Origin of the sequence: Pseudomonas fluorescens (assembly GCF_902497785.1) — a bacterium.
Lineage (GTDB): Bacteria > Pseudomonadota > Gammaproteobacteria > Pseudomonadales > Pseudomonadaceae > Aquipseudomonas > Aquipseudomonas fluorescens_BO.
In genome coordinates, this window is the sequence record NZ_CABVHK010000006.1 from 113,797 (window position 1) to 331,361 (window position 217,565).

Here is a 217,565-nt window from a genome sequence, read left to right on the forward strand (position 1 = left end):
GCGCCGGCATGCTCTTGGCGAGGTTGCACAACGTTTGCAAAAGAATGGTTGATTTGCCGATTCCCGGATCGCCGCCGATCAGCACCACCGAGCCGTCGACGAGCCCGCCGCCCAGTACACGGTCGAGTTCGCTGGAGGCGGTGGAGAAGCGCGGTATTTCTTCGACGCTGACTTCGGCCAGGGTTCTGATCTGGGCCTGTTGGCCGGTCCATCCCGTACGACCGCTGGGAGCCGCGGCACCGCCGCTCTCGACCATGGTTTCGGTCAATGTATTCCACGCCCCGCACTCGCCGCACTGGCCGGCCCACTTGGGGAAGGTTGAGCCGCACTCGGTGCAGCCGTACATGCGCTTGGCCTTGGCCATCTGAACTCCCGGCAAAAACCGCGATGATAGCTCAGCTGAGCTGAATTGGCCCGACGCGGATGTCCACAGGATAACTTGGATTTAAGTTGATCAAACTTGTACAACTTTCGCACAAACGACATTTTCACATCTAAGGCACATCAATAAAAAACGCAGAAGCTGTACAAGCCTTCTTAACTTCGCATCTGGACGTACAATATCAAGCCAATCAACTACCACCCGATTAAAACAATTCAAAACTACTGGCAATTTAGTATCACGCCAAACAATCTGCTCCGCTGAAGATTCCGCATGATTGATTTTCTATACACGCAAACTAATCATGTAAGACTTACGAACATGTTTATTACCGTTGACATCGCCCCCCTACAATTTCGAACTTTGTTAATTGCCTCGCAGGCATCCGCTCGCGCTGCACGACTATCGTAAAAACTGCCGGGCGTCGCATGCATGCGCCCAAGGCGCCGGAGCAAAATCCGCCCAAATGATGGCGTTTTGTAAACTTTTTCCAGATGCCCCGGTCGATTGCAGGCAAGCGCTGTAAGCAAGTGTTTCGGGCAAGAAGCATTTGACTGAATTACACTGCGTTACCAACCTCATCTGTAACAAGGAAATAACCTATGGGCGTGATAAGTGAGTTCAAGGCCTTCGCGGTCAAGGGTAATGTGGTCGACATGGCCGTCGGTATCATCATCGGCGCCGCCTTCGGCAAGATCGTTTCATCGTTCGTCGGCGACGTGGTGATGCCACCTATCGGCCTGCTGATCGGAGGGGTGGATTTCAGTGACCTGGCCATTACGCTCAAGGCAGCCAACGGGGACATCCCCGCAGTGGTGCTGGCGTACGGCAAATTTATCCAGAGTTTGATCGACTTTATCATCGTCGCGTTCGCGATCTTCATGGGCGTCAAAGCCATCAACCGCTTGAAGCGTGAAGAGGCTGTCGCGCCAACCCTGCCGCCTGTTCCGACCAAGGAAGAAGAGCTGTTGGGCGAGATCCGCGATCTGCTGAAGGCCCAGAACGATCGGCCTGAGTGACCAATGACGCAGGCAAAAACGGCGCCTTCAGGGCGCCGTTTTTTTACCAGTAATTTTCCACAGCCACCTGCCCGGGACGGCGGCTGAGGCTCAAATGCATGTCGCGCTGTTTGAGCAGTTTGCGCGTGTCATCAATCATCTGCGGGTTACCGCAAAGCATGACGCGCGAATGTTCGGCCGTCAGTGCCACACCGGCCAGCCGCTCCAGCTCGCCATTGTCTATCAGTGTGGTGATTCGGCCTTCCAGGGCGCCTGGATGCGGCTCACGGGTCACGGTTGGAATGAACTGCAACTTGTGCGCGTGTTCGGTCAGATAGTCACGCTGCGCCAATCCCGCAATAAGCGCCTGGTAGGCCAGTTCCCGGGCTTCGCGCACGCTATAGACCAGGATAATTCGCTCGAATTTCTCCCACACCTCGAAGTCTTGCAGGATCGACAGAAACGGCGCCACGCCGGTGCCTGTGGATAACAACCAGAGATCGCGCCCATCGATGAAGCGATCAAGCGTCAGGTAACCAAAGGCCTGACGGTCGACCAGCAACGTGTCGCCGACACCCAGCCGGCTCAGCTCGCTGGTGAACTCGCCCCCCGGTACCACGATGGAAAAGAATTCGAGGAACTCGTCATAAGGTGAGGAGACCATTGAATAGGCACGCCACACAACGCTGCCATCCGGCTTGGTGACACCCAGCCTGGCGAATTGCCCCGCACGAAAACGGAAGCCCGGATCCCTGGTCGTGCGCAGCGTGAACAGGTTCGGGGTCAACGGCTGGACGTCGAGCAGGGTCTGGCGCGTGAATTTTTCTGCACTGGCGGTCATGGGGCACTCCACTGAACGAATGACACCAGTGTCCCGCAAAGCATGTTCATTAAACACCGACGATTTGTAATGTCTTTATCGATATTGTCGAACAATTGAAAACACTACAAACATGTACAACCAACATGTACCACCCAGTTAAAACACCGAGATCACTTCCCATTAGATTAACGCTGACATACAAGACATTCGCCTCTCCAACTAATGTTGGATAGAACCAGATATTTAGTTTTTAACTCACAGGTAAAGCCAAAAAATCTCACTCATATGTAGGATTCATCCTACACTCGCTGCGTGCATGATCTCGAATCAAAAAAAGCACCCCCGAGGCAAACAGTATGGAGATGCATCATGGAGCGATGGAAGGAATCCCAACTTTCACGACTGTCTTGTACAACTGACTTTGATAACGCGTACAGGATTGCGCTCGGCTTCGCGAATAACATCGGGTTTAAATTTTTCGCTTTTTCAACTACTTATCAAGCGAAAAACAACCAGATCAACACGGTCCAGCGCAATAATTATCCGACCAAATGGAACAAGGAGTATGAACAACAAAAACTGAGCGCCATAGATCCGGTAGTAGCCCATTGCAATCATTCCATGATGCCGATTTTGTGGAGTCCACAACTGTTTTCCAAGGTGCCCTCCCTGTGGGAGGCGCTTATAGCGCAAGGCATCCAGCACGGTTGGTCACAGTCGTTGCATGACGAGGAAAGCGGGCTGTGCAGCATTCTGAGCCTGGCCAGAAGCCATTGCCCGATTAGCGAGTTTGAGTTGTATGAAAACGTCGGTTTTACCGCGTTCATGGGCCATCACCTTCATGCGTTGGTCGCGCGATCATTGCCGAAGAAACCGGTGAAGCCGTCCGCGCCGAATCTGTCTGCTCGCGAAATAGACGTCTTGTCACTGGCGGCGTCAGGCAAGACCGCCGATGAAAGCGCCAGAATTCTTAACCTCAGCCCTCGTACTGTCCATTTCCACATGCAAAACGCGATCGAGAAATTCGGGGTGCACAACAAGATTTCGGCAATCATTGCCGCCATCAAGGCGGGCTACCTCAATAGCACAGAGGCACAAGGCCGCTGAAAACCTGCGGGTATTCCTGGAGAAAAAAACGTACCATTTGCGTCCCTTCCTGAGTGATGACGTGTGAGCCTTCACGACGCAATACACTCGGTCGGTTTCGCCCGCTACAACGCCCCTGGGCCGCGGGATTCCCGTTGATTACCCAGAGCCCCGCGCCATGCCTTTGCTCGAAACACCCTTCGCCCGACTCGACCTGATCCGCCAGCCCGAACAGCAGAATGAACCCTTGCAAGCGTTCGATGCTGCCGACGAATACCTGCTCAATCATCTGGCGGAACAGCAGCCGACGGCGGACACGCGGGTGCTGGTGCTCAACGACAGCTTCGGTGCATTGGCCGCCAGCCTCGCTGGCAAGGTTCACGTCGTCAGCAGTGGTGACTCGTTCCTGGCCGTGCAGGGCCTGGAAAAAAACCTGATTCGCAACGGCCACGCGTTTGATGCCGTGCCGAGGGTGCCCGCCAGCGAAGCGTTCACCGGCCCGTTTGACCGCGTGCTGATCCGTGTGCCGAAAACCCTGGCGCTGCTGGAGGAGCAACTGATCCGCCTGCAAGGTCAACTGGCCCCCGGTGCCCAAGTGATTGCCGCCGCCATGATCAAGCACCTGCCACGCGCCGCCGGGGATTTGCTGGAACGCTACATCGGCCCGGTGCAGGCGTCTTTGGCGGTGAAGAAAGCGCGGTTGCTGATCGCGACGGCTGAAGATAAAGCCCCCACCGAGTCCCCCTACCCGACCCGCTATCGCCTCGACACACCCGCAATCGAATTGCTTAACCATGCCAACGTGTTCTGCCGCGAAGGGCTGGACATCGGCACGCGCGCCTTTTTGCCACACTTGCCGAAGAACCTCGGCGCGGCGCGGGTCGCCGACCTCGGCTGCGGTAACGGCGTCCTCGCTATTGCCAACGCTTTGGACAATCCCGAGGCGCACTACACGCTCGTGGACGAATCTTTCATGGCCGTGCAATCGGCAGCAGAGAACTGGCGTGCGGCGCTGGGTGAGCGGGAGGTGATCGTGCGTGCCGGTGACGGCCTGGCCGGGCAGGAACCGCAGTCACTGGACGTGGTGCTGTGCAATCCGCCGTTCCATCAGCAACAGGTCGTAGGCGATTTTCTCGCCTGGCGGATGTTCCAGCAAGCCAGGGAAGCGCTGGTGGTGGGCGGCGCGCTGTACATCGTCGGCAATCGTCACCTGGGTTACCACAGCAAACTGGCGCGGTTGTTTCGCGGCGTTGAGCAAGTGGCGGCGACGCCGAAGTTCGTGATCCTTAAAGCCCGAAAATAACCCCAGGCAAAAAAAACCCTCCAGCGCTGGAGGGTTGTAAGTCCGTGCCGCAAGGCAACAGGATGGGATCTCTTGAAGTCAGTGGGTCGACAGGCCAGCGGCATTCATGAACATGCGCATCAGGCTTGCGACGATGAACAGCGCCACCACGCTGCCCGTCCAGATCATCGCCAGCCAGCCGAGTCGTTGCCAAAGCGGCTTTTTCTCTGCGGCCTGGATGTCCTCCAGGGAATGTTTGCCAGCCATCATCGTGTTCTCCTGTGAAACGGCGCAGGTATCAGCCCTGCGCCATTGCCGTATGCCCTAGTGATAACCATCTTCATGGGTCACCTTGCCGCGGAACACGTAGTAGCTCCAGAAGGTGTAACCCAGGATGAACGGAATGATGAACAAGGTGCCAACCAGCATGAAGCCCTGACTCTGTGGCGGTGCGGCAGCGTCCCAGATCGAGATCGACGGTGGCACGATGTTCGGCCACAGGCTGATACCCAGACCGCTGTAGCCGAGGAAGATCAGCACCAGGGTCAGCAGGAACGGCGTGTAATTCGCATGGCGAGCCACGGCGCGGATCAGACCGTACATGGTCACCAATACCAGAATCGGCACCGGCAGGAACCAGAACAGATTCGGCAGGGTGAACCAGCGCGCCGCAATTTCCGCGTGAGCCAGCGGCGTCCAGATACTGACGATGCCGATCACCGCCAACACCACGAACGCCAACGGCCGCGCCAGGTTGTGCATCTGCTCCTGCAGCTTGCCCTCGGTTTTCATGATCAACCACGTGCAGCCGAGTAGCGCATACGCCACCACCAACGCCAGGCCGCAGAACATCGTGAACGGCGTCAGCCAGTCCAGCGAGCCACCGGCAAACTGTCGGTTGACCACCGGCAGCCCATCAATGAACGCCCCCAATGCTACGCCCTGAAAGAACGTCGCGGCGACCGAACCCCCAATGAACGCCTTGTCCCAGAGGTGACGTTTGTCGTCCTTGGCCTTGAAGCGGAACTCGAACGCCACACCGCGAAAAATCAGCCCTATGAGCATGAAAATCAGCGGCAGGTACAGCGCGGAAAGCACCACCGAGTAAGCCAGCGGGAACGCACCGAACAACGCCGCGCCCCCCAGCACCAGCCAGGTTTCGTTGCCGTCCCAGACAGGGGCGACGGTGTTCATCATCACGTCACGGTCGGTCTTGCCGGGGATGAACGGAAAGAGAATCCCGATCCCCAGATCGAAGCCGTCCATGACCACGTACATCATGATGCCGAAGATGATGATCACGGCCCAGATCAGCGGAAGATCAATACCCATGACTCAAATCTCCTTGGTCAGGCTGGGACGGTGGTCACCATCGCCGTCATCGTCGTCAGCGGCGGACAGCGGACGGGCCGGTGTACGTTGCTTGCCTGGGCCGCCCTCGGGTACTTCCTTGCCTTCGTCGATCTTCGGCCCTTTGCGCACCAGGCGCATCATGTAGCCCAGACCGGCACCGAACAGCGCGAAATACACCACCACGAACAGAATCAGCGTGATGCTCATCTGCATGAAGCTGTGATTGGACGACGCATCCGCCGTGCGCATCAGCCCGTAAACCACCCACGGCTGACGGCCGATTTCAGTGGTAAACCAACCGGCGAGAATCGCGATCAGCCCGGACGGGCCCATCCACAACGCCAGGTAGAGGAACGGCCGCGAGGTATACAGCTTGTCGCTTTTGCGCAGCCACAGGCTCCACAGACCGGTGAAGATCATCAGCATGCCCAGCCCGACCATGATCCGGAATGACCAGAACACAATGGTCGAATTCGGCCGGTCTTCAGGCGGAAAGTCCTTGAGCGCCGGCACTTGCTTGTCCAGCGAATGCGTGAGGATCAGGCTGCCCAAATACGGAATCTCGACGGCGTATTTAGTTCTCTCTTCTTTCATGTCCGGCCAGCCGAACAGGATCAACGGCGTCGGTTCATCGCCGTGGTTTTCCCAGTGGCCTTCGATGGCGGCGATTTTCGCCGGCTGATGCTTCAACGTGTTCAGCCCGTGGAAGTCACCGATGACGGCCTGGATCGGCGCGACAATCAATGCCATCCACATTGCCATCGAGAGCATGGTGCGAATCGCCGGATTGTCCTTGCCGCGCAGCAAATGCCAAGCCGCCGAGGAACCGACGAAGAACGCCGTCGCGACAAACGCGGCGGTGGCCATGTGCGCCAGACGGTACGGGAAGGACGGGTTGAAAATTACGGCAAACCAGTCGGTGGGAATGACTTGGCCGTTGACGATTTCGAAGCCCTGGGGCGTTTGCATCCAGCTGTTGGAGGCGAGAATCCAGAACGTCGAGATGAGGGTGCCGACGGCAACCATGACGGTGGCGAAGAAGTGCAGATTGCGCCCGACCTTGTTCCAGCCGAACAGCATGACCCCGAGGAAACCGGCCTCGAGGAAGAACGCGGTGAGTACTTCATAGGTCAGCAACGGCCCGGTCACGGAACCGGCGAAGTCCGAGAAACGGCTCCAGTTGGTGCCGAACTGGTAAGCCATGACCAGCCCGGAAACCACACCCATGCCGAAGTTGACGGCAAAGATCTTCGACCAGAAGTGGTACAGATCGCGGTAAGTATCGTTGTGGGTCTTCAGCCACAGACCTTCGAGCACCGCCAGGTAACTCGCCAGGCCGATGGTGATGGCCGGGAACAGGATGTGGAACGAGATGGTGAACGCGAACTGGATTCGGGCGAGATCAAGCGCCTCCAAACCGAACATAAGTCTTCCTCTGTCAGGTAATTCCGGCTGTAGGCTTGTGGCCTGCATCCACTGCCCCCACGGATATGGAGTGTGGCGAATTTGAATTCGTTCTTTTTTTACAATCATCACAACGTAGGGAGTCTGGCCCTGTGGCCGCCGGATCAATTCCACAAGGGTATTGATCTGGATCAAGCATGGGTAAAAGAGTAGTCCGCTTTTTGACGATGGACGGTGTGGTCTTTTGCCGCGTGACAGGTTGCCTCACAGGTGTAGTCATACCCCGTTACAGATTCATGTGGCGAGGGGATTTATCCCCGTTCGGCTGCGCAGCAGTCGTAAAAAAGCCCCTGCGGTGGAGCTGATCCCACCTAACTGCTGGTTTTGGGGCCGCTTCGCAGCCCAACGGGGATAAATCCCCTCACCACAGGTCCTCTCACAGGGGGATATCCATGTTTTCGAGATCGGTGTTTAGCTAACTAAATTTCCGACCGCCGCAACTTCTGGTTACAGGTTGGTGATAATCTCGAGCTTCCCCTCGCTCAAGATCCGCCTCAGATGCCCAGCCAAGCGCCTTTGCTGTTACGTCATCACCGCCCTTTCATCGCGTTCTGGCTGGCTCGGGTGTTTACCGCCAGTGGCTTTCAGATGCTCACCGTCGCTATTGGCTGGAACCTCTATCAACTGACCGGCAACGTGTTGGATCTGGGTCTGGTGGGCTTGGTGGAATTTGCCCCGCGCGTGTTGTTCATGTTGCACACCGGGCATGTGGCAGACCGCTATGACCGGCGCAAGGTCGCGGCGATTTGTCAGTCGTTGCAAGCATTGATTGCCCTGACCCTGGCCATCGGCGGTGCCACTGGTAATGTCACGCGAGAGATGATCTTCATTCTGGCGTTCCTGCTCGGCGCCGCCCGGTCCTTCGAGATGCCGACCACCCAGGCGCTGCTGCCGAGTATTGTGCCCGCCGCCCTGTTCCCCCGCGCCGTCGCCGCCGCCCAGTCTGCGCAACAATCGGCAACCATCGTTGCCCCGGCGCTCGGGGGTTTGCTGTATGCCTTCGGCAGCGTGTGGGTGTACGGGCCGACGGTGATCCTTTACGTGATCGCCTGCCTGTTGATGCTCAACCTCCCCGCCCGGCAAACGCCGTTGAATAAAGGTAAGGCGACCCTGGATTCGCTGCTGGCGGGCATCCGTTTCATTCGCAGTCGACCGGATATTCTCGGGGCTATTTCTCTGGATTTGTTCGCTGTTTTGCTCGGAGGCGCAACGGCGCTGCTGCCGGTGTTCGCCAAGGACATTCTGCTGACCGGCGCCTGGGGCCTGGGCTTGCTGCGATCGGCCCCGGCTGGAGGCGCGTTATTAATGTCGCTGTGGCTGGCGCGTTTCTCCGTGGATCGAAAAGTCGGTAGAGTGATGTTCACCGCAGTCGGCGTATTCGGCGTCGCGACCATCGCGTTTGGCCTGTCGACGTCGTTCTGGTTCTCGCTCGCGGTGCTGGTGGTGCTGGGCGCGGCTGACATGATCAGCATGGTGATCCGTGCGTCCTTTGTGCAACTGGAAACCCCGGACGAAATGCGCGGCCGGGTCAGCGCCGTGAACGGCCTGTTTATCGGCGCGTCAAACCAGTTGGGCGAGTTCGAATCCGGCGTCACCGCGCACTGGTTTGGCACCGTGCCGGCCGTGGTCATGGGCGGTATCGGCACGCTGGTGGTGACCGGGGTCTGGATCAAACTGTTCCCGACCCTGGCCAATCGAGACCGCATGCACGTGCCGGCGGAAGAAGCCAAAGCCTAAAGCAGCTTGTCGAGGGTGATGGGGAAATCCCGCACCCGTTTTCCGGTGGCGTGGTAGATCGCATTGGCGACCGCCGCCGCGACCCCGACGATGCCGATTTCACCGACGCCCTTGGAGCCAAGGGCATTGACGATCTCGTCGTGTTCTTCGACAAACAGCACATCAATGTCGCCGATATCGGCGTTTACCGGAATGTGGTACTCGGCCAGACTGTGGTTCATGTGCCGCCCCAGCGCATGGTCGGTCTGCGTCTCCTCATGCAGCGCCATGCCGATGCCCCACACCACGCCGCCGAGTATCTGGCTGCGAGCCATCTTCGGATTGACCACTCGCCCCGCCGCAATCGCACTGACCACTCGACTGACCTTCACCGTTCCCAACGCTTCGTCTACCAGCACCTCGACGAACACCGCCGAATGCGTTGCGGTAGCGTAGGCCTCACGCTTTTTGTCCGGTTCGGCGTCCACTTGAACTTCAATCGCTTCGTCACCACTGGCGCGGGCCAGATCGGCGAATGAGATGCGCTCATCACCCAATAACAGCTGGCCGTCTTCGAAAACAGCTTGCTGCGCCGTCACACCGCTGAAGGCAGGAAAGGTTTGCCGCGCGACCGCGAGCAGTTTCTCCTGCAGCGCTTCACAGGCTTGCTGCACCGCAGTGCCAACAGAAGACACCGTGAACGATCCGCCCTGCAACGGCGCGGTCGGTAACGAGGAGTCGCCTAGGACGAAGGTGACATCCTTCAAGGAAACGCCTGACGCCTGCGCCGCAATTTGCGTCATCACGGTGTAGGTTCCGGTGCCGATGTCGGTGGTCGCGCTACTGACCGTCAGTTTGCCGTGGTGATCGAGCGACGCCTTGGCACTGGCTTTCTGTTGCATCGCCTCCCACACGCCGCCGGCCATGCCCCACCCCACCAACTGCCGGCCCTGGCGCATGCTGCGCGGCTCGGGAGTGCGCTGATCCCAGCCAAAACGCTTGGCGCCCTGGGCGTAGCATTCGCGCAGTTCTTTGCTGGAATAAGCCTTGTCTTCGTTTTGATTGCGCTCGCTGTAGTTGACCAGGCGCAGTTGCACCGGATCGATGGCCAGCGCGCAGGCCAGTTCGTCCATCGCGCACTCCAGCCCGATCAACCCAAGCGCCGCGCCCGGCGCGCGCATGTCCAGCGGAGTGAACACGTCGAGCGGAACCAGCTTGTAGGTCAATTGCACGTTGTCGCAGTGATAAAGCATGCCGCTCCACTCCACCACGTGTTCGGTGAAATCCTCGAAACGCGACGTTTGACCGATGGCGGTGTGAGCGACCGCGAGCAAGCGCCCATTGGCTGCCGCGCCCAATTGCAGACGCTGCAAGGTGCGCGGGCGATAGCCGAAGGTGAACATCTGCTGGCGCGTCAGCGTCACCCGAACCGAACGCTTGAGGTGCAGCGCCGCCATCACCGCCAGCGGCAGTTGATACTGCGGACGCAAACCCGAGCCGAAGGCACCGCCCACATAGGCGGCGAAAATTCTGACCTGTTCTTCCTCAAGCCCGAAGACCTTCTGCACGTAAGACTGGCAGTTCTGCGGGCCTTGGGTCTTGTCATGGATGTGCAGGCTGCCATCGGCCTGATACAGCACTGTGCTGGCGTGCGGTTCCATCGGGTTGTGGTGCTCGATGGGGGTGCTGTAGTTCAGGTCCAGGCTGAGGGCCGCGCCGGCGAACTCGGCCTGAAAATTCCCACGAGGTTTGGGCAGTTCAGCGGGGGCCGGATGTGCTTCATCCTGCAGGACTGCCAGATCGGTCTGATGACGCTCCGCTTCGTATTCGATTGTGATCAACGAACCTGCATGACGCGCCAGTTCAAGGTTGTCGGCGACGACCAGCGCCAGTGGTTGTCCGCTGTAAAGGACGCGGTCGTTGTACAACGGACGAAAAGGCGAGCCGTCTGCCGAGTCTGCATCTTCGTAGTCTTTGTCATAGCTGGCGACCGGCGGGCGGTTGCTGTGATCGATAACGGCAATCACTCCCGGCAGCGCCAATGCCTTCGAAGCATCAATGTTGATCACCCGCCCGCGGGCGATAGTGCTGGAGACGACGCTGCCATGCAGCAAGCCTTCTTCGGGAAATTCCCCGGCATAACGGGCCTGGCCGGTCACTTTGAGATGGCCGTCGACCCGATCAACGGGTTGACCCATGGGTTTGGTCAATGTGTTCATCAGGCGTGCCCTCCCTGCGCGGCATCGCTCAGCGCACGAATGATGGCTCGATGCGCCAATTGCACTTTAAAAGCGTTGTGTTCGAGCGGTTTGGCGTCTTTGAGCAAGGCATCGGCCGCCGCGCTGAAAGTCTCAAGGCTGGCCGGTTTGCCCGCCAGCCAGGCTTCGACGCCCTTGTCGCGCCAGGGTTTGTGCGCAACACCACCGAGCGCAAGACGCGCCTCACCGATAATCGGCCCATTCATATCAAGTGCCGCCGCCACGGAGACCAAGGCAAACGCATAGGAGGCGCGGTCGCGAATCTTCAGGTAATGACTGTGAGCGCTAAAGCCGGCGGCGGGCAATTCAACAGCGGTGATCAGTTCATCGTCAGCCAATTGGTTGTCGCGCTCAGGCGCATCGCCCGGTAAACGATGGAAATCGGCAAATTCAATGGTTCGCGCGCCTTCGCGACCCTGCACATGGACTACCGCTTCGAGCGCTGCCAATGCAACGCACATGTCGGATGGATGCGTGGCGACGCACTGCGCACTCGCCCCGAGGATCGCGTGGATCCGGTTCAGTCCCTCGCGCGCCGGACAACCACTGCCGGGCTCGCGTTTATTGCACGGCACGCCGGCGTCATAGAAGTAGTAGCAGCGCGTGCGTTGCAGCAGATTGCCGCCCGTGCTGGCCATGTTGCGCAGCTGCGGCGAAGCACCGGCCAGAATCGCTTGGGACAATAACGGATAGCGCTGTTCGATCAGTGGATGCCAGGCCAGATCCGCATTGCTGACCAGCGCACCGATCATCAACCCGCCGCTGGCCGTCTCGGTGACTTCACGCAACGGCAGCCCGGTGATGTCGATCAAGTGTTGCGGGCGGGTAATGTTTTCCTTCATCAGATCCAGCAGGTTCGTACCGCCGGCAATGAAGCGCGATGCCGGGCCCGCGAGATGGACGGCGTCCTGTACGGAATCGGGCTTGGTGTAATGGAAAGGATTCATTGGCCACCTCCTTGCCCGTGGCGTTCACGGCAGGCAGGAAGGGCTTCTTCGATGGCGTCACGAATATTGCTGTAAGCGCCGCAACGGCAAAGATTGCCGCTCATCAGTTCTTTGATCTCTGCGCTGGTCTGCGCCCGTCCTTCGTTGACCAGACCTATCGCGGAACAAATCTGCCCCGGCGTGCAATAGCCGCACTGGAAGGCGTCGTGTTTGATGAAGGCTTGCTGCATCGGGTGCAATTCGTCGCCGCTGGCCAAACCTTCAACCGTGGTCAGCTCGGCACCATCGCACATCACCGCCAGTGTGAGGCAGGCGTTGACCCGCTTGCCATTCAGCAACACCGTGCATGCGCCGCACTGACCGTGGTCACAGCCTTTTTTCGTACCGATCAGGTCAAGTTGCTCACGCAACAGATCCAGCAATGTGGTCCAGGGCAGGACCTCCAATTGTCGGTCCTGGCCATTGAGCGTCAGGTGGATCGGGTGACGAACGAAGGACGGCTGCGCCGCCTCGGAAAGGGTCGCGTTCATAAACACCTCACGGTTGGTCGTACATTCGCGGCGTTTTGACGAACCGCCGTCATAAGGGGTACGACTTCGGGGGTGTTTGAGTGTTCAAGAAGATTGATCTGTGGCGAAGGACCTTTCTACTTCGCCACCACGCTAAACCACCAACTCTCCCGCGACTGCCGCTCGCGCAGCTTTACCGCACAGTTGCTCCACCAGCGTCAGCGCAAACTCCAGCGCGCCTCCCGACCCTTGCGCGGTGATGCAGTTGCCGTCGACCACCACCGGTTGGTCGACAAAAGTGCAGCCTGACAGTTGATGACTGGCCGAGGGGAGGCACGTCATCCGTCGCTGACGCAGCACGCCAAAGGTTTGCAGAGCTACCGCCGGGGCCTCGGCGATGGCGGCGAACAGGCGACCGGCCGCGGCCTGATCCTTGAGCAATTGTTGCAAGGGTTGATGGGCGGCCAGATGTTGCGCGCCGACGGCGCCGCCGGGCAGTGCGATCAGATCGAAGGGCTGGGCCAGTAAATCCACCAACATCGCGTCAGTCGTCACCCGCGTGCCGCGGGCACAGGTGAGCATGCGGCGTCCCTCGATGCTGGCCACCACCACTTCAACCTTGGCGCGGCGCAGCACATCGATCAGCGTCACTGATTGCAGGTCATCGATGCCCTCGGCGAGGGTAATCAGGGCTCTAAAGGTCATGGGCACAGTCCGCAAGATAATCTTTAAAGCGTAGACAGCTTTCCAGACCCTTGTTCGAGCCGGCCGTTACTTGATGTAAAGCTGCGTTGACATCGTATTGCCCGGCGCATTGATCGACGTGTTGCTGAAGGTGAACGTGCCCTCCTGCTTGCCGGCCAGATCGAACACATACACAAAGCCGACCGTTTTCCTGCCGGCGCTGCATTCGGTGAGATTGCCATTATCGAAGGCGCAGACCGGGGTCTTGGTACCGTTCACGTCGAAACCGTCCAGCCCGACATGCGCCGAGCGACCGTAGCCGACCTCCAGCACATAGACTTTGATGTTCGGCCCACGGTGATCGCAGCGCGTCTTCGCCTGCCCTTCACCAATGTCTTCAAATCCACAGGCCGGTGACTCGACCTTGAGCACCTTGACCTGGCTCAACGGCGCAGCCGCAGCCGCCGAGGCTGTTGGCGCGCCCAGTAGCAAGGCGATCATTATTCCAAATACGCTAAACAGACGCTTTTTCATGCAACACCCCGCCCCAAAACCAGCGCGCAGTATGGCGCACTTGGCTTTAACGCAAAACATCGACGACGATCGCAGCCATAAGCAGCCACAGACCCACGCTACTGGTATGATGCGCGGCTTTTTCCGACCCACAGAAAATTACCAGGCGCCTGCAGCGGTCTGTGCTTTGCTGTTGAGGTCGATACATTCACGGCGCCGGGCGCGCCACGGGGAGCAGACATGCTGGAAAGGCTGTTTCAACTCAAGGCACACAACACCAACGTGCGGACCGAGATTCTTGCGGGCGTCACGACCTTCCTGGCCATGGCCTACATTCTGTTCGTCAACCCGAGCATCCTCGGCGAGACTGGCATGGACAAGGGCGCGGTGTTTGTCGCGACCTGCCTGGCTGCCGCCATCGGCTCGACGGTGATGGGACTGATCGCCAACTACCCGATCGCCCTCGCACCGGGCATGGGCCTGAACGCCTTCTTCACTTACACCGTCGTCCTGCACATGGGTCATACGTGGCAAGTGGCACTGGGTGCGGTGTTCATCTCGGCGGTGCTGTTCTTCCTGCTGTCGATATTCCGCATCCGGGAATGGATCATCAACAGCATCCCGCTGCCGCTGCGCTCGGCGATTGCCGCCGGGATCGGCCTGTTTCTTGCGCTGATCGCCCTGCACAACGCCGGCATCGTGGTCAGTAACCCGGCGACCATGGTCGGCCTCGGTGACTTGAAACAACCGGCACCGATTCTGGCGACCCTGGGTTTTGCCCTGATCGTCGCCCTCGAAGCGCTGGCCGTCCGCGGTGCGGTCCTGATCGGGATTCTGGTCGTGACCATTGCGTCGATTGCCCTCGGCTTCACCCCGTTCGGCGGCGTGATGTCGATGCCGCCATCGTTGGCGCCGACGTTCCTGCAACTGGACATCAAAGGCGCATTGGACATCGGTCTGGTGAGCGTGATTTTCGCTTTCCTGTTCGTTGACCTGTTCGACAACTCCGGCACGCTGATCGGCGTCGCCAAACGCGCCGGCCTGATGGGCAAGGACGGTCACATGCCGAAAATGGGCCGCGCCCTGATCGCGGACAGCACCGCCGCCATGGCCGGTTCACTGCTGGGTACTTCCACCACCACCAGCTACATTGAATCCGCAGCCGGCGTCAGCGCCGGTGGCCGCACCGGTCTGACGGCCGTCGTGGTCGCCATCCTGTTCCTGCTGGCGTTGTTCTTCTCGCCACTGGCCGCCAGCGTTCCGGCATTCGCCACCGCGCCTGCGCTGCTGTTCGTCGCCGTATTGATGACTTCCGGCCTGGCCGAAATAGACTGGGACGACATCACGGTTGCCGCACCGGTGGTGATCACTGCGCTGGCCATGCCGTTCACTTATTCCATCGCCAACGGCATCGCCTTCGGTTTCATTTCCTGGACCGCAATCAAACTGTTGTCCGGCCGCGGCCGCGAGCTGAACCCGGCGCTGGTGATTCTGTCGATTCTGTTCGTGATCAAGTTGGGTTGGTTCAACGCATGACTTTTGATTCCCAGGCTTACACTCTCCAGCTCGAAAAAAAGGCCTCGCGTCTGCGTGACCTGCTGGCGCCATTCGACGCGCCGGAACCGACGGTATTTGACTCGCCGCTGAAAAACTTCCGCCTGCGTGCCGAATTTCGCCTGTGGCGCGAAGCCGGCGAGCGCCACTACGCAATGTTTTCCCAGGACGACAAACGCACGCCGATCCTGATTGAAGAATTCCCGATTGCCAGCCTGCGCATCAATGAGCTGATGCCGCAATTGAAAGCGGCGTGGCAAGCCAGCGCGGCCCTGAGCCACAAGCTGTTTCAGGTGGAGTTTCTGACCACCCTGGCCGGCGATGCGATGATCACGCTGTGCTATCACCGTCCGCTGGACGAACACTGGCACGCGGCGGCATCGAAACTGGCCGCCGACCTGAACGTCAGCGTGATCGGTCGCTCGAAGGGCAAACGCGAAGTGATCGGCCATGATTACGTGGTCGAAAAACTGCAAGTCGGCGGCCGCACGTTCAGCTATCGCCAGCCGGAAGGCGCGTTCACTCAGCCCAACGGCACCGTGAATCAGAAAATGCTGAACTGGGCCTACGACGCCCTCGGCGTCCGCCCGGACGATTTGCTGGAGCTGTATTGCGGCAACGGCAATTTCACCCTGCCGCTGGCGACCCGCGTGCGCAAAGTGCTGGCCACCGAAATCAGCAAAACCTCGGTCAACGCAGCGCTGAGCAACCTCAGCGAGAACGCGGTGGATAACGTCACGCTGGTGCGATTGTCGGCCGAAGAGCTGACCGAAGCGCTGAACGAAGTGCGCCCGTTCCGGCGTTTGCACGGCATCGATCTCAAGAGCTACGCGTTCGGTAGCGTTTTCGTCGACCCGCCTCGCGCCGGCATGGACCCAGACACCTGCGAGCTGACCCGGCGTTTCGACAACATTCTGTATATTTCCTGCAACCCGGAAACGTTGGCAGCCAACATCGCCCAGTTGCACGACACGCACCGCATTACGCGCTGTGCGATGTTTGATCAGTTTCCGTGGACTCATCATATGGAGTCCGGGGTGTTGCTGACACGTCGTTAATGGGCGCCACCCCCTGCAAAACAGCCGTCAATTCGACGGCTTTTTTGTGTGCGCTCAAACGGTCACATCGGGCTTGCGCGGGCGCCCACCCTTGCGACCATTGGCCCGCGCGGCTTCGGCTTTGGCAGCGCTGCTTTGGCGGCCATTGCGCGCCGCGATCACCGAGGCGGCCATGTCCATCAGCGGTTTGCTCGCCGAAATCATCCCGGCGATAGACACCTGCAAATCCCTGCCCTCGTGGCACAGGGCAGTCCCGGAAAAGCCGACTTTCAGCTCGGCGAAATCCTCGGCATCGAAATCATCGAATTCCGGATAATGCTGCACGGGCAGCAGCACGCCGCTGCCATCAATGAAACTCACGGCCAGGCACGGGTCCAGAAAGGCCACCGCGGTCACCTGCAAACTGCTTTTGTGGCGCACTTGCCCACGCCGGATGGCTTCATCCAGCGAGGCCTCGGTCACAGGCCGATCCACCCCCGTTCCTGCCTCTATCGTTATCATAATTTGATCTCCACGCCCTCCAGAACGCCCATCAGCGCCAGCAGGGTCTTGTTTGTCCTTGGCTCGTAGCAAGCCGAATAAATCATGTTGGTGGTACTGGCAATTCGTTTCATCACCACGACTTCGCTGGTTTGCCAGTCCCATATCTGATGATCAAGACAGACCGTATGCAGCTTTTCCCACCAGATTGTCCGCGCGCGACGCAAATGGGCGGGTTGCCTGAGTGCGTGACGTAATCCTTCCAGCACTGCCATGGTTGGCCGGTTTGAATGAGGAACCACATCCCACAACTCAACCCTGTTGTGCCAGAAGCTGAATTTGAAGCGCGCACTCCAGGCCCCGGCGTCCACATGAGCGTGTGGCGGACAGTGTTCGTCGCCCAACATGATCACCATCGCAAGCCCCTTGTAGCTGAACAATTTCATGCTAACCCATCCGTTAGGTTAATCCATCCGAAGACTCGTCATTCCCTGAACAATCCGATAACTGGTGCAGACATAAACACTGTCACCCGAATTTCAGACTAGCGTCACAAACCCTCCCGAGCGCGCCGATCAGGGGCAAAAATGGTAAGCAATCCTTTCGCAAATTTGATAAACACTGCGTCAGGCACATCATTTGATCCCCGGTGTAATCAATCATGCAGCGACAATTCGACGATCTTCAGCTCGGCAGCATCGAGCTGTTTTGCCACGCCGCAGAAGCAGGCAGTTTCACCGCCGCTGCGCTGGTGGCCGGGGTGACGCCCGCTGCGGTAAGCCGTTCCGTGTCGCGCATGGAGGAACGCTTGGGCGTGCGGTTGTTCGCGCGTACCACCCGCAGCGTAAAACTCACCGACAGCGGTCGCCGCTATTACGAAGAATGCCGTCAGGCGCTGGCACAGTTGATCGAGGCCCAGCGCGAAGTCATGGGCCAGCAACAGGAGCCTTCCGGCACGTTGCGCATCAGTATTCCTACTACCTATGCACACCACCGGATCCTGCCGTTGCTCCCCGCTTTTCGGGAGCGCTTTCCACAGGTCAAAGTCGAGTCGCACATCAGCAATCGCAACATCGATTTTGTGGGTGAGGGCTATGACATGGCCATTCGCGTGCGGGCGATTCCGGATTCCGGATTGATCGCCCGGCAGCTTGAGGATGCTGCGCTGGTGTTGATCGCCAGCCCCGAATACCTGAAACGCGCGGGACCGCTGCAAACCCTGGACGACCTCAAGCAACACGAGTGCATTCAGTACGAGTTGCCCAGCAGCGGTCGGCGGATCGCCTGGCTGTTCAATGACGATGGCGAGCAGCGCGAGATTCTCGCCGAGGGCAATTTCAGTTGTTCCGACGATGTGCTGGGGGGCGTCACGCTAGCTAAACACGGGGCCGGGCTGTTCCAGACCTATCGGTTCATCGTCGAGAAAGAACTGGCGGAGGGATCGCTGGTGGAAGTGCTCAAAACCTGTGGCGGACGTTCACGGCCGTTCACCTTGCTCTACCCGCAAACCCGCCACATGCCGCTGCGGGTCAGGGCGTTCATTGATTTTCTGGTTGAGCATCTCCCACGTTAAAGATCGCCGCTTCGTAGGAACTGCAGGCTGCGATCGTTAAAATCGTCCGATCACCGCACACAAAACCCCAACACGGCGCCTCTTCAATTGACCAAATTAACCAGCTGGTACAATTTAACTCCACAGGCTGATTCACCAGCCAATGCCAAAAATAATAAGTGGAGAGACCCTGATGAACCCTATCGTTCTGGTGCTCAACGGCCCGAACCTCAACTTGCTTGGCACCCGTGAACCGGCGACATATGGCCACGAAACCCTGGCGGATATTTCAGTGCTGTGCGCACGTGCTGCCGAAGAGTTCGGCCTCGCCGTCGAATTTCGCCAGACCAACCACGAAGGCGAATTGCTTGACTGGATTCACGCCGCTCGCGGCCGTTGTGCCGGTATCGTCATCAATCCGGCCGCCTGGACCCACACCTCGGTCGCCATTCGCGACGCCCTGGTCGCCAGCGAACTGCCGGTGATCGAAGTCCACCTGTCCAACGTCCATGCTCGCGAGCCATTCCGCCACCACTCCTTCGTTTCAGCCATCGCCACGGCGGTGATGGCCGGTTTCGGCAGCCACGGTTATCGACTGGCGCTGGAGCATTTCAGCCTGCAATTGAGAGGGTGAACGTCGTGACTCAGAAGAACACGGTACTGGCCGGCCTTATCGGCGCCGGCATTCAGGCTTCTCGCACACCCGCGCTGCATGAACATGAGGGCGATGCCCAGGGTTTGCGTTACCTCTACCGCCTGATCGATCTCGACGCGTTGAAACTCGACAGCACCGCCCTCCCCGACCTGCTCAAGGCCGCCGAGCAGATGAACTTCACCGGCCTGAACATTACCTTTCCTTGCAAGCAGGCGATCATCCCTCTGCTCGACGAATTGTCCCCGGAAGCCCGGGGCATCGGCGCGGTTAATACCGTGGTGTGGAAGGACGGCAAACGCATCGGCCACAACACGGATTGCCTGGGTTTTGCCGAAGGTTTTCGCCGTGGCTTGCAAGGCGTTGCCGTTAAACGTGTAGTCCAGATGGGCGCCGGGGGTGCCGGTGCGGCAGTGGCCCACGCACTGTTGAGCGAAGGCGTAGAGCAACTGAGCATTTTCGATGTGGAAACCCGCCGGGCCCAGAGCCTGGCCGACAACCTCAATCAGCATTTCGGCGCCGGTCGCGCAGTGGCGGGCCATAATTTGCCGAGCGCAATGGCCGAGGCTGACGGCCTGGTCAACACGACGCCCATGGGCATGAAAAAGCTGCCTGGGATGCCGGTGCCGGCAGAGCTACTGCGGGCGCAATTGTGGGTCGCGGAGATTGTTTATTTCCCTCTCGAAACTGAACTGCTGCGCAACGCCCGCGCCTTGGGTTGCCGGACGCTGGATGGCGGCAACATGGCGGTGTTTCAGGCGGTGAAAGCGTTTGAACTGTTCAGCGGCGTGGTACCGGATGCGCAGCGAATGCTCGCGCATTTTCAAAGCATGAAGGGTTGAAGCTTCTTTTGTGGCGAGGGAGCAAGCTCCCTCGCCACAGTTCAGGCCTGCAAGTAGCGCAACACCGACTCGCAAATCATCTCCCGATGACGCTGTTTGATGCTTTCGTCCGGCAAGTCGATCTGAAAAATCTCACCAAACGTATGGCGGTTCGAGACGCGATAGAAGCAGAAGGAACTGATCAGTAGATGCACATCCAGCGGATCGAGGCCCGCCCGAAAAACCCCCTCTTCGACCCCGCGCTGCAAAATCACGCCCAGTGAATCAAGAATGGTGTTGTTCATCGCCTTGATCGCATCGGAGCGCTTCACGTATTCCGCGTTGTGAATGTTCTCGATACTGACGATGCGCACGAAATCGACATTGCGATCATGGTGATCGAAAGTGAACTCCACGAGCCGCCGAATCGCGTCCACCGGTGCCAGCTCAGCCAGGTGCAGACGATTTTCGGTGTTGCGAATGTCGCCGTAGAGTTTCTCCAGCACCTCGATATAGAGCTGTTCCTTACTGCCGAAGTAGTAATAGATCATGCGTTTGGAGGTGTGAATGCGCTCGGCGATCGCATCGACGCGAGCGCCGGAAAGACCCTGCTGGACGAACTCGACAATGGCTTCTTGAAGAATATTCTCGCGGGTTTTTTCCGGGTTGTTTTTGCGACTCTTGCGAGGCTCGGCCATGGGCTCGTCGGGCGCTGCGGAGAGTTCTGGGATCATTGTCATTGCGGGCTCACGGCCATCATGCACAGGCGGGCGATTATGAGCCGCACTGTCCAGCGAAGGAAGCCGCGCGGCGCCGGTTTAACCTCACGCTTACGAAATTCCTACAACTTCGCCTGACGGGTGGCGCCGCTGCGGGATTTGGCCATGGCCGCCAGCCTCACCGCCACGTTGGCCGCACCATAACCGGCATAGCCGTTCTTGCGCTGGATGATTTCAAAGAAGAACCGCCCTTCGAACGGCTCGGTGTACACGTGAAACAACTCACCGCCTTGGGCATCACGGTCGTACAGCACGTTGTAATACGCCAGCTCGCTGAGGAACTCATCGTCGAAATCGAATCGCGCCGCCAGGTCGTCATAGTAATTGAGCGGGATGTCCAGCAGCGGCACACCCGCGTCCTTGGCCCGACTGACCTCGGTGAAGATTTCGTCGCAATCAAACGCGATATGATGCACGCCGGAGCCGCGATAACTCGACAGCGCGTGTGAGATCGCGGTGTTGCGGTTCTCGGAAATGTTCAGCGGCAAGCGAATCGAACTGTCGCGGCTGCGCAGCGCTCGACTCTTCACCAACCCGTACGGATCGGGCAGCACCACTTCGTCATCGGCCTCGAAATCCAGCAGGCTCTTATAGAACAGCACCCAACTGTCGAGGCTGTCGGCCGGTAACGCCATTGCCATGTGGTCGATGCGCTTGAGACCGCCACTGGCCGTGGCCGTTGGTTGCAGATTGAAATCGGTGCCATAGACGTCGGCGTGCTGGTCCACCAGATAAATCAGGCTGCCGTCCGGCGCACGCACTGCGGCCAGTTCCAATTCGTTGGGGCCGACCAGTCCGCGATACGGCTGACCTTTGTAAGCCACGGCCCGGGCCAGCGCGCTGGCGCTGTCCTTGACCCGCACCGCAGTGGCGCACAGCGAAGGACCATGAGCCTCGAAAAAACTGTGGGCAAACGAGTAAGGTTCGGAGTTGAGGATCAGGTTGATGTCGCCCTGGCGCATCAGGCTCACGCTTTTGGAGCGATGTTGACCGGCTTTGACAAAACCCATCCGCTCAAGCCAATGGCAGAGCTTGGCGCCGAGGCTTTCGTCCACGGCGAACTCGAGAAACTCGATGCCGTTGTATTCGCTGGCCTTGGGGGTCTGAAACAGGATCTCCGGCGTGGCCGCTGGTGCGGCTTCCTGGGCCAGCCGCTCGCGAGTTTTCTCTTCCAGATACAGCAACGAACGCAAACCGTCGGCGGCGTTGGCCCGAGGCGGCGCAGCGCGGAAGCCGTCGTTGAAAATCTCCAGTGACAAGGGCCCGGTGTAGCCACTCTTGATGATCGGCGCGAGAAAACCCGGCAGGTCGAATTCGCCCTGGCCGGGGAAGCAGCGGAAATGCCGGCTCCATTCCAGCACATCCATGGCCAGAATCGGCGCGTCGGCCATTTGCACGAAGAAAATCTTGTCGCCGGGAATCTCGGCAATGCCCGCCGGATCACCCTTGAGCGACAGCGTGTGAAAACTGTCCAGCAACACGCCCAGACTCGGATGATCCGCCTGACGAACGATGTTCCACACCTGTTGCCAAGTGTTTACATGCCGGCCCCAGGCCAATGCTTCGTAACCGATCCGCAGGCCTCGCGCACCGGCGTGTTCGGCGAGCAGGCGCAAGTCGTCGACGAGGATCTGTTCATCACCGAGGCAATCGGCGGAAGCGTTGCTGCACACCAGCACCAGGTCGGTACCCAGTTCCTGCATCAGGTCGAATTTGCGCTCGGCCCGTTCCAGATTGCGTGACAGGCGGTCGCGGCGGCAGCCCTCGAAATCCCGGAACGGTTGAAACAGTGTGATGGCGATCCCGAGATCGGCGCACATCTGTTTAACTTCCCGTGGGCTACCGTCGTAGTAGAGAAGGTCGTTCTCGAAAATCTCCACCCCGTCAAAACCGGCGGCGGCAATGGCTTCGAGTTTTTCCGGCAGGGTACCGCTCAAGGACACGGTGGCAATGGAACGCTGCATGTTTCGACTCCCGGTGGTGGAGACTGTCTTGTTAGGGGCATAGCTACGCTTTCGCTTTATGTAGGAGCGAGCTTGCTCGCGAGGGACTCAAGAGCGCCGCGTTTGGCCAGAAAACACGCGTAATCCTTAAGACCATCGGGAGCGAGCTTGCTCGCGAGGGACTCAAGAGCGCCGCGTTTGGCCAGAAAACACGCGTAATCCTTAAGACCATCGGGAGCGAGCTTGCTCGCGAGGGACTCAAGAGCGCCGCGTTTGGCCAGAAAACACGCGTAATCCTTAAGACCATCGCGAGCAAGCTCGCTCCTACACGGAACAGCGTTCGTCCCCTGGATCGCGTTTTTCTTGACGTGAATTATTGGCTGCAAGATCCAGTACAGCAATTCAAAGTGTACTACCCGGTTAGTTTTGCGTGCGATTATCGAACACAATGGCCATTGGCGAATTGACGATTTTTCGTCCACTGCCCACCATCCACTACACATTGATTCCGGTCACAACCATCGGTCTCGGTGACCCAAGACTCAGAACACCACATAAAAATAATCGGTGGCCTACATGACTCCTTCCCAAAGCTCTCCCGTGGAGCGATCTTCCATCACTCCTGCCGCCGGCGGTATCGGCGATAAAATTCGTGGCGCCATGGCCGTCGGCAAAACCCGTTGGGGCATGCTGGCACTGGTGTTTTTCGCCACCACCCTGAACTACATCGACCGCGCCGCGCTGGGCGTCATGCAGCCCATCCTCGCCAAGGAAATGAGCTGGACGGCGATGGACTACGCCAACATCAACTTCTGGTTCCAGGTCGGCTACGCCATCGGGTTTGTGCTGCAAGGCCGGTTGATCGATCGGGTCGGTGTGAAACGCGTGTTCTTCTGCGCCGTGTTGCTCTGGAGCCTGGCGACAGGCGCCCACGGCCTGGCCACGTCAGCAGTCGGTTTCATGGTCTGCCGCTTCATCCTCGGGTTGACCGAAGCCGCCAACTACCCGGCCTGCGTGAAAACCACGCGGTTGTGGTTCCCCGCCGGCGAGCGCGCCGTGGCCACCGGCATCTTCAACGCCGGCACCAACGTTGGTGCGATGTTCACGCCAATGCTGTTGCCGCTGATTCTGCACGTGTGGGGCTGGCAGGCCGCGTTCCTGTGCATGGCTGCTTTGGGCGGGATCTGGCTGTTGTTCTGGGGGCTGAAGTACTACAACCCGGAAGAACACCCGAGCGTGAAACAATCGGAACTGGACTACATCCAGAAGGAAGTCGAACCGGAACAATCCCGCGTACCGTTCTCGAAAATCCTGCGCATGCGTGGCACCTGGGCCTTCGCCCTCGCCTACTCGATCACAGCGCCGGTGTTCTGGTTCTATCTGTACTGGCTGCCGCCGTTCCTCAATCAACAATACAACCTGGGGATCAACGTGACCCAGATGGGTATCCCGCTGATCATCATCTACCTGACGGCCGACTTCGGCAGCGTCGGCGGCGGCATTCTCTCTTCGTTCCTGATCGGCCGTGGGGTCAACCCGATCAAGGCGCGACTGATGTCGATGTTCCTGTTCGCCTGCTGCATCGTCGGCGTCGTCATGGCCGCCGGTTCGAGCAGCCTGTGGGTCGCGGTGTTTGCCATCTCCCTGGCCATCGGCGCACACCAGGCCTGGACCGCAAACATCTGGAGCCTGGTGATGGACTACACGCCTAAACACATGATGAGTACGGTGTTTGGCTTCGGCGGTATGTGCGCGGCCATCGGCGGAATGTTCATGACCCAGTTGGTCGGCCACATTCTGACCATCACCAATAACAACTACACCGTGCTGTTCACCATGATTCCGGCGATGTACTTCATTGCACTGATCTGGATGTACTTCATGGCACCGCGCAAGATTCCCACCGTTACCGAGTAAACGGCCGGCACATACTTGTGGGAGCGAGCTTGCTCGCGATAGCGATCGTTCAGTCAATTCTGATGTTGAATGATATTCCGCCATCGCGAGCAAGCTCGCTCCCACAGGTCTTTCATCAACGACCTATTTTCTACTCTGTTGCCACGCCGCCGCTAACCCGCTGCAGCAAATCACCGCGATCCCGACCACGGTGGTGATCGTCGGCGTGTGGGAAAACAGCAACCAGCCCAGCAACCCGGCAAAGACAATCTGGCAATAACCGAACGGTGCCAGCAATGCGGGGGCCGCGTGACGAAACGCCTGAGTCAGGAACAAATGCGCCGTCATCCCGCAGGCGCCCAGCGCCACCATCATCAATCCATGCCCCAGACTCGGCACTTGCCAGAAGAACGGCACCAGCGCGCTCATCACCAAGGTGTTGCACAGCCCGGCGAAGAAGTTGCTGGTGGTCGGGCTGTCAATGTTGCTGAGCTTGCGGGTGAGCAATTGATAGAAGCAGAAAAACAGCGCTGAGCACAGCGGCAGTAATACCGCTGGCGTGAACAGATCGCCGCCGGGATGGACGATGATCAACACCCCGACAAAACCGCAAATGACCGCAATCCATTGGCCCCGGGTGACGCGCTCACGCAGCAGCGGCACCGACAGCGCGGTGACCAGAACCGGCGCAAGAAAGTTGACTGCCGTGGCTTCGGCCAGCGGGATGTATTGCAGGCCGGTGGTGAAAAACAGGCTGGTGCCCAGCAGGCACAGCGCCCTCAGCAACTGCAGCAACGGCCGTTTTGTGCGTAGGACTCGCAGCCCGGACTGCGGCAGAAAAATCCCCGCCATCAGTAAGGTGTGAACCACATAGCGCGCCCAGACCACCATGACGATGGGGTAGAAACCCGAGAGGTACTTCGACAAGGCGTCGTGACTGGAAAACAGGAAAGTCGCGACGACGATCAGCAAAATCCCTTTGAAGGGTTGGTTTACACCTGAGAGGGGGGTGCTGACGGTCATTCACGGCCTCGAAATCTAATAAAAATGGGGCGAGGGAGCTTGCTCCCGCGGACCGGTCCGCGCTCGGGCGCAGGATCATCGACGACCGCTGTGCGGCCAAGCGGGAGCAAGCTCCCTCGCCACGCCGTGGACCTGCCACATCGCACAACTCGCATACCGTAACCGTGACGGGGCAACCTTGGCCAGATCTTCCAGGTTCGATGCCGAACGGTCGAAATGAAAGGCGTCCACCAACACCGCGCCGTTAAGATCGCATCCCTGCCAAACCCCGTAGGAGCTGCCGCAGGCTGCGATCTGTTGATCTTTAATCAAACAACTCCGACGCCAGACTCGCCGACGACAACTCCTCGGCAAACTTCAACAACAGCGGCGCCAACTCATGCAGCCGAGCCCCCGGCATCCGCGCACTCGGGCCGGCAATGCTCAGCACACCAATGACTCGCCCGTCGCGCGGATGGCGTACTACCGCCGCAATCGCCGACGTGCCCACTGCCGAACTCTCCTCGACCCAGGCATAGCCCTGTTCTCGCGCCAGGCGCAGGCGCTCGAGCAGTTCAATGTTCGAACGCGGAGCATTCGGGCCCAGGTCTTTTGGCGGCTCCCCGGCCTGACGCTCCACCAGCGACAACGCTTCGGCATCGCTCATGCACGCGAGCCACGCATGCCCCGAGGCGGTGTAAAACAACGGCGCATCTCGTCCCATGTCCGGGTCGTAACGCAAGCCGGCACGGGCGCCCTGGGATTTGGCGATCCAGGTTTGGCGCTCGCCTTCGATGACCCCAAGACGCACCAACTCGCCGGTTTCCTGCGCCAGGCGATCGAGTACCGGTTGCACGATATCGGCGCCGCTGCTCGCCAGATAACGGAAACCCATGGCCACCAGCCTGGTCGACAAGTGATAGCGCAGGTTATCCGGATTCTGCCGCACGTAACCCAGCCGAATCAGTTCGGAGAGCAATCGATGAGTAGCGCTTTTCGGGATGTCCAGTTGCTCCGCCAGCGTCTGCATCGGCAGGCCCCGAGGGTCACTGGTAAGACTTTCGAGCACGCTGAAAACACGTTCGATCTGACTGCCGGCCATGGAAGATTCCGCCTGAAATTTGGTCGATTCTAGAAGACAAACAGCGGAATGCGAAATCTGGAACTCATCGTCCGATAACCGCCCGTTTTAAGCAGAGGACGCTTGCGAGCGCCTGATGCGCTCTATATTTTTTGGAATCCAATTCTAAAAAAATCGCACTGGAGCTTTATACAACGGCGGCCGCAACGGCGCTACTGTCTGGGTATCTCTCGGACGATTCCCTTGCCGCTGGCGTAAATCGCCAGTCAGGCATTCGCCCACTCGATAAAAACCCATCGTCTGACGGAATTCGATGAGGTATCCATGTTCAATACAAGTCTGCATTGCCCCCGGTGACCACTCAGGGTGGCCGGGAATGCGGCCTTGGGCGAAAAAAGCCGGACGACCGGACTGGCGCCGCTCTCACTCACCAGCAACACTCATCCCCACGGATAATCAGAGGATTCCCACATGCTATGGAAAAAAGGCCGACGCAGCGACAACGTGGTCGACGCCCGTGGTGATGATGTCGGCGGTGGCGGTGGCGGGATGCGTTTTGGTGGCGGCAAGGGTCTGAGCCTGACGGCAATCGTTCTGATCGTCGGTATCGGCTGGATCACCGGCCAGGATCCGATGCAGATCCTCGGGCAGTTGACCGGGCAGATGAGCGAACAATCGGCCCCGGCCTCGACGCAAACCCGCAAGGCGCCACCGGCCAATGATGAAGGGGCGGAATTCGTCCGTTCGATCCTCGGCGACACCGAAGACACCTGGGGCCAGATTTTCCAGCAAGCCGGTCGGCAATATAAAAACCCGACCCTGGTGCTGTTCAGCAACCGGGTGAATTCGGCATGCGGCCTGGCCACTTCGGCGACCGGCCCGTTCTATTGCCCGGCGGACCAGAAGGTTTACCTGGACACCAGTTTCTTCCAGGAAATGTCCCAGCGTTTTTCCGCGGCAGGTGACTTCGCTCAGGCCTACGTGATCGCTCACGAAGTCGGACACCACGTGCAGACCTTGCTCGGCGTCTCGGCGAAAATTCAGACCGCTCGCCAACAAGGCCGGCAAATGGAAGGCGACGGTGGTTTGCTGGTGCGTCAGGAGTTGCAGGCGGATTGCCTGGCCGGTGTCTGGGCCAACAATGCACAGCAGCGCCTGAACTGGCTGGAACCGGGCGACATCGAAGAAGCCCTGAATGCCGCCAACGCCATCGGCGATGACCGTTTGCAGCAGAAAGGTCAGGGCCGTGTGGTGCCGGACTCGTTTACCCATGGTACGTCAGCGCAAAGGGTGCGCTGGTTCAAAACCGGATTTGCGCAAGGCCAGGTAAGCCAGTGCGATACCTTTGCGGCGAAAAATCTGTAAATGAATAAGTGGCTGTTGGTTCTGTTGTTCGCCTGCGCAAGTACCCAGGCCGCCGAGCAGGGAGTCAAGGAACTGAGCCCCGGCAGACTGTTATTGAAAGAAGGTGAAATGGCGGTGGGCATCGGCCCGGCGCCGGCGAAAATCGAGCGGGTGCTGATCATCATTCATGGTCGATTGCGCAACGCTGAAACCTACCTCCAGAGCGCCGAAAAGGCAGCCGAACAAGTCGGGCAGGCCTCAAGCACCCTGGTGATCGCCCCACAATTCCTCAATGAAACCGACGTGGCACTGCATCCAGTCGCTGAAACAGTCCTGCGCTGGCAGGGCGATGACTGGATGGCCGGCGGTGTTTCCACCGCGCCGTTTGCGCTGAGTTCCTTTGCTGCGCTCGACCAGATCATCGCCCGACTCGGTGATCGTCGACAATTTCCGGATGTAAAGGATGTCGTCATCGCGGGCCACTCCGGTGGTGCTCAGGTGGTCCAGCGCTATGCGTTGTTGAGTCAGGATCAGCCGGAGCTGAAAGCGGCCAACGTGCACGTACGCTATGTCATCGCCAACCCGTCTTCATACGCCTACTTCGACGAGCGGCGACCGGTGGCGTTCAGTCACGCCGGTTGCCCCGGTTTTGATCGCTGGAAGTATGGTCTGACAGATTTACCGGCGTATGCCGAAGGACAAACGCCTGCGCAACTGGAGGCAAACTACGTCCAGCGTGACGTCGTTTATCTGCTGGGGCAGCAGGACATCGACCCGAATCACCCGGCTCTGGATAAAAGCTGTGAAGCGAAAGCCCAAGGCGCCAATCGACTGAACCGCGGGCGCAATTACTTTGATTATTTAAAGCGCGGGCACCCGCAGGGGTTAAATCAGCAACTGATCGAAGTGCCCGGGGTCGGGCATAACGGGGATGGGATGTTCACGTCACCGGAGGGGCAGAAAGCGTTGTTCCAATAGAAAAAGATCGCAGCCTTCGGCAGCTCCTACAGTGGAATCGAATACACCTGTAGGAGCTGCCGAAGGCTGCGATCTTTTGATTGTAAAATTCAAGCTAAAGCATTTCCCGCAATGCCGCGCAATCCGCCGCATGCCAATCCGTCAGCTCAGGCCAGGGATTATCTGGCAGATTTACCAACACCGTCCGCGTCCCCGCTGCCCGCCCGCAGTCCAGATCAAACCGGTAATCACCGACCATCACCATCTCGCTCGCCGGCACATTCCAGGCGGCGGCCAGTTTCAGCAGACCGCCGGGATGCGGCTTGGGCGGCGCTTCATCACGCCCCAACACGTCCGCCTCGTCGAAGCAGTCAGCCAGGCCAATGGCCGCCAGCGTGACGTGCGCCAGTTCTCGCGCATTGCGCGTAAGAATGCCCAGGCGATAACCGCGCCCTGCCAATTCACGCACCAACTCGACGGCGCCCGGTGCCGGTTTTGAACCCCGGGCCAGATCCCGCTCGTGCTCCAGCAGCCACGCATGTTTAGCCGCCGCTTCGTCGGCGGGCAACGCCGCGAGGTGGGTCAGGATGTCGTCATCGGCAGGGATCGCCAGCGCCACGCGGATCGCCGCGAAGTCATGCACGGCCACCGTCAGCGTGCCGTCCATGTCGAACACCCAGTGCCGCACCTCGGCCAGGCTCATGCCCAATCCTTGCGGTGACGAATCAGGCCTTCCTGAGTGACCGACGCCACCAGTTGTCCGGCGCGGTTAAACACGCTGCCGCGAGTGAAGCCACGGGAGTTGCCGGCCCACGGGCTGTCCATTGCGTAGAGCAACCAGTCGTCAGCGCGCAAGTCGGCGTGGAACCATAGCGCATGATCGAGGCTGGCCACCTGCATGTCCTTTTGCCAGACCGACTTGCCATGAGGCTGCATCGACGTGGTCAGCAGACCGAAATCCGAGGCGTAGGCCAGCAGGTATTTATGCAGCGCCGGCGAATCAGCCAAGGCACCGTCGGCGCGAAACCAGGCGTACTTGATCGGATCGGACGGCTTCGGGTTGTAGGGATCTTTCTCGGTGATCGGTCGGAATTCGATCGGTTTCGGGCACAGAAATTTTTCGCGCAGGTGCTCGGGAATCAAGTGCGCACGCTGTTGGGTGAGCTCCAGCTCTGACGGCAGGTTTTCCGGTCCGACCACCGTCGGCATCTCGGCTTGATGCTCAAAGCCTTTTTCGTCGTACTGGAACGAGGCGCTGCAGGTGAAAATCGGGTTGCCCTTCTGGATCGCCGTCACCCGACGCGTGCTGAAACTGCCGCCATCGCGCACCCGATCGACCTGATAGACCACAGGCAACGCGGAATCGCCGGGACGCAAAAAGTAGCCGTGCATCGAATGCACATGGCGCGCCTCTTCGACCGTCTGACTGGCCGCCGACAAAGACTGACCGATTACCTGACCGCCGAACAACTGACGAAAACCCAGGTCCTGACTGCGACCACGGAACAGGTTTTCTTCGATCGGTTCCAGGGTCAGCAAATCGACCAGATCATCCAACACTTGGCTCATTCAGGCTCTCCTCACACAACGCTATGCCGCGCAGTCTTGGCTGCGGCGGTCGATTCATTTTCCGGCCAGGGCCATCATTGGGGCCATTGTAAACGTCCGCGCCGGCTTATCCATGCAAGGTTTGCAGCCATTGTTCACGGGTGATGCGGTACAACACATGGTGACGCAGCGGATGATCGACCGCGAGCCTGGGGTGCTCGAAGTCATCGGCTGAATCATGGTGCATGCCGATAGCCTGCATGACTTTTTCGGAAGGCGTGTTGGTTTGAGTGGTGAAGGCTACGACCTCCGTCAGCCCCAGCCGGTCAAACCCGCAGCGCAGAGCGGTCCACGCCGCTTCACTGGCGTAACCCAGCCCCCAGTGCTCACGGGCCAGACGCCAGCCGATCTCGATGGCCGGAGTAAAGGGCGCGTCGAAACCGACCACACCGAGCCCGGTAAAACCGATAAAAGCGCCGGTGTCCTTGCGCTCCAGTGCCCAGAGGCCGAAACCGTGCTCGGCAAAATGCCCGCGGACACGACCGATCAGCGACGCACTTTCCAGCCGACTCAAGGGCGCCGGGAAATAGCGCATCACCTGCGGATCGGCGCACATCGCCGCAAACGCCGGCAAATCCTCATCCCGCCACTGCCGTAACAACAGTCGCGCGCTCTCGAGTTGCAGTATCGGCTCCATCACGCCCCTCCGTTTCCATGCCGCAAGTCTACATCGCTGGTAGGATCCTTCCTTCATTCCTGCCTGAATTCATCATGCCGCTGCCGTTGATCTACCACGAAGACTACAGCCCCGACTTCCCGGCGGATCACCGCTTTCCGATGGACAAGTTTCGCCTGCTGCGCGATCACCTGGTGGACAGTGGGCTGACCCGAGACGTCGACCTGCTGCGCCCGGCACTCTGTCCGGCCGACATTCTCGCCCTCGCGCATGACGCTGCGTATATCGAACGCTACATGAGCGGAGAGTTGTCCCGCGAAGACCAGCGGCGCCTGGGCCTGCCCTGGAGCGAAGCACTGGCCCGGCGCACGGTGCGAGCAGTCGGTGGTTCGTTGCTGGCCGCTGAGCAGGCGCTGGAACACGGACTGGCCTGTCACCTGGCGGGTGGCACGCATCACGCGCATTACGACTATCCCGCCGGGTTCTGCATCTTCAATGACCTGGCGGTGATCAGCCATTACCTGCTGGAAAGTGGCCGTGTGAATCGGGTGCTGATATTTGATTGCGACGTGCATCAGGGCGACGGGACTGCACGGATTCTGCACAACACCCCGGACGCGGTGACCGTTTCCCTGCACTGCGAAAAGAACTTTCCTGCACGCAAGGCCGAAAGTGACTGGGACATCCCCTTGCCCAAAGGCATGGGCGATGCCGAGTACCTGAAGGTGGTGGACGACGCACTGAATTACTTGCTGCCGCTCTACCAGCCGGATCTGGTGTTGTACGACGCCGGGGTTGATGTGCATAAAGACGACGCACTCGGTTACCTCAAGCTGACAGACGAAGGCGTGGCCGCGCGAGATGAAAGCGTGATGCGCCATTGTCTGGGGCGGGACATCCCGGTGGTCGGGGTGATTGGTGGTGGCTACAGCAAGGACCGCAAGGCCTTGGCGCGGCGGCATGGAATCCTGCATCACAGCGCGCAGCGGGTGTGGACGTCATCAGGTTGTCATTGAGGTGTGAGTCTTTACCCACAATGCCTGTGGAACTGCCTGTGGATAACCTGAGTGAAAGGGTCTACAGGCTATGTTGCGTCTGGCCTGTAAAGAGGTGGTTGTTTATTGATCAGCTTCTTGAGCCCACAACAATCCCTGTGGGAGCGGGCTTGCCCGCGATGAGGCCGGCACATTCGGCATCTTTGTTGACTGACAGTCCGCTATCGCGGGCAAGCCCGCTCCCACAGGTATCGCGTACTGCTAGAATGCGCGGCTATTTCGCCACACCGCAGCGCTCATCATGACCCAGCCCTCGACTCCACTCCCCCCTCAAGTCGCCATCATCGGTGGCGGCCCCGCCGGCCTGATGGCGGCCGAAGTGTTGAGCCAGGCCGGAATCAGAGTCGACCTGTACGACGGCATGCCTTCTGTAGGAAGGAAATTTCTCCTGGCAGGCGTCGGAGGCATGAACATCACCCATTCCGAAGCCTACCCGGCATTTCTCTCACGCTACGCCGTACGCGCACCGCAGATTGCACCGCTGCTGCGCTCCTTTGGCGCCGAGGCGCTGTGCCAGTGGATTCATGGTCTGGGCATCGAAACCTTTGTCGGCAGCTCCGGAAGGGTATTCCCCACCGACATGAAAGCCGCGCCCCTGTTGCGCGCCTGGCTCAAACGCCTGCGAGAGGCCGGAGTCGTTATCCACACCCGCCACCGTTGGCTGGGCTGGAATGCTGATGGAAGTCTGAAAGTATCGAGCCCCGAAGGTGAAAAAAACCTGACGCCCGACGCAACCCTGTTGGCCCTCGGCGGCGGCAGTTGGTCGCGCCTCGGTTCGGATGGCGCATGGATGCTGCCGCTCGAACAACGCGGTGTAGGACTGGCGCCGTTGCAACCGAGTAATTGCGGCTTCGAGGTGCAGGCCTGGAGCGAATTGATGGTCAGCAAATTCGCGGGATCGCCGCTGAAAAATATCGCCATCGGCCTGAATGACGATGTTCCGCGACTCGGGGAGTGTGTGATGACCGCGACCGGGGTCGAAGGCAGTTTGATCTACGCGCTGTCGGCGCCGATCCGTGAGGCCATCCACCAACATGGCTCGGCGACGATTCATCTGGACCTGTTGCCGGGCCGGCCTGTGGATAAAATTCAGGCGGCACTCAGCAAACCGCGCGGGTCGCGTTCGATGTCGAAGCATCTGCACAGTCAGCTCGGAATTGATGGCGTGAAAGCAGCCTTGTTGCGCGAACTGACACCGGCAGAATACTTTGCCAATCCGGCGTTGCTGGCCAAAGCGATCAAGGCGTTGCCACTGACGCTGGTGAAAACCCGTCCACTGGACGAAGCCATCAGCAGCGCCGGTGGCGTGATGTTCGAGGCGATGGATGAACGTCTGATGCTCAAGCAACTGCCTGGCGTGTTTTGCGCGGGTGAGATGCTGGATTGGGAAGCGCCGACGGGCGGCTATTTGCTGACCGCGTGTTTCGCCAGCGGGCGTGCGGCGGGGTTGGGGATGGTGGAGTGGTTGAAGCGCCACGGTTGAGACCGAGGTGCGCCCATCGCGAGCAAGCTTGCTCCCACAGGGGATTTGTGACCGACACAGATCCAATGTGGGAGCGAGCCTGCTCGCGATGGGGTCTTAACGAACGCAGCAGCTAATCAAGGTTTCTTCTTACGCGGCCCAGTATTAAACACCGGCACCTTACGCACAGGCTTGATCGAAGGCTCCGGCGCCGAAGCATCCCCGCTCTCGACCCATTTACCCAAATTGCGCTTGCCGCCACTCGAGGTCTTCGGCTTCTTCGGTTTTTTCGGCTTCGTCACCACCTGACCGCTGGCATCGGTATCCGGCACACGGTGTTCAGGCTCGAAGTCATGCTCCATCTGCCGAGGCAAGGTCTGACGGGTCAACATCTCAATGGCTGACAGCAGATTCACCTCATCGGCGCACACCAGCGAAATAGCCTGCCCTGTCGCGCCCGCCCGGCCGGTACGACCGATCCGGTGGATGTAGTCCTCCGCCACGATGGGCAGGTCGAAGTTGACCACCAGCGGCAAATCCTCGATATCCAGACCACGCGCCGCGACGTCGGTGGCCACCAGAATCTGCACCTCGCTGGCCTTGAATCGGTCCAGCGCACGTTGACGAGTGGCTTGTGGTTTATCGCCATGAATGCCGTCGGCGTTGATGCCCAGGCCCTGGAGTTTTTCCACCAGCGCGTCCACGCCGTTACGGGTCTTGGCGAACACCAGGACCTGTTTCCATTTGCCCTTGCGCAACAGATGGATGAACAATTCCGGCTTGCGCTTCTTGTCCACCGTCACCACCCACTGTTTAACAGTGCTGGCAGCGACGTTGCGCGGGCTGACTTCAATGCTCAGCGGGTCGTTGAGCATCTGCCCGGCCAGCAGGCGAATCGCATCGGAGAAGGTCGCGGAGAACAGCAGCGTCTGACGTTTCTTCGGCAGCACGCGGTAAATGTTCCCCAGCTCCTCGGAAAAGCCCAGGTCAAGCATGCGGTCGGCTTCGTCCAGCACCAGTGTTTGCAACTGGTTGAACTTGAGCGCGTTCTGGCGGAACAGGTCGAGCAAACGGCCCGGCGTCGCCACCAGCACGTCGACGCCTTTGCGCAGCTTCATCATTTGCGGGTTGATACTGACGCCGCCGTACACCGCATAAGTGCTCAACGGCAGGTTTTCGGCGTACTGGCGCACGGCTTCGTGAACCTGCTCCGCGAGCTCGCGGGTCGGCACCAGGATCAGTGCGCGCACCGAGTTGGCGCTGACTTTCGGCCCTTCCATGGCCAGCAATTGCAGGAGCGGCAGCGCGAAACCGGCGGTTTTGCCGGTGCCGGTCTGGGCGGCGGCCATCAGGTCGCGACCGGCCAGCACTGCCGGAATGGCTTGCGCCTGAACCGGCGTCGGAGTCTGGTAGCCGAGCGTCTCGAGAGAGCGCAGCAAGGGTTCGATCAGGCCAAGGGTGGCGAAAGTCATGGGATTACCGTAGGAAAATTCAGCGCGGGTTATTCAATACAAGTGTGCAGAACAAGATGCAATGGCGCGCAGTTTACCCTAATTCACACTCGATTCTGTTTGCACCACGGCAGCAGGTCGTACGGGCGCCCGGCGCCACTGCGGCAAACCGATCAACACCACGGCACTGATGATCACCAACATCGCCAATGCTTCTTCGATGCCGATGGTCTCGCCGACAAACACAATCCCCAGCAACACTGCCACCGCCGGGTTGACGTACGCATAACTGGTGGCTGCCGCCGGACGTACGTTTTTCAACAGGTACATATAAGCGTTAAACGCGATGATCGAACCGAAGAACGTCAGATACGCGAGCGCCAACCAACCCTCGATGGGCGGCATCGCCTGTAGGTGCTCACCGCTCAACGCACTGCCGGTCAGCAGCGCCACGCCGCCTACCAGCATTTCCACGGCGCTGGCCATCGCGCCTTGGGGCAGTGGCAAGTGTTTGCTCCACACCGAACCAAACGCCCAGGCCGCCGCCGCGAATATCAGCAACATCGCGCCCAGCGGGCTCGATTGCAGGTTGGAACCGAGGTTGAGCATGGCGATGCCGATCAGCCCGAGCGCAATCCCGGCCCATTCGAGACGGGTATTACGCGCGCCCCAGAAATAGCCGAACAGCAAGGTAAACAGCGGCACGGTCGCCACGGCCAGTGCCGCCACACCCGAAGCCACACCGGTGTGTTCCGCCACACTGACCCCGCCATTGCCGCACGCCAGCAGCAGAATCCCGATCATGCCCGCAGCCTTCCACTGCGCCCAAGTCGGTGCCGGCGCCCCGCGCCAGCGCAGGAAGGCGTACATCAACGTCCCGGCAATCACGAAGCGGACCCCGGCGAGCAGCAAGGGCGGCCAGTATTCCACGCCGATGCGGATCACCAGGTAAGTCGAGCCCCAAATCACGTACAACGCGAAGAAGGCAGCGATCAATGGCAAGGGAAAGCGACGTGGGCCAGGCATCGGGGCAGCTCGCAGGCAAGACAAGTGAACCGCTATTCTAGAAAGGCCCACCGTAGAAAATAAGTTACAAAACCTGTTTATCGCGCCGGTACACTTTTCAAATCACGGAGTTCGCCGCTATAAACCGTGCTTTCGAAAGTCAGTCATTTTTCAGGAAACCGACCATGGACAAATACGACCGCATGCTCCTCGGCGCCCTGCTGGAAAATGGTCGTGCGTCCTACGCCGACCTCGCGCGCAAGGTCAACCTGTCCGCCCCGGCCGTCGCCGAGCGCGTGGCCAAACTCGAAGCCAGCGGAGTGATCACCGGTTACCAGGCGAAAGTCGACATGGCCAAGCTGGGCTTGCCGATTCAATGCGTGATCGAACTGCGCCTGAATCAGCACGGTAACCAAAAAGCCTACGACGACCTGATCAAAATCCCGCAACTGACGGAGTGCCACCGGGTCACGGGTGATCCCTGCGTGATCATGCAGGCTGCGGTGGGTTCGATGCCGGAGCTGGAAGAGTTGATCAACCGGATCGCCAAGTTCGGGTTCAGCAAGACCTCGATTGTTCTGTCGAGCGCCATCGAAAAGCGCGTGCCGTTGGGGCAGCTGGAAGGGAACGGCAAATAGCGCTCACGCACCGTAGGAACCGTAGGAGCCGTAGGAGCCGTAGGAGCCGTAGGAGCTGTCGAGTGAAACGAGGCTGCGATCTTTTGATCTTGGTCTTTTAAGTCAACAGATCGCAGCCTCGTTTTACTCGACAGCTCCTACAGGGTCCAGAAATCTGCGCGTCGCTCAGAACCCGCGATGGCGCTTGAGGTGCTCGTTGATCTTCGCCGCCGGGACTTTCTGCAGGCTGACCAGCAGATCATGCGACAACTCGCGCAACCCGTGCTTTTGCCGCAATTCCTGCGCCAGATGCGCCGTCAGGTTGGCCGCCATCTCGGCATCAGCCATGGCCCGGTGAGCCTTTCCGGTGTGCGGCAGTTGGGCGAAGGTGGTGAGCGTGCCTAGCTTGTGATTCGGCGCAGCGGGCATCAGCCGGCGGGCAAGCAACAGCGAGCAGGCAAAGTTCTGCAAACGCGTGCGTTTGATCCGCCCGAGTTCGAAGTCCCAGAACTTCTGGTCGAACGCGGCGTTGTGCGCAAGCAAGGGCGTGCAGCCAACGAATTCATTGACCTCATTCATCACCCGCTCCGCCGTTGGCGCAGTGCGCAGCATGGCGTTGCTGATGCCGGTCAGTTGTTCGATGAAGGCCGGAACGCGCACGCCGGCGTTCATCAGGCTTTGGTAACGCTCGACGATGCGCCCCTGTTCAAGGATGACCACGGCAATTTCCGTGGCCCGGCAGCTGCTGCTCGGGGAGATCCCGGTGGTTTCAAAGTCGATGACTGCTATGCGTTCCAAACCCTTTTCAACTCCGTAAAAATCAATTCTTGAGCAGCAACGTGCCTTCGATTGGCACATAGCGGCTGGCGGCGCGGATCAGCGAGTTGGCCGTCAGGCCCGGCACCCCATAAGCCACCGCTTGCACGCCGTGCTTGGCGATGATGCGTTCCAGCAGCATGTCGAAATCGCCGTCGCCGGAAGCCAGCACCACTTCGTCAACGTGGTCGGCCGCGTCCATGATGTCGAGGGTGATGCCCACGTCCCAATCGCCCTTGGCGGAGCCATCGCTGCGCTGGATGTAGGGCTTGAGTTTCACGGTGAAACCGAGGTTGCGCAGGATTTGCTGGAACTGTTGCTGTTTGCTGTCGCCACGGTCGATCGCGTAGGCGTAGGCCTCGACAATCTGCCCTTGTTTGCTGATATCAGCCCACAACGCGGCGTAGTTGAAGTGGCAACCGTACGCCTGACGCACGGTGTAATAGAGGTTTTGCACATCGGCGAACACTGCAATTTTTTTCACCGTGCATCCTCTTTCGCGCAGGCGGGATCAGGCACCGGGCCCGAAAAGTCGCCCAGTATGCCAGCCTGAAGGATTGTTCCGCGAATAATCGGCCATGTGGCGAGGGAGCTTGCTCCCGCTGGGGTGCGAAGCAGCCCCTCTTATTTTCAAACTCTAGGGGCCTGCTGCGCAGTCCAGCGGGAGCAAGCTCCCTCGCCACAGGGGTCAGACGAAAGAATCGTCGTCACCGCCAAAGAACGATGAGCTGTCATCGCTGTAATCAGTGCCGGCGTAATCGTCCTGACCTGCGGGGTTGTCCGCAGCCGGTTCTTCCTTGATGACTTCAACCACTTCAGGCGCCTGATCATGGTGAAACAGGCTGCTGATGCCCTGTGCCAGCATCACACCCCCCGCCACACCCGCTGCGGTTTTCAGCGCGCCACCGAGGAAACCACCGCCGGCCGGTTGTTGAGGCGTGTAATTCTGCTGCGGGGCACTGGAACCGAAGCCCTGCTGCGGCGGCTGCGAATTGAACGAAGGCCGCCCCGGTTCACGCCAGCCGCCATTGGCGGTCGGCGCGTCACGGGAACTGCCACCGAAAATGCTCGACAGAAAACCACCGCCGCCCGACGCCGGAGCCGCTGGCTGCGCCTTGGCCGCTCGCAGCTCGCCCTGCAATTGCTGGACTTGCTGAGCCATTTGCTTGTTCTGGGCGTCGAGGCTCTTGATCGCCGCCTCCTGCACCAGAATCGCCTGGGTCATGAAGTAACCCGCCGCCGGTTGACGAGTCAGATGCTCCTTGATTCGCGCCTCGGCCTGGGCGTCGCGCGGGGCTGCGTCCGTTTCGGCCTGTTGCAGCCGGGAAAACAGTCCATCGATCAGGGTTTGTTCTTCGCTGTTCATCGCGACCTCTTGGATTGCCGGAAAAATCGTCGTCCTGCTCCACTGAGGATAAGGCGCTCAACCTTAATGAAGCCTGAAACAAGTTGTTTCAATGACCTTTACCGAACACTTACGTTTGCTCCAAGCGGTACATCATCGGTTACAGTGAGTTACTGAATATGACCTGCGATCCCCGACTGATGAATCCGTTCGATGTGCTGCGTGACTCTGTGTATTTCTTCAAGCTCAATCTGGGCCAGATCGTGCGGCTGTGCCTGCCGCTGGTGATTTTCGAAGCGCTGCTGCAACAGGTGGTCGACCATTCCACCCCACCGGACAGTTTTCCCGGCATCAGCGTGATCGTCGGGTTGCTGGTGTATCCGCTGTACACCGCCGCGCTGATCCTGTTTCTCGATGCGCGCAGTCGTGGCGAAACCCCGCGCAACCGCGATCTGCTGGCGAGGTCCGCGTACCTGTGGCCGCGCTTTGCCCTGCTCACTGCGCTCAACACCCTGTTGATCCTGCTGGGCCTGTCGCTGTATTTCCTGCCGGGCATCTGGTTGATGGTGACCCTGGCGTTCGGCGAATACCTGCTGGTGCTGCGCGGCCTCGCTCCGCTGGCGGCGATGAAGGAAAGCTTGCGCCTGACCCGTGGCCATTTCCTGCGAATTCTGGTGTGCATTTTGTGTGTCATGGGCCCGCTGTGGGTGCTCAAGGGCCTGACTGTGCAGGTGTATCCGGAGCCGCAGAACCCGGTGATTTCCTTGCTGATCGACAGCGCCCAGAGCTTTTTGCAGCTGTTTACCAGCGTGGTGCTGTTCCGTTTGTTCATGCTGATCAGCGACGTTCCCGAGAAACTCGACCGGCCGCTCTGACCATGGGCTTCGGCCCCGCGCTCGGTTATGCTCGGGGCCATCTTTTGTAACGCTATAAGCCGAGCCATGACCCGACTACTGCGCTACACCCTGCTGAGCCTGTTGATTGCCATCGGCCTGATGACGTTGCTGATCTACAACCTGACCTGGCGCCCTGAAGCCAAGGAAACGTTACCGGTCAGTTGCAACGCCGAAGCGCCCACTCTGGTGCCCGGTCAGGCACTGAAAGTGATGACGTGGAACGTTCAGTACCTGGCGGGTAAACGCTATGTGTTCTGGAATGACCTGGCGGCCGGCAACGACGAACATCCGACCGCCGCAGACATGGCCTTCAGCCTCGATGAAGTGACGCGGGTGATCCGTGACGAGCAGCCAGACATCGTGCTGCTGCAGGAACTGGATGACGGCGCCAAGGCCAGCGAATACCAAAACCAGTTCAAACTGCTCCAGGAACGGGTTGCCGACCTGTACCCGTGCAGCGCTCGCGCCTTCGACTGGAAAGCCGATTTCGTCCCGCTTCCGCACATTGTCGGCAGCGTCGGCCGGCAACTGGCGACCCTCAGTCGCTTCGAGATCGAACACGCCGAACGGGTGCAACTGCCGATCGCCCCCGCCAATTTCATCAGCCGTCAGTTCGAACCGAAAAACGCGTTGCTGGTGACGTACCTGCCGTTGAGCGACGGCGGTCAGATGGCGGTGTTCAATACCCATCTGGACCGCGCCAGCCAATCGGACGAAACGCTGCAAACCCAAGTGGCGGCCGTGGCGAAAATCCTCGACAAGTACGAAAGCCGTGGCACGCCGTGGCTGATCGGCGGGGACTTCAACCTGCTGCCGCTGGGGCAATACCGACGCCTGCCTGCCGAACAGCGCACGCCCTACTCCGCCGACAGCGCGTTGCACCTGTTGTGGGACAAGTACCCGATGATCCCGACCAACAATGAAGCCAGCGGTGTCGATCGGGCGCAGTGGCTGACCCACTACCCGAACGACCCGGGGTTGAACGGCCCGGACCGAACGGTGGACTACCTGTTTTATAGCCCGCGGATCAAGCGGGTCGAGGCGATGGTGCGCCAGGACGATACCTTGCGAATCTCCGATCATTTGCCGGTGATTGCACGGTTTCTTCTACCGGCAGCGCCGTAACGACGGATAAATACAAAACCTGTGGGAGCGGGCTTGCCCGCGATGGCGGACTGTCGGTCAACAAAGATGTTGCATGTGATGGCCTCATCGCGAGCAAGCTCGCTCCCACAGGGGTTGTGTCCGATTGGAAATCGGCTCAATGCACTTCCTCCAAATCATCATGCAACAACCCGAAAATATCGCGCTTCATCTCGATAAACGAGCGCTCCATGACCATGTCCAGGGTCCGTGGCCGTTCGATCGGCACGTCCAGGATCTGCTTGATCCTCCCCGGTCGCGCGCCCATTACGTAAACCCGGTCGCCGAGCAGTATCGCCTCGTCGATATCGTGAGTGACGAACAGCACAGTCTTTTTGCTGTTGCCCCAGACCCGCAATAACAGCTGCTGCATTTGCAGGCGCGTCTGGCTGTCGAGGGCGCCGAAAGGTTCGTCCATCAGCAGGATCTGCGGATCGTTGGCCAACGCCCGGGCAATCGCCACGCGCTGCATCATCCCGCCGGACAGCTGTTTGGCGTAGTTGTCGGCGAACCCGGTCAGGCCCACTTCATTGACGTAGTAATCGACGATTTCCTTGCGTTGCGCCGCCGCCATGCCGCGCCGCTTCAGCCCGAACTCGACGTTCTGCCGCACCGTCAGCCACGGAAACAGCGTGTAGCTCTGGAAGACCATTCCGCGATCCGCGCCGGGGCCCTGCACTTGCTGGCCGCCGACGTAGATCTCGCCTTGTGTGGGCTCGTTCAATCCGGCGGTGAGGTACAGCAAACTCGACTTGCCGCAACCTGATGGGCCGACCAGCACCGCGAATTGCTGATCCGGCACTTCAAACGACACCTGGTCCAGGGCGGTGAATACGCCGCCGTCGGGCTTCTGATAACGCAGGCTGACCTTGTCCACCTGCAGGCGCGGTGCGGCGTGCGTCGGGGTCGCCATCGGAGTGACTAATCGTGGGTTGACGGCGGTTACTGAGCCCATGCGGCAATCCTCAGACGAAGGAAGCGGAACAGTTGATCGGTGATCAGACCCAGCAGGCCGATGATCGCGATGGCGAGGAAAATCACATCCACCTGAAAGCCGCGCATGGCTTTAAGGCTCAAGTAACCGAGGCCACTGGAGGCAGCGACCAGTTCGGCGACCACCAGGTACGTCCAGGCCCAGCCCATAGTCACGCGCAAAGTGTCGAGCACACCCGGCAACGACGCCGGCGCGATCACATGCAGCACCGCATCGCGGCGGGTGGAACCCAGTGTGTAAGACGCGTTGATCAGGTCCTTGGAGATGCCCTTGGACACGTCAGCGATCATCACCAGTTGCTGGAAGAACACGCCGAAGATGATCACCGAGACTCGCTGCTCCAGACCGATGCCGATCCACAGAATGAACAGCGGCACAAACGAGGTCACCGGCAGGTAACGGATGAAATTCACCATGGGTTCGAGGAACGCCTGGACGATGCGGAAGCTGCCCATCAGCAACCCCAGCGGCACTGCCACCAGCGACGAGATAATGAAACCAACCATCACCACTTCGAGACTGGCCCACACGTGCAAACCGAGGGTGCCGTCGCGGCTCAGGCGCACGGCGGCTTCAACTACCGCGCCCGGCGTCGGCAGGAACATGCCGGGCACCACGCCGCCGTAAGACAAACCGGCCCACAAGCCCACCAGTAAAACCCAGGCCAGACCGCTCGCGCTCCAGATCACCGACACCGGCAGGCCGGTCTTGGGCGTGATGCAGCGGCTCAGCCATGAATTGCGCTTGAACATGCGAACCTCCTACAGCGGGCTGACGAAGCGGTTGTCGATCAGGTCGTCATTGCTGACGTTGTAGGGTTTGCCCTGCAATTCACTGGCGGTTTCATTGGCCAGTTTGATCAACGGCGCGCTGTCGCCCGGCTTGCCCGGCGAACCGAGGAGTTTTTCGCTCATGGCCTGATCGTAGAAGCGCACGCCTTGCGCGGCAGCTTCCAGTTCCTTCGGATCGGCAAGGTAACCACCGACGCCCTTGGCCATGATTTTGTAGGCTTCCTGCGGATGGTCCTTGGTGTACTGCACGGCTTTGTACAAACCGGCGACCAGCGCCTTGACGTCTTCCGGTTGTTTTTCGATGACTGTGCAGTTGAGCGCGACCACGTCGACGATCACGCCCGGCGTGCTGCTGCTGTCGATCAGCACCTTGCCTTGCTGCTTGTCGCGCACCATGGACAGGTGCGGTTCCCACGTCACGGCGGCGGGCACGCGGCCGGCGATAAACGCAGTGGCGGCGTCGTCGGCGGTCATGTTCTGCACGGTGATGTCGCTCATGCTCATGCCGTGTTTTTTCAGCAAGTAGGACAGCCAGAACTGCGAGGTCGAACCTTCATTCACCGCGACAGCCTTGCCCTTCAGCTCTTGCAGACTCTTGACGTCCTTGCCCACCAGCACACCGTCGCCACCGTGGCTGTCGTCGAGTGCGGCTACCGCCTTGAAGCAGAATTGCGGACGGTACTTGAGGATTTCGTCGATGGTCGACGCCGAGCCGGACAATTCGCCGGAAGCTTGCGCGGCCATGTACATCGAGGCCTCTTCGACGACGGGCAATTCGACGGTCAGACCGTTTTCCTTGAAGTAACCCAGGTCCTGGGCCAGGTAGAGGGTGCCGTATCCGACCCACGTGGTGTGGCCGATGGACAGGGTGCCGGCCTGGGCGCTGGTGGCGACCGACACGGCGATGGCGGTGACCGCCAGTGGATGAGCAACGCGGGTAAGCAAGGACTTGATCATGGAGCACTCCCAAAGCTGTTGATTTAGTTTTGTCATGGGCAGTACGGCCAGCAGCGCTGGAGCAGCGCTGCCACTTGGGGTCTCTGTCGGACCTTTTTTGTGAGCAGCGTTTGGCTGGCTGGGAGGTCGATGTTGACCCAAGGCCGGGAGAAGGAAAATCAGGAAATAGGTGGTTGGGAGTGATGAAAAAACTGGGTAGTGCGCACTGGAAAAGGGCGGTGTTGGCGGGGGTGCACGGGGTCGGTGCATAACTCTGGAAAAAGCAAAAGATCGCAGCCTTCGGCAGCTCCTACATTGGAGTGCGATCCCCTGTAGGAGCTTGCGAAGGCTGCGATCTTTTGAGGATCAGACCCTTTTCAAATCAGAGCCGGCCTTCGGCAGCTCCTACGCTGGAATGCGATCCCCTGTAGGAGCTGCCGAAGGCTGCGATCTTTTGAGGATCAGACCCTTTTCAAATCAGAGCCAGCCTTCGGCAGCTCCTACGCTGGAATGCGATCTCCTGTAGGAGCTGCCGAAGGCTGCGATCTTTTGAGGATCAGACCCTTTTCAAATCAGAGCCGACCGTATTCCTGCGCCGTCCGATCCACCGCTTTCAAGGTTTTGCCGACCAACTCATCAATCTCTTCGCGACTGGCGATCAACGCCGGCGCCATGATCATCCGCCCCAGCGTCGAGCGAATAATCACCCCTTCCTCAAAGCCGATCGTGCGGCAACGCCAGGCGATGTCGTTCTCGTTGGCAAAGCGCTTGCGACTGCTTTTGTCCTCGGCCAGTTGCAGCGCCGCGACCATGCCGACGCCCTGTATATCCCCCACCAACGGGTGATTGCCGAACACCTCGCGCAGGCACTGTTGCAGGTACGGCCCGATGTCGTCCTTGACCCGCGTCACCACCCCTTCATCGCGCAATGCTTTCAGGTTGGCGATGGCCACCGCCGCCGCCACCGGGTGCCCGGAATAGGTCAGGCCGTGGGCAAACACTCCGCCCTGCTCGACCAATACCCGAGCCATTTTCTTCGACAGAATCAACCCGCCCATGGGGATGTAACCGGAGGTCAGACCCTTGGCGATCGACAGCGTGTCCGGCTCGAAACCGAAGTGCTCGTGAGCGAACCATTCGCCGGTGCGACCAAAACCTCCGATCACTTCGTCGGCGCACAACAGCACATCGTACTGGCGGCAGATCCGCTGGATTTCCGGCCAGTAACTTTCGGGTGGAAAGATCATCCCGCCCGCACCCTGGAACGGTTCGGCGATAAACCCGGCGACCTTGTCCGCGCCCAGTTCAAGGATTTTCGCTTCCAGTTGCTGCGCCGCTCGCAGGCCAAATTCAGCCGGAGTCAGGTTGCCTTCGTGGGCGAAAAAATACGGCTCGTCGATGTGCTCGATGTCGGGCAGCATGCCGCCCATTTCGTGCATGAACTTCATGCCGCCGAGCGCCGTCGCCGCCAGCGTCGAGCCGTGATAACCGTTCCAGCGACCGATCATGATTTTCTTCTCGGGCTTGCCGAGGATCGTCCAGTAACGACGCACGGTGCGGATCAGCACCTCGTTGGCCTCGGAGCCGGAGTTGGTGTAGATCGCGTGGCTGTAGTGACCCGGCAACAGGCTGAACAGCAGCTCCGACAGCTCGATCACCTGCGGGTGGGTGGTGTGGAAAAACATGTTGTAGTACGGCAGTTGCTCGAGCTGTCGGGTGGCCGCGGCCGCCAGATCCTTGCGCCCGTAACCGAGGTTGGTGCACCACAGCCCGGACATGCCATCGAGGTAGCGCCGACCGTCGTTGTCCCACAGGTGCAGGCGCTCGCCTCGGACCATCACCCGCGGCCCTTCATCATTGAGCGCCTTCTGATCGACGAATGCGTGAATGTGGTGCGCAGCGTCGGCGGCCTGGTAGTCGCGGGTTTCACGTGGTGTGGTCATCGCCAGTTCTCCGTTTTGTTATGAGCGGCTGTTATGCGCGCAGCTGAAACCAGGTGGTCTTCAACTGGGTGTATTTATCGAATGAATGCAGCGACAGGTCCCGGCCGAAACCCGACTGTTTGCCGCCGCCGAAGGGAACGGTCACGTCGAGCGCATCGACGCTGTTGACCGACACCGTGCCCGCACGCAATTGCCGGGCCACGCGGTGCGCGCGGTTAAGGTCGTCGGTCCACAGCGACGCGGCCAGACCGTAAACGCTGTCGTTGGCCAGTTGCAAGGCGTGTGCCTCGTCATCGAACGGCGTGACGGCCAGCACCGGGCCGAACACTTCGTCGCGAAACAGCGGCATGTCCGGGCTGACGTTTGTGAAAATCGTTGGCTGAATGAAGTTGTCGGAACCGTTGAAAATCGACTGGCGACCGCCACACACTTTGGTCGCCCCCTGGCGTTCGGCTTGCTCGATAAACTTCATGATGCGCGCGGTCTGCCGGCTGTCGACGATCGCCCCGGCGCTGCTCGACGGATCCAGCGGATCACCCGGCAGCCAGCGTTCGGCCTGCGCTTTGAGGCGCTCGACGAACTCATCATGGATCGAGCGCTGCACCAGCAACCGCGAATTGGCCGAGCAGACTTCGCCCTGATTGAAGAAGATGCCGAACGCGGCTTTCTCGGCGGCGAGATCCAGATCCTGGCAATCGGCGAACACCAGGTTGGCGCTCTTGCCGCCGCATTCCAGCCACACCTGTTTCAGGTTCGACTGCGCGGAGTACTGCATGAAATATTTACCGACTTCGGTGGAGCCGGTGAACACCAGGCAATCGACGTCCGGGTGCAGACCGAGGGCTTTGCCGGTCTGCTCGCCGAGACCCGGCAGCACGTTCAGCACACCTGCCGGCAGGCCGGCTTCAAGGGCGAGCTCGCCAAGCCGCAAGGCGGAAAACGGTGATTGCTCGGCGGGTTTGAGAATCACCGAATTTCCCGCGGCCAACGCTGGCGCCAGTTTCCACGCGGCCATGTCCAGCGGGAAGTTCCACGGCACGACGGCGGCGACCACACCGAGTGCTTCGCGGGTGATGGTCGCCAGCACGTTCTGCGCGCTGGGGGCGATCTGGTCGTAGAGTTTGTCGAGGCTTTCGGCGTACCAGCGAAACACCCCGGCGGCGCCCGGTACGTCGATGTTGTAGGCGTCCATCACCGGTTTGCCCATGTTCAGCGAATCCAGCAGCGCCAGCTCTTCGCGATGGGTCATGATCAGGTCGGCGAGGCGCAGCAGTACCTGCTTGCGCTCACCCGGCGAACGCGCCGACCAGGTACCCGCCTCGAACACCTGCCGCGCATTTCTAACCGCGGCATCGACGTCTTCTTCGCCGCACGCGCTGACATTGGCCAGGCACTGGCCGGTGGCCGGGTTGATCGTGGCGAAGGTCTGCCCGGACTGTGCCGAGCGCCGTTTGCCGTCGATCAGCGCTTGGTCGGGAAGCTGCAGCGCAGCGGCTTTGTTTTGCCAATATGCAAGCTCGAACACGTTCAGATGCTCCATGGGCTTTTCTTGTGTCTGGATGGTGGCCCAGGCCCGTGTCGAGGAAAAATAGTAAAAATGTTTGTGTAGACCATGAAAAAACTGGGCAGCCGATCTCCCTGCTCCCGCGCGATGTGGTTATTGTTCAGGCATAACAACACCGTCGTCAGAACGGATGCGGGCGGCTCGCAATTTGCGTGGATGTCGAGACCATCCAATCCGAGGTTTGCCGTGGCTGCCTACAACTTGCGTCAACTGAAATACTTCATCACCACCGTCGAGTGCGGCAGCGTCGCCGAGGCCTCGCGCAAGCTGTACATCGCCCAGCCGGCGATTTCCACCGCCATCAAGGGCCTGGAAGACAGCTTCGGCGTGCAGTTGCTGATCCGTCATCACGCCCAAGGCGTGTCGTTGACCCCAAGCGGTGCGCGCTTCTATCGCAAGGCCCAGGAACTGCTGCGCATGGCCAAGGAATTCGAACAGAACGCCCTGGCCGACAACGACATCGTGGCCGGGCAAATCGACATCGGCTGTTTCGAAACCGTCGCGCCGCTGTACTTGCCACAGTTGATTGCCGGGTTCTCGGCGCTGTATCCCGGAGTGAAAATCCGCATCCGCGACGGCGAGCAACAGGAACTGGTGCAAGGCCTGACCTCGGGCACGTTCGACCTGGCGATCCTGTATGAACACGACCTCGACGCCACCATCGAAACCGAACCGCTGATGCCGGCGCAGCGACCTTATGCGTTGCTGCCAGCGGATCACCGCTTTGCCCAGCTCAAGCAAGTATCACTGCGCGACCTGTGCCTGGAACCGATGATCCTGCTGGACGTGCAGCCGAGCCGGACGTACTTCGTCAGCCTGTTCGAGGAATTGAACCTGTCGCCCAACATCGCCTTCAGCTCACCATCGATCGAGATGGTCCGGGGCATGGTCGGTCAGGGGTTTGGCTTCTCGATCCTGGTCACCCGCCCGCATTCGGAATGCACCTACGACGGCCAGAAAGTGGTGTGCGTGGACATTATCGAAGACGTCACCGGCTCAGGCCTGGTGGCGGCATGGCTCAAACGCGGACAACTGACCAAACCGGCGCAGATGTTTGCCGATTACTGCCGCGAGCAACTCACGGCGAAGGCCAAAAAACCAGCCCCGTAGGCGCTGGCGCCGCCTGCGATCTGTTGATCTGAAAGATCAACGTCAAAAGATCGCAGCCTTCGGCAGCTCCTACATTGATCGGGTAAAACCGTAGGAGCTGCCGAAGGCTGCGATCTTTTGATCTTCAGCTTTTACGCGGTTTGATCCGCGCCGTCGCCTCAGCCACCAACGGATCATCCGGCCAATAATGCTTCGGATACCGTCCCTTCAAATCCTTCTTCACCTCGGCATAGGTGCTGCGCCAGAAGTTCGCCAGGTCCTGCGTCACCTGCACCGGTCGCCGCGCCGGCGACAGCAGATGCAGCTTCACCACTTGCCGGCCACCGGCAATGCGCGGTGTGTCAGCCAAGCCGAACAACTCCTGCAAACGCACCGCCAGAATCGGCGGCTGTTCACTGTAGTCCAGACGAATCGACGACCCCGACGGCACGCTCACATGCTGCGGCGCCAGCTCATCCAGGCGCTGCGGCAACGGCCACGGCAACAGGTTTCGGACAATGCTCGACAGGTCCAGATTGGCAAAATGACTCAGCCGCGAAACCTTCCCCAGATACGGCAGCAGCCAGTGCTCAAGGTTTTTCAGCAGCGCAGCGTCACTGACATCCGGCCACTCACTCTCGCCCGTAGCGACAAGGTCCAACTGCCGCAGCAAAGCCACCCGCGCCTGCCACTGACGCAACTCCGGCGTCCACGGCAACAGCTCCAGCCCCTTGCGCCGCACCAGATTCACCAGCGCCTGACTGCGCGCGGTTTCATCCAGCCCGGTCAAGGGTTCACGGCTGAGAATCAACTCCCCGACCTTGCGCTGACGCTCGGCGCGCAACACGCCTTCGCGCTCGTCCCAATCCAGTTGATCGACCACCCGCACCTGCTCGGCCAACACTGAATCGAACAACGCCGGATCAAAATCCGTCGCCAGATAAATCCGCTCCTCACGCTGGCCTTGGCGGCTGCCCAGATCAGCAATCACCAACCACGGCTGTTTCATCAAACTGTCAGCCTCGGCGAACAACGCGGCGCGACCGTTGGCCAGACGATATTCCGCGCCACCGGCACGCCTTTGCTGAGCCACACGATCCGGATAAGCCAGCGCCAGCAACGCGCCGAGCCAACGCGGATGATCCGGGTCGATGACCGGTTCCGACGCCTTGCCCCGCAGATAACCGCGATACTGCCGCGCCAGTTGCCGGGCACGCTGCACGCCGCCCTGCGCGCCCCGCGCGGCACGTTGTTCGCCGGACAGCAGCACCAGTCGGCTGTGCAAATCGGCGCCGGCACCGCGCAAGATATCCCGCTCGCCGAGCAATGCCGCGACATCACATGCCATGTCGGCCAAGCCCAACGCCTGGCCACGTAATAACAGATGGGCGATGCGCGGATGCGCCGGCAGTTCGGCCATGGCTTGACCGTGGCGGGTCAGCGTTTCTCCGTCCAATGCACCCAGTCGATCGAGCAAATCCTGAGCCTGGGCGTAAGCGGCAGCGGGCGGCACGTCGAGCCACACCAACTGGCCGGGCGCCACACCCCAGCGACCCAGTTGCAACGCCAACGCGGCCAGATCCGCCGAGAGAATTTCCGCACTGGCATACGCCGCCAGTTGCTCGTGCTGATCCTGCGACCACAGGCGATAACACACGCCCGGCTCCAGCCGCCCTGCCCGACCGGCGCGTTGCGTGGCGCTGGCGCGGGAGATGCGTTGCGTGTCGAGGCGCGTCATGCCGCTGCCGGGATCGAAACGCGGCACCCGCGCCAGCCCGGCATCGATCACCACACGTACGCCGTCGATGGTCAGGCTGGTTTCGGCAATGTTGGTGGCCAGCACCACTTTGCGTTTGCCCGGTGGTGCCGGATCAATCGCGGCGCGTTGTGCGGCAAGGTCCAGTTCGCCATGCAAGGGGCAGAGCAAAACCTGCGTGCTCTCGCCCAGCGCATCCGCCAATTGTTGATGCACGCGACGGATTTCCGCCTGCCCCGGCAGGAATACCAAAATGCTGCCAGTCTCGTCATTCAAGGCTTCGAGAATGGTCTGCACCAGACGCGGCTCAATGAACTCACCGGGCTGAAACGGCCGGCCCCAGCGCATTGCCACCGGGTACATGCGCCCTTCGCTGCGCAGGATCGGCGCGTCATCCAGCAAACTGGCCAGGCGTTCGCCTTCCAGGGTTGCCGACATCAAGAGGATTTTCAGCGGCTGATCATCGCGAAACAGCTCCCGGCCATTCAGGCTCAGGGCCAATGCCAGATCAGCGTCGAGGCTGCGCTCGTGGAATTCGTCAAAGATCAGCAGGCCGACGCCTTCCAGCGCCGGGTCATCCTGCAAGCGCCGGGTAAGAATGCCTTCGGTGACCACTTCGATACGGGTTTTGGGCCCGACTTTGCTGTCCAGGCGAATGCGATAACCGACGGTTTCACCCACCTTCTCACCCAACTCGCTGGCCAGCCGCTCCGCCGCTGCACGCGCAGCCAGACGGCGCGGTTCAAGCATCAGAATGGTCTGCCCGGCCAGCCACGCCTCATTGAGCAAGGCCAGCGGAACACGGGTGGTCTTACCGGCGCCGGGCGGTGCTTCGAGCACGGCTTCGTGGCGTGTCGCCAAGGCTTCACGCAGGGCGGGTAAAACTTCATCAATCGGCAAAGAAATCATGCTGGCTCCCAAACAGAGCGGCGAGTATAACGGCGAACTGCTCGGCGTTTATCAGGGTCCTAATTCATAGAGACGCCCTTTCGTTTTGAAATTACCCAGGAGATTTCCTATGCGTATTCCCTCTCGCCTGATTGGCGGTGTGCTGGTCGCAACCCTGCTGACCCAACTGACTGCGTGCGGGACGATTTTCTACCCCGACCGCCGTGGCCAGATCGACGGCAAGATCGACCCGGCGATTGCCGCGCTGGATGCCGTGGGCCTGCTGTTCTACATCGTTCCCGGCCTGATCGCGTTCGCCGTTGACTTTGCCTCTGGCGCGATTTACTACGCGCCCGGCGAAACCGCGCAGGTCGCTCCGGAAAAACTCAAGGAAGCCATCGGCGCTGACGGCAAGGTCAATAACCACAAGTTGCAGACGATTCTTGAAACCGAACTGGGCCGCAGCTTCCCGCTGGATGACCCGCGCCTGATCCAGCACAAGGGCAGCACCCAGCAACTGGCCCTGCTCGGCCTGCAACCTGCCGCGTAATCCGTGCACCTGAAGGAAAAGCCGTCCGTATGATTTCCAGTTCCGAACACGCCCGCCTGCTACGGCTGGCGACCCGCGCCTCGGTGGCGGTGGCATGCACGCTGATAGTCGCCAAAGCCATTGCATGGTGGTTGAGCGGTTCGGTGAGCATGCTCGCCGGGCTGACCGACTCGGCGCTCGATGGGGTCGCCTCGCTGCTCAATCTGCTGGCGGTGCATTACGCCTTGCGCCCCGCCGATGACGACCACCGTTACGGGCACGGCAAGGCCGAGTCTCTGGCGGGCATGGCTCAGGCATTGTTCATTGGTGGCAGTGCCGTGCTGATTGCCTTGCAGGCGTTTGATCGGTTGAAACATCCGGAGCCGGTGGGGGCGCCATGGTTCAGCATCGGCGTGATTGTGTTCTCCCTGGCACTGACCCTGGCCCTGCTGATGTTGCAGCATCGGGTGGTCAAGGCCACTGGGTCCAACGCAGTAAGCGCCGACGCCCTGCATTACCGGTCGGACATGCTGCTCAATGGCAGCATTCTGGTCGCGCTGGTTTTGGCCGGATTTGGCTGGCATCAAGTGGATGCGTGGTTCGGACTGGGGATTGCCGCTTACATTCTCTGGAGCGCCGTGCAGATCGCCCGGGAGAGTTTCAAGGTGCTGATGGATGAAGAGCTGCCGCCCGACGTCAGCCAGCACATGCTCGAACTGGCTTGCAGCGTACCCGGCGTGTTGGGTGCGCATGACCTGCGCACGCGGATCTCCGGTAATCAGTGGTTTGTGCAATTGCATCTGGAATTGCCGGGGGAACTGACCCTGTCAGTCGCCCACGGCATCAGCGATCAGGCGGCGGATGCGATTCACGCCGCCTACCCGCGAGCCGAAGTGCTGGTGCACGCCGATCCGCAGGAAGTGGTGACGGCCGCCAGAATGAATCAGAAACTCACCTGATACCCACGACTGGCCAGGCAGTTGCCCTGGGCCTGTCGGTAGGTTTGCACCACCGACGGATCCGGCTGATAGGTCGCGGTACGCGGATCGAAACCACTCTGCTGCACCGCATACTGATAGCACTCGTACCCGTCCTGATTGACCTGCTCCGGCGACTGACCGTTGCCCGGATAGGCCACCACGTCATACCCATTGCTGGTCGGTTGCGGCTGCTGTTGCACGGGCGGTTCGACCACCACGTATTCCTGAGTGTTTTCCTGATAGGCGTAGTACGAACCCGCCGCGAGGAACAACAGCGCGCCACCCACCCATACTTCCCGGGCGTAATCGGGCAGGTAGCTGACGCGTATCCCGCGCGGTGGCTGCACCACGACGTAGCGCGGGCCCAGCGGGCGATACCAGTAACCACCGGAAAAGAAGTAATCCTGACCACGATAAGGCACGCGGTAGTCGCGGTCCGGGAAGCGGTCGATCACATGGCCGGGGCGATACTGCGGGCCTGATCCCCAGCCATTGCCGCGCCCATCCGGACGACCGGCCCAGCGATGGTCGTCGGGACGCGGCCCGTTGTTCTGCCAATGCGGGTTGTTGTCGTTGCGCCGGGGCACGTCCTGGTAGTAACCGCGCTGTGGCTGTTGGGTCTGGCGTACCGTGTCGGGCCGGCCCTGAATGGGCAAGTCATTGGCCGGCAATTGTGGCGGTGGCGGCGGCGGCCGCACCGGACTGTTGAAATCGCGCGGCGGATTGTTCGGTGACTGGCCGCCATTGCGCGGCGGGTTGTTGTGCTCGAACTGGCGACTGTTGTCGCCTCGGATGATGTCGTTGTTCTGCGGGCGCGGCTGATTGTTGCCGCCATGCCCTTGACTGTTGCCCTGATGACCGTCGCCCCGTTGCCCGTTGTCGGGACCCCGGTTCTGCGGCTCATCGGCCAGCGATTGCGCAGTGACACTGATACACAGCAAACCAACACCGGCCAAACGCCAGATGCGCGACTTCATGCTTTTCCTCACTGCGGGTTAGGGCCTGTACGTAAGACTGGGAAAGCACAGGCCGGTTCTGCAACAGGTTATCAGTCGCGCAACTTATTTATTGAGGCCCGGGGGACAAATCGCGGGCAAAAGAAAAGGGAGACCCGTCGGCCTCCCTTTGAGAACTTCGTCCGTGCTCAACGCTTTTGACGTTGGCTCACCTCACGCCGTCTTCTGGACAGTGTGCAGCTCGGGGGCCGGCACATCCCCGGTGGGGGTGGCGGCCGCGGCAGGCCTGATTGGGCGAGCCGCTGTGGACTGTTTGTCCGAGCAGTGATTCTGGTGATAAGGATAGGCCGACGGCGCCGACAGCGGATTGCGAAGATTGCTCAAATAAACATGACTTGCGCAATTTTTAACCCTGGATAGATAATCTGCCGCAATTGATATGACAAAGGCCTGATTGATGAGCAAACTCGACCGATACGACCTGAGCATTTTGGCGGAATTGCAGCGCGACGCGCGCATTTCCAACCAGGAGCTGGCCGAACGCATCGGCCTGTCGCCTTCGCCCTGTTCGCGCCGGGTCAAGCAGCTGGAAGACGACGGCTACATCACTCGTCAGGTGGCCCTGCTGGATCGAAAAATGCTCGGCTTGAGCCTGACAGCCTACGTGTTGATCGGCATGGACCGACACACGCCGGAGCGCTTCGAGAACTTCGAAGCCGCCATTCGCACCTTGCCGCAAGTACTGGAATGCAGCCTGGTAACGGGGATGGATGCGGACTATCAGCTAAAGGTCGTGGTGCCGGACATGGATCACTACCAGAAACTGCTGCTGGGGCATTTGACCCGGATCGAAGGGGTGACGAGCGTGCGCTCAAGCTTTGTGTTGAATCAGGTACTCAATAGCACCGAACTGCCTTTGACTCATCTGCGTAGCTGATGCTGTGGAGGAACTGTAGGACCTGTAGGACCTGTAGGACCGTAGGAGCTGTCGAGTGAAACGAGGCTGCGATCTTTTGACGTTAGAAACAAATCAAAAGATCGCAGCCTCGTTTCACTCGACAGCTCCTACGGTCCTACGGTCCAACGGTCCAACGGTCCTGATTGTGGCGAGGGAGCTTGCTCCCGCTGGGGCGCGAAGCGGCCCTAAAACCTGCGTCCGAGTTTAGCCAGGCAAACCGCGTGCACCATTTTTGCATGTGCTTCGCAGCCGAGCGGGAGCAAGCTCCCTCGCCACAAGTGCGGCACACTGTCGCAGGTCAATGCCCCGCCCATCCCCCCTGGCGTATACTCCAGCGCCTTTTAACCTCGCCCGCGCTGGAGATGTTCGATGGATCCTGCAGTATTCGAAGAGTGGATGATGACTGGACTGGTCAGCATTCTGATCATTTTCATGGGTTTCATCGTCTGGGACCTGGCGAAAAAATCCAAAGCCGGGCGCTTTGGTTCGGTCATCCTGTTCTCCGTGCTGGGCTTGGGCGTGGCGGCGTTTGTGATCAAAAGCGTGGTCATCGGACTGATCGAATCCGGCGCACTATAAACGCGCCGGCACTTCCTTCCACTGGCCCTGATCGAGCCCTTCGATAGACCAGTCGCCGATTCTGACCCGCACCAGCCGCAACGTCGGCAAGCCGACCGCCGCGGTCATGCGCCGTACTTGCCGGTTACGCCCCTCTCGAATCACCAGTTCCAGCCAGCTGGTCGGCACGCTTTTGCGAAAGCGCACCGGCGGATTGCGTGGCCACAACTGGGGCTCATCCAGTTGCCGCGCCTCGGCCGGCAAGGTCATGCCATCGTTCAGCTCGACACCCTCGCGCAAACGCTGCAACTGCTCAGCGCTCGGCTCGCCCTCCACTTGCACCCAATAGGTCTTGGCCAATTTGTGCTTCGGATCGGCAATCCGCGCCTGAAGCTGGCCGTCGTTGGTCAACAGCAGCAAACCTTCACTGTCGCGGTCCAGACGCCCCGCCGGATAAATCCCGGGAATCTCGATGTAATCCTTGAGCGTCGCCCGCCCTTCGCCGTCGCTGAATTGCGTCAGCACATCAAAGGGTTTGTTGAACAGAATCAGCTTCGGCTCGGCCGGTGGCGCTTTGGCGACACGGCGCGGGGCTGATGACGGAGTGTTCGCGCCAGGGCGGCGGGAAACAGGACGTGGAGGACGAGACATGGCGAAGAGAACATCTAACGGTCAGGGCTGCCAATGCTAGTGCCCCGACCGTCAAATGACCATGACAACCGTCAGCGGAACGGCGGCTCGTCGAAACTGCGCAGTTTGCGCGAATGCAATGAGTTGAGTTCGGTGCGCAGCAGATCCACCGCTTCGATGCCGATCTTCAAATGCTGACTGACCGCGCGCTCATAGAACGCGTTGGCTGAGCCCGGCAGCTTGATTTCGCTGTGCAGCGGTTTGTCCGAGACGCAGAGCAATGTGCCGTACGGTACCCGCAAACGATAACCCTGAGCGGCGATAGTGCCGCTTTCCATGTCCACCGCCACGGCGCGGGACAGGTTGATCAGCGGACGCTCCTGGGCCCAACGCAATTCCCAGTTGCGGTCGTCATAGGTCAACACGGTGCCGGTGCGCAGGCGTTTCTTCAGCTCGTCGCCCTTCTCGCCGGTGATGTTGGCCGCGGCTTGCTGCAAGGCCATCTGCACTTCGGCCAGGGCCGGGATCGGAATGTTCGGCGGCACCACCCGGTCGAGAATGCCGTCGCGGCGCATGTAAGCGTGAGCCAGCACGTAGTCGCCGATGGTCTGCGACTGACGCAAACCGCCACAGTGACCGATCATCAGCCAGCAATGCGGACGCAGCACCGCCAAGTGGTCTGTGATGTTCTTGGCGTTGGACGGGCCGACGCCGATGTTTACCAGCGTCACCCCATGACCGTCGCTGGCGATCAGGTGATAGGCCGGCATCTGATAACGATGCCAGACCACGCCCGCGGCAATCGCCGAGGCTTCGCCGTGATCCATGCTCTTTTCGATGATCACGTTGCCCGGCAACACCATCCGCACGAAACGCGGATCGCTGCGCAACTGCTCCAGGCCATGCACGATGAACTGGTCTACATAACGGTGGTAGTTGGTCAGCAGAATCCACGGCTGCACATGACGCCAGTCGCTGCCGGTGTAGTGCACCAGGCGGCGCAAGGAAAAATCCACGCGCGCGGCATCGAACAGCGCCAAGGGCAGCGGGTCGGTGTTCTCCCAATCGTACAGACCATCGGCGATGCCGTCGGTCGCGGCGGACAGGTCGGTACTCGGGAACACCCGCGCCAGCACGGCAGCGGTGACGCCGGAGCCGGCCAGTTCATCACCCTGCTCGACCACGTACGGATACGGAATGTTTTGCTGGCTGATGCCGACTTCCACGGTCACGGTGAAGTCGTGCATCAACGGCACGAGCTGTTCCAGCAGGTATTTACGGAAAGCGGCCGGGTGAGTGACGGTAACGCTGTAGGTTCCCGGCAACTGCACCTTGGCGTAGGCGCGCGTGGTCTGTGGGACTTCGCCCTGGCAGTGGTAGGTCAGACGCAGTTCAGGATAACGAAACATCGCCCGCTGTTCGGCGTCTGGCTCGATACGATCCTTGAGGTAGCTCTTGAGCGCCTGGTTCAGCGCGGTGGTTGCACGATTGTGCAAATGCGCAAGCCGGTCCACGGCTTGCTCGGCGGTTTGAACGACAATAAAAGCTTCGGTCACGATCAGCATCCTGTGTTCTGACTTGCAGACCTTTATCTTGCCTGCATCGCCGTCTGACGGGAACAGTGGCGTGATGGCTGTACACCAACTCGCAGACACCGATAAATCCTGTGGGAGCGGGCTTGCCCGCGATAGCAGTGTGTCAGACGACATTAGTGTTGAATGTTAGTCAGCAATCGCGGGCAAGCCCGCTCCCACAGGTTTCTCTGTCGTTTACACAAGCGGGGTCGAGCGGGCGACTATGGCTTCAACATCCAGGCCGCGCGGTAATGCCCCGTAAACCCGGCCGGCGGAGCCGAGGCGGCTGGCGATGAACGCCTCACTGACCGCCGAATTGCCAGCCTCCAGCAACAGCTTCGCCTGAAGCCCCAACGCGATGTCTTCGGTCAGTTGCCGGGCGCGATACTGAATGTCACTGGTGTCCTTGAAGGCCGCGTGCAATTGGCCGATATGCGCGGCCAGCCTTTTGTCGCCATGACCATCGCCCAGCTCGCTGAACAGCACATCCAGCACACCTGGTTCTTTCGACAACGCCCGCAGCACGTCCAGGCATTGCACATTGCCGGAGCCTTCCCACGTCGAATTGACCGGCGCCTCACGGTACAGACGCGGCAGAATGCTGTCCTCGACATACCCGGCTCCGCCCATGCATTCGGCGGCTTCGTTGATCATGGCGGGGGCGCGCTTGCAGATCCAGTATTTACCCACGGCCGTCACAAGGCGGGCGAATTTCGCTTCGTGCCCGTCATCCAGATGATCCAGCGCCTTGCCCATGCGCAGGCTCAGCGCCAGCGCCGCTTCGCTTTCCAGCGCCAGATCGGCGAGGACGTTCTGCATCAACGGTTGTTCGCTGAGCAATTTGCCGCCAACGCTGCGATGAGCGCAGTGATGACTGGCCTGGGTCAACGCCTGACGCATCAGGGCGCTGGAGCCGACCATGCAATCGAAGCGCGTCATCGCGACCATCTCAATAATGGTCGGAACGCCGCGCCCTTCTTCCCCCACCATCCACGCCAGCGCGCCTCGGAACTCCACTTCACTGGACGCGTTGGAGCAATTGCCGAGTTTGTTTTTCAGGCGCTGGATGTAGAACTGATTTCGCGTGTCGTCCGGGCGATGACGCGGCAGCAGGAAACAGGTCAGGCCCTTGTCGGTCTGGGCCAGGGTCAGGAAGGCATCGCACATCGGCGCGGAACAGAACCATTTGTGGCCGACCAGTTCGTAAGCCTGGCCCGGACCACCCGCGCCGACCGGATAAGCCTTGGTGGTATTGGCGCGCACATCGGTGCCGCCCTGTTTTTCGGTCATGGCCATGCCGATGGTAACGCCGGCCTTGTGCGCCATGCCGACGTTGCGCGGGTCGTACTCGGTGGCGAGGATTTTCGGCAGCCATTGTCCGGCCAGATCCGCTTGCAGGCGCATCGCCGGGACGCTGGCGAAGGTCATGGTCAGCGGGCAACCGCTGCCGGCTTCGGCCTGGCTGTGCAGATAGGTCATGGAGGCGCGGGCGACGTGGGCACCGTCCTGTGGATGCGCCCAGGGCAATGAGGTCAAACCGTGCTCGACCGCCGTGCGCATCAGCTGGTGATAGGCCGGGTGAAATTCCACCACATCGATGCGATGGCCGTAGCGGTCATGGCTGCTGAACACCGGTTTGTTCTGATTAGCCAGAAATCCCGCTTCCATCAGCGGCCCGCCGGCCAGTGCGCCGTAGGCATCGATCCGCGACTCGGCCCAACCGGCCCCGAACCGCCGCGACCACTCCTGTAACGGCAGGTCGATGCGGTACAGGTTGGTGCCGTCCAGCGACGGCGGCTGATTGGTCACTTCGTGGGTTTCGGCGAACTGATGCAGGTTCATGACGGGGCTCCTCTGGTCAGCCAAGGAATTCAGTTAAGCACTGCCCCGAGGCCGAACAAAGTGGCATATCCGCCTAACTGTCGGCGCTTTCGCCTTGTTTCGGACGGAGTACACGACGGTAGAGCGCTGTCTGCAAGTCCTCGAATTTCACCGGTTTATTCAGGTAATCGATCAAGGCGCCCGTCGGGCAGCGCTCCCGGTCGGCATTCACCGCCACGGTAAATATTGGCAGCTCGGCGCAACCCGGCAATGCGCGGATCTGGCAACACAGAGACACACCGTCATGCGCTGGCACCTGACAATCGAGCACCACGGCGTCAAAGGTTTCACGCTGCAAATGATCAAGCGCGGCATGCCCACTGTCGGCGGTACGCACGCGAAATCCCAGCTTGAGCAGCATGCCGCGCATCACCAATTGATTGATGCTGTGGTCGTCCACCAGCAGCACGGTGCAGTCCTGTGGCAGACGCAGGCGCCCGACCTCGTGATTGATCACGGGCGTCGGCGCCCGCTCCACCACCGGCAATGCGAATTCGACGTCGAGCTGGAAGCGACTGCCACTCCCCGGCTCCGAGCGATGCGTCAGCTGCCCGCCGAGCAATTCGACCAATTGCCGACAGATCGCCAGACCGACGCCCAGGCCGCCATGTTCACGGGTCATCGAGCCGTCGAGCTGGAAGAAGCGTTGATACAGCGGTGCCTCACCTAAATCGGAAAAGCCGATGCCGGTATCGATCACTGCGAAGGACAATGCCAATCGGCCCGGTTCCACAGGTTTTCCCGTGACCCGCAACGCCACCCCGCCCACTCGCGTGAACTTGATCGCGTTATCCAGCAGGCATTCCAGGCATTGCGCCAGCTTGGCGTTGTCGCCATGCAAGCGGTCCGGCAGACCGGGCGTCACGTCTACCTTGAAGTCCAGCGATTTGCCCGACGCATTGCCTTCGAACTGCACGCGCAGGGCATCGACCACGCCGCGCAAACTGAAGGTGGAGGTGTTGACCCTGAGTTTGCCGGCCTGCAATTCGGTCAATGTGAGGATGCCGTTGACCATGCGCATCATGTCCCGCGCCGAACCCGCGGCCGTTTGCTGGTATTGCTCGAGCTCCGGGTCCATTTCCACGGTCTGCATCAATTCCAGAGAACCGATCACACCGTTCATGGGCGTGCGCAATTCGTGGGTCAGCGTGGCGAGGAATTCGTCCTTGAGCCGGTTGCTGTGCGCCAATTGCTGGTTGAGCACTTCGAGTTTTTGCCCGGCATCGAACAAGGTCTGCGCCTGCTGCTCGCGCATGGCGTTGATCCGATCGGCCAGCGCAAGCGACAACAGGGCCACTTCAATCGCCGAACCAATCTGGCTGGAATACATGGTCAGGAACACGTTCGGCAGGTAACCCAGCACCATCAGCGTGTTGACGACGCCGCCGAGCAAAAACGCCGACCAGGCAATAATGAAATACCGCGCCACCCGCAGCCCGCGCCACCAGACAAGAATTCCCGCCGCGAAGATCACCACGGTGAACGTCAGTGCCAGGGCCGTCGCCAGGCGCAGCGCCAGCGCGTAACTGGTCATCAGCGACAACCCGACCACCAGCGCACTGAACGCAATCAGCGCCAGCAGCAAACGATCGAGCCAGCGACTGTGGGTGGCCGTTTGCAGGAAACTGCGGGCGAACTGGCTGCCGAACAGCCCGGCGCACCCGATGAAAAACGGCGTGGCGGCGTTGGCCCACCAGGGATTCTGCGGCCAGAAATACTGCACAGCCGCACCGTTCACCGACAGCTGATACAAGCCGAACGAGGCAATGTAGAAGATGTAATAGAGGTAACTGGTGTCACGCACGCTGAGGTAGATGAACAGGTTGTAGACCAGCATCCCCAGCAATACGCCGTAAATCAGGCCCAACACATAGAGGCGCAGCGGCTGCTCTTCGAGAAAAGCGGTACTCGACCACAACGTCACCGGCGCCTGGATCGAGCCTTCGCTTTGCAGGCGCAGGTACAGGGTTTGGGTTTGATCGGGGGCGAAGTTCAGATCGAACAAATAGTTATTCTGACGAATTTCGCGGCTGGCAAACGGCAAGGCATCGCCGGTCTGGCGGACCAACTGGTAGTCACCGGCAGCATCGGGCACGTACAGATCAAGGTGATCGAGGGGCGGATAGGCCAGTTCCAGCAACCAGGTGCGTTGCGCGGCGGGATTGACCGGGCGGTAATGCAGGTCGATTTTCAGCCAGAACGCCGAACGCGAGTAACCGGCATTGAGTGTGGCTTTATCGTGAGTCTTGAAGTGTCCGGCCGCGGCTTGCGCAAGGACTTCGGCGATGGTCGCCTGACCCTGCGCGTCTTCGAACACTTGCAGGTATCGACCCAAGGGCAGGCTTTGAGTGAACTCGTCGAATTCGACTGCGCTCGCCATAAAGGGCAAGCAAAACAGCAACATCAGCAAATAGCGCATTGAAGCCCCAGCGTGGCCTGTCCGGTAATCTCAGGAAGCCCCTCATTCCCTTTGAGTAGACGTAAAACCGGTATTACCTGTTATTGATTTGGATCCACTCTAGCATAGCCGTTGATGGCCATTCAGCACCATTGAAATATTTCCTACAAAGGCTCTAGTACGGGCGTTCCAGCCGACAACATTGAGCTAGAGCTGTTGGGTCGGTCAGGTTATGGATTCTCCGCCGAATCATCCTGCACGCTCACTCCACTCTATCGGCAGACCTGGCGGGCACTGCACCCGACATTGAATGTTTGGTGGTAAGCTCGCGCACCATGAATATCTACAGCTCTCGCCCCGTTGTCCTCTGTCTCTCCGGCCACGACCCAAGTGGTGGCGCCGGCCTGCAGGCAGATATCGAAGCCCTGCTCGCCCAGGGTTGTCATGCGGCCCCGGCCGTCACCGCCCTGACCGTGCAAGACACGGTCAATGTCACTGATTTTCGCGTCCTCGACCGAGAGTGGGTGTTGGCTCAGGCCAACGCCGTTCTCAACGATTCCGAGGTCGCGGCGGTCAAACTGGGCATGCTCGGTTCCCTGGAGATGGTCGACACAGTGGTCGAGTTGCTTCAGGCGCACCCGCATTTGCCGATGGTCTGCGACCCGGTGCTGCGCGCCGGCGGCGGCGGACGACTGGGCAAGGATGAAGTCGGCTACGCCATGCGCGAACGCCTGCTGCCTTTGGCCATCATTGCCACGCCGAACCTTCCCGAAGCGCGCATCCTCGCTGAACTGCCCGAAGGCACCGCCGACGAGTGCGCTGAAAAACTCCTGCCGTTCGTCAAACACCTGCTGATCACCGGCGGCCACGGCGATGAACACGAAATCCACAATCGTCTGTACAGCCGCGACGGCCTGCGCGAAACCTACACCTGCCAACGCTTGCCCGGCAGTTATCACGGCTCCGGCTGCACGCTCGCCAGCGCCCTCGCCGGTCGTCTGGCACAGGGCGAAAATCTCGTCAGCGCCGTGCAGACCGCGCTTAACTACACGTGGCGCACCCTGCGTGATGCCGAGCAGCTGGGCAAAGGTCAGTTTGTGCCGCGCCGCCTGCCGCTGGATTTCTGTTCGTAACTTTCGATGCGTGAAGCGCAGAGGCGTGTCTGATGAAACTACGTGGCCTGTACGCCATTACCGACAGCCAGTTGCTGGCCGGGAAATTTCTGTCTTACGTGGAGGCGGCGCTGGAAGGCGGCGTCACGCTGCTGCAATACCGCGACAAGAGCAGTGACGATGCCCGCCGCCTGCGCGAGGCCCAAGCCCTGCGCGAGCTGTGCGAACGCTATAAAACCCGGTTGATCATCAATGATGACGCCGAGCTGGCCGCGCGATTGAACGTCGGCGTGCACTTGGGCCAGACCGATGGCCCGCTGACCCCGGCCCGTGCACTGCTCGGCCGTCAGGCGATCATCGGCTCGACCTGCCACGCGCAACTCGAACTCGCTGAACAAGCGGCCAGGGAAGGCGCCAGTTACGTCGCTTTCGGCCGCTTCTTCAACTCCAGCACCAAACCCGGCGCACCGACCTGCAGTCTCGAACTGCTGGATCAAGCCCGCCGCACACTGCACCTGCCGATCTGCGCGATCGGCGGCATCACTCTGGAAAACGCTGAGCCGCTGGTGGCCCATGGGGTCGATCTGCTCGCCGTCGTACACGGTTTGTTTGGCGCCGAGAGCACGGCTGAAGTGACACGCCGCGCCCGCGCATTCAATGAACTGCTATCTGTTTAAGCCGCTTAAAATCTGATTTGAGAGTCCGATCATGTCTCGTTCCGAAACGTTGTTTGCCAATGCCCAGAAACACATTCCCGGTGGCGTGAACTCGCCAGTGCGCGCGTTCAAGAGCGTTGGCGGTACGCCGCTGTTTTTCAAACACGCTGAAGGCGCCTACGTCACCGACGAAGACGACAAGCGCTATGTCGATTACGTCGGTTCCTGGGGCCCGATGATCCTCGGCCACAGCCATCCGGACGTGCTGGACGCGGTGCGTAAACAGTTGGAACACGGCTTGTCCTACGGCGCGCCGACCGAGATGGAAACCGAGATGGCCGACCTGGTCTGCTCGATCGTGCCGTCGATGGAAATGGTGCGCATGGTCAGCTCCGGCACCGAAGCGACCATGAGCGCGATTCGCCTGGCCCGTGGTTTCACCGGTCGCGACAGCATCATCAAGTTCGAAGGCTGCTACCACGGTCACTCCGACAGCCTGCTGGTCAAGGCCGGTTCCGGCGCGTTGACCCAAGGCGTGCCAAGCTCGGCCGGCGTGCCGGCGGCTTTCGCCAAACACACCCTGACTTTACCGTTCAACGACATCGAAGCCGTGGCGACGATGCTCGCCGAAGTCGGCCAGGACGTGGCGTGCATCATCGTCGAGCCGGTGGCCGGCAACATGAATTGCGTACCTCCGGCGCCAGGCTTCCTCGAAGGCTTGCGGACGCTGTGCGACCAGCACGGCGTGGTGCTGATTTTCGATGAAGTGATGACCGGTTTCCGCGTCGCCCTCGGCGGTGCACAGGCTCACTACGGCGTGACGCCGGACCTGACCACTTTCGGCAAGATCATCGGTGGCGGCATGCCGGTTGGCTGCTTCGGCGGCAAACGCGAAATCATGTCGCACATCGCGCCATTGGGCCCGGTTTACCAGGCGGGCACCTTGTCGGGTAACCCGCTGGCCATGGCCGCTGGCCTGACGACGTTGCGCCTGATCAGCCGCCCGGGTTTCCATGACGAACTCAGCGACTACACCAGCCGTTTGCTCGATGGCCTGCAACAACGCGCCGACGCTGCCGGGATTCCGTTCGTGACCACGCAGGCGGGTGGCATGTTCGGCCTGTACTTCAGCGGCGCCGATGACATTGTCACTTTCGACGATGTCATGGCCAGCGACGCGAAGCTGTTCGGACGCTTCTTCCACCTGATGCTCGAAGGCGGCGTGTACCTGGCGCCGAGTGCTTTTGAAGCGGGTTTCACGTCGATCGCCCACGGCGAAGCCGAATTGAAACTGACGCTGGATGCTGCCGAACGTGCATTCGCCGCATTGAAATAAAGCCGTGCCGCTGACGTTGGCCATAGCCAGCGTCAGCTTTCACCTACATCGGTGCCTCTTTTTCTGCTCATCTGCCAATAATCCCCCGCAAAGTGGGCGATATATTCCCCGCGCAGCAGAAAAACGAGTAAAGACTTTGTAAGGTTGGCCCTGCTTATTTCATAATGCGCGCTTATTGGATCCCCTCGTTGGGTCCGCGCGCCCTTCAGAGGTAAGTCGATTCCCATGAACCGCACCGGCCGCGCCCTTGCATTGGGCTGCCTGTTGCTCCTTCAGCCCCTGCTCGCGCTCGCACAAGCAGGCGGCAACTCGTTGTTAATCCCAGCGATGGGTCGTTGCACCCTCAATACCCAGCCGCAAGACCTGGCTCAGGCGCTCGCCGCCTGCCAGAAAGCGTCGGATGACGGGGATGCGCAAGCACAGTACGAGTTGGGTGAGTTCTACTACGACGGCAAAAACACGCCGCGCGACCTCAATAAAGCGCTGAACTTCTTCGAAAAGGCCTCGCTGCAAGGCCACGCCCAGGCGCAGTTCAAACTCGGCACGATGTTCTTCCACGGCGAAGGTGTACCGGCCAATAACATTCAGGCGTATATCGTGCTGAAAATGGCGGCGGTCAATGGCGCTGAAGAAGCGCTGGATACCGCGGATGAAGTTGCCGAGAAGATGCCACGCGAAGAGCTGGAAGTCGCCACTCAGGTGCTCGGGCAAATCTTCCGCAAGTACCTGATGGAATTGCAAAGCGCCGACGGGCGCACGCCGTTTTCGCCCCTTCCCTAGCCTGAACGCGGCCCCCTGTGGTGAGGGGATTTATCCCCGTTGGCTGCGAAGCGGCCCTGCAACCGGCCATCGCATTCTCTCAGGTAAATCGCATTTGCTGGCTTTACGACTGCTACGCAGCCGGACGGGGATAAATCCCCTCACCACAGAATCCGTTCTCTACCCTAAACTCCGCCATAGGAGGGAGGCTTGCCCGCGAAGGGAGCGACTCGGTCCTACTTCTCAGGCATCGGCATCGGAAACGGCATGACATTGCCAACCGCGCCACGGGCTTCGCTGATTTTCGGTGTGCCCAGGCGCTCGACTTCGTCGATGCGCACAATCGAATGCATCGGCACAAAACTGCGCACTACACCTTCGAACTGAGCCTTCAGCTTCTCTTCGCTCGGGTCGACGACTACTTGCGTGCGCTCGCCAAAGACGAACTCTTCCACCTCCAGGAAGCCCCACAGATCACTTTGATAGATCTGCTTGGCATACATTTCGTACACCTGGCCCTGGTTGAGGAAAATCACCTTGTAGATTGGAGCTTCACGTTTGGTCATGGTGGGCGAGCAACACATCGGGGGATAAAAATGAGGGCGCGAACTATAGCATAGCCGCCGGACGCACAGCGGTAGGAACCGCGGGACATGTTCCCTATAATGCGCGGTTCTTTGAATCACGTGATGACTGTATCCATGGCCAAGAAGCTTTACATCGAAACCCACGGTTGCCAGATGAACGAGTACGACAGCTCGCGCATGGTCGATCTGCTGGGCGAACATCAGGCCCTGGAAGTCACCGCGCGCGCTGAAGACGCCGACGTGATCCTGCTCAACACCTGTTCGATCCGCGAACGCGCCCAGGACCGGGTCTATTCCCAGCTCGGCCGCTGGCGCGAACTGAAACTGGCCAACCCGGACATGGTGATCGCCGTCGGCGGTTGCGTGGCCAGCCAGGAAGGTGCGGCCATCCGCGATCGCGCACCCTATGTCGACGTGGTGTTCGGCCCGCAGACCTTGCATCGCTTGCCGGAGATGATCGACGCCGCGCGCGCCACCAAATTGCCGCAAGTCGACGTCTCGTTTCCGGAAATCGAAAAATTCGACCATTTGCCCGAGCCGCGCATCGATGGCCCAAGCGCCTATGTGTCGGTGATGGAAGGTTGCAGCAAGTACTGCACGTTCTGCGTGGTGCCCTACACCCGGGGCGAAGAAGTCAGTCGCCCGTTCGACGACGTGATTGCCGAGATCATTCACCTCGCCGAGCACGGCGTACGTGAAGTGACGCTGCTGGGCCAGAACGTCAACGGCTATCGCGGCACTACACACGACGGGCGCCTGGCCGACCTGGCGGAGCTGATCCGCGTGGTGGCGGCGGTCGACGGGATCGACCGGATTCGCTACACCACGTCCCATCCGCTGGAATTCTCCGACAGCCTGATCCAGGCCCACGCCGATGTACCGGAGTTGGTGAAGCACCTGCACTTGCCGGTGCAGTCGGGTTCAGACCGGATTCTCTCGGCGATGAAGCGCAACCACACCGCGCTGGAATACAAATCCAAACTGCGCAAACTGCGCGCTGCGGTGCCGGGGATTTGCATCAGCTCGGACTTTATCGTCGGCTTCCCCGGTGAGACCGAGAAAGACTTCGAACAGACCATGAAGCTGATCGAAGACGTCGGTTTCGATTTCTCCTATTCGTTCGTCTACAGCCAGCGTCCGGGTACCCCGGCCGCCGATCTGGCCGACGAAACTCCGGAAGCGTTGAAAAAAGAACGCTTGACCGCCCTGCAACATCGCCTGAACCAGCAGGGTTTCGAGATCAGCCGACAAATGGTCGGCTCGATCCAGCGGATTCTAGTGACCGACTACTCGAAAAAAGACCCCGGCGAGCTGCAAGGCCGGACCGAGAATAACCGGATCGTCAACTTCCGCTGCGACACGCCCACCCTGATCGGCCAGTTCGCCGATGTGCGCATCGATGCCGCGCAGCCGCACTCGCTGCGGGGTTCGCTGATCTAGTAACACCGAAAATCACTGTGGGAGCCGGGCTTTTGTGGCGAGGGGATTTATCCCCGTTGGTCTGCGCAGCAGTCCCATTGTTGGGGGCCGCTTCGCAGCCCAACGGGGATAAATCCCCTCGCCACAGTTCAGAAGCAAAGTTTCTGCACCCGATTTAAGAGCTTTCGCACCCGCGTCACTGGCGTTATCCTTGATTTCATCTTAATTGCCCCAGGGCGGCTAAATACGACCTTGAACGCACCCATCGAACCACATCGCTTCATCCTCGAGCCCTTTGAGGCTCGCCGCTTCGCCAATCTGTGCGGGATGTTCGACGAGCATCTGCGCTTGATCGAGCAACGCCTGACCATCGAGATCCGCAACCGCGGAAACCAGTTCGAGCTGATCGGCGACCCCAAACACACCACCTCCGCGGAAAACCTCCTGCGTCGCCTGTACCGGGAAACCAAGGGTACCGAGCTGTCGCCGGACATGGTTCACCTGTTCCTGCAGGAATCGGCCGTCGAAGCGCTGGACAACGTTTCCCCGTCCGAACCCTCCGTGGCCCTGCGCACCAAAAAAGGCATGATTCGCCCTCGCGGCTTGAATCAGCTGCGCTACGTGAAGGAAATCCTCGGCAACGACATCAATTTCGGCATCGGCCCGGCCGGTACCGGCAAGACCTACCTGGCAGTGGCCTGCGCGGTAGACGCGCTGGAACGCGAGCAGATCCGGCGCATCCTGCTGGTGCGTCCAGCGGTTGAAGCCGGCGAAAAGCTTGGCTTCCTGCCCGGCGACCTGTCGCAAAAGATCGATCCGTACCTGCGTCCGCTCTACGACGCACTCTACGAAATGCTCGGCTTCGAATACGTCGCCAAGCTGATCGAGCGCCAGGTGATCGAAGTCGCGCCACTGGCTTACATGCGCGGTCGGACGCTGAACAACAGTTTCATCATCCTCGACGAAAGCCAGAACACCACCGTCGAACAGATGAAGATGTTCCTGACCCGGATCGGCTTCGGCTCCACGGCGGTCATCACCGGTGACATCACCCAGGTCGACCTGCCGAAAGGCACCAAGTCGGGGCTGCACCACGTGATCGAAGTGCTGAAAGACGTGCCGGGCATCAGCTTCACCCATTTCAAGCCCAAGGACGTTGTGCGCCATCCGCTGGTGCAACGCATCGTCGAAGCCTACGAGCGCTTCGAGAATCGCGCAGCAGACGAAACGCCCAAGGACAGCCGCCGCGATGCTTGAGCTTGATCTGCAACTGGCAACCGAAGCCCCTGCGCCAAGCGAAGCCGAGTTTCGCCAATGGTGCGAACTCGCCTTGCGCCAACGCACCGCCGATTCCGAAATGACCATTCGCCTGGTCGACGAAACCGAAGGCCGCGAGCTGAATCACACTTGGCGGCAAAAGGATTACGCCACCAACGTCCTGTCGTTTCCCGCCGATGTGCCGGACGAGTTTCTCGATATCCCACTGCTGGGCGATCTGGTTATCTGCGTAGCGGTGGTCGAGCGCGAAGCCTCCGAGCAAGGAAAGGAACTCAAGGCGCACTGGGCGCATCTGGTGATTCACGGCTGCTTGCATCTGCTGGGTTACGACCATATAGATGACGACGAAGCCGAGGAAATGGAAGCGCTGGAACGGACGTTGCTTGCCGAACTGGGCTATCCCGATCCGTACGCGGATGACGAAATTGAAACTTCCACTATCGTGACAACAAAGGATTCAGAGTAATCGCTATGAGCGAAGATCGATCGAGCAACGGGCAGAAGTCATGGCTGGGTAAACTCACCCAGGCTTTTGCCCACGAGCCGAAGAACCGCCAGGAGCTGCTGGAGCTTCTGCGCGATGCACACCAGAACAAGTTGCTGGACAGCGAAGCGCTGGCCATCGTCGAAGGCGCCATTCAGGTAGCAGACCTGCAAGTCCGGGACATCATGGTCCCGCGCTCGCAGATGATCAGCATCAAGGCGACCCAGACACCCCGCGAATTCCTGCCTGCCGTGGTCGACTCGGCCCACTCCCGCTACCCGGTCATCGGCGAAAGCCACGATGACGTGATGGGCGTGTTGCTGGCCAAGGATTTGCTGCCGTTGATCCTCAAGGAGAATGGCGACAGCTTCAACATCAAGGACCTGCTGCGCCCGGCCACCTTCGTGCCCGAGTCCAAGCGCCTGAATGTGCTGCTGCGCGAATTTCGCGCCAACCACAACCACATGGCCATCGTCATCGACGAATACGGCGGTGTGGCGGGTCTGGTGACCATTGAAGACGTGCTGGAACAGATCGTCGGCGACATCGAAGACGAACATGACGTCGAAGAAGACAGCTACATCAAGCCGTTGCCAAGCGGTGACTTCCTCGTAAAGGCGCTGACGCCGATCGAGAACTTCAACGAGTTCTTCGACAGCGAATTCTCCAACGATGAGTTCGACACCGTGGGTGGCCTGGTGATGAGCGCGTTCGGGCACTTGCCAAAACGCAATGAAATCACTGAAATCGGTCCCTACCGCTTCCGCATCCTGAACGCCGACAGCCGTCGAATTCATTTGCTGCGCCTGACCCCTATCGCCCGATAAATCCAAGGATTGAAATGCGTCGTATGACCCGCCCCGGCTGGCCCGGTAACCTGCTGGCCGTGGCGGCCGGTGCACTCACCACTTTGGCCCTGGCGCCGTTCGATATCTGGCCACTGGCGTTGCTGGCGGTCGGATTTTTTTACGCCGGTTTGCGCGAACTGAATCCTCGTCAGGCCCTGGGCCGTGGCTGGTGTTTCGGCTTCGGTCTGTTTGGCGCGGGCACCAGCTGGATCTACTACAGCATCCACAACTTCGGCGGCGCATCGGTGCTGCTGGCCGGGTTCCTGATGCTGCTCTTTACGGCGGCGATTGCCTGGTTCTTTGCCCTGCCCGCCTGGATCTGGGCGCGCTGGCTGCGCCGCAACGAAGCGCCACTGGCGGACGCCTTGGCATTCGCCGCGCTGTGGGTCGGTCAGGAGGCCTTTCGTGGCTGGTTTCTCACGGGCTTCCCGTGGCTGTATTCCGGTTACAGCCAACTCGACGGCCCGCTGGCCGGGCTCGCGCCAGTCGGTGGGATGTGGCTGATTTCCTTCACCCTGGCCTTGACCGCCGCGCTGATCTACAACGCTTTGCGCCTGGTCCGCACGGGCCGCAAAGGCTTCATCGCCGCTGGCGTATTGTTGCTGATCGGGCCGTGGGTGGCTGGCATGGCACTCAAGGAACACGCCTGGACCAGTCCGGCCGGTGCGCCGCTGAGCGTCGCGGCGATTCAGGGCAATATCGAACAAAGCATGAAGTGGGACCCGGCGCAGCTCAACGCACAGTTGGCGCTGTACCGCGACATGAGTTTCAGTTCGAAGCGGGTTGACCTGTTGATCTGGCCGGAAACAGCGGTCCCGGTGCTCAAGGAGTCCGCTGAAGGCTACCTGAACATGATGGGAAGCTTTGCCGCCGAGCGTAAGTCTGCGCTGATCACCGGCGTGCCGATTCGCCAGGAAGTGCACCACCAGAAGCGTTTCTTCAACGGCATCACCGTGGTCGGCGAAGGCGATGGCACTTACCTCAAACAGAAACTGGTGCCGTTTGGCGAGTACGTGCCGCTGCAGGAAGTGCTGCGCGGGCTGATCGCGTTCTTCGACCTGCCAATGTCGGACTTCGCCCGTGGCCCCGCCGATCAGCCGATGCTGCAGGCCAAGGGTTATCAGATTGCGCCGTACATCTGCTACGAAGTGGTGTACCCGGAATTCGCCGCCAGCCTCGCCGCCCGCAGCGATTTGTTGCTGACCATCAGCAACGACACCTGGTTCGGCACTTCCATCGGCCCGCTGCAGCACTTGCAGATGGCGCAGATGCGCGCACTCGAGGCCGGTCGCTGGATGATCCGCGCCACCAACAACGGCGTCACCGGCCTGATCAACCCGTTTGGCCAGATCACTGTGCAGATCCCGCAATTCGAACAGGGCATCCTGTACGGCGAAGTGGTACCAATGCACAACCTGACGCCTTACCTGCAATGGCGTTCGTGGCCGTTGATCATTATTTGTGTGCTTTTGTTTGGCTGGGCACTGGTCGCGAACCGTATGGCCAAAACTGTTTAAGCGCGGCGCTTGCAAAAAGATCGCAGCCTGCGGCAGCTCCTACACCGGATTGTATACGTCCTGTAGGAGCTGCCGCAGGCTGCGATCTTTTGACTTTCAGCGATAAAACATCCAATACCCGACCTGCCCCACCGCCTCATTCAACAACTGCCCGCTGCGCCAAATGGCCCTGAACTCCGGCATCCAGCCGCCTAATGGTTCAGCATTATCCACGCCTAAAAACCCCATCGGCGCCGGCACCACGGCAAACCCGGCCTTCTGGAAACTCCAGACCGCTCGCGGCATGTGCCACGCCTGTGTCACCACGACCACGCGCTTTATATCTTCGGGCAACAACACCTCGGCGCTGAACTGCGCATTTTCCCACGTGGTACGGCTGCGTTCTTCCTGCCAACGCACCGGCACGCCGAAATCCTCACGCAGCGAGTCGGCCATCAATCGCGCTTCGCTCGGCGGCGTTCCGTAATGCAATCCGCCGCTGGTCAGAATCGGCAAGCCCGAGGCCTTGGCCAGGCGCGCCGCATAGCGTTCGCGCTCAAGGGCAACTCCCGTGGGCTGGTCGGTGCCCCAGGCCGGGTCGCCTCGTTCACGCCCCGCGCCAAGGACGATGATCGCGTCGGCGCGCTGCGCGAGGGTTGCCCATTGCTCGCGTGCCAGCGGCGGCTCACGCTCCAGGGCGGCGGCGCCCCACTGCACGACGACCGGCAGGCTCATCAGCCAGAAACCGCCCACGCCCAACGCAAAGCACACGCCGGCGAGGCGCGGCCGTGAGCGACGGAACCACCAGGCAAGCACCAGCAACAGCAAGAGAACGCCGGGAGGCATCAGAAGGTGTTTAACGAAATAACGAAAAGGCATCGAGCATCTCCAGAGATGCCCGAAGCCTAAGTGGGTTGACGCAGCGCGACAACAGATGGGCAAGGACTATGCTGAAAAAAACGACAGTTATGGCTTCAATTGCCCAACTTGAAATGCAGCGACCGGACCTTTACCGCGTCCCCTGCCAGGTACCTTATCCTTGAGCCAGATGATCTTGGCCGAACGTGGTGCGTCTAGTTGCTTCACTGCTTCCGACAAGCATCCATGTGTTTCACGTTCACTGCGATCCAGATACGCCTTGACCAATGCAAACTCTGCGGGGCTCAGGCCACGCAGTTCCAGCTCCAGGGGACGCTCATCGCGCAACCGATCAGCGGTTTTCGCCGCGTCCAGGGCCATTCCCAGACGATCGATCAGTCTTTCGTACAGCTCCGGTTTCGTAACTTTTTGCTGTGACTCAACCATCCCTCACCTCATTGAAGATAAGACTCGCTCCCCATTTAGAGCTTAGCTTCCATGAACAAACCGGCTGAGTGCCGCGACCAACGGCCCTCGCAGGGCAATTCGGTCGGCGGCTGCGTGCAATCAGGGTTTCCCTCGGTAGAGCGCGGTCATGTATGCTACGGCGCTTCCTGTAACTCCACTTCCAGCTCGTCTGGGCACCGAAACGCCGATTTGGCGTGCTCACCGTCCAGCGTTGCATTGAAGAGGATTAGGCCACCCCTATTCAGTTCAAAAGTAGCCATGCACGAACAATATCAGCCCCGTGAAATCGAAGCCGCCGCCCAGTCGTTCTGGGACGAGCAAAAGTCCTTTGAAGTCAGTGAACAGCCAGGCAAGGAGACGTTCTACTGCCTGTCGATGTTCCCTTACCCCAGCGGCAAGCTACACATGGGGCACGTGCGCAACTACACCATCGGCGACGTGATCTCGCGCTATCAGCGCATGCAAGGCAAGAATGTCCTGCAACCCATGGGTTGGGACGCCTTCGGCATGCCGGCGGAAAACGCCGCGATGAAGAACAACGTCGCGCCCGCCAAGTGGACCTACGAAAACATTGCCTACATGAAAACCCAGCTGCGCAGCCTGGGCCTCGCGGTGGATTGGTCCCGTGAAGTCACCACCTGCAAGCCGGACTACTACCGCTGGGAACAATGGCTGTTCACCCGCCTGTTCGAAAAAGGCGTGATCTACAAGAAAAGCGGCACCGTGAACTGGGACCCGGTCGACCAGACCGTTCTGGCCAACGAGCAAGTGATCGACGGTCGCGGCTGGCGTTCCGGCGCGCTGATCGAAAAGCGCGAAATCCCGATGTACTACTTCAAGATCACTGCTTATGCGGATGAACTGCTGGAGAGTCTCGACGAGTTGACCGGCTGGCCTGAACAGGTCAAGACCATGCAGCGCAACTGGATCGGCAAATCCCGCGGCATGGAAGTGCAGTTCCCGTACAACGTCGATTCCATCGGCGAAGCCGGCGCACTGAAAGTCTTCACCACCCGTCCGGACACCCTGATGGGTGCAACCTACGTTGCCGTAGCCGCCGAGCACCACCTGGCTACCCTGGCCGCGCAGAACAATCCGGAGCTGCAAGCGTTCATCGCTGAATGCAAGGGCGGCAGCGTCGCTGAAGCCGACGTCGCCACCCAAGAGAAAAAAGGCCTGCCGACCTCGTTGTTCGTCGAGCACCCGCTGACCGGTGAAAAGCTCCCGGTATGGGTCGCCAACTACGTACTGATGCACTACGGCGATGGCGCGGTCATGGCCGTTCCGGCGCACGACGAGCGTGATTTCGAATTCGCCACCAAGTACAACCTGCCGATCAAGTCGGTGGTGCGCACCAGTTCCGGTGACACCAATCCGGCCCCTTGGCAGGATGCTTACGGCGAGCACGGCACGCTGATCAACTCCGGCGAGTTCGACGGCCTCGATTTCGTCGGCGCCTTCGATGCCATCGAAGTCGCGCTGATCAAGAAAAACCTCGGCGCCTCGCGCACCCAGTTCCGTCTGCGCGACTGGGGCATCAGCCGTCAGCGCTACTGGGGCTGCCCGATCCCGATCATCCACTGCAACACCTGCGGTGATGTGCCAGTCCCGGAAGATCAATTGCCCGTCGTGCTGCCCGAAGATGTGGTGCCGGACGGCGCCGGTTCGCCATTGGCACGCATGCCCGAGTTCTACGAGTGCGCCTGCCCGAAATGCGGCGCCCCGGCCAAGCGTGAAACCGACACCATGGACACCTTCGTCGAGTCCTCGTGGTACTACGCCCGTTACGCCTCGCCGCACTATGAAGGCGGCCTGGTGGAAAAATCGGCGGCCGACCACTGGTTGCCGGTTGACCAGTACATCGGCGGGATCGAACACGCGATTCTCCATCTGCTGTACGCGCGTTTCTTCCATAAGCTGATGCGCGACGAAGGCCTGGTGAGCTCCAACGAGCCGTTCAAGAACCTGCTGACCCAAGGCATGGTCATCGCCGAGACGTACTATCGTCGCGAAGCCAACGGTGCCTACACCTGGTTCAACCCGGCGGACGTCGAACTCGAGCGTGACAGCAAGGCCAAAGTGGTTAGCGCCAAGCTGATCGCCGACGGCCTGCCGGTCGAAATCGGCGGCACCGAGAAGATGGCCAAGTCGAAGAACAACGGCGTCGACCCACAGTCGATGATTGATCAGTTCGGCGCCGACACCTGCCGCCTGTTCATGATGTTCGCCTCACCGCCCGACATGAGCGCGGAATGGTCCGATTCCGGCGTCGAAGGTTCGCACCGTTTCCTCAAGCGCGTCTGGCGTCTCGCCCAAGCGCACGTCACTCAGGGCCTGCCGGGCAAGCTGGACGTTGCGTCGCTGAATGACGAGCAGAAAGCCATTCGCCGTTCGATCCACCTGGCTATCAAGCAGGCGAGCCACGACGTCGGCCAGAACCACAAATTCAACACCGCCATCGCCCAGGTGATGACGCTGATGAACGTGCTGGAAAAAGCCGCGCAAGGCACCGAACAGGATCGCGCACTGATTCACGACGGTCTGGAAGCCGTGACGTTGCTGCTGGCGCCTATCACCCCGCACATCAGCCACGAACTGTGGAACAAGTTGGGTCACGCGGGGCCGGTGATCGACGCAGGCTGGCCGGTGGTGGACGAAACCGCGCTGGTGCAGGACAGCCTGACGCTGGTCATCCAGGTCAACGGCAAGCTGCGCGGCCAGATCGAAATGCCGGCCACCGCGACTCGCGAAGAAGTCGAAGCCGCTGCCCGCGTCAATGAAAACGTGCTGCGCTTTGTCGATGGCCTGACTATTCGTAAAGTGATCGTAGTGTCCGGGAAACTGGTCAATATCGTCGCCAGCTAATTGGATCAGGCGCCAGGTGAGCCTGGCGCCGAGTAAAACCTTTCGGGCCGCCAGATCGGCCCACCTGGTTTCAAGGGGAGCAACAAGATGATCAAACGCAATTTGCTGGTGATGGGCCTCGCGGTTCTGTTGAGCGCCTGCGGTTTCCAGCTGCGCGGCACCGGCACCACGGAACTGGCGATCAAGGAACTCGACCTGAGCGCCCGCAACGCTTACGGCGAAACCGTGACGCAATTGCGCCAGGTGCTGGAAGGCAGTGGCGTCAAGGTCTATAGCGGTGCGCCGTACAAGCTTGTGTTGACGGATGAGCAGGACAGCCAGCGCATCCTCAGCTACGCGGGCGCCGGTCGTACGGGCGAGTATCAGGCGAGCACCGTGCTCAGCTATGACATCCGTGGCCAGGGTAACCTGCCGCTGATGAGCGATAAGCTCGAAGTGCAGAAAGTCTTTATCCACGACGGCAACAACCTGGTGGGCTCGGACCAGGAAGCCAACGATGCCCGCAGGGAAATGCGTCGTGAACTGGTGCAACGCATGATGCTGCGCCTGCAACAGTTCACCCCGGCGCAGCTGGATCAACTGCAACAGACCGCAACAGCCAAGGCTCAAGCCGAAGCTGCAGCACTGGACGCAGCGCAGAAGGCTGAAGCGGAAACCCCGCGCCAGTCGCCCATCGAAATCCCGCAGCAATAAGACTTACGGGGCGCTTTGGCGCCCCGTTCGCCCTCTCTTATGAAACTCGCCCCCGCCCAACTCGCTAAACACCTGCAAGGCACGCTCGCGCCGGTCTACATCATCAGCGGCGACGACCCGTTGTTGTGCCAGGAAGCCGCCGACGCCATTCGCGCCGCCGCTCGTCAGCAAGGCTTCGACGAACGCCAGGTGTTCGCCGCCGACGCCAGTTTCGACTGGGGTACGCTGCTGCAGGCCGGCGCCAGCATGTCGCTGTTCGCTGAAAAGCGTCTGCTGGAACTGCGCCTGCCATCCGGCAAACCCGGTGACAAAGGCGCCGCCGCCTTCATCGAGTATTGCGCACGCCCCGCCGAAGACACGCTGATGCTGATCAGCTTGCCCAAGCTCGATGGCAGCGCGCAGAAAACCAAGTGGGGCAAGGCGCTGGTTGAAGGTCAGCACACCCAGTTCGTGCAAATCTGGCCGGTGGATGCCAATCAGTTGCCCGGCTGGATCCGTCAACGACTGTCCCAGGCCGGGCTCTCCGCCAGCCAGGATGCGGTCGAACTGATCGCCGCCCGGGTCGAAGGCAACCTGCTGGCCGCCGCCCAGGAAATCGAAAAGCTCAAACTGATGGCCGAAGGTGGCCAGATCACCGTCGAGACTGTGCAAGCGGCGGTCGCCGACAGTGCGCGTTTTGACGTCTTCGGGTTGACCGATGCGATCCTCAACGGCGAAGCCGCTCATGCGCTGCGCATGCTCGAAGGGTTGCGCGGTGAAGGTGTCGAACCGCCGGTGATTCTCTGGGCCCTGGCCCGCGAGCTGCGCCTGCTGGCGAACCTGTCGCTGCAATACAGCCAGGGTGTGCCGCTGGACAAAGCCTTCAGCTCGGCCCGACCGCCGGTCTGGGACAAACGCAAACCGTTGATGAGCAAAGCCCTGCAACGCTACTCGGCGCAACGCTGGGCGCAGTTGCTGCTGGAAGCGCAGCGCATTGACGCGCAGATCAAGGGCCAGGCTGCCGGTTCGCCGTGGATGAGTTTGAGTCGGTTGTCGTTGTTGATGGCCGGCCAAAGATTGTCGTTGCCCGCTGAATAAGATCAAAAGATCGCAGCCTCGTTTCACTCGACAGCTCCTACATTGGAATGCGTCCCCCTGTAGGAGCTGCCGAAGGCTGCGATCTTTTGATCCTGCTTCCTACAAAAACAACCTGCATTTGTCCTATAGACAGAACCCCGACTTCGGCCGATGATTTGCCCCGCAAAACCCACTCACTTGCGAGAAATCATCATGAGCAAAAAGCCATCCCAGCATGGCCCGAACAAGGCCAAATCCATCATCGCCCAGCCACTGTTCCGCAGCCGTCAGGAACGAGCCGGCAAGGGCAAAGGCAGCTACCGCCGCGAAGCCTTCCAGTCTAAAAGCTGGGAGGCTTCTTACTTTCTGGCAGCCTGAAAGGCAAGCCAGCGCTCAACATGTTAAGGTCTGCACCTGATTCGTATTCCCTGGACCCGTGCATGCCCCTTTGTATTTCCCGTCGTTGGCACCTGCGCCAATTGATAGCTGCCTCCAGCCTCGTACTGCTAGTCGCCTGCGCGGAAAAACCGACCGCCGCCGACGCCCAACCGCTTCAGACCCTTCCCGTCGCGACTGCCCCTGCGGTGATTCCGCCCGTGGTGCCGACCGGTGAAAATCTCGACCTGCAGCCGACCCAGACCTTCGCCGAATGGCAGGCCGGCTTCCGTAAGGATGCGCTGGCCGCCGGCATTCGCGCCGATCTGTTCGACCGTGCCTTCGCCAATGTCAGCGTGGACGACAGTGTGATCCGCGCCGACCGCAGCCAGCCGGAATTTTCCCGCCCGGTGTGGGAATACCTCGATGGCGCCCTGTCGCCGCTGCGCGTGCGCAAAGGTCAGACGCTGGTCAACCAGTATGCCGACATCCTGCAAAGCATCGAACAGCGTTACGGCGTCGATCGTCAGGCACTGGTCTCGGTGTGGGGCATGGAGAGTAACTTCGGCCAGTTCCAGGGCAGCAAGTCGGTGATCAACTCCCTCGCGACCCTCGCCTACGAAGGCCGCCGTCCGGGGTTCGCCCACGCGCAATTGATCGCGGCCCTGCAAATCCTGCAACAAGGCGATATCGAACCGGAGAAAATGCTCGGTTCCTGGGCCGGAGCCATGGGCCAGACCCAGTTCATCCCGACCACCTACAACACCCACGCCGTGGACTTCGATGGCGACGGTCGCCGCGACATCTGGGGCAGCCCGGCCGATGCGCTGGCGTCGACGGCGCATTACCTGCAAAGCTCTGGCTGGCAGAAAGGCCAGCCGTGGGGCTTCGAAGTTCAGCTGCCAGGCAGCTTCAACTACGTGCTGGCCGATGGCACGACGCGCAAGAGTGTCGCTGAATGGCTGCAACTGGGCGTCGCCCTGCCCAATGGAGCTCAAGTCCCGCCAGGCTCGGAAAACCTCTCCGCCGCCCTGCTGCTGCCAGCCGGTTATCGCGGCCCGGCGTTCCTGGTGCTCGACAACTTCCGGGCGATCCTCAAGTACAACAACTCGTCGTCCTACGCGTTGGCCGTGAGCCTGTTGTCGGAACGTTTCAGCGGTGCAGGCCTGATCAACGGCGCCTGGCCGAAGGATGATCTGCCGCTGAGCCGTACCGAGCGGATCGAGCTGCAAAACCTGCTAAGCGCGCAGAAATACGACGCGGGCGCTGCGGACGGGATTATCGGCGCCAATACCCGCAAGGCGATCCGCAGCGCGCAGCAGTCGTTTGGCTGGCCGGCGGACGGGTATCCTACGCACAAGCTGCTTGAAGGTTTGCGTAACCGTTAAAAGCAAAAGATCGCAGCCTTCGGCAACTCCTACAGATGTACACCCGTAGGAGCTGCCGAAGGCTGCGATCTTTTGGTCTATCTGATCACCACATCCTGCTCCAACACCAACTCCCTGTTCCCCGCATCCAGCCGCACCAGCGCCCCCATCGGCAACGTCAGGTTCGGATCGCAATGCCCGCTGCGCCACCCGGCCAGCACCGGTATCCGCAGCGGTTCAAAGGTCTGCTTGAGCAAACGCTCCAGCGCTGCCGTCTCCACCCCCGCTATGTCACCTACCAGAACCCCGCGCAGCTTGCACAGCGTCCCCGCCAGTCGCAGGTGAGTCAGCAAGCGGTCAATCCGGTAGAGCGGCTCGTTGATGTCCTCGATGAACAGGATTACGCCCTCGGCATCGATTTCGTACGGTGTGCCCATGGTTGCGGCGATTATCGACAGATTGCCCCCCAGCAAACGCCCGTGAGCGATGCCCGGCTCGAGGGTGGTCAACGGATGGGCGGCCGGGTGCGCCAGCACGCTGCCCGCCTTCACCTGTCCTCTGAGCATGTTGAAAAACGAAGACTCGGTCGGCTTCTGCTTGTCGCCCAACAGATCTGCGTTAAGCAACGGCCCATGGAAGGTCACAAAACCGGCGTAGCGACTGATTGCCAGGTGCAGCGCGGTGATGTCGCTGTAGCCGATGAATGGCTTGGCGTTGTTCTGCAGCAATTCAAAATCGATGCGGTCGAGCAGGCGCGGCGTACCGTAACCGCCGCGCAGGCAAATGATTGCGTCGACCTCGCAATCGGCAAATGCGGCGTGCAGGTCATTGAGCCGCACATCGTCGCTGCCCGCCAGATAACCATCCTGCTGATACACGCCGGGGAAAATCCGTAGCGCGTAACCGCGCGCGCGCATCCAGGCGAGCGCTTTGTCGGTGTTCAGCGGCGCGGGGCCTGCGGGCGCAATAACTCCGATCAACCCTTCCGGGGGCAAGGCCGGAACGGGCTGATGAGGTGACAGTGTGTGGATCGGTCGAACGGTCATCCATGAATCTCCCTGCGCAAAAATCTTCAACACACAGTAGTCAGGAATGCAGACAAACAGAAGAGGGACTACGCCCCCACTGCGTGCAGGAAAAGCCTGCGATTGCCGTAGGCCAGGCAAAAAAATACCCGCGAGACCGAACAAGCCTCGCGGGCATTTCTGACAATCAGCCGATCAGGACGACATCAGCTCGGCTTTAACCAGCTTCGCCTGCTCGTCAGCATGGTACGAAGAACGCACCAGCGGACCGGACGCAACGTTCTTGAAGCCCATTTTGTAACCTTCCTCGGCGAACCAGGCGAAGGTGTCCGGGTGCACGAAACGCTGCACCGGCAAGTGGCTGCGGGACGGTTGCAGGTACTGGCCCAGCGTGAGCATGTCGATGTCGTGTTCGCGCATGCGCTTCATCACTTCGATGACTTCTTCGTCGGTTTCGCCCAAACCGAGCATCAGCCCGGATTTGGTCGGAATGTGCGGCATCATCTGCTTGAAGCGTTGCAGCAGGGTCAGCGACCACTGGTAATCCGAACCCGGACGCGCCGCCTTGTAGAGACGCGGCACGGTTTCCAGGTTGTGGTTGAACACATCCGGCGGCTCAGCGGCGGTGATTTCCAGCGCGACGTCCATGCGGCCACGGTAATCCGGTACCAGGGTTTCGAGCTGCACGTTCGGCGACAGCTTGCGGATCTCGCGGATGCAGTCGGCAAAGTGCTGGGCACCGCCGTCACGCAGGTCGTCGCGGTCAACCGAGGTGATCACCACGTATTTCAGTTTCAGGTCGGCGATGGCGATGGCCAGGCTTTCCGGCTCGTTGACGTCCAGTGGCTTCGGACGGCCATGGCCCACGTCGCAGAACGGGCAGCGACGGGTGCAGATGTCGCCCATGATCATGAAGGTTGCAGTGCCGCCGGAGAAGCATTCCCCAAGGTTCGGGCAGGACGCTTCTTCGCAGACGCTGTGCAGCTTGTGTTTGCGCAGCAGCGCCTTGATGCGGTCGACTTCCGGGGAAACCGGGATGCGTACGCGGATCCAGTCGGGCTTCTTCGGCAGTTCGGTGGTCGGGATGATCTTCACCGGGATGCGTGCAACCTTCTCGGCGCCGCGCAGCTTGACGCCGGCTTCAACCTTGGCACGCGGGGCCGGACGCTCGGTAACATCCAGCGTCGGGATCATGGTTTGCACTGCATCAGTAGTCATATCAGTCGATTCCGCCCGTTAGGGTCGTCTGCTCAGCATAGTCGAGGTGTTTGACGAGCTGCGCGCGCAGCCGGGCACTTACCTCGGCAAATTCAATCGATCCTGCATGGTCGCTCAGCTGGGTCATCGCCAGCCCGGCGTAGCCGCAGGGATTAATCCGTCGAAACGGTTCCAGGTTCATGTCCACGTTCAGGGCCAGGCCATGAAAGGAACAACCGTGGCGGATCCGCAGACCCAGGGAGGCGATTTTCGCCCCGTCGACGTAGACACCCGGCGCATCCGGCTTGGCCGCCGCCGTCACGCCGTAACTGCCCAGCAATTCGATCAGACAGTGTTCCATGCGGGTGACCAGGTCACGCACGCCGAAACCCAGCTTGCGTACATCCAGCAACAGGTAGGCAACCAATTGGCCGGGGCCGTGATAAGTCACCTGGCCACCGCGGTCAACCTGCACCACCGGAATATCGCCCGGTAGCAACAAGTGCTCGGCCTTGCCGGCCTGGCCCTGGGTGAACACCGGCGGGTGCTCGACCAGCCAGATTTCGTCGGCGGCATCGCTGCCGCGTTCGTTGGTGAAGCGTTGCATGGCATGCCAGACCGGCTCGTAAGCCATCTGGCCGAGTTCGCGAAAGCCCAGCCTGCCAGACATCACAGCACCATGTGCACGAAACCGGTAGCCCGCAACTCGCTGTTGATGTCGTACAGCTGCTCTTGACCGGTGGCGATGATGTGCAACTGGATGGTGGTGTACTTGCCGTTGGTACTCTGGCGCTCGGCCAGGGTCTTGTGGTCAACGGTCGCGTGTTTCTCAAGGATCGCGATGATCCTGTCCTTGAAACCCACGCCGGTGTCGCCGATCACCTTGATCGGGTAATCCGCGCAGGGAAATTCGATTTTTGGCGCCTTTACTTCGGTGTCTGTCATGGCGTAACGGCCTCGTAAGCCGTGGCAACGGACATGGCCCCGTTCCGATGGGAACGGGGCCATGCGAGTCCACACTAATTCAGTTGAACAAGCCGTAGAAGAATAGACGGATGCTATCCCACATGCGACGGAAGATACCACCCTCGTCGACCGCGTCCAGAGCGATCAGGTCGGCACTGTGCACCACCTTGTCTTCCAGTTTCACTTCGACTTTACCGATCACGTCGCCCTTGGCGATTGGCGCGATCAGTTGTGGGTTCATGGTCATGCTGGCAGCGAGCTTTTTCAGCTGGCCTTTTGGCAGAGTCATGGTCAGGTCTTGAGCCAGGCCGGCCTTGACCTGGTTGGTGGTGCCTTTCCAGACAGGGGCCTGAGCCAGCTCGGCGCCTTTCTGATAGAAGGTCTGGGTTTCAAAGAAACGGAAACCGTAAGTCAGCAGCTTCTGGGTTTCGGACGCACGAGCGACTTCACTGTTGGTGCCGAACACCACGGCGATCAGGCGCATGCCATCACGTACAGCCGAAGACACCATGCAGTAGCCGGCTTCGTCGGTGTGGCCGGTTTTCAGACCGTCAACGGTCTTGTCGCGCCACAGCAGCAGGTTACGGTTAGGTTGCTTGATACCGTTCCAGAAGAACTCTTTCTGCGAGTAGATCGCATAGTGAGCCGGGTCTTCGTGGATGATTGCGCGAGCCAGCACGGCCATGTCGTGAGCCGACGAGTAGTGCTCAGGGTTCGGCAGACCGGTCGGGTTCATGAAGTGGCTGTTGGTCATGCCCAGGTCGGCCACGGTTTTGTTCATCATGTCGGCGAAGGCGTCTTCGCTGCCGGCGATGTGCTCGGCAAGCGCAACGCTGGCGTCGTTACCTGACTGAATGATGATGCCGTGCAGCAGATCGCTGACCGTCACCTGCGTGCCGACCTTGATGAACATCCGCGAGCCGCCGGTACGCCAGGCGTTTTCGCTGACGGTCACCGGGTCGTTTTCGCCAATCTGGCCACGACGGATTTCCAGGGTCGCGAGGTACGCGGTCATCAGTTTGGTCAGGCTGGCCGGCGGCAGACGCTGGTCACCGTTGTTCTCCACCAGCACGTTGCCGCTGCTGGCATCCATGAGCACGTAGGCTTTGGCGGCCAGTTGTGGCGGCGACGGCATCATCTCGACCGCGAAAGCGGCTGGCGAAAGGAGCAGCGGTACTAGAAGGCACAGGCGTTTGGCAAAGGTGGTGATGTTCATCCGTCTCTCGAAATCGCTAATGGAAACTGCCCGAAGGCAAAACTAATCTAGATGGTTTTCTATCGAACCATCGCGTGTTCAGTCGTTCACTCAGAACCCTTGCCGGGCTTTTGTTCTTCAACGAGCCAACAACCAGGTCCACCCCCCAAAACCGCAAGTGAACCTTCAATCAAGTCTTACGTATTACTCGGCAGTGACCACGCTCGGCGAACCGAGATTGGCCAGGCGCACGCTGTTCTGCACTTGCTGGATTTCACCCGGCGAGCCGATCGGCCCCAGGCGAACCCGATGCAGGGTTTGTTGATTGCGCACGATCGAGCTGATGAACACCGGAGCGCTCACCATCCCGCTCAGCTTCGATCTCAGGAGTTCTGCAGCGTCCGGGTTGGCGAACGCGCCCACCTGCAGATACTGGCCAGACGCTGGTGCAGAAGCGTTTTTTTTTGCATCGATCTGCAAAGGCACGACGGCCGCGGCGTGTTGCTGCGGCGGAGGCGTCCATTGCTCGACGGTGCCGGCGGACGCGGTGATGGTCGGCGCGGTGTTCTGCGCAACTTGCGGCTCGTTGAGCATCAGCGGCGCCGGACGTCCTTTGGCCGCCCACCATTGCTGAGGGTCGATGCCTTCAACCTTGACCCGCGCGGTGCCGGTTTCGGCATAGCCGAGCTTTTTGGCTGCCGCATACGACAAATCGATAATGCGATCCGAGTAGAACGGCCCGCGATCGTTGACCCGCAAAATCACCGACTTGTTATTGTCCAGGTTGGTCACCCGAACGTAACTTGGCAATGGCAAGGTCTTGTGGGCGGCGCTCATGCCGTACAGGTCGTACACCTCGCCGTTGGCGGTGTTCTGGCCATGGAACTTGGTGCCGTACCACGACGCCGTACCTGAGGCGACATAGGTCTTGGACTCTTGAATCGGGAAGTAGGTCTTGCCCAGCACTGTGTATGGGTTGGCCTTGTAAGGACCGGTGTGCAGGGTCGGCGTGGCGTCCGGGATGCGCGATACGTCGACGTCCCACCACGGCGCGCCATCTTTGTGGGCGCGGTTGATGTCCAGCCCCGGCGTAGCACGCACGGCGGTGGATGAAGATTTCTGAGCCGGCGCGCGGCTGGTCGAACAACTGGCGACCAGCACAGCCAACGCGGCGAATGCCATCAGCTTCAGGGGTTTATTCATAGGCAATGCCCGCATTACTTGACGCCCCGTGCTTGGACCAGCTGTTCAGACAGTTGATGTACGGCCATGGCGTACATCACGCTGCGGTTATAACGCGTGATTGCGTAAAAATTCGTCAGGCCCATCCAGTACTCAGGGCCATTGTCACCTTCCAGGCGGAATGCCGTGACCGGCATATCATCGCGCAGCGCATCATGACTTGACCACCCCAACGCCCGCAACTCCCCGACGGTTTTAGTCGGTTCGATGCCCGTGGTCAAACCCTCGTCGACCTGCTCGCCACGCGCGTCGGCGCGGCTGACCACCGGCTCGCCGGCCACCCAGCCGTGACGCTTGAAGTAGCTGGCGACGCTGCCGATGGCATCGTCCGGATTGGTCCAGATATTAATGTGGCCGTCCCCGTCGAAGTCCACCGCGTAGGCGCGAAAACTGCTCGGCATGAACTGCGGCAGGCCCATGGCCCCGGCGTACGAGCCTTTGAGGGTCAATGGATCGACCTGCTCTTCACGCGCCAGTAGCAGAAACTCACGCAATTCCTTGCGGAAGAATTCGGCACGGGGAGGATAGTCGAAACCCAGGGTCGACAAGGCGTCGATCACCCGGAAATTACCGGTATTGCGGCCGAAAAAGGTTTCAACGCCGATGATCGACACGATCACCTGCGCCGGCACGCCGTATTCCTGCTCCGCACGCGCCAGCACCGCCTCGTGCTGACGCCAGAAGTCCACGCCGCGGGCAATACGCGCGTCGGTGATGAACATCGGGCGGTACTCGTTCCACTGCTTGACCCGTTCGGCGGGTTTCGAGATCGCGTCCAGAATCGACTGCTTGCGCTCGGCTTCGCGGAACACGCCCATCAGCTGTTCACCGGCGAAACCGTAGTCGCGGGTCATTTCACCGACGAAACCGGCCACCTGGGGTGAGCCTTCGTAATCGCCGGCCAACGCGTCCTGCGCTGTGCCAAGGATGCTTACCAGGCCGACCCACGGCGCGTATCGAGTCGCCCAGCCACGCATTACTTGCATTGAACTCTTCACCTTATTCAAACCTGTGCGATCCACTTACGATGGGTATGGATCGACATCAAAACCCCAAACGCTGACAGCAGCGTCACCAGCGAAGTTCCTCCGTAGCTAATGAACGGCAACGGCACCCCCACAACCGGCAACAGGCCACTGACCATACCGATGTTGACGAAAACGTAAACAAAAAACGTCATGGTCAGGGCGCCCGCGAGCAATTTACCGAACAATGTCTGGGCCTGAGCGGTAATCACCAGCCCGCGACCGATCAACAGCAGGTAAATCAGCAGCAGTGCGCAGATACCGACGAGGCCGAACTCTTCGCCCATCACCGCAATAATAAAGTCGGTGTGGCTTTCCGGCAGAAAGTCGAGGTGCGACTGAGTACCCAACAACCAGCCCTTGCCGAACACGCCGCCGGAACCGATAGCGGCTTTCGACTGGATGATGTTCCAGCCGGTGCCGAGCGGATCGCTTTCGGGGTCGAGAAAGGTCAGGACGCGCTGTTTTTGGTAATCGTGCATGACGAAGTACCACATCGCGATCGCCACCGGGACCGCCGCCGCCAGCACACTGACAATCCAGCGCCAGCGCAGCCCGCCCATGAACAGCACAAACGCGCCGCCCGCCAGAATCAGCAAAGAGGTGCCGAGGTCTGGCTGGCGCACGATCAGAATGAATGGCAAGCCGATCAGAAACAGGCTGACACCCACATGCTTGAGCTGCGGCGGCAGGGTGCGTTTGGACAAATACCAGGCAATCGTCGCCGGCATCAGAATCTTCATGAACTCCGAAGGCTGGAAGCGGATCACCCCGGGAATGTTGATCCAGCGCGTCGCCCCCATGGCGTTGTGACCCATAATGTCGACGACGACCAGCAGCAGCACGCCGACCACATAACCGACCGGCACCCAGCGGGCCATGAACCGTGGTTCGAATTGGGCAATGACGATCATCGACACCAGACCAATGCCGAACGACGTGGCTTGCTTGGCCAGCAGGTCCCAGCTCTTGCCGCTGGCCGAATACAGCACAAACAGGCTGCCAGCGGCGAGGGTCAGCAGCAGGATCAGCAACGGGCCGTCGATGTGCATGCGTTGCAACAGCGTCGCACGGCGACGCATCACATCCTCACTGGAAAGGATGCGATCGAAATTACTCTTCACGGGCCGTAGCCTCCGCACTGATAGGGCTGGCGTATTCGGCTTTCAAATGACCTTGCTGGTCGAGGAGCCAGGCGTCCATGATTTGACGCACCACGGGCGCTGCGACACCGGAACCGGACTCGCCGTTCTCGACCATCACCGACACCACGATTTTCGGGCTGTCGGCCGGCGCGAAGCCAACGAACAGGGCGTGGTCGCGATGGCGTTCCTGAACTTTGGAGCGGTCGTACTTCTCGCCCTGCTTGATCGCGACCACCTGGGCCGTGCCGCTTTTGCCGGCGATGCGGTATTGCGCGCCGATTGCCGCCTTGCGCGCCGTACCGCGAGCGCCGTGCATGACCTGCTGCATACCGTGATTGACCCTGGTCCAGTCGGACGGGTCGCGCAGGATGATGTCCGGCATCGGGTTGTCATCCTTGGGCTTTTCACCCTCGACGGTCTTGGCCAGGTGCGGACGGTTCCACACCCCTTTGTTGGCCACCAGTGCCGTGGCCTGGGCCAACTGCAATGGCGTGGATTGCATGTAGCCCTGACCGATCCCGAGGATCAGCGTTTCACCCGGGAACCAGGCCTGACGACGGGTCGCGCGCTTCCACTCGCGGGTCGGCATCAGCCCCGGCGACTCTTCGAACATATCCAGCGAAACCTTCTGGCCGATGCCGAATTTGCTCATGTACGCCGACAGCCGATCAATCCCCAGTTTGTGCGCCAGGTCATAGAAGTAGGTATCGTTGGAACGCATGATCGCCGTGTCCAGATCAACATAGCCGTCACCGGTGCGGTTCCAGTTACGGTACTTGTGGTCGTAATTGGGCAGCTGGTAATAGCCCGGATCGTAAACCCGGCTCGACGCCGTCACGACGCCCGCATCCAGGCCGGCAATCGCCACCGCCGGCTTGATCGTCGAACCCGGCGGGTACAAACCACGCAGCACGCGGTTGAACAGCGGCCGGTCGATGGAATCGCGCAGCTCGGCATATGCCTTGAAGCTGATGCCGGTGACGAACAGGTTCGGATCGAAACTCGGCTGGCTGACCATGGCCAATACTTCGCCGGTGGCCGGATCCAGCGCCACCACCGCACCACGACGACCGCCGAGTGCCGCTTCGGCCGCTTCCTGCAATTTGATGTCCAGGCTCAGGACGATGTCCTTGCCGGGAATCGGATCGGTACGCTTGAGCACCCGCAACACGCGGCCTCGAGCGTTGGTTTCGACTTCTTCGTAACCCACCTGACCGTGTAGCTCGGGCTCGTAGAAACGCTCGATGCCGGTCTTGCCGATGTGGTGAGTGCCGCTGTAATTGACCGGATCGAGGGATTTCAGCTCTTTCTCGTTGATCCGCCCCATGTAACCCACCGAGTGCGCAAAGTGCGCGCCCTGCGGGTAATGCCGCACCAGTTGCGCGACCACTTCCACGCCTGGCAGCCGGAACTGGTTTACCGCGATGCGGGCGATCTGCTCTTCAGTCAGCTCGAACAGGATCGGCACCGGCTCGAATGGCCGACGGCCCTGACGCATGCGTTTCTCGAAGATCACTCGATCTTCGGGCGTCAGCTCCAGCACTTCGACAATCACGTCGAGCACTTGCTGCCAGTCGCCGGAGCGTTCGCGAGTCATGCTCAGGCTGAAGCTCGGCCGGTTATCGGCCACCACCACGCCATTGCGGTCGAAAATCAACCCGCGGGTCGGCGGAATCGGTTGCACATGGACGCGGTTGTTTTCCGACAGGGTCGAGTGGTACTCGTACTGGATCACCTGGAGGAAATACAGCCGCGCGATCAGCACGGCGATCAGCAGCACCACCGCAATAGCCCCGAACACGACGCGGCCACGCACCAGACGGGCGTCTTTTTCGTGGTCCTTGATGCGGATCGGCTGGGACATGAGGGCAGAACTACTTGTGGTAAGGGTGGCCGGACAGAACTGTCCAGGCACGGTACAGCTGTTCGCCGATCAGAATCCGCACCAGCGGGTGGGGCAACGTCAATGGCGACAACGACCAGCGCTGATCGGCCCGCGCACAGACTTCCGGCGCCAGCCCTTCGGGGCCGCCGACCATGAAGTTCACCGTGCGCGAATCGAGACGCCAGCGATCGAGTTCGACCGCCAACTGCTCGGTGCTCCAGGGCTTGCCGTGGACTTCGAGGGTGACAACCCGCTCGTTCGGCCCGACCTTGGCCAGCATGGCTTCGCCTTCCTGACGGATGAAGCGCGCCACGTCGGCGTTCTTGCCCCGGGTGTTGAGCGGTATTTCCACCAGTTCCAGCGCCAGCTCGGACGGAAGACGCTTGGCATACTCATGCCAGCCTTCTTCCACCCATTTGGGCATGCGTGAACCGACGGCGATCAGTCGCAGTCGCACAGCGGGCCCTTACTGCTGGTCTTTGTTGAGCTTGGTGAAATGCTCATGGGTGTTTTCCGGGCTGTGATGCGCGGCGCTCGCCGAACGGCTCTGCTCGGCACCGGCCCACAGGCGTTCCAGGTCGTAGAACTGGCGCGCCGAGGCCGTCATCATGTGCACGATCACGTCGTCCATATCCAGCAGGACCCAGTCGCTGTCGCCCTTGCCTTCTTCACCCAGTGGCTTGACGCCCTGGGCTTTGACGGCTTCGCGAACCTTGTCCAGCATCGCGCCGATCTGGCGGTTGGAGGTACCGGTTGCGATGATCATGAAGTCAGTGATGCTCTGCTTTTCACGAACGTCGATGACCTGAATGTCCTGGGCCTTGACGTCTTCCAGGGCGGCTACGGCAACCTTGACCAGTTCTGCGCCGACCAGCTCAGGGCCGGTTGGCGCTTCCACTGGCAGCGGGGCGCTCTTGAATGTGCCTTTGCGCTTAACTTTAGCTACGTCTTTGTCAGTCATATAAAACTCGTTTTGCTCGTATGTTCGGGCGCTTCGCTACACGCATTCACGTGCCTTGAAGCGCACCCTTTTTCAGTTCGACGCACGGTAAAGTCCGTGCGCATCGATGTAGGCCAGGACCGCGTCGGGCACCAGGAAACGTACCGACTTACCGCTGGCCAGCAGTTGACGGATCTGGGTGGCGGATACCGCGAGCGGCGTCTGCCAGACGAATGCAATCTGTCCGCTCGGCCCTTTGAGGGCCAGCGGGTCGCTCACCGAGCGCGCTGCCAGCAGGTTGCGCAAGGCATCCGGCGGTTCGCTGTCGGCATCCGGGCGTTGCAGCACCAGGATGTGGCAATGCTGGAGCAACTCTTCCCAGCGGTGCCAAGTGGGCAGGCCGCAAAATGCGTCCCAGCCCAAAAGTAGAAAAACCTGGTCTTCAGCGGCCAGTTCGGCGCGCATCAGCTCCAGGGTGTCGATGGTGTAGGACGGCTTGTCCCGCTGCAATTCGCGGGCGTCCACTACCAGCGGCGCCACACCGGCCACCGCGCACTCGACCATCGCCAGACGGTCCTTCGCCGACACCTGCGGCGTACCGCGATGCGGCGGCCTGGCACTCGGCGTCAGACGCAACTCGTCCAGCGCCAGCGATTCGGCAACTTCCAGCGCACCGCGCAAATGGCCGATGTGCACCGGGTCGAACGTCCCGCCCAACATGCCGATACGTCGGGGCGCAGGTTCGGAGGCGGTGTCCCGGGCCGACGCGTTAAGGTCGCCCAAGTCAGACCGACGCCTGGCCGCGCAACTGGCCATCACCGACCACGATGTACTTCTCGCAGGTCAGGCCTTCGAGGCCCACCGGGCCGCGGGCGTGCAGCTTATCAGTAGAAATGCCAATCTCGGCACCCAATCCGTATTCGAAGCCATCGGCGAAGCACGTCGGGGTGTTGATCATCACCGACGCCGAATCGACTTCCGCGACAAAACGCCGGGTGTCTGCAAGGTTTTCGCTGACAATCGAATCGGTGTGATGGGAGCCGTACTGGTTGATGTGCTCGATGGCCTGGTCCAGCCCGTCGACCACGCGGATCGACAGGATCGGCGCCAGGTATTCGGTGTTCCAGTCTTCTTCAGTCGCGGCTACCGCATCGATAATCAAACGGGTGCGCTCGCAGCCACGCAGTTCGACGCCTTTTTCGCGGAACTGTGTCGCCATCGACGGCAGGAAATCCTTGGCAACGGCTTGATCCACCAGCAACGTTTCCATCGCACCGCAGATGCCATAACGATAAGTCTTGGCATTGAAGGCGATGCGTCGGGCTTTCGGCAGATCGGCGTGGGCGCCGACGTACACGTGGCAGATGCCGTCCAGGTGCTTGATCACCGGAACGCGCGCGTCACGGCTGACCCGTTCGATCAGGCCACGGCCGCCACGCGGGACGATGACATCGACGTATTCAGGCATGGTGATCAGCGCGCCAACGGCAGCACGATCCGTGGTTTCGACCACTTGCACCACGGCCGCCGGCAGATCGGCCTCGGCCAGACCGCGCTGGATGCAGGCCGCAATGGCCCGATTGGAATGAATGGCCTCGGAACCACCGCGCAGAATGGTCGCATTGCCCGACTTCAGGCACAGGCTGGCGGCATCGATGGTCACGTTGGGCCGGGATTCGTAAATGATCCCGATCACGCCCAATGGAACTCGCATCTTGCCGACCTGAATCCCCGACGGACGGAAGCTCATGTCACGAATCGCGCCGACCGGGTCCGGCAAGGCGGCCACCTGACGCAGGCCGACGATCATGCCGTCGATACGCTCTGGCGTCAGCGCCAGACGTTCCAGCAAAGCAGGCTCAAGACCACTGGCGCGGCCGGCCGCCAAATCCAGCTCGTTGGCGGCAGTCAGCTCGGCGCGTGCAGCGTCCAGCGCATTGGCAGCCGCCTGCAAAGCGCGGTTTTTCTGCGCGGTGCTGGCACGGCCGATAACGCGGGAAGCTTCGCGGGCAGCGCGACCCAGGCGGGTCATGTAGTCGAGAACGGACTCAGTCATGGTCTGTGGTGGTCTTTGCTCAGGTCTTGGTAAAGAGTAAAGCGGCAGATTATAGCTGCCGCGTCCCTCGACTAACAGCGGTGACGGGCGGATGGTCGAAATCGGAGGCAATTTGCCGACGTTCAGCCGTGATTAAGCTGCAAATTGTTATCATCGCGATTCAATCAGCCCTGACAAACGCCGTTCATCATGTCCAATCTGACTGTACGTGCGCCCGCTGCGAGCCTGCCCACCGGCCTCCCGGACGCTTTTTTCGACCGCGACGCGCAGACTCTGGCCCGTGATTTACTGGGCAAGGTGATTCGTCACCGGGTCGGCGAGTTGTGGCTCAGCGCCAGAATTATCGAGACCGAAGCTTATTACTTTGAGGAAAAAGGCAGCCACGCCTCCCTCGGTTACACAGAAAAGCGTAAGGCTTTGTTTCTGGATGGCGGCCACATCTATATGTATTACGCCCGGGGTGGCGATTCGCTGAACTTCAGCGCTCAAGGGCCGGGTAATGCGGTATTGATCAAATCTGCCTATCCCTGGGTCGATGAACTGAGCGGGCCGGCGAGTCTGGCGCAGATGCTGCTGAACAACCCTGACGCTCAAGGCCGCCCTCGCCCGTCGCAAAAGCTTTGCGCCGGGCAAACATTGCTGTGCAAGGCGCTGGGTTTGAAGGTGCCGGTCTGGGACGCCAAGCGCTTCGATCATGAGTTGTTGCTGGTGGAGGATGTCGGTCCGGCACCGGGCCACATCATCCAGACCACCCGCCTGGGCATTCCCCAGGGGCGCGATGAACATTTGATGTACCGCTTTGTCGACGCCGCGTACGCCCCGTATTGCACGCGGAACCCGCTGCGACGGGGGCAGGTCGAAGGGCGGGATTATTTTTTGCTGTAAACACAATCTCCCGTAGGAGCTGCCGAAGGCTGCGATCTTTTGCTTTTGAAAGGATCAAGATCAAACGATCGCAGCCTTCGGCAGCTCCTACGGTTTAACGGACAATGATGGAGTTGTTTTTATGGGCCCATGGCTCGATAGCATGACCGGATGGCTGGCGGCAAACCCGCAATGGCTGGCCGCGGCGGTGTTTGCAGTGGCCTTCGTCGAGTGCCTGGCGATTGCCGGGCTGATCGTGCCCGGCACGGTGTTGTTGTTTGCCGTCGCGGTCCTGGCCGGCAGCGGTGCTTTGTCGTTGAGCGAAACACTGTTGCTGGGATTCGTCGCTGGCGTGCTGGGGGATATCGTCTCCTACTTCATCGGGCGACATTTCCATCAGAACATCCGGCGCCTGCCCGGCCTGCGCCATCATCCGGAATGGATCGGTAGCGCCGAGGCGTATTTCCAGCGCTACGGCATCGCCAGCCTGCTGGTCGGGCGCTTCATCGGGCCTTTGCGGCCGATGCTGCCGATGGTCGCCGGGATGTTCGACATGCCGTTCCCGCGCTTCGTCGCTGTCAGCCTGCTCGCCGCCGCCGGTTGGAGCGTCGCCTATCTACTGCCCGGCTGGGCCACGGGCGCGGCTATTCGTTTGCCGCTGCCAGACGGTTTCTGGCCTGAAGCCGGGATCGTCGCCGGCAGCATTGCGGTGATGGTGGCCCTGAGCGCGACCAGCAGCCTGCGTCGTCATCGCAAAGCGACCATCGTCATTGCCGGCATGAGCTTTCTGATTCTCGCGGGACTGTTTATCGGCTACCCGCACCTCACGGCCCTCGATCAGGGGGTCATGACGCTGGTTCAGGAACACCGCAGCCCGACGCTGGATGAAGTGGCGGTGACCTTCACGCTGATCGGCGAGTTCCGCAACATGCTGCTGTTCAGCGCACTGCTGACCACTTTGCTGCTGATCACCCGACAATGGCGACAGGCGGTTTTCGCTGGCAGCACGCTGCTGTGCACCGCCCTCGCCAACACCTACACCAAACAGTTTTTTGCCCGCGTGCGCCCGGAAGTATTGAGTGACCCGCTGGTGAGCTACAGCATGCCCAGCGGTCACGCTTCGGGGGCTTTCGCGCTGTTTCTGACATTGGCGGTGCTGGCCGGCCGCGGCCAACCTCCGCGCATGCGCCTGACCTGGGTATTCGTAGCCTGCCTGCCGGCGCTGGCGATTGCGTTGTCGCGCGTCTACCTCGGTGCACACTGGCCGACGGACATTGTCGCCGGCGCGATGCTGGCGGCGTGTTTCTGTGCTGCGACGCTGGGGCTGATTCAACGACAGGCGCCACTCAGTGCCATGCCACCGAGGATTTGGTGGCTGGTAATACCGGCCATGGTGGCGTTGTTCAGTTTCTTTGCGTTGCGGCACTTGCCGCATGCGATGTTGCGGTATGCGTACTAGCCAGTCAGCTCACCCAAGGTCAAATTTGTCTAATTGATTTTGCACTAGCGGCTCGTACGAGCAAGGGCGTTCAATCGAGCGCCCCTGTCCAATGGCAATCTCTCTGACTGTAAACTTTTCAACATGAAAGAAGTGCACATTCGCCACGGAACTTATCATTGCGACATTCGAAGTAACATCGTTATGCGCCACCCCTTCTCTACCCTCTACAGTCGAGTAGTTGCAATATGACCTCCACGCAAGTACCAGATAAAACCTGATACTGCTGGTAAGTTAATGCTCATCGCCATGCGGTTCTCAACCGCTCAACCTTCATCACGACAGGCTGCACGCGAAATCCCCCCTGGAAAGCGATACTCAACTCGCCCCCATAGCTACAACTAAAAAACAAAAACTCTTAAAAAATAACTACGAAACACTTAAAAACAGACAACCAATTGCCATGAACTACAACAACTCCCAAACTCACCAGCATTAAAACGAGACGCCAACCACCATAAGCAAGGATCGCTACATGACTGACATTAAGAATTCGTTCCTGGCAACACTTTCCCTGACAGGAAAACCATTAGTCATCCTGCAACACAAACTTGAGCACCTCCTGTCGGATGGCAACCTATCGCCTGAACAGCATGACAAGTTCAGTGAGTCCCTGGGCCGGGAATTTGTGCGCAAACTGATTACTGTGACGGAGCCTGGCAGTATTGAGCCGTTGACACTTTACTTTCGCCGGGACAGTGACAATTACACGATCTTCATTCGTAGCCCGATCAGCTTCCGCAGCAACACCCTCAGCATGGAGTACGCAGCCCGTGAAATGATCGCTTACAACGGTCACCCGCCCACCCGTTTTCATCTGATACAGGATGGCCGAGAAGTGACCCTCACAGATTTGAGCGACAACAACCCGCAGATAGGCTTGTTCAGTCACTCAAAGGAAATCAACATCAAAGCAGTATCCCATACGCCAGTGTTTGAGCATTTCACCGACCTGCCTTCGCGAATCGACGGTCAGACTGTCGAATTTGACCTCAACATCCTGGAGCGAAACGTCGCCCCGCTCCCCTGACGAAATCCGCTGAGACGATCTGGATAACAGCGTTGAAACAAACAGACGCTGTGATCCAGGATTTGTCAGGCAAACAACTCACCCTGCAATTCATCGAGCAACGCCTGAATCGCATCCAGCCGTTGCTGCGGATCGTCGAGTTGCAGCAGGTCGATTTTGTCCACTTCGGCGAACGGCAGCAGGTACGCCAGCTGATTGGCCAGCGATTGCTGGCCGGTCGCTTCAGTGCCCATGTTCAACGCCTCGACCATCGGGTGTTCGGCGAGAGCCTTGAGCAGTGCGACGAGGTCGGCGTCCTCATCCTGCAACGGCTGTTCCGGCTCGTCTTCCAGCCATTCGACGTCGGCGACAGTCAACTGATCGCGCTGAACTTCGGTGCGCAATACGTGAAAACGCCGCCCGCCCTGCACCCGTATGCCCAGCAGGCCGTTGTCCTGCTGCTTGAAATCAGTGATCCGCGCTTCACACCCGACCAGCGCATAGCCTGCCGGAGCGATGCCGACCTCTTCGCCGTCGAGGAGGCACACCACGCCGAAGCCGGCGCCCTGTTTCATGCAGCGACTGATCATGTCCAGGTAACGCGCCTCGAAGATCTGCAGGTCGAGGATGCACCCAGGAAACAGCACCGTGTTCAGCGGGAAAAGCGGCAAGCTCATAGACATTTCCTTACACCACCATCGACACCGCCAACGGCAGGAACACCGCCGTGGCCACGCCCATCAGACTCATCGCCAGCGCCGCAAAGGCGCCGCACTCTTCACTTTCCTGCATCGCCACCGCCGTCCCGACCGCGTGGGCCGTCATGCCCAGCGCCATGCCGCGCGCCTCGGGGCTGTGGACACCGAGGCGGTTCAACAGGCTGGGCCCGAAGATCGCTCCGATCACGCCGGTGATCAACACAAACACCGCCGCCAGCGCCGCCACGCCACCGATCTGTTCGGCCACCAGCATCGCAATCGGCGAGGTCACTGACTTCGGCGCCATGGTCATCAGGATCATGTGTTCGGCCCCGAACGACCAGCCCAGCAGCACGCCCATCCCGGTGGCAACCACGCCGCCTATCACCAGCGTAGTAAATATCGGCCAGAACAACTGCCGAATCCGTCGCAGGTTGAGGTAAAGCGGCACGGCCAGCGCGACGGTGGCGGGGCCGAGCAAAATGCTCAGGATCTCGGTGCTCTTGCGGTACTCCGCGTACGTCAGGCCGCAACCCACCAATACGCCGATGACCAACAGCATGGAGACCAGCACCGGCTGCAAAAAGATCCAGCGGGTTTTTTCGAATGCGGCCAACACCAACTGATAAGCGCCGAGAGTGATGCCGATGCCGAACAGGGGATGATGAATAACCGACGTCCAGGCGCCGTGCCAGTCGAAGATCATGGCTGATCCTCGGAGTGCGCAGCGTGACGCTTGACCATGCGCTGCATCAGCACCCCGGCGAAGGCCATGGACAACAGCAGCGACAACACCAGCGCGCCGACAATCGCCCAAAAGTCCGCAGCAATGTCCTTGGCGTAGACCATCACGCCCACGGCCGGCGGCACCAGCAGCAACGGCAGGTAACGCAACAGGCTGCTGGCAGCCAGGTTCAGCGGCTCGCCGACCTGGCCACGGCAGATCAAGTACACCAGCAGAAGTAGCAGGCCGATGATCGGCCCCGGCAATACCGGCAACAACAAATGGTTGATGGCGGTGCCCAGCAGTTGGAACAGCACCAGCCAGGTCAGGCCACGTAACAGCATTCGTCCTCTCCCCCGAAAATTCGCGCCCGGCATTATAAGCATGCCAACGCTATAGACCGGCATTCGCCAAAAGCATGGTCGGTTGACCGGAGCAATTTGCCATGTTGATCTAAAGTGGTTCGCAGGGAGGTCAAATCCCCCCACTCGAAAAACTATAAATCCGATGAAACACAAGGAGAGTCTCAATGCCCTATGTTCCCGCTGCAGAGCTCAAAGATTATGTCGGCAAGGAACTTGGACGTTCCGACTGGCTTACCATCGATCAGGAACGCATTAACCTGTTCGCCGAAGCCACGGGGGACTATCAGTTCATCCACGTCGACCCGGTCAAAGCTGCGCAAACGCCATTTGGCAGCACCATAGCCCACGGCTTCCTGTCGCTGTCGCTGATCCCGAAACTGATGGAAGACATCCTCATCCTGCCTGAAGGCTTGAAGATGGTGGTCAATTACGGCCTGGACAGCGTGCGCTTCATTCAACCGGTCAAGGTCAACTCGAAAGTGCGACTCAAGGTCGATCTGACCGAAGTCACCGAGAAAAAACCTGGCCAATGGCTGCTCAAAGTCACCGCCACCCTCGAGATCGAAGGCTCGGAAAAACCGGCCTACATCGCCGAGCCTCTGTCCCTCTGCTTCGTATAGCCCTCCCGGATGCGAAGCAGCGCGTGCTGTTTCGCGACCTCTCTCGACTGCTCTCTATATAAGGTCATGGCGCTGCGGCATACTCGGTCGCCTAATTGCCCGGATCCCGCTATGCGCTCACTTGCCCTTCTAGCCTTGACCCTGATGCTCACCGCGTGCGGCGACGGCGAATCGCTGTTGCCCCCCGACGCCCGCCTGCCGGACGGTGGACGCTATCGCGGAGAACTGGTCGACGGATTGTTGCAGGGCCAGGGCCGCGTCGATTACCCGAACGGCAGCTGGTACGCCGGCAGTTTCGACAAGGGCCAATGGCACGGCCCGGGCGAATGGCACGGCAGCAACGGCGAAGTGTACCGCGGCAATTTCAATCTGGGACTGTTCGACGGCCAAGGCACGCTGACCACCAGCGGCAGCAGCTACAACGGCGGGTTCAAGGCGGGTCGACGCGAAGGCGAAGGCACCCTCAAAGAAAACGGCATGACTTACCGTGGCGAATTCAAGGCCGATCAATACTCAGGGCTCGGTCGTCTGGAACTGGATGACGGCAGCTCCTATCAAGGCCAGTTCGCCCATGGCAAACCCAACGGCGAAGGCCAGCGCGGCGACGCCAGCGGCAACCAGTTCACTGGGCATTTCAAGGACGGTCAGCTGGAAGGCAACGGCACTTTCAACAGCGCCGACGGCGACATCTACGTCGGCGGTTTCAAGAACAACCAGCTGCACGGCAAGGGCCGCTACGAAAACGCCGACGGCGATGTCTGGCTGGGTCAATTCAAGGAAGGCTCGCTGAACGGCAAGGGCGAGTTGATCGGCGCGGACGGCAGTCACTACGTCGGTCAGTTCAGCGACTGGCGCTTCACGGGGCAGGGACGGTTGAATCTGGCCGATGGCAGTTTTTACATCGGCCAGTTCGACGGTGACAACTATTCCGGGCGCGGCACCCTCGTGCTGACCGATGGAACCGTGCAGAGCGGCACGTGGATCAATGGTCAGCGGGTACGCGATGCCGACGGCAAGCTGCTGCCCGACAGCCTTGAACTCGGCTTGCTGGCCCAGGGCCGCCTGCTCGAGGACGCACTGGCCAATGTGCCAGCCTCGACCCCGGCTATCGAGTTGTACACTCTGACCCTCGGTGGTGACGGCAAGCAGAGCGTGTTCCTGCGCGAGTCCGATTTCGTCAGCAATATGCTTACCAGCCGCTTCAGCGCGTTCGGCCAGATTCGCCTGGTGAACCATCGTGACCACCTCGTCGATCGGCCGATGGCCACCCGGGAAAACCTGCGCCGCGCCGCGCTGACCCTGGCCGAGCGCAGCGGTCCGGAGGATTTGATCTTCATCTACCTGACCAGTCACGGCAGCAGCGAACACGAGCTGGTCCTCGACCAACCGCGCATGGAACTGGCCGACCTGCCGGCTGACGAACTCGCCGCGGTGCTCGCACCGTTGAAAAACCGCGACAAGATCGTGGTGATTTCGGCTTGCTACTCCGGTGGCTTCATCCCCGCCCTCAAGGACGAACGCACCTTGATCATGACCGCCTCCCGGGCCGACCGCGTGTCCTTCGGTTGCTCCGAAGAAGCCAACTTCACCTACTTCGGCGACGCGCTGTTTGCCCAGGCCCTGAACCAGACCGACGATCTGGAACACGCCTTCAAACTGGCCAAAGCCACCGTCGCCGAGCGCGAGCTGGCGGACGGCTTCGAAGCGTCTGAACCGCAGATCTGGGCACCGAAAACCGTACTCTCTCACTGGCAGCTTCTACGCAAACAGCAGGCACGAAAAGCACTACAAAGTGTCTCTATCGACAACAAGGATGCAAAGAGCAACTAAGCTGAACAGTATCAAGGGAGAAACACTATGTACTTGACGCCTCAGCACGTCTTGCTTGCCGGAGCCACCGGTTTGACCGGTGAACACCTGCTCGATCGCCTGCTCAACGAGCCCACGATCTCGCGGGTACTGGCGCCCTCGCGCCGGCCGCTGGCCGAGCATCCACATCTGGAAAACCCGGTCGGCGACCCGGCGGTGTTCCTGCCGCAATTGAACGGTCGCGTCGATATCGCCTACTGCTGCCTTGGCACCACCATCAAACAGGCCGGCTCGGAAGAGGCGTTCCGCGCGGTCGACCTGGACATGGTCGTGGCCTTCGGCAAACGTGCGCGGGAAATGGGCGCGCGGCACCTGATCGTGATCAGTGCCTTGGGGGCCGATCGCAGATCCTCGGTGTTCTACAACCGGGTCAAAGGCGAGATGGAATACGCCTTGCGGGCGCAAGACTGGCCACAACTGACCATTTGTCGGCCTTCACTGTTGCTGGGCGACCGCCTCGAACCGCGCCTGGCCGAACAAGTCGCCGGTCCGTTGTCGCGCTTGATCCCGGGCAAATACCGCGGCATCGAAGCCTGTCAGCTGGCCCGCGCGATGTGGCGCCTGGCCCTGGAGGAACAAGATGGGGTGCGGGTGGTTGAGTCGGATGAATTGCGCAAGTTAGGCAAGTAAATCAACGGATCGCAGCCTTCGGCAGCTCCTACAGGAGAATGACGTACACCCTGTAGGAGCTGCCGAAGGCTGCGATCTTTTATTCTTTTACAACCCACCCGTCGCCTGAAAACTCACACCGATCACCGTCAACACCGACAACGGCAACAACAGCGTGTCCAGCAAGGCGCTGGCCGGCAGATCAACACCGGGATAACTCGGCGCCTCGGCGCCGAATCGGTCCATGGCGCAACAACCACCGTTCAAGGCATACCAATCCAGCCGCGTCCCGGAATACACCACCGGCGCCCCGGGTTTCGCGGCATCGAGCGTGCGCGCCGTGGCGCAGCCCGCGAGTTGCAGCGCCAGCACCATTACCAGCAGCTTATTCATCGCTGGTCAGATGATGCTCGCCCCAACGCGGCAGCATGTCCTGGGGAATGTTCAGCAGATTGAGAATCCGCGCCACCACGAAGTCGATCAGGTCATCGATGGTTTGCGGCTGATGATAGAAGCCCGGCGATGCCGGCAGGATCGTCACGCCCATGTTCGACAACTTGAGCATGTGCTCCAGATGAATACTCGAATAGGGCGCTTCGCGCGGCACCAGAATCAACTGACGACGCTCCTTCAACGTGACGTCGGCCGCACGCTCGATCAAGTTGTTGCAGGCGCCGGTAGCAATGGCCGACAAGGTCCCGGTGGAACACGGCACCACCACCATTGCGGCCGGCGCGCCGGAGCCCGAAGCCACCGGCGACATCCAGTCTTCCTTGCCGTACACGCGAATCTGCCCGGCGGCAGCGCCGGTGTACTCGGTGAGAAAGGCCTGCATCATTTGGGTTTTCGGCGGCAGCGTAACGTCAGTCTCGGTGGCCATGACCAATTGCGCCGCCTTGGAAATCAGGAAGTGCACCTCGCGATCTTCGCGGATCAGGCAGTCGAGCAAACGCAAACCGTACTGGGCGCCCGAAGCGCCGGTCATGGCCAGCGTGATGCGTTCCGGGCCGTTGTTCATTGCAGCGCCTCGGCGAGTTTGCCGTGCAGGCCGCCGAAGCCGCCGTTGCTCATGATCACCACGTGGGTGCCGGGCTGAGCCTGACTTTTCACGCGTTCGATAATGCCTTCCAGCGAATCGCTGACAATCGACGGCACCGTGCACAGCGCAGCGGTCGCGGCCAGATCCCAACCGAGGTTGGCCGGCGCGTACCAGATCACTTGATCGGCATCGACCACACTTTCCGGCAACCCGTCACGGTGAGCGCCGAGCTTCATGGAATTGGAACGCGGTTCGATGATCGCGATCAACGGCGCATCGCCAATGCGCTTGCGCAGGCCGTCGAGGGTGGTGGCGATGGCCGTCGGATGGTGGGCAAAGTCGTCGTAGATGGTGATGCCACGCACTTCCGCAACTTTCTCCATGCGCCGCTTCACGCTTTTGAACGCGCTCAACGCGGCGATGCCCATGGACGGCACGACACCGACGTGACGCGCCGCTGCCAAAGTCGCCAAGGCGTTTGCGACGTTGTGTTGTCCGGTCATGTCCCAGTCGACCACGCCCTGGGCGACACCTTCGAACATCACTTCGAACTTCGAACCGTCTTCGCTCAACAGTTTGACCTGCCATTGACCGCCCGCGCCGGTGGTTTGCACCGGGGTCCAGCAGCCCATCTCGATCACACGTAGCAATGCCGGTTCTGTGGTCGGGTGGATCACCAGGCCTTCACTCGGGATCGTTCGCACCAAATGGTGGAATTGCCGTTCGATAGCTGGCAGATCGGGGAAGATGTCGGCGTGATCGAATTCCAGGTTGTTCAGGATCGCGGTGCGCGGACGGTAGTGCACGAACTTGGAGCGTTTGTCGAAGAACGCACTGTCGTACTCGTCGGCCTCGATCACGAAGAACGGTGTGCCGCCCAGACGCGCCGATACCGAGAAATTCTGCGGCACGCCACCGATCAGGAAACCCGGGCTCATGCCCGCGTGCTCCAACACCCAGGCGAGCATGCTGCTGGTGGTGGTTTTGCCATGCGTGCCGGCAACGGCCAGCACCCAGCGGCCTTGCAGCACGTGATCGGCCAGCCATTGCGGGCCGGAGACATAGGGCAGGCCTTTGTTCAGCACATATTCGACCGCCGGGTTGCCGCGGGACATGGCGTTGCCGATCACCACCAGATCCGGCGCCGGATCAAGCTGGGCGGGATCGTAGCCTTGAGTCAACTCGATGCCCTGCGCCTCAAGCTGAGTGCTCATCGGCGGATAGACGTTGGCATCGGAGCCCGTCACATGATGGCCCAGCTCTTTGGCCAGAACCGCCATCGAACCCATGAAAGTGCCGCAGATACCAAGAATATGAATGTGCATAGTCGACCTCGTAAAACATGGCCGCAGGTTAGCCTAGGGAGGCGAAAATCGCACTCTTTAGCTGATGGGCTCCCGGTCCTGGTGGCGAGGGAGCTTGCTCCCGCTGGGTCGCGCAGCGGCCCCAAAACCTGAAACAGGTTACCGTTCGATGCCGTGCTTACGCAGCTTCCTGTAGAGCGTATTGCGGCTGACCCCCAACTGTTCCGCGGTATGCGTCATATGCCAGCGCGTCTGCTCCAGCGCAGTGAGCAGCGCCAGGCGTTCAGCCTCGTCCAGCGGGTAATCCGATGAGGCTTGCGCCACCACAACCGGCACCGGCCGAACCTGACGAATCATCGCCGGCAGATCCTCCAGGCCGATCCGCCCGCCGTCACACAACGCCGCCAACGTGCGCAAGACATTGCGCAATTGCCGCACATTCCCCGGCCAGGCAAACCCGAGCAACGCCTGGCGCGCCGGCTCATCAATCAGCACCGTCTCGCCGCCGGCCTCCTGCGCCAGCAAAAAGTCGAGCAACTGCGACTTATCACTGCGCTCGCGTAACGCCGGCAAGGCGATTTCCAGCCCATTGAGACGGTAATACAAATCCTCGCGGAAGCTGCCGTCCTGCACTCGCTCCAGCAAATTGCGGTGAGTGGCGCTGATGATCCGCACGTTGACCGACTCCGGCTCGCCGCCAATCGGCACCACTTGCCGATCTTCGAGCACTCGCAACAGCCGGGTTTGCAACGCCAGCGGCATGTCGCCGATTTCATCCAGAAACAACGTCCCGCCGTCGGCCTGCTGCAACTTGCCGCGCATGCCTTCCTTGCGTGCGCCGGTGAAACTGCCGCCGCGATAACCGAACAGTTCGCTCTCGATCAGGCTTTCGGGGATGGCCGCGCAATTGAGCGCGACGAAGGCTTTTTCAGCGCGCTGGCTTGCCTGGTGCACGGCCTTGGCAAAGGCCTCTTTGCCGGACCCGGTTTCACCGTTGATCACCAGCGGTACGTCACGCTCGAAAACGCGCAGGGATTTGCGGAAATCTTCCTGCAGGCCTTTGTCGCCCAGGCAGATGTCCGCCAGACGCGCAGGCTCGGCAACCGGACTTTGCACCGCCGGCGCCAGCGCCGGAATGCTGCGCGGCGGTCCTCGCAACACGGCAAACAGGCTTCGCCCGTCGCGGGTGCGCAATGGCCAACTGGCGCTGGCATTCACACTGGCGCGGCCCAGCAGCTCATCCAGCGAGCAGTCGAAAAACGCCTCGACCGGTTGACCCAGCAGTCCGCCGCGAATGTGCCCCAGCAGGTTCAGCGCACTCTGATTGACCGCGCTGATCCGCCCTTCCCCGTCGAACGCCAGCAACCCCTCGCTGAACAGCCCGACGGATTCCGCCTGCAAGTGAAAACGCAGTAGCCATTGATTGTCGAAATAGCGCAGGAAATAGCAGCTCTCGATCATCTTCGCCGACAGGTTGACCAGGGCCATGGTATGGAACTGGCTCTGCCGCGAGACTTCGTGCCGCGCCGAGGACACGTCGAGCACCGCCAGCAGTTCGCCATGCGGGTCGAACACCGGGCTGGCCGAGCAGGTCAGGCCGGTGTGGCGACCGCGAAAGTGTTCGTCCTGGTGGATGGTCAGCGCCTGACGCTCCACCAGACAGGTGCCGATGCCGTTGGTGCCTTCGCAGGCTTCGCTCCAGTCGGCGCCGAGCCAAAGCCCGGCGCGCTCGAAGATCTTGCGTTCGGCGGGTGCAGTCACACAGTTGAGGATCACGCCGCGGGCATCGGTGAGCAACACCGCATGGCCGGCGCCGGAAAGTTGCTGATGCAGGCTGCTCATTTCAGTGCCGGCGATGTGTAGCACTTGCTGCAGCCGTTCGCGGCTTTCGAGCACACGACCATGCTCCAGCACCGTCGGCGCCATGGTCAGGGCCGGGTCGAGGTGATAGTCCTCAAGACAGCGCAGCCAGGAACGGGCAATCGATGGGTCGCTGCCGGGGCCGTGCAGGTGGGATTTGCCCTGGGTCACGGTCAGCACTTGCCGGGCATGGCGACTCAAATGGTTGTCGTGCATTTCTTATTATTCTCCCCGAATGCTGTACACCGCCCCGTGTAGGAGCTGTCGAGTGAAACGAGGCTGCGATCGTTTGATCTTCTCCCTTAAAGCAAAATCAATAGATCGCAGCCTCGTTTCACTCGACAGCTCCTACGGGGTTGTGCCGAGCATCCTCCAGCCCGGTCTGCATTGCAATGCTGGCAAGACTGCTCGGTCACAGGCTGTGCCACAAGCGGTACAAAGTGTCACACCCACCGTACCGAAACCGCCACACACGCCATCCGCCCGTCCGACAAAAACCACGCAAGACCTTGATTTGCCTGACCTGCAAGGCAGTGGCCCGACCTTTGCTCTACGCTTATAACAAGCGCACATGCGCCTCTCTTATAAATACAAAGCCAAGGAGAAAACATCATGCGTTACGCTCACCCCGGTACTGAAGGCGCTATCGTTTCGTTCAAGAGCAAATACGGTAACTACATCGGCGGCGAGTTCGTCGCGCCTGTCAAAGGTCAGTACTTCACCAATACCTCGCCAGTGAATGGCCAACCGATTGCCGAATTCCCGCGCTCCACAGCCGAAGACATCGACAAGGCGCTGGACGCTGCCCATGCCGCAGCCGATGCCTGGGGCGCCACGTCCGCTCAGGCACGCTCGCTGGTGCTGCTGAAAATCGCCGACCGCATCGAGCAGAACCTGGAACTGCTGGCAATCACCGAATCCTGGGACAACGGCAAAGCCGTTCGCGAAACCCTCAACGCCGACATCCCGCTGGCCGCCGACCACTTCCGCTACTTCGCCGGTTGCATCCGCGCGCAGGAAGGCAGCGCTGCCGAGATCGACGGCAACACCGTGGCTTATCACATCCACGAACCACTGGGCGTGGTCGGGCAGATCATCCCGTGGAACTTCCCGATCCTGATGGCCGCCTGGAAACTCGCTCCGGCCTTGGCTGCCGGTAACTGCGTGGTGCTCAAGCCTGCCGAACAAACGCCGCTGGGCATTACCGTGCTGATGGAACTGATCGGCGACCTGCTGCCGCCGGGCGTGCTGAACGTCGTGCAAGGCTTCGGCAAAGAAGCCGGCGAAGCACTGGCCACCAGCAAGCGCATCGCCAAGATCGCGTTCACTGGCTCGACCCCGGTCGGTTCGCACATCATGAAATGCGCGGCCGAAAACATCATTCCGTCCACCGTGGAGCTGGGTGGCAAGTCGCCGAACATCTTCTTCGCCGACATCATGCAAGCCGAAGAAACCTTCATCGAAAAAGCCGCCGAAGGTCTGGTGCTGGCGTTCTTCAACCAAGGCGAAGTGTGCACCTGCCCGTCTCGTGCACTGGTGCAAGAGTCGATCTACGACGACTTCATGAAAGTGGTGATGAAGAAAGTCCTGCAAATCAAACGTGGCGACCCGCTGGACACCGACACCATGGTCGGCGCTCAAGCATCCGAGCAGCAATTCGACAAAATCCTTTCGTACCTGGAAATCGCCAAGGGCGAAGGCGCCGAGCTACTGACCGGCGGCAAGATCGAAAAACTCGAGGGCAGCCTCGCGACTGGCTATTACATCCAGCCGACCCTGCTCAAGGGCACCAACAAAATGCGCGTGTTCCAGGAAGAAATCTTTGGCCCGGTGGTGAGCATCACCACCTTCAAGGACGAAGCCGAAGCGCTGGCCATCGCCAACGACACCGAGTTCGGCCTCGGCGCCGGCCTCTGGACCCGCGACATCAACCGCGCCTACCGCATGGGCCGCGCCATCAAGGCCGGTCGCGTCTGGACCAACTGCTACCACCTGTACCCGGCGCACGCCGCGTTCGGTGGCTACAAAAAATCCGGCGTCGGTCGTGAAACCCACAAAATGATGCTCGACCATTATCAGCAGACCAAAAACCTGCTGGTGAGCTACGACATCAATCCGCTGGGGTTCTTCTAAAATCCGCAGGCGATACAGGTAGGCCTGTATCGCCGTCGGGATATTCTTCGCGGGCAAGCCCGCTCCCACAGTGCTTTGTGGTCTGCCGCCAATCGCCGGCTTACTCAAACCCTGTGGGAGCGGGCTTGCCCGCGAAAGCGCCCTCAAGACACACTCATTTATAGCCCTGCGACTTTGGCACGGGCCTTGCCTGTCTCACTCCACAAAAGCACGCCCTTATTGCGTCAATCAGGAGGACCCCATGGCAATTTTCACCCATTCCATCGGCGCCCAGACCTACCGCTTCGCCAGCCTCAAAGAGGTCATGGCCAAGGCCAGCCCGGCACGTTCGGGAGATTTCCTCGCTGGCGTGGCGGCCCTCAACGATGGCGAACGCGTCGCCGCGCAAATGGCCCTGGCTGACATCCCGCTGACCCATTTCCTGCAGGAAGTGCTGATTCCCTACGAAGACGATGAAGTCACCCGCCTGATCATCGACACTCACGACCCACAAGCCTTCGCCGCTGTCAGCCATCTCACCGTCGGCGGTTTTCGCGACTGGCTGCTCAGTGATGTCGCCGACGAACAAAGCCTGCGCGCCCTCGCCCCTGGCCTGACACCGGAAATGGCCGCGGCCGTGTCGAAAATCATGCGCGTGCAGGATCTGGTACTGGTGGCGCAGAAAATCCGTGTCGTCACCCAATTCCGCGGCACCATGGGCCTGCGCGGCCGGTTATCCACCCGCCTGCAACCCAACCATCCCACCGACGAGCCGGCCGGCATCGCCGCGAGCATTCTCGACGGGCTGCTGTACGGCAACGGCGACGCGATGATCGGGATCAACCCGGCCACCGACAGCATCGCTTCGATCTGCGCAATGCTGGAAATGCTCGACGCGATCATCCAGCGTTACGAAATTCCTACACAGGCCTGCGTTTTAACCCACGTCACCACGTCCATCGAAGCGATCAACCGCGGTGTTCCGCTGGACCTGGTGTTCCAGTCGATTGCCGGCACCGAAGCGGCCAACGCCAGTTTCGGCATCAACCTGAACCTGTTGCAGGAAGGCTATGACGCCGGTTTGAGCCTGAATCGCGGCACGCTGGGGCAGAACCTGATGTATTTCGAAACCGGCCAGGGCAGTGCGTTATCGGCCAACGCCCACCACGGCCTCGATCAACAGACATGCGAAACCCGCGCCTACGCCGTGGCGCGCCATTTCAAACCGTTTCTGGTGAACACCGTCGTAGGATTTATCGGCCCGGAATACCTGTACAACGGCAAGCAGATCATCCGAGCCGGCCTCGAAGACCACTTCTGCGGCAAGCTGCTGGGCGTGCCAATGGGTTGCGACATCTGTTACACCAATCACGCCGAAGCCGATCAGGACGACATGGACACCCTGCTGACGCTGCTCGGCGTGGCCGGCATCAACTTCATCATGGGCATCCCCGGCTCCGACGACATCATGCTCAATTACCAGACCACGTCGTTCCACGACGCGCTCTACGCCCGGCAAACCCTGGGTTTGAAACCCGCGCCCGAGTTCGAACAGTGGCTGGCCAGGATGGGCATTTTCACCCAGGCAGACGGCAAGATTCACTTCGGCAACAATTTGCCACCGGCCTTCCGCCAGGCCATGGCGCAACTGGGATGAGTGTCGATATGGATAAACCACCGAGTGACCCGCAAAACCCGTTGCTCGAATTGCGTCGCCTGACGCCCGCGCGAATTGCCCTGGGCCGCAGCGGCACCAGCATGCCCACCAGCGCGCAGCTGGATTTTCAGTACGCCCACGCCCAAGCCCGGGACGCGGTGCACCTGCCCTTCGATCATGCCGGGCTCAGCGCGCAGCTGGCCGAATGCGGTCGCCAGAGTTTACTGCTGCACAGCGCCGCCGCGAATCGCGACAGTTATTTGCAACGCCCGGACCTGGGGCGCAAGTTGAGCGATGCGTCGGCGCAGAACTTGCGCGACTATGCGCAAGCCAACCCCGGCGGCGTTGACCTGGTCATCGTTGTCGCCGATGGCCTGTCGGCGCTGGCGGTTCATCGCCACACCGCACCCTTCCTGACACGGCTGCAAGAGCAGATCGCGACTGATCGCTGGTCCGTTTCACCCGTGGTTCTGGTCGAGCAAGGCCGGGTGGCGATTGGCGATGAAATTGGCGAATTGCTAGGTGCGAAGATGGTGGTGATCCTGATCGGCGAGCGCCCTGGCCTCAGCTCGCCAGACAGTCTGGGGTTATATTTCACCTACAACCCCAAGATCGGTCTGACGGACGCTTACCGCAATTGCATCTCCAACGTACGACTGGAAGGCTTGAGTTATGGCATGGCGGCGCACCGTCTGGTGTATTTGATGCGCGAAGCCTGCCGCCGACAGCTGTCGGGGGTCAATCTGAAGGACGAAGCGCAGGTTCAGACGCTGGTGTCGGACGCAGGTGCAGACACGAAAGGTAATTTCCTACTGAGCCCGCTGAATACCTGAACCGTTTCCGCATTGCGTTTAACCCCGGATTTCAGGCAGGATCGAAACACGGCTGCCCGAGTGAGAACCGTTCGCCGTCAGAGCACGTGAAGACAGCCACTTGAAGACGAGACCTATCGATGCGGATTATTCAAGCGACCCTCGAACACCTGGACCTGCTGACCCCGTTGTTCGTCAAATATCGCGAGTTTTATGGTTCCCTGCCGTATCCGGACTCATCCCGGGCCTTCCTCGAAAAGCGCCTGCGTCGCAAGGAATCGGTCATCTATCTGGCCCTGGCCGATGACGACAACAACAAACTGATGGGTTTCTGTCAGCTCTACCCGAGCTTCTCCTCGCTATCGCTTAAACGCGTGTGGATCCTCAACGACATCTACGTCGCCGAAGATGCACGCCGCCAGTTGGTCGCTGACAACCTGATGCGCACCGCAAAAAAAATGGCCAAGGAAACCAATGCCGTGCGCATGCGCGTATCCACCAGCAGCGACAACGAAATCGCCCAGAAAACCTACGAATCCATCGGCTTCAAGGAAGACACCGAGTTCAAGAACTACGTGTTGCCGATCAGCGACGAGCTCTAATGTCGCTGCACTGTGGCGAGCTCTTGTGGCGAGGGAGCTTGCTCCCGCTCGACTGCGCAGCAGTCGTAGTTCCCCTGACCTACCGCGAACTCAGGCTTTGGGAGTGCTTCGCCCTCCAGCGGGACGGTGCGGCGATCCGACAAGCTCCCTCGCCACATTGAAGTGTGAGATGTCCAACTCTCGCGACATCCCCCGCTACAAACTGAACACGCTTTTAACTTTCCTGTCCGTATAATGCCGACCTTTCCGGCTTGTAAGAAAAACTACACCCGTCTGTAGCCTTTCGCGAAGTCATCCGCACAGGCCCGCAGAGTCGGGCCGTCACCACAGGTGCCCCATGGATTTCAACCCGCTCGACCTTATCCTGCATCTCGATGTTTACCTCGATTTGCTGGTAAACAATTACGGGCCATGGATCTACGCCATCCTTTTTCTGGTGATCTTCTGCGAAACCGGTCTGGTGGTAATGCCCTTTCTGCCGGGCGATTCCCTGCTGTTTATCGCCGGCGCCGTGGCAGCGGGTGGCGGAATGGACCCGGTCCTGCTGGGTGGCCTGCTGATGCTGGCCGCGATCCTCGGCGACAGCACCAACTACGTGATCGGACGCACGGTCGGCGAAAGGCTGTTCAGCAACCCGAACTCGAAAATCTTCCGCCGCGACTATCTGCAAAAAACCCACGACTTCTACGATAAACACGGCGGCAAAACCGTGACCCTGGCGCGTTTCCTGCCAATCATCCGCACCTTTGCGCCTTTCGTCGCTGGAGTGGCGAAAATGCCCTACCCGCGTTTCTTCTTTTTCAGCGTACTGGGCACCATCCTTTGGGTTGGCGGCCTGGTCACCCTCGGCTACTTCTTCGGCAACGTACCGTTCATCAAGAAAAACCTGTCGCTGCTGGTGGTCGCCATCATCCTGCTGTCGCTGGTGCCGATGATTATTGGCGTGTTCCGCAGCCGTTTCGGCAGCGGCGCCTCCAAAGCCGAACCGCGCTGACCCATGTGGTCGCTCAGCGCCTGGCGTCGCCGGCGCATCCTGGCCAGACACCCGATTGCCGATGACCTGTGGCAGCGGGTGCGCCTCCACCTCAGTTTTCTCGACGGCATCAGCGCCGCAGACGACCAATGGTTGCGCGAAGCCAGCGTGCTGTTCCTCGACGATAAACATCTGACCGCCCTGCCCGGCGTCGAACTGCACCAAGAACAGCGCTTGCTGCTGGCCGCCCAGGCCCAGTTGCCCTTGCTGAACCTGGGCGACCTGGACTGGTATCAGGGTTTTCACGAAATCGTCCTCTACCCTGACGACTTCCTCAGCCCCCAGCGCCATCGCGACGCCAGCGGTGTCGAGCACGAATGGGACGGCGAACACAGCGGCGAAGCCTGGCAGCAAGGCCCGATCATCCTCGCCTGGCCCGGCGTGATGGCCAGTGGTGGCTGGGAAGGCTACAACCTGGTGATCCACGAACTCGCACACAAGCTCGACATGCTCAACGGCGACGCCAACGGCCTGCCGCCGCTGCACGCCGACATGCGCATCAGCGACTGGGCGCGGGCTATGCAAGAGGCCTACGACGACCTCGACCGGCAACTGGAGCGCAACCCGGACGCCGAAACCGCCATTGACCCCTACGCCGCGGAGAACCCGGCCGAATTCTTTGCCGTCACCAGCGAATATTTCTTCAGCGCCCCGGATTTGTTGCACGAGGCGTATCCTCAGGTGTATGAACAGCTGAAGCTGTTTTACCGCCAGGACCCACTGGCCCGACTGCGGCAACTTCTGGCCGAAGACCCGGTCTATCAGGCACGCGACTAAGGTCTCTACGACCCTTGGTACGTGGCATCAACGGCGGAATATGCCTATAATCGCCGCCACTTTTTGGTCAATCCGGCCAAGTGTTTTTGGTCAACTAACGGGGGCACCGCCCAATGAGCTACAGCAAGATTCCGGCTGGCAAAGACCTGCCGAACGACATCTACGTCGCGATCGAGATTCCGGCCAACCACGCGCCGATCAAATACGAAATCGACAAAGACAGCGATTGCCTGTTCGTTGACCGTTTCATGGCCACCCCGATGTTCTACCCGGCCAACTACGGTTTCATCCCGAACACCCTGGCTGACGACGGTGATCCCCTCGACGTGCTGGTCGTGACGCCTTACCCGGTAGCCCCAGGTTCGGTCATCCGCGCGCGCCCGGTCGGCATCCTGCACATGACCGACGACGGCGGCGGCGATGCAAAAGTCATCGCAGTCCCACACGACAAGCTGTCCCAGCTGTACGTCGACGTGAAGGAATACACCGACCTGCCAGCCCTGCTGCTGGAACAGATCAAGCACTTCTTCGAGAACTACAAAGACCTCGAAAAAGGCAAATGGGTGAAGATCGAAGGTTGGGGCGACGCAGAAGCGGCTCGCACCGAGATCATGAAGTCGGTTGCTGCCTATAAAGGCTAAAACCAGCTGTCAGCGTTGAGCTGCAAGCTGCAAGAAAAACCCCGGTTGATCCGGGGTTTTTTGTGCGCGCCGGAAAGGTTTTAAACGGGCTGTTTAACATTCCGGCAAAACGGTTTTTCTTGTTTAATTTTTACTCGATACGTCTTACAAAGCGTCGCAAATTTCCCGCGTAATTTGAACGAGTCGTTTATTCAAAGCCCCGTCCCAGGCCCGTAGACTCGTGTTTATGAAAAAGAATAAAACCTGCGGTGCGCGCTTCAAATTGCTGCTGAAAGCGGCGGACGTCACGACGACAGGATTCGCCGAAATCCTGAAAATCGAAAATGCCCAAACCGTCCACAACTGGTACACCCGCGGCGTGCCCGACTACCGCATAGAGGAAGTCGCGCTGAAACTGTCCGTCAACAGCGAGTGGCTCAAAACCGGCGACGGCCCGAAAGACGCCAGGCACCTGCGCCTCGTCAGCGAAACCGGCAACACCTTCGATGCCCAGGCCCTGCGCGGCATCTACACCGTCATCGAACCCACCGACGTCGAACTGCCCTTCTACAAAGAAAAACCTGTCGCACCCGGCTCCAGCAAAACCCACGTCATCGAAGACAACAGCCAACCCATCCGCCTGCCACGCAGCCACCTCGACTCCCTGGAAATCAACCACGCGGACGCCATCTGCGCCCAGATGATCGGCAACAGCATGGCCGAGAAAATCGCCGACGGCTCCACCATCGCCATCGATCGTGGCCTGACGCAAATCGTTGACGGCGAAATCTACGCGATCGAACACGACGGAATGCTGCGCATCAAATACCTGCACCGGATGCCGGGGAACGGACTGCGCATGCGCAGCCACAATAGCGCCGAATACCCGGACGAGACCTTCAGGGCGGCACAGATCGAAGAACAAAACATCAGGGTGTTGGGATGGGTCTTCTGGTGCTCCACGCTCAACAAGCGCCGGCCGCCGATACCTTTCCTGTGACCCCGCAAATTCTTCGAGAGAGCCTGCCCTCATAGATTGCGCAGAACCTGTGGGAGCGGGCTTGCCCGCGAAACGGCAGAACATTCACCATTTATGCTGAATCCGCTACTCGCTCCCCGATCCACCGCAAAGCTCTACCCGCACACTACACTGGGAATTCCCCAAAAAAATCAGTATGCTGCGCCCCACATTTGCGCATCACCCCGCCCCGCGGCACTGATCGCACCGACAAGGCAGATGATTTTCTCGCCGAGTCCCACAGCCGGACGCAAGATCCGGGTGTACGTTTTGAAGGCTGGCGCGGTTTACCAAAAATGAACCAAGCCAGTCCCCGAGAAGCCGGCCACAAGCCGGCTTTTTAATGCCGAAAGAAAGCACACCTGTCGTCTGAAAACACTGAGTCAGGGGTTGTCGGCCTAGGGACCTGTTGCTACTGTAACGACAAACGTCATTACAGGCTTCTCACCATGGCTTCCATCAACATCCGCATCGACGATGACCTGAAACAGCGTTCATTTGCCGAGCTGGAAAAACTTGGGGTAACGCCCTCCGAGCTTCTGCGCCAAACCCTTCAATACGTCGCGGAACGGGGCAAGTTACCTTTCAAAGCTGCACTACTCAGCGAAGAGGATGAAGCTCTCATCGCTGTGGTCACTGAACGCCTTGCCTCCCCTCAGCGAGTCAAGGTAAGTCTGGATGACCTATAGCCTCGAATTTGATCGTCGCGCGCTGAAAGAGTGGAACAAACTGGGCGACACGTTGCGCCAGCAGTTCAAGAAGAAGCTTGCTGAAGTACTCGAGAACCCTCGCATTGAAGCCAATCGTCTTCGCCAACTACCTGACTGCTACAAACTCAAATTGCGTAGCGCCGGTTATCGGCTGATCTATCAGGTTCTCGATCAGGAAGTGGTGGTTTTCGTGGTTGCCATCGGAAAGCGCGAACGTGAAGCTGCTTACCAAGATGCGCAGGACCGAATTAGTCAGCAACCTGCTGATTCATTGAATTTGCCGTAACCAAGCTTCGACAAATACAAAGCTGACAGTGTCAGCACCGCTGTCACACGTGACCGCCTCACGGATAACTAAACCCCTTAACCAGCGTCAACTCCCCTACCGCCCGCATCGGCACCAGAAAAGTCTCCATCTTCTCGCTCGGCGTCCCCTCCTCGGTAATCACCGTCACCTGCGCCGTGGTCAGCGGTTGAACCGCGTCCTCCTGCCCTTCTTCATCACTCCGATACCCACCCCCAAAGTAGTTCACATAAACCAGATACTGCCCCTTGATCGGCGCCGGCATAGCGAAGATTTCCGGGCCGTACCCCGTGGTCACGTCAACATCCAGCGCCGCACCATTGGGCACGACCCGATCCCCGTACCAGACGTGCGCTCCGTCGGGTGTGATGAGGTGCAAGTCCAGATCTGTACCGTCGCTGTCCCACGCCAACAACACACGCAATTTCGCCGGGGTGGCACCGCCGCTGCTGTTGAGGAATTGGGTGCGACGCCGCTGTTGGCCGTCGGGGCTGCGGACTTCGACGCTGTTGCTGCCGTTGGGAAAGGAGAATGGGCGGTCAAAGCGGCCGGCCGGGTCGATCTTGAGCGGCATGCTGACGCCGTTGACGATTAACCGGCCTGGTTCGGTGGACTTCGGCGTGGCGTTGATCTGGCCGGTGATGCGTGCGGTGTTGGCCTGTCCTGGCGGCGTGTTCACTGAGGAAGCCGGGTAGTTGACGGTCTGGCGGAAGTTTTCACCTTCACCTTCGGACGCGCCGGTGCGCCATCCACCGACCGGGGTGTCGAGGTTCGCGGCGGCGGCCAGCGTCGCTGGCAATATGCAAACAGAACAAAGGAACAGGAAGACCTGTGGATAACGGAGTTTCATGGCCTATTCCAGCAAGAGGTGGCGGGCGAGCCCTTCGATGTAGGTTTCATCCTGGCCGTTGGGGTGTGCTTCGAAGGCCAGGTGCAGGTATTCGTGGGTCAGGTCGAGGCGGTCTTGCAGCGACAGCACGCCGCGCACGTAGATGCGCTGGCGTTCGCGGTCGACATAGGGGCGACCGAAGGAGAGCCGGCAGACGGCGAAGGTACTGACGTCGTTGTAGCCGATTTCGTTTTCCAGGCGTTGGCGCCAGCCGCGACGTTGGGTGTGTAGCCAGTCTTGCGCAGCGGGCAGCGCTTCGCAGGAGGCGACGGGGTTGTCCCAGCGGCTGAGGCTGGCGCGCGGGTAGGCGTGCAGCAGGATGGCGTCGTAGCGTTGGCCGGCGTTGGCTTGTTCGACGGCTTGCTGCCAGGAGAGTTTGTCCGGGCCGGGTTGGTCGGAGTGGTAGGTGACGGTGCTGCCGGCCAATACAAGGTCACTGGTCCAGGCTGCAATGTTGCGTGATTCGGCAGTGGCTGGGCGCGGGGCGACGCGCTGACGGCTGCTGCTGTCTTCGATGCTCATGCACTCGCCGTTGCGGGTAGCGTTTTGCAGCAGGTAGGTGCGGATGGCGATGGCCAGGGCCTTGGCCGCTTCAGCCGGTTCAGGTTTGGCCTCGCGCTGAAGAACACGGGCGACATATTCCTCGCGATCCAGACGGGCGACGAGTTTATCTTTGAGCAAAAACAATTCGCCGTCGCTGTGGATATCAAGCTGGTTGCCATTCGAGAATTCGACGCGAAAATCGCCCTGCAAGGGACCCGATGAAACCTCGCGATCCCCCGACAGAACGCGCCTGACCGGATAGCGTGAAAACAGTCCCACTTCAACGCAGCGCCCCGCGTCCACCGGCCACTCAACCGGCAACACCGAAGACAACGCCTGAGCGTAATCGCGCAAAACCATCTGACTGGTGCCGCGCCCACCGGCCCAGATCGGCGTGCCATCCGCCAGCCACCCGGCAAACCCGCCCTGGCGCGACGACGGATCCTGATCCCCCAGCCAGCTCCAGGTTTTCACTCGCAAACGGCCACCGAGTTCGCCAACGACATTGCCGTCAGCGGCGTTCAGCACCACGTCCAGCAGCACGCGCCGCGCCTGATCCTGCGCCGGCATCACGGCCAGCGCCTTCAACAATTCAGCCACGGAAACGCGCGTGGCCGGCTGCAACGATGGCAAGTCCAACAGCCACGCCGGCGCCTGCCGCGCTTGCCAATACGGCCGCCAATCAGCGTCAGCAATGCCCAAGCGCGAAGGCTCAAAATACAAACCGCACGACTTCACCAACGCCTGATCGCGCTCGATCCTGGCGCCAGCCGTGCAGCAATACACTTCTTCTTTCGACTGTCCGCGACATTCGTAAGCCGGTTCGCGAGCGCCGGTATCCACCAGCCAGCCGTACACAAACAACTTCCACAGACTGCCCAACGGCGCCTGCAAATCAGCAGGCAGCGGCTCGCGGGAAATCACCTGTGTCCGACTCAACCCAATCAGCTCACCTTTAAAGCCCAGTCGTAGCGGCTCGTCCTGCGCTGTCGCCAGCGCGGGAATCAAGCACAACCACCACCAGAGCAAACGGCGGGGCATGTCAGTTGACCGTGACCTGGCCAAGCGCCGGTTTCTGTTCCTGAGCCTGATGCTGTGGTGCGTAAACCTGAGTGAAACGCACCGGCGGCAGGTTGAACTGACCTTTTTGCGAGAAGCGCACCAAGTGGCGCAAGCGCAATTCGCCGCTCAGCGCATCGACTGGAATCGCATAAGCCATCTGCCCCGGTTCAAAACGCGCCTTCTCCAACGCCGTCGGCTCGGTGCCGGCCTTGCCCATCAGCTTGATGCCCCACGTCGTGCGCTCGACATCGGCGCCCGGCGGCAGCGGCACCTCGATCATCCCGTAACGCAGTGGTTTCGCGGCTTTGCTGGTGATGATCACTTCGTCCAGGTACAGGCTGTCGCTGGACAGTGGTTTGCTGCCGACTGCCTCCAGTTTGAAGGTGAACGCCTCATCCCCCGGCACCAGACGCGACAAGCGACGGGTGATGGTCACTGCCATCGGATCAACCGGCGGTTGTGTGGTCTGGAAACTCAACGCCGCCCGCAACGGGCGCTCTTGCGTCCCGGTCAGCGACAACATGGCCGGCACAGGTGCAGCACCCTGCCAAGTCCAGTACATCTCGCCGGTATCACCGTGTTGTTTCTTCCAGCCTTCACCCGGTGCCAGCGCAATGGTCGGCGAGGCCTGCTCGATGCTGCGTTGCAACCAGGTCAGCGCCAGTGCGCGCTCCAGCGTCGATTGCTGTGGCAACAAACGTTGCAACAAGGCTTGCGCATGAGCCTGGTCGAAGCTTTGCAGCGAAAGGTTCAACGCTTCGGCAAATGGCTGCGAGCTCACGGTCAGGCGTTGTTGTGCATCTGGCAATTGACGATTGAAAGCCTCAGGCAAAACCACCTTGGACTGACGCGCAAGGGAAGCGGTCAACGCCCGCGCCGCCGCCAGACCGAGCGTCGAATCCGGATCGCTCATGACGATGCTGTCTTCGCCGTCCTCTATCAGGCTTGCGTCATTGCCCTCGCCCGCTTTCGACAGGTCATCCATCAAGCCGCTAAGCAGCGTATTCACCGGCAACTGCATCTGTCTGGCGAATGACAGAATCAATGCACGCTGCAACAACGGCGTGTTTTTGGCCTGCTTCGCATAGACCTCCAACACCCGCTGCCAATGCTCCGGCGGCAGGCTCAATTCCAGTGCTTTGCTGGCGTGCCAGTCGGCGTAGTAGGCGTAGGCCGTGAGGAACGCGTCCGGCTCACCGTCCATGCCCCACCAGGTGAAACTCGCCGACGGCCCGGCCATTTGCACCAGGCGCAGACGGCTGTTTTGCATGATGAGGCGCAGGCGATCGCGGACCTGCGGGTTCGACGCCAGCGTCGGGTACGCGATGCTCAGCGGCAGCAAACGACTGGCCGTCTGCTCGACGCCGCCGTACGGATAGCTGAGCAAATCATCGAGCGCCGAGCGGAACAGCGCTTGCGGACTGTCATCCAGTCGCAGGCGAATGTCCGTCGCGTCTGCCGGCAAGGTCAGCGGCGTATCACCGCTGGCCACGTCCAGGCTTTGGCTTTGCGTGACCTGCCAGCCTTCGCCGGTCGCGCTCAGGTGCACAGCCAAGGCATCAGCGGTTTTGCCGTTCTGGACCAGTTCGGCGGTCCACTCGCCATTGGTCAGCGCGAACGACGGGAGCGCGATGTAGTTGATGCCGTTGTTCAGTGTCACCGGGACACGCTGTTCGGCGCCGGCGTAATGAATCACCAGCTCAGCCTTGACCGGTTTCTCGGCCTGGCTAAAGGCGAATACGCCGAGCTCCGGCTTATCGCCGGCACGGAATTTTGTTGGCCCGCTCCACTTCAAATACAGCGGTTTTTCCGAGCGTACGAATTGCTTTTTCTGTCCGACCTGACCGTCATCGGCGATGGCTCGCGCGGTGATGCGCCAGCGGGTCAGCGAATCGGGCATCTTGAAGGTGAAGCGGGTTTTCCCGTTGGCGTCGGTGATCAGTTCCGGCTGCCACGCGGCGGTGTCGACGTCTTCACGGCGCGGCCGCTCCAGCACTTTCACGCCGCGCTCGCTGCGGTTGGCTTTGCCCGGTGCACCGGGGCTGCCCGGCAACGCGACGTCGTAGCTGATGAACGACAGACTCGCGCTGGTGCGCACGTTGTTGCGGCGCGGGTGATAGAAGAACTGGTCGATAGTCGGCGCGACTTCCGGTTGCAGCGCGTAGACCATTTCATCGACCACGCTGACCGTCAGGTGCGCCGGAATCGGCTTGCCGGCGAACTGCGTCGTGAGGTCCACCGACACCGTCTCGCCCGGCTGATAGGCCTCTTTATCGGTGGCGATGGCCACGTCAATTTGCGGCGCAATCACCTTGATCCCGGCGTTTTGGAAGCTGTACTGACCGCCCTTGGTGTACAGAACCGAGAACGTCAGGTTCGGCGCAAAGTTGTCCTTCACCGGAATGCGCGCGCGGTATTGGGTGTCGCTGAGTTTTTCCATCTTCAGCCAGTCGCCGCCCTTGGACATCAGCGCCGTGGCCTCGACCTTGTCGCGCTCCAGCGACAGCAACGCATCGCTGACTGGCTCGGGGAAAGTGATCAGCGCCAGGGCTTCATCGCCGGCCTTGTACTCGGGTTTATCGAGGACGATTTCCACGGTGCCCGGCACTGCTTTGACGCCATCGCCGGTGACTGAATGACCCGTTGCGCCGACTACGCGACCTTGCGTGTCCTTCAACGTCAGGTTGTACGTTCCCGGGCGCTCGAAGGCGACTGTGAAGCCTTTATCCGTCGCGGCGAGTTTGCCTTCGCCGACGCTCTGGTCTTCCAGACGCACCCAGCCGTAACTGCTTGGCGTGACGGCTTTGCTCTGCTCGCTGCCGCCTTCATTCAGATAACTGAACACGACCTTGTCGCCCACCGCGCTGAAGCGTTGCGGTGCGCTCAAACGGAAACTCGCGGCGCCGCGGTCGATGAGGATTTCCTTGGTGCTCTTGACCCGATACGCCGCGCCGTCGCTGGCGAAGACAGTGAGCATGTAGCGGCTCGGTTTTTCGGCGGCCGGAAGGTCGAGGGTCGCGTTGCCGTTGGCGTCGGTGGTCAGTTCGGTGCTGGTCAATTCCACCGGGAATTGCCCGAGGTATTGCAGCTCGTTGTCGACCATCGACAGTTGCTGGGCGCGCAGGCTCAGGGTCAACTTGGCGTCAGCCACGGGTTTGCCGTCCGGGTAGAGCAGCACCAGACTGCCTTTCACCGGTTCGCCGGTGCGGTAATCCTGCTTGGCCAGGTTCAACGAGATTTCGAAGTGCGGCTTGATGTACTCGGCAACGCGGAAGGCGCTGCTGTAGGCCTGATCCTTGTAGCTGAAACGCAGCTCATAACCGCCCGCCACTGCGTTGTCCGGCAACTGGAATCGACCTTGAGTGCCGGCCTTGGAATCGAGTTTCAGCGCCAGCGATTGCAGCGCGGTGCCGGTGGCATCGAGCACCGTGACGTTGACGTCCGCGGCCGTCGGCTGCACCGAATCGCGAGCATTCTTGAACTCGCGACCGATGATTTTCAGCGACACCCAATCCCCCGGCCGATACAGCGGCCGGTCGGTGAACGCGTAGAGTTTGGTGTCGTAGATTTCGCTGTCGTAATAGAAGTTTTCGGAGACGAACACCCCGCCCTCTTCGTCCTCGCCGATCACGAACGAACGCTCGGGGCTGACGTGTTTCAGACGCAGTAAACCATCGGCATCGGTGGCGCCGCTGCTCATCACGCCGAGGCCATCGGTCCACAGCACGTTCACCTTTGGCACCGAACTGCCTTCGTGTTTGCGCGCGGCCCAGACCACCAGTTCATCACCGGCAATCTTGCTCACGGCCACGGTGTTCGAGACGAAGACCATGGTGGTCGCGCGGTATTTGCCGATCAGCGCTTCCACCAGATACAGGCCTGGCTTCAGATTGCCCAACGGGATGTACACGTTGCCCGGCGCGACAGTCACAAATTCGCTGGAAGAACCGGCGAGGTTCACGCCCTCAGGCGGCTGGATCGGTTTGGCTTGCCACAGTGGGTAACGGAATTGACTGACCACCGGCAGGCCCGGAATCAGCGCGAATTGCGGTTGCGCGTCGTAGGGCGTTGGCGCAGCAATCGCGGTACCCATCTTCAGTTCCGGCACTTCCTCGGTGACTTGTTTACGCGACTCGTAGGAAAACGCCCGCTGCATCACCCGACGGGATTTGCGGTACCAGTTGTCCCACAGGTACGCGAGGGTGTTCGACAGGCCTTCGCCCTTGAACTGGCCGTCGCTGACCACGCGGTGCAGGTTCTTCTGGCGCTTGAGGAAATCCAGCGGTTTGTCGATGCGGTACACGCGAATGTCGGCGCCACCGTAGGGTTCCATGCGGAAGCGGCGATAGTCGCGACCCGGTGCTTCGAGGCGCACCATCGCCTGTTCATCGCTGGCGAAACTGCTGTCGGCCAGCAGGAAAAAGCTTTCACCGGCCACCGGCGTGTAGCCGCTTGGCTCGACAGTGTCTTCGGCATTCACCGCCGAAAAAGGGACTACTAACACCAACAGAAGAGACAGAAAACGCAGCATGCGGGCACCGGTCATTGGGAGAGAAAGTTCAGTCGATAGACGCCGATGAAGTTGGGGTTGGCTGCGTCGGGTATCCATCGGGTGTCCTTCCATGTCATGAGTTGTTGCAGGCTCGCGGATCGCATGCCGTTGTCAGTGGGAGTGGTTGTGCCGGTGTGATAGGCGATGAAGCGACCCATCCAGATCATCAGGTGCTGGTCGTCGCCCTGATCGAAAAACATCAAATCGCCGGGCCGGGCTTGCGCCACATCCCGACCGACCAAATGGCTGTTGAACTGAATCAGTTTGATCGCATTGACGTACGGCCCGACCTTGCCGCCGCCCTGCTGCCATTGCCGGGCAAGACCGCGTTGCGCTTCGCTTAATTGCAGCTCGGGCGGCAGGTAACGGTTGGACAGGCCGCTGCTGCGCAGCCATTTATCATCGTGGACTTTCAGCGCTTCGTTGGCGGCGAAGCGCACCAGCCCGGCGCAGTCCTGCTGATACCAGCGCGGGCTCGGGCCCTGGGTCAGCTGTTCCTGGGCGATGCGCACGAACCAGGCGCGGAATACCTGGGATTGCTGCGGATCGAGCGCCGCGGTTTCGCTGGCAAAAGCGCGGCTGCCCAGCAACATCGCCAGCAGGCCGAGGATTCGGATAAGTGCGGTCACAGGGCCTTCCATTGCAGCGGCAGCCACTGCCAGTGGCCGTCGGGCTCGCTGCCTTCGGGCAAGGTCAGCGCGTATTTTCCGTAGCCGCCGAGGGTGCGCAGTTTCGGGATCAGGTAGGTTTGCGCGGCGTTGTAAAACACCGGTTCCATGTCCTGCGGCAAGCTGTCGAGGGTTTCCTGTTGCATCAGCTGCGCCATGGAATCCGGGCCGAAGTAGACCGGCATCAGCAGGTCTTTTGGCACCACGTCGGCCATCGGCGGAAAGCGTTTGTCGAGGGTGCCGAGGGCCTTGTCCACCAGTTTGTCGTCGAGGGAAAACAGCAGCGTCGAACCGTGTCGCGCCAGGCTGACTTTCATGAAGGCCTTGCCGCTGATTGCGTCCGGGTTCTCGGCATCCTTGGCTTTGTAGGGGCCGAAGTTGGAACTGACCTGACGCGTCCACTGATGATTTTCGCCTTCCTGTTTTTCGACCACCGGGAATGCGTGCGCTTCGACATTGCCTTCGTAGGCGCCGACCATCGAGCCGAACAAATTGCCGAGATCGCCATCGAGCTTCGCGCTGTCATCGTCGTTCAGGCTGGCCACCAACAGCGGCGTGTACAGCCGCGAATCGGCGTACCAGCACAGCCCCGCCGCACCGGCCATGTGTTCGGTCAGGGATTGAGCCACGCTGTCTTCGGCGCCGAGTTTCACCAGCAATGGCTTCTGTTGTTCGGCCGCCAACGGCAAGGCCACGCAAGCACTGGCACCCATCGGCATGGCTTGCCAGATCGGTTTGAAGTCGAAATCCGGTTGGTTTTCCAGTTCGTCCATGGCGAGAAAGCTGTGCCAGCCCTTGTCGTCCATGTCGAAGCGCAGGCCGGCGAAGTTCGGGATGAAACGCTGGTAACCCATGGCCAGGACGCTGGAATTGACCGAAAGGCGTTGTTTTACTTCGGGCGCACGGGGTTGCAGGCCGAACGCTTCGGGGAACAGTTTCTGACCGCCGAGCAGTGCTTCCAGCGATTGAATCGAGACCATACCGCGCTCGTCGGTGGGGCCGTGACCGCTGTCATACAGCTTCGAAGGATTGGACAGCACCACCAGTTTGTCGCCATGGGAGGCGAACACCAGCGCTTTGCTGTTGTTGTAGGTGAGCTGATAGAGCGGCACCGCATCGCCGGCGACCTTGATTTCACCGAGCTGGGTCAGCTGCGTATCATCCAGTGCCACTTTGGCCAGCGGCTCCAGCACCTTGGCCAGTCCACCGCGATCCATCACCAACAGAAAATCCTTGAGCCGACCATCGGCCCCGCGCCACAGCGCTACGTCGGCCGGTTGATCGAAGAGCTGTTCGATCAGGCTGTCCTGCAGTTTCAGGTCATGCTCATAGATGATTCGCCGCAGACTGCCGATCAAGCCGAGGCGATCCACATGAGTTTCGTAATAGAAGACGAAATCTTCGGTGAGGGTTTCCTTGAGGAACGGCACCGCCAGCAAATCCTTGGGCAATTGGCTCAAGGAGTGGGTTTCGAGCAAACCGTCCGGGCGGCTCATGCCCAGTTTGTCGCTGGCCAATTGCGCCGCCGGTGCCTTGGGTTTTTGCATGAACCAGCCCAGACCGGCCGCTACGCCGGCGACAAGGCACAGCCCGATCAGCACGGCCGGCCAGCGACGTGAAGGTTTGGCGGCCGGAGTAACAGTGTTATCGCTCATGTTCACGCTCATGTTCCCAAAGCTCAGCAATTCATCCGTGGTGCGGGATGCTTAATAGTTGAAAGTCTTGACCAGCAGCAGGTCACCGATCGCCCGCAGGGGCACGATGAAGGTCTCGCGTTTTTCGTCGACGGTGTTTTCGTTGAGCACCAGGTTGATCTGCGAGGTGATGACCTCGTTCTGGTTGCTGGTCTCCTCGAAGTTATAGCCGCCGCTGCCAAAGTTGCCCCAATAGTTCACGTAAACCAGATAGGTGCCATGCAGCGGCGCGGTCATGGTGAACATTTCCGGGCCGGGGCCATCGACGCCATCGGGATCCAGGCCACCACCGTTGCTCATCGCCGGGCGAGCCCAAAACGCGTGTTGGCCGTCGGGAGTGATGATGTGCAGGTCGAGTTCGGCTTTCGGATCGTCCCAGCCCAGCACCACGCGAATCCGCGCCGGGGTGCGCAGGTTGTTGGCTTCATAGAATTGAACGCGCTTGAGCGACTGACCCTCGGCACTGCGCACTTCGACGCTGTTGGAACCGGCGCCGAAGGCATACGGCCGGGCAAAACGCCCAGCGTCGTCGGTGTACAGATTCAGAGGATTGCCGTTGACCGCCAGCGTGTGCGGCCCGCGTTGGGCGCCGATGGCCTTGAGCTGGCCTTCGATCATCGTGCGATTGCGCTGCACGCCCCGGTCGATGGGCGGCGAGGGGTAGGCGACACGCGGGTTTTCGCTGCGGTCGAGCAGACCGTTAAAACGCCAGCCGCCCACCGGTTCCGACAATTCAGCCGTCGGCTCGGCGCAGGCAGTGGTCGCGCAGACCAGTCCTATCAGCACTAAAAAAAATAAACGCATGTGATGCCTCCTGCCATGCATGACAAAACCTTGCGCCTGATCCTCGGCGCGTTACAGATGTGAAAACTGCGTTTCGTCAGAAAGACCCGTGACCAATGGGTCGTAGAAGGCGCGAAGTTTGGCAAGAAGGCCGGACTTTAACAATCGGATACATCTTAATTTGCGGGAGATGTCACGAGTCTTGACTAGACGGTGAGCCGAATAAGAGCCATATTCGGCTCACCCCATGAGCCGAATAGCATTCCTAATCGGCTCATCCCTGTGAGAGCAAGCGAACCCATGGAACCGTATTGGATCTGGCAAAAGCCTGAGTGGCCGAATTTCAACTGGCAAGCCGAGCGTTTGGCCCCCCTGCTGCGCGACTGCGTACAGGCGCAAGGGCGATTGATGGGCATGGCCAGTTCGGTGGGCGATTCGCTGAGCACGCAAAGCGAGCTGGATGTCTTGCTGCAAAATATCGTCACGTCCTCTGCCATCGAGGGTGAGCAACTTAACGTCGGTTCGGTGCGTTCGTCGCTGGCGCGTCGCTTGGGTTTAGAGCCAGTTGCTAGCGATCAAGTGAGCAAGCGTAGCGAAGGTCTGGCTCAATTAATGCTCGACGCCACTCAGCATTTCGCCGAGCCGCTGACAGTATCGCGCCTGCTGGATTGGCACGAATGGCTCTTTCCCGAACAGGACACCGCCCTCGCCGCCCGCCCGATCCGTATCGGCGCACTACGCGGCGATGATCCGATGCAAGTGGTGTCCGGACGGCTCGACCGGCCGACCGTCCACTTCGAAGCCCCACCGCGCAGGGGCCTTGAAAGGCAACTCGATACTTTTCTGGTGTGGTTTGAAGCCAGCCGAGAACAAGCGAATCTCGATCCATTGCTACGGGCGGGTATTGCACATTTCTGGTTCGTGACGCTGCATCCCTTCGACGACGGCAACGGCCGTCTGACGCGAACCATCACCGATCTGGCGCTGGCTCAGGGCGAAGCGCAAGCCATTCGTTTTTATGCCATGTCGGCGAGCATTCTTGAAGATCGTTCCGGCTATTACCGGGTACTGGAAAACAGTCAGAAAGCCACGTCGGATATCACTGAATGGCTCGAATGGTTTCTGCGAACCTTGCTGCGCAGCCTGCAGCAGGCGATGGCGCGGATTGAATCGGTGCTGGGCAAGGCGCGGTTCTGGCAGGCGCATCGGGAGTCTGGAGTGTCCGCCGAACAGGTGAAGGTCCTTAATCGGCTGCTCGATGGTGGGGAACGCGGTTTTGCGGACGGGATCAGCGCAGCTCAGTATCAGGCTGTGGCCAAGGTGTCGAAGGCTACCGCGACTCGTCATTTGGCAGAGTTGATGGAGAAAGGCTGCCTGCAACGGCTGCCGGGGGGCGGGCGCAGTACTCGTTATCAAATCAACCATCCCGATGACTCAACACACTAATCTGCTGCGACACACCACTGTGGCGAGGGAGCTTGCTCCCGCTCGACTGCGCAGCAGTCGCAAACCACTGAATGCGGTGTATTTGAAGAAACACGGCGTATGATTTTGGGGCCGCTTCGCGGCCCAGCGGGAGCGAGCTCCCTCGCCACAGGGTTTGCTTTAACCCCAATATTGCGGTTTCAAACACCCCCGCTCATTTGCCCATAACCCCCATGTCTGCTAGTGTCGCGCCGGTTTAACGTCAACCGGAAATAGCCGCCATGGCCCGCAAAAAAGCTGCACTGGATTTCGAACAATCCCTCGCTGACCTGCAAACGCTGGTGGAGCGGCTGGAGAACGGCGAATTGTCGCTGGAAGACTCGTTGACCGCTTTCGAGCAGGGCATCGGGCTGACCCGCGACTGTCAGGCGGCGCTGGCTCAGGCCGAGCAAAAGGTTCAAGTGCTGCTCGAGCGTGATGGCGAGCTGGCCGAGGAACCCTTCGACGCGGATCAGCCGGAATGATTGCAGCGTATTCGGCGACCAGCCAGGCCCGTGTCAACGCGGCACTGGAAACCTTGTTCCACGCGCCGAGCCCCGAACTGGCGCGCTTGTACGAAGCCATGCGCTACAGCGTGATGAACGGCGGCAAACGCGTTCGCCCACTGTTGGCCTACGCAGCGTGCGAAGCGTTGGGGGGCAAAGCCGAGCAAGCCAATGGCGCGGCCTGCGCCGTGGAGTTGATCCACGCTTACTCGCTGGTTCACGACGATTTGCCGGCGATGGACGACGATGACTTGCGTCGCGGCCAACCGACGACCCACAAGAAATTCGATGAAGCCTGCGCGATTCTCGCCGGTGACGGCTTGCAGAGCCTGGCGTTCAGCGCCCTGCTCGACCCGCGCCTGAGCAACTCGAACGCCGAGATCCGTCTGCAAATGGTCAGCGCACTGGCGTTGGCAGCGGGCCCGGCGGGCATGGTCGGTGGTCAGGCCATCGACCTTGGCTCGGTCGGTCTGAAGCTCGATCAAAAAGCCCTCGAATACATGCACCGGCACAAGACCGGCGCGCTGATCGAGGTCAGCGTCAAACTCGGCGCTCTGGCCAGCGGCCGTGCCGAGAAAGACGAACTCAAGTCCTTGCAGACTTATGCGCTGGCCATCGGCCTGGCGTTTCAGGTGCAGGACGACATTCTCGACGTCGAAAGCGATACCGAAACCCTCGGCAAACGCCAGGGCGCTGACATCGCACGCGACAAGCCGACTTACCCGGCCTTGCTCGGGCTCGACGCGGCCAAAGCCTATGCGCTGGAACTGCGCGATCAGGCCCTGCACGCGCTGCGACCGTTTGACGCGGCGGCCGAGCCGTTACGCGATCTGGCCCGTTACATCGTCGACCGGCGCAGCTGATGGCGTATCCGCCAAGTTAAAACCAACGCGTGGGCAGGGGGCGATGCATCAGGTAAACTGCCGCATCTTTTATACCTATAACGATTCGCCTGATGCCCACGACGTTTCATGAGATTCCCCGCAAGCGCCCGACCACGCCCCTGCTCGACCGTGCCAACACGCCGGACGGCCTGCGCCGGTTAGGCGAAGCCGAGCTGGAAACCCTGGCCGATGAATTGCGCCTGGAATTGCTCTACACGGTCGGTCAGACCGGCGGGCATTTCGGTGCCGGCCTGGGCGTCATCGAGCTGACCATCGCGTTGCATTACGTCTTCGACACCCCGGACGACCGGCTGGTGTGGGACGTGGGTCATCAGGCCTATCCGCACAAAATCCTCACCGGCCGTCGCGAGCGCATGGGCACCCTGCGCCAGAAGGACGGCGTCGCCGCCTTCCCGCGTCGCTCCGAGAGCGAGTACGACACCTTTGGCGTCGGCCACTCCAGCACTTCGATCAGCGCCGCGCTGGGCATGGCCATTGCCGCCCGCCTCCAAAACAGTGATCGCAAGGCCATTGCGGTAATCGGCGACGGCGCGCTGACCGCCGGCATGGCGTTCGAGGCGCTGAACCACGCGCCGGAAGTGAACGCCAACATGCTGGTGATCCTCAACGACAACGACATGTCGATTTCGCGCAACGTCGGCGGGCTGTCGAACTATCTGGCGAAGATTCTTTCCAGCCGCACTTACGCGAGCATGCGCGAAGGCAGCAAAAAGGTCCTGTCGCGCCTGCCCGGCGCCTGGGAAATCGCCCGGCGTACCGAAGAATATGCCAAAGGCATGCTGGTCCCCGGCACGTTGTTCGAAGAGCTGGGCTGGAACTACATCGGCCCGATCGATGGCCACGACCTGCCAACGCTGATCGCCACCCTGCGCAACATGCGCGATCTGAAAGGCCCGCAGTTCCTGCACGTCGTCACCAAGAAAGGCAAGGGTTTCGCCCCGGCGGAAGTCGACCCGATCGGTTACCACGCCATCACCAAACTCGAACCCGTCGATGCACCGGCCGCCGCGCCAAAAAAAGCCGGTGGGCCGAAGTATTCCGGCGTGTTCGGCGAATGGCTGTGCGACATGGCCGCTGCCGACCCGCGTCTGGTGGGCATCACCCCGGCGATGAAAGAAGGCTCGGACCTGGTGGCGTTCAGCGAGCGCTTCCCGCTGCGCTATTTCGACGTGGCGATTGCCGAGCAACACGCCGTGACCTTTGCTGCCGGCATGGCCTGCGAAGGCGCGAAACCGGTGGTGGCGATTTATTCGACGTTCCTGCAACGCGGTTACGATCAGCTTGTGCATGATGTGGCAGTGCAAAACCTCGACGTACTGTTCGCCATCGACCGTGCCGGTCTGGTGGGCGAAGACGGCCCGACGCACGCGGGCAGTTTCGATCTGTCGTTCCTGCGTTGCATCCCCGGCATGCTGGTGATGACCCCGAGCGACGAAAACGAGTTGCGCAAAATGCTCACTACCGGGCATCTGTACAACGGCCCGGCGGCCGTGCGTTACCCGCGCGGTAACGGCCCGAACGCAACTATCGACAAAGACCTGCAGCCGATCGAGATCGGCAAAGGTGTGATCCGCCGTCAGGGCAAAAACGTCGCCCTGCTGGTGTTCGGCGTGCAACTGACCGAGGCGCTGAAGGTCGCTGAAAGGCTCGATGCAACCGTGGTCGATATGCGTTTCGTCAAACCGCTGGATGAAGCGTTGGTTCGTGAAATCGCCGGCAGCCACGAGTTGCTGGTGACCATTGAAGAAAACGCAATCATGGGCGGTGCCGGTGGCGCGGTCAGCGAATTCCTTGCCCGCGAAAACATCCTCAAATCGATGCTGCACCTGGGCTTGCCGGACAGCTATGTCGAGCACGCCAAACCGGCGCAGATGCTGGCGGAGTGTGGTCTGGATGAGGCCGGGATCGAGACCTCAATTCGCCAGCGCCTGCAACTGCTGAATCTGTAAACCCGAACCCGCGTAGGAGCTGCCGAAGGCTGCGATCTTTTGATCTTGACCTTCGGCGGTTCCAAATCTGAAAAAAGCAAAAGATCGCAGCCTTCGGCAGCTCCTACGGGAGCGGCGCGCGTCGTATCTGAATTCGCCTCGGATCATCCATGAATCTCTCCCGCCTCGCCCTCACGCTGACTCTACTGCCAGCCGGCCAACTCCTGGCCGACACCTTTGAACGCGATCAAGCCCTCAAACTCCCCGACGTGCTGATCAGCGCCAACCGCCAGATCGAGGCGCGCAACGACAGCAGCGCTGCCAACACCGTATTCACCCGCGAAGACATCGACCGCCTGCAACCGAGTAGCGTGACAGACCTGCTGCGTCGTGTGCCGGGGGTGCAAGTCGGGCAAACCGGCGGGCGCGGCAGTTTGCCGGGCATTTACATTCGCGGCACCCAATCGGCACAAAGCCTGGTGCTGGTGGATGGCCAGCGCATCGGCAACTCGACCTCCGGCGACAGCAACCTGCAACACATCAACATTGAACAGGTCGAGCGCGTGGAAGTGCTGCGCGGCTCCCGTTCGGTGATTTATGGCAGCGATGCGATTGGCGGGGTGATTCAGATCTTCACCCGTCGTGGCGCGCAATCAGGTCTGCAACCGCGCCTGCATCTGGGCTTTGGCAGCAATCAAACCTGGGAGCGCAGCGTCGGACTGTCCGGTGGCGATGAACAGACCCGCTTCAACCTCGGGGCGAGCCTCGACGAAACAGCCGGAATCGATCGCACCCATGAGTCTTACCCGAGCGATGGCGATCACGATGAGTACCGCAACAAATCGTTGAGCCTGAGCCTGAGTCACGCCCTCAGCGATGACGTCGAAATCGGCGCCAACCTGTTGGATAACCGTGGCAAGAGCGCCTACGACAACCCGTTTGGCCGCTTCGACATGACCACCTTCGAATCCGTGCAGCAACAGCCCTATAACGAGTTCACCGTCAGCGGTGTCAGCAGTTACGTCGATGCACGTATCAACGACCTGTGGACAACCCGCGTCGAATTCGGCCACAGCGAAAACCGCGAGAAGACCTTTGACAAGCTCAGCGACGAACGCAGCGTGTTCAACACCTACCGCGATTCGGTGAACTGGCAAAACGACCTGACGCTTGATGCGCGCAACAGCCTGATCCTCGGCGGCGACTGGTATCAGGACCGCATCAATAGCAGCACAGCATTCGATGAAGACAGTCGCTGGAACCGCGCGGCGTTTGTTCAGCATCGCTACCAGGCAGACAGTTTCTCGACAGAACTGGGCCTGCGCCGCGATCAGAACCAACAGTTCGGCGGCCAGAACAGCTGGAGCGGCACCTTCACCTTGCCGCTGAACCCGGACAACGATGTGCTGCTGACCTACAGCGAAGGCTTTCGCGCACCGACGTTCAATGACTTGTATTACCCGGATTTCAGCAATCCTGACCTCAAGCCTGAAACGTCAAAGAGCTATGAGCTGCAATGGCGCAGTCAGTTGACCGACACCAGCCGCCTCGAAGCCTCGCTGTATCGCACCGACCTCGAAGACGCGATTATTTTCGGCAGTAACAGCCGACCGCAAAACGTTGCCTCGGCGCGCATCAACGGATTTGAAGCGGCATTGAAGCAGGAGCTGTTCGGCTGGCAGGGCAACCTGGGCGTGGCGATCATCGACCCGCGCGATCGCGACAGCGGCCACACGTTGACGCGGCGTGCGCGGCGCACGTTGAGCCTGGATCTGGATCGGCAATTTGATCGGCTGGGGCTCGGCGCCAGCTGGCAAGCGGTCAGCAACAGCTACGACGATAAGAACAATCAGCAGCCATTAGGCGGGTATGCGCTGCTGGGGTTGCGCAGCAGTTGGGAGTTGAATCGCGAGATCAAGCTTGAGCTGAAGGTCGATAACCTGCTGGATAAAGGTTACAGCCGGGCGTTGTACAGCCATGACGGCAGTCAATTCGGGTATCGCGAAGAAGGTCGGGCGTGGATGTTTGGAGTGACGTGGACCCCGGAACTTTAAAATCGACTCGATCATCTGTGGCGAGGGGATTTATCCCCGTTCGGCTGCGGAGCAGTCGTATAAATTGCACCGTCCTTGCAGGCTTCGGGGGCCGCTTCGCAGCCCAACGGGGATAAATCCCCTCACCACAGGTCAGCGATTGGGCTGGATTATCTGGCAAAGCCTGGCAGTCGCCTCGATCATCTGCCCACTCGGTCGTTCGAGGCCTTTATCCGTGACCAACCGCAATTGCCCGTGCGCCACGGCTGCCACCTGCGGCCACACTTTCCAGGCATCAAGCTGCGCCTGATCACCGGCCAGAATCACCTCGGGATTACGCTGCAGCACTGCCTCGACACTGACCTGCGGCGCGGGCAGCGTCAGGTCGGCAAACACATTGCGTGCACCGCACACGTCCAGCGCGTCGCTGATGATTTGCCCGCCGCCCACGGTGTACAACGGCCTATCCCAGACCTGATAAAACACCCGCAGCGGCTCATCCCGGCGATAGCGCTGGCGCAGCGAATCAAGGCGCTGGCGCAAATCGGCGGCCAACGAAACACCCCGCTCGGGTCGGCCAAGTTGCGTGGCAATCGCCTCGATTTGCGCGGTCAGTTGTTCAAGGTTATGGGGGTCGGCAACGTAGGTGGGGATGTTCAAGCGGTTCAGTTGATCGCGCTGGGCCGGGCCGACGCTGCCGGGCCAGAGCAACAGCAGATCGGGTTGCAGGCTGAGTAGACGCTCCATGTCCAGCTGGCCGTAGCGGCCAATGGAAGGCAGGTCTTTGAGTTCAGCGGGACGCTCGCCAGCATCAAGCACGCCGACCAGAAGATCAGCCGAACCGAGCTCCACAACGATTTCAGACAGCGACGGCGCGAGACTGACGACCCGTTCAACAGCCGAGGCCAGGCCAGTGACGGCCAGCAGCAATACCGCCAGCCCGATGCGGTACATCAGCCGAGTTGACGCGGGATACGGTAGAGGTAGAACAGCACGGCGGTGGACAGCGCCAACAGCACCAGCGGCACCGCTTCAAGACCGACGAACACCGCCACTGCACCGATCCAGGCTGGCAGGCCGGCGACAAGCAACGCTGTACGGCGCTTGGCCGCAAGCGCGATCCACGCGGCGGGCTCTTCAGGGGTGTCGAGGGCTTTTTGGGTCGCAATCAGTGCGTGTTTGTAGATACCGAAAAACTTCAGGCTGACAAACATCGAGGCGACACCAGCGATAAACAACGGCATCGCCAGCACCGGCAGGATCGCCTCGGACTGGCCAAACACCGCGTTGATCACGAACAGCGGCAACAAGGCCAGCGCCAGGTATTGCCACCAGTTGACGGACAGTCGCCGCCGCACTTGACCGCGGGTCACGCCCGGTCAACCTCGCCCTGATGCTCATTGCCCATCATGTGGTCGAGCTTGCTGGCCTTGGTCGCCAGGTAGAGTTTGTTGTGCGGGTTGTGGCCGGTGTGCAGCGGCACGCGCTCGGTGACGACGATGCCCATGTCGGTCAACGCTTTGACCTTGCGCGGGTTGTTCGTCATCAGGCGTAGGGAATTCACGCCCAGGTGTTGCAGCATTGGCAGGCACATCGCGTAGTCACGCTGGTCGGCGGCAAAGCCCAGACGCTCGTTGGCTTCAACGGTGTCGGCGCCGCCATCTTGCAACTCATAGGCGCGAATTTTGTTCAGCAGGCCGATGCCTCGGCCTTCCTGACGCAAGTACAGCAACACGCCACGGCCTTCACGGGCAATGGCCTGCAAGGCGGCCTCGAGTTGCGAGCCGCAGTCGCAGCGCTGGCTGAACAAGGCATCGCCGGTCAGGCATTCGGAGTGCAAGCGGCCGAGTACCGGGGCACCGTCGTCGAATTCACCGAGGCTCAGCACAACGTGCTCGCGCCCGTTTTCTTCGTCGAGAAAGCCGTGCATGGTGAATTGCGCAAAAGGCGTTGGCAGCTTGGAAGCGGCGACAAAAACGACAGGCACCGGTGTGCTCCTGATCTATAGGTACTGGAGATTCGCAGACGCGGCATTGTAACAGCAGGTTCCGACGCACGCTTAGGCTGAATTATGGGGCATAACGATCTAAAAGTTTGATCACCGCGCAGCCACTTTACCCTGTGGGAGCAAGCCTGTGGCGAGGGGATTTATCCCCGTTGGGTGGCGAAGCCGCCCCAAAAAATTGGCTACATCGGTGTATCAGGCACCTCGTGCGCGCTGATTTTACGACTGCTACGCAGTCGAACGGGGATAAATCCCCTCGCCACAAGGGATGTGTGCTCAGTTCGGGGCGAACGGATACGGCTGTTTCCAGCGCTCGAAGATCGGTTTGAGCTGGCCGCTTTTCACCAGCACGCTCATCCGCAAATCGAACAGCGCCATCAGTTTCCGCGCCCTGGGCGTATTGGCGAAGCACAGGTACAGCGGCAATTCCGCGATGTGCGTGCGCTGGAACTGCGAGGGATCCTTGGCCCGCCGGAGCACGTAATCCACCTCGGTCAGCGCGTCAATGTAGTAGTCGGCGCGGTTGTGGGTCAGCATCGACAGAATCCCGGTGCGCCGGATGACTTCGTTGTAACGGGTGACGTTCGGCAGGTATTTCTGGAAATCGTAGCCGCGAACCCACGCCAGTCGGTAATTGCCCAGCGTCTGTGGAGTCGGTGCTGGGTTGCTGGCCAGCCCCAAGGCGTAAATGTGATCGGTGTCAAAGTTCCAGTACGGATACAGCAGATCGCTGACTTCATCCTGATAGCCGCCAACACAAGCGTCCACTTCGCCGCGCTGTGCCAGGCCGATGGAACGCGTATAGGGTTCGGTACGAATGTCCAGTTTGACGCCGGCCGGCTCGAAGATTTCGCGCAGCACGTCCCAGCCCAGGCCATGACCGTCGGCGGCGGTGTAATCTTCCCAGTCTTCGCTGGCCAGATAAATCACCGACGGTGTCGCCTCGACCTCCCCCGCCTGAGCGAGCGAGCTGAACATCGCCAACACCATCACCGCCAACCAGCGTCGAGCCATCCTAGTCCCCTGTTTCGCCCGTCAGGCGAAAATCCATACCAGCCCCTGCATCGCCGCCCAGGCAAATACCCCAGCCAAAACGTCGTCGAGCATGATCCCGACGCCCCCGTGCACATGCCGGTCAATCCAGTGAATCGGCCACGGCTTGAGAATGTCGAAGAAACGGAACACCACAAAACCTGCGAGCAACCAGTACCAGCCTTCCGGCACCAGCCACAGGGTGATCCACATGCCGACCATTTCGTCCCAGACGATGCCTTCGTGGTCGTGCACGCGCAAATCGTCGGCCACTTTGCCGCACAGCCAGAAGCCGAACAGCATGGTGATACCCAGCATCAGCCAGTAACCCCAGTCGGGCAGCATCTGCCACAACGGGATAAAGGGTAGCGCAACTAACGAACCCCAGGTGCCCGGCGCCTTTGGCAGGGTGCCCGAGCCGAAGCCGAACGCCAGGAAATGCCAAGGATTGCGCCAGACCGAGGGCGGTACGAATTCCGCCGGAACCTGTTTGGGATGATCTGTCACGGTGTCTCCCGAAAATGTTGATAGCCCCGGGTTTGCGGGGTGATGTCTTGCCCATCGGCATCCAGCAGCACGACGCCCTGCCCCGCGACGACACGCCCGACCACATGGATGGGCCAGCCATCGGCCACCAGTTGCGGCAACTCGACGGACGGTAAGGTGAAGGCCAGCACGTAATCGTCTCCCCCACTCAGCGCAGCGTTTTGCGCGGCCGGTTGCCCGAGGAACGCCACTAATGCTTTCGACAGCGGTAATCGGTCCCGTTCAACTTGAATGCCGACCTTCGATGCGAGCGCGATGTGCCCGCAGTCGGCAAGCAGGCCGTCGGAGATGTCCAGCGCCGAGGTCGCCTTGCCGCGCAATGCCTGACCCAGCGCGAGTTGCGGCGGTGGCGACCAGTAATGTGCCAGCAGCGGATCGGCGACGGCCGCTTCAGCCGAGCGTTGACCGAGCACCAGCGGCAAGGCACCCGCGGCGTTGCCCAGGTCACCGCCAACGCACAGCAAGTCGCCAGGCTGCGCGCCGCTGCGGGTCAGCGCCATGCCGCCCGGCACGCGCCCGAACACAGTCATGGTCAGGCTCAACGGGCCGCGAGTCGTGTCACCGCCCACCAGAGCCACGCCGCACTGCTGCGCCATCAGGTTCAAACCACGGGCGTACGCGTCCAGCCACTCGGCGGTCACCGTCGGCAAGGTCAGGGCAAGGGTAAAGGCAATGGGGGTGGCGCCCATGCCAGCGAGATCGCTGACCGCCACGGCCAGCGAGCGCTGACCGAGCAAAAACGGGTCGCAAGGATCTGCAAAATGCACACCGGCCACGAGCGTGTCGGTGGAAATCGCCAACTGCTCCCCGGGGGGAACAGCGAGCAAGGCGCAGTCATCGCCGATCCCGAGGGCAACGCCTTCGCCGCCCTGCGCACAAGGCGCGGCGGCGAAGAAATTGCGGATCAGCTCAAACTCGCCCATCAGGCAGTTGCTCAAGCGCCGATTAGCGCTTGAACGCCTTCACTTCAGCTTCACGCAGACGCGGGGCCAGCTTGTCGAGTACACCGTTGACGAACTTGTGGCCGTCGGTGGAACCGAAGACTTTCGCCAGCTCGATCCCTTCGTTGATCACCACGCGATACGGCACGTCGACGCGTTCCAGCAGTTCCCAGGTGGACAGGCGCAATACCGCCAGTTCAACCGGGTCCAGCTCTTCGATAGTCAGGTCCAGGCAAGGTGTCAGTGCGGCGTCGATCCGGTCTTTCTGCGCCGGAACCCCATGAAGGATTTCACGGAAGTAGGCGCTGTCGACATCGCTGAAATCGTTATCGACCCGGAACTGCGCTTCGATTTCGTTCAGCGATTGCTTGGCCATGTGCCACTGGTACAGCGCCTGAGTCGCGAGCTGACGGGCTTCGCGACGCTTGACGCTTTTCGATGGCTTGCCGGCATCCGCAGGCTTTGGATCGCGCGGGTTGAAACGATCGCTTTCGTCGCTAATCACTTGGCCTCCAACTGCGCCAGCAGGCTGACCATTTCCAGAGCGGACAGGGCAGCTTCGGCACCTTTGTTACCGGCTTTGGTGCCGGAACGTTCAATGGCTTGCTCGATGGAATCAACGGTCAGCACGCCAAAAGCGACCGGTACGCCGAACTCCATGGACACCTGGGCCAGGCCCTTGGTGCACTCGCCCGCCACGTATTCGAAGTGCGGAGTGCCGCCACGAATGACCGCGCCCAAGGCGATGATTGCTGCATATTCGCCCTTCTGAGCGACTTTCTGCGCAACCAGCGGAATTTCGAAGGCGCCAGGCGCACGGATAATGGTGATGTCGCTTTCGCTCACGCCATGGCGAACCAGGGCATCAACTGCACCGCTGACCAGGCTTTCAACAACGAAGCTGTTGAAACGGCCCACTACCAAAGCGTAGCGGCCTTTAGGGGCGATGAAGGTACCTTCGATGGTCTTCAGGGTCATTCGTTAGATCTCTTAAAGAGCCGGGACGTGTTTTCTACGCGTCCCTCAGTGATATTTGAACCGCGAATACAGCGCCGGAATCGCACATCGGTGTCACTTTGTGGCGAGGGAGCTTGCTCCCGCTGGGTCGCGCAGCGGCCCCTATTGTGGGCGCTTCGCGCCCAAGCGGGAGCAAGCTCCCTCGCCACATTGAATCTCAAGTGAACAACTATGCCGGAATCCGGGTGATTATTCGGAGGGCACGTATTCTACAACTTCCAGATCGAAACCGGATATCGCATTAAATTTCATGGGTGCCGACATCAGGCGCATTTTGCGCACGCCCAGGTCCCGAAGGATCTGCGAACCGGCACCGACAATGCTGTAGGTGGTCGGTTTTTTCGCCGGAGCGTGTTCAGCTGTTTCACGGATGTGCGCCAGCAACACGTCGCCATCGAGCGGGTGACCAAGCAACAGCACCACGCCGCTGCCAGCCTCGGCCACCGCGGCCATGGCGGCACGCAGGCTCCAGCGGCCCGGCTGCTTGACCATCAACAAGTCACGCAGCGGGTCCATGTTATGCACGCGAACCAGGGTCGGCTCTTCGGCGCAGACGTTGCCCAGGGTCAGCGCCATGTGCACGTCGCCTTCCACGGAATCACGATAGGTCACCAGGTTGAATTGGCCCAGCTCGCTGTCCAGTGGCTGCTCGGCAATCCGCTGAACGGTACGTTCGTGGATCATCCGGTAGTGAATCAGGTCGGCGATGGTGCCGATCTTGATGTTGTGTTCGGCGGCGAAGGCTTCGAGTTCAGCGCGACGGGACATGGTGCCGTCGTCGTTCATCACTTCGCAGATCACACCGCTCGGCTCGAAACCGGCCATGCGCGCCAGGTCGCAGGCGGCTTCAGTGTGGCCAGCGCGGGCAAGCGTGCCGCCGGCCTGGGCCATCAGCGGGAAGATGTGGCCGGGGCTGACGATGTCTTCAGCCTTGGCGTCTTTCGCGGCGGCGGCTTGTACGGTGCGCGCGCGGTCGGCAGCGGAGATGCCGGTGGTCACGCCGGTGGCGGCTTCGATGGACACGGTGAACTTGGTGCCGAAACCGGAACCGTTGCGCGGCGCCATCAGCGGCAGCTTGAGCAGTTCGCAGCGCTCGCGGCTCATCGGCATGCAAATCAGGCCACGCGCATGCTTGGCCATGAAGTTGATGTGCTCGGGCTGGCAGCACTCGGCGGCCATGATCAGGTCGCCTTCGTTCTCGCGGTCTTCGTCATCCATGAGGATGACCATCTTGCCTTGGCGGATGTCTTCAACCAGTTCTTCGATGCTATTGAGCGCCACAAGGCACCCCCTTGGTTCAGGATTTGAGGTAGCCATTGGCGGCCAGAAAGCTTTCTGTAATGTTCCCGGACTTTGCCGGTTCGGCGGCCTTGTCGCCCAGCAGCAGGCGTTCCAGATAACGTGCCAGCAAGTCGACTTCCAGATTCACCCGGCGACCCGGCTGATACGACGCCATGATGGTCTCGCTCAGGGTGTGCGGAATGATGGTCAGCATGAACTCGGCGCCATCGACTGCGTTCACGGTCAGGCTGGTGCCGTCGACGGTGATCGAGCCTTTATGGGCGATGTATTTGGCCAGCTCTTTCGGTGCACGGATGCGGAATTCCACGGCGCGCGCATTCTCGGTGCGGGCAACCACTTCGCCCACGCCATCGACGTGACCGCTGACCAGATGCCCGCCCAGACGAGTGGTCGGGGTCAGGGCTTTTTCCAGATTGACCGGGCTGCCGCTTTTCAGGTCGTTCATGGCGGTGCAGTCGAGGGTTTCGCGGCTGACGTCCGCCGCAAAGCCATTGCCTGGCAGCTCGACCGCCGTCAGGCACACGCCGTTGACCGCGATGCTGTCGCCCAGCTTGACGTCGCTCAGATCGAGCTTGCCGGTTTCAACATGGACCCGCACATCTCCGCCTTTTGGGGTCAATGCACGAATACTGCCGATGGATTCGATGATGCCGGTAAACATGGAGTCCTCCTCGAGAACAGGGCCGTCGCGTGGCGCAGGCCGGGAATTATACGCTTGCCGCTGGCGCAGGAATGGCAATGACTCGCCAGTCATCGCCAACCGCGCGGATTTCAGTGATTTTGAGTGCGGGCGCGTCTTTCATCTGCGCCAACGGCCAGTCCAGCAATGGTCGAGCCGAAGAACCGAGGAACTTGCCGGCGATGAAAATCTGGTATTCGTCCACCAGACCTTGCTGGGCGAACGCTCCCGCCAGACGTGGACCCGCTTCGACCAGCACCTCATTAACCCCACGATTGGCCAGTTCGACCAGCAACTTGCGCAGGTCGACCAAGCCATCCTCACCGGCCACGATCAGGCATTCCGGGCCATTGGCGTATTGCTCTTCGATCGCCATGCAGGTAGCGACCAGCGCCGGGCCGGCCTTGAAGAACGGCGCATCCAGCGGCACTCGCAAGCGGCCGTCAATCAGCACGCGCAGCGGCGGACGGCTCATCGCCAAAGCGGTTTGCTCGGCGTCCAGGCCTAATTCGTCGGCACGCACGGTCAAACGCGCGTTGTCCGCCAGCACCGTGTCGGCGCCGGTCAGCACCACGCTGGCCTGGGCGCGCAGCCGTTGCACTGCCGAACGCGCGGCCGGGCCGGTAATCCATTGGCTCTCGCCGCTTTCCATCGCCGTGCGACCGTCGAGGCTCATGGCCAACTTGACCCGCACGAACGGCAAGCCGTGTTCCATGCGTTTGAGGAAGCCTTGATTGAGCTTGCGCGCCTCGGCTTCGAGCACACCGCTTTCGATGGCGATGCCAGCCTGAGCCAGGCGCTGCATGCCGCGACCGGCCACTGAAGGGTTCGGGTCCTGCATCGCCGCGACGACGCGTGCGAGGCCGGCATTCACCAGTGCATCGGCGCAGGGGGGCGTGCGGCCGTGATGGCTGCACGGTTCGAGGGTCACGTAAGCGGTGGCGCCTCGGGCCTTGTCACCGGCCGCGCGCAGGGCGTGGACTTCGGCGTGGGGTTCGCCGGTGCGCACGTGCCAGCCTTCGCCGACAATCTGCCCGTCCTTCACGATTACGCAGCCAACCCGCGGGTTGGGGTGAGTCGTGTAGTGACCTTTGCGCGCCAGTTCAAGGGCGCGGGCCATGTAATGGGCGTCGAGGATGGCAAGTTCTGGGGGGGTGGTCATTCTTTCACCGGCTCACGGGCCAGGCGATCGATCTCTTCACGGAACTCGTTGAGGTCCTGGAAGCGGCGATACACGGAGGCAAAGCGAATGTAGGCGACTTCATCGAGCTTTTGCAGCTCGGCCATCACCAGTTCACCGACCACGAGGGATTTGACCTCGCGCTCGCCGGTGGCGCGCAGCTTGTGTTTGATGTGCACCAGCGACGATTCGAGGCGCTCGACACTCACCGGGCGTTTCTCCAGCGCGCGCTGCATGCCGGCACGGAGTTTTTCTTCGTCGAATGGCTGACGGCTGCCGTCAGTTTTGATCAGGCGCGGCAACACCAGTTCGGCAGTCTCGAACGTCGTGAAACGCTCGCCGCAGGCCAGGCATTCGCGCCGGCGGCGCACCTGTTCGCCCTCGGCGACCAGACGCGAGTCGATGACCTTGGTGTCGTTGGCACCGCAGAAGGGACAGTGCATGGTGGCAGGCAACAAAAAAAGGGAGGGCCATGGTAGCGCATCCCCGTGGCAAGACAAGCCATAGGGTTTGCGGTATACAGACTGGCTATATAGACCGATCCATGGATTTCACCTTGCTGGAGCCGCAAATGTCCCTAAGACCGCTCGTCTTGCTCAGCCTTTTCAGCCTGTTGGTGGCCTGCAGCAGCGATGCGCCCAAGCCCCAGCCGCCGACCCCGGGGCCCGCCCCGCAGGCCGCGCAGAAAAAAGCCAGGGAGTCCGCCAACCTCGGCCCGCTGCCCGCTTATCAACGTGAATTGAGCGGCACCCTGCAAGGCGTGCCGGCCGGTGCCGAAGTCGAACTGGCGTTGCTGGTGATCGACGACAAGGATCGCCCGCAGCAATTGCTCGCCAGTTCCAGCCTGATTGGCACCAATCAAGTGCTGCCTTTCCACCTGCGCTTCAATCCGGATTCTTTCCCGGCTGGCGCCCGTGTGGAATTGCGCGGTCGCGCCAGCCAGTCCGGCCAGCTGATTTTGCACTTGCCGTCGCAAGTGATCAGCCAGCCGACCACCCAGGCCATGGGCCAGCTGCAATTCGTCAAAGCACCATGATTGCACCGCTCGACCTGCAACAGGCCTTGGGTGATTTGCTCGGGGATGCGCAGCTGGTGCCGGTCGCCTTGCCCGACACCGAGCTGAAACTCTGGCTGATCGACGGCGACAACATGGACCGCGCCTTCAGCCCGGAAGAAACCCGGCGAATTCTGCATGAGCCGCCGTACTGGAGTTTTTGCTGGGCCAGCGGTTTGGCCATGGCGCGTTATCTCGCCGAATTCCCCGAGTGGGTCAGCGGCAAGCGCGTGCTGGATTTCGGCGCCGGTTCCGGGGTGGCGGGGATTGCGGCGGTGAAGGCCGGTGCGCTGGAAGTGGTGGCTTGCGACCTGGACCCGCTGGCGATTGCTGCGTGTCGGGCGAATGCTGCGCTCAATGGTGTGCAACTCAGCTACTCGACGGATTTTTTCGCCGAGGCCGATCGCTTTGATCTGATTCTGGTGGCCGATGTGCTTTACGACCGGGCGAACCTGCCGTTGCTCGATGAGTTTTTGAGCCGTGGGCAGGAGGCGCTGGTGGCGGATTCGCGGGTCAGGGATTTTCGTCACCCGTTGTATCAGCGCATCGAAATGCTCGAAGCGATGACCTTGCCGGACCTGGCCGAGCCTGAAGAGTTTCGGCATGTGAGCCTGTACCACGCGCGCCGCTTTTGAAGGCGCCAAAAGATCGCAGCCTTCGGCAGCTCCTGCACAAACTCGATCCCGTAGGAGCTGCCGAAGGCTGCGATCTTTTGCGCCAGCCCTTATAGTGAGTCTATTCACGCTTCCAAGAGATCCCCCATGATTCAGGAAACGCCGTACATCTTCGACGCCACGACTGCCGATTTCGACCAGTCGGTGATCGAGAACTCTTTCCACAAACCGGTGCTGGTGGATTTCTGGGCCGAATGGTGTGCGCCCTGCAAAGTGCTGATGCCGATGCTGCAGACCATTGCCGAGGGCTATCAGGGCGAGTTGCTGCTGGCCAAGGTCAACTGCGATCTGGAACAGGACATCGTTGCCCGTTTCGGCATTCGCAGCCTGCCGACTGTGGTGTTGTTCAAAGATGGCCAGCCGGTGGATGGCTTTGCCGGTGCACAACCGGAATCCGCCGTGCGCGCGATGCTGGAGCCGCACGTGCAAATGCCGCCACCGCCGGCCGCCGATCCGTTCGAGCAAGCGCAGGCGCTGTTCGACGAGAGCCGCTTCGCTGACGCCGAAGCCGTGCTCACCGTGCTGCTGGGCGAAGACAACAGCAACGCCAAGGCGCTGATTCTCTACGCCCGCTGCCTGACCGAGCGCGGCGAACTGGGTGAAGCGCAAACCGTGCTCGATGCGGTGAAAAGCGATGAACACAAGGCTGCATTGGCCGGTGCGAAAGCGCAGATCCAGTTTCTCGGCCAGGCCAAGGACCTGCCGGATGCCGCCGACCTGAAGGCACGTCTGGCGAAGAACCCGCAGGACGATGAAGCGGTGTATCAACTGGCGATCCAGCAATTGGCCCGCCAGCAGTACGACGCGGCGCTGGACGCATTGCTCAAGTTGTTCATCCGCAATCGCAGCTACAGCGAAGGCTTGCCGCACAAGACCTTGCTGCAGGTGTTCGAATTGCTGGGCAATGATCACCCGTTGGTGACCACCTATCGCCGCAAACTGTTTGCCGCACTGTATTAATCGGATCCTGAATCCGATCCGTAGGAGCTGCGGCACGCTGCGATCTTTTGATCTTTCTTTTACGGCGTAAACCGGCCAGAAGATCAAAAGATCAAAAGATCGCAGCCTGCGGCAGCTCCTACGCTGGCTTGCGCCAGCTGTAAATCGGCGTATCCCCGCCACTCGATACTTTCACATCCGCGCTATGTCGCAAGCGCACCAGCAAGCGTTTGCCCGACGCCGCGCTTCCGGTCAGTCCTTCCAGCTGCTCCAGCAGATCCGGCCCGCTCAGTTCCCCGGCCTTGCGCAGCAAATCCCTTGCGATTTGCCACTGCGCGTCATCCGGGTTCAACGGTTTCGCCGGCGCCGCGCTGGCTTCAGGCTTGACCACCTGCAGCTGCGAGCCAAGGCGCGCCCAGTCAGCGTCATCCATCTCCAGGGTCAAATCCACCGGCCAGTCGCCGATGCTTCCGCGTATACGCAACATAAGTCTGCTCCTGCACATTTCTGAGTTGCATGCTCCCATGGGACTTGTGCAACGCCAAGCAGGCGGGCAAACTCTCCGCACTTACGTTATAAGATTACATAACAAATTATTTATGTACCTGTCCGGAGACTTCCCATGCGCCGTCTGCTGCTCGCTTTGCCGTTTGCCCTGTTGCCGCTGACCGTCGCCCACGCGGCGGATGAACATGATCACGACCATGAGCACGGCAGCCTCGGCGCCCACGAGCACGGTGTCGGGCGCCTGAACGCGGCGCTGGACGGTCAGACCCTGGAGCTGGAACTGGAAAGCCCGGCGATGAACCTGGTGGGTTTCGAACACGCCGCGGCCACCGATGCCGACAAAGCCAAGGTCGCCGCCGTCCGTGCGCAGCTGGAAAAACCACAGACCCTGTTCAACCTGCCAAAAGCCGCCGGATGCGTGGTCGCGGCCCAGGAACTGGAAAGCCCGCTGTTCGGCGACAAGCCGGATGCCGACGATGCCAAAGACGAGCATCACCACGACCACAGCGAAATTCACGCTCACTATCAGTTCACGTGTGCGACCCCTGGTGCACTGAAAAGCCTCGATCTGGCAAACATTTTCAACACGTTCCCGGCGACTCAGAAAATTCAGGTACAACTGATCGGCCCGAGCGGGCAGCAAGGCGTCGAAGTGACAGCCAAGGCGCCAGCCCTTAAATTTTGATCCCACCCCGGATCCCTGTAGGAGCTGCCGAGTGCAACGAGGCTGCGATCTTTTGCCGTTAAAAGATCGCAGCCTCGTTGCACTCGACAGCTCCTACAGGCCCTCAGCATTCGTGAAACCGGTGTTATGACCCAAGCACTCATCGAACTGTCCGACCTGGGCTTCAGTTGGCCCGGTCACCCGCCACTGCTGGATATCCCGGCGTTTCGTCTGGAACCGGGGGAAACCCTGTTCCTCAAAGGCCCGAGCGGCAGTGGCAAGACCACCTTGCTCGGCCTGCTCGGCGGCGTGCAGAAACCGGATCGCGGCAGCATTCGCCTGCTCGGCCAGGAACTGACCGAACTCGGTGCCGGCGCCCGCGATCGTTTCCGCGTCGATCACACCGGCTACATTTTCCAGCAGTTCAACCTGCTGCCGTTTCTCTCGGTGCGCGAGAACGTCGAGTTGCCCTGCCACTTCTCAACACTGCGCGCCGAGCGAGCGATCCAGCGTCACGGCAGCGTCGATCAGGCCGCCGCTACCCTGCTCGCGCACTTGGGCCTGAGGGACGAAAGTATCCTCAAGCGCCGCGCCGATTCGCTGTCCATCGGCCAGCAACAACGCGTCGCCGCCGCCCGCGCCTTGATCGGTCAGCCGGAACTGGTGATCGCCGACGAACCGACGTCCGCGCTGGATTACGACGCACGCGAAAACTTCATTCGCCTGCTGTTCGCCGAATGCCGCGAAGCCGGGTCGAGCCTGCTGTTTGTCAGCCATGACCAGAGCCTCGCACCGCTGTTCGATCGCCACCTGTCGCTGGCCGATCTCAATCGCGCCGCCACTCCGTCCGAGGTCTGAGATGTATTTGTTTCGTCTAGCCATGGCCAGCCTGGCTAACCGCCGCTTCACCGCGATCCTCACCGCGTTTGCCATTGCCCTGTCGGTCTGCCTGCTATTGGCGGTGGAGCGGGTGCGCACCGAAGCCAAGGCCAGTTTTGCCAGCACCATCAGCGGCACTGACCTGATCGTCGGCGCACGCTCCGGCTCGGTGAACCTGCTGCTGTATTCGGTGTTTCGCATCGGCAACGCCACCAACAACATCCGCTGGGACAGCTTCGAACATTTTGCCAATAACCCGAAAGTGAAGTGGGCGATCCCGATGTCCCTCGGCGATTCCCATCGCGGTTATCGAGTGATGGGCACCACCGAGGCGTACTTCGAGCATTACCAGTACGGACGGCAACAACACCTGGAACTGGCCGATGGCCGCGCCTTCGCCAGCGATCCGTTCGAGGTGGTGCTCGGCGCCGAAGTGGCCGAAGCACTGCACTACACACTCGGTGAAAAACTGGTGCTGGCCCACGGCGTGGCGGTGATCAGCCTGGTCAAGCACGACGACAAACCGTTCACCGTGGTCGGCATTCTCAAACGCACCGGCACCCCGGTGGACCGCACGCTGCACATCAGCCTCGGCGGTATGGAAGCGATTCACGTCGACTGGCACAACGGCGTGCCGGCGCGGGGAAATGGGCGCATCAGTGCCGATCAGGCGCGCAACATGGACTTGACGCCGCAAGCGATCACCGCGTTCATGCTCGGCCTCAACAGCAAGATTTCGACCTTCGCGCTGCAACGTGAAATCAACGAATTCCGTGGCGAGCCGATGCTGGCAATCTTGCCGGGCGTGGCGTTGCAAGAGTTGTGGAGTTTGATGAGCACCGCAGAAAAAGCCTTGTTCGTGGTCTCGCTGTTTGTGGTGCTGACCGGGTTGATCGGCATGCTCACGGCGATCCTCACCAGCCTCAATGAACGTCGACGCGAGATGGCGATTCTGCGTTCGGTGGGCGCGCGGCCCTGGCACATCGCGACTTTGCTGGTGCTCGAGGCGTTTGCCCTGGCGTTGTCCGGGGTGATTGCCGGCGTGGCCTTGCTGTATGTGGGCATCGCTGCCGCGCAGGGTTATGTGCAGGCCAATTACGGCCTGTATTTGCCGCTGGCCTGGCCAAGCGAATATGAATGGACGCTGCTCGGTGGCATCCTGAGCGCCGCGCTGCTGATGGGCAGCGTGCCGGCCTGGCGTGCGTACCGCCAATCCCTGGCCGATGGTTTGTCGATTCGTTTATGAGGACGTGAAAATGATGCCCCGCGCTTTGCTTGCGCTGTTGATGCTGGTCGCCCTGCCACTGTGGGCGGCCGAGCCGAAAGAGCTGACGTGGTCGGAAATGATCCCGCCGGACGCCATGCCGGAAGTCCCGAACATGACGCCACTGCACGACATGTCGCAGATGAGCAGCACGTTGTCTGCGGAGTCGGCGCCAGCGGTGAAGCAGGACATGCCCAACGCGCCGGTGGTGAAGAGCCTCGACGGTCAGAACATTCGCTTGCCGGGTTACATTGTGCCGCTGGAAGTGAGCGAAGAAGGTCGCACCACGGAGTTTTTGCTGGTGCCGTATTTCGGCGCCTGCATTCACGTTCCGCCACCGCCGTCGAACCAGATCGTGCATGTGAACAGCGCAGTCGGGGTGAAACTGGACGAGCTGTATCAGCCGTACTGGATCGAGGGCGCGTTGCAGGTGAAAGCATCGACCAGCGAGCTGGCGGATGCCGGGTATCAGATGCAGGCGGACAAGATTTATGTGTATGAATTGCCGGAGTGAATCCCGGTAGCCGTTGTGCTGTTGGAATTGCCAAAAGATCGCAGCCTTCGGCAGCTCCTACGTTGATCGCGTGCAAACGTAGGAGCTGCCGAAGGCTGCGATCTTTTAAGGCCATCACCGTTTCATTGAGCTGAGTCAAAAGACCCGCCCGGCCCCCTCCGTACCATTGGACATCAAACATTTTTAACGTCCTTTGGAGCCCCCATGCACAAGTCCTTGCTCAGCGCTTCGCTGTTTGCCCTCGCGCTCGCAGCCCCTCTCGCCCATGCCCACGAGGCTGGCGACATCATCGTTCGTGCCGGTGCAATCACCGTCAACCCGAAAGCCGACAGCTCCAGCGTCAAGGTCGATCAAGGCCCGCTGAAGGGCGCCGATCTGGGTGGCAAGGCCACCATGAGCAGCGACACGCAACTGGGTCTGAACTTCGCCTACATGCTCAACAGCCACTGGGGCGTCGAGCTGCTCGCGGCCTCGCCGTTCGAGCATGACGTGAAGATCAAAGGCACCGCCCTCGGCGCGGCCAACGGCAAACTCGGCTCCCTGAAACACCTGCCGCCAACGTTGAGCGTCGTGTACTACCCACTGGAGGCGAAGTCCGCATTCCAGCCATACGTGGGCGCCGGTATCAACTACACCTGGATCTACGACGAGCACGTCAGTAGCGAAGCCCAGGCCAACGGCTTCAGCAACTTCAAGGCAAAAAACTCCTGGGGCATGGCGTTCCAGGTCGGTGCTGACTACATGATCACCGACAACATCATGCTCAACGCCCAAGTGCGTTACATCGATATCGACACCCAGGCAACCGTAGAAAACAACGCCGTCGCCCCGGGCACTCGGGCCAAGGTCAATGTCGATGTTGATCCGTTCATCTACATGGTCGGGCTTGGTTACAAGTTCTAAAATCGTTCACGTGGTGGGAACGAACCGTAAACCTGTAGGAGCGAGCTTGCTCGCGATGGACGAAAACGATGACGCGCTTATTCAGAAAGCCCGCGTTATCGTTAACGCCCATCGCGAGCAAGCTCGCTCCTACAGTCGTCCCAACAACCGCGCCAGCCCCACAGTCATCGGTGTCTGCTGCGAAGGCGTGAAGCGCTCCAGCAACCGCTGATTATTTGCCCGCGAGTGGCGGATATCGCCGGAACGCGCCGGGCCGTAGCTCACGGGCGGCAACGCTCCGACCACCACTTTCAGCGCTTCAAGCATCTGCTTGAGACTGGTGGCCTGGTTCCAGCCGACATTGACCGCGCCGACCTCAACCTGGGGTTTTTCGATGGCTTGCACCAGCAGGTCCACCAAGTCTTCAACGTAGACAAAATCCCGCGTCTGCTCACCATCGCCGAACACAGTGATCGGCAGACCTTTTTCCGCGCGCTCGCTGAAAATGCTGATGACCCCGGAGTACGGCGAGGACGGATCCTGACGCGGGCCGAAGATGTTGAAGAAGCGGAAAATCACCGGTTCCAGCGCATGTTCGCGACGATAGAAATCAAAGTAATACTCGCTGGCCAGCTTGTCCGACGCATACGGTGTCAACGGTGCCTTGGGCGTGTCTTCGTCGATCGATTCGCCTTCGCCATTGTTGCCATAAACCGCCGCGCTGGAGGCGAACAGCACGCGCTTGACGCCGCTCTGGCGCATGGCTTCGCAGACATTCAGCGTGCCAATGAAGTTGCTCTGGTGCGTCTTCACCGGATCGTCCACCGAGGCTTGCACCGAAGCCACCGCCGCCAGATGCGCGACCGCACTGCAACCGACCATCGCCCGCGCAACCAATGCCGCATCGGCGACGTCGCCAACAATCAGCTCGACGCGTGGATTATCCAGCGCCAGGTTGCTGCGCTTGCCGGTGGACAGATCATCGAGGATCCGCACTGAATGGCCCTTGGCGAGCAAGGCATCGGTAAGGTGCGAGCCGATGAAACCCGCGCCGCCAGTGATCAAAACAGGGTTGTCAGCCATGGCGATAGAACCTGTCCAGTAAGCCCGGGAGTGCCGCACGCCAGGCGCGTGGCTTGATCCCGAAGGTGTGGAGGATTTTCTTGCAGGCCAGCACCGCGTGTTGCGGTTCTTCGGCAGCGTCCGGGCGCGCGGCGTGAGCCTGGGCGGTCGGCGCTTCGATGGCCAGTTCGTGCAGGCTGCGCGCTTCGGTGAGAATCGCCTGCCCCAGCGCCAGCGGCGTGGTCGCCTCATGCCCGGCGTAGTGGTAGGTGCCCCACAGCGGCGCCGAACAATCGAGTTGCTTGAGCACCGAAATGATCACCCGGGCCGCGTCGTCCACCGGTGTCGGGTTGCCCCGACGATCATCGGCCATCAGCAATTCATCCGGTTTCTCGGCGCGGGACAGAAAACGCCCGAGGGTGCCGTCAGGGCTGTCATCAAGCAACCAGCCGAAGCGCAGCAACACGTGCTGCGGGCAGGTCGCACGCACGCTTTGCTCGATGCGCCACAGCGCTTGCCCGCGCAGGCCCAGCGGCACCGGTTCGTCTTTTTCACTGTAGGCGGTCGCACGGGAGCCGTCGAACACGCGATAGCTCGAGGGTTGCAGCAGAACGATGTTGTGATGCTGGCACAGCTCGGCCAGACGCTCGATCGCGCGCTCCTGCCCGGCCAGGCGTTGTTCGCTGACCGTCTCCGCCTGAAACCAGTCGAAGTAGTAGGCGAGGTTGATCAACGCGTCCGGACGCGTGTCGTCGAGCAGTTGCGTCAGGCTCGCGGCGTCCCAGCCGTCTTGCGGTGGGCGGGGGGCGAGGAAGCCGATGTCTTCCTCCGCACCGAGGCGAATCAGCGCCTGCCCAAGGGCATTTCCGCCGCCCAGTAACATAAGGCGCATTCGCATAAAGTCAGCAGGCCCAGTCTGATTGAAACAATGGCGTAATCGACACCGCTTGCGGGCGATGCCGTCGAGAGTTGCCGGAATCGTTGCATTTTGCGGGTTTAGTGCGCAACCGTCATCCGTAAAGTGTAGATCCCTGGGATTTGTGGCGCTGCTGATAACCCCATCGCGAGCAAGCTCGCTCCCACAGGGATCTTCTGTGAATGCAATATTGATGAACAACCAAGAATACTGTGGGAGCGAGCTTGCTCGCGATGGGGCCTTCAGCATCGGCGAAGCTCTTGAGCGGTACTTGCAACTTCACGGCCTCACCCGCATAACTCAAACCATGAACCTGCCCATCCCCGCAGACAGTGCCCTGAACGGCTTTCACCCCGCCGTCAGCGCCTGGTTCCACAACACCTTCCCGACGGTCACCGCCGCCCAGGCCCGGGCGTGGCCGCTGATTCGCCAACACCGCTCGACCCTGATCGCCGCGCCCACCGGCTCTGGCAAAACCCTCACCGCGTTCCTCGCGGTCATTGACGATCTGGTGCATCGCGGCCTGGAAACACCTGGCGGTCTACCCGACGAAACGCTGGTGGTCTACGTCTCGCCACTGAAGGCCTTGTCCAACGACATCCAGATCAACCTGCAAAATCCGCTGGCCGGCATTACCGAACAGCTGCGAGCGATGGGCTTGCCGCAATTGCAGATCAACACCGCCGTGCGCACCGGCGATACGCCGCAAAAAGAGCGCACGGCGATGCGTAAAAACGCGCCGCACATCCTGGTCACCACCCCGGAATCCCTTTACGTGCTGCTCGGTTCCGACTCCGGCCGCAAAATGCTCGGCACCACGCGCACGGTGATTGTCGATGAAATACACGCCATCGCCGCCGGCAAACGCGGTAGCCATCTGGCTCTGAGCCTGGAGCGTCTGCAGGCCTTGTGTGCCACGCCGTTGATGCGCATTGGCCTGTCCGCCACGCAAAAACCTATTGATGCGGTCGCGCGTTTTCTGGTCGGCCGTGACCGCGACTGCGACATCATCGACATCGGCCACGCCCGTCCCCGGGATCTGGGCATCGAAGTGCCGCCGGTGCCGTTGTCAGCGGTGATGGCCAACGATGTGTGGGAATTGGTCTACGACCGCCTCGCCGCCCTCGCCCGCGAACACCGCACCACACTGATTTTCGTCAACACCCGGCGTCTGGCCGAACGCTTGAGCCGACACTTGAGCGAGCGCCTTGGCAAGGAAGCGGTCGCCGCCCACCACGGCAGCCTGGCCAAGGAGTTTCGCCTGGACGCCGAACAGCGACTCAAGCGCGGCGACCTGCAAGTGCTGATCGCCACGGCGTCGCTGGAACTGGGGATCGACATCGGCGACGTCGATCTGGTCTGCCAGATTGCTTCGCCACGCTCGATTGCCGGGTTCCTGCAACGGGTTGGCCGTTCCGGGCACCAGGTCGGCGGCACGCCCAAGGGACGGTTGTTCGCCACCACCCGCGACGACCTGATCGAATGCACCGCCCTGCTCGACTGCGTGCGCCGCGGTGAACTCGACACATTGAACATTCCTCAAGCGCCGCTGGACGTGCTCTCCCAGCAGATCATCGCCGAGGTCAGTTGCCAGGAATGGCAAGAGCAAGCCTTGCTGGAGATGTTCCGCAAAGCCTCGCCCTACGCCGGTCTTGATGAAAAACATTATCAAGCGCTGCTGCACATGCTCGCCGAGGGCTACAACGGTCGCCAGGGCATCCGCAGCGCTTTCCTGCACCGCGACGCCGTAACGCGTACTTTGCGCGGTCGGCGTGGCAGCAAGCTGACGGCCGTGACCAGCGGCGGCACCATCCCGGACAACGCCGACTACAGCGTTTTGCTGGAGCCGCAAGGGTTGAACATCGGCAGCGTCAACGAAGACTTCGCCGTGGAAAGCATCGCCGGCGATATCTTTCAACTGGGCAATACCTCGTACCGAATCCTGCGGGTCGACACCGGCAAGGTCCGGGTCGAAGATGCCCACGGCCAGCCGCCGACCATTCCGTTCTGGCTCGGCGAAGCGCCGGGGCGCAGCGCTGAATTGTCGTTCGCGGTGGCGCGCCTGCAAGCGCAACTCGACGAATTGTTGGGCGCCACGCCGGGCGACCTGCAACCCGCCCTCGACTGGCTGACCGGCACCCTCGACCTGAACCTCGCCAGCGCCGAACAACTGGTGGATTACCTCGCCCGCGCGCGCCTGACATTGGGCGCCCTGCCCTCGCAGGACACCTTGCTGATGGAGCGCTTTTTCGACGAGTCCGGCGGCACGCAGCTGATCATCCACACGCCATTCGGCAGCCGCATCAACCGCGCCTGGGGTCTGGCCCTGCGCAAGCGTTTCTGCCGCACCTTCAACTTTGAATTACAGGCCGCCGCCAGCGAGGACGCCATCGTCCTGTCGCTGTCCACCAGCCACAGCTTCGAGCTTGATGAAGTCTGGCGCTACCTGCACAGCAACAGTGCCGAACATCTGCTGATTCAAGCGGTGCTGGACGCGCCGCTGTTCGGCGTGCGCTGGCGCTGGAACGCCGGGGTCGCGCTGGCGCTGCCGCGTTACACCGGTGGCCGCAAAGTCGCGCCGCAGATTCAACGGATGAAAAGCGAAGACCTGATCGCCAGCGTGTTTCCCGACCAGATCGCCTGCGTCGAAAACCTCGCCGGCGAGCGCGAGTTGCCCGATCATCCGCTGGTGGAGCAAACCATTGACGACTGCCTCCACGAAGCCATGGATTGCGAAGGCTGGCTGACCTTGTTGCGGCGCATGGAGAGCGGCGCCGTCCGCCTGATCAGCCGCGACCTGCCGGCGCCCTCGCCGCTGGCTGCAGAAATTCTCAGCGCCCGGCCTTACACCTTTCTCGACGACGCGCCGCTCGAAGAGCGCCGTACGCAAGCCGTGCTCAACCGGCGCTGGACCGATCCGCAGTCCACCGACGACCTTGGCGCGCTGGATGCGGAGGCGATTCAAGCGGTGCGCGACGAAGCCTGGCCAACCCCGACCAGCGTCGATGAAATGCATGAAGCGCTGATGAGTCTGGCGTGCATCGCCGAGGCTGAGGCGCAGGCCAATCCGCAGTGGCTTGTATGGCTGAACACGCTCGCCGAGGGCGGTCGCGCCAGCCGATTGCAGATCAGCGCCGAGCATTCGGTGTGGCTGGCGCTGGAGCGATTGACGTGCCTGCAAGCGGTTTATCCACAGGCGATTTTACGGCCACCGTTGCAGGCACTGCCGGGATTCGATGAGGCCTGGACAACGGATGAAGCGCTGCTGGAACTCATCCGCGCGCGTCTCGGCGCGTTTGGTCCGTTGCCGCTGAACGCCATTGCCGATCCGCTGGGGTTACCCCCGCCACACGTCACTCAGGCCCTGGCTCAACTGGAACGCGAAGGCTATGTGCTGCGTGGGCACTTCAGCCCCGGCGCCGCGGCGGAAGAATATTGCGAGCGGCACTTGCTGGCGCGGATTCATCGCTACACGGTCAAGCGCCTGCGACGGGAAATCGAGCCGGTGGCGTTGCAGGATTTCATACGCTTTCTGTTCGACTGGCAGCACCTGTCCGCCGCGACGCAAGGTCAGGGCAGCGCGGTGTTGCCAGCAATCGTCGGTCAATTCGAAGGCTACCCCGCCGCTGCATCTGCGTGGGACAGCGACCTTCTGCCGGCGCGCATCAAAGACTATTCAGCGAGTTGGCTGGATGACGTGTGCCGCAGCGGCAAACTGGTCTGGACCCGTTTGAGCGCGGGCAACAAAGGCGCTGGCACGGCGCTGCGCAGCACACCGATTGTGCTGCTGCCGCGCAGTCAGGTCGGGTTGTGGAGCGGCCTGACCGGGCAAACGCCCTTCAACGAGCTGTCGCTCAAAACACAAAAAGTTTATGAAGCGCTGAGCCAACACGGCGCGCTGTTTTTCGATGAGCTGATTCATGAAGCGCACCTGCTGCGCACCGAACTGGAAATCGCCTTGCAGGAATTGGTCGGCGCCGGGCTGGTGAATGCCGACAGTTTCGCCGGTTTGCGCGCATTGATAACGCCGGCCAGTAAACGCCAGGCCCGCAGCAGTCGACGCGGGCGCCGCGCATTGATCGGCGGCATGGACGACGCCGGGCGCTGGGCCTTGCTGCGGCGCGGTCCGCCAGCGGCGGTGGTGGATAACAAGCATCCGACGCCGAGCGACACCCTTGAACATATCGCCATGACGTTATTGCGCCGCTACGGCGTGGTGTTCTGGCGTTTGCTGGAACGCGAAGCGGACTGGTTGCCGAGCTGGCGCGAATTGCTGCGCACGTTTCATCGATTGGAAGCGCGGGGCGAGATTCGCGGCGGACGGTTTGTCAGTGGTCTGGCGGGTGAGCAGTTTGCCTTGCCCGAGGCGATTCCGTTGCTGCGGGAAGTGCGCCGACGAGGGCATGACGGCAGTTTGATTGCGGTGTGCGGGGTGGATCCGCTGAACCTCGCGGGCACGTTGTTGCCGGGTGTGAAAGTACCGGCGCTGGCGAGTAATCGACTGGTGTACCGGGACGGGTTGCCGGTGGCGGCGGTGATTGCCGGCAAGCCGGTTTTCTGGGTGGAAACGACGATAGAACTACAGAACAAGCTGACCCGGTATTGATGTTGTCCGGTCTGGCCTCATCGCGAGCAAGCTCGCTCCCACAGGGTTTCAGGTGATCACAATATTTGTGTTCGACACAGATCACTGTGGGAGCGAGCTTGCTCGCGATGAGGCCAGCAACATCAACGCCAATTATGGAGTGCGCGGCTGCTCCGGCAGCAACACCGGCGAATCCTCCGGCCGGTCATCTTCATGCTCAGGCGTAGCTTGCCGCGGCATCAACACCTGCTGTGGATAAGTCTGCGCGAAATGCACCCACGGGCTGTTATCCACAAGCTTTTTCAAACGCTGGTTGAACGCCCGGCTCACCGCATATTGCCCGCCCGAGACCGTGCGGAACTGCGCCGTCAACACCACGCCGTTGAGATCCATTTTGTCGACGCCGAATACATCCAGCGGACCTTGCAGGTTGTACTTGAGGAACGCGTCGTCGCGGATTGAATCCCCCGCCTCGCGGATCAGCTCGATGGCCTTGTCGACATCCGTGTCGTAGGTGAACTGCACCGAGAAAAACGCATAGGCGAACTGCCGGGACTGGTTGGTGACGGCCTTGATCTGCCCGAAGGGCACCGAGTGCACAAACCCTTTGCCATCGCGCAGGCGCAAGGTGCGGATGGTCAGGCCTTCGACGGTGCCGGCATGCCCGGAATCAAGCACCACCCAGTCGCCAATCGACAAGGTGTCTTCGATGATGATGAACAGGCCGGTGATCACGTCCTGAACCAGTTGCTGCGAGCCGAAACCGATGGCCAGGCCGACCACCCCGGCACCTGCCAGCAGCGGCGCGACGTTGATGCCGAGGTTAGCCATGGTGGTGATCGCGCAAATCACCACCAGGATGATTTTGATCGCGTTGCGCAACAGCGGCAGGATGGTTTTGACCCGCGTACTGGGCTGCGTCGTGCGTTTGTTGATCGGGGGTTTCAGCGCTTCCTGGATCGCCGTATCCAGCACCACCCACAGCAACCAGGTCACCAGAAAGATCAGGCCCATGCTGCTCAACGACTCACTTATCGCCCGGCCCACCGAGTTGCGCTCGGCGAATTCGAACAGCGACACGCCCCAGATCCGCCCGAGAATTTCGATGAACGCAACGGCCATGACGATCCGCAGCAAGGCGTGCAACAAACTGAGAAAACGCTCCTTGTAGGCGCTGCTGCGCTGCAGCGCTTCGGCTTTTCGGGATTTGAACAGGTGCTGGAATATCGTGCTGAGGAACACCGTGGCGATCAGCAGAATGGTGGTAAACAACGCACAGCGCAGGGCTTTCTGATTGTCCTCGCCGACGCCGATCAGGTTGATGGCCGAGACCATGACCATCAGCAGAATCGGCCAGTACCAGAGCCCGGAAAAGATCAGCAGGGATTCCTGCAACGACGGCTGTTTCAAGCGCTGCGCCAGCGCCCGGTTGCGGATCAGATGCGCCACTGGGCGCCTCAGGCGAATCACCAATAATCCGAAGATGATCGTGGCGAACAATCCGGTAAACACGGCGATGCTGCTGGTGATGTTGCCGCCCAGTTGTCGGGCGATTTGCGGGCTGGTCAGGGCATCGCTGAGCGCCGCGAGGAAGCCGATCAGGAACAGTGGCTTGGGGCAGTAATCACGGATGATCTGCACCGCCCGACGCTTGTGCCCGGTGTTGAACATGACGATCACGCACAGGAAAATCGAGGTGGAGAAAATGCCGCTGCTGGTGGCGTAGGCAAAACACAGCGCCAGTGCGCGACCCACCGAATTTGGCAGAAAATGGCTGACGTACAAGGTCAGCGGCAGGCAGATCAGTGCAGGGAGGGTGAACGGCAGCAAATAGCCGAGCAGGTCCTGGCTGCGTTGCCGCTTACGGAAGAAGCGCCCTTGGCTCAGGCGTTTATCCAGCAGGCTGCCGAGCACCGTGAGCAAGGCAAACACCCCCAGCCAGACGCCGGACAACAGCAGGAAATCGCCGACCACGCTCATCGGCGAGCGCGAGGAGGGCTGATTCACCAGTTTGTCGACTTCATCCGCCGCCCGATCCGCGCGAACGCGCCAGGCGTCGACCAGATTTTCATTGAGGTCGAGCTTGTCCTGAACGTCATCGATGCTGGAACTGATGGCCCCGAGCAGACCGCCCTGGACCAAGGGCTCAGGCTTTGCCGGCTCTTCGGTGGCGGCGGCGGGAACACCCGGCAACGTGACGGCTAGCAGTTCGTTGCTACCGAGAAACAGCAACGCCCCCAGTAAAATCGCGGTCTTGAACTTGAGCAAAACGCGGAGCTCCTTGAAAAGGGTCTGTCAGGAACTGATCGACAAATGGCCGGCAAGTTCGGTTTCTACCGCGATTTAACGAACGCCGCAATTCCCCTGTGGGAGCGAGCCTGCTCGCGAAAGCGGTGGCTCAGACACATCGATGGTGAATGTACCGCCGCTATCGCGAGCAGGCTCGCTCCCACAATTAGATCGGTGGTGTTCTGAAAATGTGCCGTCCGTAGCCCCGTGGAAACTTTCTCGATTGCCCCACAGTCATCAAAAGACAGGGGCAATCGAGGATCAATTGACAGGAGGCGACATGGCGGCGATTCACATTGGTATCTCAGGCTGGCGCTACACGCCTTGGCGGGGGGATTTCTACCCGAAGGGGCTGGCCCAGAGGCGCGAATTGCAATTCGCTTCCCGGGCGGTCAACAGCATCGAAATCAATGGATCGTTTTACGCCCTGCAACGGCCTGAACGTTACGCCGAGTGGTACGCCGAGACCCCGGCGGACTTCATGTTCAGCATCAAGGCCCCGCGCTTCATCACTCACGTCAAACGTCTGCGTGACATTCACAAGCCCCTGGCGAATTTCTTCGCCTCCGGCGTGCTGGAGCTCAAGGAAAAACTCGGCCCGATCCTCTGGCAGTTTCCGCCGAACTTCAAATTCGACGCCGAGTTGTTTGAAAGCTTCCTCGAACAATTGCCCCACAACACCCAACAGGCTGCCGCCCTCGCCCGCCAGCACGACTCGCACGTGCATGGGCACGCCAGCATCAAGGCGTACAAAAAGAAACCGCTGCGCCATGCCGTCGAGATCAGGAACGACACTTTCATCGACCCGGCGTTTGTGCGGCTGCTCAAACGCTACAACGTCGCGTTGGTGATTGCCGATACCGCTGGGAAATGGCCTTACCGCGAAGACCTCACCAGTGATTTCGTCTATTTGCGCCTGCATGGCGCCGAAGAACTCTACGCCAGCGGCTACACCCCGCAGGCTCTGAATCGCTGGAGCGAGCGAATCGACGCCTGGAATCACGGCGGTCAACCTTCGGACCCGCAGCTGATTGCGCCTCGACAAAAACCCAAGGCACGCAAGTCCCGCGAAGTGTTCTGTTATTTCGACAATGACATCAAGGTGCGCGCGCCCTACGACGCGCGGCGTTTGCTGGCGCATTTCCATCTCGACAAAGGCCTCGCCACGGCCCCCGGCGAGCCTGCTGCCGAAGGAGTGCTGCCATGACTGGGCCCGAGCCGTTCAGCATTGACGACAACCCGCCAGAGACCATGGCCGCCGTGCGCCGCTTCACCATTCTGACGGTGAATACGCACAAGGGCTTCACCGCGCTCAACCGGCGTTTCATCCTGCCTGAACTGCGCGAAGCGGTGCGCAGCGTGTCGGCCGACGTGGTGTTTTTGCAGGAAGTGCATGGCACCCACGAGCACCATCCACAGCGTTACAGCAACTGGCCGGCAATGCCGCAGTACGAATTCCTCGCCGACACCTTGTGGCCGCAATTCGCCTACGGCCGCAACGCGGTGTACCCGGAGGGCGATCACGGCAACGCGTTGCTGTCGAAATTCCAGATCATTCGCCACGACAACCTCGACGTGTCGATCAGTGGCCACGAGAACCGCGGCATCCTGCATTGCGTGTTGCGCCTGCCCGGCGCCGGCCCGGAGGTGCACGCGATTTGCGTGCATTTGGGGTTGCGCGAAACCCATCGCAATGAACAGTTGAATCTGCTGGCCCGGCGCCTCGAAGAACTGCCGGCCGACGCTCCGGTGATCGTTGCCGGCGACTTCAACGACTGGCGCCAGCGCGCCGATGCGCTGCTCAAACCCACCGGCTTGCGCGAAGTGTTCGCTGAACATCACGGCAAACCGGCGCGCAGTTTTCCGGCGCGCCTTCCAGCGTTACGCCTGGACCGCATTTACGTACGCAACCTCAAGGCCAGCCACCCGAAAGTTCTTGCGGCGCGGCCCTGGTCACACCTTTCCGACCACGCACCGCTATCGGTGGAGATCGAGCTATGAGCAGCGCACCGATGGAAAAAGCCACGATTGAACACGTCTCCACCAGCCCGCCTGTGCGCGAACCGGGCGTAGTAGACGTTGAATATGGCTGGCAGGGCAACAACCTCGTGGAGTTGCTGGAAAACGGCGAGGCCTACTTCCCGCGAGTATTTGAAGCCATGCGCCAGGCCAAATCCGAAATCCTCCTCGAAACGTTCATTGTGTTCGAGGACAAGGTCGGCAACGAGCTGCAGCAGGTGCTGATCGACGCGGCGCAACGCGGCGTGCGGGTCACCGCCAGCTTCGACGGCTTCGGCTGTGGCGAACTGACCACCGAGTACCTTGCAGCGTTGAGCGAGGCCGGCGTGCACATTCAGATGTTTGATCCGGCACCGAAGCATCTCGGCATTCGCACCAACTGGTTCCGGCGCCTGCACCGCAAGATTGTGGTGGTCGACGGCACGATCGCATTCGTGGGCGGGATCAATTTTTCCGCCGATCATCTGGCCGATTTCGGCCCGGAGGCGAAGCAGGATTACTCGGTTGAAGTGCAGGGCCCGGCGGTGGCCGACATCCATCATTTCGCCCTGCTGCAAAGTGGCCGCCCCGCTCGCGCCAAATACTGGTGGCAACGACGCCGGCAGCGCCGCGTCGAGTTGGCCTTCAGCGACCACGATGGTCAGGTGCGCCTGGTCTACCGCGACAACGGTGATCATAAAACAGACATCGAAGAGGTTTATCGACAAGTGCTGCGCAGTGCCCAGCGCCGGGTAGTGATCGCCAACGCGTACTTCTTCCCCGGCTATCGCTTGCTGCGCGAGATTCGCAACGCCGCTCGCCGGGGCGTCGAAGTGCGCCTGATTCTGCAAGGTCAACCAGACATGCTGGTAGCCAAACTCGCAGCGCGCATGACCTATGACTACCTGCTCAAATCCGGCGTGCAGATTCACGAATATTGCGAGCGCCCATTGCACGGCAAAGTGGCGCTGGTGGATGAAGACTGGAGCACCGTCGGTTCGAGCAACCTCGACCCGCTGAGCCTGTCGATGAACCTGGAAGCCAACGTGCTGATCCGCGACCGCGCCTTCAACCGCGAGTTGTTCGAACGCCTGCAATTGTTGAGCGATCATCACTGCAAAGCCATGTCACCGGACAAGTCCCCACGCGGCCGGGTCTGGCACATGACCGTGGGCTTTCTGGTGTTCCACTTCCTGCGCCATTTTCCGGCCTGGGCCGGGTGGCTGCCGGCCCATAAACCGCGCCTGAAACTCTTCACGCATTCCACCGGGAGCGATCCTCATGAGCCACGCTGAAACCCAGTCGGCGACTCACACTGACAGCCCGGGCAAGTCGCGCTGGAGCCGCTGGAAAAAACCCCTGACAATGCTGTTTTTCCTGGCGCTGATCGTGCTGTTCACGATGCTCGCGCAGCGCATCGAATGGAACGAGGTGTTCGACACCCTCGCCGATTTCAAGGTGCGCACGCTGATCATCGCCGCCGGGCTGACGCTGGTGAGTTTTCTGGTGTACGCCTGTTTTGATCTGATTGGCCGCACCTACATTCGTCAGGACCTGACCTGGAAGCAGATCCTGCCGGTGGGCATCATCAGTTATGCGTTCAACCTCAACCTCAGCGCCTGGGTGGGCGGCATCGCCATGCGTTATCGGCTGTACTCGCGGCTCGGGGTGAGCAAAAGCAACATTGCGAAAATCCTTGGCCTGAGTCTGGCGACCAACTGGTTTGGCTACATGGTGATTGCCGGCGCGGTGTTCAGCAGCGGACTGGTGCGGATGCCGCCGGGCTGGAAACTCAGCAGTGATGCGTTGCAGGGCGTGGGGATTTTGTTGCTGCTGGTGAGCGCGGGCTACCTGGCGGCGTGTCAGTTTTCCAAGCGGCGGGAATGGTCGATTCGCGGCGTGGAAATCAACCTGCCGTCCCTGCGCATGGCGGTGTTGCAACTGGCGCTGGGAGCGTTGAACTGGTCGCTGATGGCCGCGGTGATTTTCACGTTGCTGCCGAGCAAGCTGGATTATCCACTGGTGCTTGGCGTGCTGTTGATCAGCGCGATTGCGGGGGTGATCACCCACATCCCGGCCGGGCTCGGGGTGTTGGAGGCAGTGTTTGTCGCGTTGCTGCAGCATGAAGCTTCGCGGGGCAGTCTGGTGGCGGGCTTGCTGGCGTATCGGGCGATTTATTTTATCTTGCCGTTGCTGATTACGTTGGTGATGTATTTGGTGGTGGAGGCGAAGGCCAAGTCGCTGCGGATCTCGAAAACACCCAAGTGATCAGGACGCCTTCGCGAGCAGGCTCGCTCCCACAGGTGATCGCGTTTCAACTGTGGGAGCGAGCCTGCTCGCGAAAGATCTCTCACAGTTGATTGCGATCTACTGTGGGAGCGAGCCTGCTCGCGAAAACGATCTGCAGGACACCGCAGATCACGTGGACTGAATAATGCTCAACCGCTCACCCACCACCATCTCGGTAATCCAGCCCACCAGAATCGAGGTGTAGGCCTGCTGCGAAACCGGCTCGGTCAACGCGTGATCGGCGCCGTCGATAACTCGGTGAGTCAGCGAATGCGTCTGCTGGCACGCCGCGCGGTAACTCATGATCGTCGCATGAGGCACGTAGGCGTCCGTCTCGGATTCCACCAGCAACACGTCCCCGGTAAATTGCGAACAGGCGTGCAGCGCGCGGTTGGTGTCGGCGCGCACCAGCGTGCTGCGGTAATCACGCAAATCGAGCTTGTCCAACTCACGCTTGGGCGTGTGCCATTGCTCATCGCGGTACAGCGCTGGCACCCTCAGGGCCAACCAGCGCACCGGGCGCAACGAAGTCAGGATCGACGCCAGGTAACCGCCGTAACTGGTGCCGACCACGGCGATGGCCGAGGTGTCGAGCGCCGGGTGCGCGAGCAAACGATCGTACGCCGCCAGCAAGTCGCGCAAGTTGTCTTCTCGGGTCACCCGCGTCAGCGGAATGCCGGTGCCGCCGGTGTGCCCACGCAAGTCGAACGTCAGGCACACACAGCCCAGACCGGCAATGCCCTTGGCCCGTTCGAGGTCGCGCTCCTGACTGCCGCCCCAACCGTGCACAAAGAGCACGCCAGGGACTTTCGATTTGGGGCTGAGAAAAGTCCCGATCATTTGTTCATCGTCGATGTCGATCTGAATGGTTTCGCTTCTAGCCGTCATAGGATTTGACCGTCACGTACTTGAGTAGAAATTCACTATTCTCCGCCGGCCCCCGATACACCTCGATGGCGTCCGTCGGCAGCGGCTGATCGGTGTAGGTTTCCACCGAAGAGACACGAATTGCGCGCATCCCCGGATCGTTGACGAAGCTTTGCAACGCGGCCACTTCGGCGCTGCTGGCACCGCCCATGCGCCAGGACTGTTCAAGCACGCCGCTGCGCTGTTGGCCGTTGCTGTCCAGCCCCTGAGCGATGTCATAGTTGCGCCGCGACGCGTAGAAACCTGGATAGGCTTCATCCGCGGCACTGTCGAACACTTGCGCCTGGCGGATCGCCAACCGCACGTCATCGGGCAGCTCCAGTTCGAGCAGATCGTCGTAATGCCCCCGCACCACCAGCAGGTTGGAACCTCCATAAACCTGCTCGCCATGACCGTCTTCGGTCAAGTACTGATCGCCGCAATAACTGAGCACGATGTCGCCGATGAAGCTTTGGCCGACGCTGTGGGTGACGACGTCAGACAGGTCTTGCTCCAACACCACACCCTCGGCAAACAGGGCTTTGGCCTCAGGTCTGGCGAGGATGGCATCAAATTCGTCGAGACTCTTGATCACTTCCTGGCCCCGCCCGGCGCAGGCGTGAACCGGCTTGAGGCGGATCGGGCCGTTGTAGAGCAAGTGCTCCGCCGCCGGGCGCGCGTCGTCATGAGAGAAAACGCTGAGCCCGTCGAGCACCACACTGCGCACCCGCTGGGAAAACAGCGGCGACCAACCTTGCGGCGCATCAGCATTTCTGTTGAGCAAACCGTGGGTGATCGCTTTGGTGCAGATGAAATCATGATCGACATAGCCGCCCCACAGATCCTCCGGCCCACGCACGCCCAGCCGATGCGCAGCCGCGGCGCCGACCAGGGTTTGGGTGGGTAGCAAATAGAGGTCACGACCGGTGTGGAGTTCGGGGTCGTAGCTGCCGCCAAACTTGAGGCCCAGTATTTGCGCCAGCCAACGGGCCAGAGCGCGGTTGGTGTCGACTTCGTGCTGTGGAGCGTCGGGCCGCACCGAATGCGCGACCACGGTTTTTTTGCGGTTTGTTGGGGTCATGCGTCCCCCTTCACTTGGCGCTTTATGAATGTATGTAGACGGGTGCAGAGATCACGCCAACTGATCCTGGAAGCAAACAGTTATCAAATCAGTCAGTTGCGCGAATCACCTGCCGCCTGGGCCGTTCTATTCTGCACGACACCGGTTTCGATTCCGGCATTTTGCACGATCCAAAACTCGTGCACGTCCTCTGTGGGAGCGAGCTTGTGGTGAGGGGATTTATCCCCGTTGGGTGGCGAAGCCGCCCTTAGATTCACGACTGCTGCGCAGCCGAACGGGGATAAATCCCCTCACCACAGTCTCGCTCCCACAGTTTGGATCTGTGGTGTTCTGGCTAACGAGCCACCGTTGCAGTCGGCGTCACGCCAAACCTGGCCCGATAATCACTCGGCGCCAACCCGGTAATTTTCTTGAATGTGGCGCGAAACGCGCCGGGGTCCTGATAGCCCACGGTCCAGGCGATGTGATCGATGGTGCCATTGGTGAATTCGAGCATCTCCCGCGCCTTGCCCACCCGAAGATGCTGGCAATACTCGGTAGGTTTCAATCCGGTCGCCGCACGAAACCGGCGCAGGAACGTGCGCTCTTCCAGCCCTGCCCGCTCGGCCATCGCTCCCAGCGACACGTCGGTCGCCCCGGTGCTTTGCAACCAATGCTGAACCTTAAGAATCGCCGCATCGCCGTGGCTGAGAATCGGCGAAAAATTACTGCCACATTCGCTCGCGCTGTCGCTGTGTTCGACCACCAGGAAACGCGCGGTGCCGGTGGCGATACTCGGCCCGAGCAGGCGGTCAACCAGGCGCAAACCCAGCTCGGACCAGGCCATCAACCCGGCGGTGGTGATGAGGTCACCGTCATCGACGATGGGCGTATCGGCTTTGAGCTTGATCCCCGGATAACGCTCGGCGAATGCCTTGGCCGAGGTCCAGTGGGTGGTGGCGCTGCGGCCGTCGAGCAGGCCGCTTTCGGCCAGTAAAATCGAGCCCACGCACACGCCGCCCAGTGTCGCACCGCCAGCATGTTGCTGACGAATCCAGCGCAGCAAACCTTGCGGCGCCTGGCCTTCGGAAAAGCCGCCAATCGACGGCGGAATCAACACCGCCACCAACGCGCCATTCGTAGCGGGATAACTGTCATAGATGCGAACGGGCGCCTGATCGCCATCGACCTGCCAATGACTGACCCGCAGCAGCGGCAATTGCGCCGCCTGATGATCCGCGGCAATCCGGTTCGCCACCCCGAACAAGTCCGTCAGCCCGTGCACCGCCGCCATCTGCGCACCCGGATAAATCAGCACGCCCAGCTCGGCAATGACCCTTTGTGCGTCCATTGTCAGTTTTGCCCCTTCTATTGTCGGTGCGGCCAATCCTCGAACGGCCTGCCGCAGCCAATACTTCACTCCACACCCAACACACACTTCGAGGAAACAGTCATGGCCAAGCAAGCACTCATCGTAGTCGATATCCAAAACGACTACTTCCCTCAAGGCAAATGGCCGCTGGTCGGCGCCGACGCTGCTGCGGACAATGCCGTGCGTCTGCTCAAAGCCTTTCGCGATGCCGGTGATTCGGTGGTGCACATCCGCCACGAATTCACTTCCGACGAAGCGCCGTTTTTCACTCCGGGTTCCGACGGCGCAAAACTGCACCCCAAAGTCATTAACCGCGCCGACGAACCGGTGGTGCTCAAGCACTTCGTCAATTCGTTTCGCGAAACCGAACTGAAGTCGATCCTCGATGAGCAAGGTATCGAGGAACTGGTGGTCGTGGGCAGCATGAGCCACATGTGCGTCGACGGCATCACCCGTGCAGCCGCCGACTTCGGCTACAGCGTAAAGGTGATTCACGATGCCTGCGCGTCCCGTGACCTGGAGTTCAACGGCGTGACCGTTCCGGCCGCCCATGTTCATGCCGCGTTCATGTCGGCGCTGGGTTTTGCCTATGCCAGCGTGATCTCTACCGATGAATTCCTCGCCAGCTGACACTAAGTACCTGTGGGAGCGAGCTTGCTCGCGATAGCGTAGGGTCAGTCCGCATAAGTGGTGACTGACACTCCGCTATCGCGAGCAAGCTCGCTCCCACATTTAGTGTTGCGCCATAAAAATCTCACGCGTGAGCTATTGAGGCATCCCGAATTTGCCTGTAGTGTTTCTCACGCGTGAGTTTTTCACTACGAGGCCAGCATCATGAACAGCAGCTCTCCATCAGATCCGCCTTCCGGGTCTGAGACCGATACAGCGAGCCCCAAGGGAGAGCGCTCGAAACCGTCCGCGAAAAAACCGTCGAGCTTCTATATGAAGCAGATGCGTGCGGGGTTGGGTGCCGCCGGTTATGTGAAACACGAGACTTGGGTGCTTCCCGAAAATCGAAGCCTGCTCAAGCAGATGGAGAAACAGCTACGCCAACCGATTCTGGCTGGCTCATTCATGTCGGAGAATCACATGAGCGCAGGTAACAACTGGAACATCGATCGCCTCTACAGCGCCCTTCAAGCCTTGGACGAAGTGGTCTCGAACGACATCACCCTCTCGCTGATCCAAGGTTCGGAATCCAGCATCAAGCTGGAAATGAACGATTTCGGTGGCTTGCCGATTTACATCGCGGTGGTGGGCGATCAGATCATCGTCGATACCGTGCTGGTTGACGTCGAATCGATCAACGACGTACCGGCCTTCAATGACGCCGTGCTGCGCAGCCGAGAGATGTTCCCGCTGTCGTCGATCGGTATCGAGTCCATGCCCAACGGCCAGGTTGTTTACAACATGTTCGGCGCACTCAGCTCCGATTCCAGCCTGACGAACATCGTGACCGAGGTCAAAACCCTCGTCGACAACGTGCAGCGCGCCAGCGAAGCCTTCGAACGTTTCTTCAACTAATTATTCGGGAATACCCAATGACTCAGTCCATCTGGAGCAAATTGTTCACCGCGCTGCGTGGCGGTGCCAACGAAGTCGGCGAATCGATTGCCGATCAACAGGCCCTGCGCATCCTCGACCAGGAAATCCGCGACGCCGACAACGCCCTGGCCAACGCCAAGCGTGAGCTGGTCACCATCATGGCCAAGCACAAACTCTCGACCGATCGCGTCAACGAGTACAACGCCAAGATCAAAGACCTGGAAACCAAGGCCGTGGCCGCGCTCGGGGCTGGCCGCGAAGACCTGGCACTGGAAGTGGCCGAAGCCATTTCGACCCTGACCACCGAGCTGGACGTCGAGCAAAAGCAGGCCACCGAATTTGGCGGTTACGCGGAAAACATGCGCAAAGACATCACCAAAGCCGAAAGCCGCATCAAGAGCCTGCGCCAGCAAGTGGACATGGCCAAGGCGCGCGACAGCGTGCAGAAAGCCCAGGTCAGCGCGTCGATCGCCAGCGGCGGTGCTAATGGCAAACTGGAAACTGCGGTCGGTACGCTGAACCGCTTGCAGGCCAAGCAACAGCAACGCGCAGCTGAACTGGAAGCTCAGGACCAACTGGCCGATGCATCCACCGGCACCGACCTGGAGCGCAAGCTTCGCGAAGCCGGGATCACGCCGGACACCGGCAGCGCCAACGCGATTCTTGAGCGCCTGAAGCAAAAATCGACCCAGTAAGTAGCGCGAAACCCTGTAGGAGCGAGCTTGCTCGCGATGGACGTCAACGATAACGCGTTTATTCTGAATAAACGCGTCGCTGCTGAATCCATCGCGAGCAAGCTCGCTCCTACAGGGGCTGGTTTTCAGTTGAATCGAGGTCACGGATGGATGCCCTGAAGGGGTTCAAAACAATCGCAGCCCTGGCCATCTTCATGGTTGCGCTGCAACTGCTCAACGTCGCGACCGGCTACAGCCTCATGGCTTTCGGCCTGGTGCCGAGATCGCTGTACGGCTTGGGTGGCATTGTCACTTCGCCCTTCCTCCACGCGTCCTTCGCGCACCTAAGCGCCAACCTGATTCCCTTTTTGATTCTCGGCACGCTGGTCATCATCGACGGGCTCAAACGGTTCATCGCCGTCAGCGCAATCATCATCCTGCTGGGTGGCGCACTGGTCTGGCTGTTCGGTTTTGCCGGCGTGCACATCGGCGCCAGCGGCTGGGTGTTCGGGCTGTGGGCGTACTTGCTGTCTCGCGCCTGGTTCCACAGGAGCTGGGGCAACCTGATCATCGCCAGTGTCGTGGCGTTACTGTATGGCGGCTTGATTTTTGGCTTTCTTCCGCGCCAGGGTGTGTCATTCGAAGGGCATCTGTTTGGTGCGCTCGCCGGATTCATTGCAGCCAAGGTACTTTTATCTACACCGCGCAGCAGGTTTAATGCCGCCCGGTAGCTGCAATCGAGCATGCAGGGTTCTGCGCAGATGAAGGAAGTTCATATCCCTACGCGCGTCGAGGGCGGAGAGCTTTTCGACATCGCCTCCACTCAACTCAAGGAAATCGCCAATGGGATGGTTTAAGCAGTTGATGGGGCTTGAGGCCCCGAAATCGAATCCGGATTCGAAAGGGGCGGCCAACGAAACCCCGCCCGCCATCGGCCCGCTAGGCCTGGCATTGGGCAAAAGCGTGACGTTCGACACCACCCTGAAATTGCTGCTCGACGACAAAACCGCCGTGGTCATTCCCGGCTCCCAGCAGATCTGGAGCAACGGCACCGTTGACCTCGGGCAATCAACCTGGCTGTCGCGCTATTACATGAACGACGAAGATTACTGGCTGCAAGTGCACACCACCGGCGCCATTGCCGGTCAGGTCGAGTCGGTGATCCTGTTCAACTACCTCAGTTCCGTCACCATCAGCAGCGAAGCGGAGCTGCGTCGGCTCGCCGGACCACAAAGCCTGATCGGTCTGCCGACCTACACCCACGACGGCGTCGAATACACTCGCGAATGGGGCACTGAAGAAGGTCAGACCGAGCTGGTGGCGTTGAGCGAACTTCTGAAGAATCCGGATGAGTCCTACAGCATCGAGCACCGTTCGATGCTGTACGCCCGCGAAACCGGCCTGACCGATCGCCGTGAATTCCTGCTGTTTTCCGTCGAAGAAGATGCCGAAGGCGCCATCAGCCTGAGCACGTCGCTGGGCATTTCGCTGTACACCACCGACCTGAACACTTTTTAAATAAGGAAGAAGTCCATGCTAGAAGCGCTCTCCATTTCCCTGAACAAAGCCGCCGTGCTTGGGTTTGTCGTGTATATCCTCGGCGCCGCGGTGCTGTTTGCCCTGTTCCAGTTCGTCTACACCCGCATTACCCCGCACAAAGAGTTCGAGCTGATCCGTTCGGGCAATGTGGCGGCTGCCATTGCCCTGGGTGGCGCGATCATCGGCTTCGCCATTCCGGCGAGCAACGTGATTGCCTACTCGATCAGCCTTCTCGACTTCGTCGTGTGGTCGGTCATCGCCGCTGTGGTGCAACTGCTGGCGTTTCTGGTCACCAGCCTGGTGCTCAAAGGCACTTCAGAACGGATCAAGAAAGGTGAAATCGCGGCGGGTATCTATGTCGCGGCCGTGGCCATCAGCGTCGGCATGTTGAACGCCGCCTGCATGACCCCTACCCCGAACTGATCGCGCACGGAGCTCCCGATGAAACGAAGCAAGTACGTTCAGTTGTCGCTGGCAGCCTCGGTCGCGATGGCGATCTCCGGCTGCGGGCCGACGGAAAAAACCTACCCGGTGCACAAGAAGTACAACTTCCAGTCCGTGCAGCAATGCGCCGATGAAAAACTCCCGGTGGACGTCTGCTCTGACGCCTACATGAGCGCCATGACCGAGCATCGGCGCATCGCTCCGGTGTACGACACCCAGGCCGATTGCGACGCCGATTTTGTCGCGGACTGGTGCCAGCAGGATTCCGCCGGCAAGTTCATCCCGAAACTGGGTGGTTTCGAATTGAGCGCCGATGGCGAGGTGACGCAGGCCCAGGTGGACGCGGCCAAGGCCCAACTGCCTGCGTCGGAAGCCAACAGCGGTGGCTCAGGATTCTCCGGTACCAGCCTGCTGACCGGGTTGCTGATCGGCAACATGCTGAGCAACAACCGCAGCAGCTATTACTCGCAACCGGTGTATCGCTACCGCGATGACCGCGGCAGTTATTCGTCCTCGACGCTCGGCCAGCGGATTGAAAAGGGCTCGACCTTCAACAAGTCCAATCAGGCGCGGTACGGCAGCAGCAACTACGCCGACTCCCTTCGTTCCGCCAGCAAGCCAGTCTCGGTGGCCTCCTCCACCTCCCGGGGCGGTTTCGGCAGCAAGGCCAGTGCACGCAGTGGCTGGGGCGGCTCGAGCAAAAGTTTCGGCGGGTCGAGCAGTTAAGGAATCCGGGCGATGAAAAAGATCCACTGCGCAGAGCGTCATGACTGGAAACAGACCGCCGACAGCCTCGGCTTTCTGTTCCACACCATCGACGGCGAACCCTACTGGGACGAGAGCGCGTACTACCAGTTCACGCTCAAGCAGATCGAGAACGATCTGGAAGACCCGACCACCGAGATCCATGAGATGTGCATGGACCTGGTGGCCCGCGTGGTGCACAGCGAAGAGCTGCTGGGGCGCCTGAGCATTCCGGCCCCCTTCTACGACATGATTCGCACTTCATGGCTCGAAGGTCACCCGCACCTGTACGGGCGCATGGACTTTTCCTACAACGGCAGCGGTCCGGCGAAGTTGCTGGAACTCAACTACGACACGCCGACCAGCCTGTATGAGGCCGCGGCCTTTCAGTGGGGCTGGCTGGAGCAATGCATCGAACGCGGCTTGCTGCCCAGGCATGCCGACCAGTTCAATAGCATCGACACCAAGCTGCATCAGGCCTTCGCCCAGTTGCAGCTCAAACAGCCCTTCTATTTCGCCTCGATGAAAGACTCGGTCGAAGACAAGGGCACCACCGACTACCTGCGTCTGATTGCCGAGAAAGTCGGCATTGAATCCCGCCACATCGATCTCGAAGACATTGGCCTGACCAGCGAAGGACGTTTCGTCGACCTCGAAGATCGCTGGATTCCCCACCTGTTCAAGCTGCACGCCTGGGAGTTCATCTTCCACGAGCCCTTCGGTACGGCGATTGCCCAGAGTGATACGCAGTTTTTCGAGCCGGCCTGGAAATCCATCATCTCCAACAAAGGCATCCTGCCGTTGCTGTGGGAGTTCAACAAAGGCCACCCGAACTTGCTGGCCGCACACCTGGATACCGACCCGGGCCAAGCGGTGCCCAAGGGTTGGGTGCGCAAACCGTTTTTCTCGCGCGAAGGCGCCAACATCGAACTGCAAACCGCCGACGGTCTGATCGTCAAGGAGGACGGGCCCTACACTGACGCGCCGTTTATCCTTCAAGAGTTCGCGCCGTTGCCACGATTCGATGACAGCTACACGCTGGTCGGTTCGTGGGTGATCGGCGATCAGGCGGCCGGGATTGGTGTGCGGGAGGACAACAGCCTGATCACCAAGGATTCGAGCCGATTCTTGCCGCACCTGATCCTTGACTGAACCGTTCATCGCCGAGAAAAAGGCTCGAACACTTGCGGCGGAAAATCCGGATAATGGCGGCCAATCGTCTAGCCGTTATTCTGGTAATCCCCCATGGAAATCAAGGTCAACTTTCTCGACAACCTTCGACTTGAAGCCAAGTTCGATGACTTCACGGTGGTGGCCGATCAACCTATCCGCTACAAGGGCGATGGCTCGGCACCCGGTCCGTTCGACTACTTCCTGGCGTCGTCAGCATTGTGTGCGGCGTACTTTGTAAAGTTGTACTGCAGCACGCGCAATATCCCCACGGACAACATCCGGTTGTCGCAGAACAACATCGTTGACCCGGAAAACCGTTACAACCAGATTTTCAAGATCCAGGTCGAGTTGCCGGCGGACATTTCCGACAAGGACCGCCAGGGCATCCTGCGTTCCATCGACCGTTGCACCGTGAAAAAAGTGGTGCAGGCCGGGCCCGAGTTTGTGATCGAAGAAGTGGAAAACCTCGACGCCGATGCCCAGGCGTTGCTGATGCCCGCCTCCAGTTCAGAGACGGGCACTTACATTGCGGGCAAGGACCTGCCGCTGGAGCAAACCATCGCCAACATGTCGGCCATTCTGGCGGGCCTGGGCATGAAGATCGAAATTGCCTCGTGGCGCAACATCGTGCCTAACGTGTGGTCGTTGCATATCCGCGATGCGCACTCGCCGATGTGCTTCACCAACGGCAAGGGTGCGACCAAGGAAGGCGCGTTGGCGTCGGCGCTGGGCGAGTTTATCGAGCGACTCAACTGCAACTTCTTCTACAACGACCAGTTCTGGGGCGAAGACATCGCCAACGCGGCGTTTGTGCACTATCCGGACGAGCGCTGGTTCAAGCCTGGCCGCAAAGACGAGCTGCCGACTGAAATTCTCGACGCGTACTGCCTGAAAATTTACAACCGCGACGGCGAGCTGCGTGGCTCCCATTTGATCGATACCAACTCGGGCAATGAAGAGCGTGGCATCTGCTCGCTGCCGTACGTGCGCCAGTCGGACGGCGAGGTGGTGTATTTCCCCTCCAACCTGATCGAAAACCTGTTCCTGAGCAACGGCATGAGTGCCGGTAACACGCTGGCCGAGGCGCAGGTGCAGTGCCTGTCGGAGATCTTCGAACGCGCGGTGAAACGCGAAATCATCGAGGGCGAGTTTGCCCTGCCGGATGTGCCGGCCAACGTGCTGGCGAAGTACCCGGCAATCATGGCCGGTATCCAGGCGCTGGAAGAGCAAGGCTTCCCCGTGCTGGTCAAGGATGCGTCCCTGGGGGGTGAATTCCCGGTGATGTGCGTCACCTTGATGAACCCGCGTACCGGCGGTGTGTTCGCCTCGTTCGGCGCGCACCCGAGCCTGGAAGTGGCGCTGGAACGCAGCCTCACCGAATTGCTCCAGGGCCGCAGCTTCGAAGGCCTCAACGACTTACCTCAGCCGACGTTTGAAGGTCATGCGGTGACCGAGCCGAATAACTTCGTCGAGCACTTTATCGACTCCAGCGGCGTGGTGTCGTGGCGCTTCTTCAGTGCCAAATCGGACTACGAATTCGTCGAGTGGGACTTCTCTGGCCAGGGTGAAAACTCGAATGCCGAGGAAGCCGCGACCTTGTTCGGCATCCTCAAAGATATGGGCAAAGAAGTGTACATGGCGGTTTACGAGCATATCGGCGCCAAGGCCTGCCGCATCCTCGTGCCGGACTATTCGGAAATCTATCCCGCGGACGATCTGATCTGGGATAACACCAACAAAGCGCTGTTCTTCCGCGCCGACATCCTCAACTTGCATCGCCTGGACGAAGAGGAACTGCAAGCGCTGGTTGAGCGCCTGGTGGAAAGTGAGCTGGACGACTACACCGACATCACCAGCTTGATCGGCATCGAATTTGACGACAATACGCCTTGGGGTCAGCTGACGATCCTGGAATTGAAACTGCTGATCTATCTCGCCTTGCAGCAATATGAAGAAGCGAAAGAGGCCGTGGAGATGTTCCTGCAGTACAACGACAACACGGTTGAACGTGGTTTGTTCTACCAAGCCGTCAATGTGGTGCTGGAGATGAAGCTGGACGAAGACCTGGAACTGGAAGACTACGAGGCCAACTTCCGCCGGATGTTTGGCAACGAGCGAACGGATGCAGCGATCGGCTCAGTGGACGGCAGCGTGCGCTTCTTCGGCTTGACGCCGACGAGCATGAAACTGGAAGGACTCGACAGACACCTACGCCTGATCGACAGCTACAAAAAGCTGCACACCGCGCGGGCCAATGTGACGACTTCATCCCGTTAACCGCATGCCCTTGTAGGAGCCGGCTTGCTGGCGATCCAGGCAACGCGGTTAACCCGTTAAACCGCGTTATCTTTCATCGCCAGCAAGCCGGCTCCTACAAACAGCGCGCAAAAGAAAACCCCCGATCAGTTCAGAGAACTGATCGGGGGTTTCGTGGCTGAACCTTACAAAAGTCCAGGCCGTATCCTAGAACGGAATATCGTCATCAAAGCTGTCGAAATCCGGAGCTGGCTGCGGAGCCGCCTGCTGTGGAGCAGGACGCGACTGTTGCGGAGCCGATTGCTGCGGTGTCGACTGCTGCGGACGCGGAGCCTGCTGGCGTGGGGCCGGTGCGGACTGCTGGTAGTTATTGCCCCCGCCTTGTTGGTCGCCCTGCTGTGGACGGCCGCCCAGCAATTGCATGGTGCCTTGCATGTCGACCACGATTTCAGTGGTGTAACGCTTGATACCGTCTTTTTCCCACTCGCGGGTCTGCAGCTTGCCTTCGATGTAGACCTGCGAACCCTTGCGCAGGTATTCACCGGCGATTTCCGCCACCTTGCCGAACATCGACACACGGTGCCACTCAGTCTTCTCGACCTTCTGACCGGTTTGCTTGTCGGTCCACTGTTCGCTGGTCGCCAGACTCAGGTTGGTCACGGCGTTACCGTTAGGCAAGTAGCGAACTTCGGGATCCTGGCCGCAAGTGCCGACCAATATGACTTTGTTAACCCCACGGGCCATAACGTTCTCCTAGGCTTCGCACGCTGTCGCGGTCGGGTTGTTCACCAGACGCTCGAGGGTGGTGCGATCCAATAGTTCGGTGTCCAATTTGATGTAAATCGCCGCTTCATCCGCGATGATCACTGCATCTGTTACCCCTACAACGGCCATGAGGCGCTCGACCAGACCCGCTTCGCGGATCGCCTCGGGCGACAACGGCAAGCGCAGGCTCGTCACGTAGGGAGGTTCGCGCATGGTAACAGCAAAGGCCAGCCAGAGGGCAGCCAGGCCGGCGCATCCGAGGAAGACAACCGACAGACCGCCATGCTGGAACATCCAGCCGCCGAGGATCCCGCCCAGCGCCGAACCGAGGAACTGGCTGGTGGAATAAACCCCCATCGCAGTGCCCTTGCCCCCCGCTGGTGAAACCTTGCTGATCAGCGATGGCAACGAAGCTTCCAGCAAGTTGAACGCGGTAAAGAACACCACCGTCCCGATCACCAGAGCCCGCAAGCTATCGCCAAACTGCCAGAAGAATAGCTCAGTGAGCATCAGCGTCAGCACTGCGCCCAATAAAACTCGTTTCATTTTGCGTTTCTTCTCGCCGTAGATAATGAACGGGATCATGGCGAAGAAGGAAATCAGCAGCGCGGTCAGGTAGACCCACCAGTGCTGCTCTTTGGGCAGCCCGGCTTTTTCGACAAGGGCCAGCGGCAACGCAATGAAGCTCGACATCAACATCGCGTGCAACACAAAAATGCCCAGGTCCAGGCGCAGCAGGTCCGGGTGCTTGAGCGTCGGCATCAGCGCCTGCCGCGCGACGCCGGATTCACGGTGCTGCAACGGCCCGGTGGAGCGCGGCACCATAAACATTACGATCACGATGCCGACCAGCGCCATGGCGCCTGTGGCGAGGAACAATCCCGACAGACCGAACGCCCGGGTCAGCAACGGTCCTACGACCATGGCGACCGCGAACGACAGACCGATCGTCATGCCGATCATGGCCATGGCTTTGGTCCGATGCTGTTCCCGGGTCAGGTCTGACAGTAACGCCATCACTGCAGCGGAAATCGCCCCGGCGCCTTGCAGGATTCGTCCGGCGATCACGCCCCAGATCGAATCGGCATTGGCCGCCAGCACGCTGCCAAGGGCGAAAACGATCAACCCGAGATAAATCACCGGACGCCGACCGATGCGATCGGAAATGAAACCGAACGGGATCTGAAAAATGGCCTGGGTCAGGCCGTAAGCGCCAATCGCCAGCCCGATGAGGGCCGGGGTCGCTCCTGCCAGATCCATCCCATAGGTCGCCAATACCGGCAACACCATGAACATGCCCAGCATACGGAAGGCGAACACGAGGGCCAGACCGCTTGCCGCGCGGGTCTCGCTGCCACTCATGCGTTCGCTGTGGGGATCGTGCATGGAAAAACCTCGTGTGAACCGGCGGCGATTCTACCAGTCCCATCGATTGACAGGGTATATCGCGACGCTTTGACGCGCTCCGCTGACAGACTCTTCATGTACGACAGTCACCCGCTCGTTTGATAGTGTGCATCCATCCAGTATTTGGCCGTATACTCCTACGTTTTCGACGCCCGCCAAGCGAGGCCACTTTGGACAAGATCCTGATTCGTGGGGCCCGAACCCACAACTTGAAGAACATCGACCTGACCCTGCCACGGGACAAACTGATCGTCATCACCGGCCTGTCCGGATCCGGCAAATCGTCCCTTGCGTTCGACACGCTGTACGCCGAAGGCCAGCGCCGCTACGTCGAATCGCTGTCCGCCTATGCCCGGCAGTTTTTGTCGATGATGGAAAAACCTGACGTCGACACCATTGAAGGTCTGTCGCCGGCGATTTCCATCGAACAGAAGTCGACCTCGCACAACCCGCGTTCGACCGTCGGGACCATCACCGAAATCTACGATTACCTGCGCCTGCTTTATGCACGCGTGGGCATTCCGCGCTGCCCGGATCACGACATTCCGCTGGAAGCGCAAACCGTCAGCCAGATGGTCGACCTGGTCCTCGCCCAGCCGGAGGGCAGCAAACTCATGCTGCTGGCCCCGGTCATCCGCGAGCGTAAAGGCGAACACCTTTCGGTTTTCGAAGAACTGCGCGCGCAGGGCTTTGTGCGAGCCCGGGTCAACGGCCGGATCTGCGAACTCGATGAACTGCCGAAGCTGGACAAGCAAAAGAAGCATTCGATTGATGTGATAGTCGACCGTTTCAAAGTTCGCGCCGATCTGCAGCAGCGTCTGGCCGAGTCGTTCGAGACCGCGCTGAAACTGGCTGACGGCATTGCACTGGTTGCGCCGATGGACGACGAGCCGGGCGAAGAAATCATCTTCTCCGCGCGCTTTGCCTGCCCGATCTGCGGCCATGCCATCAGCGAGCTGGAACCGAAGCTGTTTTCCTTCAACAACCCGGCCGGCGCTTGCCCGACCTGCGACGGTCTGGGCGTGAAGCAATTCTTCGACATCAAGCGCCTGGTGAATGGCGAGTTGACCCTGGCCGAGGGCGCGATACGCGGCTGGGACAGGCGCAACGTGTATTACTTCCAGATGCTCGGGTCGCTGGCGTCCCACTACAAGTTCAGCCTGGAAGTGCCGTTCAACGAACTGCCGGCCGATCAGCAGAAATTCATCCTGCACGGCAGTGGCTCGCAGAACGTCGACTTCAAATACCTGAACGACCGGGGCGACATCGTCAAGCGCTCGCACCCGTTCGAAGGCATCGTGCCGAACCTGGAACGTCGCTACCGCGAAACCGAATCGGCCTCGGTGCGCGAAGAGCTGGCCAAGTTCCTCAGTACCCAGCCGTGCCCGGATTGCCGTGGCACGCGCTTGCGTCGTGAGGCGCGGCACGTGTGGGTCGGTGAAAAGACCTTGCCAGCAGTAACCAACCTGCCGATCGGCGACGCTTGCGAGTACTTCGGCGGGTTGAAACTCACCGGACGTCGTGGCGAAATTGCCGACAAGATTCTCAAGGAAATCCGAGAGCGTCTGCAGTTCCTGGTTAACGTCGGTCTCGATTACCTGTCGCTGGATCGCAGTGCCGACACCTTGTCCGGCGGTGAGGCGCAGCGAATTCGCCTGGCCAGCCAGATCGGTGCCGGCCTGGTCGGGGTTCTGTACATCCTCGACGAACCGTCGATCGGTCTGCACCAGCGTGACAATGATCGGTTGCTCGGCACGCTCAAGCATCTGCGGGATATCGGCAACACGGTGATCGTGGTCGAGCATGACGAAGATGCCATTCGCCTGGCTGACTACGTCGTGGACATCGGCCCGGGCGCGGGTGTGCACGGCGGGCATATCGTCGCCGAAGGTACCCCAGCCGAAGTGATGGCACACCCTGACTCGCTGACCGGCAAATATTTGTCCGGCCGGGTGAAGATTGCCGTGCCGGCCAAGCGCACACCGCGTAACAAGAAATTGTCGCTGTCCCTCAAGGGCGCCCGCGGCAACAATTTGCGCAACGTCGATCTGGACATTCCGATTGGTCTGCTGACCTGTGTGACCGGCGTGTCCGGCTCGGGCAAGTCGACGCTGATCAACAACACGCTGTTTCCGCTGAGCGCCACGGCACTTAATGGTGCGACGACGCTTGAAGCGGCTGCTCACGACAGCATCAAGGGGCTGGAGCATCTGGACAAGGTCGTTGATATCGACCAGAGCCCGATTGGGCGTACGCCGCGTTCCAACCCGGCGACCTACACCGGATTGTTCACGCCGATTCGCGAACTGTTCGCCGGCGTACCGGAATCCCGCTCCCGCGGTTACGGGCCAGGGCGTTTTTCCTTCAACGTGAAGGGCGGACGCTGCGAGGCGTGTCAGGGCGATGGCCTGATCAAGGTTGAAATGCACTTCCTGCCAGACATCTATGTTCCGTGCGACGTCTGCAAGAGCAAGCGCTACAACCGCGAAACGCTGGAGATCAAGTACAAGGGCAAGAGCATCCACGAAACCCTCGAGATGACCATCGAGGAAGCTCGCGTGTTCTTCGACGCGGTTCCGGCACTGGCGCGCAAGCTTCAGACGCTGATGGATGTCGGCCTGTCGTACATCAAGCTGGGACAATCGGCGACCACCCTGTCCGGTGGTGAAGCCCAGCGGGTGAAACTCTCCCGCGAACTGTCCAAGCGCGACACGGGCAAGACGCTATACATCCTCGATGAGCCAACGACTGGTTTGCATTTCGCCGACATACAGCAATTGCTCGACGTACTGCATCGACTGCGCGACCACGGCAATACTGTGGTGGTGATCGAGCACAACCTGGACGTGATCAAGACCGCTGACTGGTTGGTGGATCTTGGGCCGGAAGGGGGTTCCAAAGGCGGGCAGATTATTGCTGTGGGTACGCCTGAGGAGGTCTCCGAGATGAAACAGTCTCACACCGGTTTCTACCTCAAACCGCTGTTGGCTCGCGACAGAGACTGAGTCCCGGCCATGAAAAAGCCCCTGTCACTTTGTCGGTGACAGGGGCTTTTTGTATCGGCGCTTGAAAGATCGCAGCCTTCGGCAGCTCCTACACGGGATCGCGTTGCTTTCGTAGGAGCTGCCGAAGGCTGCGATCTGTCAAAGGCTGCGATCTGTCAGGAGCTATAATTCAGGCGTGGGATTGCAGGTAGTTCTCAAGACCGATCAACTTGATCAGACCCAACTGCTTCTCCAGCCAATAGGTGTGATCTTCTTCGGTGTCGTTCAACTGAATACGCAGCATTTCGCGGCTGACATAGTCCTTGTGCTGCTCGCAGAGCGCAATGCCCTTGCAGAGCGCGGCCCGAACCTTGTATTCAAGACGCAGGTCGGCAGCAAGCATGTCGGGCACCGTGGTACCGACATCGAGATCGTCCGGACGCATACGCGGTGTGCCTTCCAGCATCAGAATGCGGCGCATCAGGGCATCGGCATGCCCGGCCTCCTCTTCCATCTCGTGGTTGATTCGTTCGTAGAGCTTGGTGAATCCCCAGTCCTCATACATCCGCGAATGAACGAAATATTGGTCACGCGCGGCCAGTTCGCCGGTCAGCAACGTGTTGAGGTAATCGATTACGTCTGGGTGGCCTTGCATCGCCCTACATCTCCCTGCTTGAAAGTCTGTAGTTTGAACCAACATGACCATCAGGTCACTCACCTGACGCGATAAAAGCGAAGATAATCTGAGAAAAGCAGCTGAAATAACGCAAAAACCGCCAAAATCAGGGCGGTTCTGCTTCTCATTTAGACTTCGTTAAGCTGTACGTTGAGCGCCTTTGCGATTGCTTCTCCATACGACGGATCGGCCTTGAAGAAATGCTGCAATTGGCGGTCAACCACATCACTGGAAACGCCAACCATAGCACCAGCGATGTTGTTGACCAACAACGCCTTCTGCTCATCACTCATGAGGCGGAACAGCGCGCCGGCATGACTGTAGTAGTCCGTGTCTTCGCGATGATCGTAGCGATCGGCTGCACCATTCAGCGCTAAAGCAGGCTCGGCATAGCGAGGCGACTGTTTTGGCGACTCGACGTAGCTGTTTGGCTCATAGTTAGGTGCCGCACCGCCATTGGTGCCGAACGCCATCGAACCGTCGCGCTGGTAACTATTCACCGGACTACGAGGTGCATTCACCGGCAGTTGCTGGTGGTTGGTGCCAATACGGTAGCGGTGCGCATCAGCGTAAGCGAACACTCGCCCCTGCAGCATGCGATCCGGCGACAGACCGACACCAGGCACCATGTTGCTCGGACCGAACGCCGCTTGTTCAACTTCAGCGAAGTAGTTTTGCGGGTTGCGGTTGAGCTCGAGCTCACCCACTTCAATCAGTGGAAATTCTTTCTGCGACCACGTCTTGGTCACATCGAAAGGGTTCTCGTAATGCGCCTCGGCTTGCGCTTCAGTCATGATCTGAATGCACACGCGCCACTTCGGGAAATCACCGCGCTCAATTGCACCGAACAGGTCACGCTGAGCGTAATCCGGATCGGTGCCGGCCAGGCGGGCAGCTTCTGCCGGCGCCAGATTCTTGATCCCTTGCTGGGTCTTGTAATGCCACTTGACCCAGTGACGCTCGCCGCTGGCATTAATGAGGCTATAGGTGTGACTGCCGAAGCCGTGCATATGACGGTAACCGTCAGGTATGCCACGGTCCGAGAACAGGATGGTGACCTGGTGCAGGGCCTCAGGCGAGTGAGACCAGAAGTCCCACATCATCTGCGCACTTTTCAGATTGCTTTGTGGAAGGCGTTTTTGCGTGTGAATAAAATCTGGAAACTTCAGCGGATCGCGGATGAAGAACACGGGAGTGTTGTTGCCAACGATGTCCCAGTTACCTTCCTCGGTGTAGAACTTGAGAGCGAAACCACGGGGATCACGCTCGGTGTCGGCAGAACCGCGCTCACCGCCGACGGTGGAAAACCGCAGGAAGGTGGGGGTTTGCTTGCCAATAGACTCGAACAGCTTGGCGCTGGTGTACCCGGTGATATCACGCGTCACGGTGAATGTACCGTAAGCACCCGACCCTTTGGCATGCACGCGCCGCTCAGGGATGTTTTCACGGTTGAAGTGGGCAAGCTTCTCGAGCAGGTGGAAGTCGTCGAGCAGCAATGGGCCGCGAGGGCCGGCAGAGCGGGAATTCTGGTTGTCGGCTACAGGTGCGCCACTGGCGGTGGTGAGTGTTTTATTTTGGCTCATACGATCTCATCCTCTGTCTTAAGCTGCCGCTAGTCGGCTGCCAAGGAGTATTGATCACCAACGTTACACCTACAAATTCATTAACTTGCATGTGTCGATAGATAAATACTAACAGCGAGCGCACTTTTCGAGCGCCCACAAAAAACCGGGCACTAGGCCCGGTTTTTCGTATCTGACGTCTTACTCAGCGGATACAGCTTCGCCGCCGGCAGGACGATCAACCAACTCGACATACGCCATAGGCGCGTTGTCGCCAGTGCGGAAACCGCACTTGAGGATGCGCAGGTAGCCACCCTCACGGGTAGCGTAACGCTTGCCCAGGTCGTTGAAGAGCTTACCAACGATAGCTTTCGAACGAGTACGGTCGAAAGCCAGACGGCGGTTAGCCAGGCTGTCTGTCTTGGCCAAAGTGATCAGCGGCTCAGCAACGCGACGCAGTTCTTTAGCTTTTGGCAGTGTAGTTTTGATCAGCTCGTGCTCGAACAGCGACACCGCCATGTTTTGAAACATGGCCTTGCGGTGCGAGCTGGTGCGGCTCAGGTGACGACCACTTTTACGATGACGCATGGTTCATTCCTTACCAAACACAACGTTCGGTGATTACGACGATCAGGCAGTCGCCTTGTCGTCCTTCTTAAGACTTGCAGGCGGCCAGTTGTCGAGGCGCATGCCGAGGGACAGACCGCGGGAGGCCAGAACGTCCTTGATTTCAGTCAAGGATTTCTTGCCAAGGTTCGGAGTCTTCAACAGCTCTACTTCGGTACGCTGAATCAGGTCACCGATGTAGTAGATGTTTTCCGCCTTAAGGCAGTTAGCCGAACGTACAGTCAGTTCCAGATCGTCAACCGGGCGAAGCAGGATCGGATCGATCTCGTCTTCCTGCTCGATAACCACTGGCTCACTGTCACCTTTGAGGTCGACGAACGCAGCCAACTGCTGTTGCAGGATGGTTGCAGCGCGGCGGATAGCCTCTTCAGGATCCAGAGTACCGTTGGTTTCCAGATCAATAACCAGCTTGTCCAGGTTAGTACGCTGCTCGACACGGGCGTTTTCCACCACGTATGCGATACGGCGAACCGGGCTGAACGAAGAGTCAAGCTGCAAGCGACCGATGCTGCGGCTTTCGTCTTCATCGCTCTGACGCGAGTCTGCCGGTTCATAACCACGACCACGAGCTACGGTGAGCTTCATGTTCAGGGCGCCGTTAGACGCCAGGTTAGCGATTACGTGATCGGGGTTAACGATCTCGACATCATGATCCAGCTGAATATCGGCAGCGGTAACCACCCCCGAACCCTTCTTCGACAAGGTCAGCGTAACTTCGTCACGACCGTGCAGCTTGATAGCCAGACCTTTAAGGTTCAACAGGATTTCAATTACGTCTTCCTGTACGCCTTCGATGGCGCTGTACTCATGGAGCACACCGTCAATCTCGGCCTCGACTACTGCACAGCCGGGCATTGAGGACAACAGGATGCGTCGCAGCGCGTTGCCCAGGGTGTGGCCGAAACCACGCTCGAGAGGCTCGAGAGTGATCTTGGCGCGGGTTGGACTGACAACCTGCACATCAATATGGCGGGGTGTCAGGAACTCATTTACCGAAATCTGCATGGATGCACCTATTTTCTAGCCCTTACTTGGAGTAGAGCTCGACAATCAGGCTTTCGTTGATGTCGGCGGACAGATCACTGCGAGCAGGAACGTTCTTGAAAACGCCCGACTTCTTCTCAGTGTCTACTTCTACCCATTCTACGCGGCCACGTTGGGCACACAGATCGAGAGCTTGGACAATGCGAAGTTGGTTCTTTGCTTTCTCGCGAATCGCGACCACGTCACCAGCACGAACCTGGTAGGACGGTACGTTTACGGTCTGACCGTTAACGCTGACGGATTTGTGCGATACCAGCTGACGGGATTCGGCACGAGTAGAGCCAAAACCCATACGGTATACAACGTTGTCCAGACGGCATTCGAGCAGTTGCAGCAGGTTTTCACCGGTTGCACCTTTCTTGCCAGCAGCTTCTTTGTAGTAGCCGCTGAATTGACGCTCGAGAACGCCGTAGATACGACGGACCTTCTGCTTTTCACGCAGTTGGGTGCCGTAATCGGACTGGCGACCGCGGCGTTGGCCGTGGATACCAGGTGCTGCTTCAATGTTGCACTTCGATTCGATCGCGCGCACGCCGCTCTTCAAGAAGAGATCGGTGCCTTCGCGACGAGCGAGTTTGCATTTTGGACCAATGTAACGAGCCATTCTTTACAATCTCCTGGATTACACGCGGCGCTTCTTCGGCGGACGGCACCCGTTGTGCGGGATTGGCGTCACGTCGGTGATGCTGGCGATCTTGTAGCCACAGCCGTTCAAAGCGCGGACTGCAGATTCACGACCTGGGCCTGGACCTTTGACGTTAACGTCGAGGTTTTTCAGACCGTATTCCAGCGCAGCTTGACCAGCACGTTCAGCAGCTACTTGAGCAGCAAACGGGGTGGACTTGCGGGAACCGCGGAAACCCGAACCACCGGAGGTAGCCCAGGAAAGAGCGTTGCCTTGACGGTCGGTGATGGTCACGATTGTGTTGTTAAAAGAAGCATGGATGTGGGCAATGCCATCAACCACTGTCTTTTTAACTTTTTTACGAGGACGAGCAGCAGGTTTAGCCATGATTAATTTCCTGTCGATTCGCTGGGGCGATTACTTGCGGATCGGCTTACGCGGACCTTTACGGGTACGCGCGTTAGTCTTGGTACGCTGACCGCGCACTGGAAGACCACGACGATGACGCAGACCGCGATAGCAACCGAGGTCCATCAAACGCTTGATTTTCATGTTGATTTCGCGACGCAGGTCACCTTCAGTGGTGAACTTCGCCACTTCGCCACGCAGCTGTTCAATCTGCTCGTCGCTCAGATCCTTGATCTTTGCGGCTGGGTTTACCCCAGTCACTGCACAGATCTTCTGTGCAGTAGTGCGACCAACACCATAGATGTAGGTCAGCGAGATAACAGTATGCTTGTTATCTGGAATGTTAACGCCTGCAATACGGGCCATTCAGTGGGACTCCAATTGACAGCTACCTACGCCCCGGAAGCCAAGAAATAGGGCGCGAGATAATATCGCTGTAATAACAAATAATCAACCCGGTAGCGCACTAGCTACCGGGCTTGAAGCACAATCACACTCAGCCTTGGCGCTGTTTGTGACGCGGTTCCGCGCTGCAAATTACTCGAACAACACCTTCGCGGCGAATAATTTTGCAGTTACGGCACAGCTTTTTCACCGATGCACGAACTTTCATCACCAACTCCTCGAACCTTATGGGTACTCAGCGCAACATGCCGCTGCCGTAACCCTTCAGGTTGGCTTTCTTCATCAGGGATTCGTACTGGTGCGAAACGAGGTGCGATTGTACTTGGGACATGAAGTCCATCACAACCACGACGACGATCAGCAACGAGGTCCCGCCAAGGTAGAACGGTACGTTTGCCGCAACCACCAGGAACTGGGGAAGCAAGCACACGGCCGTCATATAAAGAGCACCGAACAAGGTCAAACGAGTCAAAACGCCATCAATATAGCGTGCCGACTGCTCGCCTGGACGGATACCCGGAATAAAGGCACCGGACTTCTTCAGGTTTTCCGCTACGTCTTTCGGATTGAACATCAACGCCGTATAGAAGAAGCAGAAGAAAATAATCCCTGCACTAAACAGCAGAATATTCAACGGCTGACCAGGAGCGATCGACTGCGAGATGTCCTGCAACCAGCCCATACCTTCAGACTGACCGAACCAGGCACCCAACGAAGCCGGGAACAGCAAAATGCTGCTCGCGAAAATGGCCGGAATAACACCGGCCATGTTCACCTTCAGCGGCAAGTGGCTAGTCTGCGCAGCGAAGACCTTGCGGCCCTGCTGACGCTTGGCGTAGTGAACAGCAATACGACGCTGACCACGCTCAATGAACACCACGAAACCGATAATCGCTACTGCCAGCAAACCGATGGCAACCAGGGCGAAGATGTTGATATCACCCTGACGTGCAGACTCGAAAGACTGCCCGATCGCTCTCGGAAGACCGGCGACGATACCCGAAAAAATCAACATCGAGATACCGTTGCCTACACCGCGCTCAGTAATCTGCTCACCCAGCCACATCATGAACATCGCACCAGCCACAAATGTGGATACCGCGACGAAATGGAAGCCAAAGTCACCAGTAAACGCTACGCCCTGCCCTGCCAGACCAATGGACATGCCAATAGCCTGGACAAGAGCAAGAGCGACGGTGAGGTAGCGGGTGTACTGGCTTATCTTGCGACGGCCAGCTTCACCTTCCTTCTTCAACTGCTCCAGCTGCGGGCTGACGGCGGTCATCAGTTGCATGATGATCGATGCCGAAATGTACGGCATGATCCCCAGTGCAAAGATGCTCATCCGCTCCAGCGCGCCGCCGGAAAACATGTTGAACAAGCTAAGAATGGTCCCCTCATTCTGTCGAAACAGGTCCGCGAGTCGGTCCGGGTTGATACCTGGAACCGGGATGTGTGCGCCTATTCGGTAGACGATAATCGCCAGGAACAGAAAACGCAGACGAGCCCAGAGTTCAGACATACCGCCTTTGCCGAGCGCAGAGAGAGCACCTTGCTTAGCCATTTATTCCTCGAACTTGCCGCCAGCTGCTTCGATAGCCGCACGCGCACCTTTGGTGGCGCCGATTCCCTTTCCGATGGTAACAGCGCGAGTAACTTCGCCGGACAGCATGATTTTCACACGCTGTACGTTGACGTTGATCACGTTGGCATCTTTCAAGGACTGCACAGTGACGATGTCGCCTTCCACTTTAGCCAGCTCGGACAGACGCACTTCTGCGCGGTCCATGGCCTTCAGGGAAACGAAACCGAACTTCGGCAGGCGACGATGCAGCGGCTGTTGACCGCCTTCAAAGCCTGGAGCAATGGTGCCACCGGAGCGGGAGGACTGACCTTTGTGGCCACGGCCACCGGTCTTGCCCAAACCACTACCGATACCACGGCCCGGACGATGCTTTTCGCGACGGGAACCCGGCGCTGGACTCAGATCATTGAGTTTCATCGATTAACCCTCGACACGCAGCATGTAGTAAGCCTTGTTGATCATCCCGCGATTCTCGGGAGTATCAAGTACTTCTACAGTGTGACCGATGCGACGCAGACCCAGACCCTTAACGCACAGTTTGTGGTTAGGGATGCGGCCGGTCATGCTTTTGATCAGCGTAACTTTAACGGTAGCCATGATCAGAAGATCTCCTTGACGCTTTTGCCACGCTTGGCGGCAATGGATTCAGGAGACTGCATAGCTTTCAAACCTTTGAAAGTGGCGTGAACCACGTTTACCGGGTTAGTCGAGCCGTAGCACTTGGCCAGAACGTTCTGAACGCCAGCAACTTCGAGGACAGCACGCATAGCGCCGCCAGCGATGATACCGGTACCTTCAGAAGCAGGCTGCATGTACACCTTCGAAGCGCCATGGGCGGACTTCATTGCGTACTGCAGAGTGGTGCCGTTCAGATCAACTTGGATCATGTTGCGGCGAGCAGCTTCCATTGCCTTCTGGATCGCAGCAGGCACTTCACGCGACTTGCCACGGCCGAAGCCAACGCGCCCTTTACCATCACCAACCACGGTCAACGCGGTGAAAGTGAAGATACGGCCGCCTTTAACGGTTTTGGCTACGCGGTTAACTTGAACCAGCTTCTCGATGTAGCCTTCGTCGCGCTTTTGGTCGTTATTTGACATAACTTAGAACTCCAGCCCAGCTTCACGAGCAGCATCAGCCAGCGCCTTGACGCGACCGTGGTACTTGAAGCCAGAGCGGTCGAAAGCCACCTGCGAGACGCCAGCGGCTTTAGCACGCGTAGCGACCAGCTGGCCAACCTTAGTGGCCGCGTCGATGTTGCCAGTGGCGCCATCACGCAGTTCTTTATCCAAAGTCGAGGCAGATGCCAGGACTTTGTTGCCGTCGGCCGAAATGACCTGGGCGTAGATGTGCTGCGACGAGCGGAACACGCAGAGACGCACGACTTCGAGTTCGTGCATTTTCAGGCGTGCTTTGCGAGCGCGACGCAGTCGAGTAACTTTTTTGTCGGTCATTTGCTATGCCCTACTTCTTCTTGGCTTCTTTACGACGGACGACTTCGTCCGCGTAGCGCACACCTTTGCCTTTGTACGGCTCTGGTGGACGGAAGTCGCGGATCTCGGCGGCCACTTGACCTACCAGCTGCTTATCGATGCCCTTGATCAGGATATCGGTCTGGCTAGGAGTCTCAGCGGTGATGCCTTCCGGCAGTTCATAATCCACTGGGTGCGAGAAGCCAAGAGCCAGGTTCAGCACTGTGCCTTTTGCTTGCGCTTTGTAACCAACACCGACCAGCTGGAGCTTGCGCTCGAAGCCTTGGCTTACGCCTTGGACCATGTTGTTTACCAACGCACGAGTGGTACCAGCCATTGCGCGAGTTTGTTGATCGCCATTGCGAGCAGCGAAACGCAGCTCACCAGCTTCTTCAACGATCTCAACGGACGAATGGATGTTCAGTTCGAGAGTGCCCTTGGCACCCTTCACCGAAAGCTGTTGGCCTGCGAATTTGACTTCGACACCGGCTGGCAGCTTAACGGGGTTCTTAGCGACGCGTGACATGCTTATCCCCCCTTAGAACACAGTGCAAAGAACTTCGCCGCCGACACCGGCAGCGCGCGCAGCACGATCCGTCATCACACCTTTGTTGGTGGAGACGATAGACACACCGAGACCGCCACGAACTTTTGGCAGATCATCGACGGACTTGTACTGACGCAGGCCTGGACGGCTAACGCGCTTCACTTCTTCGATAACCGGACGGCCTTCGAAGTATTTCAGCTCGATAGACAGCAGTGGTTTGATTTCGCTGCTGATCTGATAACCCGCAATGTAACCTTCGTCCTTCAGGACTTTGGCAACAGCTACCTTCAAAGTAGAAGATGGCATGCTTACGACGGACTTTTCAGCCATCTGGGCATTACGGATTCGAGTTAGCATGTCCGCTAACGGGTCCTGCATACTCATGGGCTAGACGCTCCTAATACAAAAAAATTAGCCTTGCGGCTACTACTTGTCGCCGAGGACATCCATGCGAAAAAAGCACGGGCTCAGGCGAGCCGGGTATTCTAGACACACCCCACAAATGAATCAAGCCCCAAAAGGGGCTTGATTCAAGTTCAAGGTCACCGGTGGTCAGGATCTTGCGAACCCGACCACCTGGACTTTGATAGTGCTTACCAGCTGGCTTTAACCAGACCAGGTACGTCACCACGCATTGCAGCTTCACGCAGTTTGTTACGGCCGAGGCCGAACTTGCGGTAAACGCCGTGTGGACGACCGGTCAGGCGGCAGCGGTTACGCATGCGCGAAGCGCTTGCGTCACGTGGCTGCTTCTGCAGAGCTACTGTAGCTTCCCAACGCGCTTCTGGACTTGCGTTCAGATCAACGATGATAGCTTTCAGTGCTGCACGCTTTTTGGCGTACTTGGCAACCGTGAGCTGACGTTTCAGCTCGCGGTTTTTCATGCTCATCTTGGCCATTTTCCTACTCCAATCAGTTGCGGAACGGGAATTTGAAAGCACGCAACAGGGCGCGACCTTCATCATCGTTCTTGGCAGTGGTGGTCAGGGTAATGTCCAGACCGCGGAGAGCATCGATCTTGTCGTAGTCGATTTCCGGGAAGATGATCTGCTCTTTAACGCCCATGCTGTAGTTACCACGACCATCGAAGGACTTGGCATTCAGGCCGCGGAAGTCGCGGACCCGAGGCAGGGAGATCGACAGCAGACGATCCAGGAATTCGTACATACGCTCACGGCGCAGGGTCACTTTGACGCCGATCGGCCAACCTTCACGGACTTTAAAGCCAGCGATGGATTTCCGAGCGTAAGTCACAACGACTTTCTGACCGGTGATCTTTTCCAGGTCGGCAACAGCGTGCTCGATGACTTTTTTGTCACCGACTGCTTCGCCCAGACCCATGTTCAGGGTGATTTTTGTAACGCGTGGAACTTCCATCACGTTCGAAAGCTTAAGTTCTTCCTTAAGCTTCGGTGCGATTTCTTTCCAGTAAATCTCTTTTAGTCGTGCCATGGTCTCATCTACCTAGCAGTGTTCAAGCATCAACCGCTTTTTGGGTCGACTTGAAGACACGAATTTTCTTGCCGTCTTCTACTTTGAAACCAACGCGATCAGCCTTGTTGGTTTCGCCGTTGAAAATGGCGACGTTAGAAGCGTCCAGTGGAGCTTCTTTTTCGACGATACCGCCCTGCACGCCCGACATCGGGTTAGGCTTGGTATGACGCTTGACCAGGTTCAGACCACCGATAACCAGACGGTTATTAGCGAGAACCTTAAGCACCTTACCGCGCTTACCTTTGTCTTTGCCGGCGATCACGATGATCTCGTCGTCACGACGAATCTTTTGCATGTCGGATCTCCTTACAGCACTTCTGGGGCGAGCGAGACGATCTTCATGAACTTCTCAGTACGAAGTTCACGGGTCACTGGCCCAAAGATACGGGTGCCGATCGGCTCTTGCTTGTTGTTCAGAAGAACAGCAGCGTTGCCATCAAAGCGGATAATGGAGCCATCAGCACGACGTACGCCGTGACGAGTGCGGACTACAACAGCAGTCATCACTTGGCCTTTTTTCACTTTACCGCGAGGAATTGCTTCCTTGACGGTAACTTTGATGATGTCACCGATACCAGCGTAACGACGATGGGAGCCACCCAGCACCTTGATGCACATAACGCGGCGTGCGCCGCTGTTATCGGCCACATCGAGCATGGATTGAGTCTGAATCATATAATTTCTCCGACCCCTAGTCCTTAGACTTCCACAGCGCGTTCGAGAACATCAACCAGCGCCCAAGACTTGGTCTTGGCCAAAGGACGAGTTTCACGAATAGTGACTTTGTCGCCGATGTGGCACTGATTGGTTTCGTCGTGCGCGTGCAGCTTAGTCGAACGCTTAACGTATTTACCGTAGATCGGGTGCTTTACGCGACGCTCGATCAGAACGGTGATGGTCTTGTCCATTTTGTCGCTGACAACACGGCCAGTCAGCGTACGGACGGTTTTTTCGGCTTCAGCCATGATTACTTACCTGCCTGCTGTTTGAGCACAGTCTTCACGCGAGCGATGTCACGCTTAACTTGCCGGAGCAGGTGAGACTGCCCCAACTGGCCAGTTGCTTTCTGCATACGCAGATTGAACTGGTCGCGCAGCAGGCCGAGCAGTTGCTCGTTAAGCTGCGGCGCGTCTTTTTCACGAAGTTCGTTCGCTTTCATCACATCACCGTCCGTTTAACGAAGGCGGTGGCGAGCGGCAGCTTTGCAGCAGCCAAGGCAAATGCCTCACGCGCCAGCTCTTCAGTAACACCCTCGATTTCATACAGGACTTTGCCTGGCTGAATCTGGGCAACCCAGTATTCCACGCTACCTTTACCTTTACCCATCCGAACTTCGAGTGGCTTTTTGGAAATAGGCTTGTCCGGGAATACACGGATCCAGATCTTGCCACCACGTTTAACGTGACGGGTCAGTGCACGACGCGCTGACTCGATCTGACGAGCGGTGAGACGACCACGAGCTACAGACTTCAGCGCATATTCGCCGAAGCTGACTTTGCTACCGCGCTGAGCCAAGCCACGGTTGTGGCCAGTCATCTGCTTGCGGAACTTCGTACGCTTTGGTTGCAACATTTGGCGTACCCCTTACTTAGCAGCTTTTTTACGAGGCGCTGGTGCTTGTGGTTTCAGTTCTTCTTGGCGACCACCAATTACTTCGCCTTTGAAGATCCAAACCTTTACACCGATCACACCATAAGTGGTGTGAGCTTCGTAGTTGGCATAGTCGATGTCGGCACGCAGGGTGTGCAGTGGCACACGACCTTCGCGATACCATTCAGTACGTGCGATTTCAGCACCGCCGAGACGACCGCTCACTTGGATTTTGATGCCTTTGGCACCAATGCGCATGGCGTTCTGTACAGCGCGCTTCATAGCGCGACGGAACATTACGCGACGCTCCAGCTGCTGAGCTACGCTCTGCGCAACCAACATACCGTCGAGTTCCGGCTTGCGGATTTCTTCGATATTGATGTGCACAGGCACACCCATTTGCTTGGTCAGGTCCTGACGCAGTTTCTCAACATCTTCACCTTTCTTCCCGATAACGATACCTGGACGAGCGGTGTGGATGGTGATACGTGCTGTTTGAGCCGGGCGATGGATATCGATACGGCTTACGGACGCGCTTTTTAGTTTGTCTTGGAGATACTCACGCACCTTCAGATCAGCGAACAAATAGTCCGCATAAGTCCGACCGTCTGCGTACCAGACGGAGGTGTGCTCCTTGACGATTCCCAGGCGAATGCCAATGGGATGTACTTTCTGACCCATCTCTTCGACTCCGTTACTTGTCAGCAACCTTGACAGTGATATGGCAAGACCGCTTGACGATGCGATCAGCACGGCCTTTGGCACGTGGCATGATTCGCTTCAGCGAACGCCCTTCGTTGACGAAAACGGTGCTGACTTTAAGGTCATCAACGTCTGCGCCTTCGTTATGCTCGGCGTTGGCTACGGCCGACTCCAGCACTTTCTTCATGATCTCGGCGGCTTTCTTACTGCTGAAAGCCAACAGGTTGAGCGCTTCGCCCACCTTCTTCCCGCGGATCTGGTCGGCGACCAAGCGGGCTTTCTGGGCGGAGATTCGAGCGCCCGACAACTTAGCGGCTACTTCCATTTCCTAACCCCTTAACGCTTGGCTTTCTTGTCTGCCACGTGCCCACGATAAGTGCGGGTACCGGCAAACTCGCCTAGTTTGTGGCCGACCATGTCTTCGTTCACGAGAACTGGGACATGTTGACGACCGTTATGCACTGCAATGGTCAAACCGACCATTTGTGGCAGGATCATCGAACGACGCGACCAGGTTTTCACCGGTTTGCGATCATTCTTTTCCGCCGCCACTTCGATCTTCTTCAGTAGGTGAAGATCAATAAAAGGACCTTTTTTCAGAGAACGTGGCACTGTCGTATCCCTCTATTTACTTGCGACGACGGACGATCATTTTGTCGGTACGCTTATTACCACGAGTCTTCGCGCCCTTAGTCGGGAAGCCCCATGGCGATACCGGATGACGACCACCAGAGGTACGACCTTCACCACCACCATGTGGGTGGTCAACCGGGTTCATGGCAACACCACGAACGGTTGGGCGAACGCCACGCCAGCGTTTGGCACCAGCTTTACCCAGCGAACGCAGGCTGTGCTCGGAGTTCGAGACTTCGCCCAGGGTCGCGCGGCATTCAGCCAGCACTTTACGCATCTCACCAGAACGCAGACGCAGGGTCACGTAGACACCTTCACGAGCGATCAGCTGAGCCGAAGCACCAGCGGAACGAGCGATTTGCGCGCCTTTACCTGGCTTCAATTCGATGCCGTGTACGGTACTACCAACTGGAATGCTGCGCAGTTGCAACTGGTTGCCTGGCTTGATCGGAGCCAAAGCACCCGAAATCAGCTGGTCACCAGCGTTCACGCCTTTAGGGGCGATGATGTAACGGCGTTCGCCGTCTGCGTACAACATAAGAGCAATGTGAGCAGTACGGTTTGGATCGTATTCGATACGCTCGACAGTGGCTGGAATGCCATCTTTGTCGTTGCGACGGAAATCGACCAGACGATAATGCTGCTTATGGCCACCACCAATGTGACGAGTGGTAATACGACCATTGTTGTTACGACCACCAGACTTCGATTTCTTCTCGAGCAGCGGTGCGTGAGGAGCGCCTTTATGCAGCTCCTGGTTGACCACCTTGACCACATGACGGCGGCCAGGGGAAGTCGGTTTGCATTTAACGATTGCCATGATGCACCCCTTCCTTACTCAGCACTGCTGCTGAAATCGAGATCTTGGCCTGGCTGAAGGGAGATAACTGCCTTCTTCCAGTCATTACGCTTGCCCAGACCGCGAGCAGTGCGCTTGCTCTTACCCAGAACATTCAGGGTAGTAACACGCTCTACTTTCACGCTGAACAGGCTTTCGACGGCCTTCTTGATTTCCAGCTTGGTTGCATCAGTAGCAACCTTGAAAACGAACTGGCCTTTCTTGTCTGCCAGAACCGTAGCCTTCTCGGAAACGTGCGGGCCAAGCAGAACTTTAAATACGCGTTCCTGGTTCATCCCAGCAGCTCCTCGAATTTCTTCACGGCCGACACGGTGATCAACACCTTGTCGTATGCGATCAGACTAACTGGATCGGAACCTTGCACGTCACGTACATCTACGTGTGGCAGGTTGCGAGCAGCCAGGTACAGGTTCTGATCAACAGCGTCCGACACGATCAGAACGTCGGTCAGGCTCATGTTGTTCAGTTTGCCCAGCAGGTCTTTGGTTTTCGGCGATTCAACGGCGAAATCCTGAACCACGACCAGACGATCAGTACGCACCAGCTCAGCAAGGATGGAACGCATTGCTGCGCGATACATCTTCTTGTTCAGCTTCTGCGAGTGATCCTGAGGACGAGCCGCGAAAGTGGTACCGCCGCCACGCCAGATTGGGCTACGGATAGTACCGGCACGCGCACGGCCAGTACCTTTCTGACGCCATGGGCGCTTACCGCCACCACGAACGTCGGAACGGGTCTTTTGCTGCTTGCTACCTTGACGGCCGCCGGCCATGTAGGCCACGACTGCTTGGTGAACCAGCGTCTCGTTGAATTCGCCGCCAAATGTCAGTTCGGAAACTTCGATCGCTTGAGCGTCATTTACATTTAATTGCATGTCAGCTTCCCCTTAACCGCGAGCCTTGGCTGCTGGACGTACAACCAAGTTGCCGCCAGTAGCGCCAGGAACAGCGCCCTTGACCAACAACAGATTGCGTTCAGCGTCCACGCGCACTACTTCGAGGGACTGCACGGTCACGCGCTCAGCGCCCATATGACCGGACATTTTTTTGCCCTTGAATACACGACCAGGAGTCTGGCACTGGCCGATAGAGCCTGGAACGCGGTGGGACACGGAGTTACCGTGGGTATTATCTTGCCCGCGGAAGTTCCAACGCTTGATCGTACCCTGGAAGCCTTTACCTTTGGACTGACCGGTTACATCAACCAGTTGACCAGCGGCGAAGATTTCAGCGTTGATCAGATCGCCGGCCTGGTACTCGCCTTCTGCAAGGCGGAATTCCATTACGGTACGACCAGCGGCTACGTTCGCTTTAGCGAAGTGGCCAGCCTGAGCAGCTGTAACACGCGAAGCACGACGCTCGCCTACAGTGACTTGCACTGCACGATAGCCATCGGTCTCTTCAGTTTTGAACTGGGTGACGCGATTCGGCTCGATCTCAATGACCGTGACCGGAATGGAGACACCTTCTTCGGTGAAAATACGGGTCATACCGCATTTACGACCGACTACACCAATAGTCATGTTGTAAACCTCATGAGTGTACGGGGCTTTCACCCGCTATGGCCGCCCATTTCAGAGCGTTACACGACTAAGACCGAGTCTTAGCCGAGGCTGATCTGAACTTCCACACCGGCCGCAAGATCAAGCTTCATAAGAGCATCAACGGTTTTATCCGTTGGCTGGACGATGTCCAGAACGCGCTTATGAGTACGGATCTCGTACTGGTCACGCGCGTCTTTGTTGACGTGCGGGGAGACCAGAACGGTGAACCGCTCTTTACGGGTAGGCAGTGGAATTGGACCACGCACTTGAGCACCAGTACGTTTCGCGGTTTCCACGATTTCCTGGGTGGATTGGTCGATCAGGCGATGGTCAAAAGCCTTCAACCTGATACGGATTTGCTGATTTTGCATTGGATTTCAGACTCCGGCTGCTATTCCCACCGAGCGCAATACGCCCGTTAAAAGGAGGCGCAATTCTATAGACGCCCCAGATAGGTGTCAACCCAATAAAAAAGCCCCCGCTAGGCGGGGGCTTTTTCAAGTCATCACTTATTAAGCGATGATTTTGGCTACGACGCCAGCGCCGACGGTACGACCGCCTTCACGAATAGCGAAACGCAGACCATCTTCCATTGCGATGGTTTTGATCAGGGTGACAACCATTTTGATGTTGTCGCCTGGCATTACCATTTCAACGCCTTCCGGCAGTTCGCAGTTACCGGTCACGTCAGTGGTCCGGAAGTAGAACTGTGGACGGTAGCCTTTGAAGAACGGAGTGTGGCGACCGCCTTCTTCTTTGCTCAACACGTACACTTCGGCTTCGAAGGTAGTGTGCGGCTTAACCGAACCTGGCTTGACCAGAACCTGGCCACGCTCAACGTCGTCACGCTTGGTGCCGCGCAGCAGCACGCCGCAGTTCTCGCCAGCACGACCTTCGTCGAGCAACTTACGGAACATTTCAACACCGGTGCAGGTGGTGACGGTAGTGTCACGCAGACCAACGATTTCCAGTGGATCCTGAACCTTGACGATACCGCGCTCGATACGGCCAGTTACAACAGTACCGCGACCGGAGATCGAGAATACGTCTTCGATTGGCATCAGGAACGGCTTGTCGATAACACGGACTGGATCTGGAATGTAGCTGTCCAGAGTCTCAACCAGCTTACGAACGGCAGTGGTGCCCATTTCGTTGTCGTCTTGGCCGTTCAGAGCCATCAGAGCCGAACCGATGATGATCGGAGTGTCGTCGCCCGGGAAGTCGTAAGTGCTCAGCAGATCGCGCACTTCCATCTCAACCAGTTCCAGCAGCTCAGCGTCGTCTACCATGTCAGCCTTGTTCAGGAAGACAACGATGTACGGAACGCCAACCTGACGGGACAGCAGGATGTGCTCACGGGTTTGTGGCATCGGACCATCAGCGGCCGAACAAACCAGGATAGCGCCGTCCATCTGAGCAGCACCGGTGATCATGTTCTTCACATAGTCAGCGTGACCTGGGCAGTCAACGTGAGCGTAGTGACGGATCAGCGAGTTGTATTCAACGTGCGCGGTGTTGATGGTGATACCACGAGCCTTTTCTTCCGGAGCGCTGTCGATCTTGTCGAAAGCAACAACAGCCGAACCGAAAACTTCGGAGCAGACGCGAGTCAGAGCAGCGGTCAGCGTGGTTTTACCGTGGTCGACGTGACCGATGGTGCCAACGTTGACGTGCGGGAGGGTACGGTCAAATTTTTCTTTAGCCACGACAATTAACTCCTAGCCTAAAGGGGCTGAATCAGCCTTGTTTTTTGGTAACGGTTTCGACGATGTGCGACGGAGCCGTATTGTATTTTTTGAATTCCATAGAGTAGCTTGCGCGACCTTGGGACATGGAGCGAACGTCGGTTGCGTAACCGAACATCTCACCCAACGGAACCTCGGCGCGAATCACTTTGCCGGAAACCGTATCTTCCATACCCAGGATCATGCCGCGACGACGGTTAAGGTCGCCCATCACGTCACCCATATAGTCTTCAGGCGTAACAACCTCTACCGCCATGATCGGCTCAAGCAACTCACCACCGCCCTTCTGGGCCAGCTGCTTGGTCGCCATGGAAGCGGCCACCTTAAACGCCATCTCGTTGGAGTCGACGTCATGGTAAGAACCGTCAAACACGGTAGCCTTCAGGCCGATCAGCGGATAGCCGGCAACAACGCCGTTCTTCATCTGCTCTTCGATACCCTTCTGGATAGCCGGGATGTATTCCTTAGGAACAACACCACCCACTACTTCGTTCACGAATTGCAGACCTTCCTGACCTTCGTCAGCAGGAGCAAAACGAATCCAGCAGTGACCAAACTGGCCACGACCGCCGGATTGACGAACGAACTTACCTTCGATTTCACAGTTCTTCGTGATGCGCTCACGATAGGAAACCTGAGGCTTACCGATGTTGGCTTCGACGTTGAACTCACGGCGCATCCGGTCAACCAGGATGTCCAGGTGCAACTCGCCCATGCCGGAGATGATCGTTTGACCAGTCTCTTCATCAGTCTTGACGCGGAAAGATGGATCTTCCTGAGCAAGTTTGCCCAGAGCGATACCCATTTTTTCCTGGTCATCCTTGGTCTTAGGCTCTACGGCAACCGAAATAACCGGCTCCGGGAAGTCCATGCGAACCAGGATGATTGGCTTGTCAGCGCTGCACAAGGTTTCACCAGTGGTGACGTCCTTCATGCCGATCAAGGCCGCGATGTCACCAGCGCGTACTTCCTTGATTTCTTCACGGGCGTTTGCGTGCATTTGCACCATACGACCCACGCGCTCTTTCTTGCCCTTAACCGAGTTGATCACGCCGTCGCCGGAGGCCAACACGCCCGAGTAAACGCGGACGAAGGTCAAGGTACCCACGAATGGGTCGGTAGCGATTTTGAAAGCCAGAGCCGAGAACGGCTCGCTGTCATCTGCGTGACGCTCCATTTGTTTTTCCTCGTCATCCGGGTCAGTACCCTTGATGGCAGGAATATCAGTTGGAGCAGGCAGGTAATCGATAACGGCGTCGAGAACCAGGGGAACGCCCTTGTTCTTGAAGGAAGAACCGCAAACAGCCAAAACGATCTCACCAGCGATAGTACGCTGACGCAGAGCCGCCTTGATTTCCGCGTTGGTGAGTTCTTCACCTTCGAGGTACTTGTTCATCAGCTCTTCGCTGGCTTCGGCCGCAGCCTCAACCATGTTGCCGCGCCATTCGTCAGCCAGTTCCTGCAGTTCAGCAGGGATAGGCTTGCGAACTGGAACCATGCCTTTGTCGGAGTCATTCCAGTAAACAGCTTCCATGGCCAACAGATCGATCTGACCCTGGAAGTTGTCTTCGGAACCGATAGCCAACTGGATTGGCACCGGAGTGTGACCCAGACGCTGCTTGATCTGACCGATCACGCGCAGGAAGTTCGCACCAGCACGGTCCATCTTGTTTACGTAAACAAGACGTGGAACGCCGTACTTGTTGGCTTGACGCCATACGGTTTCCGACTGAGGCTCAACACCCGAGGTGCCGCAGAACACAACGACCGCGCCGTCGAGAACACGCAGGGAACGCTCAACTTCAATAGTGAAGTCTACGTGGCCCGGGGTGTCGATGACGTTAAAGCGGTATTGGTCCTTGTGCTGCTTCTCGGAACCCTGCCAGAAGGCGGTAATGGCAGCAGAAGTAATGGTAATACCACGCTCCTGCTCCTGAACCATCCAGTCTGTGGTCGCGGCGCCGTCATGCACCTCGCCCATTTTGTGACTTTTGCCAGTGTAAAAAAGGACGCGCTCGGTGGTGGTGGTTTTACCAGCATCCACGTGAGCAACGATACCAATGTTACGGTAGCGATTAATCGGTGTTGTACGAGCCATAAAGCCCTCGCAAAATTAGTGACGCTAAAATTAGAAGCGGTAGTGCGAGAAAGCCTTGTTGGCTTCAGCCATACGGTGCACGTCTTCACGCTTCTTAACTGCAGCACCTTTGCCTTCGGCAGCGTCCAACAGTTCGCCAGCCAAACGCAGAGCCATAGACTTCTCGCCGCGCTTACGGGCGAAGTCTACCAACCAGCGCATTGCCAGAGCGTTACGACGGGACGGACGAACTTCGACCGGAACCTGGTAAGTAGCACCGCCTACACGGCGCGACTTTACTTCGACCAGCGGAGCGATGGCGTCGAGAGCTTTCTCGAAGATTTCCAGGGGGTCGCTGTTCTTGCGTTCTTTAACCTTTTCCAGCGCGCCATAAACGATACGCTCGGCAACGGCTTTCTTGCCGCTTTCCATCACGTGGTTCATGAACTTGGCCAGGATTTGGCTTCCGTATTTTGGATCGTCAAGCACTTCGCGCTTGGCTGCTACGCGTCTTCTTGGCATGGATAAGCCCTCAAACGGTCTTCAGGTTCGCTCGGAATCAGTGCCCTTTCGGGACGCCTCCGACCTTACTCTTATCGACTCAGAAAAATAGAAAATCAGTTTTTACAAAAAGCCACTACTACTTAGGCTTCTTGGTACCGTACTTCGAACGACCCTGGTTACGACCTTTAACGCCGGAAGTATCCAAAGAACCGCGTACGGTGTGGTAACGAACACCTGGCAAGTCTTTTACACGACCGCCGCGGATCAGTACCACGCTGTGCTCTTGCAGGTTGTGGCCTTCACCGCCGATGTACGAGGAAACCTCGAAACCGTTGGTCAGACGCACACGGCATACTTTACGCAGTGCCGAGTTAGGTTTTTTCGGCGTGGTGGTATACACACGGGTGCATACGCCACGACGTTGCGGGCAGTTCTGCAGCGCAGGCACGTCGGATTTCTCGACGATACGCTTACGCGGCTGACGTACCAGCTGGTTGATAGTTGCCATCTACTAGCTCCACTGTTGTCTTGCGACGCTATTGTCTTGCAAGAAAAGCAAAATGGCAGGAACGAATTCCCGCCAAATTTAGGGGTACAAGAGTCTAAAGAGGATCTTGCCCCCAGTCAAGGCAAGGCCCCGACCTTCCCGCTCATCCAACCTCGACAAAATGTCTTGATTCGATGAACGGGACGATCAGGGCCTTACGCTCATTTATCGCAGAACTCAGTTACCGCTCGAGTTCAGCGCTTCGGTCAGTGCAGCTTCCACTTCACTGGCGCTTACGCGCAACGGTTTGTCAGCATCACGGCGGCGCTTACGCTCGCTGTGATAAGCCAGACCGGTACCCGCCGGGATCAGACGACCCACGACCACGTTCTCTTTCAGGCCGCGCAGGTAATCGCGCTTGCCGGTTACCGCCGCTTCGGTCAGTACGCGAGTGGTTTCCTGGAAGGAAGCCGCCGAGATGAACGATTCGGTGGACAACGACGCCTTGGTGATACCCAACAGCACGCGAGTGAACTTGGAAACGAATTTCTCGTCGCCAGCCAGACGCTCGTTCTCTACCAGAACGTGAGTCAATTCCATCTGGTCGCCCTTGATGAAACTGGAATCGCCGGATTCAGCGATTTCAACTTTACGCAGCATCTGACGCAGGATGGTCTCGATGTGCTTGTCGTTGATCTTCACGCCTTGCAGACGATAAACGTCCTGGATCTCGTTCACGATGTACTTGGCCAGCGCACTTACACCCAGCAGACGCAGGATGTCGTGTGGATCGCTTGGACCGTCGGAGATAACTTCGCCGCGGTTTACCTGTTCGCCTTCGAAGACGTTCAGGTGACGCCACTTCGGAATCAGCTCTTCGTACGGATCGCTACCGTCGTTCGGGGTGATAACCAGACGGCGCTTGCCTTTGGTCTCTTTACCGAACGCGATGGTGCCGCTGACTTCAGCCAGAATCGAGGCTTCTTTCGGACGACGGGCTTCGAACAAGTCGGCAACACGCGGCAGACCACCGGTGATGTCACGGGTCTTCGAAGTCTCTTGCGGGATACGAGCGATAACATCACCGATCGCGATCTTCGCACCGTCCGCAACACCGACCAGGGCGTTGGCTGGCAGGAAGTACTGAGCGATAACGTCAGTGCCTGGCAGCAACAGATCCTTGCCGTTGTCATCAACCATCTTCACAGCAGGACGGATATCTTTACCGGCAGCTGGACGGTCTTTGGCGTCGAGTACTTCAATGTTGGTCATACCGGTCAATTCGTCAGTCTGACGCTTGATCGTGATGCCTTCTTCCATGCCCACGTAGGTCACGGTACCTTTCATTTCGGTAACGATCGGGTGAGTGTGCGGATCCCACTTGGCCACGATTGCGCCAGCGTCGACCTTGTCACCCTCTTTAACCGAAATTACAGCACCGTACGGCAGCTTGTAGCGCTCGCGCTCACGACCGAAGTCATCAGCGATTGCCAGCTCACCGGAACGGGACACAGCAACCAGGCAACCATCCACTCGCTCAACGTGCTTCAGGTTGTGCAGACGGACAGTACCGCCATTCTTCACCTGAACGCTGTCAGCTGCGGAGGTCCGGCTTGCCGCACCACCGATGTGGAACGTACGCATGGTCAGCTGGGTACCCGGCTCACCGATGGACTGGGCAGCGATAACGCCGACCGCTTCACCGATGTTCACCTGGTGACCACGAGCCAAGTCACGGCCGTAGCACTTGGCGCAGATGCCATAGCGGGTTTCGCAGCTGATCGGCGAACGCACGATCACTTCGTCGATGCTGTTCAGCTCGATGAACTCGACCCACTTTTCGTCTACCAGCGTGCCGGCAGGAACGATAACTTCTTCGGTACCTGGCTTGAATACGTCGCGGGCAATGACACGACCCAATACGCGTTCGCCCAATGGCTCAACAACGTCACCGCCTTCAATGTGCGGAGTCATTACCAGGCCATGCTCGGTGCCGCAATCGATCTCGGTCACAACCAGATCCTGCGCCACGTCTACCAGACGACGAGTCAGGTAACCGGAGTTCGCAGTTTTCAACGCGGTATCCGCCAAACCTTTACGAGCACCGTGAGTGGAGATGAAGTACTGAAGTACGCTCAAACCTTCACGGAAGTTCGCAGTAATCGGCGTTTCGATGATGGAACCGTCCGGCTTGGCCATCAGGCCACGCATACCGGCGAGCTGACGGATCTGCGCAGCAGAACCCCGTGCGCCCGAGTCGGCCATCATGTACATCGAGTTGAAGGATTCCTGGTCGACTTCGACGCCATGACGGTCGATGACTTTCTCTTTCGAGAGGTTGGCCATCATCGCCTTGGAAACTTCGTCGTTCGCCTTGGACCAAAGGTCGATCACTTTGTTGTACTTCTCGCCCTGGGTTACCAGGCCGGAGGCGTACTGACTTTCGATCTCTTTCACTTCGTCGGTAGCAGCACCGATGATGCGGGCTTTTTCATCCGGGATAACGAAGTCGTTAACACCGATGGAAACGCCGGAAATGGTCGAGTAGGCAAAACCGGTGTACATCAACTGGTCAGCGAAGATCACGGTCTCTTTCAAACCAACCACGCGGTAGCACTGGTTGATCAGCTTGGAGATCGCCTTCTTCTTCATCGGCTGGTTGACGACGTCGTACGACAGGCCAGGTGGAACAACCTGGAACAACAGCGCACGGCCGACAGTGGTGTCGACGATACGGGTGTTCTTGACGCTGCCACCATCACGATCGTTAACGGTTTCGTTGATCCGCACTTTGACCTTGGCGTGCAGTGCGGCTTCGCCGGCACGGAACACACGGTCAACTTCTTGCAGATCCGCGAACACACGACCTTCGCCTTTGGCGTTGATCGCTTCACGAGTCATGTAGTACAGACCCAATACAACGTCCTGCGACGGAACGATGATTGGCTCACCGTTGGCTGGCGACAGGATGTTGTTGGTCGACATCATCAACGCACGCGCTTCCAGCTGGGCTTCCAGTGTCAGCGGTACGTGCACGGCCATTTGGTCGCCGTCGAAGTCGGCGTTGTACGCAGCACAGACCAGCGGGTGAAGCTGGATAGCCTTACCTTCGATCAGTACTGGTTCAAAAGCCTGGATACCCAGACGGTGAAGGGTCGGTGCACGGTTGAGGAGAACCGGGTGTTCGCGAATGACTTCGGCGAGAACGTCCCAAACCTCTGGCAGCTCGCGCTCAACCATCTTCTTGGCAGCTTTAATGGTGGTAGCGAGACCACGCATTTCCAGCTTGCCAAAAATGAACGGCTTGAACAGCTCGAGAGCCATTTTCTTCGGCAGACCGCACTGGTGCAGACGCAGGGTCGGACCTACGGTAATTACCGAACGACCCGAGTAGTCAACACGCTTACCGAGCAAGTTCTGACGGAAACGACCTTGCTTACCCTTGATCATGTCAGCCAGGGATTTCAGAGGACGCTTGTTCGAACCGGTGATAGCGCGGCCACGACGACCGTTGTCGAGCAGTGCATCGACGGCTTCCTGCAACATACGCTTTTCGTTGCGCACGATGATGTCCGGAGCGGACAGATCGAGCAGACGCTTCAAGCGGTTGTTACGGTTGATCACTCGACGATACAGATCGTTGAGGTCGGAAGTCGCGAAGCGACCGCCATCCAGCGGGACCAGTGGACGCAGATCTGGCGGCAGAACCGGCAGAACGGTCAGCACCATCCATTCTGGAAGGTTGCCGGAACCCTGGAAGGCTTCCATCAACTTCAGACGCTTGGACAGCTTCTTGATTTTGGTTTCGGAGTTGGTTTGCGGAATTTCTTCACGCAGACGGCCAATCTCGTGTTCCAGATCGATAGCGTGCAGCAGTTCACGGACAGCTTCGGCACCCATGCGGGCATCGAAATCGTCGCCAAACTCTTCCAGCGCTTCGAAGTACTGCTCGTCGTTCAGCAGCTGACCTTTCTCAAGGGTGGTCATGCCTGGGTCGATAACGACATAGCTCTCGAAGTAGAGAACGCGTTCGATATCACGCAGGGTCATGTCCATCAGCAAGCCGATACGCGACGGCAGCGATTTCAGGAACCAGATGTGGGCGACTGGCGAGGCCAGTTCGATGTGCGCCATGCGCTCACGACGAACTTTGGCCAGCGCGACTTCAACGCCGCACTTCTCGCAGATCACACCACGGTGCTTCAAGCGCTTGTACTTACCGCACAGGCACTCGTAATCCTTTACCGGGCCAAAGATCTTGGCGCAGAACAGGCCGTCACGCTCAGGTTTGAACGTACGGTAGTTGATGGTTTCCGGCTTTTTAACTTCACCGAACGACCACGAACGGATCATCTCAGGCGATGCCAATCCAATACGGATGGCGTCGAACTCTTCGACTTGACCCTGGTTTTTCAGCAAATTCAGTAGGTCTTTCAAGGCCTTTCCTCCTGGCGGAGCAGAGAGCGGGCAATCCTGCCCCGCTCTCGATTCGCGTCACGTGTTATTCGGTTTCCAGATCGATATCGATGCCGAGGGAACGAATTTCCTTGATCAACACGTTGAAAGACTCGGGCATGCCCGGCTCCATACGGTGATCGCCATCCACGATGTTTTTGTACATCTTGGTACGGCCGTTCACATCGTCCGACTTCACTGTGAGCATTTCTTGCAGAGTGTAAGCAGCACCGTATGCTTCCAGTGCCCAGACCTCCATCTCCCCGAAACGCTGACCACCGAACTGCGCCTTACCACCCAGCGGCTGCTGGGTAACCAGGCTGTACGAACCGGTAGAACGAGCGTGCATCTTGTCGTCTACCAAGTGGTTCAGCTTCAGCATGTACATATAGCCAACAGTAACCGGGCGCTCGAACTTGTTGCCGGTACGGCCGTCGGTCAGCTGCATCTGGCCGCTTTCCGGCAGGTCTGCCAGTTTCAGCATGGCCTTGATTTCGCTTTCCTTGGCACCGTCGAACACTGGGGTGGCCATTGGAACACCGCCACGCAGGTTCTTCGCCAGATCCAGGATTTCCTGGTCGGAGAAGCTGTCCAGATCTTCGTTGCGGCCGCCGATCTCGTTGTAGATCTCGTGCAGGAACTTGCGAAGGTCGGCGACTTTGCGCTGCTCTTCGATCATACGGTTGATCTTCTCGCCCAGACCTTTAGCCGCAAGGCCGAGGTGGGTTTCAAGGATCTGACCAACGTTCATACGCGAAGGTACGCCCAACGGGTTGAGGACGACGTCGACCGGGGTGCCATTGGCATCGTGCGGCATGTCTTCAACCGGCATGATCACGGAGACCACACCTTTGTTACCGTGACGACCGGCCATCTTGTCGCCCGGCTGGATGCGGCGACGGATTGCCAGGTAAACCTTGACGATTTTCAGCACGCCTGGAGCCAGGTCATCGCCCTGCTGCAGTTTGCGCTTCTTGTCTTCGAACTTGTCGTCCAGCAGACGGCGGCGATCCACGATGTAGGCCTGAGCCTTCTCGAGTTGCTCGTTCAGAGCATCTTCAGCCATGCGCAGTTTGAACCACTGACCATGCTCAAGACCGTCGAGAACTTCGTCGGTGATGTCCTGACCTTTCTTCAGACCGGCGCCGCCTTCGGCTTTGTGGCCGACCAGAGCGGAACGCAGACGTTCGAAAGTGGCGCCTTCAACGATACGGAACTCTTCGTTCAGATCCTTGCGGATCTCGTCGAGTTGAGTCTTCTCGATGGACAGTGCACGAGCATCACGCTCAACGCCGTCGCGGGTGAAGACTTGTACGTCGATGACAGTACCCTTGGTGCCGGTAGGCACGCGCAGGGAAGTGTCTTTTACGTCGCTGGCTTTTTCACCGAAGATCGCACGCAACAGTTTTTCTTCCGGAGTCAGCTGGGTCTCGCCTTTCGGAGTGACCTTGCCTACCAGAATGTCGCCTGCGCCAACTTCAGCACCTACGTAAACGATACCGGCTTCGTCCAGCTTGTTCAGTGCAGCTTCACCCACGTTCGGGATGTCTGCAGTGATTTCCTCTGGCCCAAGCTTGGTGTCACGCGCCACACAGGTCAGTTCCTGGATGTGGATCGTGGTGAAGCGATCTTCCTGAACCACACGCTCGGACAGGCAGATGGAGTCTTCGAAGTTGAAGCCGTTCCACGCCATGAACGCGATGCGCATGTTCTGACCCAGCGCCAGTTCACCCATGTCGGTGGACGGACCATCGGCCATGATGTCGCTGCGCTGAACCCGATCACCTTTACGCACCAGCGGACGCTGGTTGATGCAGGTGTTCTGGTTGGAGCGGGTGTACTTGGTCAGGTTGTAGATGTCGACACCAGCTTCGCCGGTTTCAACTTCATCATCAGCAACTCGAACCACGATACGACTGGCGTCGACGGAATCGATAACGCCACCACGACGAGCCACGACGCAAACGCCGGAGTCACGGGCTACGTTACGCTCCATGCCGGTACCGACCAGCGGCTTGTCAGCGCGCAGGGTTGGTACAGCTTGACGCTGCATGTTCGAACCCATCAACGCACGGTTGGCGTCATCGTGCTCGAGGAACGGGATCAGCGACGCAGCAACCGAAACTACCTGCTTCGGCGATACGTCCATCAAGGTGACGTCTTCCGGCGCCTTGACGGTGAACTCGTTCAAGTGACGAACAGCTACCAGTTCGTCGATCAGGACTTTCTTGTCGTTCATCGTGGCCGAAGCCTGAGCGATCACGTGATCAGCTTCTTCGATGGCGGACAGGAATACGATCTCGTCGGTGACCAGAGCGTCTTTCACCACACGGTACGGGCTCTCGAGGAAGCCGTACTGGTTAGTGCGCGCATAGGCGGCCAAGGAGTTGATCAGACCGATGTTCGGACCTTCCGGCGTTTCAATCGGGCATACACGACCGTAGTGTGTCGGGTGTACGTCACGCACTTCAAAGCCAGCACGCTCACGAGTCAAACCGCCAGGGCCGAGTGCAGACACACGACGCTTGTGGGTGATCTCGGACAGCGGGTTGTTCTGGTCCATGAACTGGGAAAGCTGGCTGGAACCGAAGAACTCTTTCACCGCCGCAGCCACTGGCTTGGCGTTGATCAGGTCTTGCGGCATCAGGCCTTCGCTTTCAGCCATCGACAGACGCTCTTTGACCGCACGCTCTACACGCACCAGGCCAACGCGGAACTGGTTCTCGGCCATTTCGCCTACGCAGCGAACACGACGGTTACCCAGGTGGTCGATGTCATCGACGATGCCTTTACCGTTACGGATGTCGACCAGAGTCTTCAGTACCGCGACGATGTCTTCCTTGCACAACACGCCCGAACCTTCGATCTCGGTACGACCGATACGACGGTTGAACTTCATCCGGCCGACCGCAGACAGGTCATAGCGCTCAGGGCTGAAGAACAGGTTGTTGAACAGAGTCTCGGCAGCGTCTTTGGTTGGCGGCTCCCCTGGACGCATCATGCGATAGATCTCGACCAGCGCTTCCAATTGGTTGCTGGTGGAGTCGATCTTCAGTGTGTCGGAGACGAACGGGCCGCAGTCGATATCGTTGGTGTACAGAGTTTCGATGCGAACAACCTGAGCCTTGGCAATTTTGGCCAGGATCTCGGTGTTCAGCTCGGTGTTGCACTCTGCCAGGATTTCGCCGGTTGCCGGATGCACGATGGCCTTGGCGGTAGTGCGACCAAGGACGTAGTCCAGTGGCACTTCCAGGGTCTTGAGACCGGCTTTTTCGATCTGGTTGATGTGGCGCGCAGTAATACGACGACCAGCCTCAACGATGACCTTGCCCTTCTCGTCCTGAATATCCAGAACAGCAATTTCACCACGCAGACGCGAAGCAATCAGTTCCAGACTGAGGGTTTCGCCGCTCAGATGGAAAACGTTGGTGGTGTAGAACGCGTCGAGCACTTCTTCAGTGGTATAGCCGAGCGCGCGCAGCAATACCGATGCAGGCAGCTTGCGACGACGGTCGATACGCACGAACACGCAGTCTTTCGGGTCGAACTCGAAGTCCAGCCACGAACCGCGGTAAGGAATGATGCGCGCGGAGTACAGCAGTTTACCGGAGCTGTGCGTCTTGCCACGGTCGTGATCGAAGAACACGCCCGGGGAACGGTGCAACTGGGAAACGATTACACGCTCGGTACCGTTGATTACGAAGGTACCGTTCTCAGTCATCAGGGGGATTTCACCCATGTAGACTTCTTGCTCTTTGATGTCCTTGATCGCTTTGTTCGACGATTCTTTGTCGAAAATGATCAGGCGCACTTTTACCCGCAAAGGTACGGCGTAAGTTACACCGCGCAATACGCATTCTTTGACATCAAATGCCGGTTCGCCCAGGCGATAACCGACGTACTCCAGCGCAGCATTGCCGGAGTAGCTGATGATCGGGAAAACGGATTTGAAGGCCGCATGCAGGCCCACGTCGCGGAACTGATCTTTAGTCGCTCCCGCCTGCAAGAATTCACGATACGAATCCAGCTGGATTGCCAGGAGATACGGCACATCCATGACGTCCGGCAACTTGCTAAAGTCCTTGCGGATACGTTTTTTCTCAGTATATGAGTAAGCCATCAGCGTTCCCCAGCTTGGTCACCTGCTTGTTTGGCCCCTCCCGACGGGAGCAGCCAGAAAATCGTGCAAACCCCATGGTTTGCGCCACCGCATCGGGTGGTTACAGCTCGTTACCAGCACCGACCCAGTCGGCTGCCAATAACGGAAAAAGGCCGGTGGCAAGAGCCACCAGCCATCAGCCTTTCGCTTAACGCTCGGGCTGGAGGAGCAAAGTCGATGCTTACTTCAGCTCGACTTTAGCGCCTGCTTCTTCCAGAGTGGCTTTTGCTTTGTCAGCTGCGTCTTTCGAAACAGCTTCCAGAACGATGCCAGGAGCGCCGTCAACTACTGCCTTGGCTTCTTTCAGGCCCAGACCGGTCAGTTCACGTACTGCCTTGATCACGTTAACTTTCTTCTCGCCAGCTTCGGTCAGCATGACGTTGAATTCAGTTTGTTCTTCAACAACGGCAGCAACAGCAGCTGGACCAGCGGAAGCAGCGGCAGCAGAAACGCCGAACTTCTCTTCCATGGCCTTGATCAGCTCAACGATTTCCAGAACGGATTTTTCGCCGATTGCTTCGATGATTTGGTCGTTAGTCAGAGACATGACTATAAATTCCTGTATTGGGGTGACAGCCTACGCGGCCATCGAAATAAACAATAAACGCTGAAAGGAGTTGCTCAGCCTTAGGCTGCGGCAGCTTCTTTCTGGTCGCGAAGGGCCGCCAGAGTACGAGCCAATTTGCTGGTTGCGCCTTGAATCACGCTCATCAGCTGAGAAATTGCTTCGTCACGGGTCGGCAGACTTGCCAGTACGTCGATCTGATTAGCTGCGAGGAACTTGCCCTCGAACGCAGCTGCCTTGATCTCGAACTTATCCTGACCTTTTGCGAATTCTTTGAAGATACGAGCAGCAGCGCCCGGATGTTCTTTGGAGAATGCGATCAAGGTCGGGCCAGTGAACACGTCGTTGAGCACGTCATATTGAGTGCCAGCAACGGCGCGCTTGAGCAGGGTGTTACGTACAACACGTACGTAAACGCCAGCTTCACGAGCCTCTTTACGGAGTCCGGTCATAGCGCCTACTGTCACACCGCGGGCATCAGCCACAACAGCAGACAGGGCAACATTGGCAGCCTCGTTGACTTCAGCGACGATGGCCTTCTTGTCTTCGAGTTTAATTGCCACGGGTTTAACTCCTGCTTGTTACCGTTTCATCCAACCGGAGCCGGATGTCGTTTTGGTGTCTGATTCGGTAAGGAACCGGGAGCACCATCTGCGTAGGCTTGAGGTTTAAGACTTGCGTCGCCTACGGTCTTGGATAGCCCCCGCCAGGCAGGGACCCCAATCTTTCAATTGGCGCAATCGCTTGCGCCAATCTGTGTCTTACGCGTCGAGCGAGCTTTGGTCGATGACCAGACCTGGGCCCATAGTGGTGCTCAGGGTAACGCGCTTGACGTAAATGCCTTTCGAGGAAGCTGGCTTGATACGCTTCAGATCAGCGATCAGGGCTTCAACGTTTTCCTTCAGCTTGACGGCATCAAAGCCAATCTTGCCAACGGAAGTGTGGATGATGCCGTTTTTGTCGGTGCGATAACGAACCTGACCAGCCTTGGCGTTTTTAACCGCGGTAGCTACGTCTGGAGTTACGGTACCGACTTTAGGGTTAGGCATCAGGCCACGTGGACCGAGGATCTGACCCAACTGACCCACAACGCGCATTGCATCCGGGGATGCGATAACTACGTCATAGTTCAGGTCGCCGCCTTTCATTTCGGCAGCCAGGTCGTCCATACCTACACGGTCAGCGCCGGCAGCCAGAGCGGCCTCAGCAGCTGGACCCTGGGTGAACACAGCAACGCGAACAGTCTTGCCAGTGCCGTGCGGCAGCACAGTAGCGCTACGAACGACCTGGTCGGATTTACGCGGGTCAACACCCAGGTTTACAGCAACGTCAAACGACTCGCTGAATTTGACAGTCGACAGCTCAGCCAGCAAAGCAGCAGCGTCTACAAAATTGTAGGCCTTGCCTGCTTCGATTTTGCCGGCGATAGCCTTTTGACGCTTGGTCAACTTAGCCATTACACACCCTCCACGTTAAGGCCCATGCTACGAGCAGAACCGGCGATAGTGCGCACGGCTGCATCCATATCAGCTGCAGTCAGATCCGCGTTTTTGGTTTTCGCGATTTCTTCCAGCTGAGCACGGGTCACGGTGCCAACCTTAACGGTGTTCGGACGAGCGGAACCGCTAGTCAGACCGGCCGCCTTCTTCAGCAGAACCGAAGCAGGGGTGGATTTGGTTTCGAAAGTGAAGCTACGGTCGCTGTAGACAGTGATGATCACTGGAGTCGGCAGACCTGGCTCAATACCCTGAGTACGGGCGTTGAAAGCCTTGCAGAATTCCATGATGTTCACGCCGTGCTGACCCAGAGCAGGACCAACAGGTGGGCTTGGGTTAGCCTGAGCGGCCTTCACTTGCAGCTTGATGTAAGCGGTAATCTTCTTGGCCATGAGGCACTCCAATTACGGGTTCGAACGCCTCGAAAGGCTCCCCGGTTACTTGCGCGTTTATCCCAGTGACGACAAAACCCCACAGCCTAGGGCTGCGGGGTTGGGATGCTTGTCCAGCTAGACCTTTTCGACCTGGCTGAACTCGAGCTCTACCGGAGTAGAGCGACCGAAAATGAGCACTGCCACTTGGATCCGGCTCTTTTCGTAGTTAACTTCTTCAACCGTACCGGTAAAATCGGCAAACGGTCCGTCGTTGACGCGGACCGACTCGCCCGGCTCGAACAACGTCTTCGGCTTAGGCTTGTCGCTACCATCAGCAACACGACGCAGAATCGCTTCTGCTTCTTTATCTGTGATCGGCGCAGGCTTATCAGCGGTACCGCCAATGAAACCCATCACCCGAGGAGTATCCTTGACCAAGTGCCAAGTACCCTCGTTCATGTCCATCTGGACCAGCACATAACCTGGGAAGAACTTGCGCTCGCTTTTGCGTTTCTGGCCATTACGCATTTCAACCACTTCTTCAGTGGGAACCAGAATTTCGCCAAAGCCATCTTCCATGCCAGCCAGCTTTACGCGCTCTACCAACGAGCGCATGACATGCTTCTCGTAACCGGAGTAAGCATGCACAACGTACCAACGCTTAGCCACGGGACACCCTTAGCCGACAATCAAGGAAACAAGCCAGCCGAGCAGGGAATCAAGCCCCCACAACAGCAACGCCATAACCAGAACAACAGCCACAACAATCAACGTGGTCTGCGTGGTTTCTTGGCGAGTTGGCCATACGACTTTACGAATCTCGGTGCGAGCTTCCTTAACCAGTACAAAGAAAGACTTGCCCTTGACTGTCTGCAGGCCTACAAAGGCAGCTACAGCAGCAATGACGAGCAATGCTAGTACGCGGTACAGGATCGGCGAAGCAGAGTAATACTGATTGCCAACAACGCCAACAACCACCAAAGCGACTACTACTAGCCACTTGAGCAGATCGAAGCGAGAGCCTTGAGCTTCAGCTTTAGGAGTCATCTATGAAGATCCTGTGAAAAGAAAGCCAGACACACCAAGTGAATCTGGCAGGTCAGGAGGGAATCGAACCCCCAACCTACGGTTTTGGAGACCGTCGCTCTGCCAATTGAGCTACTGACCTAAAACAAAATCAGGCCGACCATTATGCCGGCCCGAAAAAGACATTACAACAACTTACTCGATGACTTTGGCTACGACACCCGCGCCGACGGTACGACCGCCTTCACGAATTGCAAAACGCAGACCATCTTCCATCGCGATGGTTTTGATCAGGGTAACGGTCATCTGAACGTTATCACCCGGCATCACCATTTCAACACCCTCTGGCAGCTCGCAGTTACCAGTCACATCAGTTGTACGGAAGTAAAACTGCGGACGATAACCCTTGAAGAATGGCGTATGACGACCACCTTCTTCCTTGCTCAGAACGTAAACCTCAGCAGTGAACTTGGTATGTGGCTTGACGGTGCCCGGCTTGACCAGAACCTGGCCACGCTCAACATCATCACGCTTCGTACCGCGCAGCAGAACGCCGCAGTTCTCACCCGCCCGACCTTCGTCAAGCAGCTTGCGGAACATCTCAACACCAGTGCAAGTAGTTTTGACAGTGTCACGAAGACCAACAATCTCGACTTCTTCCTGAATGCGGACAATGCCACGCTCAACACGACCAGTCACAACAGTACCGCGACCGGAGATCGAGAACACATCCTCGATCGGCATCAGGAACGGCTTATCAATAGCGCGCTCAGGCTGCGGAATGTAGCTATCCAGCGTCTCAACCAACTTCTTGACGGCAGTGGTACCCATCTCGTTGTCGTCTTGACCGTTCAACGCCATCAGCGCAGAACCAATGATGATCGGAGTGTCATCACCTGGGAAATCGTAAGTGCTCAGCAAGTCGCGCACTTCCATCTCAACCAGTTCCAGCAGCTCAGCGTCGTCAACCATGTCAGCCTTGTTCAGGAAGACAACGATGTACGGAACGCCAACCTGGCGGGACAGCAGGATGTGCTCACGGGTTTGCGGCATCGGACCATCAGCGGCCGAGCAAACCAGAATCGCACCATCCATCTGAGCAGCACCGGTGATCATGTTTTTTACGTAGTCGGCGTGACCAGGGCAGTCAACGTGTGCGTAGTGACGCACGGCCGAATCGTACTCAACGTGAGCGGTGTTGATGGTGATACCACGAGCTTTTTCTTCAGGGGCGCTATCGATTTTGTCGAAGTCAACCTTCGCCGAACCGAAAACTTCGGAGCAGACACGGGTCAAGGCAGCAGTCAAAGTAGTTTTACCGTGATCGACGTGACCAATGGTACCCACGTTGACGTGCGGCTTATTACGTTCGAACTTTTCCTTAGCCATCAAAATCACCCCTAGGAGAAGAATTGAGCAAGTCAAACAAGCCATTAAAACAAAGGCAGATATTTTCATATCTGCCTTGTTATATGGAGCTCTTGAGCGGATTTGAACCGCTGACCTCACCCTTACCAAGGGTGTGCTCTACCAACTGAGCTACAAGAGCGTAACGCTGCGCATGACCTGCAAACTTGGAGCGGGTAGCGGGAATCGAACCCGCATCATCAGCTTGGAAGGCTGAGGTTCTACCACTAAACTATACCCGCGAGCTTGCAGCTCTCGCTAAAAATGGTGGAGGGGGAAGGATTCGAACCTTCGAAGTCGTAGACGTCAGATTTACAGTCTGATCCCTTTGGCCGCTCGGGAACCCCTCCTAAGCGAGCCGGCATTCTATATCATGCCAGCCTTCTGTCAAGCATTTTCTCATTAAAAACCTGAGGTTAGCTGCGTTGACCTCGCCTCGCACCGTCAACCTTCAAAGGTCTTCACTGCGAAGCGGGCGCCATTCTATTCAAACTATTCAGCGGGTGCAACCCCCTCACAGGGCATTATTTTATGTTTTAACTCATTGAATTCTCTGGAAAGGTTTTGCAACTGAACCTCTCCCAGCCAGCGCCGGCTTTCCGGAGCAACGAGAAGCCAGTAACCAGCTAACTCAGGAAGATCCTTTGCCAGGAGCTGGTACTTTATTTCCATGCCATTCAAGCGCCGCTCCACCGCCTGAAGCGCTTCTTGACGAACAAAACCACCGAGATACAAACAGCTATTGTCTGGCTGAGCAGCCTTTCCTTTATCAGGGGCTGCATCAGCGGTCACACCCGTCGTCTCGCTTAACAGCCGGATATCCTTTTGCCCTCCCCGATACAGACTCAAAGGCGTGACATCCTTCGCGCGCAGAGGGGCCTCTTGTTGGTGCCAGATGTAGTAGAAGACATTCAGAACAAGCAGAAGCAGGAACAGCCAACGCATAAGGACCTCAGGACAAAGGGCATGCCATAGCCAGACCTATAAATACCAGATCTGGAACCACTCTGGCCTCAGGTACAACCTCGGAAACCAGCCCGGCATCCCCACCGGTCAGGAATACAGAAAAATCCGATCCCCAATAGCTACGTGCGAGGTCTAGCTGCGTCAGTACAAACCCCCTGAGCATCAGCGAGCAGCCCCGCTCTACCGCTTCGACGGTCGTCCGACCTGGTACAAGACTTTCCATGGCGCGTTCAGCGGCCAGGTCCCCATAACGAATTTTACGGGTATGAGTACGCAACTGATTGCGCATCAATGGCATTCCCGGACAAATGAAACCACCGAGGTGCTCTCCATCCATAGCGATGAAGTCCGCAGTGACTGCAGTGCCGAAATCGAGCACCAGGCAAGCACCAGATGCTAAATGGAAACCTCCAAGCATCGCCAGCCAGCGATCAAGTCCCAGCCGCTCGAATTCTTCATAGCCATTACGAACACCGGACATTTCGCGAGAGGGCGTCGCGCAGACTGCAGTCACCCCAAAAGCCCCCTCCAATAGCGAGACCAACGCACTGGTTTCCTCGGCCGTTCTTACACTTACCAAACGACAGAATTTGAGCGCGATCCCCTTCGTCGCACTCAAACTCTCCAGTAAAGCGAGATTCGAATCGACCACTCCCTCACCAACCGTCTGGCGGGCATCCGCAGCGAGCACTCGCCATTTGATAAAACTGTTTCCGCAGTCGAGCTCAAGAATCATCACGCAACCTCAAGCTGAGTTCTCCACCACTAAATACTTTTTCCACACCATCCACCTTCAAGCGAAGAGCACCCTGCCTGTCAATCCCTAGCACTTCGCCGTCTATTTGGTTAACACCTGCGACCAGCGATACTGCCCGCCCTTGCCATAGATGATTTTGCTCCCACTCGACCTGGATTGCGGGAAATCCATCGACCTGATGTCGATTCAAATAGACCTGAAGCGTCTGGCCCAACTGCGCAACCAGATGATTGCGATCAAATGCCCGCCCCGACTCGAGACGCATGGACGTCCACTGCTGATCAACCTCATAGGTCATCTGCATGTTCACATTAATTCCAACACCAAGCACCACGTGGCAAACATCAGCAGGATCTCCTACCAACTCAAGCAAGATCCCCGCGATCTTTTTCTGACCAACCAGAACATCGTTGGGCCACTTCAAGCCTGCCTCCGAAACCCCCAAGGCCCGCAGGGTGTGCATGACTGCCAGCCCGACAACAAGGCTGAGCCCCTCAAGTTGACGCATGCCGCCGTCAATACGCAGCACCAGACTGTAATAGATATTTTCCGCGAAAGGGCTCGCCCACTTTCGGCCACGACGTCCACGACCAGAAGTCTGCCGCTCGGCAAGTACAAGGAATGGCGCTGCCTGACCACGCTCTATTGCTCTAAGGGCTTCGGCATTAGTGGAATCAATAGATTCGAAAACCAGGATAGGCCAATCACAAGAAGGCGCATGCGCTGCGATCGCCGAAGCATCGAGCAACGTCAACGGCGAAGCCAATTGATAGCCGCGCCCGCGCACTTTATGGATGGACAATCCAAGCTCAGCCTCTAAAAGCTGAAGCTGTTTCCATACGGCACTACGACTGACACCCAAAGCGGCGCCAAGGGCCTGGCCTGAATGAAATCGGCCATCCTTAAGAAGCTTTAACAACGTCAGCATGCAAGTCTCGCCTTACAATGAGGCCCGCATGATAGCCATGCCTTGAGCCCTTGCATAGAAACTGTACTTGGCAGATTTTTTGTTCAGACAAAACAAAACCCCTACCTGCATACGCAGATAGGGGTTTCGGAATTTAATCTTGACGATGACCTACTCTCACATGGGGAAACCCCACACTACCATCGGCGATGCATCGTTTCACTGCTGAGTTCGGGATGGGATCAGGTGGTTCCAATGCTCTATGGTCGTCAAGAAATTCGGTAGCCAGTTCGTGCTCTCTTGCGAGATCACGCTCCAGCGAATGGGTATGCGATAGATTTGTGTGTTGCTCTCGAACTTTCGGTTCATTGCGTCTTCACACACCGCAATCTGGCCTCTTTCGAGTTCACAGATTGCTTGGGTGTTATATGGTCAAGCCTCACGGGCAATTAGTATTGGTTAGCTCAACGCCTCACAGCGCTTACACACCCAACCTATCAACGTCGTAGTCTTCGACGGCCCTTCAGGGGACTCAAGGTCCCAGTGAGATCTCATCTTGAGGCTAGTTTCCCGCTTAGATGCTTTCAGCGGTTATCTATTCCGAACATAGCTACCCGGCAATGCCACTGGCGTGACAACCGGAACACCAGAGGTTCGTCCACTCCGGTCCTCTCGTACTAGGAGCAGCCCCTCTCAAATCTCAAACGTCCACGGCAGATAGGGACCGAACTGTCTCACGACGTTCTAAACCCAGCTCGCGTACCACTTTAAATGGCGAACAGCCATACCCTTGGGACCGGCTTCAGCCCCAGGATGTGATGAGCCGACATCGAGGTGCCAAACACCGCCGTCGATATGAACTCTTGGGCGGTATCAGCCTGTTATCCCCGGAGTACCTTTTATCCGTTGAGCGATGGCCCTTCCATACAGAACCACCGGATCACTAAGACCTACTTTCGTACCTGCTCGACGTGTCTGTCTCGCAGTCAAGCGCGCTTTTGCCTTTATACTCTACGACCGATTTCCGACCGGTCTGAGCGCACCTTCGTACTCCTCCGTTACTCTTTAGGAGGAGACCGCCCCAGTCAAACTACCCACCATACACTGTCCTCGATCCGGATAACGGACCTGAGTTAGAACCTCAAAGTTGCCAGGGTGGTATTTCAAGGTTGGCTCCACGCGAACTGGCGTCCACGCTTCAAAGCCTCCCACCTATCCTACACAAGCAAATTCAAAGTCCAGTGCAAAGCTATAGTAAAGGTTCACGGGGTCTTTCCGTCTAGCCGCGGATACACTGCATCTTCACAGCGATTTCAATTTCACTGAGTCTCGGGTGGAGACAGCGCCGCCATCGTTACGCCATTCGTGCAGGTCGGAACTTACCCGACAAGGAATTTCGCTACCTTAGGACCGTTATAGTTACGGCCGCCGTTTACCGGGGCTTCGATCAAGAGCTTCGCGTTAGCTAACCCCATCAATTAACCTTCCGGCACCGGGCAGGCGTCACACCCTATACGTCCACTTTCGTGTTTGCAGAGTGCTGTGTTTTTAATAAACAGTCGCAGCGGCCTGGTATCTTCGACCGGCATGAGCTTACGGAGCAAGTCCTTCACCCTCACCGGCGCACCTTCTCCCGAAGTTACGGTGCCATTTTGCCTAGTTCCTTCACCCGAGTTCTCTCAAGCGCCTTGGTATTCTCTACCCAACCACCTGTGTCGGTTTGGGGTACGGTTCCTGGTTACCTGAAGCTTAGAAGCTTTTCTTGGAAGCATGGCATCAACCACTTCGTGTTCTAAAAGAACACTCGTCATCAGCTCTCGGCCTTAGAATCCCGGATTTACCTAAGATTCCAGCCTACCACCTTAAACTTGGACAACCAACGCCAAGCTGGCCTAGCCTTCTCCGTCCCTCCATCGCAATAACCAGAAGTACAGGAATATTAACCTGTTTTCCATCGACTACGCTTTTCAGCCTCGCCTTAGGGACCGACTAACCCTGCGTCGATTAACGTTGCGCAGGAAACCTTGGTCTTTCGGCGTGGGTGTTTTTCACACCCATTGTCGTTACTCATGTCAGCATTCGCACTTCTGATACCTCCAGCAAGCTTCTCAACTCACCTTCACAGGCTTACAGAACGCTCCTCTACCGCATCACCTAAGTGATACCCGTAGCTTCGGTGTATGGTTTGAGCCCCGTTACATCTTCCGCGCAGGCCGACTCGACTAGTGAGCTATTACGCTTTCTTTAAAGGGTGGCTGCTTCTAAGCCAACCTCCTAGCTGTCTAAGCCTTCCCACATCGTTTCCCACTTAACCATAACTTTGGGACCTTAGCTGACGGTCTGGGTTGTTTCCCTTTTCACGACGGACGTTAGCACCCGCCGTGTGTCTCCCATGCTCGGCACTTGTAGGTATTCGGAGTTTGCATCGGTTTGGTAAGTCGGGATGACCCCCTAGCCGAAACAGTGCTCTACCCCCTACAGTGATACATGAGGCGCTACCTAAATAGCTTTCGAGGAGAACCAGCTATCTCCGAGCTTGATTAGCCTTTCACTCCGATCCACAGGTCATCCGCTAACTTTTCAACGGTAGTCGGTTCGGTCCTCCAGTTAGTGTTACCCAACCTTCAACCTGCCCATGGATAGATCGCCCGGTTTCGGGTCTATTCCCAGCGACTAGACGCCCTATTAAGACTCGCTTTCGCTACGCCTCCCCTATTCGGTTAAGCTCGCCACTGAAAATAAGTCGCTGACCCATTATACAAAAGGTACGCAGTCACCCAACAAAGTGGGCTCCCACTGCTTGTACGCATACGGTTTCAGGATCTATTTCACTCCCCTCTCCGGGGTTCTTTTCGCCTTTCCCTCACGGTACTAGTTCACTATCGGTCAGTCAGTAGTATTTAGCCTTGGAGGATGGTCCCCCCATATTCAGACAAAGTTTCTCGTGCTCCGTCCTACTCGATTTCATGACTAAGAGATTTTCGCGTACAGGGCTATCACCCACTATGGCCGTACTTTCCAGAGCGTTCCGCTAATCTCAAAGCCACTTAAGGGCTAGTCCCCGTTCGCTCGCCACTACTAAGGGAATCTCGGTTGATTTCTTTTCCTCAGGGTACTTAGATGTTTCAGTTCCCCTGGTTCGCTTCTTAAGCCTATGTATTCAGCTTAAGATACCTAACTTATGTTAGGTGGGTTCCCCCATTCAGACATCTCCGGATCAAAGTCTGTTTGCCGACTCCCCGAAGCTTTTCGCAGGCTACCACGTCTTTCATCGCCTCTGACTGCCAAGGCATCCACCGTATGCGCTTCTTCACTTGACCATATAACCCCAAGCAATCTGGTTATACTGTGAAGACGACATTCGCCGAAAATTCGCGATTAAACTCACAAATTTTACCTTAGCCTGATCCGTTACCAGTGAAAGTAACGTTCAGTCTATCTTTCTATCACATACCCAAATTTTTAAAGAACGAACTAGTCAAAGACTAGAAATCAACATTCACCATCACAACGATGGAATGCTCATTTCTAAGCTTTATACAATCAGAAGCAGTAGTGGTGGAGCCAAACGGGATCGAACCGTTGACCTCCTGCGTGCAAGGCAGGCGCTCTCCCAGCTGAGCTATGGCCCCGTATTGCTACAGGTTCCCACACAAAAATTGGTGGGTCTGGGCAGATTCGAACTGCCGACCTCACCCTTATCAGGGGTGCGCTCTAACCAACTGAGCTACAGACCCAATTTCG

210 protein-coding genes, 6 tRNA genes, 2 rRNA genes and 2 pseudogenes (1 of these 220 running past the window's edge) are annotated in these 217,565 nt (G+C 59.3%); 80 read left to right on the forward strand and 140 right to left on the reverse strand.

What is annotated here, in order from left to right:
• Positions 1–364 carry the beginning of a DNA repair protein RadA gene (gene radA / locus F8N62_RS10730; protein ID WP_150710938.1) on the reverse strand. Its footprint begins 1,004 nt before the window's first position, so only the first 364 of its 1,368 coding nucleotides appear in the window; its start codon is at positions 362–364; its stop codon lies off the left edge, out of view.
• Positions 365–984: 620 nt separating this feature from the next.
• Between radA and mscL the strand changes: the two genes are divergently transcribed.
• Positions 985–1,401 (forward strand): large-conductance mechanosensitive channel protein MscL, encoded by a 417-nt coding sequence (gene mscL, locus F8N62_RS10735; protein ID WP_150710939.1) that lies wholly within the window; start codon positions 985–987, stop codon positions 1,399–1,401.
• A 43-nt stretch (positions 1,402–1,444) separates the two neighbouring features.
• On the opposite strand, the gene F8N62_RS10740 is transcribed toward mscL, so the two are convergent.
• Complete coding sequence (locus F8N62_RS10740; protein ID WP_150710940.1) at positions 1,445–2,221, reverse strand: ferredoxin--NADP reductase; 777 nt, start codon at positions 2,219–2,221, stop codon at positions 1,445–1,447.
• 351 nt (positions 2,222–2,572) lie between these two features.
• On the opposite strand from F8N62_RS10740, the gene F8N62_RS10745 reads away from it, so the two are divergent.
• A complete protein-coding gene (locus F8N62_RS10745; RefSeq protein ID WP_150710941.1) occupies positions 2,573–3,310 on the forward strand; it encodes a helix-turn-helix transcriptional regulator in 738 nt (245 codons plus the stop codon).
• Between the two features lie 157 nt (positions 3,311–3,467).
• Entirely contained in the window at positions 3,468–4,592 is a 1,125-nt protein-coding gene (locus F8N62_RS10750; RefSeq protein ID WP_150710942.1) for a methyltransferase, read from the forward strand.
• 78 nt (positions 4,593–4,670) lie between these two features.
• On the opposite strand, the gene F8N62_RS10755 is transcribed toward F8N62_RS10750, so the two are convergent.
• Genes F8N62_RS10755 through F8N62_RS10765 form a run of 3 tightly spaced genes read right to left on the reverse strand, consistent with a single transcriptional unit; the run spans position 4,671 to position 7,349 of the window.
• Positions 4,671–4,841: a DUF2474 domain-containing protein gene (locus tag F8N62_RS10755; RefSeq protein WP_191632370.1), complete on the reverse strand. Its 171-nt coding sequence runs from the start codon at positions 4,839–4,841 to the stop codon at positions 4,671–4,673.
• A gap of 54 nt (positions 4,842–4,895) precedes the next feature.
• Positions 4,896–5,903: a cytochrome d ubiquinol oxidase subunit II gene (gene cydB / locus F8N62_RS10760; protein WP_150710943.1), complete on the reverse strand. Its 1,008-nt coding sequence runs from the start codon at positions 5,901–5,903 to the stop codon at positions 4,896–4,898.
• 3 nt (positions 5,904–5,906) lie between these two features.
• Positions 5,907–7,349 (reverse strand): cytochrome ubiquinol oxidase subunit I, encoded by a 1,443-nt coding sequence (locus F8N62_RS10765; protein ID WP_150710944.1) that lies wholly within the window; start codon positions 7,347–7,349, stop codon positions 5,907–5,909.
• Positions 7,350–7,886: 537 nt separating this feature from the next.
• Here F8N62_RS10765 and F8N62_RS10770 point away from each other — a divergent pair.
• The gene (locus F8N62_RS10770; RefSeq protein WP_150710945.1) at positions 7,887–9,125 is read left to right on the forward strand and encodes an MFS transporter; all 1,239 of its coding nucleotides are present in this window, start codon (positions 7,887–7,889) and stop codon (positions 9,123–9,125) included.
• Here F8N62_RS10770 and F8N62_RS10775 read toward each other — a convergent pair.
• The 5 genes from F8N62_RS10775 to F8N62_RS10795 all read right to left on the reverse strand — a co-directional run bounded on the left by F8N62_RS10775 (position 9,122) and on the right by F8N62_RS10795 (position 14,036).
• On the reverse strand, positions 9,122–11,323 hold the full coding sequence (locus F8N62_RS10775) for a xanthine dehydrogenase family protein molybdopterin-binding subunit (protein ID WP_150710946.1): 2,202 nt from the start codon (positions 11,321–11,323) through the stop codon (positions 9,122–9,124). The genes F8N62_RS10770 and F8N62_RS10775 overlap by 4 nt on opposite strands.
• Entirely contained in the window at positions 11,323–12,309 is a 987-nt protein-coding gene (locus F8N62_RS10780; protein ID WP_150710947.1) for an FAD binding domain-containing protein, read from the reverse strand. Before F8N62_RS10780 ends, F8N62_RS10775 begins: the two co-directional genes overlap by 1 nt.
• A complete protein-coding gene (locus tag F8N62_RS10785; RefSeq protein ID WP_150710948.1) occupies positions 12,306–12,839 on the reverse strand; it encodes a (2Fe-2S)-binding protein in 534 nt (177 codons plus the stop codon). Before F8N62_RS10785 ends, F8N62_RS10780 begins: the two co-directional genes overlap by 4 nt.
• Positions 12,840–12,971: 132 nt before the next feature.
• The gene (locus tag F8N62_RS10790) at positions 12,972–13,523 is read right to left on the reverse strand and encodes a DJ-1 family glyoxalase III (RefSeq protein WP_150710949.1); all 552 of its coding nucleotides are present in this window, start codon (positions 13,521–13,523) and stop codon (positions 12,972–12,974) included.
• Positions 13,524–13,589: 66 nt separating this feature from the next.
• Complete coding sequence (locus F8N62_RS10795) at positions 13,590–14,036, reverse strand: DUF4879 domain-containing protein (protein WP_150710950.1); 447 nt, start codon at positions 14,034–14,036, stop codon at positions 13,590–13,592.
• Between the two features lie 219 nt (positions 14,037–14,255).
• Between F8N62_RS10795 and F8N62_RS10800 the strand changes: the two genes are divergently transcribed.
• Complete coding sequence (locus F8N62_RS10800; RefSeq protein WP_150710951.1) at positions 14,256–15,551, forward strand: NCS2 family permease; 1,296 nt, start codon at positions 14,256–14,258, stop codon at positions 15,549–15,551.
• Positions 15,548–16,627 carry a tRNA (uridine(54)-C5)-methyltransferase TrmA gene (gene trmA, locus F8N62_RS10805; RefSeq protein WP_150710952.1) on the forward strand — a complete coding sequence of 360 codons (1,080 nt, stop codon included), beginning with the start codon at positions 15,548–15,550 and terminating at the stop codon, positions 16,625–16,627. The genes F8N62_RS10800 and trmA overlap by 4 nt, the downstream gene beginning before the upstream one ends.
• Before the next feature lie 54 nt (positions 16,628–16,681).
• On the opposite strand, the gene F8N62_RS10810 is transcribed toward trmA, so the two are convergent.
• Together F8N62_RS10810 and F8N62_RS10815 are read right to left on the reverse strand one after the other, a co-directional pair.
• Entirely contained in the window at positions 16,682–17,128 is a 447-nt protein-coding gene (locus tag F8N62_RS10810; protein WP_150710953.1) for a DUF2442 domain-containing protein, read from the reverse strand.
• A complete protein-coding gene (locus F8N62_RS10815) occupies positions 17,125–17,553 on the reverse strand; it encodes a DUF4160 domain-containing protein (protein ID WP_150710954.1) in 429 nt (142 codons plus the stop codon). Before F8N62_RS10815 ends, F8N62_RS10810 begins: the two co-directional genes overlap by 4 nt.
• Before the next feature lie 215 nt (positions 17,554–17,768).
• Between F8N62_RS10815 and F8N62_RS10820 the strand changes: the two genes are divergently transcribed.
• From F8N62_RS10820 to F8N62_RS10830, 3 genes are all read left to right on the forward strand, one after another.
• Positions 17,769–18,680, forward strand: coding sequence for a LysR family transcriptional regulator (locus F8N62_RS10820; protein ID WP_150710955.1), 912 nt, complete (start codon positions 17,769–17,771; stop codon positions 18,678–18,680).
• 172 nt (positions 18,681–18,852) lie between these two features.
• Complete coding sequence (gene aroQ, locus F8N62_RS10825; RefSeq protein WP_150710956.1) at positions 18,853–19,293, forward strand: type II 3-dehydroquinate dehydratase; 441 nt, start codon at positions 18,853–18,855, stop codon at positions 19,291–19,293.
• Between the two features lie 5 nt (positions 19,294–19,298).
• Positions 19,299–20,153, forward strand: a complete 855-nt coding sequence (locus F8N62_RS10830; protein ID WP_150710957.1) for a shikimate dehydrogenase — start codon at positions 19,299–19,301, stop codon at positions 20,151–20,153.
• Positions 20,154–20,194: 41 nt separating this feature from the next.
• Here F8N62_RS10830 and F8N62_RS10835 read toward each other — a convergent pair whose 3' ends face one another.
• Positions 20,195–20,872, reverse strand: a complete 678-nt coding sequence (locus F8N62_RS10835; RefSeq protein WP_150710958.1) for a TetR/AcrR family transcriptional regulator — start codon at positions 20,870–20,872, stop codon at positions 20,195–20,197.
• 101 nt (positions 20,873–20,973) lie between these two features.
• A complete protein-coding gene (quiC, locus tag F8N62_RS10840; RefSeq protein ID WP_150710959.1) occupies positions 20,974–22,875 on the reverse strand; it encodes a 3-dehydroshikimate dehydratase QuiC in 1,902 nt (633 codons plus the stop codon).
• 639 nt (positions 22,876–23,514) lie between these two features.
• Here quiC and F8N62_RS10850 point away from each other — a divergent pair.
• Positions 23,515–24,771: an MFS transporter gene (locus tag F8N62_RS10850; protein ID WP_224791363.1), complete on the forward strand. Its 1,257-nt coding sequence runs from the start codon at positions 23,515–23,517 to the stop codon at positions 24,769–24,771.
• A 123-nt stretch (positions 24,772–24,894) separates the two neighbouring features.
• Here the strand turns inward: F8N62_RS10850 and F8N62_RS10860 are convergent, their stop codons facing one another.
• The 3 genes and pseudogenes from F8N62_RS10860 to F8N62_RS10870 all read right to left on the reverse strand — a co-directional run bounded on the left by F8N62_RS10860 (position 24,895) and on the right by F8N62_RS10870 (position 26,854).
• On the reverse strand, positions 24,895–25,773 hold the full coding sequence (locus tag F8N62_RS10860) for a DMT family transporter (protein WP_150710963.1): 879 nt from the start codon (positions 25,771–25,773) through the stop codon (positions 24,895–24,897).
• Between the two features lie 124 nt (positions 25,774–25,897).
• Positions 25,898–26,019, reverse strand: a pseudogene (locus tag F8N62_RS31850) (sugar phosphate isomerase/epimerase); the annotation flags it as partial.
• 58 nt (positions 26,020–26,077) lie between these two features.
• Complete coding sequence (locus F8N62_RS10870) at positions 26,078–26,854, reverse strand: IclR family transcriptional regulator (RefSeq protein WP_150710964.1); 777 nt, start codon at positions 26,852–26,854, stop codon at positions 26,078–26,080.
• A 450-nt stretch (positions 26,855–27,304) separates the two neighbouring features.
• Here F8N62_RS10870 and F8N62_RS10875 point away from each other — a divergent pair, with 450 nt between their 5' ends.
• Complete coding sequence (locus F8N62_RS10875) at positions 27,305–28,198, forward strand: neutral zinc metallopeptidase (protein WP_150710965.1); 894 nt, start codon at positions 27,305–27,307, stop codon at positions 28,196–28,198.
• A complete protein-coding gene (locus F8N62_RS10880) occupies positions 28,199–29,155 on the forward strand; it encodes an alpha/beta hydrolase (RefSeq protein ID WP_150710966.1) in 957 nt (318 codons plus the stop codon).
• Positions 29,156–29,249: 94 nt separating this feature from the next.
• Here F8N62_RS10880 and F8N62_RS10885 read toward each other — a convergent pair whose 3' ends face one another.
• From F8N62_RS10885 to F8N62_RS10895, 3 genes are all read right to left on the reverse strand, one after another.
• A complete protein-coding gene (locus tag F8N62_RS10885) occupies positions 29,250–29,837 on the reverse strand; it encodes an HAD family hydrolase (protein ID WP_150710967.1) in 588 nt (195 codons plus the stop codon).
• Positions 29,834–30,703 (reverse strand): acyl-CoA thioesterase II, encoded by an 870-nt coding sequence (gene tesB / locus F8N62_RS10890; protein ID WP_150710968.1) that lies wholly within the window; start codon positions 30,701–30,703, stop codon positions 29,834–29,836. The genes F8N62_RS10885 and tesB overlap by 4 nt, the downstream gene beginning before the upstream one ends.
• A 106-nt stretch (positions 30,704–30,809) precedes the next feature.
• Positions 30,810–31,379, reverse strand: a complete 570-nt coding sequence (locus F8N62_RS10895; protein WP_150710969.1) for a GNAT family N-acetyltransferase — start codon at positions 31,377–31,379, stop codon at positions 30,810–30,812.
• A 74-nt stretch (positions 31,380–31,453) separates the two neighbouring features.
• Between F8N62_RS10895 and F8N62_RS10900 the strand changes: the two genes are divergently transcribed.
• A complete protein-coding gene (locus F8N62_RS10900; protein ID WP_150710970.1) occupies positions 31,454–32,374 on the forward strand; it encodes a histone deacetylase in 921 nt (306 codons plus the stop codon).
• A gap of 280 nt (positions 32,375–32,654) precedes the next feature.
• Positions 32,655–33,896 (forward strand): TIGR03862 family flavoprotein, encoded by a 1,242-nt coding sequence (locus F8N62_RS10910; RefSeq protein WP_150710971.1) that lies wholly within the window; start codon positions 32,655–32,657, stop codon positions 33,894–33,896.
• Between the two features lie 116 nt (positions 33,897–34,012).
• Here F8N62_RS10910 and F8N62_RS10915 read toward each other — a convergent pair whose 3' ends face one another.
• The gene (locus tag F8N62_RS10915; protein WP_150710972.1) at positions 34,013–35,347 is read right to left on the reverse strand and encodes a DEAD/DEAH box helicase; all 1,335 of its coding nucleotides are present in this window, start codon (positions 35,345–35,347) and stop codon (positions 34,013–34,015) included.
• Positions 35,348–35,425: 78 nt separating this feature from the next.
• Positions 35,426–36,352: a drug/metabolite exporter YedA gene (gene yedA, locus F8N62_RS10920; protein WP_150710973.1), complete on the reverse strand. Its 927-nt coding sequence runs from the start codon at positions 36,350–36,352 to the stop codon at positions 35,426–35,428.
• Positions 36,353–36,516: 164 nt separating this feature from the next.
• Between yedA and F8N62_RS10925 the strand changes: the two genes are divergently transcribed.
• Positions 36,517–36,969 (forward strand): Lrp/AsnC family transcriptional regulator, encoded by a 453-nt coding sequence (locus tag F8N62_RS10925; protein WP_150710974.1) that lies wholly within the window; start codon positions 36,517–36,519, stop codon positions 36,967–36,969.
• 165 nt (positions 36,970–37,134) lie between these two features.
• On the opposite strand, the gene F8N62_RS10930 is transcribed toward F8N62_RS10925, so the two are convergent.
• The 3 genes from F8N62_RS10930 to F8N62_RS10940 all read right to left on the reverse strand — a co-directional run bounded on the left by F8N62_RS10930 (position 37,135) and on the right by F8N62_RS10940 (position 39,130).
• Positions 37,135–37,746 carry a PolC-type DNA polymerase III gene (locus F8N62_RS10930; RefSeq protein ID WP_150710975.1) on the reverse strand — a complete coding sequence of 204 codons (612 nt, stop codon included), beginning with the start codon at positions 37,744–37,746 and terminating at the stop codon, positions 37,135–37,137.
• A 22-nt stretch (positions 37,747–37,768) separates the two neighbouring features.
• Positions 37,769–38,248, reverse strand: coding sequence for an NYN domain-containing protein (locus F8N62_RS10935; protein WP_150710976.1), 480 nt, complete (start codon positions 38,246–38,248; stop codon positions 37,769–37,771).
• 204 nt (positions 38,249–38,452) lie between these two features.
• The gene (locus tag F8N62_RS10940) at positions 38,453–39,130 is read right to left on the reverse strand and encodes a DUF2076 domain-containing protein (protein ID WP_150710977.1); all 678 of its coding nucleotides are present in this window, start codon (positions 39,128–39,130) and stop codon (positions 38,453–38,455) included.
• A 179-nt stretch (positions 39,131–39,309) separates the two neighbouring features.
• Between F8N62_RS10940 and F8N62_RS10945 the strand changes: the two genes are divergently transcribed.
• The gene (locus tag F8N62_RS10945) at positions 39,310–39,984 is read left to right on the forward strand and encodes a YciC family protein (RefSeq protein ID WP_150711097.1); all 675 of its coding nucleotides are present in this window, start codon (positions 39,310–39,312) and stop codon (positions 39,982–39,984) included.
• Between the two features lie 66 nt (positions 39,985–40,050).
• Positions 40,051–41,130: an endonuclease/exonuclease/phosphatase family protein gene (locus F8N62_RS10950; protein ID WP_150710978.1), complete on the forward strand. Its 1,080-nt coding sequence runs from the start codon at positions 40,051–40,053 to the stop codon at positions 41,128–41,130.
• A gap of 136 nt (positions 41,131–41,266) precedes the next feature.
• On the opposite strand, the gene F8N62_RS10955 is transcribed toward F8N62_RS10950, so the two are convergent.
• The 5 genes from F8N62_RS10955 to F8N62_RS10975 form a co-directional block, all read right to left on the reverse strand.
• Positions 41,267–42,103 carry an ABC transporter ATP-binding protein gene (locus F8N62_RS10955; RefSeq protein ID WP_150710979.1) on the reverse strand — a complete coding sequence of 279 codons (837 nt, stop codon included), beginning with the start codon at positions 42,101–42,103 and terminating at the stop codon, positions 41,267–41,269.
• Complete coding sequence (locus tag F8N62_RS10960) at positions 42,091–42,894, reverse strand: ABC transporter permease (protein WP_150710980.1); 804 nt, start codon at positions 42,892–42,894, stop codon at positions 42,091–42,093. The genes F8N62_RS10955 and F8N62_RS10960 overlap by 13 nt, the downstream gene beginning before the upstream one ends.
• Before the next feature lie 9 nt (positions 42,895–42,903).
• The gene (locus F8N62_RS10965) at positions 42,904–43,890 is read right to left on the reverse strand and encodes an ABC transporter substrate-binding protein (RefSeq protein ID WP_150710981.1); all 987 of its coding nucleotides are present in this window, start codon (positions 43,888–43,890) and stop codon (positions 42,904–42,906) included.
• 551 nt (positions 43,891–44,441) lie between these two features.
• Positions 44,442–45,812, reverse strand: coding sequence for an aspartate aminotransferase family protein (locus F8N62_RS10970; RefSeq protein ID WP_150710982.1), 1,371 nt, complete (start codon positions 45,810–45,812; stop codon positions 44,442–44,444).
• 31 nt (positions 45,813–45,843) lie between these two features.
• On the reverse strand, positions 45,844–47,337 hold the full coding sequence (locus F8N62_RS10975; RefSeq protein WP_150711098.1) for an aldehyde dehydrogenase: 1,494 nt from the start codon (positions 47,335–47,337) through the stop codon (positions 45,844–45,846).
• Between the two features lie 225 nt (positions 47,338–47,562).
• On the opposite strand from F8N62_RS10975, the gene F8N62_RS10980 reads away from it, so the two are divergent.
• Positions 47,563–48,486, forward strand: coding sequence for a LysR substrate-binding domain-containing protein (locus F8N62_RS10980; protein WP_150710983.1), 924 nt, complete (start codon positions 47,563–47,565; stop codon positions 48,484–48,486).
• Positions 48,487–48,610: 124 nt separating this feature from the next.
• Here the strand turns inward: F8N62_RS10980 and hrpB are convergent, their stop codons facing one another.
• Complete coding sequence (hrpB, locus tag F8N62_RS10985; RefSeq protein WP_150710984.1) at positions 48,611–51,130, reverse strand: ATP-dependent helicase HrpB; 2,520 nt, start codon at positions 51,128–51,130, stop codon at positions 48,611–48,613.
• A gap of 109 nt (positions 51,131–51,239) precedes the next feature.
• Between hrpB and F8N62_RS10990 the strand changes: the two genes are divergently transcribed.
• Both F8N62_RS10990 and F8N62_RS10995 read left to right on the forward strand, forming a co-directional pair.
• The gene (locus tag F8N62_RS10990) at positions 51,240–51,659 is read left to right on the forward strand and encodes a polyribonucleotide nucleotidyltransferase (protein WP_150710985.1); all 420 of its coding nucleotides are present in this window, start codon (positions 51,240–51,242) and stop codon (positions 51,657–51,659) included.
• A 29-nt stretch (positions 51,660–51,688) separates the two neighbouring features.
• A complete protein-coding gene (locus F8N62_RS10995) occupies positions 51,689–52,597 on the forward strand; it encodes a cation diffusion facilitator family transporter (protein WP_150710986.1) in 909 nt (302 codons plus the stop codon).
• Here the strand turns inward: F8N62_RS10995 and F8N62_RS11000 are convergent.
• Positions 52,582–53,595, reverse strand: coding sequence for a DUF6515 family protein (locus F8N62_RS11000; RefSeq protein WP_150710987.1), 1,014 nt, complete (start codon positions 53,593–53,595; stop codon positions 52,582–52,584). The genes F8N62_RS10995 and F8N62_RS11000 overlap by 16 nt on opposite strands.
• Positions 53,596–54,031: 436 nt before the next feature.
• On the opposite strand from F8N62_RS11000, the gene F8N62_RS11005 reads away from it, so the two are divergent.
• Entirely contained in the window at positions 54,032–54,511 is a 480-nt protein-coding gene (locus tag F8N62_RS11005) for an Lrp/AsnC family transcriptional regulator (RefSeq protein WP_007894448.1), read from the forward strand.
• A gap of 390 nt (positions 54,512–54,901) precedes the next feature.
• Positions 54,902–55,111 carry a DUF2788 domain-containing protein gene (locus tag F8N62_RS11010; protein WP_109635094.1) on the forward strand — a complete coding sequence of 70 codons (210 nt, stop codon included), beginning with the start codon at positions 54,902–54,904 and terminating at the stop codon, positions 55,109–55,111.
• Here the strand turns inward: F8N62_RS11010 and F8N62_RS11015 are convergent.
• The 4 genes from F8N62_RS11015 to F8N62_RS11035 all read right to left on the reverse strand — a co-directional run bounded on the left by F8N62_RS11015 (position 55,106) and on the right by F8N62_RS11035 (position 61,594).
• Complete coding sequence (locus F8N62_RS11015; RefSeq protein WP_150710988.1) at positions 55,106–55,741, reverse strand: pseudouridine synthase; 636 nt, start codon at positions 55,739–55,741, stop codon at positions 55,106–55,108. The genes F8N62_RS11010 and F8N62_RS11015 overlap by 6 nt on opposite strands.
• Positions 55,742–55,812: 71 nt before the next feature.
• Positions 55,813–57,285 carry an AMP nucleosidase gene (amn, locus tag F8N62_RS11020; protein ID WP_191632371.1) on the reverse strand — a complete coding sequence of 491 codons (1,473 nt, stop codon included), beginning with the start codon at positions 57,283–57,285 and terminating at the stop codon, positions 55,813–55,815.
• Between the two features lie 204 nt (positions 57,286–57,489).
• Positions 57,490–59,136 (reverse strand): acyl-CoA dehydrogenase family protein, encoded by a 1,647-nt coding sequence (locus tag F8N62_RS11030; RefSeq protein ID WP_150710990.1) that lies wholly within the window; start codon positions 59,134–59,136, stop codon positions 57,490–57,492.
• Positions 59,137–59,209: 73 nt separating this feature from the next.
• Positions 59,210–61,594, reverse strand: a complete 2,385-nt coding sequence (locus tag F8N62_RS11035; RefSeq protein WP_150710991.1) for a hybrid sensor histidine kinase/response regulator — start codon at positions 61,592–61,594, stop codon at positions 59,210–59,212.
• A 314-nt stretch (positions 61,595–61,908) separates the two neighbouring features.
• On the opposite strand from F8N62_RS11035, the gene F8N62_RS11040 reads away from it, so the two are divergent.
• The 4 genes from F8N62_RS11040 to F8N62_RS11055 all read left to right on the forward strand — a co-directional run bounded on the left by F8N62_RS11040 (position 61,909) and on the right by F8N62_RS11055 (position 65,457).
• A complete protein-coding gene (locus F8N62_RS11040) occupies positions 61,909–62,706 on the forward strand; it encodes a hydroxymethylpyrimidine/phosphomethylpyrimidine kinase (RefSeq protein ID WP_150630390.1) in 798 nt (265 codons plus the stop codon).
• Between the two features lie 32 nt (positions 62,707–62,738).
• Positions 62,739–63,362 carry a thiamine phosphate synthase gene (gene thiE / locus F8N62_RS11045; protein WP_150710992.1) on the forward strand — a complete coding sequence of 208 codons (624 nt, stop codon included), beginning with the start codon at positions 62,739–62,741 and terminating at the stop codon, positions 63,360–63,362.
• A 31-nt stretch (positions 63,363–63,393) separates the two neighbouring features.
• The gene (hemL, locus tag F8N62_RS11050) at positions 63,394–64,677 is read left to right on the forward strand and encodes a glutamate-1-semialdehyde 2,1-aminomutase (RefSeq protein ID WP_150710993.1); all 1,284 of its coding nucleotides are present in this window, start codon (positions 63,394–63,396) and stop codon (positions 64,675–64,677) included.
• A 225-nt stretch (positions 64,678–64,902) separates the two neighbouring features.
• Positions 64,903–65,457 (forward strand): tetratricopeptide repeat protein, encoded by a 555-nt coding sequence (locus F8N62_RS11055; protein ID WP_150710994.1) that lies wholly within the window; start codon positions 64,903–64,905, stop codon positions 65,455–65,457.
• Between the two features lie 215 nt (positions 65,458–65,672).
• Here F8N62_RS11055 and F8N62_RS11060 read toward each other — a convergent pair whose 3' ends face one another.
• Positions 65,673–66,002 carry a DUF1820 family protein gene (locus tag F8N62_RS11060; RefSeq protein WP_007894425.1) on the reverse strand — a complete coding sequence of 110 codons (330 nt, stop codon included), beginning with the start codon at positions 66,000–66,002 and terminating at the stop codon, positions 65,673–65,675.
• A gap of 135 nt (positions 66,003–66,137) precedes the next feature.
• Between F8N62_RS11060 and miaB the strand changes: the two genes are divergently transcribed.
• The 5 genes from miaB to lnt all read left to right on the forward strand — a co-directional run bounded on the left by miaB (position 66,138) and on the right by lnt (position 71,569).
• Positions 66,138–67,463 (forward strand): tRNA (N6-isopentenyl adenosine(37)-C2)-methylthiotransferase MiaB, encoded by a 1,326-nt coding sequence (gene miaB, locus F8N62_RS11065; protein ID WP_191632372.1) that lies wholly within the window; start codon positions 66,138–66,140, stop codon positions 67,461–67,463.
• A 231-nt stretch (positions 67,464–67,694) separates the two neighbouring features.
• Positions 67,695–68,699: a PhoH family protein gene (locus F8N62_RS11070; protein WP_150710996.1), complete on the forward strand. Its 1,005-nt coding sequence runs from the start codon at positions 67,695–67,697 to the stop codon at positions 68,697–68,699.
• Positions 68,692–69,186, forward strand: a complete 495-nt coding sequence (gene ybeY, locus F8N62_RS11075; RefSeq protein WP_150710997.1) for an rRNA maturation RNase YbeY — start codon at positions 68,692–68,694, stop codon at positions 69,184–69,186. The genes F8N62_RS11070 and ybeY overlap by 8 nt, the downstream gene beginning before the upstream one ends.
• 5 nt (positions 69,187–69,191) lie before the next feature.
• Positions 69,192–70,031 carry an HlyC/CorC family transporter gene (locus F8N62_RS11080; RefSeq protein WP_017340984.1) on the forward strand — a complete coding sequence of 280 codons (840 nt, stop codon included), beginning with the start codon at positions 69,192–69,194 and terminating at the stop codon, positions 70,029–70,031.
• A 14-nt stretch (positions 70,032–70,045) separates the two neighbouring features.
• Entirely contained in the window at positions 70,046–71,569 is a 1,524-nt protein-coding gene (gene lnt / locus F8N62_RS11085; RefSeq protein ID WP_150710998.1) for an apolipoprotein N-acyltransferase, read from the forward strand.
• Positions 71,570–71,665: 96 nt separating this feature from the next.
• On the opposite strand, the gene F8N62_RS11090 is transcribed toward lnt, so the two are convergent.
• On the reverse strand, positions 71,666–72,427 hold the full coding sequence (locus F8N62_RS11090; RefSeq protein WP_150710999.1) for a YdcF family protein: 762 nt from the start codon (positions 72,425–72,427) through the stop codon (positions 71,666–71,668).
• A gap of 95 nt (positions 72,428–72,522) precedes the next feature.
• Positions 72,523–72,853: pseudogene (locus tag F8N62_RS11095) on the reverse strand (hypothetical protein).
• A gap of 279 nt (positions 72,854–73,132) precedes the next feature.
• Here F8N62_RS11095 and leuS point away from each other — a divergent pair.
• The 5 genes from leuS (at position 73,133) to F8N62_RS11120 (ending at position 79,251) form a co-directional block, all read left to right on the forward strand.
• Positions 73,133–75,739: a leucine--tRNA ligase gene (gene leuS, locus F8N62_RS11100; protein ID WP_150711000.1), complete on the forward strand. Its 2,607-nt coding sequence runs from the start codon at positions 73,133–73,135 to the stop codon at positions 75,737–75,739.
• An 87-nt stretch (positions 75,740–75,826) separates the two neighbouring features.
• Positions 75,827–76,432 carry an LPS assembly lipoprotein LptE gene (gene lptE / locus F8N62_RS11105; RefSeq protein WP_150711001.1) on the forward strand — a complete coding sequence of 202 codons (606 nt, stop codon included), beginning with the start codon at positions 75,827–75,829 and terminating at the stop codon, positions 76,430–76,432.
• Between the two features lie 39 nt (positions 76,433–76,471).
• The gene (holA, locus tag F8N62_RS11110) at positions 76,472–77,509 is read left to right on the forward strand and encodes a DNA polymerase III subunit delta (RefSeq protein WP_150711002.1); all 1,038 of its coding nucleotides are present in this window, start codon (positions 76,472–76,474) and stop codon (positions 77,507–77,509) included.
• A 192-nt stretch (positions 77,510–77,701) separates the two neighbouring features.
• On the forward strand, positions 77,702–77,866 hold the full coding sequence (gene arfA, locus F8N62_RS11115) for an alternative ribosome rescue factor ArfA (protein WP_150711003.1): 165 nt from the start codon (positions 77,702–77,704) through the stop codon (positions 77,864–77,866).
• A gap of 62 nt (positions 77,867–77,928) precedes the next feature.
• A complete protein-coding gene (locus tag F8N62_RS11120; protein WP_150711004.1) occupies positions 77,929–79,251 on the forward strand; it encodes a lytic murein transglycosylase in 1,323 nt (440 codons plus the stop codon).
• A gap of 77 nt (positions 79,252–79,328) precedes the next feature.
• Here the strand turns inward: F8N62_RS11120 and F8N62_RS11125 are convergent, their stop codons facing one another.
• The 13 genes from F8N62_RS11125 to F8N62_RS11185 form a co-directional block, all read right to left on the reverse strand.
• Positions 79,329–80,276 carry a S66 peptidase family protein gene (locus F8N62_RS11125; RefSeq protein ID WP_150711005.1) on the reverse strand — a complete coding sequence of 316 codons (948 nt, stop codon included), beginning with the start codon at positions 80,274–80,276 and terminating at the stop codon, positions 79,329–79,331.
• Positions 80,277–80,450: 174 nt separating this feature from the next.
• On the reverse strand, positions 80,451–81,473 hold the full coding sequence (lipA, locus tag F8N62_RS11130) for a lipoyl synthase (protein WP_007946663.1): 1,023 nt from the start codon (positions 81,471–81,473) through the stop codon (positions 80,451–80,453).
• A gap of 1 nt (position 81,474) precedes the next feature.
• Positions 81,475–82,122 (reverse strand): lipoyl(octanoyl) transferase LipB, encoded by a 648-nt coding sequence (gene lipB, locus F8N62_RS11135; RefSeq protein ID WP_150711006.1) that lies wholly within the window; start codon positions 82,120–82,122, stop codon positions 81,475–81,477.
• Positions 82,122–82,397 carry a DUF493 domain-containing protein gene (locus tag F8N62_RS11140; RefSeq protein ID WP_150711007.1) on the reverse strand — a complete coding sequence of 92 codons (276 nt, stop codon included), beginning with the start codon at positions 82,395–82,397 and terminating at the stop codon, positions 82,122–82,124. The genes lipB and F8N62_RS11140 overlap by 1 nt, the downstream gene beginning before the upstream one ends.
• 79 nt (positions 82,398–82,476) lie before the next feature.
• The gene (locus F8N62_RS11145) at positions 82,477–83,634 is read right to left on the reverse strand and encodes a D-alanyl-D-alanine carboxypeptidase family protein (RefSeq protein ID WP_150711008.1); all 1,158 of its coding nucleotides are present in this window, start codon (positions 83,632–83,634) and stop codon (positions 82,477–82,479) included.
• Positions 83,635–83,817: 183 nt separating this feature from the next.
• Positions 83,818–84,831, reverse strand: coding sequence for a septal ring lytic transglycosylase RlpA family protein (locus tag F8N62_RS11150; protein ID WP_150711009.1), 1,014 nt, complete (start codon positions 84,829–84,831; stop codon positions 83,818–83,820).
• Complete coding sequence (mltB, locus tag F8N62_RS11155; RefSeq protein WP_150711010.1) at positions 84,831–85,841, reverse strand: lytic murein transglycosylase B; 1,011 nt, start codon at positions 85,839–85,841, stop codon at positions 84,831–84,833. The genes F8N62_RS11150 and mltB overlap by 1 nt, the downstream gene beginning before the upstream one ends.
• Before the next feature lie 17 nt (positions 85,842–85,858).
• Positions 85,859–86,962, reverse strand: coding sequence for a rod shape-determining protein RodA (gene rodA, locus F8N62_RS11160; protein ID WP_191632376.1), 1,104 nt, complete (start codon positions 86,960–86,962; stop codon positions 85,859–85,861).
• Positions 86,963–86,993: 31 nt separating this feature from the next.
• Positions 86,994–88,889, reverse strand: a complete 1,896-nt coding sequence (gene mrdA, locus F8N62_RS11165) for a penicillin-binding protein 2 (RefSeq protein ID WP_150711012.1) — start codon at positions 88,887–88,889, stop codon at positions 86,994–86,996.
• 10 nt (positions 88,890–88,899) lie between these two features.
• Entirely contained in the window at positions 88,900–89,367 is a 468-nt protein-coding gene (gene rlmH, locus F8N62_RS11170) for a 23S rRNA (pseudouridine(1915)-N(3))-methyltransferase RlmH (protein WP_007937439.1), read from the reverse strand.
• Between the two features lie 9 nt (positions 89,368–89,376).
• On the reverse strand, positions 89,377–89,871 hold the full coding sequence (gene rsfS, locus F8N62_RS11175) for a ribosome silencing factor (RefSeq protein WP_150711013.1): 495 nt from the start codon (positions 89,869–89,871) through the stop codon (positions 89,377–89,379).
• A 72-nt stretch (positions 89,872–89,943) separates the two neighbouring features.
• The gene (gene nadD / locus F8N62_RS11180) at positions 89,944–90,666 is read right to left on the reverse strand and encodes a nicotinate-nucleotide adenylyltransferase (RefSeq protein ID WP_150711014.1); all 723 of its coding nucleotides are present in this window, start codon (positions 90,664–90,666) and stop codon (positions 89,944–89,946) included.
• A complete protein-coding gene (locus F8N62_RS11185; RefSeq protein ID WP_150711015.1) occupies positions 90,635–91,906 on the reverse strand; it encodes a glutamate-5-semialdehyde dehydrogenase in 1,272 nt (423 codons plus the stop codon). The genes nadD and F8N62_RS11185 overlap by 32 nt, the downstream gene beginning before the upstream one ends.
• Positions 91,907–92,095: 189 nt before the next feature.
• Between F8N62_RS11185 and F8N62_RS11190 the strand changes: the two genes are divergently transcribed.
• From F8N62_RS11190 to F8N62_RS11200, 3 genes are all read left to right on the forward strand, one after another.
• Positions 92,096–92,791, forward strand: coding sequence for a DNA-3-methyladenine glycosylase (locus F8N62_RS11190; RefSeq protein ID WP_150711016.1), 696 nt, complete (start codon positions 92,096–92,098; stop codon positions 92,789–92,791).
• A 121-nt stretch (positions 92,792–92,912) separates the two neighbouring features.
• Complete coding sequence (locus F8N62_RS11195; protein ID WP_150711017.1) at positions 92,913–94,229, forward strand: bifunctional DedA family/phosphatase PAP2 family protein; 1,317 nt, start codon at positions 92,913–92,915, stop codon at positions 94,227–94,229.
• Positions 94,230–94,743: 514 nt separating this feature from the next.
• Positions 94,744–95,298 carry a hypothetical protein gene (locus F8N62_RS11200; protein ID WP_150711018.1) on the forward strand — a complete coding sequence of 185 codons (555 nt, stop codon included), beginning with the start codon at positions 94,744–94,746 and terminating at the stop codon, positions 95,296–95,298.
• 65 nt (positions 95,299–95,363) lie between these two features.
• Here the strand turns inward: F8N62_RS11200 and F8N62_RS11205 are convergent, their stop codons facing one another.
• Genes F8N62_RS11205 through F8N62_RS11215 form a run of 3 tightly spaced genes read right to left on the reverse strand, consistent with a single transcriptional unit; the run spans position 95,364 to position 97,043 of the window.
• Entirely contained in the window at positions 95,364–95,954 is a 591-nt protein-coding gene (locus tag F8N62_RS11205; protein ID WP_150711019.1) for an LON peptidase substrate-binding domain-containing protein, read from the reverse strand.
• Between the two features lie 10 nt (positions 95,955–95,964).
• Complete coding sequence (locus F8N62_RS11210) at positions 95,965–96,681, reverse strand: LrgB family protein (RefSeq protein ID WP_150711020.1); 717 nt, start codon at positions 96,679–96,681, stop codon at positions 95,965–95,967.
• The gene (locus tag F8N62_RS11215; RefSeq protein ID WP_150711021.1) at positions 96,678–97,043 is read right to left on the reverse strand and encodes a CidA/LrgA family protein; all 366 of its coding nucleotides are present in this window, start codon (positions 97,041–97,043) and stop codon (positions 96,678–96,680) included. Before F8N62_RS11215 ends, F8N62_RS11210 begins: the two co-directional genes overlap by 4 nt.
• 185 nt (positions 97,044–97,228) lie before the next feature.
• Between F8N62_RS11215 and F8N62_RS11220 the strand changes: the two genes are divergently transcribed.
• From F8N62_RS11220 to F8N62_RS11230, 3 genes are all read left to right on the forward strand, one after another.
• Positions 97,229–97,684 carry a MaoC family dehydratase gene (locus F8N62_RS11220; RefSeq protein WP_150711022.1) on the forward strand — a complete coding sequence of 152 codons (456 nt, stop codon included), beginning with the start codon at positions 97,229–97,231 and terminating at the stop codon, positions 97,682–97,684.
• 111 nt (positions 97,685–97,795) lie between these two features.
• Positions 97,796–99,514: a C13 family peptidase gene (locus tag F8N62_RS11225; protein WP_150711023.1), complete on the forward strand. Its 1,719-nt coding sequence runs from the start codon at positions 97,796–97,798 to the stop codon at positions 99,512–99,514.
• A gap of 27 nt (positions 99,515–99,541) precedes the next feature.
• The gene (locus tag F8N62_RS11230; RefSeq protein ID WP_150711024.1) at positions 99,542–100,183 is read left to right on the forward strand and encodes an oxidoreductase; all 642 of its coding nucleotides are present in this window, start codon (positions 99,542–99,544) and stop codon (positions 100,181–100,183) included.
• Between the two features lie 87 nt (positions 100,184–100,270).
• Here F8N62_RS11230 and F8N62_RS11235 read toward each other — a convergent pair whose 3' ends face one another.
• The 4 genes from F8N62_RS11235 to F8N62_RS11250 form a co-directional block, all read right to left on the reverse strand.
• Positions 100,271–100,555 (reverse strand): YceK/YidQ family lipoprotein, encoded by a 285-nt coding sequence (locus tag F8N62_RS11235; RefSeq protein ID WP_150711025.1) that lies wholly within the window; start codon positions 100,553–100,555, stop codon positions 100,271–100,273.
• Positions 100,548–101,180 carry a flavin prenyltransferase UbiX gene (gene ubiX / locus F8N62_RS11240; RefSeq protein ID WP_128871424.1) on the reverse strand — a complete coding sequence of 211 codons (633 nt, stop codon included), beginning with the start codon at positions 101,178–101,180 and terminating at the stop codon, positions 100,548–100,550. The genes F8N62_RS11235 and ubiX overlap by 8 nt, the downstream gene beginning before the upstream one ends.
• Positions 101,177–102,526, reverse strand: coding sequence for a UDP-N-acetylmuramate:L-alanyl-gamma-D-glutamyl-meso-diaminopimelate ligase (gene mpl / locus F8N62_RS11245; RefSeq protein ID WP_150711026.1), 1,350 nt, complete (start codon positions 102,524–102,526; stop codon positions 101,177–101,179). Before mpl ends, ubiX begins: the two co-directional genes overlap by 4 nt.
• A 138-nt stretch (positions 102,527–102,664) precedes the next feature.
• Entirely contained in the window at positions 102,665–104,581 is a 1,917-nt protein-coding gene (locus tag F8N62_RS11250) for a sigma-54-dependent Fis family transcriptional regulator (RefSeq protein ID WP_150711027.1), read from the reverse strand.
• 396 nt (positions 104,582–104,977) lie between these two features.
• Between F8N62_RS11250 and F8N62_RS11255 the strand changes: the two genes are divergently transcribed.
• From F8N62_RS11255 to F8N62_RS11300, 10 genes are all read left to right on the forward strand, one after another.
• Positions 104,978–106,498 carry an aldehyde dehydrogenase family protein gene (locus tag F8N62_RS11255; protein ID WP_150630357.1) on the forward strand — a complete coding sequence of 507 codons (1,521 nt, stop codon included), beginning with the start codon at positions 104,978–104,980 and terminating at the stop codon, positions 106,496–106,498.
• Positions 106,499–106,739: 241 nt separating this feature from the next.
• The gene (locus F8N62_RS11260) at positions 106,740–108,134 is read left to right on the forward strand and encodes an ethanolamine ammonia-lyase subunit EutB (RefSeq protein WP_150711028.1); all 1,395 of its coding nucleotides are present in this window, start codon (positions 106,740–106,742) and stop codon (positions 108,132–108,134) included.
• Positions 108,135–108,142: 8 nt separating this feature from the next.
• Positions 108,143–108,967, forward strand: a complete 825-nt coding sequence (gene eutC / locus F8N62_RS11265) for an ethanolamine ammonia-lyase subunit EutC (RefSeq protein WP_412071976.1) — start codon at positions 108,143–108,145, stop codon at positions 108,965–108,967.
• Positions 108,968–109,086: 119 nt separating this feature from the next.
• A complete protein-coding gene (locus F8N62_RS11270; RefSeq protein WP_150711030.1) occupies positions 109,087–109,548 on the forward strand; it encodes a GNAT family N-acetyltransferase in 462 nt (153 codons plus the stop codon).
• A gap of 337 nt (positions 109,549–109,885) precedes the next feature.
• Positions 109,886–110,542 carry a DedA family protein gene (locus F8N62_RS11275; protein WP_150711031.1) on the forward strand — a complete coding sequence of 219 codons (657 nt, stop codon included), beginning with the start codon at positions 109,886–109,888 and terminating at the stop codon, positions 110,540–110,542.
• A 3-nt stretch (positions 110,543–110,545) separates the two neighbouring features.
• Positions 110,546–111,358 (forward strand): zinc-dependent peptidase, encoded by an 813-nt coding sequence (locus F8N62_RS11280; protein WP_150711032.1) that lies wholly within the window; start codon positions 110,546–110,548, stop codon positions 111,356–111,358.
• 113 nt (positions 111,359–111,471) lie between these two features.
• Positions 111,472–111,999: an inorganic diphosphatase gene (ppa, locus tag F8N62_RS11285; protein ID WP_045061525.1), complete on the forward strand. Its 528-nt coding sequence runs from the start codon at positions 111,472–111,474 to the stop codon at positions 111,997–111,999.
• Between the two features lie 226 nt (positions 112,000–112,225).
• Positions 112,226–112,978 carry a helix-turn-helix transcriptional regulator gene (locus F8N62_RS11290; protein WP_150711033.1) on the forward strand — a complete coding sequence of 251 codons (753 nt, stop codon included), beginning with the start codon at positions 112,226–112,228 and terminating at the stop codon, positions 112,976–112,978.
• 467 nt (positions 112,979–113,445) lie between these two features.
• Positions 113,446–113,685: a type II toxin-antitoxin system RelB/DinJ family antitoxin gene (locus F8N62_RS11295; protein WP_039761862.1), complete on the forward strand. Its 240-nt coding sequence runs from the start codon at positions 113,446–113,448 to the stop codon at positions 113,683–113,685.
• Positions 113,675–113,992: a type II toxin-antitoxin system RelE family toxin gene (locus tag F8N62_RS11300; RefSeq protein WP_150711034.1), complete on the forward strand. Its 318-nt coding sequence runs from the start codon at positions 113,675–113,677 to the stop codon at positions 113,990–113,992. The genes F8N62_RS11295 and F8N62_RS11300 overlap by 11 nt, the downstream gene beginning before the upstream one ends.
• 58 nt (positions 113,993–114,050) lie before the next feature.
• Here F8N62_RS11300 and F8N62_RS11305 read toward each other — a convergent pair whose 3' ends face one another.
• The 6 genes from F8N62_RS11305 to F8N62_RS11330 are packed head-to-tail and all read right to left on the reverse strand — an operon-like array spanning position 114,051 to position 124,222.
• Positions 114,051–114,860 (reverse strand): YfaP family protein, encoded by an 810-nt coding sequence (locus F8N62_RS11305; RefSeq protein ID WP_150711035.1) that lies wholly within the window; start codon positions 114,858–114,860, stop codon positions 114,051–114,053.
• A 3-nt stretch (positions 114,861–114,863) separates the two neighbouring features.
• Positions 114,864–116,483, reverse strand: coding sequence for a DUF2300 domain-containing protein (locus tag F8N62_RS11310; protein ID WP_150711036.1), 1,620 nt, complete (start codon positions 116,481–116,483; stop codon positions 114,864–114,866).
• 1 nt (position 116,484) lies between these two features.
• The gene (locus tag F8N62_RS11315) at positions 116,485–121,050 is read right to left on the reverse strand and encodes an alpha-2-macroglobulin family protein (RefSeq protein ID WP_150711037.1); all 4,566 of its coding nucleotides are present in this window, start codon (positions 121,048–121,050) and stop codon (positions 116,485–116,487) included.
• On the reverse strand, positions 121,047–121,697 hold the full coding sequence (locus tag F8N62_RS11320; RefSeq protein WP_150711038.1) for a DUF1175 domain-containing protein: 651 nt from the start codon (positions 121,695–121,697) through the stop codon (positions 121,047–121,049). Before F8N62_RS11320 ends, F8N62_RS11315 begins: the two co-directional genes overlap by 4 nt.
• On the reverse strand, positions 121,682–123,379 hold the full coding sequence (locus tag F8N62_RS11325; protein WP_150711039.1) for a DUF2138 domain-containing protein: 1,698 nt from the start codon (positions 123,377–123,379) through the stop codon (positions 121,682–121,684). Before F8N62_RS11325 ends, F8N62_RS11320 begins: the two co-directional genes overlap by 16 nt.
• 51 nt (positions 123,380–123,430) lie before the next feature.
• Positions 123,431–124,222 carry a YfaP family protein gene (locus tag F8N62_RS11330; RefSeq protein ID WP_150711040.1) on the reverse strand — a complete coding sequence of 264 codons (792 nt, stop codon included), beginning with the start codon at positions 124,220–124,222 and terminating at the stop codon, positions 123,431–123,433.
• A 279-nt stretch (positions 124,223–124,501) separates the two neighbouring features.
• On the opposite strand from F8N62_RS11330, the gene F8N62_RS11335 reads away from it, so the two are divergent.
• The 5 genes from F8N62_RS11335 (at position 124,502) to F8N62_RS11360 (ending at position 131,058) form a co-directional block, all read left to right on the forward strand.
• Complete coding sequence (locus F8N62_RS11335; protein WP_150711041.1) at positions 124,502–125,647, forward strand: Fic family protein; 1,146 nt, start codon at positions 124,502–124,504, stop codon at positions 125,645–125,647.
• 260 nt (positions 125,648–125,907) lie between these two features.
• Positions 125,908–126,150: an exodeoxyribonuclease VII small subunit gene (locus F8N62_RS11345; RefSeq protein ID WP_007894317.1), complete on the forward strand. Its 243-nt coding sequence runs from the start codon at positions 125,908–125,910 to the stop codon at positions 126,148–126,150.
• The gene (gene ispA / locus F8N62_RS11350; protein WP_150711042.1) at positions 126,147–127,034 is read left to right on the forward strand and encodes a (2E,6E)-farnesyl diphosphate synthase; all 888 of its coding nucleotides are present in this window, start codon (positions 126,147–126,149) and stop codon (positions 127,032–127,034) included. The genes F8N62_RS11345 and ispA overlap by 4 nt, the downstream gene beginning before the upstream one ends.
• A 92-nt stretch (positions 127,035–127,126) precedes the next feature.
• Entirely contained in the window at positions 127,127–129,025 is a 1,899-nt protein-coding gene (gene dxs / locus F8N62_RS11355) for a 1-deoxy-D-xylulose-5-phosphate synthase (protein WP_150711043.1), read from the forward strand.
• A 149-nt stretch (positions 129,026–129,174) separates the two neighbouring features.
• Complete coding sequence (locus tag F8N62_RS11360; RefSeq protein WP_150711044.1) at positions 129,175–131,058, forward strand: TonB-dependent receptor domain-containing protein; 1,884 nt, start codon at positions 129,175–129,177, stop codon at positions 131,056–131,058.
• A gap of 132 nt (positions 131,059–131,190) precedes the next feature.
• Here the strand turns inward: F8N62_RS11360 and F8N62_RS11365 are convergent, their stop codons facing one another.
• From F8N62_RS11365 to nrdR, 12 genes are all read right to left on the reverse strand, one after another.
• Entirely contained in the window at positions 131,191–131,991 is an 801-nt protein-coding gene (locus F8N62_RS11365) for a cobalamin-binding protein (protein WP_150711045.1), read from the reverse strand.
• Entirely contained in the window at positions 131,991–132,410 is a 420-nt protein-coding gene (locus F8N62_RS11370) for an MFS transporter (RefSeq protein ID WP_150711046.1), read from the reverse strand. Before F8N62_RS11370 ends, F8N62_RS11365 begins: the two co-directional genes overlap by 1 nt.
• Entirely contained in the window at positions 132,407–133,024 is a 618-nt protein-coding gene (ribA, locus tag F8N62_RS11375; protein WP_150711047.1) for a GTP cyclohydrolase II, read from the reverse strand. The genes F8N62_RS11370 and ribA overlap by 4 nt, the downstream gene beginning before the upstream one ends.
• Positions 133,025–133,318: 294 nt before the next feature.
• Entirely contained in the window at positions 133,319–134,056 is a 738-nt protein-coding gene (locus F8N62_RS11385) for a substrate-binding periplasmic protein (protein ID WP_150711049.1), read from the reverse strand.
• A gap of 21 nt (positions 134,057–134,077) precedes the next feature.
• A complete protein-coding gene (locus F8N62_RS11390; protein WP_150711050.1) occupies positions 134,078–134,581 on the reverse strand; it encodes a phosphatidylglycerophosphatase A in 504 nt (167 codons plus the stop codon).
• Positions 134,578–135,543 (reverse strand): thiamine-phosphate kinase, encoded by a 966-nt coding sequence (thiL, locus tag F8N62_RS11395; RefSeq protein ID WP_150711051.1) that lies wholly within the window; start codon positions 135,541–135,543, stop codon positions 134,578–134,580. Before thiL ends, F8N62_RS11390 begins: the two co-directional genes overlap by 4 nt.
• Before the next feature lie 22 nt (positions 135,544–135,565).
• Positions 135,566–136,066, reverse strand: coding sequence for a transcription antitermination factor NusB (gene nusB / locus F8N62_RS11400; RefSeq protein ID WP_150711052.1), 501 nt, complete (start codon positions 136,064–136,066; stop codon positions 135,566–135,568).
• Positions 136,063–136,539, reverse strand: coding sequence for a 6,7-dimethyl-8-ribityllumazine synthase (ribE, locus tag F8N62_RS11405; RefSeq protein WP_003185938.1), 477 nt, complete (start codon positions 136,537–136,539; stop codon positions 136,063–136,065). Before ribE ends, nusB begins: the two co-directional genes overlap by 4 nt.
• A gap of 228 nt (positions 136,540–136,767) precedes the next feature.
• Positions 136,768–137,859 (reverse strand): bifunctional 3,4-dihydroxy-2-butanone-4-phosphate synthase/GTP cyclohydrolase II, encoded by a 1,092-nt coding sequence (ribBA, locus tag F8N62_RS11410; protein WP_150711053.1) that lies wholly within the window; start codon positions 137,857–137,859, stop codon positions 136,768–136,770.
• 16 nt (positions 137,860–137,875) lie between these two features.
• Positions 137,876–138,541 carry a riboflavin synthase gene (locus tag F8N62_RS11415; RefSeq protein WP_074871276.1) on the reverse strand — a complete coding sequence of 222 codons (666 nt, stop codon included), beginning with the start codon at positions 138,539–138,541 and terminating at the stop codon, positions 137,876–137,878.
• 46 nt (positions 138,542–138,587) lie between these two features.
• Positions 138,588–139,721, reverse strand: coding sequence for a bifunctional diaminohydroxyphosphoribosylaminopyrimidine deaminase/5-amino-6-(5-phosphoribosylamino)uracil reductase RibD (ribD, locus tag F8N62_RS11420; protein ID WP_150711054.1), 1,134 nt, complete (start codon positions 139,719–139,721; stop codon positions 138,588–138,590).
• Positions 139,718–140,182, reverse strand: coding sequence for a transcriptional regulator NrdR (gene nrdR, locus F8N62_RS11425; protein ID WP_003228656.1), 465 nt, complete (start codon positions 140,180–140,182; stop codon positions 139,718–139,720). The genes ribD and nrdR overlap by 4 nt, the downstream gene beginning before the upstream one ends.
• A gap of 128 nt (positions 140,183–140,310) precedes the next feature.
• Between nrdR and F8N62_RS11430 the strand changes: the two genes are divergently transcribed.
• From F8N62_RS11430 to trxA, 3 genes are all read left to right on the forward strand, one after another.
• Positions 140,311–140,775, forward strand: a complete 465-nt coding sequence (locus tag F8N62_RS11430) for a YbaY family lipoprotein (RefSeq protein ID WP_150711055.1) — start codon at positions 140,311–140,313, stop codon at positions 140,773–140,775.
• Complete coding sequence (locus tag F8N62_RS11435; protein WP_150711056.1) at positions 140,772–141,428, forward strand: class I SAM-dependent methyltransferase; 657 nt, start codon at positions 140,772–140,774, stop codon at positions 141,426–141,428. The genes F8N62_RS11430 and F8N62_RS11435 overlap by 4 nt, the downstream gene beginning before the upstream one ends.
• A 129-nt stretch (positions 141,429–141,557) precedes the next feature.
• The gene (gene trxA, locus F8N62_RS11440; RefSeq protein WP_191632377.1) at positions 141,558–142,427 is read left to right on the forward strand and encodes a thioredoxin; all 870 of its coding nucleotides are present in this window, start codon (positions 141,558–141,560) and stop codon (positions 142,425–142,427) included.
• A gap of 118 nt (positions 142,428–142,545) precedes the next feature.
• Here the strand turns inward: trxA and F8N62_RS11445 are convergent, their stop codons facing one another.
• A complete protein-coding gene (locus F8N62_RS11445) occupies positions 142,546–142,893 on the reverse strand; it encodes a hypothetical protein (protein ID WP_150711058.1) in 348 nt (115 codons plus the stop codon).
• Positions 142,894–143,028: 135 nt separating this feature from the next.
• Between F8N62_RS11445 and F8N62_RS11450 the strand changes: the two genes are divergently transcribed.
• The 5 genes from F8N62_RS11450 (at position 143,029) to F8N62_RS11470 (ending at position 147,137) form a co-directional block, all read left to right on the forward strand.
• The gene (locus tag F8N62_RS11450) at positions 143,029–143,598 is read left to right on the forward strand and encodes a DUF2796 domain-containing protein (protein ID WP_150711059.1); all 570 of its coding nucleotides are present in this window, start codon (positions 143,029–143,031) and stop codon (positions 143,596–143,598) included.
• Positions 143,599–143,724: 126 nt separating this feature from the next.
• Positions 143,725–144,435 carry an ABC transporter ATP-binding protein gene (locus F8N62_RS11455; RefSeq protein WP_150711060.1) on the forward strand — a complete coding sequence of 237 codons (711 nt, stop codon included), beginning with the start codon at positions 143,725–143,727 and terminating at the stop codon, positions 144,433–144,435.
• A 1-nt stretch (position 144,436) separates the two neighbouring features.
• A complete protein-coding gene (locus F8N62_RS11460) occupies positions 144,437–145,702 on the forward strand; it encodes an ABC transporter permease (RefSeq protein WP_150711061.1) in 1,266 nt (421 codons plus the stop codon).
• A gap of 13 nt (positions 145,703–145,715) precedes the next feature.
• Entirely contained in the window at positions 145,716–146,234 is a 519-nt protein-coding gene (locus F8N62_RS11465) for a DUF3299 domain-containing protein (protein ID WP_150711100.1), read from the forward strand.
• 204 nt (positions 146,235–146,438) lie between these two features.
• On the forward strand, positions 146,439–147,137 hold the full coding sequence (locus F8N62_RS11470; RefSeq protein WP_150711062.1) for an OmpW/AlkL family protein: 699 nt from the start codon (positions 146,439–146,441) through the stop codon (positions 147,135–147,137).
• 129 nt (positions 147,138–147,266) lie between these two features.
• Here F8N62_RS11470 and F8N62_RS11475 read toward each other — a convergent pair whose 3' ends face one another.
• Together F8N62_RS11475 and F8N62_RS11480 are read right to left on the reverse strand one after the other, a co-directional pair.
• Positions 147,267–148,199: an NAD-dependent epimerase/dehydratase family protein gene (locus F8N62_RS11475; protein ID WP_150711063.1), complete on the reverse strand. Its 933-nt coding sequence runs from the start codon at positions 148,197–148,199 to the stop codon at positions 147,267–147,269.
• Positions 148,192–149,076 carry a sugar nucleotide-binding protein gene (locus F8N62_RS11480; protein WP_150711064.1) on the reverse strand — a complete coding sequence of 295 codons (885 nt, stop codon included), beginning with the start codon at positions 149,074–149,076 and terminating at the stop codon, positions 148,192–148,194. The genes F8N62_RS11475 and F8N62_RS11480 overlap by 8 nt, the downstream gene beginning before the upstream one ends.
• Positions 149,077–149,401: 325 nt before the next feature.
• Here F8N62_RS11480 and F8N62_RS11485 point away from each other — a divergent pair, with 325 nt between their 5' ends.
• The gene (locus F8N62_RS11485) at positions 149,402–153,700 is read left to right on the forward strand and encodes a DEAD/DEAH box helicase (protein ID WP_150711065.1); all 4,299 of its coding nucleotides are present in this window, start codon (positions 149,402–149,404) and stop codon (positions 153,698–153,700) included.
• Between the two features lie 132 nt (positions 153,701–153,832).
• Here the strand turns inward: F8N62_RS11485 and F8N62_RS11490 are convergent, their stop codons facing one another.
• Complete coding sequence (locus F8N62_RS11490) at positions 153,833–155,947, reverse strand: mechanosensitive ion channel domain-containing protein (protein ID WP_150711066.1); 2,115 nt, start codon at positions 155,945–155,947, stop codon at positions 153,833–153,835.
• Positions 155,948–156,248: 301 nt separating this feature from the next.
• On the opposite strand from F8N62_RS11490, the gene F8N62_RS11495 reads away from it, so the two are divergent.
• Genes F8N62_RS11495 through F8N62_RS11510 form a run of 4 tightly spaced genes read left to right on the forward strand, consistent with a single transcriptional unit; the run spans position 156,249 to position 160,234 of the window.
• Positions 156,249–157,175: a DUF72 domain-containing protein gene (locus F8N62_RS11495; RefSeq protein WP_150711067.1), complete on the forward strand. Its 927-nt coding sequence runs from the start codon at positions 156,249–156,251 to the stop codon at positions 157,173–157,175.
• Positions 157,172–157,969, forward strand: a complete 798-nt coding sequence (locus F8N62_RS11500; protein ID WP_150711068.1) for an endonuclease/exonuclease/phosphatase family protein — start codon at positions 157,172–157,174, stop codon at positions 157,967–157,969. The genes F8N62_RS11495 and F8N62_RS11500 overlap by 4 nt, the downstream gene beginning before the upstream one ends.
• On the forward strand, positions 157,966–159,261 hold the full coding sequence (clsB, locus tag F8N62_RS11505; protein WP_150711069.1) for a cardiolipin synthase ClsB: 1,296 nt from the start codon (positions 157,966–157,968) through the stop codon (positions 159,259–159,261). The genes F8N62_RS11500 and clsB overlap by 4 nt, the downstream gene beginning before the upstream one ends.
• A complete protein-coding gene (locus F8N62_RS11510) occupies positions 159,248–160,234 on the forward strand; it encodes a lysylphosphatidylglycerol synthase domain-containing protein (protein ID WP_150711070.1) in 987 nt (328 codons plus the stop codon). The genes clsB and F8N62_RS11510 overlap by 14 nt, the downstream gene beginning before the upstream one ends.
• A 150-nt stretch (positions 160,235–160,384) precedes the next feature.
• Here F8N62_RS11510 and F8N62_RS11515 read toward each other — a convergent pair whose 3' ends face one another.
• The 3 genes from F8N62_RS11515 to F8N62_RS11525 all read right to left on the reverse strand — a co-directional run bounded on the left by F8N62_RS11515 (position 160,385) and on the right by F8N62_RS11525 (position 163,572).
• Entirely contained in the window at positions 160,385–161,143 is a 759-nt protein-coding gene (locus F8N62_RS11515) for an alpha/beta hydrolase family protein (RefSeq protein ID WP_150711071.1), read from the reverse strand.
• Positions 161,133–162,242: a DUF3182 family protein gene (locus tag F8N62_RS11520; RefSeq protein ID WP_150711072.1), complete on the reverse strand. Its 1,110-nt coding sequence runs from the start codon at positions 162,240–162,242 to the stop codon at positions 161,133–161,135. Before F8N62_RS11520 ends, F8N62_RS11515 begins: the two co-directional genes overlap by 11 nt.
• A 334-nt stretch (positions 162,243–162,576) precedes the next feature.
• Entirely contained in the window at positions 162,577–163,572 is a 996-nt protein-coding gene (locus F8N62_RS11525; RefSeq protein WP_150711073.1) for a GlxA family transcriptional regulator, read from the reverse strand.
• A 102-nt stretch (positions 163,573–163,674) separates the two neighbouring features.
• On the opposite strand from F8N62_RS11525, the gene F8N62_RS11530 reads away from it, so the two are divergent.
• The 9 genes from F8N62_RS11530 to F8N62_RS11570 all read left to right on the forward strand — a co-directional run bounded on the left by F8N62_RS11530 (position 163,675) and on the right by F8N62_RS11570 (position 171,989).
• Complete coding sequence (locus tag F8N62_RS11530) at positions 163,675–164,223, forward strand: cysteine hydrolase family protein (RefSeq protein WP_150711074.1); 549 nt, start codon at positions 163,675–163,677, stop codon at positions 164,221–164,223.
• Positions 164,224–164,535: 312 nt separating this feature from the next.
• The gene (locus F8N62_RS11535; RefSeq protein WP_150711075.1) at positions 164,536–165,117 is read left to right on the forward strand and encodes a YjfI family protein; all 582 of its coding nucleotides are present in this window, start codon (positions 164,536–164,538) and stop codon (positions 165,115–165,117) included.
• A gap of 17 nt (positions 165,118–165,134) precedes the next feature.
• Entirely contained in the window at positions 165,135–165,833 is a 699-nt protein-coding gene (locus tag F8N62_RS11540; RefSeq protein ID WP_150711076.1) for a PspA/IM30 family protein, read from the forward strand.
• Between the two features lie 146 nt (positions 165,834–165,979).
• On the forward strand, positions 165,980–166,543 hold the full coding sequence (locus F8N62_RS11545) for a rhomboid family intramembrane serine protease (RefSeq protein WP_150711077.1): 564 nt from the start codon (positions 165,980–165,982) through the stop codon (positions 166,541–166,543).
• Between the two features lie 112 nt (positions 166,544–166,655).
• Complete coding sequence (locus F8N62_RS11550) at positions 166,656–167,330, forward strand: DUF2491 family protein (RefSeq protein WP_150711078.1); 675 nt, start codon at positions 166,656–166,658, stop codon at positions 167,328–167,330.
• Between the two features lie 15 nt (positions 167,331–167,345).
• Entirely contained in the window at positions 167,346–167,774 is a 429-nt protein-coding gene (locus tag F8N62_RS11555) for a DUF350 domain-containing protein (RefSeq protein WP_150711079.1), read from the forward strand.
• Positions 167,775–167,792: 18 nt separating this feature from the next.
• Positions 167,793–168,521, forward strand: a complete 729-nt coding sequence (locus F8N62_RS11560; protein ID WP_150711080.1) for a DUF1190 domain-containing protein — start codon at positions 167,793–167,795, stop codon at positions 168,519–168,521.
• Between the two features lie 12 nt (positions 168,522–168,533).
• A complete protein-coding gene (locus F8N62_RS11565) occupies positions 168,534–169,691 on the forward strand; it encodes a glutathionylspermidine synthase family protein (protein ID WP_150711081.1) in 1,158 nt (385 codons plus the stop codon).
• A 93-nt stretch (positions 169,692–169,784) separates the two neighbouring features.
• A complete protein-coding gene (locus tag F8N62_RS11570; protein ID WP_150711082.1) occupies positions 169,785–171,989 on the forward strand; it encodes an OsmC domain/YcaO domain-containing protein in 2,205 nt (734 codons plus the stop codon).
• Positions 171,990–172,175: 186 nt separating this feature from the next.
• Here the strand turns inward: F8N62_RS11570 and F8N62_RS11575 are convergent, their stop codons facing one another.
• Positions 172,176–172,712 (reverse strand): single-stranded DNA-binding protein, encoded by a 537-nt coding sequence (locus F8N62_RS11575; protein ID WP_150711083.1) that lies wholly within the window; start codon positions 172,710–172,712, stop codon positions 172,176–172,178.
• A 9-nt stretch (positions 172,713–172,721) separates the two neighbouring features.
• Positions 172,722–174,119 (reverse strand): MFS transporter, encoded by a 1,398-nt coding sequence (locus F8N62_RS11580; protein WP_150711084.1) that lies wholly within the window; start codon positions 174,117–174,119, stop codon positions 172,722–172,724.
• A 191-nt stretch (positions 174,120–174,310) separates the two neighbouring features.
• Between F8N62_RS11580 and uvrA the strand changes: the two genes are divergently transcribed.
• Positions 174,311–177,145 (forward strand): excinuclease ABC subunit UvrA, encoded by a 2,835-nt coding sequence (gene uvrA / locus F8N62_RS11585; protein WP_150711085.1) that lies wholly within the window; start codon positions 174,311–174,313, stop codon positions 177,143–177,145.
• A 169-nt stretch (positions 177,146–177,314) separates the two neighbouring features.
• On the opposite strand, the gene bfr is transcribed toward uvrA, so the two are convergent.
• The 54 genes from bfr to F8N62_RS11855 form a co-directional block, all read right to left on the reverse strand.
• Complete coding sequence (gene bfr / locus F8N62_RS11590; RefSeq protein ID WP_150711086.1) at positions 177,315–177,779, reverse strand: bacterioferritin; 465 nt, start codon at positions 177,777–177,779, stop codon at positions 177,315–177,317.
• 149 nt (positions 177,780–177,928) lie between these two features.
• Positions 177,929–179,383 carry a catalase gene (locus F8N62_RS11595; protein ID WP_150711087.1) on the reverse strand — a complete coding sequence of 485 codons (1,455 nt, stop codon included), beginning with the start codon at positions 179,381–179,383 and terminating at the stop codon, positions 177,929–177,931.
• A gap of 180 nt (positions 179,384–179,563) precedes the next feature.
• Complete coding sequence (gene rplQ, locus F8N62_RS11600; RefSeq protein WP_008145500.1) at positions 179,564–179,950, reverse strand: 50S ribosomal protein L17; 387 nt, start codon at positions 179,948–179,950, stop codon at positions 179,564–179,566.
• A gap of 42 nt (positions 179,951–179,992) precedes the next feature.
• Positions 179,993–180,994: a DNA-directed RNA polymerase subunit alpha gene (locus F8N62_RS11605; protein WP_003176403.1), complete on the reverse strand. Its 1,002-nt coding sequence runs from the start codon at positions 180,992–180,994 to the stop codon at positions 179,993–179,995.
• Between the two features lie 22 nt (positions 180,995–181,016).
• Positions 181,017–181,637: a 30S ribosomal protein S4 gene (gene rpsD, locus F8N62_RS11610; RefSeq protein ID WP_003210056.1), complete on the reverse strand. Its 621-nt coding sequence runs from the start codon at positions 181,635–181,637 to the stop codon at positions 181,017–181,019.
• An 18-nt stretch (positions 181,638–181,655) separates the two neighbouring features.
• The gene (gene rpsK / locus F8N62_RS11615) at positions 181,656–182,045 is read right to left on the reverse strand and encodes a 30S ribosomal protein S11 (RefSeq protein ID WP_002555466.1); all 390 of its coding nucleotides are present in this window, start codon (positions 182,043–182,045) and stop codon (positions 181,656–181,658) included.
• Between the two features lie 30 nt (positions 182,046–182,075).
• Entirely contained in the window at positions 182,076–182,432 is a 357-nt protein-coding gene (rpsM, locus tag F8N62_RS11620; protein WP_003186020.1) for a 30S ribosomal protein S13, read from the reverse strand.
• A gap of 130 nt (positions 182,433–182,562) precedes the next feature.
• Positions 182,563–182,679: a 50S ribosomal protein L36 gene (gene rpmJ, locus F8N62_RS11625; RefSeq protein ID WP_002555468.1), complete on the reverse strand. Its 117-nt coding sequence runs from the start codon at positions 182,677–182,679 to the stop codon at positions 182,563–182,565.
• Between the two features lie 27 nt (positions 182,680–182,706).
• Positions 182,707–184,035 (reverse strand): preprotein translocase subunit SecY, encoded by a 1,329-nt coding sequence (secY, locus tag F8N62_RS11630; protein ID WP_150711088.1) that lies wholly within the window; start codon positions 184,033–184,035, stop codon positions 182,707–182,709.
• Entirely contained in the window at positions 184,036–184,473 is a 438-nt protein-coding gene (gene rplO, locus F8N62_RS11635) for a 50S ribosomal protein L15 (protein ID WP_007896782.1), read from the reverse strand.
• 3 nt (positions 184,474–184,476) lie between these two features.
• Positions 184,477–184,653 (reverse strand): 50S ribosomal protein L30, encoded by a 177-nt coding sequence (gene rpmD / locus F8N62_RS11640; protein ID WP_003186033.1) that lies wholly within the window; start codon positions 184,651–184,653, stop codon positions 184,477–184,479.
• 2 nt (positions 184,654–184,655) lie between these two features.
• On the reverse strand, positions 184,656–185,156 hold the full coding sequence (rpsE, locus tag F8N62_RS11645) for a 30S ribosomal protein S5 (protein ID WP_003186035.1): 501 nt from the start codon (positions 185,154–185,156) through the stop codon (positions 184,656–184,658).
• Positions 185,157–185,159: 3 nt separating this feature from the next.
• Entirely contained in the window at positions 185,160–185,510 is a 351-nt protein-coding gene (gene rplR, locus F8N62_RS11650; RefSeq protein ID WP_003186037.1) for a 50S ribosomal protein L18, read from the reverse strand.
• Between the two features lie 10 nt (positions 185,511–185,520).
• On the reverse strand, positions 185,521–186,054 hold the full coding sequence (gene rplF, locus F8N62_RS11655) for a 50S ribosomal protein L6 (RefSeq protein ID WP_003176412.1): 534 nt from the start codon (positions 186,052–186,054) through the stop codon (positions 185,521–185,523).
• Between the two features lie 12 nt (positions 186,055–186,066).
• Positions 186,067–186,459, reverse strand: coding sequence for a 30S ribosomal protein S8 (gene rpsH / locus F8N62_RS11660; RefSeq protein WP_003186040.1), 393 nt, complete (start codon positions 186,457–186,459; stop codon positions 186,067–186,069).
• 209 nt (positions 186,460–186,668) lie between these two features.
• Positions 186,669–186,974: a 30S ribosomal protein S14 gene (gene rpsN / locus F8N62_RS11665; RefSeq protein WP_003176414.1), complete on the reverse strand. Its 306-nt coding sequence runs from the start codon at positions 186,972–186,974 to the stop codon at positions 186,669–186,671.
• 13 nt (positions 186,975–186,987) lie between these two features.
• On the reverse strand, positions 186,988–187,527 hold the full coding sequence (gene rplE / locus F8N62_RS11670; protein WP_003176415.1) for a 50S ribosomal protein L5: 540 nt from the start codon (positions 187,525–187,527) through the stop codon (positions 186,988–186,990).
• Positions 187,528–187,549: 22 nt separating this feature from the next.
• Positions 187,550–187,864 carry a 50S ribosomal protein L24 gene (gene rplX, locus F8N62_RS11675; RefSeq protein ID WP_003176416.1) on the reverse strand — a complete coding sequence of 105 codons (315 nt, stop codon included), beginning with the start codon at positions 187,862–187,864 and terminating at the stop codon, positions 187,550–187,552.
• 11 nt (positions 187,865–187,875) lie between these two features.
• Complete coding sequence (rplN, locus tag F8N62_RS11680; protein ID WP_002555479.1) at positions 187,876–188,244, reverse strand: 50S ribosomal protein L14; 369 nt, start codon at positions 188,242–188,244, stop codon at positions 187,876–187,878.
• A gap of 23 nt (positions 188,245–188,267) precedes the next feature.
• Positions 188,268–188,534, reverse strand: coding sequence for a 30S ribosomal protein S17 (gene rpsQ, locus F8N62_RS11685; protein ID WP_003176419.1), 267 nt, complete (start codon positions 188,532–188,534; stop codon positions 188,268–188,270).
• A gap of 2 nt (positions 188,535–188,536) precedes the next feature.
• Entirely contained in the window at positions 188,537–188,728 is a 192-nt protein-coding gene (gene rpmC / locus F8N62_RS11690; RefSeq protein ID WP_008030901.1) for a 50S ribosomal protein L29, read from the reverse strand.
• Entirely contained in the window at positions 188,728–189,141 is a 414-nt protein-coding gene (gene rplP, locus F8N62_RS11695) for a 50S ribosomal protein L16 (protein WP_045057467.1), read from the reverse strand. Before rplP ends, rpmC begins: the two co-directional genes overlap by 1 nt.
• 12 nt (positions 189,142–189,153) lie before the next feature.
• Positions 189,154–189,840 carry a 30S ribosomal protein S3 gene (gene rpsC / locus F8N62_RS11700; RefSeq protein WP_003176422.1) on the reverse strand — a complete coding sequence of 229 codons (687 nt, stop codon included), beginning with the start codon at positions 189,838–189,840 and terminating at the stop codon, positions 189,154–189,156.
• Positions 189,841–189,853: 13 nt separating this feature from the next.
• A complete protein-coding gene (gene rplV, locus F8N62_RS11705; protein ID WP_003103908.1) occupies positions 189,854–190,186 on the reverse strand; it encodes a 50S ribosomal protein L22 in 333 nt (110 codons plus the stop codon).
• Positions 190,187–190,197: 11 nt separating this feature from the next.
• Positions 190,198–190,473, reverse strand: coding sequence for a 30S ribosomal protein S19 (gene rpsS / locus F8N62_RS11710; RefSeq protein ID WP_002555486.1), 276 nt, complete (start codon positions 190,471–190,473; stop codon positions 190,198–190,200).
• A 16-nt stretch (positions 190,474–190,489) separates the two neighbouring features.
• Entirely contained in the window at positions 190,490–191,314 is an 825-nt protein-coding gene (gene rplB, locus F8N62_RS11715) for a 50S ribosomal protein L2 (RefSeq protein ID WP_008030897.1), read from the reverse strand.
• Positions 191,315–191,328: 14 nt separating this feature from the next.
• A complete protein-coding gene (gene rplW / locus F8N62_RS11720; protein ID WP_002555488.1) occupies positions 191,329–191,628 on the reverse strand; it encodes a 50S ribosomal protein L23 in 300 nt (99 codons plus the stop codon).
• The gene (gene rplD / locus F8N62_RS11725) at positions 191,625–192,227 is read right to left on the reverse strand and encodes a 50S ribosomal protein L4 (RefSeq protein WP_150711089.1); all 603 of its coding nucleotides are present in this window, start codon (positions 192,225–192,227) and stop codon (positions 191,625–191,627) included. Before rplD ends, rplW begins: the two co-directional genes overlap by 4 nt.
• 12 nt (positions 192,228–192,239) lie before the next feature.
• Positions 192,240–192,875, reverse strand: coding sequence for a 50S ribosomal protein L3 (rplC, locus tag F8N62_RS11730; RefSeq protein ID WP_150711090.1), 636 nt, complete (start codon positions 192,873–192,875; stop codon positions 192,240–192,242).
• Positions 192,876–192,955: 80 nt separating this feature from the next.
• Positions 192,956–193,267, reverse strand: a complete 312-nt coding sequence (gene rpsJ / locus F8N62_RS11735; protein WP_003186070.1) for a 30S ribosomal protein S10 — start codon at positions 193,265–193,267, stop codon at positions 192,956–192,958.
• Between the two features lie 141 nt (positions 193,268–193,408).
• Positions 193,409–194,602: an elongation factor Tu gene (gene tuf / locus F8N62_RS11740; protein WP_008145495.1), complete on the reverse strand. Its 1,194-nt coding sequence runs from the start codon at positions 194,600–194,602 to the stop codon at positions 193,409–193,411.
• Between the two features lie 31 nt (positions 194,603–194,633).
• Positions 194,634–196,739 carry an elongation factor G gene (gene fusA, locus F8N62_RS11745; RefSeq protein ID WP_150711091.1) on the reverse strand — a complete coding sequence of 702 codons (2,106 nt, stop codon included), beginning with the start codon at positions 196,737–196,739 and terminating at the stop codon, positions 194,634–194,636.
• Between the two features lie 30 nt (positions 196,740–196,769).
• Positions 196,770–197,240, reverse strand: a complete 471-nt coding sequence (rpsG, locus tag F8N62_RS11750) for a 30S ribosomal protein S7 (protein WP_002555493.1) — start codon at positions 197,238–197,240, stop codon at positions 196,770–196,772.
• A 118-nt stretch (positions 197,241–197,358) separates the two neighbouring features.
• Complete coding sequence (rpsL, locus tag F8N62_RS11755) at positions 197,359–197,730, reverse strand: 30S ribosomal protein S12 (protein WP_002555494.1); 372 nt, start codon at positions 197,728–197,730, stop codon at positions 197,359–197,361.
• 216 nt (positions 197,731–197,946) lie between these two features.
• The gene (gene rpoC / locus F8N62_RS11760; RefSeq protein ID WP_017341073.1) at positions 197,947–202,146 is read right to left on the reverse strand and encodes a DNA-directed RNA polymerase subunit beta'; all 4,200 of its coding nucleotides are present in this window, start codon (positions 202,144–202,146) and stop codon (positions 197,947–197,949) included.
• A 64-nt stretch (positions 202,147–202,210) separates the two neighbouring features.
• Positions 202,211–206,284: a DNA-directed RNA polymerase subunit beta gene (gene rpoB, locus F8N62_RS11765; RefSeq protein ID WP_064680059.1), complete on the reverse strand. Its 4,074-nt coding sequence runs from the start codon at positions 206,282–206,284 to the stop codon at positions 202,211–202,213.
• A 220-nt stretch (positions 206,285–206,504) separates the two neighbouring features.
• Positions 206,505–206,870, reverse strand: a complete 366-nt coding sequence (gene rplL, locus F8N62_RS11770) for a 50S ribosomal protein L7/L12 (protein WP_007896630.1) — start codon at positions 206,868–206,870, stop codon at positions 206,505–206,507.
• A gap of 80 nt (positions 206,871–206,950) precedes the next feature.
• Positions 206,951–207,451: a 50S ribosomal protein L10 gene (rplJ, locus tag F8N62_RS11775; protein WP_007896629.1), complete on the reverse strand. Its 501-nt coding sequence runs from the start codon at positions 207,449–207,451 to the stop codon at positions 206,951–206,953.
• A gap of 198 nt (positions 207,452–207,649) precedes the next feature.
• Positions 207,650–208,345 (reverse strand): 50S ribosomal protein L1, encoded by a 696-nt coding sequence (rplA, locus tag F8N62_RS11780; protein WP_003186095.1) that lies wholly within the window; start codon positions 208,343–208,345, stop codon positions 207,650–207,652.
• Positions 208,345–208,776 (reverse strand): 50S ribosomal protein L11, encoded by a 432-nt coding sequence (gene rplK, locus F8N62_RS11785; RefSeq protein WP_003210097.1) that lies wholly within the window; start codon positions 208,774–208,776, stop codon positions 208,345–208,347. The genes rplA and rplK overlap by 1 nt, the downstream gene beginning before the upstream one ends.
• Positions 208,777–208,893: 117 nt before the next feature.
• Complete coding sequence (gene nusG / locus F8N62_RS11790; protein WP_007896622.1) at positions 208,894–209,427, reverse strand: transcription termination/antitermination protein NusG; 534 nt, start codon at positions 209,425–209,427, stop codon at positions 208,894–208,896.
• A 9-nt stretch (positions 209,428–209,436) separates the two neighbouring features.
• Positions 209,437–209,805 carry a preprotein translocase subunit SecE gene (gene secE, locus F8N62_RS11795; protein WP_007896620.1) on the reverse strand — a complete coding sequence of 123 codons (369 nt, stop codon included), beginning with the start codon at positions 209,803–209,805 and terminating at the stop codon, positions 209,437–209,439.
• Between the two features lie 45 nt (positions 209,806–209,850).
• Positions 209,851–209,926, reverse strand: a tRNA-Trp gene (locus F8N62_RS11800).
• Between the two features lie 53 nt (positions 209,927–209,979).
• Positions 209,980–211,173: an elongation factor Tu gene (gene tuf / locus F8N62_RS11805; RefSeq protein ID WP_007896619.1), complete on the reverse strand. Its 1,194-nt coding sequence runs from the start codon at positions 211,171–211,173 to the stop codon at positions 209,980–209,982.
• Between the two features lie 84 nt (positions 211,174–211,257).
• Positions 211,258–211,333, reverse strand: a tRNA-Thr gene (locus tag F8N62_RS11810).
• 26 nt (positions 211,334–211,359) lie between these two features.
• Positions 211,360–211,433, reverse strand: a tRNA-Gly gene (locus tag F8N62_RS11815).
• A 23-nt stretch (positions 211,434–211,456) separates the two neighbouring features.
• Positions 211,457–211,541, reverse strand: a tRNA-Tyr gene (locus tag F8N62_RS11820).
• 142 nt (positions 211,542–211,683) lie between these two features.
• A complete protein-coding gene (locus F8N62_RS11825; RefSeq protein WP_150711092.1) occupies positions 211,684–212,136 on the reverse strand; it encodes a hypothetical protein in 453 nt (150 codons plus the stop codon).
• Positions 212,137–212,143: 7 nt separating this feature from the next.
• Positions 212,144–212,893 (reverse strand): pantothenate kinase, encoded by a 750-nt coding sequence (locus F8N62_RS11830; RefSeq protein WP_150711093.1) that lies wholly within the window; start codon positions 212,891–212,893, stop codon positions 212,144–212,146.
• The gene (gene birA, locus F8N62_RS11835; protein ID WP_150711094.1) at positions 212,883–213,842 is read right to left on the reverse strand and encodes a bifunctional biotin--[acetyl-CoA-carboxylase] ligase/biotin operon repressor BirA; all 960 of its coding nucleotides are present in this window, start codon (positions 213,840–213,842) and stop codon (positions 212,883–212,885) included. The genes F8N62_RS11830 and birA overlap by 11 nt, the downstream gene beginning before the upstream one ends.
• Before the next feature lie 137 nt (positions 213,843–213,979).
• Positions 213,980–214,095: ribosomal RNA gene (gene rrf / locus F8N62_RS11840) — 5S ribosomal RNA — on the reverse strand.
• 154 nt (positions 214,096–214,249) lie between these two features.
• Positions 214,250–217,141: ribosomal RNA gene (locus tag F8N62_RS11845) — 23S ribosomal RNA — on the reverse strand.
• A 236-nt stretch (positions 217,142–217,377) separates the two neighbouring features.
• Positions 217,378–217,453: transfer RNA gene (locus tag F8N62_RS11850), tRNA-Ala, on the reverse strand.
• 28 nt (positions 217,454–217,481) lie between these two features.
• Positions 217,482–217,558 (reverse strand) — tRNA-Ile (locus F8N62_RS11855).
• Positions 217,559–217,565 lie beyond the last annotated feature (7 nt).

What these genes read in the sequence shown, in the direction of transcription:
- mscL (WP_150710939.1), top strand. Translation starts at nt 985, where the DNA reads ATGGGCGTGATAAGTGAGTTCAAGGCCTTCGCGGTCAAGGGTAATGTG.
- F8N62_RS10740 (WP_150710940.1), bottom strand. Translation starts at nt 2,221, where the DNA reads ATGACCGCCAGTGCAGAAAAATTCACGCGCCAGACCCTGCTCGACGTC.
- F8N62_RS10745 (WP_150710941.1), top strand. Translation starts at nt 2,573, where the DNA reads ATGGAGCGATGGAAGGAATCCCAACTTTCACGACTGTCTTGTACAACT.
- F8N62_RS10750 (WP_150710942.1), top strand. Translation starts at nt 3,468, where the DNA reads ATGCCTTTGCTCGAAACACCCTTCGCCCGACTCGACCTGATCCGCCAG.
- F8N62_RS10755 (WP_191632370.1), bottom strand. Translation starts at nt 4,841, where the DNA reads ATGATGGCTGGCAAACATTCCCTGGAGGACATCCAGGCCGCAGAGAAA.
- cydB (WP_150710943.1), bottom strand. Translation starts at nt 5,903, where the DNA reads ATGGGTATTGATCTTCCGCTGATCTGGGCCGTGATCATCATCTTCGGC.
- F8N62_RS10765 (WP_150710944.1), bottom strand. Translation starts at nt 7,349, where the DNA reads ATGTTCGGTTTGGAGGCGCTTGATCTCGCCCGAATCCAGTTCGCGTTC.
- F8N62_RS10770 (WP_150710945.1), top strand. Translation starts at nt 7,887, where the DNA reads ATGCCCAGCCAAGCGCCTTTGCTGTTACGTCATCACCGCCCTTTCATC.
- F8N62_RS10775 (WP_150710946.1), bottom strand. Translation starts at nt 11,323, where the DNA reads ATGAACACATTGACCAAACCCATGGGTCAACCCGTTGATCGGGTCGAC.
- F8N62_RS10780 (WP_150710947.1), bottom strand. Translation starts at nt 12,309, where the DNA reads ATGAATCCTTTCCATTACACCAAGCCCGATTCCGTACAGGACGCCGTC.
- F8N62_RS10785 (WP_150710948.1), bottom strand. Translation starts at nt 12,839, where the DNA reads ATGAACGCGACCCTTTCCGAGGCGGCGCAGCCGTCCTTCGTTCGTCAC.
- F8N62_RS10790 (WP_150710949.1), bottom strand. Translation starts at nt 13,523, where the DNA reads ATGACCTTTAGAGCCCTGATTACCCTCGCCGAGGGCATCGATGACCTG.
- F8N62_RS10795 (WP_150710950.1), bottom strand. Translation starts at nt 14,036, where the DNA reads ATGAAAAAGCGTCTGTTTAGCGTATTTGGAATAATGATCGCCTTGCTA.
- F8N62_RS10800 (WP_150710951.1), top strand. Translation starts at nt 14,256, where the DNA reads ATGCTGGAAAGGCTGTTTCAACTCAAGGCACACAACACCAACGTGCGG.
- trmA (WP_150710952.1), top strand. Translation starts at nt 15,548, where the DNA reads ATGACTTTTGATTCCCAGGCTTACACTCTCCAGCTCGAAAAAAAGGCC.
- F8N62_RS10810 (WP_150710953.1), bottom strand. Translation starts at nt 17,128, where the DNA reads ATGATAACGATAGAGGCAGGAACGGGGGTGGATCGGCCTGTGACCGAG.
- F8N62_RS10815 (WP_150710954.1), bottom strand. Translation starts at nt 17,553, where the DNA reads ATGAAATTGTTCAGCTACAAGGGGCTTGCGATGGTGATCATGTTGGGC.
- F8N62_RS10820 (WP_150710955.1), top strand. Translation starts at nt 17,769, where the DNA reads ATGCAGCGACAATTCGACGATCTTCAGCTCGGCAGCATCGAGCTGTTT.
- aroQ (WP_150710956.1), top strand. Translation starts at nt 18,853, where the DNA reads ATGAACCCTATCGTTCTGGTGCTCAACGGCCCGAACCTCAACTTGCTT.
- F8N62_RS10835 (WP_150710958.1), bottom strand. Translation starts at nt 20,872, where the DNA reads ATGACAATGATCCCAGAACTCTCCGCAGCGCCCGACGAGCCCATGGCC.
- quiC (WP_150710959.1), bottom strand. Translation starts at nt 22,875, where the DNA reads ATGCAGCGTTCCATTGCCACCGTGTCCTTGAGCGGTACCCTGCCGGAA.
- F8N62_RS10850 (WP_224791363.1), top strand. Translation starts at nt 23,515, where the DNA reads ATGGCCGTCGGCAAAACCCGTTGGGGCATGCTGGCACTGGTGTTTTTC.
- F8N62_RS10860 (WP_150710963.1), bottom strand. Translation starts at nt 25,773, where the DNA reads ATGACCGTCAGCACCCCCCTCTCAGGTGTAAACCAACCCTTCAAAGGG.
- F8N62_RS10870 (WP_150710964.1), bottom strand. Translation starts at nt 26,854, where the DNA reads ATGGCCGGCAGTCAGATCGAACGTGTTTTCAGCGTGCTCGAAAGTCTT.
- F8N62_RS10875 (WP_150710965.1), top strand. Translation starts at nt 27,305, where the DNA reads ATGCTATGGAAAAAAGGCCGACGCAGCGACAACGTGGTCGACGCCCGT.
- F8N62_RS10880 (WP_150710966.1), top strand. Translation starts at nt 28,199, where the DNA reads ATGAATAAGTGGCTGTTGGTTCTGTTGTTCGCCTGCGCAAGTACCCAG.
- F8N62_RS10885 (WP_150710967.1), bottom strand. Translation starts at nt 29,837, where the DNA reads ATGAGCCTGGCCGAGGTGCGGCACTGGGTGTTCGACATGGACGGCACG.
- tesB (WP_150710968.1), bottom strand. Translation starts at nt 30,703, where the DNA reads ATGAGCCAAGTGTTGGATGATCTGGTCGATTTGCTGACCCTGGAACCG.
- F8N62_RS10895 (WP_150710969.1), bottom strand. Translation starts at nt 31,379, where the DNA reads ATGGAGCCGATACTGCAACTCGAGAGCGCGCGACTGTTGTTACGGCAG.
- F8N62_RS10900 (WP_150710970.1), top strand. Translation starts at nt 31,454, where the DNA reads ATGCCGCTGCCGTTGATCTACCACGAAGACTACAGCCCCGACTTCCCG.
- F8N62_RS10910 (WP_150710971.1), top strand. Translation starts at nt 32,655, where the DNA reads ATGACCCAGCCCTCGACTCCACTCCCCCCTCAAGTCGCCATCATCGGT.
- F8N62_RS10915 (WP_150710972.1), bottom strand. Translation starts at nt 35,347, where the DNA reads ATGACTTTCGCCACCCTTGGCCTGATCGAACCCTTGCTGCGCTCTCTC.
- yedA (WP_150710973.1), bottom strand. Translation starts at nt 36,352, where the DNA reads ATGCCTGGCCCACGTCGCTTTCCCTTGCCATTGATCGCTGCCTTCTTC.
- F8N62_RS10925 (WP_150710974.1), top strand. Translation starts at nt 36,517, where the DNA reads ATGGACAAATACGACCGCATGCTCCTCGGCGCCCTGCTGGAAAATGGT.
- F8N62_RS10940 (WP_150710977.1), bottom strand. Translation starts at nt 39,130, where the DNA reads ATGAACAGCGAAGAACAAACCCTGATCGATGGACTGTTTTCCCGGCTG.
- F8N62_RS10945 (WP_150711097.1), top strand. Translation starts at nt 39,310, where the DNA reads ATGAATCCGTTCGATGTGCTGCGTGACTCTGTGTATTTCTTCAAGCTC.
- F8N62_RS10950 (WP_150710978.1), top strand. Translation starts at nt 40,051, where the DNA reads ATGACCCGACTACTGCGCTACACCCTGCTGAGCCTGTTGATTGCCATC.
- F8N62_RS10955 (WP_150710979.1), bottom strand. Translation starts at nt 42,103, where the DNA reads ATGGGCTCAGTAACCGCCGTCAACCCACGATTAGTCACTCCGATGGCG.
- F8N62_RS10960 (WP_150710980.1), bottom strand. Translation starts at nt 42,894, where the DNA reads ATGTTCAAGCGCAATTCATGGCTGAGCCGCTGCATCACGCCCAAGACC.
- F8N62_RS10965 (WP_150710981.1), bottom strand. Translation starts at nt 43,890, where the DNA reads ATGATCAAGTCCTTGCTTACCCGCGTTGCTCATCCACTGGCGGTCACC.
- F8N62_RS10970 (WP_150710982.1), bottom strand. Translation starts at nt 45,812, where the DNA reads ATGACCACACCACGTGAAACCCGCGACTACCAGGCCGCCGACGCTGCG.
- hrpB (WP_150710984.1), bottom strand. Translation starts at nt 51,130, where the DNA reads ATGATTTCTTTGCCGATTGATGAAGTTTTACCCGCCCTGCGTGAAGCC.
- F8N62_RS10990 (WP_150710985.1), top strand. Translation starts at nt 51,240, where the DNA reads ATGCGTATTCCCTCTCGCCTGATTGGCGGTGTGCTGGTCGCAACCCTG.
- F8N62_RS10995 (WP_150710986.1), top strand. Translation starts at nt 51,689, where the DNA reads ATGATTTCCAGTTCCGAACACGCCCGCCTGCTACGGCTGGCGACCCGC.
- F8N62_RS11000 (WP_150710987.1), bottom strand. Translation starts at nt 53,595, where the DNA reads ATGAAGTCGCGCATCTGGCGTTTGGCCGGTGTTGGTTTGCTGTGTATC.
- F8N62_RS11005 (WP_007894448.1), top strand. Translation starts at nt 54,032, where the DNA reads ATGAGCAAACTCGACCGATACGACCTGAGCATTTTGGCGGAATTGCAG.
- F8N62_RS11010 (WP_109635094.1), top strand. Translation starts at nt 54,902, where the DNA reads ATGGATCCTGCAGTATTCGAAGAGTGGATGATGACTGGACTGGTCAGC.
- F8N62_RS11015 (WP_150710988.1), bottom strand. Translation starts at nt 55,741, where the DNA reads ATGTCTCGTCCTCCACGTCCTGTTTCCCGCCGCCCTGGCGCGAACACT.
- amn (WP_191632371.1), bottom strand. Translation starts at nt 57,285, where the DNA reads ATGCTGATCGTGACCGAAGCTTTTATTGTCGTTCAAACCGCCGAGCAA.
- F8N62_RS11030 (WP_150710990.1), bottom strand. Translation starts at nt 59,136, where the DNA reads ATGAACCTGCATCAGTTCGCCGAAACCCACGAAGTGACCAATCAGCCG.
- F8N62_RS11035 (WP_150710991.1), bottom strand. Translation starts at nt 61,594, where the DNA reads ATGCGCTATTTGCTGATGTTGCTGTTTTGCTTGCCCTTTATGGCGAGC.
- F8N62_RS11040 (WP_150630390.1), top strand. Translation starts at nt 61,909, where the DNA reads ATGAATATCTACAGCTCTCGCCCCGTTGTCCTCTGTCTCTCCGGCCAC.
- thiE (WP_150710992.1), top strand. Translation starts at nt 62,739, where the DNA reads ATGAAACTACGTGGCCTGTACGCCATTACCGACAGCCAGTTGCTGGCC.
- hemL (WP_150710993.1), top strand. Translation starts at nt 63,394, where the DNA reads ATGTCTCGTTCCGAAACGTTGTTTGCCAATGCCCAGAAACACATTCCC.
- F8N62_RS11055 (WP_150710994.1), top strand. Translation starts at nt 64,903, where the DNA reads ATGAACCGCACCGGCCGCGCCCTTGCATTGGGCTGCCTGTTGCTCCTT.
- F8N62_RS11060 (WP_007894425.1), bottom strand. Translation starts at nt 66,002, where the DNA reads ATGACCAAACGTGAAGCTCCAATCTACAAGGTGATTTTCCTCAACCAG.
- miaB (WP_191632372.1), top strand. Translation starts at nt 66,138, where the DNA reads ATGGCCAAGAAGCTTTACATCGAAACCCACGGTTGCCAGATGAACGAG.
- ybeY (WP_150710997.1), top strand. Translation starts at nt 68,692, where the DNA reads ATGCTTGAGCTTGATCTGCAACTGGCAACCGAAGCCCCTGCGCCAAGC.
- F8N62_RS11080 (WP_017340984.1), top strand. Translation starts at nt 69,192, where the DNA reads ATGAGCGAAGATCGATCGAGCAACGGGCAGAAGTCATGGCTGGGTAAA.
- lnt (WP_150710998.1), top strand. Translation starts at nt 70,046, where the DNA reads ATGCGTCGTATGACCCGCCCCGGCTGGCCCGGTAACCTGCTGGCCGTG.
- F8N62_RS11090 (WP_150710999.1), bottom strand. Translation starts at nt 72,427, where the DNA reads ATGCCTTTTCGTTATTTCGTTAAACACCTTCTGATGCCTCCCGGCGTT.
- leuS (WP_150711000.1), top strand. Translation starts at nt 73,133, where the DNA reads ATGCACGAACAATATCAGCCCCGTGAAATCGAAGCCGCCGCCCAGTCG.
- lptE (WP_150711001.1), top strand. Translation starts at nt 75,827, where the DNA reads ATGATCAAACGCAATTTGCTGGTGATGGGCCTCGCGGTTCTGTTGAGC.
- holA (WP_150711002.1), top strand. Translation starts at nt 76,472, where the DNA reads ATGAAACTCGCCCCCGCCCAACTCGCTAAACACCTGCAAGGCACGCTC.
- arfA (WP_150711003.1), top strand. Translation starts at nt 77,702, where the DNA reads ATGAGCAAAAAGCCATCCCAGCATGGCCCGAACAAGGCCAAATCCATC.
- F8N62_RS11120 (WP_150711004.1), top strand. Translation starts at nt 77,929, where the DNA reads ATGCCCCTTTGTATTTCCCGTCGTTGGCACCTGCGCCAATTGATAGCT.
- F8N62_RS11125 (WP_150711005.1), bottom strand. Translation starts at nt 80,276, where the DNA reads ATGACCGTTCGACCGATCCACACACTGTCACCTCATCAGCCCGTTCCG.
- lipA (WP_007946663.1), bottom strand. Translation starts at nt 81,473, where the DNA reads ATGACTACTGATGCAGTGCAAACCATGATCCCGACGCTGGATGTTACC.
- lipB (WP_150711006.1), bottom strand. Translation starts at nt 82,122, where the DNA reads ATGTCTGGCAGGCTGGGCTTTCGCGAACTCGGCCAGATGGCTTACGAG.
- F8N62_RS11140 (WP_150711007.1), bottom strand. Translation starts at nt 82,397, where the DNA reads ATGACAGACACCGAAGTAAAGGCGCCAAAAATCGAATTTCCCTGCGCG.
- F8N62_RS11145 (WP_150711008.1), bottom strand. Translation starts at nt 83,634, where the DNA reads ATGAACATCACCACCTTTGCCAAACGCCTGTGCCTTCTAGTACCGCTG.
- F8N62_RS11150 (WP_150711009.1), bottom strand. Translation starts at nt 84,831, where the DNA reads ATGCGGGCATTGCCTATGAATAAACCCCTGAAGCTGATGGCATTCGCC.
- mltB (WP_150711010.1), bottom strand. Translation starts at nt 85,841, where the DNA reads ATGCAAGTAATGCGTGGCTGGGCGACTCGATACGCGCCGTGGGTCGGC.
- rodA (WP_191632376.1), bottom strand. Translation starts at nt 86,962, where the DNA reads ATGCGTCGCCGTGCGACGCTGTTGCAACGCATGCACATCGACGGCCCG.
- mrdA (WP_150711012.1), bottom strand. Translation starts at nt 88,889, where the DNA reads ATGTCCCAGCCGATCCGCATCAAGGACCACGAAAAAGACGCCCGTCTG.
- rsfS (WP_150711013.1), bottom strand. Translation starts at nt 89,871, where the DNA reads ATGACTGACAAAGACGTAGCTAAAGTTAAGCGCAAAGGCACATTCAAG.
- nadD (WP_150711014.1), bottom strand. Translation starts at nt 90,666, where the DNA reads ATGGCCAGTTGCGCGGCCAGGCGTCGGTCTGACTTGGGCGACCTTAAC.
- F8N62_RS11185 (WP_150711015.1), bottom strand. Translation starts at nt 91,906, where the DNA reads ATGACTGAGTCCGTTCTCGACTACATGACCCGCCTGGGTCGCGCTGCC.
- F8N62_RS11190 (WP_150711016.1), top strand. Translation starts at nt 92,096, where the DNA reads ATGTCCAATCTGACTGTACGTGCGCCCGCTGCGAGCCTGCCCACCGGC.
- F8N62_RS11195 (WP_150711017.1), top strand. Translation starts at nt 92,913, where the DNA reads ATGGGCCCATGGCTCGATAGCATGACCGGATGGCTGGCGGCAAACCCG.
- F8N62_RS11200 (WP_150711018.1), top strand. Translation starts at nt 94,744, where the DNA reads ATGACTGACATTAAGAATTCGTTCCTGGCAACACTTTCCCTGACAGGA.
- F8N62_RS11205 (WP_150711019.1), bottom strand. Translation starts at nt 95,954, where the DNA reads ATGAGCTTGCCGCTTTTCCCGCTGAACACGGTGCTGTTTCCTGGGTGC.
- F8N62_RS11210 (WP_150711020.1), bottom strand. Translation starts at nt 96,681, where the DNA reads ATGATCTTCGACTGGCACGGCGCCTGGACGTCGGTTATTCATCATCCC.
- F8N62_RS11215 (WP_150711021.1), bottom strand. Translation starts at nt 97,043, where the DNA reads ATGCTGTTACGTGGCCTGACCTGGCTGGTGCTGTTCCAACTGCTGGGC.
- F8N62_RS11220 (WP_150711022.1), top strand. Translation starts at nt 97,229, where the DNA reads ATGCCCTATGTTCCCGCTGCAGAGCTCAAAGATTATGTCGGCAAGGAA.
- F8N62_RS11225 (WP_150711023.1), top strand. Translation starts at nt 97,796, where the DNA reads ATGCGCTCACTTGCCCTTCTAGCCTTGACCCTGATGCTCACCGCGTGC.
- F8N62_RS11230 (WP_150711024.1), top strand. Translation starts at nt 99,542, where the DNA reads ATGTACTTGACGCCTCAGCACGTCTTGCTTGCCGGAGCCACCGGTTTG.
- F8N62_RS11235 (WP_150711025.1), bottom strand. Translation starts at nt 100,555, where the DNA reads ATGAATAAGCTGCTGGTAATGGTGCTGGCGCTGCAACTCGCGGGCTGC.
- ubiX (WP_128871424.1), bottom strand. Translation starts at nt 101,180, where the DNA reads ATGAACAACGGCCCGGAACGCATCACGCTGGCCATGACCGGCGCTTCG.
- mpl (WP_150711026.1), bottom strand. Translation starts at nt 102,526, where the DNA reads ATGCACATTCATATTCTTGGTATCTGCGGCACTTTCATGGGTTCGATG.
- F8N62_RS11250 (WP_150711027.1), bottom strand. Translation starts at nt 104,581, where the DNA reads ATGCACGACAACCATTTGAGTCGCCATGCCCGGCAAGTGCTGACCGTG.
- F8N62_RS11255 (WP_150630357.1), top strand. Translation starts at nt 104,978, where the DNA reads ATGCGTTACGCTCACCCCGGTACTGAAGGCGCTATCGTTTCGTTCAAG.
- F8N62_RS11260 (WP_150711028.1), top strand. Translation starts at nt 106,740, where the DNA reads ATGGCAATTTTCACCCATTCCATCGGCGCCCAGACCTACCGCTTCGCC.
- eutC (WP_412071976.1), top strand. Translation starts at nt 108,143, where the DNA reads ATGGATAAACCACCGAGTGACCCGCAAAACCCGTTGCTCGAATTGCGT.
- F8N62_RS11270 (WP_150711030.1), top strand. Translation starts at nt 109,087, where the DNA reads ATGCGGATTATTCAAGCGACCCTCGAACACCTGGACCTGCTGACCCCG.
- F8N62_RS11275 (WP_150711031.1), top strand. Translation starts at nt 109,886, where the DNA reads ATGGATTTCAACCCGCTCGACCTTATCCTGCATCTCGATGTTTACCTC.
- F8N62_RS11280 (WP_150711032.1), top strand. Translation starts at nt 110,546, where the DNA reads ATGTGGTCGCTCAGCGCCTGGCGTCGCCGGCGCATCCTGGCCAGACAC.
- ppa (WP_045061525.1), top strand. Translation starts at nt 111,472, where the DNA reads ATGAGCTACAGCAAGATTCCGGCTGGCAAAGACCTGCCGAACGACATC.
- F8N62_RS11290 (WP_150711033.1), top strand. Translation starts at nt 112,226, where the DNA reads ATGAAAAAGAATAAAACCTGCGGTGCGCGCTTCAAATTGCTGCTGAAA.
- F8N62_RS11295 (WP_039761862.1), top strand. Translation starts at nt 113,446, where the DNA reads ATGGCTTCCATCAACATCCGCATCGACGATGACCTGAAACAGCGTTCA.
- F8N62_RS11300 (WP_150711034.1), top strand. Translation starts at nt 113,675, where the DNA reads ATGACCTATAGCCTCGAATTTGATCGTCGCGCGCTGAAAGAGTGGAAC.
- F8N62_RS11305 (WP_150711035.1), bottom strand. Translation starts at nt 114,860, where the DNA reads ATGAAACTCCGTTATCCACAGGTCTTCCTGTTCCTTTGTTCTGTTTGC.
- F8N62_RS11310 (WP_150711036.1), bottom strand. Translation starts at nt 116,483, where the DNA reads ATGCCCCGCCGTTTGCTCTGGTGGTGGTTGTGCTTGATTCCCGCGCTG.
- F8N62_RS11315 (WP_150711037.1), bottom strand. Translation starts at nt 121,050, where the DNA reads ATGACCGGTGCCCGCATGCTGCGTTTTCTGTCTCTTCTGTTGGTGTTA.
- F8N62_RS11320 (WP_150711038.1), bottom strand. Translation starts at nt 121,697, where the DNA reads ATGGAAGGCCCTGTGACCGCACTTATCCGAATCCTCGGCCTGCTGGCG.
- F8N62_RS11325 (WP_150711039.1), bottom strand. Translation starts at nt 123,379, where the DNA reads ATGAGCGATAACACTGTTACTCCGGCCGCCAAACCTTCACGTCGCTGG.
- F8N62_RS11330 (WP_150711040.1), bottom strand. Translation starts at nt 124,222, where the DNA reads ATGCGTTTATTTTTTTTAGTGCTGATAGGACTGGTCTGCGCGACCACT.
- F8N62_RS11335 (WP_150711041.1), top strand. Translation starts at nt 124,502, where the DNA reads ATGGAACCGTATTGGATCTGGCAAAAGCCTGAGTGGCCGAATTTCAAC.
- F8N62_RS11345 (WP_007894317.1), top strand. Translation starts at nt 125,908, where the DNA reads ATGGCCCGCAAAAAAGCTGCACTGGATTTCGAACAATCCCTCGCTGAC.
- ispA (WP_150711042.1), top strand. Translation starts at nt 126,147, where the DNA reads ATGATTGCAGCGTATTCGGCGACCAGCCAGGCCCGTGTCAACGCGGCA.
- dxs (WP_150711043.1), top strand. Translation starts at nt 127,127, where the DNA reads ATGCCCACGACGTTTCATGAGATTCCCCGCAAGCGCCCGACCACGCCC.
- F8N62_RS11360 (WP_150711044.1), top strand. Translation starts at nt 129,175, where the DNA reads ATGAATCTCTCCCGCCTCGCCCTCACGCTGACTCTACTGCCAGCCGGC.
- F8N62_RS11365 (WP_150711045.1), bottom strand. Translation starts at nt 131,991, where the DNA reads ATGTACCGCATCGGGCTGGCGGTATTGCTGCTGGCCGTCACTGGCCTG.
- F8N62_RS11385 (WP_150711049.1), bottom strand. Translation starts at nt 134,056, where the DNA reads ATGGCTCGACGCTGGTTGGCGGTGATGGTGTTGGCGATGTTCAGCTCG.
- thiL (WP_150711051.1), bottom strand. Translation starts at nt 135,543, where the DNA reads ATGGGCGAGTTTGAGCTGATCCGCAATTTCTTCGCCGCCGCGCCTTGT.
- ribE (WP_003185938.1), bottom strand. Translation starts at nt 136,539, where the DNA reads ATGACCCTGAAGACCATCGAAGGTACCTTCATCGCCCCTAAAGGCCGC.
- F8N62_RS11415 (WP_074871276.1), bottom strand. Translation starts at nt 138,541, where the DNA reads ATGTTTACCGGCATCATCGAATCCATCGGCAGTATTCGTGCATTGACC.
- ribD (WP_150711054.1), bottom strand. Translation starts at nt 139,721, where the DNA reads ATGACCACCCCCCCAGAACTTGCCATCCTCGACGCCCATTACATGGCC.
- nrdR (WP_003228656.1), bottom strand. Translation starts at nt 140,182, where the DNA reads ATGCACTGTCCCTTCTGCGGTGCCAACGACACCAAGGTCATCGACTCG.
- F8N62_RS11430 (WP_150711055.1), top strand. Translation starts at nt 140,311, where the DNA reads ATGTCCCTAAGACCGCTCGTCTTGCTCAGCCTTTTCAGCCTGTTGGTG.
- F8N62_RS11435 (WP_150711056.1), top strand. Translation starts at nt 140,772, where the DNA reads ATGATTGCACCGCTCGACCTGCAACAGGCCTTGGGTGATTTGCTCGGG.
- F8N62_RS11445 (WP_150711058.1), bottom strand. Translation starts at nt 142,893, where the DNA reads ATGTTGCGTATACGCGGAAGCATCGGCGACTGGCCGGTGGATTTGACC.
- F8N62_RS11450 (WP_150711059.1), top strand. Translation starts at nt 143,029, where the DNA reads ATGCGCCGTCTGCTGCTCGCTTTGCCGTTTGCCCTGTTGCCGCTGACC.
- F8N62_RS11455 (WP_150711060.1), top strand. Translation starts at nt 143,725, where the DNA reads ATGACCCAAGCACTCATCGAACTGTCCGACCTGGGCTTCAGTTGGCCC.
- F8N62_RS11460 (WP_150711061.1), top strand. Translation starts at nt 144,437, where the DNA reads ATGTATTTGTTTCGTCTAGCCATGGCCAGCCTGGCTAACCGCCGCTTC.
- F8N62_RS11465 (WP_150711100.1), top strand. Translation starts at nt 145,716, where the DNA reads ATGCCCCGCGCTTTGCTTGCGCTGTTGATGCTGGTCGCCCTGCCACTG.
- F8N62_RS11470 (WP_150711062.1), top strand. Translation starts at nt 146,439, where the DNA reads ATGCACAAGTCCTTGCTCAGCGCTTCGCTGTTTGCCCTCGCGCTCGCA.
- F8N62_RS11475 (WP_150711063.1), bottom strand. Translation starts at nt 148,199, where the DNA reads ATGGCTGACAACCCTGTTTTGATCACTGGCGGCGCGGGTTTCATCGGC.
- F8N62_RS11480 (WP_150711064.1), bottom strand. Translation starts at nt 149,076, where the DNA reads ATGCGAATGCGCCTTATGTTACTGGGCGGCGGAAATGCCCTTGGGCAG.
- F8N62_RS11485 (WP_150711065.1), top strand. Translation starts at nt 149,402, where the DNA reads ATGAACCTGCCCATCCCCGCAGACAGTGCCCTGAACGGCTTTCACCCC.
- F8N62_RS11495 (WP_150711067.1), top strand. Translation starts at nt 156,249, where the DNA reads ATGGCGGCGATTCACATTGGTATCTCAGGCTGGCGCTACACGCCTTGG.
- F8N62_RS11500 (WP_150711068.1), top strand. Translation starts at nt 157,172, where the DNA reads ATGACTGGGCCCGAGCCGTTCAGCATTGACGACAACCCGCCAGAGACC.
- clsB (WP_150711069.1), top strand. Translation starts at nt 157,966, where the DNA reads ATGAGCAGCGCACCGATGGAAAAAGCCACGATTGAACACGTCTCCACC.
- F8N62_RS11510 (WP_150711070.1), top strand. Translation starts at nt 159,248, where the DNA reads ATGAGCCACGCTGAAACCCAGTCGGCGACTCACACTGACAGCCCGGGC.
- F8N62_RS11515 (WP_150711071.1), bottom strand. Translation starts at nt 161,143, where the DNA reads ATGACGGCTAGAAGCGAAACCATTCAGATCGACATCGACGATGAACAA.
- F8N62_RS11520 (WP_150711072.1), bottom strand. Translation starts at nt 162,242, where the DNA reads ATGACCCCAACAAACCGCAAAAAAACCGTGGTCGCGCATTCGGTGCGG.
- F8N62_RS11525 (WP_150711073.1), bottom strand. Translation starts at nt 163,572, where the DNA reads ATGGACGCACAAAGGGTCATTGCCGAGCTGGGCGTGCTGATTTATCCG.
- F8N62_RS11530 (WP_150711074.1), top strand. Translation starts at nt 163,675, where the DNA reads ATGGCCAAGCAAGCACTCATCGTAGTCGATATCCAAAACGACTACTTC.
- F8N62_RS11535 (WP_150711075.1), top strand. Translation starts at nt 164,536, where the DNA reads ATGAAGCAGATGCGTGCGGGGTTGGGTGCCGCCGGTTATGTGAAACAC.
- F8N62_RS11540 (WP_150711076.1), top strand. Translation starts at nt 165,135, where the DNA reads ATGACTCAGTCCATCTGGAGCAAATTGTTCACCGCGCTGCGTGGCGGT.
- F8N62_RS11545 (WP_150711077.1), top strand. Translation starts at nt 165,980, where the DNA reads ATGGATGCCCTGAAGGGGTTCAAAACAATCGCAGCCCTGGCCATCTTC.
- F8N62_RS11550 (WP_150711078.1), top strand. Translation starts at nt 166,656, where the DNA reads ATGGGATGGTTTAAGCAGTTGATGGGGCTTGAGGCCCCGAAATCGAAT.
- F8N62_RS11555 (WP_150711079.1), top strand. Translation starts at nt 167,346, where the DNA reads ATGCTAGAAGCGCTCTCCATTTCCCTGAACAAAGCCGCCGTGCTTGGG.
- F8N62_RS11560 (WP_150711080.1), top strand. Translation starts at nt 167,793, where the DNA reads ATGAAACGAAGCAAGTACGTTCAGTTGTCGCTGGCAGCCTCGGTCGCG.
- F8N62_RS11565 (WP_150711081.1), top strand. Translation starts at nt 168,534, where the DNA reads ATGAAAAAGATCCACTGCGCAGAGCGTCATGACTGGAAACAGACCGCC.
- F8N62_RS11570 (WP_150711082.1), top strand. Translation starts at nt 169,785, where the DNA reads ATGGAAATCAAGGTCAACTTTCTCGACAACCTTCGACTTGAAGCCAAG.
- F8N62_RS11575 (WP_150711083.1), bottom strand. Translation starts at nt 172,712, where the DNA reads ATGGCCCGTGGGGTTAACAAAGTCATATTGGTCGGCACTTGCGGCCAG.
- F8N62_RS11580 (WP_150711084.1), bottom strand. Translation starts at nt 174,119, where the DNA reads ATGCACGATCCCCACAGCGAACGCATGAGTGGCAGCGAGACCCGCGCG.
- bfr (WP_150711086.1), bottom strand. Translation starts at nt 177,779, where the DNA reads ATGCAAGGCCACCCAGACGTAATCGATTACCTCAACACGTTGCTGACC.
- F8N62_RS11595 (WP_150711087.1), bottom strand. Translation starts at nt 179,383, where the DNA reads ATGAGCCAAAATAAAACACTCACCACCGCCAGTGGCGCACCTGTAGCC.
- rplQ (WP_008145500.1), bottom strand. Translation starts at nt 179,950, where the DNA reads ATGCGTCATCGTAAAAGTGGTCGTCACCTGAGCCGCACCAGCTCGCAC.
- F8N62_RS11605 (WP_003176403.1), bottom strand. Translation starts at nt 180,994, where the DNA reads ATGCAGATTTCGGTAAATGAGTTCCTGACACCCCGCCATATTGATGTG.
- rpsD (WP_003210056.1), bottom strand. Translation starts at nt 181,637, where the DNA reads ATGGCTCGTTACATTGGTCCAAAATGCAAACTCGCTCGTCGCGAAGGC.
- rpsK (WP_002555466.1), bottom strand. Translation starts at nt 182,045, where the DNA reads ATGGCTAAACCTGCTGCTCGTCCTCGTAAAAAAGTTAAAAAGACAGTG.
- rpsM (WP_003186020.1), bottom strand. Translation starts at nt 182,432, where the DNA reads ATGGCCCGTATTGCAGGCGTTAACATTCCAGATAACAAGCATACTGTT.
- rpmJ (WP_002555468.1), bottom strand. Translation starts at nt 182,679, where the DNA reads ATGAAAGTTCGTGCATCGGTGAAAAAGCTGTGCCGTAACTGCAAAATT.
- secY (WP_150711088.1), bottom strand. Translation starts at nt 184,035, where the DNA reads ATGGCTAAGCAAGGTGCTCTCTCTGCGCTCGGCAAAGGCGGTATGTCT.
- rplO (WP_007896782.1), bottom strand. Translation starts at nt 184,473, where the DNA reads ATGAAACTCAATGATCTGAGTCCAGCGCCGGGTTCCCGTCGCGAAAAG.
- rpmD (WP_003186033.1), bottom strand. Translation starts at nt 184,653, where the DNA reads ATGGCTACCGTTAAAGTTACGCTGATCAAAAGCATGACCGGCCGCATC.
- rpsE (WP_003186035.1), bottom strand. Translation starts at nt 185,156, where the DNA reads ATGTCAAATAACGACCAAAAGCGCGACGAAGGCTACATCGAGAAGCTG.
- rplR (WP_003186037.1), bottom strand. Translation starts at nt 185,510, where the DNA reads ATGACCGACAAAAAAGTTACTCGACTGCGTCGCGCTCGCAAAGCACGC.
- rplF (WP_003176412.1), bottom strand. Translation starts at nt 186,054, where the DNA reads ATGTCACGCGTCGCTAAGAACCCCGTTAAGCTGCCAGCCGGTGTCGAA.
- rpsH (WP_003186040.1), bottom strand. Translation starts at nt 186,459, where the DNA reads ATGAGTATGCAGGACCCGTTAGCGGACATGCTAACTCGAATCCGTAAT.
- rpsN (WP_003176414.1), bottom strand. Translation starts at nt 186,974, where the DNA reads ATGGCCAAGATGAGCATGAAAAACCGCGAGCTGAAACGTCAGCTCACG.
- rplE (WP_003176415.1), bottom strand. Translation starts at nt 187,527, where the DNA reads ATGGCACGACTAAAAGAGATTTACTGGAAAGAAATCGCACCGAAGCTT.
- rplX (WP_003176416.1), bottom strand. Translation starts at nt 187,864, where the DNA reads ATGCAAAAGATTCGTCGTGACGACGAGATCATCGTGATCGCCGGCAAA.
- rplN (WP_002555479.1), bottom strand. Translation starts at nt 188,244, where the DNA reads ATGATTCAGACTCAATCCATGCTCGATGTGGCCGATAACAGCGGCGCA.
- rpsQ (WP_003176419.1), bottom strand. Translation starts at nt 188,534, where the DNA reads ATGGCTGAAGCCGAAAAAACCGTCCGTACGCTGACTGGCCGTGTTGTC.
- rpmC (WP_008030901.1), bottom strand. Translation starts at nt 188,728, where the DNA reads ATGAAAGCGAACGAACTTCGTGAAAAAGACGCGCCGCAGCTTAACGAG.
- rplP (WP_045057467.1), bottom strand. Translation starts at nt 189,141, where the DNA reads ATGTTGCAACCAAAGCGTACGAAGTTCCGCAAGCAGATGACTGGCCAC.
- rpsC (WP_003176422.1), bottom strand. Translation starts at nt 189,840, where the DNA reads ATGGGTCAGAAAGTACATCCCATTGGCATTCGCCTGGGAATCGTCAAG.
- rplV (WP_003103908.1), bottom strand. Translation starts at nt 190,186, where the DNA reads ATGGAAGTAGCCGCTAAGTTGTCGGGCGCTCGAATCTCCGCCCAGAAA.
- rplB (WP_008030897.1), bottom strand. Translation starts at nt 191,314, where the DNA reads ATGGCAATCGTTAAATGCAAACCGACTTCCCCTGGCCGCCGTCATGTG.
- rplW (WP_002555488.1), bottom strand. Translation starts at nt 191,628, where the DNA reads ATGAACCAGGAACGCGTATTTAAAGTTCTGCTTGGCCCGCACGTTTCC.
- rplD (WP_150711089.1), bottom strand. Translation starts at nt 192,227, where the DNA reads ATGCAATTAAATGTAAATGACGCTCAAGCGATCGAAGTTTCCGAACTG.
- rplC (WP_150711090.1), bottom strand. Translation starts at nt 192,875, where the DNA reads ATGACTATTGGTGTAGTCGGTCGTAAATGCGGTATGACCCGTATTTTC.
- rpsJ (WP_003186070.1), bottom strand. Translation starts at nt 193,267, where the DNA reads ATGCAAAATCAGCAAATCCGTATCAGGTTGAAGGCTTTTGACCATCGC.
- fusA (WP_150711091.1), bottom strand. Translation starts at nt 196,739, where the DNA reads ATGGCTCGTACAACACCGATTAATCGCTACCGTAACATTGGTATCGTT.
- rpsG (WP_002555493.1), bottom strand. Translation starts at nt 197,240, where the DNA reads ATGCCAAGAAGACGCGTAGCAGCCAAGCGCGAAGTGCTTGACGATCCA.
- rpsL (WP_002555494.1), bottom strand. Translation starts at nt 197,730, where the DNA reads ATGGCAACTATCAACCAGCTGGTACGTCAGCCGCGTAAGCGTATCGTC.
- rpoB (WP_064680059.1), bottom strand. Translation starts at nt 206,284, where the DNA reads ATGGCTTACTCATATACTGAGAAAAAACGTATCCGCAAGGACTTTAGC.
- rplL (WP_007896630.1), bottom strand. Translation starts at nt 206,870, where the DNA reads ATGTCTCTGACTAACGACCAAATCATCGAAGCAATCGGCGAAAAATCC.
- rplA (WP_003186095.1), bottom strand. Translation starts at nt 208,345, where the DNA reads ATGGCTAAGTTGACCAAGCGTCAAAAGGCTATCGCCGGCAAAATCGAA.
- rplK (WP_003210097.1), bottom strand. Translation starts at nt 208,776, where the DNA reads ATGGCCAAGAAGATTACCGCTTACATCAAGCTGCAAGTGAAGGCCGCT.
- secE (WP_007896620.1), bottom strand. Translation starts at nt 209,805, where the DNA reads ATGACTCCTAAAGCTGAAGCTCAAGGCTCTCGCTTCGATCTGCTCAAG.
- tuf (WP_007896619.1), bottom strand. Translation starts at nt 211,173, where the DNA reads ATGGCTAAGGAAAAGTTCGAACGTAATAAGCCGCACGTCAACGTGGGT.
- F8N62_RS11825 (WP_150711092.1), bottom strand. Translation starts at nt 212,136, where the DNA reads ATGCGTTGGCTGTTCCTGCTTCTGCTTGTTCTGAATGTCTTCTACTAC.
- F8N62_RS11830 (WP_150711093.1), bottom strand. Translation starts at nt 212,893, where the DNA reads ATGATTCTTGAGCTCGACTGCGGAAACAGTTTTATCAAATGGCGAGTG.
- birA (WP_150711094.1), bottom strand. Translation starts at nt 213,842, where the DNA reads ATGCTGACGTTGTTAAAGCTTCTTAAGGATGGCCGATTTCATTCAGGC.